This is a genomic window from Sphingomonas sp. GW821-FHT02B09 (assembly GCF_059421875.1).
Genome location: NZ_JBWKVV010000002.1, coordinates 837,816 through 1,065,084, shown reverse-complemented (window position 1 = coordinate 1,065,084; position 227,269 = coordinate 837,816). Strand labels below are relative to the sequence as shown.

Annotated in this window: 217 protein-coding genes, 3 tRNA genes and 1 riboswitch (1 of these 221 running past the window's edge); of the genes, 93 read left to right on the top strand and 127 right to left on the bottom strand. The window is 67.8% G+C overall.

Annotated elements, in window-relative coordinates; all coding sequences use genetic code 11:
• The 3 genes in view from sdhA to sdhC are tightly spaced (each overlapping or abutting the next) and all read right to left on the bottom strand, a layout consistent with a single transcriptional unit that may run on beyond the window.
• Positions 1-1,167, bottom strand: partial view of a succinate dehydrogenase flavoprotein subunit gene (gene sdhA, locus AC07U4_RS12955; RefSeq protein WP_038663000.1) — the 5' portion only. It extends 636 nt beyond the left edge of the window; only the first 1,167 of its 1,803 coding nucleotides appear in the window; the start codon lies at positions 1,165-1,167; its stop codon lies beyond the left edge, outside the window.
• The gene (gene sdhD / locus AC07U4_RS12950; protein WP_038663003.1) at positions 1,167-1,550 is read right to left on the bottom strand and encodes a succinate dehydrogenase, hydrophobic membrane anchor protein; all 384 of its coding nucleotides are present in this window, start codon (positions 1,548-1,550) and stop codon (positions 1,167-1,169) included. The genes sdhA and sdhD overlap by 1 nt, the downstream gene beginning before the upstream one ends.
• Positions 1,550-1,978, bottom strand: a complete 429-nt coding sequence (sdhC, locus tag AC07U4_RS12945) for a succinate dehydrogenase, cytochrome b556 subunit (RefSeq protein WP_137899516.1) — start codon at positions 1,976-1,978, stop codon at positions 1,550-1,552. Before sdhC ends, sdhD begins: the two co-directional genes overlap by 1 nt.
• Positions 1,979-2,184: 206 nt before the next feature.
• Between sdhC and AC07U4_RS12940 the strand changes: the two genes are divergently transcribed.
• The 4 genes from AC07U4_RS12940 to AC07U4_RS12925 all read left to right on the top strand — a co-directional run bounded on the left by AC07U4_RS12940 (position 2,185) and on the right by AC07U4_RS12925 (position 6,931).
• Positions 2,185-3,546: a methyl-accepting chemotaxis protein gene (locus AC07U4_RS12940; protein ID WP_137899517.1), complete on the top strand. Its 1,362-nt coding sequence runs from the start codon at positions 2,185-2,187 to the stop codon at positions 3,544-3,546.
• 1 nt (position 3,547) lies between these two features.
• Positions 3,548-4,927, top strand: a complete 1,380-nt coding sequence (locus tag AC07U4_RS12935; RefSeq protein ID WP_052075628.1) for a methyl-accepting chemotaxis protein — start codon at positions 3,548-3,550, stop codon at positions 4,925-4,927.
• 374 nt (positions 4,928-5,301) lie between these two features.
• Positions 5,302-5,997 carry an SDR family NAD(P)-dependent oxidoreductase gene (locus AC07U4_RS12930; RefSeq protein WP_495195645.1) on the top strand — a complete coding sequence of 232 codons (696 nt, stop codon included), beginning with the start codon at positions 5,302-5,304 and terminating at the stop codon, positions 5,995-5,997.
• Entirely contained in the window at positions 5,987-6,931 is a 945-nt protein-coding gene (locus AC07U4_RS12925) for a 50S ribosomal protein L11 methyltransferase (protein WP_495195644.1), read from the top strand. Before AC07U4_RS12930 ends, AC07U4_RS12925 begins: the two co-directional genes overlap by 11 nt.
• A 264-nt stretch (positions 6,932-7,195) precedes the next feature.
• Here AC07U4_RS12925 and phhA read toward each other — a convergent pair whose 3' ends face one another.
• Positions 7,196-8,068 carry a phenylalanine 4-monooxygenase gene (gene phhA / locus AC07U4_RS12920; protein WP_038663018.1) on the bottom strand — a complete coding sequence of 291 codons (873 nt, stop codon included), beginning with the start codon at positions 8,066-8,068 and terminating at the stop codon, positions 7,196-7,198.
• A gap of 74 nt (positions 8,069-8,142) precedes the next feature.
• On the opposite strand from phhA, the gene AC07U4_RS12915 reads away from it, so the two are divergent.
• Both AC07U4_RS12915 and AC07U4_RS12910 read left to right on the top strand, forming a co-directional pair.
• A complete protein-coding gene (locus AC07U4_RS12915) occupies positions 8,143-8,769 on the top strand; it encodes a TIGR02117 family protein (RefSeq protein WP_495195643.1) in 627 nt (208 codons plus the stop codon).
• Complete coding sequence (locus tag AC07U4_RS12910) at positions 8,760-9,548, top strand: alpha/beta hydrolase (protein WP_495195642.1); 789 nt, start codon at positions 8,760-8,762, stop codon at positions 9,546-9,548. The genes AC07U4_RS12915 and AC07U4_RS12910 overlap by 10 nt, the downstream gene beginning before the upstream one ends.
• Positions 9,549-9,872: 324 nt before the next feature.
• On the opposite strand, the gene AC07U4_RS12905 is transcribed toward AC07U4_RS12910, so the two are convergent.
• Positions 9,873-10,151 (bottom strand): hypothetical protein, encoded by a 279-nt coding sequence (locus AC07U4_RS12905; protein ID WP_495195641.1) that lies wholly within the window; start codon positions 10,149-10,151, stop codon positions 9,873-9,875.
• A gap of 1 nt (position 10,152) precedes the next feature.
• Complete coding sequence (locus AC07U4_RS12900; protein WP_495195640.1) at positions 10,153-11,145, bottom strand: glycerophosphodiester phosphodiesterase; 993 nt, start codon at positions 11,143-11,145, stop codon at positions 10,153-10,155.
• A 142-nt stretch (positions 11,146-11,287) separates the two neighbouring features.
• Here AC07U4_RS12900 and AC07U4_RS12895 point away from each other — a divergent pair, with 142 nt between their 5' ends.
• The 6 genes from AC07U4_RS12895 to AC07U4_RS12870 all read left to right on the top strand — a co-directional run bounded on the left by AC07U4_RS12895 (position 11,288) and on the right by AC07U4_RS12870 (position 19,223).
• The gene (locus AC07U4_RS12895) at positions 11,288-11,827 is read left to right on the top strand and encodes a 2Fe-2S iron-sulfur cluster-binding protein (protein ID WP_495179204.1); all 540 of its coding nucleotides are present in this window, start codon (positions 11,288-11,290) and stop codon (positions 11,825-11,827) included.
• On the top strand, positions 11,824-12,804 hold the full coding sequence (locus AC07U4_RS12890) for an FAD binding domain-containing protein (RefSeq protein ID WP_495195639.1): 981 nt from the start codon (positions 11,824-11,826) through the stop codon (positions 12,802-12,804). The genes AC07U4_RS12895 and AC07U4_RS12890 overlap by 4 nt, the downstream gene beginning before the upstream one ends.
• Positions 12,805-12,806: 2 nt before the next feature.
• Positions 12,807-15,041: a xanthine dehydrogenase family protein molybdopterin-binding subunit gene (locus AC07U4_RS12885; protein WP_495195868.1), complete on the top strand. Its 2,235-nt coding sequence runs from the start codon at positions 12,807-12,809 to the stop codon at positions 15,039-15,041.
• Between the two features lie 342 nt (positions 15,042-15,383).
• A complete protein-coding gene (locus AC07U4_RS12880) occupies positions 15,384-17,576 on the top strand; it encodes a molybdopterin cofactor-binding domain-containing protein (RefSeq protein ID WP_495195638.1) in 2,193 nt (730 codons plus the stop codon).
• A gap of 113 nt (positions 17,577-17,689) precedes the next feature.
• Positions 17,690-18,613, top strand: a complete 924-nt coding sequence (locus AC07U4_RS12875; RefSeq protein ID WP_495195637.1) for an XdhC family protein — start codon at positions 17,690-17,692, stop codon at positions 18,611-18,613.
• Entirely contained in the window at positions 18,600-19,223 is a 624-nt protein-coding gene (locus AC07U4_RS12870) for a nucleotidyltransferase family protein (RefSeq protein WP_038663041.1), read from the top strand. The genes AC07U4_RS12875 and AC07U4_RS12870 overlap by 14 nt, the downstream gene beginning before the upstream one ends.
• Before the next feature lie 340 nt (positions 19,224-19,563).
• Here AC07U4_RS12870 and AC07U4_RS12865 read toward each other — a convergent pair whose 3' ends face one another.
• From AC07U4_RS12865 to AC07U4_RS12800, 14 genes are all read right to left on the bottom strand, one after another.
• A complete protein-coding gene (locus AC07U4_RS12865) occupies positions 19,564-20,769 on the bottom strand; it encodes an ABC transporter permease (protein WP_038663043.1) in 1,206 nt (401 codons plus the stop codon).
• On the bottom strand, positions 20,770-21,489 hold the full coding sequence (locus tag AC07U4_RS12860; RefSeq protein WP_156143824.1) for an ABC transporter ATP-binding protein: 720 nt from the start codon (positions 21,487-21,489) through the stop codon (positions 20,770-20,772).
• Positions 21,490-21,521: 32 nt separating this feature from the next.
• Positions 21,522-22,901, bottom strand: coding sequence for an efflux RND transporter periplasmic adaptor subunit (locus AC07U4_RS12855; protein WP_495195636.1), 1,380 nt, complete (start codon positions 22,899-22,901; stop codon positions 21,522-21,524).
• On the bottom strand, positions 22,901-24,376 hold the full coding sequence (locus AC07U4_RS12850) for an efflux transporter outer membrane subunit (RefSeq protein WP_495195635.1): 1,476 nt from the start codon (positions 24,374-24,376) through the stop codon (positions 22,901-22,903). The genes AC07U4_RS12855 and AC07U4_RS12850 overlap by 1 nt, the downstream gene beginning before the upstream one ends.
• Positions 24,377-24,469: 93 nt before the next feature.
• Positions 24,470-25,252 (bottom strand): enoyl-CoA hydratase-related protein, encoded by a 783-nt coding sequence (locus tag AC07U4_RS12845; RefSeq protein ID WP_495195634.1) that lies wholly within the window; start codon positions 25,250-25,252, stop codon positions 24,470-24,472.
• A 167-nt stretch (positions 25,253-25,419) separates the two neighbouring features.
• Positions 25,420-26,592 carry a VWA domain-containing protein gene (locus AC07U4_RS12840; RefSeq protein WP_495195633.1) on the bottom strand — a complete coding sequence of 391 codons (1,173 nt, stop codon included), beginning with the start codon at positions 26,590-26,592 and terminating at the stop codon, positions 25,420-25,422.
• Entirely contained in the window at positions 26,589-28,817 is a 2,229-nt protein-coding gene (locus AC07U4_RS12835; protein ID WP_495195632.1) for a DUF5682 family protein, read from the bottom strand. Before AC07U4_RS12835 ends, AC07U4_RS12840 begins: the two co-directional genes overlap by 4 nt.
• A 4-nt stretch (positions 28,818-28,821) precedes the next feature.
• Positions 28,822-29,901, bottom strand: a complete 1,080-nt coding sequence (locus AC07U4_RS12830) for an ATP-binding protein (RefSeq protein WP_495195631.1) — start codon at positions 29,899-29,901, stop codon at positions 28,822-28,824.
• Positions 29,898-31,304 carry a DUF5691 domain-containing protein gene (locus tag AC07U4_RS12825; protein ID WP_495195630.1) on the bottom strand — a complete coding sequence of 469 codons (1,407 nt, stop codon included), beginning with the start codon at positions 31,302-31,304 and terminating at the stop codon, positions 29,898-29,900. Before AC07U4_RS12825 ends, AC07U4_RS12830 begins: the two co-directional genes overlap by 4 nt.
• Positions 31,297-32,670: an SWIM zinc finger family protein gene (locus AC07U4_RS12820; RefSeq protein ID WP_495195629.1), complete on the bottom strand. Its 1,374-nt coding sequence runs from the start codon at positions 32,668-32,670 to the stop codon at positions 31,297-31,299. The genes AC07U4_RS12825 and AC07U4_RS12820 overlap by 8 nt, the downstream gene beginning before the upstream one ends.
• A 167-nt stretch (positions 32,671-32,837) precedes the next feature.
• A complete protein-coding gene (locus AC07U4_RS12815; protein WP_495195628.1) occupies positions 32,838-33,716 on the bottom strand; it encodes a glycoside hydrolase in 879 nt (292 codons plus the stop codon).
• 112 nt (positions 33,717-33,828) lie between these two features.
• Positions 33,829-35,682 carry a DUF6055 domain-containing protein gene (locus AC07U4_RS12810; protein WP_495195627.1) on the bottom strand — a complete coding sequence of 618 codons (1,854 nt, stop codon included), beginning with the start codon at positions 35,680-35,682 and terminating at the stop codon, positions 33,829-33,831.
• A gap of 146 nt (positions 35,683-35,828) precedes the next feature.
• Positions 35,829-37,811, bottom strand: coding sequence for a S9 family peptidase (locus AC07U4_RS12805; protein WP_495195626.1), 1,983 nt, complete (start codon positions 37,809-37,811; stop codon positions 35,829-35,831).
• A 169-nt stretch (positions 37,812-37,980) separates the two neighbouring features.
• Positions 37,981-40,851 carry a TonB-dependent receptor gene (locus AC07U4_RS12800; protein WP_495195625.1) on the bottom strand — a complete coding sequence of 957 codons (2,871 nt, stop codon included), beginning with the start codon at positions 40,849-40,851 and terminating at the stop codon, positions 37,981-37,983.
• Between the two features lie 308 nt (positions 40,852-41,159).
• Here AC07U4_RS12800 and AC07U4_RS12795 point away from each other — a divergent pair, with 308 nt between their 5' ends.
• Both AC07U4_RS12795 and AC07U4_RS12790 read left to right on the top strand, forming a co-directional pair.
• A complete protein-coding gene (locus AC07U4_RS12795; protein ID WP_495195624.1) occupies positions 41,160-42,029 on the top strand; it encodes a ferritin-like domain-containing protein in 870 nt (289 codons plus the stop codon).
• Between the two features lie 31 nt (positions 42,030-42,060).
• Positions 42,061-43,068: a hypothetical protein gene (locus tag AC07U4_RS12790; protein ID WP_495195623.1), complete on the top strand. Its 1,008-nt coding sequence runs from the start codon at positions 42,061-42,063 to the stop codon at positions 43,066-43,068.
• Positions 43,069-43,241: 173 nt separating this feature from the next.
• On the opposite strand, the gene AC07U4_RS12785 is transcribed toward AC07U4_RS12790, so the two are convergent.
• The 3 genes from AC07U4_RS12785 to dapB all read right to left on the bottom strand — a co-directional run bounded on the left by AC07U4_RS12785 (position 43,242) and on the right by dapB (position 44,742).
• Positions 43,242-43,318 (bottom strand) — tRNA-Arg (locus tag AC07U4_RS12785).
• Between the two features lie 45 nt (positions 43,319-43,363).
• Positions 43,364-44,017, bottom strand: coding sequence for an endonuclease III (gene nth / locus AC07U4_RS12780; protein WP_495195622.1), 654 nt, complete (start codon positions 44,015-44,017; stop codon positions 43,364-43,366).
• Positions 44,014-44,742, bottom strand: coding sequence for a 4-hydroxy-tetrahydrodipicolinate reductase (dapB, locus tag AC07U4_RS12775; protein WP_495179217.1), 729 nt, complete (start codon positions 44,740-44,742; stop codon positions 44,014-44,016). Before dapB ends, nth begins: the two co-directional genes overlap by 4 nt.
• A gap of 201 nt (positions 44,743-44,943) precedes the next feature.
• Here dapB and AC07U4_RS12770 point away from each other — a divergent pair, with 201 nt between their 5' ends.
• On the top strand, positions 44,944-45,645 hold the full coding sequence (locus AC07U4_RS12770) for an NAD-dependent deacylase (RefSeq protein WP_495195621.1): 702 nt from the start codon (positions 44,944-44,946) through the stop codon (positions 45,643-45,645).
• Between the two features lie 386 nt (positions 45,646-46,031).
• Here AC07U4_RS12770 and era read toward each other — a convergent pair whose 3' ends face one another.
• From era to lepB, 4 genes are all read right to left on the bottom strand, one after another.
• A complete protein-coding gene (gene era / locus AC07U4_RS12765) occupies positions 46,032-46,931 on the bottom strand; it encodes a GTPase Era (RefSeq protein WP_495195620.1) in 900 nt (299 codons plus the stop codon).
• Entirely contained in the window at positions 46,928-47,434 is a 507-nt protein-coding gene (locus AC07U4_RS12760; RefSeq protein ID WP_495195619.1) for a GIY-YIG nuclease family protein, read from the bottom strand. The genes era and AC07U4_RS12760 overlap by 4 nt, the downstream gene beginning before the upstream one ends.
• 295 nt (positions 47,435-47,729) lie before the next feature.
• On the bottom strand, positions 47,730-48,398 hold the full coding sequence (rnc, locus tag AC07U4_RS12755; RefSeq protein ID WP_137899826.1) for a ribonuclease III: 669 nt from the start codon (positions 48,396-48,398) through the stop codon (positions 47,730-47,732).
• Entirely contained in the window at positions 48,395-49,234 is an 840-nt protein-coding gene (gene lepB / locus AC07U4_RS12750) for a signal peptidase I (protein WP_495195618.1), read from the bottom strand. Before lepB ends, rnc begins: the two co-directional genes overlap by 4 nt.
• A 123-nt stretch (positions 49,235-49,357) precedes the next feature.
• Here lepB and pgi point away from each other — a divergent pair, with 123 nt between their 5' ends.
• The 5 genes from pgi to gorA are packed head-to-tail and all read left to right on the top strand — an operon-like array spanning position 49,358 to position 53,293.
• A complete protein-coding gene (gene pgi / locus AC07U4_RS12745; RefSeq protein WP_495195617.1) occupies positions 49,358-50,848 on the top strand; it encodes a glucose-6-phosphate isomerase in 1,491 nt (496 codons plus the stop codon).
• 35 nt (positions 50,849-50,883) lie between these two features.
• A complete protein-coding gene (locus tag AC07U4_RS12740) occupies positions 50,884-51,270 on the top strand; it encodes a DUF4174 domain-containing protein (RefSeq protein ID WP_495195616.1) in 387 nt (128 codons plus the stop codon).
• A gap of 54 nt (positions 51,271-51,324) precedes the next feature.
• Positions 51,325-51,537, top strand: a complete 213-nt coding sequence (locus tag AC07U4_RS12735; RefSeq protein ID WP_495179224.1) for a type II toxin-antitoxin system VapB family antitoxin — start codon at positions 51,325-51,327, stop codon at positions 51,535-51,537.
• Positions 51,528-51,947 carry a type II toxin-antitoxin system VapC family toxin gene (vapC, locus tag AC07U4_RS12730; RefSeq protein ID WP_495195615.1) on the top strand — a complete coding sequence of 140 codons (420 nt, stop codon included), beginning with the start codon at positions 51,528-51,530 and terminating at the stop codon, positions 51,945-51,947. Before AC07U4_RS12735 ends, vapC begins: the two co-directional genes overlap by 10 nt.
• Complete coding sequence (gene gorA, locus AC07U4_RS12725) at positions 51,947-53,293, top strand: glutathione-disulfide reductase (RefSeq protein WP_495195614.1); 1,347 nt, start codon at positions 51,947-51,949, stop codon at positions 53,291-53,293. Before vapC ends, gorA begins: the two co-directional genes overlap by 1 nt.
• Before the next feature lie 221 nt (positions 53,294-53,514).
• Here the strand turns inward: gorA and AC07U4_RS12720 are convergent, their stop codons facing one another.
• A complete protein-coding gene (locus tag AC07U4_RS12720; RefSeq protein WP_495195613.1) occupies positions 53,515-53,910 on the bottom strand; it encodes a c-type cytochrome in 396 nt (131 codons plus the stop codon).
• Between the two features lie 78 nt (positions 53,911-53,988).
• Between AC07U4_RS12720 and AC07U4_RS12715 the strand changes: the two genes are divergently transcribed.
• Positions 53,989-54,402, top strand: a complete 414-nt coding sequence (locus AC07U4_RS12715) for a hypothetical protein (protein ID WP_038663093.1) — start codon at positions 53,989-53,991, stop codon at positions 54,400-54,402.
• Here AC07U4_RS12715 and AC07U4_RS12710 read toward each other — a convergent pair.
• From AC07U4_RS12710 to AC07U4_RS12690, 5 genes are all read right to left on the bottom strand, one after another.
• A complete protein-coding gene (locus AC07U4_RS12710; RefSeq protein WP_495195612.1) occupies positions 54,385-55,764 on the bottom strand; it encodes a dihydrolipoamide acetyltransferase family protein in 1,380 nt (459 codons plus the stop codon). The genes AC07U4_RS12715 and AC07U4_RS12710 overlap by 18 nt on opposite strands.
• 1 nt (position 55,765) lies before the next feature.
• Positions 55,766-56,773 carry a transketolase C-terminal domain-containing protein gene (locus AC07U4_RS12705; protein ID WP_137899827.1) on the bottom strand — a complete coding sequence of 336 codons (1,008 nt, stop codon included), beginning with the start codon at positions 56,771-56,773 and terminating at the stop codon, positions 55,766-55,768.
• A 163-nt stretch (positions 56,774-56,936) separates the two neighbouring features.
• Positions 56,937-58,244, bottom strand: coding sequence for a thiamine pyrophosphate-dependent enzyme (locus AC07U4_RS12700; protein WP_052075631.1), 1,308 nt, complete (start codon positions 58,242-58,244; stop codon positions 56,937-56,939).
• A gap of 278 nt (positions 58,245-58,522) precedes the next feature.
• Complete coding sequence (locus AC07U4_RS12695) at positions 58,523-59,524, bottom strand: fumarylacetoacetate hydrolase family protein (RefSeq protein WP_495195611.1); 1,002 nt, start codon at positions 59,522-59,524, stop codon at positions 58,523-58,525.
• 239 nt (positions 59,525-59,763) lie between these two features.
• The gene (locus AC07U4_RS12690) at positions 59,764-63,183 is read right to left on the bottom strand and encodes an autotransporter domain-containing protein (protein ID WP_495195610.1); all 3,420 of its coding nucleotides are present in this window, start codon (positions 63,181-63,183) and stop codon (positions 59,764-59,766) included.
• 386 nt (positions 63,184-63,569) lie between these two features.
• On the opposite strand from AC07U4_RS12690, the gene AC07U4_RS12685 reads away from it, so the two are divergent.
• A complete protein-coding gene (locus AC07U4_RS12685; protein WP_495195609.1) occupies positions 63,570-64,952 on the top strand; it encodes a DEAD/DEAH box helicase in 1,383 nt (460 codons plus the stop codon).
• 207 nt (positions 64,953-65,159) lie between these two features.
• Positions 65,160-65,426, top strand: a complete 267-nt coding sequence (locus AC07U4_RS12680; RefSeq protein WP_038663103.1) for a hypothetical protein — start codon at positions 65,160-65,162, stop codon at positions 65,424-65,426.
• A gap of 131 nt (positions 65,427-65,557) precedes the next feature.
• Here AC07U4_RS12680 and AC07U4_RS12675 read toward each other — a convergent pair whose 3' ends face one another.
• Positions 65,558-66,337 (bottom strand): crotonase/enoyl-CoA hydratase family protein, encoded by a 780-nt coding sequence (locus AC07U4_RS12675; RefSeq protein ID WP_495195608.1) that lies wholly within the window; start codon positions 66,335-66,337, stop codon positions 65,558-65,560.
• A 181-nt stretch (positions 66,338-66,518) separates the two neighbouring features.
• Here AC07U4_RS12675 and AC07U4_RS12670 point away from each other — a divergent pair, with 181 nt between their 5' ends.
• Complete coding sequence (locus AC07U4_RS12670) at positions 66,519-66,944, top strand: PaaI family thioesterase (protein WP_052075633.1); 426 nt, start codon at positions 66,519-66,521, stop codon at positions 66,942-66,944.
• Positions 66,941-67,336, top strand: coding sequence for a PaaI family thioesterase (locus AC07U4_RS12665; protein ID WP_038663107.1), 396 nt, complete (start codon positions 66,941-66,943; stop codon positions 67,334-67,336). Before AC07U4_RS12670 ends, AC07U4_RS12665 begins: the two co-directional genes overlap by 4 nt.
• A 134-nt stretch (positions 67,337-67,470) precedes the next feature.
• Here the strand turns inward: AC07U4_RS12665 and AC07U4_RS12660 are convergent, their stop codons facing one another.
• Together AC07U4_RS12660 and AC07U4_RS12655 are read right to left on the bottom strand one after the other, a co-directional pair.
• Positions 67,471-68,289, bottom strand: coding sequence for a shikimate 5-dehydrogenase (locus AC07U4_RS12660; protein ID WP_495195607.1), 819 nt, complete (start codon positions 68,287-68,289; stop codon positions 67,471-67,473).
• A gap of 217 nt (positions 68,290-68,506) precedes the next feature.
• Complete coding sequence (locus AC07U4_RS12655) at positions 68,507-69,649, bottom strand: PQQ-dependent sugar dehydrogenase (protein WP_038663112.1); 1,143 nt, start codon at positions 69,647-69,649, stop codon at positions 68,507-68,509.
• 163 nt (positions 69,650-69,812) lie between these two features.
• Here AC07U4_RS12655 and rimP point away from each other — a divergent pair, with 163 nt between their 5' ends.
• The 11 genes from rimP to pnp all read left to right on the top strand — a co-directional run bounded on the left by rimP (position 69,813) and on the right by pnp (position 82,097).
• Entirely contained in the window at positions 69,813-70,400 is a 588-nt protein-coding gene (rimP, locus tag AC07U4_RS12650; RefSeq protein ID WP_137899058.1) for a ribosome maturation protein RimP, read from the top strand.
• 1 nt (position 70,401) lies between these two features.
• On the top strand, positions 70,402-72,042 hold the full coding sequence (gene nusA / locus AC07U4_RS12645) for a transcription termination factor NusA (protein WP_495195606.1): 1,641 nt from the start codon (positions 70,402-70,404) through the stop codon (positions 72,040-72,042).
• On the top strand, positions 72,042-72,281 hold the full coding sequence (locus AC07U4_RS12640) for a tautomerase family protein (RefSeq protein WP_038663118.1): 240 nt from the start codon (positions 72,042-72,044) through the stop codon (positions 72,279-72,281). The genes nusA and AC07U4_RS12640 overlap by 1 nt, the downstream gene beginning before the upstream one ends.
• A 111-nt stretch (positions 72,282-72,392) precedes the next feature.
• The gene (locus AC07U4_RS12635) at positions 72,393-73,127 is read left to right on the top strand and encodes a DUF448 domain-containing protein (protein ID WP_495195605.1); all 735 of its coding nucleotides are present in this window, start codon (positions 72,393-72,395) and stop codon (positions 73,125-73,127) included.
• Positions 73,124-75,973: a translation initiation factor IF-2 gene (gene infB, locus AC07U4_RS12630; RefSeq protein WP_495195604.1), complete on the top strand. Its 2,850-nt coding sequence runs from the start codon at positions 73,124-73,126 to the stop codon at positions 75,971-75,973. The genes AC07U4_RS12635 and infB overlap by 4 nt, the downstream gene beginning before the upstream one ends.
• Before the next feature lie 118 nt (positions 75,974-76,091).
• Positions 76,092-76,478 carry a 30S ribosome-binding factor RbfA gene (rbfA, locus tag AC07U4_RS12625; protein ID WP_171009497.1) on the top strand — a complete coding sequence of 129 codons (387 nt, stop codon included), beginning with the start codon at positions 76,092-76,094 and terminating at the stop codon, positions 76,476-76,478.
• Between the two features lie 13 nt (positions 76,479-76,491).
• Positions 76,492-77,100: a thymidine kinase gene (locus AC07U4_RS12620; protein WP_495195603.1), complete on the top strand. Its 609-nt coding sequence runs from the start codon at positions 76,492-76,494 to the stop codon at positions 77,098-77,100.
• A gap of 340 nt (positions 77,101-77,440) precedes the next feature.
• Positions 77,441-78,130 carry a site-2 protease family protein gene (locus AC07U4_RS12615; protein ID WP_495195602.1) on the top strand — a complete coding sequence of 230 codons (690 nt, stop codon included), beginning with the start codon at positions 77,441-77,443 and terminating at the stop codon, positions 78,128-78,130.
• A 10-nt stretch (positions 78,131-78,140) separates the two neighbouring features.
• On the top strand, positions 78,141-79,208 hold the full coding sequence (truB, locus tag AC07U4_RS12610) for a tRNA pseudouridine(55) synthase TruB (protein WP_495195601.1): 1,068 nt from the start codon (positions 78,141-78,143) through the stop codon (positions 79,206-79,208).
• A gap of 20 nt (positions 79,209-79,228) precedes the next feature.
• Positions 79,229-79,498 (top strand): 30S ribosomal protein S15, encoded by a 270-nt coding sequence (gene rpsO, locus AC07U4_RS12605; RefSeq protein WP_038663138.1) that lies wholly within the window; start codon positions 79,229-79,231, stop codon positions 79,496-79,498.
• Positions 79,499-79,709: 211 nt separating this feature from the next.
• Positions 79,710-82,097 carry a polyribonucleotide nucleotidyltransferase gene (gene pnp / locus AC07U4_RS12600; protein WP_495195600.1) on the top strand — a complete coding sequence of 796 codons (2,388 nt, stop codon included), beginning with the start codon at positions 79,710-79,712 and terminating at the stop codon, positions 82,095-82,097.
• Positions 82,098-82,373: 276 nt separating this feature from the next.
• Here pnp and AC07U4_RS12595 read toward each other — a convergent pair whose 3' ends face one another.
• Positions 82,374-82,778: a response regulator gene (locus tag AC07U4_RS12595; protein ID WP_495195599.1), complete on the bottom strand. Its 405-nt coding sequence runs from the start codon at positions 82,776-82,778 to the stop codon at positions 82,374-82,376.
• 97 nt (positions 82,779-82,875) lie between these two features.
• Here AC07U4_RS12595 and AC07U4_RS12590 point away from each other — a divergent pair, with 97 nt between their 5' ends.
• From AC07U4_RS12590 to AC07U4_RS12580, 3 genes are all read left to right on the top strand, one after another.
• Positions 82,876-83,631, top strand: coding sequence for a Crp/Fnr family transcriptional regulator (locus AC07U4_RS12590; protein ID WP_495195598.1), 756 nt, complete (start codon positions 82,876-82,878; stop codon positions 83,629-83,631).
• A complete protein-coding gene (locus tag AC07U4_RS12585) occupies positions 83,618-84,601 on the top strand; it encodes a sensor histidine kinase (protein WP_495195597.1) in 984 nt (327 codons plus the stop codon). The genes AC07U4_RS12590 and AC07U4_RS12585 overlap by 14 nt, the downstream gene beginning before the upstream one ends.
• A gap of 112 nt (positions 84,602-84,713) precedes the next feature.
• Positions 84,714-84,887 carry a hypothetical protein gene (locus tag AC07U4_RS12580; RefSeq protein ID WP_169742549.1) on the top strand — a complete coding sequence of 58 codons (174 nt, stop codon included), beginning with the start codon at positions 84,714-84,716 and terminating at the stop codon, positions 84,885-84,887.
• Positions 84,888-85,106: 219 nt separating this feature from the next.
• Here the strand turns inward: AC07U4_RS12580 and AC07U4_RS12575 are convergent, their stop codons facing one another.
• Positions 85,107-85,964: a 2,4-didehydro-3-deoxy-L-rhamnonate hydrolase gene (locus tag AC07U4_RS12575; protein WP_137899069.1), complete on the bottom strand. Its 858-nt coding sequence runs from the start codon at positions 85,962-85,964 to the stop codon at positions 85,107-85,109.
• 244 nt (positions 85,965-86,208) lie between these two features.
• Between AC07U4_RS12575 and AC07U4_RS12570 the strand changes: the two genes are divergently transcribed.
• The 3 genes from AC07U4_RS12570 (at position 86,209) to AC07U4_RS12560 (ending at position 88,520) form a co-directional block, all read left to right on the top strand.
• Positions 86,209-87,309 carry an AI-2E family transporter gene (locus tag AC07U4_RS12570; protein ID WP_495195596.1) on the top strand — a complete coding sequence of 367 codons (1,101 nt, stop codon included), beginning with the start codon at positions 86,209-86,211 and terminating at the stop codon, positions 87,307-87,309.
• Between the two features lie 129 nt (positions 87,310-87,438).
• The gene (gene ctrA, locus AC07U4_RS12565; protein WP_038663154.1) at positions 87,439-88,134 is read left to right on the top strand and encodes a response regulator transcription factor CtrA; all 696 of its coding nucleotides are present in this window, start codon (positions 87,439-87,441) and stop codon (positions 88,132-88,134) included.
• 215 nt (positions 88,135-88,349) lie between these two features.
• Positions 88,350-88,520, top strand: a complete 171-nt coding sequence (locus AC07U4_RS12560) for a hypothetical protein (RefSeq protein ID WP_495179250.1) — start codon at positions 88,350-88,352, stop codon at positions 88,518-88,520.
• A gap of 15 nt (positions 88,521-88,535) precedes the next feature.
• Here AC07U4_RS12560 and AC07U4_RS12555 read toward each other — a convergent pair whose 3' ends face one another.
• Complete coding sequence (locus tag AC07U4_RS12555) at positions 88,536-90,170, bottom strand: amidohydrolase (protein ID WP_495195867.1); 1,635 nt, start codon at positions 90,168-90,170, stop codon at positions 88,536-88,538.
• 104 nt (positions 90,171-90,274) lie between these two features.
• Between AC07U4_RS12555 and AC07U4_RS12550 the strand changes: the two genes are divergently transcribed.
• Positions 90,275-91,513, top strand: a complete 1,239-nt coding sequence (locus AC07U4_RS12550) for a threonine ammonia-lyase (RefSeq protein ID WP_495195595.1) — start codon at positions 90,275-90,277, stop codon at positions 91,511-91,513.
• Between the two features lie 312 nt (positions 91,514-91,825).
• Here AC07U4_RS12550 and AC07U4_RS12545 read toward each other — a convergent pair whose 3' ends face one another.
• Positions 91,826-92,071 (bottom strand): hypothetical protein, encoded by a 246-nt coding sequence (locus AC07U4_RS12545; protein ID WP_495179252.1) that lies wholly within the window; start codon positions 92,069-92,071, stop codon positions 91,826-91,828.
• Positions 92,072-92,292: 221 nt separating this feature from the next.
• On the opposite strand from AC07U4_RS12545, the gene AC07U4_RS12540 reads away from it, so the two are divergent.
• The gene (locus AC07U4_RS12540) at positions 92,293-93,084 is read left to right on the top strand and encodes an arginyltransferase (RefSeq protein WP_495195594.1); all 792 of its coding nucleotides are present in this window, start codon (positions 92,293-92,295) and stop codon (positions 93,082-93,084) included.
• 9 nt (positions 93,085-93,093) lie between these two features.
• Here AC07U4_RS12540 and AC07U4_RS12535 read toward each other — a convergent pair whose 3' ends face one another.
• The 6 genes from AC07U4_RS12535 to AC07U4_RS12510 form a co-directional block, all read right to left on the bottom strand.
• Positions 93,094-94,071, bottom strand: a complete 978-nt coding sequence (locus AC07U4_RS12535) for a cell wall hydrolase (protein WP_495195593.1) — start codon at positions 94,069-94,071, stop codon at positions 93,094-93,096.
• A 187-nt stretch (positions 94,072-94,258) separates the two neighbouring features.
• Positions 94,259-96,343: a catalase gene (locus AC07U4_RS12530; protein WP_495195592.1), complete on the bottom strand. Its 2,085-nt coding sequence runs from the start codon at positions 96,341-96,343 to the stop codon at positions 94,259-94,261.
• Positions 96,344-96,709: 366 nt separating this feature from the next.
• On the bottom strand, positions 96,710-97,513 hold the full coding sequence (locus AC07U4_RS12525; protein WP_137899075.1) for a transglutaminase family protein: 804 nt from the start codon (positions 97,511-97,513) through the stop codon (positions 96,710-96,712).
• Entirely contained in the window at positions 97,513-98,448 is a 936-nt protein-coding gene (locus tag AC07U4_RS12520) for an alpha-E domain-containing protein (RefSeq protein ID WP_038667203.1), read from the bottom strand. The genes AC07U4_RS12525 and AC07U4_RS12520 overlap by 1 nt, the downstream gene beginning before the upstream one ends.
• 151 nt (positions 98,449-98,599) lie before the next feature.
• Positions 98,600-100,096, bottom strand: coding sequence for a circularly permuted type 2 ATP-grasp protein (locus tag AC07U4_RS12515; RefSeq protein WP_495195591.1), 1,497 nt, complete (start codon positions 100,094-100,096; stop codon positions 98,600-98,602).
• A 117-nt stretch (positions 100,097-100,213) separates the two neighbouring features.
• On the bottom strand, positions 100,214-102,208 hold the full coding sequence (locus AC07U4_RS12510; RefSeq protein WP_495195866.1) for a protein-disulfide reductase DsbD family protein: 1,995 nt from the start codon (positions 102,206-102,208) through the stop codon (positions 100,214-100,216).
• A 91-nt stretch (positions 102,209-102,299) separates the two neighbouring features.
• Between AC07U4_RS12510 and AC07U4_RS12505 the strand changes: the two genes are divergently transcribed.
• The 3 genes from AC07U4_RS12505 (at position 102,300) to AC07U4_RS12495 (ending at position 105,619) form a co-directional block, all read left to right on the top strand.
• Positions 102,300-103,958, top strand: coding sequence for an alkaline phosphatase family protein (locus AC07U4_RS12505; RefSeq protein ID WP_495195590.1), 1,659 nt, complete (start codon positions 102,300-102,302; stop codon positions 103,956-103,958).
• Positions 103,959-104,344: 386 nt separating this feature from the next.
• Positions 104,345-105,397, top strand: coding sequence for a sialidase family protein (locus AC07U4_RS12500; protein ID WP_495195589.1), 1,053 nt, complete (start codon positions 104,345-104,347; stop codon positions 105,395-105,397).
• A 30-nt stretch (positions 105,398-105,427) separates the two neighbouring features.
• The gene (locus tag AC07U4_RS12495) at positions 105,428-105,619 is read left to right on the top strand and encodes a hypothetical protein (RefSeq protein ID WP_038663182.1); all 192 of its coding nucleotides are present in this window, start codon (positions 105,428-105,430) and stop codon (positions 105,617-105,619) included.
• A gap of 180 nt (positions 105,620-105,799) precedes the next feature.
• On the opposite strand, the gene AC07U4_RS12490 is transcribed toward AC07U4_RS12495, so the two are convergent.
• A complete protein-coding gene (locus AC07U4_RS12490) occupies positions 105,800-106,726 on the bottom strand; it encodes a right-handed parallel beta-helix repeat-containing protein (RefSeq protein ID WP_038663184.1) in 927 nt (308 codons plus the stop codon).
• 161 nt (positions 106,727-106,887) lie between these two features.
• Between AC07U4_RS12490 and AC07U4_RS12485 the strand changes: the two genes are divergently transcribed.
• Complete coding sequence (locus AC07U4_RS12485) at positions 106,888-108,096, top strand: cation:proton antiporter (RefSeq protein ID WP_495195588.1); 1,209 nt, start codon at positions 106,888-106,890, stop codon at positions 108,094-108,096.
• 212 nt (positions 108,097-108,308) lie between these two features.
• Here AC07U4_RS12485 and metH read toward each other — a convergent pair whose 3' ends face one another.
• The 5 genes from metH to AC07U4_RS12460 all read right to left on the bottom strand — a co-directional run bounded on the left by metH (position 108,309) and on the right by AC07U4_RS12460 (position 114,330).
• Positions 108,309-110,981 (bottom strand): methionine synthase, encoded by a 2,673-nt coding sequence (gene metH, locus AC07U4_RS12480; protein WP_137899115.1) that lies wholly within the window; start codon positions 110,979-110,981, stop codon positions 108,309-108,311.
• On the bottom strand, positions 110,978-111,208 hold the full coding sequence (locus AC07U4_RS12475; RefSeq protein WP_495195587.1) for a hypothetical protein: 231 nt from the start codon (positions 111,206-111,208) through the stop codon (positions 110,978-110,980). Before AC07U4_RS12475 ends, metH begins: the two co-directional genes overlap by 4 nt.
• Positions 111,205-112,251 carry a homocysteine S-methyltransferase family protein gene (locus tag AC07U4_RS12470; RefSeq protein WP_137899117.1) on the bottom strand — a complete coding sequence of 349 codons (1,047 nt, stop codon included), beginning with the start codon at positions 112,249-112,251 and terminating at the stop codon, positions 111,205-111,207. Before AC07U4_RS12470 ends, AC07U4_RS12475 begins: the two co-directional genes overlap by 4 nt.
• 172 nt (positions 112,252-112,423) lie before the next feature.
• On the bottom strand, positions 112,424-113,365 hold the full coding sequence (gene metF, locus AC07U4_RS12465) for a methylenetetrahydrofolate reductase [NAD(P)H] (RefSeq protein ID WP_495195586.1): 942 nt from the start codon (positions 113,363-113,365) through the stop codon (positions 112,424-112,426).
• Positions 113,362-114,330: an ArsR/SmtB family transcription factor gene (locus AC07U4_RS12460; protein ID WP_038663214.1), complete on the bottom strand. Its 969-nt coding sequence runs from the start codon at positions 114,328-114,330 to the stop codon at positions 113,362-113,364. The genes metF and AC07U4_RS12460 overlap by 4 nt, the downstream gene beginning before the upstream one ends.
• Before the next feature lie 102 nt (positions 114,331-114,432).
• Between AC07U4_RS12460 and AC07U4_RS12455 the strand changes: the two genes are divergently transcribed.
• Genes AC07U4_RS12455 through AC07U4_RS12445 form a run of 3 tightly spaced genes read left to right on the top strand, consistent with a single transcriptional unit; the run spans position 114,433 to position 115,924 of the window.
• A complete protein-coding gene (locus AC07U4_RS12455) occupies positions 114,433-114,771 on the top strand; it encodes a hypothetical protein (protein ID WP_038663217.1) in 339 nt (112 codons plus the stop codon).
• Complete coding sequence (locus AC07U4_RS12450; RefSeq protein ID WP_038663219.1) at positions 114,771-114,980, top strand: hypothetical protein; 210 nt, start codon at positions 114,771-114,773, stop codon at positions 114,978-114,980. The genes AC07U4_RS12455 and AC07U4_RS12450 overlap by 1 nt, the downstream gene beginning before the upstream one ends.
• Positions 114,977-115,924: an aldo/keto reductase gene (locus AC07U4_RS12445; protein ID WP_495195585.1), complete on the top strand. Its 948-nt coding sequence runs from the start codon at positions 114,977-114,979 to the stop codon at positions 115,922-115,924. The genes AC07U4_RS12450 and AC07U4_RS12445 overlap by 4 nt, the downstream gene beginning before the upstream one ends.
• 6 nt (positions 115,925-115,930) lie before the next feature.
• Here the strand turns inward: AC07U4_RS12445 and AC07U4_RS12440 are convergent, their stop codons facing one another.
• The 5 genes from AC07U4_RS12440 to AC07U4_RS12420 form a co-directional block, all read right to left on the bottom strand.
• On the bottom strand, positions 115,931-116,317 hold the full coding sequence (locus tag AC07U4_RS12440) for a DUF805 domain-containing protein (protein WP_495195584.1): 387 nt from the start codon (positions 116,315-116,317) through the stop codon (positions 115,931-115,933).
• 490 nt (positions 116,318-116,807) lie between these two features.
• On the bottom strand, positions 116,808-118,400 hold the full coding sequence (locus AC07U4_RS12435) for an isocitrate lyase (RefSeq protein WP_495195583.1): 1,593 nt from the start codon (positions 118,398-118,400) through the stop codon (positions 116,808-116,810).
• Between the two features lie 138 nt (positions 118,401-118,538).
• Positions 118,539-119,927, bottom strand: a complete 1,389-nt coding sequence (locus AC07U4_RS12430; RefSeq protein WP_038663225.1) for a helix-turn-helix domain-containing protein — start codon at positions 119,925-119,927, stop codon at positions 118,539-118,541.
• A 258-nt stretch (positions 119,928-120,185) separates the two neighbouring features.
• Entirely contained in the window at positions 120,186-120,566 is a 381-nt protein-coding gene (locus AC07U4_RS12425; protein ID WP_038663227.1) for a type II toxin-antitoxin system death-on-curing family toxin, read from the bottom strand.
• Positions 120,563-120,814: an AbrB/MazE/SpoVT family DNA-binding domain-containing protein gene (locus AC07U4_RS12420; protein WP_052075636.1), complete on the bottom strand. Its 252-nt coding sequence runs from the start codon at positions 120,812-120,814 to the stop codon at positions 120,563-120,565. Before AC07U4_RS12420 ends, AC07U4_RS12425 begins: the two co-directional genes overlap by 4 nt.
• An 86-nt stretch (positions 120,815-120,900) precedes the next feature.
• On the opposite strand from AC07U4_RS12420, the gene AC07U4_RS12415 reads away from it, so the two are divergent.
• The 4 genes from AC07U4_RS12415 (at position 120,901) to AC07U4_RS12400 (ending at position 125,760) form a co-directional block, all read left to right on the top strand.
• Positions 120,901-121,875, top strand: a complete 975-nt coding sequence (locus AC07U4_RS12415) for a cation diffusion facilitator family transporter (protein WP_495195582.1) — start codon at positions 120,901-120,903, stop codon at positions 121,873-121,875.
• Positions 121,876-122,068: 193 nt separating this feature from the next.
• The gene (locus AC07U4_RS12410) at positions 122,069-123,715 is read left to right on the top strand and encodes an inorganic phosphate transporter (protein ID WP_495195581.1); all 1,647 of its coding nucleotides are present in this window, start codon (positions 122,069-122,071) and stop codon (positions 123,713-123,715) included.
• A gap of 144 nt (positions 123,716-123,859) precedes the next feature.
• Entirely contained in the window at positions 123,860-124,735 is an 876-nt protein-coding gene (locus AC07U4_RS12405) for a UDP-2,3-diacylglucosamine diphosphatase (protein ID WP_495195580.1), read from the top strand.
• A complete protein-coding gene (locus AC07U4_RS12400; RefSeq protein WP_137899128.1) occupies positions 124,735-125,760 on the top strand; it encodes a glycosyltransferase family 4 protein in 1,026 nt (341 codons plus the stop codon). Before AC07U4_RS12405 ends, AC07U4_RS12400 begins: the two co-directional genes overlap by 1 nt.
• Before the next feature lie 302 nt (positions 125,761-126,062).
• Here AC07U4_RS12400 and AC07U4_RS12395 read toward each other — a convergent pair whose 3' ends face one another.
• From AC07U4_RS12395 to AC07U4_RS12385, 3 genes are read right to left on the bottom strand one after another with little or no spacing between them, the layout of a single operon-like run.
• Positions 126,063-127,637, bottom strand: a complete 1,575-nt coding sequence (locus AC07U4_RS12395) for an efflux transporter outer membrane subunit (RefSeq protein ID WP_171009502.1) — start codon at positions 127,635-127,637, stop codon at positions 126,063-126,065.
• Between the two features lie 6 nt (positions 127,638-127,643).
• Positions 127,644-130,862, bottom strand: a complete 3,219-nt coding sequence (locus AC07U4_RS12390) for an efflux RND transporter permease subunit (protein ID WP_495195579.1) — start codon at positions 130,860-130,862, stop codon at positions 127,644-127,646.
• A gap of 6 nt (positions 130,863-130,868) precedes the next feature.
• Positions 130,869-132,056 carry an efflux RND transporter periplasmic adaptor subunit gene (locus tag AC07U4_RS12385; protein ID WP_137899131.1) on the bottom strand — a complete coding sequence of 396 codons (1,188 nt, stop codon included), beginning with the start codon at positions 132,054-132,056 and terminating at the stop codon, positions 130,869-130,871.
• Positions 132,057-132,083: 27 nt separating this feature from the next.
• Here AC07U4_RS12385 and AC07U4_RS12380 point away from each other — a divergent pair, with 27 nt between their 5' ends.
• The gene (locus AC07U4_RS12380) at positions 132,084-132,791 is read left to right on the top strand and encodes a TetR/AcrR family transcriptional regulator (protein WP_495179275.1); all 708 of its coding nucleotides are present in this window, start codon (positions 132,084-132,086) and stop codon (positions 132,789-132,791) included.
• Positions 132,792-133,092: 301 nt separating this feature from the next.
• Here AC07U4_RS12380 and AC07U4_RS12375 read toward each other — a convergent pair whose 3' ends face one another.
• The 6 genes from AC07U4_RS12375 to AC07U4_RS12350 all read right to left on the bottom strand — a co-directional run bounded on the left by AC07U4_RS12375 (position 133,093) and on the right by AC07U4_RS12350 (position 139,627).
• Positions 133,093-134,421, bottom strand: coding sequence for a sigma-54-dependent transcriptional regulator (locus AC07U4_RS12375; protein WP_495195578.1), 1,329 nt, complete (start codon positions 134,419-134,421; stop codon positions 133,093-133,095).
• Positions 134,418-136,178 (bottom strand): sensor histidine kinase, encoded by a 1,761-nt coding sequence (locus tag AC07U4_RS12370; protein WP_495195577.1) that lies wholly within the window; start codon positions 136,176-136,178, stop codon positions 134,418-134,420. The genes AC07U4_RS12375 and AC07U4_RS12370 overlap by 4 nt, the downstream gene beginning before the upstream one ends.
• Before the next feature lie 5 nt (positions 136,179-136,183).
• Positions 136,184-136,810, bottom strand: coding sequence for a TetR/AcrR family transcriptional regulator (locus AC07U4_RS12365; RefSeq protein ID WP_137899133.1), 627 nt, complete (start codon positions 136,808-136,810; stop codon positions 136,184-136,186).
• A 295-nt stretch (positions 136,811-137,105) separates the two neighbouring features.
• Positions 137,106-138,755 carry an NAD(P)/FAD-dependent oxidoreductase gene (locus tag AC07U4_RS12360; protein ID WP_495195576.1) on the bottom strand — a complete coding sequence of 550 codons (1,650 nt, stop codon included), beginning with the start codon at positions 138,753-138,755 and terminating at the stop codon, positions 137,106-137,108.
• A 51-nt stretch (positions 138,756-138,806) separates the two neighbouring features.
• Positions 138,807-139,106 (bottom strand): putative quinol monooxygenase, encoded by a 300-nt coding sequence (locus tag AC07U4_RS12355; protein ID WP_495195575.1) that lies wholly within the window; start codon positions 139,104-139,106, stop codon positions 138,807-138,809.
• A 59-nt stretch (positions 139,107-139,165) separates the two neighbouring features.
• Entirely contained in the window at positions 139,166-139,627 is a 462-nt protein-coding gene (locus AC07U4_RS12350; RefSeq protein ID WP_495195574.1) for an NUDIX domain-containing protein, read from the bottom strand.
• A 78-nt stretch (positions 139,628-139,705) separates the two neighbouring features.
• Between AC07U4_RS12350 and dcd the strand changes: the two genes are divergently transcribed.
• The gene (dcd, locus tag AC07U4_RS12345) at positions 139,706-140,260 is read left to right on the top strand and encodes a dCTP deaminase (RefSeq protein ID WP_495195573.1); all 555 of its coding nucleotides are present in this window, start codon (positions 139,706-139,708) and stop codon (positions 140,258-140,260) included.
• A gap of 252 nt (positions 140,261-140,512) precedes the next feature.
• On the opposite strand, the gene AC07U4_RS12340 is transcribed toward dcd, so the two are convergent.
• The 3 genes from AC07U4_RS12340 to AC07U4_RS12330 form a co-directional block, all read right to left on the bottom strand.
• A complete protein-coding gene (locus tag AC07U4_RS12340; RefSeq protein WP_495195572.1) occupies positions 140,513-140,857 on the bottom strand; it encodes a tetratricopeptide repeat protein in 345 nt (114 codons plus the stop codon).
• A gap of 88 nt (positions 140,858-140,945) precedes the next feature.
• Positions 140,946-142,805: an ABC transporter ATP-binding protein gene (locus AC07U4_RS12335; RefSeq protein WP_495195571.1), complete on the bottom strand. Its 1,860-nt coding sequence runs from the start codon at positions 142,803-142,805 to the stop codon at positions 140,946-140,948.
• A gap of 218 nt (positions 142,806-143,023) precedes the next feature.
• Positions 143,024-143,761, bottom strand: coding sequence for an SDR family NAD(P)-dependent oxidoreductase (locus AC07U4_RS12330; RefSeq protein ID WP_495195570.1), 738 nt, complete (start codon positions 143,759-143,761; stop codon positions 143,024-143,026).
• A 56-nt stretch (positions 143,762-143,817) separates the two neighbouring features.
• Here AC07U4_RS12330 and AC07U4_RS12325 point away from each other — a divergent pair, with 56 nt between their 5' ends.
• Positions 143,818-144,162, top strand: a complete 345-nt coding sequence (locus tag AC07U4_RS12325; protein WP_495195569.1) for an ArsR/SmtB family transcription factor — start codon at positions 143,818-143,820, stop codon at positions 144,160-144,162.
• Positions 144,163-144,472: 310 nt separating this feature from the next.
• Here AC07U4_RS12325 and AC07U4_RS12320 read toward each other — a convergent pair whose 3' ends face one another.
• From AC07U4_RS12320 to AC07U4_RS12305, 4 genes are all read right to left on the bottom strand, one after another.
• Positions 144,473-144,901 (bottom strand): ExbD/TolR family protein, encoded by a 429-nt coding sequence (locus AC07U4_RS12320; RefSeq protein WP_038663270.1) that lies wholly within the window; start codon positions 144,899-144,901, stop codon positions 144,473-144,475.
• A 30-nt stretch (positions 144,902-144,931) separates the two neighbouring features.
• The gene (locus AC07U4_RS12315) at positions 144,932-145,411 is read right to left on the bottom strand and encodes an ExbD/TolR family protein (protein ID WP_038663274.1); all 480 of its coding nucleotides are present in this window, start codon (positions 145,409-145,411) and stop codon (positions 144,932-144,934) included.
• Between the two features lie 92 nt (positions 145,412-145,503).
• Positions 145,504-146,298, bottom strand: a complete 795-nt coding sequence (locus AC07U4_RS12310) for a MotA/TolQ/ExbB proton channel family protein (RefSeq protein WP_038663276.1) — start codon at positions 146,296-146,298, stop codon at positions 145,504-145,506.
• Between the two features lie 75 nt (positions 146,299-146,373).
• Positions 146,374-147,048, bottom strand: coding sequence for an energy transducer TonB (locus AC07U4_RS12305; protein WP_038663279.1), 675 nt, complete (start codon positions 147,046-147,048; stop codon positions 146,374-146,376).
• A gap of 217 nt (positions 147,049-147,265) precedes the next feature.
• Between AC07U4_RS12305 and AC07U4_RS12300 the strand changes: the two genes are divergently transcribed.
• Positions 147,266-148,138, top strand: coding sequence for a hypothetical protein (locus AC07U4_RS12300; RefSeq protein ID WP_495195568.1), 873 nt, complete (start codon positions 147,266-147,268; stop codon positions 148,136-148,138).
• A 36-nt stretch (positions 148,139-148,174) separates the two neighbouring features.
• On the opposite strand, the gene AC07U4_RS12295 is transcribed toward AC07U4_RS12300, so the two are convergent.
• Positions 148,175-148,546 carry a dihydroneopterin aldolase gene (locus AC07U4_RS12295; protein WP_038663284.1) on the bottom strand — a complete coding sequence of 124 codons (372 nt, stop codon included), beginning with the start codon at positions 148,544-148,546 and terminating at the stop codon, positions 148,175-148,177.
• 117 nt (positions 148,547-148,663) lie between these two features.
• Here AC07U4_RS12295 and AC07U4_RS12290 point away from each other — a divergent pair, with 117 nt between their 5' ends.
• From AC07U4_RS12290 to AC07U4_RS12275, 4 genes are read left to right on the top strand one after another with little or no spacing between them, the layout of a single operon-like run.
• Entirely contained in the window at positions 148,664-149,194 is a 531-nt protein-coding gene (locus AC07U4_RS12290) for a GNAT family N-acetyltransferase (protein WP_495195567.1), read from the top strand.
• A 40-nt stretch (positions 149,195-149,234) separates the two neighbouring features.
• Complete coding sequence (locus tag AC07U4_RS12285) at positions 149,235-149,801, top strand: DUF1285 domain-containing protein (RefSeq protein ID WP_495195566.1); 567 nt, start codon at positions 149,235-149,237, stop codon at positions 149,799-149,801.
• Positions 149,798-150,391: a CoA pyrophosphatase gene (locus AC07U4_RS12280; protein ID WP_495195565.1), complete on the top strand. Its 594-nt coding sequence runs from the start codon at positions 149,798-149,800 to the stop codon at positions 150,389-150,391. Before AC07U4_RS12285 ends, AC07U4_RS12280 begins: the two co-directional genes overlap by 4 nt.
• Positions 150,385-151,599, top strand: coding sequence for a CCA tRNA nucleotidyltransferase (locus AC07U4_RS12275; protein WP_495195564.1), 1,215 nt, complete (start codon positions 150,385-150,387; stop codon positions 151,597-151,599). The genes AC07U4_RS12280 and AC07U4_RS12275 overlap by 7 nt, the downstream gene beginning before the upstream one ends.
• Here the strand turns inward: AC07U4_RS12275 and AC07U4_RS12270 are convergent.
• The 3 genes from AC07U4_RS12270 to AC07U4_RS12260 all read right to left on the bottom strand — a co-directional run bounded on the left by AC07U4_RS12270 (position 151,524) and on the right by AC07U4_RS12260 (position 156,945).
• The gene (locus AC07U4_RS12270; protein WP_495195563.1) at positions 151,524-153,209 is read right to left on the bottom strand and encodes a putative bifunctional diguanylate cyclase/phosphodiesterase; all 1,686 of its coding nucleotides are present in this window, start codon (positions 153,207-153,209) and stop codon (positions 151,524-151,526) included. The two genes, AC07U4_RS12275 and AC07U4_RS12270, sit on opposite strands and share 76 nt — an antisense overlap.
• Positions 153,210-153,306: 97 nt before the next feature.
• Complete coding sequence (gene parC, locus AC07U4_RS12265; protein WP_495195562.1) at positions 153,307-155,559, bottom strand: DNA topoisomerase IV subunit A; 2,253 nt, start codon at positions 155,557-155,559, stop codon at positions 153,307-153,309.
• Between the two features lie 213 nt (positions 155,560-155,772).
• Positions 155,773-156,945 (bottom strand): glycosyltransferase, encoded by a 1,173-nt coding sequence (locus AC07U4_RS12260; protein ID WP_495195561.1) that lies wholly within the window; start codon positions 156,943-156,945, stop codon positions 155,773-155,775.
• 414 nt (positions 156,946-157,359) lie between these two features.
• Between AC07U4_RS12260 and AC07U4_RS12255 the strand changes: the two genes are divergently transcribed.
• On the top strand, positions 157,360-158,187 hold the full coding sequence (locus AC07U4_RS12255) for an alpha/beta hydrolase (protein WP_495195560.1): 828 nt from the start codon (positions 157,360-157,362) through the stop codon (positions 158,185-158,187).
• A complete protein-coding gene (gene kynU / locus AC07U4_RS12250; RefSeq protein WP_495195559.1) occupies positions 158,184-159,398 on the top strand; it encodes a kynureninase in 1,215 nt (404 codons plus the stop codon). The genes AC07U4_RS12255 and kynU overlap by 4 nt, the downstream gene beginning before the upstream one ends.
• An 8-nt stretch (positions 159,399-159,406) precedes the next feature.
• On the opposite strand, the gene AC07U4_RS12245 is transcribed toward kynU, so the two are convergent.
• A complete protein-coding gene (locus tag AC07U4_RS12245) occupies positions 159,407-160,084 on the bottom strand; it encodes a DUF2490 domain-containing protein (protein WP_495179292.1) in 678 nt (225 codons plus the stop codon).
• A gap of 221 nt (positions 160,085-160,305) precedes the next feature.
• On the opposite strand from AC07U4_RS12245, the gene purC reads away from it, so the two are divergent.
• From purC to guaA, 9 genes are all read left to right on the top strand, one after another.
• Positions 160,306-161,085 carry a phosphoribosylaminoimidazolesuccinocarboxamide synthase gene (purC, locus tag AC07U4_RS12240; RefSeq protein WP_038663332.1) on the top strand — a complete coding sequence of 260 codons (780 nt, stop codon included), beginning with the start codon at positions 160,306-160,308 and terminating at the stop codon, positions 161,083-161,085.
• 1 nt (position 161,086) lies between these two features.
• On the top strand, positions 161,087-161,317 hold the full coding sequence (gene purS, locus AC07U4_RS12235) for a phosphoribosylformylglycinamidine synthase subunit PurS (RefSeq protein WP_038663334.1): 231 nt from the start codon (positions 161,087-161,089) through the stop codon (positions 161,315-161,317).
• Between the two features lies 1 nt (position 161,318).
• Positions 161,319-161,987, top strand: a complete 669-nt coding sequence (purQ, locus tag AC07U4_RS12230; RefSeq protein WP_495195558.1) for a phosphoribosylformylglycinamidine synthase subunit PurQ — start codon at positions 161,319-161,321, stop codon at positions 161,985-161,987.
• 423 nt (positions 161,988-162,410) lie between these two features.
• The gene (locus tag AC07U4_RS12225) at positions 162,411-162,611 is read left to right on the top strand and encodes a hypothetical protein (RefSeq protein ID WP_038663336.1); all 201 of its coding nucleotides are present in this window, start codon (positions 162,411-162,413) and stop codon (positions 162,609-162,611) included.
• A gap of 221 nt (positions 162,612-162,832) precedes the next feature.
• Positions 162,833-163,201, top strand: a complete 369-nt coding sequence (gene rpsM, locus AC07U4_RS12220; protein WP_038663341.1) for a 30S ribosomal protein S13 — start codon at positions 162,833-162,835, stop codon at positions 163,199-163,201.
• 88 nt (positions 163,202-163,289) lie between these two features.
• Entirely contained in the window at positions 163,290-163,679 is a 390-nt protein-coding gene (gene rpsK / locus AC07U4_RS12215; RefSeq protein ID WP_037534130.1) for a 30S ribosomal protein S11, read from the top strand.
• Between the two features lie 83 nt (positions 163,680-163,762).
• Positions 163,763-164,830 (top strand): DNA-directed RNA polymerase subunit alpha, encoded by a 1,068-nt coding sequence (locus AC07U4_RS12210; protein WP_038663345.1) that lies wholly within the window; start codon positions 163,763-163,765, stop codon positions 164,828-164,830.
• 257 nt (positions 164,831-165,087) lie between these two features.
• A complete protein-coding gene (gene rplQ / locus AC07U4_RS12205) occupies positions 165,088-165,510 on the top strand; it encodes a 50S ribosomal protein L17 (RefSeq protein WP_038663347.1) in 423 nt (140 codons plus the stop codon).
• A 112-nt stretch (positions 165,511-165,622) separates the two neighbouring features.
• Positions 165,623-167,179 (top strand): glutamine-hydrolyzing GMP synthase, encoded by a 1,557-nt coding sequence (gene guaA / locus AC07U4_RS12200; RefSeq protein WP_495195557.1) that lies wholly within the window; start codon positions 165,623-165,625, stop codon positions 167,177-167,179.
• Between the two features lie 47 nt (positions 167,180-167,226).
• Here guaA and AC07U4_RS12195 read toward each other — a convergent pair whose 3' ends face one another.
• Entirely contained in the window at positions 167,227-169,695 is a 2,469-nt protein-coding gene (locus AC07U4_RS12195) for a TonB-dependent receptor (RefSeq protein WP_495195556.1), read from the bottom strand.
• 267 nt (positions 169,696-169,962) lie between these two features.
• Positions 169,963-170,039: transfer RNA gene (locus AC07U4_RS12190), tRNA-Arg, on the bottom strand.
• Between the two features lie 60 nt (positions 170,040-170,099).
• Here AC07U4_RS12190 and AC07U4_RS12185 point away from each other — a divergent pair.
• On the top strand, positions 170,100-170,840 hold the full coding sequence (locus AC07U4_RS12185) for a queuosine precursor transporter (protein ID WP_495179294.1): 741 nt from the start codon (positions 170,100-170,102) through the stop codon (positions 170,838-170,840).
• A gap of 205 nt (positions 170,841-171,045) precedes the next feature.
• On the opposite strand, the gene AC07U4_RS12180 is transcribed toward AC07U4_RS12185, so the two are convergent.
• The 30 genes from AC07U4_RS12180 to AC07U4_RS12035 form a co-directional block, all read right to left on the bottom strand.
• The gene (locus AC07U4_RS12180) at positions 171,046-172,386 is read right to left on the bottom strand and encodes a sensor histidine kinase (protein WP_495195555.1); all 1,341 of its coding nucleotides are present in this window, start codon (positions 172,384-172,386) and stop codon (positions 171,046-171,048) included.
• A 40-nt stretch (positions 172,387-172,426) separates the two neighbouring features.
• Positions 172,427-173,122 carry a winged helix-turn-helix domain-containing protein gene (locus tag AC07U4_RS12175; RefSeq protein WP_038663357.1) on the bottom strand — a complete coding sequence of 232 codons (696 nt, stop codon included), beginning with the start codon at positions 173,120-173,122 and terminating at the stop codon, positions 172,427-172,429.
• 376 nt (positions 173,123-173,498) lie between these two features.
• Positions 173,499-174,143 carry an adenylate kinase gene (locus AC07U4_RS12170; RefSeq protein WP_038663359.1) on the bottom strand — a complete coding sequence of 215 codons (645 nt, stop codon included), beginning with the start codon at positions 174,141-174,143 and terminating at the stop codon, positions 173,499-173,501.
• 37 nt (positions 174,144-174,180) lie between these two features.
• Positions 174,181-175,545, bottom strand: coding sequence for a preprotein translocase subunit SecY (gene secY, locus AC07U4_RS12165; RefSeq protein WP_038663362.1), 1,365 nt, complete (start codon positions 175,543-175,545; stop codon positions 174,181-174,183).
• Between the two features lie 128 nt (positions 175,546-175,673).
• A complete protein-coding gene (gene rplO, locus AC07U4_RS12160) occupies positions 175,674-176,216 on the bottom strand; it encodes a 50S ribosomal protein L15 (RefSeq protein ID WP_038663364.1) in 543 nt (180 codons plus the stop codon).
• Between the two features lie 191 nt (positions 176,217-176,407).
• Positions 176,408-176,584 carry a 50S ribosomal protein L30 gene (gene rpmD / locus AC07U4_RS12155; protein WP_038663366.1) on the bottom strand — a complete coding sequence of 59 codons (177 nt, stop codon included), beginning with the start codon at positions 176,582-176,584 and terminating at the stop codon, positions 176,408-176,410.
• A gap of 5 nt (positions 176,585-176,589) precedes the next feature.
• Entirely contained in the window at positions 176,590-177,369 is a 780-nt protein-coding gene (gene rpsE, locus AC07U4_RS12150) for a 30S ribosomal protein S5 (protein ID WP_038663369.1), read from the bottom strand.
• Position 177,370: 1 nt separating this feature from the next.
• On the bottom strand, positions 177,371-177,727 hold the full coding sequence (gene rplR / locus AC07U4_RS12145) for a 50S ribosomal protein L18 (protein ID WP_038663371.1): 357 nt from the start codon (positions 177,725-177,727) through the stop codon (positions 177,371-177,373).
• Positions 177,727-178,260, bottom strand: coding sequence for a 50S ribosomal protein L6 (rplF, locus tag AC07U4_RS12140; protein ID WP_038663374.1), 534 nt, complete (start codon positions 178,258-178,260; stop codon positions 177,727-177,729). The genes rplR and rplF overlap by 1 nt, the downstream gene beginning before the upstream one ends.
• A complete protein-coding gene (gene rpsH / locus AC07U4_RS12135) occupies positions 178,260-178,655 on the bottom strand; it encodes a 30S ribosomal protein S8 (protein ID WP_037534152.1) in 396 nt (131 codons plus the stop codon). Before rpsH ends, rplF begins: the two co-directional genes overlap by 1 nt.
• A gap of 9 nt (positions 178,656-178,664) precedes the next feature.
• Positions 178,665-178,970 carry a 30S ribosomal protein S14 gene (rpsN, locus tag AC07U4_RS12130; protein WP_038663377.1) on the bottom strand — a complete coding sequence of 102 codons (306 nt, stop codon included), beginning with the start codon at positions 178,968-178,970 and terminating at the stop codon, positions 178,665-178,667.
• A gap of 41 nt (positions 178,971-179,011) precedes the next feature.
• Positions 179,012-179,599, bottom strand: coding sequence for a 50S ribosomal protein L5 (gene rplE, locus AC07U4_RS12125; protein ID WP_495195554.1), 588 nt, complete (start codon positions 179,597-179,599; stop codon positions 179,012-179,014).
• Entirely contained in the window at positions 179,592-179,909 is a 318-nt protein-coding gene (gene rplX / locus AC07U4_RS12120; protein ID WP_038663384.1) for a 50S ribosomal protein L24, read from the bottom strand. Before rplX ends, rplE begins: the two co-directional genes overlap by 8 nt.
• Positions 179,909-180,277, bottom strand: a complete 369-nt coding sequence (rplN, locus tag AC07U4_RS12115) for a 50S ribosomal protein L14 (protein WP_037534160.1) — start codon at positions 180,275-180,277, stop codon at positions 179,909-179,911. Before rplN ends, rplX begins: the two co-directional genes overlap by 1 nt.
• 162 nt (positions 180,278-180,439) lie before the next feature.
• Positions 180,440-180,712 (bottom strand): 30S ribosomal protein S17, encoded by a 273-nt coding sequence (rpsQ, locus tag AC07U4_RS12110; protein ID WP_037534161.1) that lies wholly within the window; start codon positions 180,710-180,712, stop codon positions 180,440-180,442.
• A 10-nt stretch (positions 180,713-180,722) separates the two neighbouring features.
• The gene (gene rpmC, locus AC07U4_RS12105) at positions 180,723-180,926 is read right to left on the bottom strand and encodes a 50S ribosomal protein L29 (RefSeq protein WP_038663387.1); all 204 of its coding nucleotides are present in this window, start codon (positions 180,924-180,926) and stop codon (positions 180,723-180,725) included.
• A 2-nt stretch (positions 180,927-180,928) separates the two neighbouring features.
• Positions 180,929-181,363 carry a 50S ribosomal protein L16 gene (gene rplP, locus AC07U4_RS12100; protein ID WP_037534163.1) on the bottom strand — a complete coding sequence of 145 codons (435 nt, stop codon included), beginning with the start codon at positions 181,361-181,363 and terminating at the stop codon, positions 180,929-180,931.
• A gap of 13 nt (positions 181,364-181,376) precedes the next feature.
• On the bottom strand, positions 181,377-182,084 hold the full coding sequence (gene rpsC, locus AC07U4_RS12095; RefSeq protein ID WP_037534164.1) for a 30S ribosomal protein S3: 708 nt from the start codon (positions 182,082-182,084) through the stop codon (positions 181,377-181,379).
• Positions 182,084-182,461 (bottom strand): 50S ribosomal protein L22, encoded by a 378-nt coding sequence (rplV, locus tag AC07U4_RS12090; RefSeq protein ID WP_038663392.1) that lies wholly within the window; start codon positions 182,459-182,461, stop codon positions 182,084-182,086. The genes rpsC and rplV overlap by 1 nt, the downstream gene beginning before the upstream one ends.
• Positions 182,461-182,736 carry a 30S ribosomal protein S19 gene (rpsS, locus tag AC07U4_RS12085; protein ID WP_017979490.1) on the bottom strand — a complete coding sequence of 92 codons (276 nt, stop codon included), beginning with the start codon at positions 182,734-182,736 and terminating at the stop codon, positions 182,461-182,463. Before rpsS ends, rplV begins: the two co-directional genes overlap by 1 nt.
• 2 nt (positions 182,737-182,738) lie before the next feature.
• The gene (gene rplB / locus AC07U4_RS12080) at positions 182,739-183,578 is read right to left on the bottom strand and encodes a 50S ribosomal protein L2 (RefSeq protein WP_037534170.1); all 840 of its coding nucleotides are present in this window, start codon (positions 183,576-183,578) and stop codon (positions 182,739-182,741) included.
• A gap of 5 nt (positions 183,579-183,583) precedes the next feature.
• A complete protein-coding gene (locus AC07U4_RS12075) occupies positions 183,584-183,895 on the bottom strand; it encodes a 50S ribosomal protein L23 (RefSeq protein WP_038663397.1) in 312 nt (103 codons plus the stop codon).
• Positions 183,888-184,514, bottom strand: coding sequence for a 50S ribosomal protein L4 (rplD, locus tag AC07U4_RS12070; protein ID WP_038663400.1), 627 nt, complete (start codon positions 184,512-184,514; stop codon positions 183,888-183,890). Before rplD ends, AC07U4_RS12075 begins: the two co-directional genes overlap by 8 nt.
• Positions 184,515-184,516: 2 nt before the next feature.
• Positions 184,517-185,266, bottom strand: coding sequence for a 50S ribosomal protein L3 (gene rplC / locus AC07U4_RS12065; RefSeq protein ID WP_038663403.1), 750 nt, complete (start codon positions 185,264-185,266; stop codon positions 184,517-184,519).
• 287 nt (positions 185,267-185,553) lie between these two features.
• Entirely contained in the window at positions 185,554-185,862 is a 309-nt protein-coding gene (gene rpsJ / locus AC07U4_RS12060; protein WP_007406109.1) for a 30S ribosomal protein S10, read from the bottom strand.
• Between the two features lie 271 nt (positions 185,863-186,133).
• Positions 186,134-187,327: an elongation factor Tu gene (gene tuf, locus AC07U4_RS12055; protein ID WP_038663408.1), complete on the bottom strand. Its 1,194-nt coding sequence runs from the start codon at positions 187,325-187,327 to the stop codon at positions 186,134-186,136.
• Positions 187,328-187,506: 179 nt separating this feature from the next.
• Positions 187,507-189,603: an elongation factor G gene (gene fusA / locus AC07U4_RS12050; protein ID WP_038663410.1), complete on the bottom strand. Its 2,097-nt coding sequence runs from the start codon at positions 189,601-189,603 to the stop codon at positions 187,507-187,509.
• 84 nt (positions 189,604-189,687) lie between these two features.
• Complete coding sequence (gene rpsG / locus AC07U4_RS12045) at positions 189,688-190,158, bottom strand: 30S ribosomal protein S7 (RefSeq protein ID WP_037534182.1); 471 nt, start codon at positions 190,156-190,158, stop codon at positions 189,688-189,690.
• A gap of 57 nt (positions 190,159-190,215) precedes the next feature.
• On the bottom strand, positions 190,216-190,587 hold the full coding sequence (rpsL, locus tag AC07U4_RS12040; protein ID WP_010185487.1) for a 30S ribosomal protein S12: 372 nt from the start codon (positions 190,585-190,587) through the stop codon (positions 190,216-190,218).
• Positions 190,588-190,805: 218 nt separating this feature from the next.
• On the bottom strand, positions 190,806-191,825 hold the full coding sequence (locus AC07U4_RS12035) for an alpha/beta fold hydrolase (protein WP_245640716.1): 1,020 nt from the start codon (positions 191,823-191,825) through the stop codon (positions 190,806-190,808).
• A gap of 130 nt (positions 191,826-191,955) precedes the next feature.
• On the opposite strand from AC07U4_RS12035, the gene AC07U4_RS12030 reads away from it, so the two are divergent.
• The 4 genes from AC07U4_RS12030 (at position 191,956) to nusG (ending at position 193,209) form a co-directional block, all read left to right on the top strand.
• Positions 191,956-192,031 (top strand) — tRNA-Trp (locus tag AC07U4_RS12030).
• A gap of 98 nt (positions 192,032-192,129) precedes the next feature.
• Positions 192,130-192,273: an LPXTG cell wall anchor domain-containing protein gene (locus tag AC07U4_RS12025; RefSeq protein WP_137898699.1), complete on the top strand. Its 144-nt coding sequence runs from the start codon at positions 192,130-192,132 to the stop codon at positions 192,271-192,273.
• 191 nt (positions 192,274-192,464) lie between these two features.
• Entirely contained in the window at positions 192,465-192,662 is a 198-nt protein-coding gene (gene secE / locus AC07U4_RS12020) for a preprotein translocase subunit SecE (RefSeq protein ID WP_017979500.1), read from the top strand.
• A 10-nt stretch (positions 192,663-192,672) separates the two neighbouring features.
• A complete protein-coding gene (gene nusG / locus AC07U4_RS12015) occupies positions 192,673-193,209 on the top strand; it encodes a transcription termination/antitermination protein NusG (protein WP_037534189.1) in 537 nt (178 codons plus the stop codon).
• A gap of 64 nt (positions 193,210-193,273) precedes the next feature.
• Here the strand turns inward: nusG and AC07U4_RS12010 are convergent, their stop codons facing one another.
• The gene (locus AC07U4_RS12010; RefSeq protein ID WP_495195553.1) at positions 193,274-194,341 is read right to left on the bottom strand and encodes a threonine aldolase family protein; all 1,068 of its coding nucleotides are present in this window, start codon (positions 194,339-194,341) and stop codon (positions 193,274-193,276) included.
• Positions 194,342-194,391: 50 nt separating this feature from the next.
• Positions 194,392-194,501: riboswitch (SAM-I-IV-variant riboswitch) on the bottom strand.
• A gap of 138 nt (positions 194,502-194,639) precedes the next feature.
• Between AC07U4_RS12010 and AC07U4_RS12005 the strand changes: the two genes are divergently transcribed.
• Together AC07U4_RS12005 and AC07U4_RS12000 are read left to right on the top strand one after the other, a co-directional pair.
• Entirely contained in the window at positions 194,640-196,604 is a 1,965-nt protein-coding gene (locus AC07U4_RS12005; RefSeq protein ID WP_495195552.1) for a glycoside hydrolase family 84 protein, read from the top strand.
• A 60-nt stretch (positions 196,605-196,664) separates the two neighbouring features.
• Complete coding sequence (locus AC07U4_RS12000) at positions 196,665-196,982, top strand: hypothetical protein (RefSeq protein WP_495195551.1); 318 nt, start codon at positions 196,665-196,667, stop codon at positions 196,980-196,982.
• Here AC07U4_RS12000 and AC07U4_RS11995 read toward each other — a convergent pair.
• The 10 genes from AC07U4_RS11995 to glmU all read right to left on the bottom strand — a co-directional run bounded on the left by AC07U4_RS11995 (position 196,979) and on the right by glmU (position 210,995).
• Positions 196,979-198,181, bottom strand: a complete 1,203-nt coding sequence (locus tag AC07U4_RS11995) for a histidine-type phosphatase (RefSeq protein ID WP_495195550.1) — start codon at positions 198,179-198,181, stop codon at positions 196,979-196,981. The genes AC07U4_RS12000 and AC07U4_RS11995 overlap by 4 nt on opposite strands.
• Positions 198,182-198,254: 73 nt before the next feature.
• Positions 198,255-200,870: a TonB-dependent receptor gene (locus tag AC07U4_RS11990; protein WP_495195549.1), complete on the bottom strand. Its 2,616-nt coding sequence runs from the start codon at positions 200,868-200,870 to the stop codon at positions 198,255-198,257.
• 168 nt (positions 200,871-201,038) lie between these two features.
• A complete protein-coding gene (locus tag AC07U4_RS11985) occupies positions 201,039-202,916 on the bottom strand; it encodes an ATP-binding protein (protein ID WP_495195548.1) in 1,878 nt (625 codons plus the stop codon).
• The gene (locus AC07U4_RS11980) at positions 202,916-204,826 is read right to left on the bottom strand and encodes a putative bifunctional diguanylate cyclase/phosphodiesterase (protein WP_495179306.1); all 1,911 of its coding nucleotides are present in this window, start codon (positions 204,824-204,826) and stop codon (positions 202,916-202,918) included. The genes AC07U4_RS11985 and AC07U4_RS11980 overlap by 1 nt, the downstream gene beginning before the upstream one ends.
• A gap of 48 nt (positions 204,827-204,874) precedes the next feature.
• Complete coding sequence (locus AC07U4_RS11975) at positions 204,875-205,789, bottom strand: ROK family protein (protein ID WP_495195547.1); 915 nt, start codon at positions 205,787-205,789, stop codon at positions 204,875-204,877.
• A 44-nt stretch (positions 205,790-205,833) separates the two neighbouring features.
• On the bottom strand, positions 205,834-207,012 hold the full coding sequence (locus tag AC07U4_RS11970) for an FAD-dependent oxidoreductase (RefSeq protein WP_495195865.1): 1,179 nt from the start codon (positions 207,010-207,012) through the stop codon (positions 205,834-205,836).
• 14 nt (positions 207,013-207,026) lie between these two features.
• Positions 207,027-208,850 (bottom strand): glutamine--fructose-6-phosphate transaminase (isomerizing), encoded by a 1,824-nt coding sequence (glmS, locus tag AC07U4_RS11965; protein ID WP_495195546.1) that lies wholly within the window; start codon positions 208,848-208,850, stop codon positions 207,027-207,029.
• A 15-nt stretch (positions 208,851-208,865) separates the two neighbouring features.
• Entirely contained in the window at positions 208,866-209,243 is a 378-nt protein-coding gene (locus AC07U4_RS11960; RefSeq protein WP_495195545.1) for a PIN domain-containing protein, read from the bottom strand.
• Positions 209,240-209,605, bottom strand: coding sequence for a CopG family transcriptional regulator (locus tag AC07U4_RS11955; RefSeq protein ID WP_495195544.1), 366 nt, complete (start codon positions 209,603-209,605; stop codon positions 209,240-209,242). Before AC07U4_RS11955 ends, AC07U4_RS11960 begins: the two co-directional genes overlap by 4 nt.
• A gap of 37 nt (positions 209,606-209,642) precedes the next feature.
• Entirely contained in the window at positions 209,643-210,995 is a 1,353-nt protein-coding gene (gene glmU / locus AC07U4_RS11950; RefSeq protein WP_495195543.1) for a bifunctional UDP-N-acetylglucosamine diphosphorylase/glucosamine-1-phosphate N-acetyltransferase GlmU, read from the bottom strand.
• Between the two features lie 61 nt (positions 210,996-211,056).
• Between glmU and AC07U4_RS11945 the strand changes: the two genes are divergently transcribed.
• Entirely contained in the window at positions 211,057-211,758 is a 702-nt protein-coding gene (locus AC07U4_RS11945) for an HAD-IA family hydrolase (protein WP_495195542.1), read from the top strand.
• 6 nt (positions 211,759-211,764) lie between these two features.
• On the opposite strand, the gene AC07U4_RS11940 is transcribed toward AC07U4_RS11945, so the two are convergent.
• The 4 genes from AC07U4_RS11940 to AC07U4_RS11925 are packed head-to-tail and all read right to left on the bottom strand — an operon-like array spanning position 211,765 to position 214,298.
• Positions 211,765-212,754 carry a nucleotidyltransferase domain-containing protein gene (locus AC07U4_RS11940; protein WP_495195541.1) on the bottom strand — a complete coding sequence of 330 codons (990 nt, stop codon included), beginning with the start codon at positions 212,752-212,754 and terminating at the stop codon, positions 211,765-211,767.
• Complete coding sequence (locus tag AC07U4_RS11935) at positions 212,739-213,593, bottom strand: HprK-related kinase A (RefSeq protein ID WP_495195540.1); 855 nt, start codon at positions 213,591-213,593, stop codon at positions 212,739-212,741. The genes AC07U4_RS11940 and AC07U4_RS11935 overlap by 16 nt, the downstream gene beginning before the upstream one ends.
• Complete coding sequence (locus tag AC07U4_RS11930; RefSeq protein WP_495195539.1) at positions 213,590-213,856, bottom strand: HPr-rel-A system PqqD family peptide chaperone; 267 nt, start codon at positions 213,854-213,856, stop codon at positions 213,590-213,592. The genes AC07U4_RS11935 and AC07U4_RS11930 overlap by 4 nt, the downstream gene beginning before the upstream one ends.
• A gap of 4 nt (positions 213,857-213,860) precedes the next feature.
• Positions 213,861-214,298 (bottom strand): hypothetical protein, encoded by a 438-nt coding sequence (locus AC07U4_RS11925; protein ID WP_137898713.1) that lies wholly within the window; start codon positions 214,296-214,298, stop codon positions 213,861-213,863.
• A gap of 509 nt (positions 214,299-214,807) precedes the next feature.
• Between AC07U4_RS11925 and AC07U4_RS11920 the strand changes: the two genes are divergently transcribed.
• From AC07U4_RS11920 to AC07U4_RS11875, 10 genes are all read left to right on the top strand, one after another.
• Positions 214,808-216,034, top strand: coding sequence for a sensor histidine kinase (locus AC07U4_RS11920; protein WP_038663453.1), 1,227 nt, complete (start codon positions 214,808-214,810; stop codon positions 216,032-216,034).
• A gap of 54 nt (positions 216,035-216,088) precedes the next feature.
• Positions 216,089-217,156, top strand: a complete 1,068-nt coding sequence (locus AC07U4_RS11915) for a substrate-binding domain-containing protein (protein WP_495195538.1) — start codon at positions 216,089-216,091, stop codon at positions 217,154-217,156.
• Positions 217,157-217,397: 241 nt separating this feature from the next.
• Positions 217,398-218,774, top strand: coding sequence for a phosphate ABC transporter permease subunit PstC (gene pstC, locus AC07U4_RS11910; protein ID WP_495195537.1), 1,377 nt, complete (start codon positions 217,398-217,400; stop codon positions 218,772-218,774).
• Entirely contained in the window at positions 218,767-220,023 is a 1,257-nt protein-coding gene (gene pstA / locus AC07U4_RS11905) for a phosphate ABC transporter permease PstA (protein ID WP_495195536.1), read from the top strand. The genes pstC and pstA overlap by 8 nt, the downstream gene beginning before the upstream one ends.
• Positions 220,005-220,778 carry a phosphate ABC transporter ATP-binding protein PstB gene (gene pstB / locus AC07U4_RS11900; RefSeq protein ID WP_425424003.1) on the top strand — a complete coding sequence of 258 codons (774 nt, stop codon included), beginning with the start codon at positions 220,005-220,007 and terminating at the stop codon, positions 220,776-220,778. Before pstA ends, pstB begins: the two co-directional genes overlap by 19 nt.
• A 10-nt stretch (positions 220,779-220,788) precedes the next feature.
• Complete coding sequence (gene phoU, locus AC07U4_RS11895) at positions 220,789-221,499, top strand: phosphate signaling complex protein PhoU (RefSeq protein WP_038663466.1); 711 nt, start codon at positions 220,789-220,791, stop codon at positions 221,497-221,499.
• The gene (gene phoB, locus AC07U4_RS11890; protein ID WP_038663469.1) at positions 221,499-222,191 is read left to right on the top strand and encodes a phosphate regulon transcriptional regulator PhoB; all 693 of its coding nucleotides are present in this window, start codon (positions 221,499-221,501) and stop codon (positions 222,189-222,191) included. Before phoU ends, phoB begins: the two co-directional genes overlap by 1 nt.
• A 350-nt stretch (positions 222,192-222,541) precedes the next feature.
• Positions 222,542-222,970 (top strand): hypothetical protein, encoded by a 429-nt coding sequence (locus AC07U4_RS11885; RefSeq protein ID WP_495195535.1) that lies wholly within the window; start codon positions 222,542-222,544, stop codon positions 222,968-222,970.
• A gap of 88 nt (positions 222,971-223,058) precedes the next feature.
• Positions 223,059-223,961, top strand: coding sequence for an SDR family NAD(P)-dependent oxidoreductase (locus AC07U4_RS11880; protein WP_495195534.1), 903 nt, complete (start codon positions 223,059-223,061; stop codon positions 223,959-223,961).
• 205 nt (positions 223,962-224,166) lie between these two features.
• Complete coding sequence (locus AC07U4_RS11875; RefSeq protein WP_495195533.1) at positions 224,167-225,192, top strand: hypothetical protein; 1,026 nt, start codon at positions 224,167-224,169, stop codon at positions 225,190-225,192.
• Between the two features lie 19 nt (positions 225,193-225,211).
• Here the strand turns inward: AC07U4_RS11875 and AC07U4_RS11870 are convergent, their stop codons facing one another.
• Together AC07U4_RS11870 and epsC are read right to left on the bottom strand one after the other, a co-directional pair.
• Positions 225,212-225,550 (bottom strand): DUF2794 domain-containing protein, encoded by a 339-nt coding sequence (locus AC07U4_RS11870; RefSeq protein ID WP_038663478.1) that lies wholly within the window; start codon positions 225,548-225,550, stop codon positions 225,212-225,214.
• Positions 225,550-226,242 (bottom strand): serine O-acetyltransferase EpsC, encoded by a 693-nt coding sequence (gene epsC / locus AC07U4_RS11865; RefSeq protein ID WP_495195532.1) that lies wholly within the window; start codon positions 226,240-226,242, stop codon positions 225,550-225,552. Before epsC ends, AC07U4_RS11870 begins: the two co-directional genes overlap by 1 nt.
• Positions 226,243-226,425: 183 nt before the next feature.
• On the opposite strand from epsC, the gene AC07U4_RS11860 reads away from it, so the two are divergent.
• Entirely contained in the window at positions 226,426-227,199 is a 774-nt protein-coding gene (locus tag AC07U4_RS11860) for a sulfite exporter TauE/SafE family protein (RefSeq protein ID WP_495179322.1), read from the top strand.
• The last annotated feature ends 70 nt before the right edge of the window (positions 227,200-227,269 follow it).

Here is a 227,269-nt window from a genome sequence, read left to right as displayed (position 1 = left end):
GACCGCGAACAGGCCGGGGACGACGGTATCGGGATTGCCGTCCTTGAGGTGGACGACCTCACCGTGGAAGTTGGTCGGGATGCCGCCCATGTTGTAATGAACCGTCGGCGTGACGGGCAAAGGCTGGCGGGTCAGGTCGACGCCGGCGAAGATCTTGCCGGTCTCGGTGATGCCGGGCAGCCGCTCGTGCAGCACCGCGGGATCGATGTGGTCGAGGTGCAGGAAGATATGGTCGCCGTTCTTGCCGACGCCGCGGCCTTCCCGCATCTCCATCGCCATCGACCGCGACACGACGTCGCGGCTGGCGAGGTCCTTCGCCGACGGCGCGTAGCGCTCCATGAAGCGCTCGCCCTCGGAATTGGTGAGATAGCCGCCCTCGCCGCGTGCACCCTCGGTGATGAGCACGCCCGCGCCGTAGATGCCGGTCGGGTGGAACTGGACGAACTCCATGTCCTGCAACGGCAGGCCGGCGCGCAGCACCATGCCGCCGCCGTCACCCGTGCAGGTGTGCGCCGAGGTCGCCGAGAAATAGCAGCGGCCGTAGCCTCCCGTCGCGAGCACGGTGTTGTGCGCGCGGAAGCGGTGGATGCTGCCGTCTTCCATGCACAGCGCGACGACGCCGCGGCACTGGCCGTTCTCCATGATGAGATCGAGCGCGAAATATTCGACGTAGAAATCCGCGTCGTAGCGCAGGCTCTGCTGATAGAGCGTGTGCAGCATCGCATGGCCGGTCCGGTCCGCGGCGGCGCAGGTGCGCTGCGCGGGCGGGCCTTCGCCCATGTTCTGCATCATGCCGCCGAACGGGCGCTGATAGATGCGGCCCTCGTCGGTGCGGCTGAACGGCATGCCGGCATGTTCCAGCTCGTAGACCGCGGCGGGCGCCTCGCGGACCATATATTCAATCGCGTCCTGGTCGCCGAGCCAGTCGGAGCCCTTGACGGTGTCGAACATATGCCAGGTCCAGTGATCCGGACCCATGTTGCCGAGGCTGGCGGCGATGCCGCCCTGCGCCGCGACGGTGTGGCTGCGGGTCGGGAACACCTTGGTGATGCAGGCAGTCTTGAGGCCGTTCTGCGCGCATTCCATCACGGCGCGCAGGCCCGAACCGCCGGCGCCGACGACGACCGCGTCATAGGTGTGATCGATGATCTTGTACGCGTCCGACATTATGCGGCGGCTCCGAAGGCGACCTTGAGGATCGCGAAGATGGCGATCGCGGCGGTGGCGACCGTGAAGAAGTTGAGCGCGAGGATCGCGGCGACGCGCTTCTGCTCGTGCTGGTAATCCTCGATCACGACCTGGAGGCCCAGGCGGAAGTGATAGAAGACCGAGACGATCAGCAGCAGCATCGGCACCGCCGCCCAGCTGTTCTGCAACCAGCTGTGCACGCTGGCATAGTCGTAGCCCGGCATGCGCAGGATCGCGAAGACGAACCAGAGCGTCAGGAACAGGTTCGAGCCGGCGGTGACGCGCTGGCGCCACCAATGGTGCGCGCCTTCCTTGGCGCTGCCGAGACCGCGAACGCGGCCGATATGCGTACCCGAACCCATTACTTGACCCCCAGGTAGAGCCAGAAGGCCGCGGTCAGCACGAAGCCGCCGGCGATCACGATCAGGCTGAACATCTTGTTGCGCTTCAGTTCGAACGCCGCGCCCGCGTCCATGACGAGGTGGCGGACGCCGTTCAGCATGTGCGTGAAGAAGGCGTAAGTGATGCCGACGAAGACCACCCAGCCGACGATGTTGAGATTGCCGGCATCGGTGGTGAACACGTTGCGGAAGCTCGCATAGGCCTCCGCCCCGCTCGCGATCGCGGCGAGCCACCAGACCAGCAGCACGGTGCCGACCGTCGCCATGCCCGAGCCGGTCGCGCGGTGCAGGATGGAGACCAGCATGTGCGGCCCCCAGCTATAGTGGAGCTTCAGAAAGCCCGAAAAGAGATGCGGGCTGCGCGGACGCGCCGGAGTGCGGGATGCCATGAACGGTCCTCGGGCAAGATCAATGCTGTGCCTATTAGGCCCGCCATGCCGCGATGCAACCCATAGCGGCCGCTTCGCTCGCCTCGCCGACGCCGCCGCGGCCTGCTTTCCCGGCGACCGCGCATGCGCGCCTCTAACCGCACATTAACCAGTGATGTCTAATTCGGACAATATCGTTCACGCCCCGCTGATCGCCGGAGACGCTCTTGCCCGACATTGCCCTTCCCAAGCCGGCCAGCATCGCCGCCGCGATCGACCTGCGCAGCCGCATCGTCGCCTTCGACGGCGGCGAGAATACGCTGATGGCGCGCGCGGCGGAATTGTGGACGGTCATCGAGCCCGATGCGCCGACGATCGTCGAGGCCTATTGGTCGCATTGGCGCCGTGCCCACCCCGGTGCCGCCGAATGGACGCCGCTGGAAACCGAACGCCGCATCGTCGCCGGCATCACCTATCTGCGCAACCGCTGCTGCCACCTCGACGGGCTCGCCTGGGTCGAATCGCTCGAGCGGTCGGTCGCCGCGGCTTATGCCGCCGGCGTCTCGACGATGGAGGTGCTGGCGATGTCCTGCGCCAGCGACCGCGCCGCGCTCCAGGCGCTGATGGCGCGAGTCCCCGCCGACGATTCGCGCCAGGGCGCGCTGGTCGATGCGCTGATGCGCCTGTTCGGCATGGAGACCGAACTGACCGTCGAACTGTTCGCCGGCTATGCCGAACATGGCGCCCGCCTCGCCCGCGAGGGGCTGGCCTCCGAATTCCGCGAAGGCATCGCTTCCGCGGTCGAGACCGCGACCGACGAGGGCCGCGCGCTGCGCGACCAGGCGCAGCGCAGCTCGGGCTCGGCGCGCGGCATGCTCGGCAAGACGAGCGAGGTCGCCGCCGCCGCCGAACAATCCGCGGTCGCGATGCGCGAGGCGGCGCAGACCGCCGCCGGCCTGATCCGCGCGATCGAGGACGCCCGGACCGAGGTCGAGGCCGCCGCCGAGATCGCCAGCCGCGCCAGCGTACAGGCGACCAATGCGGTCGGCATGTCGGAGACGCTGAGCGATCACGCCAAGTCGATCGAATCGATCCTCAGCCTGATCCGCGACATCGCCGGCCAGACCAATCTGCTCGCGCTCAATGCGACGATCGAGGCGGCGCGCGCCGGCGACGCCGGCCGCGGCTTCGCGGTGGTGGCGCAGGAGGTGAAGAGCCTCGCCAACCAGACCGCGCGCGCCACCGACGATATCGCCGCCAAGATCGCCTCGATCCAGTCGGCGACGCGCTCGACGGTCGACACCAACGCCAGCATCAAGACGACCGTCGCCGAGGTGCAGGAGAGTGCCGACCGCATCCGCTATGCGATGGAGGCGCAGGCGCAGACCGTCACCGCGATCACCGCCGCGGTCGACGAGACCGCGCTCGCCGCCGATTCGATGTCGAGCACGATCGCCGCGATCCGTACCGATACCGAGACGGTGGCGGCGGAGATCGACGACGTCGGCCGCGGCTTCGACCGACTCGACGGCCAGCTCAATTCGCTCAAGACCAGCGCCGGCGAGTTCGTCGCCAAGGTCGCCGCCTGAGATGGTCTCCGCTCCGATCCGCCGGCATCAGATCACGGGCGAGACGCTGCAGGCGCGGCGCAGCATCGTCGAGCATCTCGGCGAATATGACTGGGACGGGACGCTCGCCGCATCCTGCCGCCAAATCTCGGCGCTGCTGCGGCCCGAGGATTATCGCGAGATTTCCAGCCGCTTCTGGGACCATTATCTGTCGCTGCCCGCCGCGCAGCCATTGCGGCCGCTGTTCACCCCCGAACGGCTCGACCGGCGGGTGCGCGAAAGCGCGCATTATGCCTTCCTCAAATACAATGCGCCGTTCGACGAGACATGGGGCGAGATCGCCATCACCCATGCCGAACGGTCGGAACAATCGGGCATCCCGCTCCCCAGCCTGCAGGCGGCGCTGGCCCAGTCGCACAGTTTCACCGTGCAGACGATCGAGCGGCATTGCGAGGGCGACACCAAGCGGCTGCTGCGCCTGTGCGACGCGGTGCAGCGCATCGCGCTGGTCGAATCGGATCTGATGACCGGCCGGCTCGCGACGTTGCGCGCCGAGGCGGCGCGGCAGGAGCGCCAGACGCGCTCGGCCGCGTTCCGCGAGAGCATCGCCACCTCGATCGAGGGCGCGGCGACGCTGGGCGCACGCATCCGCGTGCAGGCCAGCGCCGCCTCCGCCTCGACGCGCGAGGTGCTCGGCAAGGCGAGCGAGGTCGCCGCCGCCGCCGAGGAATCGGCGGTGGCGATGCGCGAGGCGGCACAGACCGCCGCCGGGCTGATCCGCGCGATCGAGGACGCCCGCATCGAGGTCGATTCGGCCGCCGGCATCGCGCTGCGCGCCAGCGAACATGCCGGCGAGGCGGTGCGGGCGAGCGGCCTGCTCAGCGACCATGCGCAATCGATCGAGTCGATCCTCGGCCTGATCCGCGCGATCGCCGGGCAGACCAATCTGCTCGCGCTCAACGCGACGATCGAGGCGGCGCGCGCCGGCGACGCCGGCCGCGGCTTCGCGGTGGTGGCGCAGGAGGTGAAGAGCCTCGCCAACCAGACCGCGCGTGCCACCGACGATATCGCCGCCAAGATCGCCGCGATCCAGCATGCGACGCGCACGACGGTGGCGACCAACGCCTCGATCAAGGCGACCGTCTCCGAGGTGCAGGAATCCGCCGACCGCATCCGCGACGCGATGGCGGCACAGGCGCACACCGTCACCGCGATCACCGCCGCGGTCGACGAGACCGCACTCGCCGCCGATTCGATGTCGAGCACGATCGCCGCGATCCGCACCGACACGCAATCCGTCGCCGGCGAGATCGACTCGCTCGGCGAAGGCTTCGGCGAAGTCGGCGACCGGCTCGGGCAATTGCAGCAATCGGCGGACAGCTTCTCGGCCAGCGTGGGGTGACGGCGGGTTGGGGCGTAACGCCGCTCCCGCCCTGTCCTCCCCCGCCAGGGCGGGGGATCGCATATGGCTACGGCGATGAGGTTCGATCGGCTTCCTCATCAAATTCGTCACCCCGGACTCGTTCCGGGGTCCACCGGGCCGCAGGAGAACGGTGTCGGATCAAGCCTCTCTCCTCGCCGCGGGGTGGGCCCCGGAACAAGTCCGGGGTGACGGGGTGGGTTTGGAAAACGGCGGCCCCACACACATCTTCATGTGCGATAGCCCTGCCCGCCAAGGGGCGCGGGAGACATGACGGAAGGGGAGGACAGGGTGGCAGTCCCATGGCAGCACACCCCCCGGTTGCCGCCCCCTGCCCCGCCGCCTAAAGCCGCGGCATGGCTATTCTTCTGACCGGATCGAGCCGCGGCATCGGCGCGGCGATCCTCGACACCCTCACCGCGACCGGCGCGCAGGTGATCGGACACGGCACGCGCAGCGGCATCGCCGCCGACTTCGCCGATCCCGCCGCGCCGCGCGCGCTGTGGGACGCGGCGCTGGCGCAAGGCGGCGGGACGATCGACGTGCTGGTCAACAACGCCGGCGTATTCGAGGCGAACCCGCTCGATCGCGACGATGACGCATGGGTCGCCGACTGGGAGCGGACGCTGCGCATCAACCTCACCGCCGCCGCCGAATTGTGCCGGCTCGCGGTGCGCCACTGGCAGCAGGCCGGCACCGGCGGCCGGATCGTCAACATCGCCAGCCGCGCCGCCTATCGCGGCGACAGCCCGGCGCACTGGCATTATGCCGCCGCCAAGGCCGGCATGGTCGCGATGACCAAGACGATCGCGCGCGGCTATGCGAAGGAGGGCATCCTCGCCTTCGCGATCTGCCCCGGCTTCACGATGACCGGGATGGCGGACGACTATCTCGCCAGCCGCGGCGGCGACAAATTGCTCGCCGACATTCCGCTCGGCAGGGTCGCCGATCCGCAGGAGGTCGCGGCGGTGGCGCGCTTCTGCGCGCTGGATGCGCCCGCGTCGATGACCGGCGCGGTGCTCGACGTGAACGGGGCGAGCTATGTCCGCTGAATCGTGGAAGGTCAGCCTGCCCTGCACCCGCGCCGAGGCGGAGGCGATCGACAGCGCCTCCGATCTGGCGATCGACGCGGTGCTGATGACCACCGAGGAGGTCGAGGACGATGTCGAGCGCTGGCGGCTCGACGCCTATCTCGAGCACGAACCCGATGCGGCGATGCTCGCGACGCTGCACGCGTTGGTGCCGAGCGCGAGCGGGCATGACCCGGTGGTCGAGCGACTGTCCGATCAGGATTGGGTGGCGATGAGCCAGGCCGGGCTGAAGCCGATCCGCGAGGGGCGGTTCGTCGTCCACACCAGCGCGCATCCGGTGACGCCGCCCGCCGGCGGCCGCGCCTTTCTGATCGAGGCGGGACAGGCATTCGGGACCGGCCATCACGGCACGACCAGCGGTTGCCTCGCGATGCTCGACGCGCTGGCGAGCGGGAGGCGCGACTTCGCCAAGGTGATCGACGTCGGGACCGGGACCGGGCTGCTCGCCTTCGCGGCGGTCGATCTGTGGCCTAGGGCGACGGTGGTGGCGACCGATATCGATCCGGTGGCGATCGACGTGACGCGCGAGAATGCCGAGCGGAACGATGTCGAGGGTGTCGCCTTGTTCGTCGCCGACGGCGCGCGGCACCCGGATATCGACGCGGTCGCGCCTTATGATCTGGTGATCGCCAACATCCTCGCCGGCCCCCTGGTGTCGATGGCGCCCGAACTGGCGGCGATCGCCGCGCCCGATGCGGTCATCGTGCTCGCCGGGTTGCTCGAGACGCAGCGCGAGACCGTGGTCGCGGCCTATGCGGCATGCGGCTGTACGCTGGAGGCGATCGACCGGCGCGGCGACTGGACGGTGCTGCGTCTGCGCGCCGGCGCCGACCGCTACGTCCCGACCGCGCCGTTCGATCCCAACGGCCGCGACGGCTGGGCGCTGGACCTGTAGCCCCTCCGTTCGTGCTGAGCCTGTCGAAGCACCTTCATGGCACCCGGGTGGCCCGAAGGCACTTCGACAGGCTCAGTGCGAACGGGGGGAGTGTGGGTCGATTGCCAGGCGTTGCGGATCGCAATGCACGCCCCACCCCGTCACCCCGGCCTTGCGCCGGGGTCCCGCTTCTTCGGACGGCGAGGCAAGCGGGATGCCGGATCAAGTCCGGCATGACGGTGAATTTGGCGGACGTCGCGCGCCCCCTTCGAAGCAACGGCGTGATTACCCCCGCGCCTTGCTCCGCGCATAATGCTGCGTGCCTTGCGTCAGCACGCGGTCGCCGGCGACGATCGCCGCGACCGGGATATCCTCCTGCGCTTTCAGCTCCTCGTACAAGGGCGCGAAATCGGTCTCGACCGTGACGCGCAGCAATTCCTCGAAGCTCGGGATGACGAAATAATTCTGCTGGAAATCGTCGATCCGATATTCGGTGCGCATCACCCGCGCGATGTCGAAGGCGATACGGTTGGGGCTCGGATCGTCGAGCGCGAAGCGGCTTTCGGCGAAGCTCGACACGATGCCCGAGCCGTAGATGCGCAGATCGTCGCCCTCCTGGATCAAGCCGAACTCGACCGTGTACCAATAGAGCCGCCCGAGATATTTCAGCGCATCGAGCCCCAGCGCGCGCTGCCCGCCGCGGCCATAGGCTTCGAGATAATCGGCGAATACCGGATCGGCGAGCATCGGCACGTGGCCGAAGACGTCGTGAAAGACGTCGGGCTCCTGCAGATAGTCGAGCTGGTCGGGGCGACGGATGAAATTGCCCGCGACGAAGCGGCGGTTGGCCATATGGTCGAAGAAGACGTCGTCGGGGACCAGCCCCGGCACCGCGACGACCTGCCAGCCGGTCAGCTTCATCAGCCGTTCGGACAATTCGGCGAAATCGGGTATGCCCGGCTTCGACAGTTTCAGCACGTCGAGCCCGCGCAGATAGGCGTCGGACGCGCGCCCGGGGAGCAATTGCGACTGGCGCGCGAACAAGGTGTCCCAGGTCGCATGCTCCTCGGCGGTGTAATGCTGCCAGTTCTGGGCGATCGTCCAGTCGGCGGCGGCCTCGGCCGGGGGCGTTTCGGTCACGTGTGATTCATCTGCCATATGGTCAGACTAGCATAAGGTTTCGGATGATACGACATCGTGTCTCGGCAAGAATGTTGCGCTGGCCGGGACGGGTGGCCTTGCTGTTGTTCGGGCCCGTGTTCGGCTATGGCGTCGCGGGGCTGATCGGCGGGGCCTTGCCCGCCAATGCCGGGTGGCGGCCGCCGGCGGATGGCGTGCGCATCTATGTCGAATCGAACGGCGTGCATGTCGGGCTGGTGGTCCCGAAGGTGGCGGCGGGGGTGGATTGGCGCGGGATCGCGCCCGGAGCGGACCTGCGCGATCCGCGTTATGGAGGCTATGATCATCTTGCAATCGGCTGGGGCGAACGCACTTTCTTCCTCGAAACGGCAACCTGGGCGGACGTCCGGCTCGGCACCGTGCTCGCCGCGGCGCGCGGCAGCGACGCGACGTTGATGCACGTCGAGCACGTCCCGGCGCCGCGCGTCGGCGGCCCGGTGCGCAGCGTGTTGCTGCGCCCGGCGGAATACCGGCGACTCGCCGCTTATATCCGCGCCAGCCTCGCGCCCGAACGGACGCGCTATCGCGGTTATGACGCCAACGACGTCTTCTACGCCGCCCGCGGCCATTACAGCGCGGTGCAGACGTGCAACGCCTGGACGGGCGACGCCTTGCGGCAGGCGGGAGTACGGATCGGGCGGTGGACGCCGTTTCCGGTAACGGTGATGGCATGGTTCTAGACCGGTTGCAGGCAGGGTTCGCGCGCTGGCGCGCCGAGCCGCCGGCGCATGCGCGTTTCGGCACCGATTTCCTCGCGCCGCCGCCGCCGCCCAAGGCGCTGGCGGCGAGCGAGGTGCCGCGCGTCGCATGGATGCTGGCGACGCGCTGGCGCCATAGCGCGGCGCTGGCGGCGGTGCCGGCGGGGCGCGGCGGCGCGGTGATGGTACTGCCCGGCCTGTTCGACGCCGACGGATCGAGCATCGTGCTGCGCGACTTCCTGACCGGGCTCGGCTATCGCGCCGAAGGCTGGGGCCTCGGCCGCAACCTCGGCGTCAAGAGCGTCGGGATCGAGGCGGAACGGCTGATCGCGCGGGTCGAGGCGTTGTGCGCGGAGGCGGGGCCGGTGACCTTGGTCGGGGTCAGCCTCGGCGGGATCATGGCGCGGCTGGTCGCGCATCGCCGGCCCGATCTGGTCGCCAAGGTCATCACGGTGAGTTCGCCTTATGCCGGCGGCGGCCGCGCGACCAACGTCTGGCGCGCGTTCGAATGGGCGACCGGCGAGCGCGTCGACGATCCCGCGGTGATCGCGCGCAGCCAGGCGATCGCCGCGCCGCTGCCCGTTCCCTGCACCGCGATCTGGAGCCGTAGCGACGGCTTCGTCAACGGCTTCATCTGCCACGACCCCAGCGCCGAGGCGGTCGAGGTGAGCAGCGGCCATCTGGGGGTGCACATCCACCCCGAGGTGCTGCTCGCGATCGCCGGCGCGCTGGCGAAGGACGCGGTGGTGCAGGACCGGTAACGGGGCCGCCGTCGCGAGCGCGCGGGAGCAGCCCCCCTTCGTCATCCCGACGAAAGTCGGGACCCATGGATGCGGGCGGCGGATGGCGGCGCGCCGACGCTGACGGTCCGCGACCATGGGTCCCGGCGTTCGCCGGGATGACGGAATGGGGCAGGACTACGCTTCTAATCCGTCCGCGATGGCGGGACGGACACACCCCCTACTGTCATCCCCGCGCAGGCGGGGATCCAGACGCGCGGACCTTCGTGAGACTCACCGGCGCCAGCGTTTATGGATTCCCGCCTCCGCGGGGATGACAAAGTAAGGGGACGACGCCGCCCCCGCTCAATAACCCGCGCGATACCCCGAATAGCGGCAGGCATCCTGATCGTCGGGATGCTTGCGGCATTGCTCGGCGGCCTTCTTGCGCTCGCGGCCCTCCTTGGCCTCCTGCTTGCGCATCTTGCGGCCATAGTTGCGGTCGGCCTCGTCGTGGCTGGTGGTGGTCCAGTCGACCGCCTTGCCGGCGACCTGGAACGGCGCCTTGACGATCGACGCCGCGGTGCTGACGCAGCCCCCGGTCGCCAGCGTCAGGGGAAGAAGAACGACGAACGCGATACGCATGTTACGGATGATCCTTGGCCGCACGGCGGGTTTCGACGCCGATTAGCGGATAATCCGTGAAGAATCCGTCGATACCAAGGCCGAGCGCGCGGCGGATCTCCCCCGCGACATCGCCGTGCGTCGCGGGATCGTCGCCGTGGCGGAAGCGAGCCGGCAGGAAGACGTTCTCCGCCCGATAGGTCCAGGGATGCACCCTGAGCCCCGCGGCATGCGCGTCGGCCACCAGCGTCGTCGGCGCGTCGCCCTGCCACAATTGCCCCTTGTCCGGCCCCAGACCATAAGCATAGGTCGCGACCTGCTTGAGCCCCGCCGGGGTCAGCATCGCCGCATAGCTCGGCACCGCGCCATCCGCCGGGCCGCCCTCGCCCGCCATGAGCTGGATCAGCCGCACCTTGGTGATGCCGTGGAGATGCTGGAGGTTCTTCACCTCGAACGACTGGATGAACACCGGCGCGTCCGCGCGGTCCCACCCCGCCTTGCGCAGTTCCGCCACCAGCGACGCGTCGGTCGGATGGCCGATGCGCGCGAAATAGGTCGGATGCTTGGTCTCGGGATAGATGCCGATCGTCCGCCCCGTCTCCTGCGTCCGCCGCTTGGCGAGCGCGATGATCTCGGCGAGCGTCGGAATCTCGAACCGGCCGTCATAGGCGGCATTGCCGGCGCGCAATTTGGGCAGCCGTTCGCGCGCGCGCAGCGTCTTGAGTTCGGCGAGCGTGAAATCCTCGACGAACCAGCCGGTGATCGTCTGGCCGTCGATCGTCTTGGTCGTACGGCGATCGACGAATTCGGGATGCGACGCGACGTCGGTCGTCTCGGCGATCGCATTCTCGTGGCGCGCGACGAGCACGTCGTCCTTCGTCGGCACCAGATCGGGCTCGATGAAATCGGCGCCCTGATCGATCGCCAGCTCATAGGCGGCGAGCGTATGTTCGGGACGCGATCCGCTCGCACCGCGATGCGCGATGACGATCGGAGTCGGGAAGGGCTTGGGCATCGGCCGATCCTGCCCGTTCGCGGGAGCCGACGCCAGCAGCACGGCAGTGAGAGCGATTCGCAAACCGGAAACCATCATGGGTAAGCGCGTTAGGGCCTCAATCCTTCACGGATATGACTCTCCGACCACCGCGAGGCAGCGCATGCATTTCACCATCAACGGCCAGTCGTTCGAGGCCGAACCGGATATCCGCACCTCGCTGCTCGATCTGTGCCGCGAACATCTCGGCCTGACCGGTAGCAAGAAGGGCTGCGACCACGGCCAGTGCGGCGCCTGCACGATGCTGGTCAACGGCCGCCGCATCAATTCCTGCCTCAGCCTCGCGGTGATGCATCAGGACGACGAGATCACCACGATCGAGGGGCTCGGCACGCCCGAGGACCTGCATCCGCTGCAATCGGCGTTCGTCCGCCACGACGGCTATCAGTGCGGCTATTGCACGCCGGGGCAGATCTGCTCGGCGGTCGGCATGCTCGACGAGGTCCGCAAGGGCTGGCCGAGCCACGTCACCGGCGATCTCGACGCGCCGCGCTTCAACGACGACGAGATTTCGGAGCGGATGAGCGGCAACATCTGCCGCTGCGCCGCCTATCCCAATATCGTCGATGCGATCCGCGAGGTCGCCGAAGCCGACGGCACGGTCGATATCGCCCTTCGCCAGAAAGTGGAGGCAGGCGCATGAAGACCTTCACCTACGCCAAGGCCGACGACGCCGAGACCGCGGTGCGCGACGCACACGTCTCCGGCGCCAAGTTCATCGCCGGCGGCACCAATCTGCTCGACCTGATGAAGCTGCAGGTCGAGACGCCCGAGAAGCTCGTCGATATCAGCCGGCTGCCGCTCGGCGAGATCGAGGAGCGCGAGGATGGCGGGCTGACGATCGGCGCGCTGGTGCCGAACGCCGACCTCGCCGCCGATCCGCGCGTCATCGAAAAGTATGAGGTGCTTAGCCGCGCTTTGCTGGCCGGTGCTTCGGGGCAGTTGCGCAACAAGGCGACGACCGGCGGCAATTTGCTCCAGCGGACGCGCTGCTATTATTTCTACGACACCGCGACCGCGTGCAACAAGCGCGAGCCCGGCACCGGCTGTTCCGCGGTCGGCGGGTTCAACCGCGTGCTGGCGGTGCTCGGCACGTCGGACCATTGTATCGCGACGCATCCCGGCGACATGCCGGTGGCCATGCGCGCGCTCGACGCGACGATCATCACGCTCAAGGCGGACGGCGACAAGCGGCGGATCTCGATCCACGATTTCTACCGCCTGCCCGGCGATACGCCGAATATCGAGACGGTGCTGGAGCCCGGCGAACTCATCACCCATGTCGAGCTGCCCGCCCCGCCGAAGGGCAAACAGACCTATCGCAAGGTGCGCGACCGCGCGTCCTACGCCTTCGCACTCGTCTCGGTCGCCGGCGTGGTCAGCGTCGAGGACGGCAAGATCGCTTCGGCGGCGCTAGCCTTCGGCGGCCTCGGCCCGATGCCGTGGCGCAACCCGGCGGTGGAGGCCGCACTGGTCGGCAAGGCACCGTCCGACGCGCTGTTCAGCGAAGCCGCCGATATCCTGCTCGCCGATGCCAAGGGCTATGGCTCGAACGACTTCAAGATCCCGCTGACGCGCCGGGTTCTGATCGCCACGCTGCGCGACCTGACGGGAGAATGAGTATGTTCGGTTTCGGCAAGGGCGACACCAATTCGCTCACGATGAACAAGGCGCATCCGGACAGCCTGCTCGACCGCGGCGTGCAGGACGTGATCGGCAAGCCGCTCGACCGCGTCGACGGCCCGAAGAAGGTGTCGGGCAAGGCGACCTATGCGGCGGAATATGCGCTCGACAACGTCGCCTCCGGTTATCTCGTGCGCGCCACGGTCGGCGCGGGCAAGATCAGGCACCTCGACGCGGAAGCCGCCAAGGCGATGCCCGGCGTGATCGACGTCATCACCGACTATGCGAGCTTCATCCGCAACCCGCAGCAGGGCGGCGAGACGAGCGCACCGACGCAGGGCGTCGAGGACGTCGCCTATCACGGCGAGATCATCGCGATCGTCGTCGCCGAAGGCTACGAGATCGCGCGCGACGCGGCGCTCCGCATCACGGTCGACTATGCCCCCGCCGAGGGCCGCTACAGCTTCCTCGCGCATCGCGAGGAAGCGGAAAAGCCGAGCGCGCAGCAGATCCCGCCCCACCACAAACAGGGCAACGTCGACAAGGCGATGGGCGAGGCCGCGTTCGCGGTCGACGTCACCTATACGACGCCGAGCCAGAATTCGGCTGCGATGGAGCCCCACGCCAGCCTCGCGGTGTGGGAAGACGGCGCGCTGACGCTGTACGGCTCGTACCAGATGCCCTCGTCGGACAAGCAGCAGCTCGCCAAGGCGCTCGGCGTCTCGGCGGACAAGGTGCGGATCGTCGCCGCCTATGTCGGCGGCGGCTTCGGCTCGAAGCTCGGCATCGCGCCCGAGAGCGTCGCCGCGGCGATCGCCGCCAAGCGCCTCAACCGGCCGGTCAAGGCGGTGATGGCGCGCCAGCAGGTGTTCGACGCGACCGTGCGCCGCTCGAACACCGAACAGCGGATGCGCCTCGGCGCGACCGCCGAGGGCAAGCTGACCGCGATCGGCCACGAGACGCTCGTGTCGAACCTGCCCGGTGAGGATTATTTCGAGCCCGCCGGCGTCTCGACGCACTTCCTCTACGACGGCGAGAACCGGCTGATCACGCACGACATCGTCCGGCTCGACTGGATGCTGGCGGGATCGATGCGCGCGCCCGGCGAGGCGGTCGGGCTGATCGCGCTGGAAGGCGCAATGGACGAACTGGCGGAGAAGATGGGGATCGATCCGATCGAACTGCGCCGCCGCAACGAGCCCGAGCAGGATCCGGAAAAGAAGATCCCCTATTCGTCGCGCGCGTTGATCCCCTGTCTCGAGCGCGGCGCCGAATCGTTCGGTTGGTCGCGACGCAAGCCCGCCGGCACCGACCGGCGCGGCGACTGGCTGTACGGCATCGGCGTCGCCTCGGCGGCGCGCTCGAACCAGTTGCTCAAGTCGGCGGCCAAGGTCTCGATCGATGGCCAGGGCAAGGCGCATGTCGAAACCGACATGACCGATATCGGCACCGGCACCTATACGATCCTCGGCCAGATCGCCGCCGAGATCCTCGGCCTGCCGCTCGAGGACGTCATCGTCCATCTCGGCGACACCGATGCGCCGCCGGGCGCCGGCTCTGGCGGGTCGTGGGGCGCGAGCTCGTCGGGCTCGTCGGTCTATCTCGCCTGCGAGGCGCTGCGCGGCCAGATCGCCAAGGCGATGGGCGTCGACGAAGGCGCGATGACTCTGAAGGACGGCCGCGTGATCGCCGACAACCGCAGCGTGCCGCTCGCCGAACTGGTCGGCGAAGGCATGGAGGCGACCGGCGAAATCTCGCCCGGCAAGCAGGAGAAGACGTTCAACCAGGCGAGCTATGGCGCGCATTTCGCCGAGGTCGCGGTCAACGTCGTCACCGGCGAGGTGCGGGTGAAGCGCATGCTCGGCGTGTTCGCGGCGGGGCGTATCCTCAATGAGAAGACGGCGCGCTCGCAATGCCTTGGCGGCATGACCTTCGGCATCGGCTGCGCGCTGACCGAGGAGCTGGTCCACGATCCCCGCAACGGCAAGATCGTCAACCGCGATCTCGGCGAATATCACCTGCCGGTGAACGCCGACGTGCCGCAGCTCGAGGTCGAGTTCCTGTACGAACGCGACATCGAGGCCAATCCGCTGCACGCCAAGGGCCTCGGCGAGGTCGGCATCTGCGGCGCGGCGGGGGCGATCGGCAATGCGATCTACAACGCCACCGGCGTGCGCGTCCGCGACTTTCCGCTGACGCTCGACAAGCTGCTGGAGGGCCTGCCGGCGGTGTGAGGCATCCCGTCACCCCGGGCGTGTTCGAGACCTTTTCGAAAGTCGCCCAGTGCTCCTGAGAACGCAGGAGCCCAGGAGTCCCGAGCGACATAAGACGTTGTTTTTTTGGGCTCTGGGCTCCTGCTTTCGCAGGAGCACTGGGCTACTCCACCGGTGATGCGGACTTTCGCAGAGTTTTCGACCTGTCCCGGGGTGCCACTCCCTCTTTCCCACCGGGAGAAGAAGCGGGACCCCGGCTCAAGGCCGGGGTGACGAGTAACGGGACGGCTCATCCCACCCTTCACCCTGCCTGCCCCGCATCCTACATCACCCCCACCCCGTCCGGGGGAGAGGATTGACGCGATGAACGAGATGACGATGGATCGCGCCTACCGGCCCGCCGGGCTGGCGCAGGCGCGGCAGGGCCTGCTCGGCGCGTCCGTCCCGCGCATCGAGGGGCCGGCGAAGGTCAGCGGCACCGCCACCTACGCCTATGAGGGCGCGGAGGCCGGCACCGCCTATGCCGCGATCGTCGGCGCGCCGGTCGGCAGCGGCCGGATCACCGGCGTCGACTCCGCCGCCGCCGAGGCCTTGCCCGGCGTGCTCGCGGTCATCCACGGCGACCCGCGGATGGTCACCGGCGGCAGCAATTCGCAAGGCATAGCGCACAGCGGCACCGACCAGATCTTCCATTACGGCCAGCCCGTCGCGATCGTCGTGGCGGAAGACCAGACGATCGCGCGCGACGCCGCCGCGCTGGTCGTCGTCCATGCCGAAGCCGGCGACGGCCGCTTCGACCGCGAGGCGCAGCGGGTGCAGCGCGACCACGATATCGGTTTCCTGAAACCGGTCGACATCGGCGATCTCGACGCCGCGCTCGCCGCCGCGCCGGTGGTGATCGACCGCAGCTATACGACGCCGGTGCATTTCCCCGCCGCGCTCGAACCCCATGCCAGCACCGTCGCGTGGGAGAACGGCAAGCTGCTGGTGCGCACCAGCAATCAGGTGATCGGCGGCGCCCGCGGCACGATCGCCAAGGCGCTCGGCCTCGCCAAGGACGACGTGCGCGTGCTCGCGCCGTACGTGGGCGGCGGCTTCGGCGGCAAGACCGGCGTCGGGCCGGAGGTGATCCTCGCCGCGATCGCCGCCGAAACGGTCGGCCGACCGGTCAAGATCGCGCTGCCACGCGCGCAGACCGCCTATCTCGTCCACCACCGTTCGGCGACGACGCAGCGCGTCCGCATCGGCGCCACCGAGGACGGCCGCATCACCGCCTTCGCGCATGAGGGCGTCGCATCGCAGAACGACGATGCCAGCTTCCTCGAACCGATCCCGTTCGGCTCGCTGCCGCTCTATGCCGGCGAGGCACGGCGCTTCCGCACCGATCTGGTCCGCGTCGACCTGCCCGCCACCGGCGCGGTACGCGCGCCGGGCGAGGCGATCGGCACCTTCGCGGTCGAATGCGCGATGGACGAACTCGCCGAACGGCTCGGCCTCGATCCGGTCGAGCTGCGCCGCCGCAACGAGCCCGAGGCCGATCCGGTCAGCGGCAAGCGTTTCTCGACGCGGCGGATGCTCGATTGCTACGACGAGGGCGCGCGCCGCTTCGGCTGGGCGGAGCGGCGCAGGCGGCGTGAGGGCGACTGGCTGATCGGCCACGGCATGGCGGCGGCCTTGCGCGGCAATTTCACCGTCAAGGCGGAGGCGCGGGTGACACTCGGCGCCGACGGCCGCGCGACGGTCGCGTGCGACATGACCGATATCGGCACCGGCACCTATACGATCCTGGCGCAGACCGCGGGCGAGATGCTCGGCCTGCCGGTGGCATCGGTGGCGGTGACCATCGGCGACACCGATTTCCCCGCCAGCGCCGGCTCGGGCGGCTCGTTCGGCGCGGGCAGCGCCTGTTCGGCGGTGGTGCTCGCCTGCGAGGACATCATCGCCGCGCTCGCGTTACGCATGAACGCATCCCCCGAGGAACTGACGCTGCACGACGGCTATGTCGTCGCGGGCGGGCGCAGCGTCGCGCTCGCCGATCTGCTCCACGGCGAACCGATCGTCGCCACCGGCAAGACCGGCCCCGGCGCCGAGACGCAGGCGACCAGCCAGGCGAGCCACGGTGCGCATTTCGTCGAGGTCGCGGTCAACGCGATCACCGGCGAGGTCCGCGTACGGCGGATGCTCGGCGTGTTCGACGTCGGCCGCGTGCTCAACGCCAAGACCGCGGCGAACCAGCTCATCGGCGGCATGGTCTGGGGCCTGTCCTACGCGCTCGGCGAGGAAGCGGTGGTCGACACGCGCAACGGCCATTTCGTCAATCCCGACTTCGGCGAATATCATGTCGCGGTGAACGCCGACGTGCCGCAGATCGAAGTGCATTTCGTCGAGGAGATCGACGACAGCGCCAACCCGGTCGGCGCCAAGGGGGTCGGCGAACTCGGCATCTCCGGCGCGGGCGCGGCGGTGGCCAATGCGATCCACGACGCCTGCGGCGTGCGCGTGCGCGACTTCCCGGTGACGCTCGACAAACTGCTGGCAGGATTGCCGGATCTCTAACACCGCCCTCCTCCGTTCGCCCTGAGCTTGTCGAAGGGCATTGAGACCCACCGTACTTCGACAAGCTCAGCACGAACGGGTGTGATGCCCGGCGGGTGCCAAGGAAGACTGACATGGCCGAAAACGATTCCGTCCTCACCGCCGCCCGCCACTGGCAGGGCGAGCCGCTCGCCCTCGCGACGGTGGTCTCCACCTGGGGCAGCGCGCCGCGCCCGCGCGGCAGCCATATGCTCGTCCATGCCGACGGCCGCTTCGAAGGCTCCGTCTCCGGCGGATGCGTCGAAAGCGACATCCTCCAGACCGCCGCCGAGGTGATCGCCGGCGCCCCCTTCCAGCTCAAGCGCTACGGCGTCGCCGACGATGCGGCATGGGAGGTCGGCCTGCCCTGCGGCGGCGAGATCGCGGTGATGGTGCAACCGGTATCGGCGACGGGCTTCGACCCCGAATTGTTCGACCGCATCGCCGAGGCGCGCGAGCGCGGCGAGGCGCTCACCGTCACCACCGACCTCGCCACCGGTCACAGCGACCTCAAGCCACTGGAAACCGGTGAGGTCTTCGCCAACCGCTACGATCCGGCACGGCGGCTGCTGATCGTCGGCGCGGTGCAGATCGCGCAGGCGCTCGCCGAACTGGCGCGCACGCTCGGCATCGCCACGACGGTGATCGACCCGCGCGCGCGCTTCCTCACCGAGGAGCGCTTCCCCGGCGTGACGCTCGACGACCGCTGGCCCGACGAGGCGATCGAGGCCTTAAAGCCCGGCCCCGCCACCGCGGTCGTGACGCTCAGCCACGACATCAAGATCGATGATCCGGCATTGATCGCCGCGCTCGCGACCAACGCGCCGTATGTGGGCGCGCTCGGCAGCCGGCGCAGCCATGCGGCGCGGCGCGAACGGCTCGCCGCCGCCGGCCTGAATGCGGAGCAGATCGACCGGATCGACGCGCCGGTCGGCATCGATATCGGCGCGATCGGCCCGTCCGAGATCGCGCTGTCGATCGCGGCGGCGATGGTGGGGGCATTTCATGATCGCGGCTGAGGATTGCGTCCTGGTGCTGCTCGCCGCGGGGCGGTCGCGCCGGATGGGCGATATCGGCAGCAAGCTCGACGCGCCGTTCCTCGGCCGGCCGCTCGGGCTGCACGTTGCGGTGGCGCTCGAGGACATGCCGTTCCGCGAGCGCGTCGCCGTCGTCGGCCGCGCCGAATGCGATTATGCCGCGCACGGCTTCACGATCGTGCGCAACGACGACCCCGATCAGGGGCTCAGCCGGTCGCTGGCGCTCGGCGTCGACTGCGCGCGCGCGCGCGGCGTCAAGGCGGTGGTGGTGGCGCTCGCCGACATGCCGCGGGTGACCGCGACGCACATTTACCAGTTGCTCGACGCCGCCGACGACGAGAATGCCATCGTCGCATCGAGCGACGGCCGCGCCCCCAAGCCGCCCGCGGTGTTCGGCGCAGGCCGGTTCGATGCGCTCGTGGGGCTGGAGGGCGATGCCGGCGCCCGCGAGATGGTGCGCGCGGGCAAGCACGTCGTGACGACCCCCGCCGAGCTGATCGACGTCGACACGCCCGAGGAACTGGAGCGCTTGCGCGAACTGGTCGGCGCGCCGGAAGCCTATACCCGGCGGGGCCGGCAGTCGGTCGGCTGACGCCGCCTCCCCGTCGTCATCCCCCATATGTCATCCCCGCGCAGGCGGGGATCCATACGCGCAGGCCGGGCGGCTCTTGCGCAGCGTCAGCGTCTATGGATCCCCGCCTTCGCGGGGATGACGAAAAGGAATGGGGTCGGAGGTCACCGCCCACAGCATCGGACGGCAACCAGACACGTTCGCCATCCGACCGAACATCGCCCTGTCGGGGTCTGTCCTACACCCCCGCCGCCTTGCTAGACGCCGAATCCGCGCTCTTTCTCATCGGTGCAAAAACGGAAACGATAGGAGACGATCGTTTCCATTCAGGTGTCCATCTTGTCCATGTTCGGCGCCTAAGTCATTCATGCCGCAGCGCATCGATCGGATTGAGCGCCGCCGCGCGTCGCGCCGGAAAATAGCCGAACACCACCCCGATCACCGCCGAGATCGCGAAGGCGATGATGTTGATCTGCGGATCGAACGTCCACGGCACCTGCATCAGCGGCACCAGCGCGAGGATCACCCCCTGCGCGATCACCAGCCCGATGATCCCGCCGAGGCACGACAGCGCCACCGCCTCGACGAGGAACTGGAGCAGCACCTCGCGCGCGACCGCGCCGATCGCGAGGCGGATGCCGATCTCGCGCGTCCGCTCCGTCACCGACACCAGCATGATGTTCATGATGCCGATGCCGCCGACGACCAGGCTGATCGCCGCCACCGCCGCGACGATGCGGGTGAGCAGCGTCGTCGTGCCGGTCAGCGTGTCGGAAATCTGCTTGGTGTCGAAGATGTTGAAATCGTCGTCGCGCGCCCCGGTGATATGCCGCCGCTCGCGCAGCAGATCGGTGATCGCGCTCTGGACATTGCTCGTCTGGTAATCGGTGTCGACGCCGACCAGCATCAGCCGCACGTCGCGGTTGCCGGTGAAGCGGCGCTGCACCGTCTTGATCGGCATGACGACGACATCGTCCTGATCGCCGAACCCGCCCTGCCCGCGCGTGCTGAGCGCACCGATCACGTCGCAGCTCACGTTGCCGAGGCGGATGCGCGCGCCGATCGGGTCGCCGCCGCGGAACAGGTTCTGGCGCACGGTATTGCCGATCAGGCACACCGCCTTGCCCGCCTCCTGTTCGGCCGGCGTCCAGTAGCGGCCCGACACCAAAGGCCAGGGCTGGACGGTGAGGAAGGCGCTGGTGGTGCCGTTGATCGTCGTCGACCAGTTGGCGCCCTCGTAGATCGCAGTGGCCGAGGCGCTCGCCTGCGGCGCGACCGCGGTGACGCCGGCGATCTGGTTGGCGATCGCCTCGACGTCCTCGGGCTTGAAATTGGGCGGCTGCGGGCCGCCGCCGCCGCGGCCGAAGCCCTGACCGGGACGGATCTGGAGGATGTTGCTGCCGAGCGCCGAAATCTGCTGCTGCACCGCGGCGGTGGTCGCCTTGCCCAGCGTCACCATCGTCACGACCGCGCCGACGCCGATGACGATGCCGAGGATGGTCAAGAACGAGCGCAGCAGATGCCGCCGGATCGACCGCAGCGCGAGGATGAGCGTGGTGCCGAGCATCTAGGCCTCCACCGCCGCGCCCTGCCGGTGCTGCGCCTCGATCTTCTCGACCAGCCCGTCCTTGAAATGGATCACCGTCCGCGCAAACGCCGCCATATCGGGTTCGTGCGTCACCATCAGCACGGTGATGTTGCTCGTCCGGTTGAGGTCGGTGAGCAATTCCATGATCTCCACCGAGCGTTCGCTGTCGAGGTTGCCGGTCGGCTCGTCGGCGAGCAGCACGTCGGGCTGGGTGACGATCGCGCGTGCGATCGCGACGCGCTGCTGCTGGCCGCCCGACAGTTCGGCGGGCGTATGGTCCCACCAGCGATCGAGCCCGACCTTTTCGAGCGCCGCCATGCCGAGGTCGCGGCGCGTCTTCTTGTCCTCGCCGCGATAGAGCAACGGCAGCTCGACATTCTCGAGCGCGCTGGTCCGGCTGAGCAGGTTGAACCCCTGGAACACGAAGCCGAGGTAGCGGCGGCGGAGCAACGCCCGCTGGTCGCGGTCGAGCGTCTGGACGGGATGGCCGCGGAACAGGAAGGTGCCCGCCGACGGCACGTCGAGACAGCCGAGGATGTTCATCGTCGTCGACTTGCCCGACCCCGACGGCCCCATGACAGCGACGAAATCGCCCGCCTGGATATCGAGGTCGACGCCCTTCAACGCCTGGAACTGCGTCGCCCCGGTGCCATAGACCTTGGTGACGTCGCGCATCGTGATGATCGGATCAGGCACGATGCCCTCCCCGCTCCGCGCCCGCCGGGCGGGCGTTACTGGCCACCCGCGCCACCCTGCCGGCGCTGGCCGCCGCCGCTGCGCTTGCCCGCACCCGCGCCCTCGTTACCGCTCGACAACTGACCGGTGATAACCTGCTGACCCGGCTTGAGATTGCCACTCAGCACCTCGGTCATCGTGCCGTTGGTGTCGCCAGTGGTCACCTGCACGGGCTGCGGCTTGCCCTCGGCGTCCTTGACGTAGATCGTCTGCGACGCGCCGCGGCCGAGCGTCGCGGTCCGTTCGGGCCGGTCGCGGCGCGGGCGGAAGGTCAGCGAGCCGGCGATACCGCCGCTCGATCCGCCCGCCCCCGCCGCGGCGGGCTTGAAGCGCAACGCCGCATTGGGGACGAGCAGCACGTTCTGCTTGTCCGACGTGACGATATCGGCGGTCGCGGTCATCCCCGGACGCAGTTGGAGCGAAGGATTGGCGACGGTGAGATCGGCGGCATAGCTCACCACCTGCCCGGTCGTCGACGTCGTGCTGGTCGTCGTCGAGGTCGAACTCGCCGAGCTGACGGTCAGGTTCGAGCCGAGATCGACGCGCGTGATCGTCGCCGGAAAGGTGCGGCCGGGAAAGGCGTCGACGGTGAAATTGGCCTTCTGCCCGACCTTGACCTCGCCGACGTCGGCCTCGTCGATTGCGACCTCCAGCTTCATCTTGCTGAGGTCCTCGGCGATGACGAACAGCGTCGGCGTGTTGAACGAGGCGGCGACGGTCGCGCCCGGATCGATCTGGCGCGCGAGCACGACGCCGTTGACCGGCGAGCGGATGATTGCACGCGCCCGCTGCGTCTGGTTCTGCGCCAGCGCCGCCTGCGCCGCGGCGACGTTCGCCTGCGCCACCTTCAATGCGGCGACGCTGCGCTGGTAATCGGCGCGGCCGGTCTGGAGCTCGGTCCCCGACGGCACCCGGCCGTTGGACAGCTTGTAGACCTCCTCCAGCCGGGCGAGCTGCGCACGGCTCTCGGCGACGGTCGCCTGCGCCTGATTGACCTGCGCCTGATTGGCGGCGATCTGCGCCTGCTGCTGGCGGATCTGGTCGTCGATCTGTTGCGGATCGATCAGCGCGAGTGGCTGGCCGGCGCTGACGCGGTCGTTGACGTCGACCACCACCTTGGTGACCAGCCCGGAAAGCTGCGACCCGACCGTCACCTGATTGGTCGGCGCGAGCTTGCCCGTCGCCGAGACGGTGACGGTGAGGTTGCCGCGTTCGGCTGCCTGCGTCGCATAGCCCGCTTCCGCCTTCGGCCCGAAGCAGCTCTTGAGCAGCAGCGCGAGCAGCACCACGCCGATCGCGACGAACACCCATTTGATGTAACGCCGCCATGCCGGCACCGGCTTTACGCCGAGAAAGTCGTCGATCGGTTCGGCCATCAGCGGGTCTCTGACACGGGAGTTCGGGAGGTGCGCTCGGGCGCCTGCGGGACGACGCTCGCGTCCCAGCCGCCGCCGAGCGCATTGTAGAGCGAGACCAGCGCGGTCGCCTGATCGGACCGCGCCGAGGTCAGGCCGTTCTGCGCGGAGAGCAGCGCCGCCTCCTGCTGGTTGAGCGTCGTGAAATCGGTGAGGCCGCTGCGATACTGGCTGCGCGCGAGGATCGCGGAGGCATTGGCGGCGTCATAGGCGATGCGGAACTGCGTCTCGCGCTGGCGCGCGGCATCGAGCGCGACGATCGCATTCTCGATATCCTCGAGCGCGGTCAGCACCGTGCCGCGATAGGCGGCGAGCGCGGCGTCGGCCGCCGCCTCGTTCGATCGCACCTGGCTGCGCAGCCGGCCGCCGTTGAAGATCGCCTGCGTCAGCCCGGCGAACAGGCTGCCGGTGATTGCATCGCCGAGGCTGCCGATGCCGGTCGCATTGGTGTTGATATTGCCGCTGATCGCCAGCGCCGGATAGAGCTGCGCCTTGGCGACGCCGATCTGCGCGGTCGCCGACGCCAGCGAGCGTTCCGCCGCGCGGACGTCGGGCCGGCGGCGCAGTGCATCGGCGGGGATGCCGACGCCGACCGTCACCGGGCCGCGCGGGATCGGCCTTGCCGCCGCCAGTGCGCTGCGCAGCGCACCCGGTGCCTGCCCGGTCAGCACGCCGAGCCGCGCAACCGCGGCGGCATATTGCTGCTCGATCTGCGGCACCGTCGCGGCGGTCTGCGCGCGCTGGCTGCGCGCCTGCTCGACGTCGACCGACGAGACCAGCCCGGCCTGCACGCGAAACCCCGCGATCTCCAGATTGTCGTCCTGGATGGCGAGGCTGGCGCGAGCATTGGCGAGCTGCGCCTGATAGGCGCGGGCGAGCACGTAATTGGTCGCCACCTCGCTCTCGACGGTGAGCAACGTCGTCGCATAGTCGAAGCCGCTCGCCTCATATTGCGCGCGCGTCGCCTCGACGGTGCGGCGCACCTCGCCGAACAGGCCGAGCTGATAGCTCGCCGACAGGCCGGCGGAGAAGCTGTTGGTGCCGCCGCCGCCGGTGTCGACCACGGTGCCGTCGGGCAAGGTGAACGAACGGCCGCCGCCGCGCAGATTCTCGTTACGCTGATAGCCCGCCGAACCGGATAGCGTCGGCAACAGCGAGGCGCGGCTCTGCACCAGCGATTCGCGTGCCTGCCGCAGCCGCGCGATCGCCTGCGCGACATCGGTATTGGCGAGCCGTGCCTGGTCGACGAGCTGGCCGAGCACCGGATCGTCGAAGTTCGACCACCAGCGGGTAAGGTCCTCGGCGGTCTGCTGCGCCGGCACCGAATAGGCATCGGGCACGCCGAGATCCGCGGCGCTCTTCGGGTGATAATCGGGGCCGACGGTACAGCCGGCCAGCGCGGCGGTCACGAGCAACAGGACGGGAACACGGGCCATCGCCGTATCGTGTGGCCAACACACTGCGGCGTCCAGCCTTTTTGTGTCGCAATGTGTGTCGCCGGAATGTCCGCGCGGACACATGCGCGCGCCCTACCGGCCGGTGAAGACCGGCTTGCGCTTCTCGAGGAAGGCGATGCCGCCCTCATGCGAATCCGCCGAGCCGCGCGCCTGCCGCTGCGCATCCGCCTCGGCAGCGAGCGCGCTGGCATAATCGCTTTCCAGCGCCCGCCCGAGCGCACGCCGCATCAATCCGAGCGCACGCGTCGGCCCGGCCGCGAGCCGCGTCGCCAGCGCCAGTGCCTCGGCGTCGAGCGCGTCGTCGGCGACGACCTTGTGGATCATTCCCCAGTCGAGCGCCTTCGCGGCGGGGACGCGCTCGCCGAGCAGCATCATCTCGGTGGCGCGGGCGCGGCCGATCAGCCGCGGCAGCATCCAGGTCGCGCCGCCATCGGGAATGAGGCCGATGTTGACGAAGGCCTGGAGGAAATAGCCGGTATCGCTCGCGACGCAGAAATCGGCGGCAAGCGCGAGGCTGCACCCGATCCCCGCGGCGGGGCCGCGCACCGCGCTGACCACCGGTACCGGAAGGTCGAAGAGTGCCGCGATCGTCGGATTGTAATGGTCGGTGAGCGCCCCATGGGTCGCCTCACCGGGATTGTCGCCGCCGAGCGCACCGCCGGCGACGTCGGCGCCGGAGCAGAACGCCCGCCCCGCCCCGGCGATCAGAACCGCGCGCGCGCCGCCGAGATCGCCGAGCGCGTCGCGCAATTCGTCGAACAGCGCCGGCGGTGCGGCGTTGAGGCGGTCGGGACGATTGAGGGTCAGGACGCGGACGTCACCGTGCGACTCGGCCAGAATATGCTGGTAGGTCATGTTGCGCCCCTCTCCTGCCGTCATACCGATCTTCCCGGCACCGGCCTCGTTAACCGCGACCGCTACCCGGCATCGGCGAGCGTGGCAATGCGTCGGCCGGTGCGGCCGGAACAGCCCGGCCCCGGCGCCCTGATGCGAGACGCAACGTCATTTGGACGCGGCGGCCATCACGCATCCGAACGCACCAGTTTGATATCGCGGTCGGCTGCCCAGCCATGGACGTCCTCACGACGAAGGGCAGTGGCCATCAGTTCGGGAAACTGGTCCGGCGTACAGGCGAACACGGGAATGCCCAGCGCCGCCACCTGCGCCGCAAGAGCAGGGTCATAGGAGGGGCGGCCACTGTCGGTCAGTGCGAGGAGCACAATGACGTTGACGCCCGATATCGTCAGCCGCGCGAGCCGATCGACCAGCGCATCGGCATCGCCGCCCTCGTACAGATCGGTGATCAATACGAGATGCGCCTTGGCCGGCCGCTCGATGCGATCCTCGCAATATGCGACGGCACGGTTGATGTCGGTGCCCCCGCCGAGTTGGACGCCGAACAGCACCTCGACCGGATCCGCCAGTTCCTCGGTCAGGTCAACGATCGCCGTGTCGAAGCAGACGAGCCTCGTGGCGACGACCGGCAGCGACGCCATCACCGCGGCGAAGATCGAGGCGTAGACCACCGAAGTCGCCATCGAACCCGACTGGTCGACGCACAGGATGACCTCGTCCAGATCGACGATGCGCCGCTGCCGGCGCACGAAACCGATGAGTCGCTCCGGCACCACCGTCCGATGCATGGGCTGATAGGTTGCGAGATTGGCGTGGATCGTGCGCGGCCAGTCAATATCGGCGAAACGCGGCCGGTTGGTCCTGCGCGAGCGGTCGAGTGCGCCGCGGATCGCATTCGCCGTGCGCACCTCCAGCAACGTCATGAGCTCCGCGACGACCTTCGCGATCACCGCCCGTGCGGTGTCCCTGGTCCTGTCCGGCATCACCCCGCGCAGCGCGACCAGATCGGCGACAAGCCCGACATCGGCTTCGACGGTCGCCAGAAACTCGGGTTCGAGCAACATCTGGCGCAGCCCCTTGCGCTCGAACGCATCCTTCTGGATCACCTGAACAACCGGCGTGGGGAAGAATTGGCGGATGTCGCCGAGCCATTTGGCGACACGCGGCGCCGAACCGCCGAGCCCGCCCCGGCCCTTCCTGCCGTCCTCGCCATCACCATAAAGCGCGGACAATGCGTCAGATAGGCGGCGATCGCTTTCGGACAGCGGCGACGCCCCGCCCCCGCCGTCCTCGACACCCAAAGCCAGCATCCAGCGGCGGCACCGTTCGTCCTCGCTCATCGCGACGCTCCCGTCATCAACGCGATGACGCGCGTCTCATGTGCCGGCCATATCGCCGCGGCGCCCGGCAGCAGCCGATAGCCGCGCGCGGCCGTGCCGGACCGGCCGAGCACGACGTCTATCAGCCGGCGACGCTCGTTCCGGTCGAGCGCGGCGAACACCCGCCGGAACAGCGGCAGGTTGGCCACGAACGTATGCTCGTCCAACCCGACGAGCCAGCCATCGACCGCCTCGCGCAACGCCGTATCATGGAGAAGCCGCTGCCCCGCGCCTTCAAGAAAGCCTTCGAAAAAGCCAGCGGCGTCGGCGACAGGCAATGCCGGCGACAGCATCCGGGCGAGCAGCCCGGCGGCTTCGTCGGCACCGAGCACCTCCGCTTCGTAGAGCAGACGGGCAGCGACGCCCGCGATCAGCCGCGTGACCTGCCCGTCGTCGCACAACCGGCGCAACGACGCGTGCCAGGTGGCGACGATATCGGATGCAAGCTGCGCCAGCTGAATCGCGCCATCCGCCGCAACGACTGCATCGCGCAGGGTCGCCGCCGCATCGGCATCCAGATTGCGCGCCGCATAGGGAAAGGCGAACGCCGCCTGCACCGCGATCCGCGGCATCAGTCCGGCGAGATGCTCGACCGTTCCGGATCTTGCCTCGCCATAGCGGAGGACGTCGGCCATCGGCGGCAGCGCCGCGAGCAGCGCCTGCCCGTCGCTGGTCAAGGCGGCCCGCCGTTCGAGGAGCGTGATGCCCGCGTCGGTGGCGCCGGCCAGATCGGCGACCATCGCATCGCGCACGAGGGTGGCCAGTTTGGGAAGATCGGGCTGCGCTTGCATCGCCTCGCCGAGCCGCGCGGCGGCGGCGGCGGCGATCGTCGATCCATGGACGAGATTCTCGATCAGTCGCACGGCGAATTCGGGTTGCCAGGCCAGGATCCAGTTCTCGCGGAACGTCCCGCGGCTGCGGCCGGCATCGGCGAGGCGCCCCCAGGGCACGTCGAGCACGTTGAGCCGGTGGAGCAACGTGGAACGCGCCAGCCCGCTGTCGCTGCGCAGGTCGAGGGTCAGGGCGCGTTCCAGCGCCTCGGGCTTCAGTCGCGTGGCCTTTTGCTGACGCTGCAGATCCTCGATCAGCGGGGCAAGCGGCGTGTCTGCGGGGATCGACCCGACCGCGGAACCGATCAGCAATTCGGCGGAGATATCGTCCCATAGCGCATGTTCGCCATTGCACAGACAGGCGATCGCGGCTTCGCGCAGTTCCTCGAAACCGGGATGCGGGCGATCGCGCAGGGCAGCAAGCGCATGCCCCAGCCGCTGCGCTTCGATCACCGCGGCCGTCGAGACCGAATGGCCGCGCGCGCGCAACTCCCGTGCGATCCGCGCAAGCCATATCGCGTCGCGGTGACCGGAATGACGCGTGGCCCAGAGATGCGCGCACCAGCCGGGCGCGACCACGCCAGCACCATAGCCGCTCGCCCGGGCAAGACGAGGCGCGGTCCAGGGCGCCCATGTCGCCCTCGCCTTCGTCCTGGATCGCGCCTTCAGCAATGCGCGATCGGCGGTGAAGTTGATCTTGGCCGCCAATGCGGGGACGTGCCAGGCGCCGCACACCACCGCGATCGGGAGGTCGCTTTCCTTGGCGGCCCGGGCGATCTCGAGACGCATATGGGCTTCACGCGCGGCCTCATAGGCGGAGAGGGTTCCGGCCTCGCCGCGGAGCGCGGTCATCGCATCGGCTACCGCGGCGAAGACCGGCGTCGAGCCGGGATTTTCCTCGATGACATCGGCCCACCAGGATTCGCCGTCGGCATAGCCGGCGGCCGCTGCGAGCTGGCCGATCGGATCGCGGCCGATCGGATCGACGTTGGCCTCGGCCTCGGCTGCATCCGACTCTGCGCCGCCTTCCGAACCGCCTTGCCGGTCGCTGGCCGGCAGGTCGATGAAGCGGAGCGCGGCGTCATGCGCGACCGCCCAGCGCGCCGCCTGATATTCGGGCGAATAGTCGGCGAAGGGAAAGAAGCGGGCGTCGGCGGGATCATCCTCGGCATAGGTCAGCAACGCGACGGGCGTCACCATCGCCGGGTCGGCGAGCATCGGCAGCAGATGCGATGCATCAGCGGGGCCCTCGATCAACACCGTTCCGGGCTGGAGCGCGTCGAGCGCCTCCACCAGCCGCCGCGCCGAACCGGGACCGTGATGGCGGATGCCGAACAGCGAGACTGCCGCCACCATCGCGTCAGATCAGCTCGGACAGCGAGGCATAATAGTCTTCGAACCCCCGGCGTTTCTTGAGCACGGTCTCGAGATACTCGCCGAGCACCGCTTTGTCCTGCACGGGATCCTTCACCACCGCGCCGATCATGGTGGCGGCCAACGTCCCGGGCGTGAGCCGACCGTCGTTGAAGAAGGTCGCCTGGCTGATCCCGCCGACCATCACGCCGATCGCCTCGGCGGTGGACAACCCGCCCGAGGGCGACTTGAGCGCGACCTTGCCGTCCTCGGTCGACCCGGCTCGCAGTTCGCGGAAGATCGCGACCACCCGCGCCACTTCCTCGGCGACATTCCTGGGCGCCGGCAGGTCGAGGCTCTGCGCCATCTCGCCGACCCGCTTGACGATGATCGCCACTTCCTCCTCGGCACTGCCGGGCAGCGGCAACACCACCACGTTGAACCGCCGCTTGAGCGCCGAGCTGAGTTCGTTGACGCCCTTGTCGCGGTTGTTGGCCGTGGCGATGATGTTGAACCCGCGACGGGCATATACCGCGCTGTTCAGCTCCGGGATCGGCATCATCTTTTCGGAGAGCACGGTGATCAACGTGTCCTGCACGTCGGATCCCATGCGGGTCAACTCCTCCAGCCGGCAGAGCTTGCCCGCCTCCATGGCGCGCATCATCGGAGTGGCCACCAACGCCTCGCGACTTGGCCCGTGCGCGAGCAGCTGCGCATAATTCCAGCCGTAGCGGACCTGGTTTTCGTCGGTCCCGGCCGTGCACTGGATCACCATCGTCGAATCGCCCGCGACCGCGGCGGCGAGATGCTCGGACACCCAGGATTTGGCCGTGCCCGGCACCCCAAGCAGCAGCAGCGCACGATCGGTGGCGAGCGTCGCCACGGCCGTCTCGATCAGCCGCCGGTCACCGACATATTTGGGTGTGACCGGTGTGCCGTCGGCGGCGGTACCGCCCATCAGATAGGTGACCACCACTTTCGGCGAGAGCGCCCAGCCGGACGGGCGCCGATCGGCATCACCGGCGGCCAGCGCGGCGAGTTCACCGGCATAGATCGCCTCGGCGGGCAGGCGCAGCATCTCGCTCATTCGGTTGGTCTCCTGTCTTCGAGCGCAGCATTGATCCGCAGCATGTCGAGCCGCGGATCGGAGGCGATCAGCCCCGTCGCCGCCAGTCGTTCGAGCGCCTGCGCCGCCGCTGCGCGCGAGGCGAGCAGGCCCAATGCCTGGAGTTCGACCGCCTGATCGGCGTGCGCGGCATCGTCCGATCCGAGGGCGGCGAGCAGCGCCTCGCCCGCGGGAGTGGCGATCGCCTCGTCGATCCCGCCAGCGCCGCCCGCGACGATCAGTGCCATCGCAAAGCCGGCCCCCTTCGCGCGCAGCAGATAGATCGCGATCTGCCGACATTGCGCCGCGGTCAAGCGCGGCAGAAGCTGCATCAAAATGGTCAGATCGATCGCGGCTGCCGCCGTCAGCGCCGCCATGATCGTGGCGATGATCGCATCGGTCGCCGAGCGTGCCGCCATGGCCGCGCACAGCAAATCCACGTGCACCTCGCTCCCCCACGGCCAAGCCTCGGCAAGATCGGCCGGGGACAGGTCGAGCGCCCGCGCGAAGGCATCGAAGGACACCGTCTGGAAAAGCGCCGCGCGGCGATCCCGCTGCGCCGCGGTCTTCGCGGCCTGCGGTACGATCGCGTGGGTACGGCGCAACAGGCCCCGCGTTTGAAGGGAGAAAAACCCCGCTAGTTCGGTCGCATCCGCATCGGCGGCATCGCCATGACCCAGCCGCGCCAGCAGCGCTGCCGCCACCGCCTTCACGCGCGGCGCACGGTCGCTGGTCAGGCGTTCGAGCAACGGTCGATCGGCGTCGGACAGACCCGTCGCCATCGCCTCGGCGAACCGCAGGCGATGACCGGGCGCCTCGCCGCCGATCTTCTCCGCGAGCAGCCCGGCTGCCAGGGCGGGATCCTGCCGGCGCAACGCAGCGAAAGCGGCATGACGCATGGCCGGACCGAAGCTGTCCCAGCTCCCGGCATCAAGAACCTCCGGCCTGTCCGATCGCGATTGCGAGGCGTCGGCCCAATCCTGCCATGGCGCATAGACCTCGGGTATGTCCTCGCCCGGTCCGGGCATCCAATCGCCCGGATGAAGCGTCCAGCCCCGACCGTCGAGAAAGACGAGCAGGTGGCGGCGCAACGACGGCTCGCGCAGTGCCTGGAGCAGCCGCCGCACACGTGGCCGCAACGGCTCGGGAAACGGCGGCCGGGCAAGGGACGGGATGTCGCCGCGTGGCCGCACCTCGCCCGCGGGCTCGGCGACCGTCAGCGCTCCGAGCAATTGCCCGGACAACGCCAGCAGCCGCAATTCGGCTTCTCCGATGTCATCCCCCAGCGCATCGCGCCAGGCGGCGGGGGCGGCCGGTATCGCGCTGCCGCCGATCGTCCAGCGCGTCAGCACCGGGCCGAGCGCGTCGAGCAGGGTTTCAGCCATGGCCGATACGCCCCCAGGGCGTCCGCGCTGCGAGCATCTCCAGCCGGCGGCCCGACCAGAGCGCCGCGCTGCGCGTCAGCTCGGTGCCGGCGATCAACCCTTCCGCACCGCCCGCCAGCGGCAGCCGCGCGGTGCCTTCGCGCGGTAGCCACCATGACGTGCCGGCACGATCGAAGCCGATCCGTCCCGGCGGAAGCAGGATCGGTCGCTCCGCGGCCCATGGCTCGGCGAGCAACGGCGCGGCCAATGCTTCCTGCAACGGCGTATCCGCCGGCGGCCAGTCGAGCGACGGACCATCGACCAGCGCCGCCTCGCGCTGGATCAGCATGGCGCGCAGCGGGACGCGCGCAGGAAAGAACAGCAGCTCGCCGACGAACTGTTCGCCCGGGGTGAACACCGTCGCGCGCCGTCCGGCGCTGGCCGGAAAGAAATCGAGCAGCATCGCAAAACGGGGACCTTCGGTCAGGTTGAGCAGCCAGGTCGCCTGCGAGACCAGCCCGTCGCGGCGGGTACGGACCCGCTCCGCAAGCACGTCCCAGGCGGCGGTGACCCGCGGCACGGCCGGATCGGCCAGCAGGGTCTCGCGGCTTTCGGCCGACGCGACGGCGCGCCGCAGCTCCGGGTCGCGGGGATCGGCGCGGAAGGCCCGTGCGAGCAGCACCAGCCGCGCCAGTTCCACCACCGCGCCGCGCACCCGGTCGCCGGCCGGCAGCGCAAGCAATCGAGCGGGCAAGTCGTCCACATGGCCTGCCAATGCGGCTGCCTTGCCGTCGACCAGTCGCGCGCCGATGCGGCGACAGCGCACCGTCACGTCGTCGACGAAACCGGCAAGGCCGAGGCGAAGCTGGTCGCCTACCCATTGCTCGAGCGCGTCCAACGCGTCGCGGATCGCCCGCCCGGTCTCTTCCGCACGCCTGGCCCCGGCCGCCGCGCGTCGCGCCGCGGTCCTGGCGTCGGGAACCGCTTCAGGCTCGGCGATCCGGGCAGCGTGCAGGTTCTTGTCCGCCACCGGCATCAGGGGCTTGGGCGCTGCGGTCGAGCGTCGACGCCCCAGCCATTCGGTCACCCACGCGGGCGTCTCCGCAGCGGGAAAGGCAAGAAGCGCTTCTGCATACAGCCAGAACAATGCAAGAGCGTGTTTGCACGGGAATTTGCGCGAGGGGCAGGTGCATTTGCTCGCCAGGTCGCGCAGGTCGGCCATCACCCGATAGGGATTGGCGCCGGACCCGGCACATTCGCCCCAGATCAGCGCCGCGTCGTGACTCGTGCCGATGCCGGACCATCGTGCGGGCTTCGCGAGACCCGCCGCAGCCTTGAGCGAGGCCTGGTCGGCGGCAAGCTGTTCCACCGTCCTCAAGTCGATCACCACGCCGCCCTCGCCCCATTTGGCTCCGGATCCATGATAGAGAGCGATCGTGAGGTCTCAAACCGCATTCAGGGCGGCCTGCGGCCGAGGGGCGGCTGCGTCGTGGACGGCCGCCGGCCGGGATCCGCTCGATGGCGCCAAGCCGCGACGGAACGTCCGCGATCGCTTCAGCAACGCTCGGCAGTCGAGTGGACAATCGGGCCGGGCGGCACCCGCGCCGGATGCCGGTAAAAGGCGTCGGCGTTCAGATGATGCCGGCGCCCATACACCTGCCCGAGCAGCGCGTACAAAGCGGGATCGTAGGCGAGCAGATCTCGATCGGACAGGATGGACCGGCCGTCGATCACCGCCAGTTTGTTCGAATTCAACCAGAATTGCGTCCCTTCCGCCCAATATTCCGCAGCCGTGGTCTCGGCATATTCGCCCGTCCAGAGCCTCTGCCGCTTTGCTACGGCATATTGCGCGAGGATGCGGGCATAGAGACCGGGATCGGCGCGCTCGACGCCCGCCATGATCGCGTGCGAGAATTCGTGAACGAAGATGTTCTCGCCGAAATAGCCGGTATGCGGGATCGCCAGCAGATTTTCCTCAGCACCACTGGTCAATATGCCGCCCATGCCGCGCGCCCGGCCGTTCCAATAGTCGCGGTCGGTCAGGCGACCGATCCGCTCCTGATAATGCTTGCGCTCGCAGACGGTGAGCACGGGATCGTCGATTGTCGGTTTCTTCCAGTCCGCCTGTTCGGGCAGGTCCGTCGTTCCCTCCTGCTGCGCCATGATCGCGACGCGTTCGCCCATCGCGACGAGTGCGGCGTGGACATCGGGCCGGTGCGCGAGCATCTGAATCACGATGCGGCGCGCGCGGCGTAGCGCACGCCGGGATACCCTGGTCGACCCGGTGACGGGGATACCCTGCGCATCGAGATATCGTGCATAAAATGGGGCGAGCGCGAGGCGCGGCGGCGGCGGCGTTACCGGTGCGCACGCCGCCAGGACCGACAGTGAGACGGCGAGACTGACCGTCTCAAAGCGGATCCGGCCCGTCATCCCGCCTCTTTCCGGTGCATGCGACAACGCGGGATGGCGAACGGTGCGCGCGCCGGCAGACGGACGCGCCGCGCCGTGGGGCGCAAGCCCTCCGCCCACACGCCCGCCCCGGTCATCCTCCGCATGGCATCGCACTATTCGAATGGCCGTTCGTGTTGTAGTTGAGATCCTGACCTTGCTGTCCTGACGGCACCGACGTGCACACCGAGGTCGATCCCGTCAGCGGCGTCGCGCCGGTGAGAACCACCGTATAGGGGAAGGTATTCCCTCTCACCGCACCGGCCGGCTGCCAGCCGAGCGACTGATAGGCATAGGGCGTCGCCGTCACCACGAGATACATTCTGGTGTCGGGGGCCGCAGTCAGCGATACCGCCGTTCCGCTCGCCAGGCCGGCGACGCGACCCAGAGAGGAATAGCGCGGCGTGCCGTCGGCCGCGAGCGTGACGATCGCCCAGCGCCACGCCGCCGCATTGTCACCGGTCCCACCCCGCACCGCGGCGGTCACGGCCGAGTCCGTCTGCTCCGGCGAGAGCGGAATGATGTGCGTACCCCATTGCAGCAGCGGGCGCGTATCGGGCGATGCATAGGTGCCGGACGTACCGGTCGTCGCCAACGGCGTGAACAGTTTCGCCACATAACGGGTGTTGCGGATATCCAGCAACGCTTTCTGGTTGAGCAGATCGCCCGTCGCCAGCCGCGCACCATACCATCCCATGTCGTCGGCGAAACTGCGATAGCCGTCGGGATACACGCCCGCAGCCGTCGCCAGCCGGACGAGCGCCTCGGTCCAGTCCTCGGTCGAGGCGCCATTGGCGTTGCGCAGATTGCCGGTCCATGTCGACCAGAGGAACGGCCGGGTGTTATCCTTTTCGAACAGGTAGGATTTGAACGCATAGGCGCCGTAGCGCGAGGTCGACCATAATGGTCCGTTCTCCAGATTGCTGTAATAATAGCCCATATCGTTGTCGATCGTCGGCGACACGGTAAACGAAAGCCAGTTGGCGCCCGTCTCCCAGATCGGTCCGGCTTCCGTCTTGTCGCGGAACCCGCCGGAATAATATTGGATGGTGTGGCCGAACTCATGCGTGGTGACCGTCGAACCTCGCATGAGGTACGCGCTGCTCGCCGTGATCGCGTCGAGCGCCGAGGCCCGGCAATCCCGATTGTCACCATCGCGGATGAACGGCAGCCCGGTGCCGCAGATATACACGTTGATCTTCTTTTTCGTCGGTGCCGAGGCGTAAGGCATCGGCGCGCCGGCGATCACCTTCGCCAGGATCCAGCCATCCTCCAGCGTTTTGGCCGCCCCGGTGAGGAACGTCTGCCAATCGCCGCCCCGGTTGGCGATATAGGTATAGCTGAAATTGCCGGTCGCCGTCCCGTACAGGATGTTGAAATGCTGCGTCTCATACTGGCGGACCTCACCGCTAGCGATCTGCGCCGGGGTGACCCGCCCTTCCCGGCCGACATCGCTTGCGTAGGTCTCGCTGTCGGTGGGCAGCGGATGCCGATCGATCTGGTCGGCGACGTACCTTACATCGTCACCGGAAAAGGACGCGGTCTGATATTGGCGCCGACATCCATCGGTGAATTCGAAGATCGCCGTACGCCGCGAGAATTCGGTATCGAACCCATAGGCCTGGATGAGCCGCGCGGCAAAGGGCGCGCCGATGCGAACCCCCGCATTCGCCGGGGTTCCCTCATCCCTTCGCCTGTTCGTCGGCGTCCAAATCCGATAGCCGAGATCGCCCCACGGAAGCGCAACAGACCGCGACTGGCAGCCGAGAACGGTTGCGATGTCGTCCGGACCAGCGTTCGTGACGGGCGTATAGGCGTTGGCCGGGGCGCCCGGGGTGCCGGACGTAACAGTTTCGTCGCGCGATCCCGGCTGGTCCGACGTACCGCCCGTAGAGACTGCCGCCGCGGCGAAGACGATCGTAGCGGCCAGACCGGACGCCAGAATCACGGAAAATTGCTTCTTCATCGTTTCCCCCCGGGGTAGTTGCACACGCATCGATCGCTACGCCGTGAGCGATCCCGGACGTGTTGCCGGTACGTTCGACGGCATCGACCACATGGTTCCGCTTCGTCGGAAGCGGCACGGACGAAAGGTCATCCCCCCCGATCTCCGACGGACTCATCCACCGCGTTTTCCCCGGCAGCCTCAGGCGGCGCGCCCGAGACGACCGGCGCAGATGCGGCAACATAGCTGCCGCCGGTGACATGGCTGATCAACCAGCGCATCGTCACATTGATCTGGAAAAGACGGTGGCGAAGCTCCCCGAACACGTGGGGTTCGCGAGGAGCCAGATACAATTCCGTGGGCACGCCAGACTCCTTCAGTGCGCGATAGAGCATGACCGACTGCGCGGGCGGCACGCGGTGGTCGTTGGCCCCGGCGAGGATCAGCGTGGGGGTCCGGACCTTGTCGATCGTCGTGAGCGGTGAGTTGGCGAGATAGAGGTCGCGCCGCGCCTGCTCGCCGTAAGGCGGGGTGACGAACCATTCCTGTCGTTCCCAGCGGGTGTCCGATCCGAGATACATCGACGCCCAGTCGACCGCCCCGGCGCCGACCACCGCCGCCCTGAACCGGTCGGTGACGGTGATGAGCCGGGCGGTCATATGCCCCCCCGCGCTCCATCCCATCGCGCCCAGCCGGGCGGGATCGGCGACGCCGCGAGCGACGAGCTCGTCGACGCCGGACAGGACGTCGCGGTCGGCGAACCGGAAATAACCACCGTTCATCCCTCGCAGGAACTCATTGCCATAACCGGTGCCGCCGCGATAATTGACGCTCAGCGTAACGAAGCCCTCCGCCGCCAGCAGCGGCAGCGCGCGCCCATAAGAGAAGATGCCGAACTGATCGGCGGTGCGCGGACCGCCATGGCTCTGGACGATCAGCGGATAGCGTCGGCCCGCGACATAGCCGAGAGGATAGGTGACGAGGCCTTCCAGCACCTGCCCGCCCGGCCCGGTCCAGCGCAGCGCCTCCTGCCGCGGCAGCAGGAAGCGGCGCTCCAGCCCGTCGTTGAGATGAGAAAGTTGTAACGGCGGCGTGCGTCGCACGGGATCCAGCCGAACCACCTCCGCCGGCGCCTTCGCCGAGGCGCGCAGATAGACCAGCGTGCGGCCGTCGCGCGACACGCGCGGGGACGAGATCACGAAATCACCTATGTCCAGGTCGCGGACCACGCCGCCGGCCAGCGATACCGCGTGGAGTCCCGTACGCACCCCGTTCTGCGCGGTGAAATAGATCGCCTTGCCGCTCGCCGCCCATTCGGCGTTGCGGATCGCCCAGCGGCCATTGTCCGCCAGCATGCGGACCGTGCCGTCGGCAATGTCCAGCACGAACAGGCGGGTGTTGACCGTGGCGTAGCGCCCCTGATCCGCATTCGCCAGGAACAGGACCGTCTGCCCGTCGGGGGACAGGCGCACCTGCCGTTCCCGATAGTCGTTGCCGGTCAGCCGGCAAGGCGCCCCTGCCCCCGGATCGGACAACCAGAGTTCGGAGCGTGGCTGATCGTCGGACAGTTTCGACACGGCGCGCTCGAACACGATCCGGTCGCCGCGACCGGCGCTGTAACCGCGCACATCGAAGTCGCCGCCCGCAATCGTCGTGACGCGCCCCGACGCCACCTCCACCGCCTGCAATATCGCGCGATACCGCGGAATCTCGAAGGGGAACATGTCGTCCCCGGCCTTCATCCGGCTTTCGGTTTCGGCATCGTCCGAAGTGTTCGCGATGAAGAAGATCCGCCGGCCATCGATCGACCATTGCAGCGCCGACGCATCGGTCGGCAGCCGGGTCAGCCGTCGCGGCGCGCCGCCCGGCGCATGGAGATAGATCTGGTCGGCCCCGTCACCATCGCGCCTCGCGGTGAACGCCAGGCTGCGCCCGTCCGGCGACCAGGCGATCTCGCCGCGCAGGTCCTTCGCCTGTTCGGCCGGCCCCGTTCCGGCGATACGCCAGACCGTCGTGGTCATGCCGTTGCGCGCCCAGTTGGCCGAACGGACCTTGTACAGAACGGTGCTGCCGTCGGGGGACGGCAGCGGCGCCGCCGCGCTTGCCAGGGACAGCAGGTCGGTGGCCGTCATTCGGCGGGGCGCAGCCGGCTTTCCCGCGACCGCCGGGTGCGCCACGGCGATCGCTGCGGCCAGTATCGCGAGCAACAGGTGCGGCCGACCCGGTTTCACGTCCTTTACGTTCGAGACCGCACCGTCCGGGATACGCGGCTGGTCCGGCACGCCGCCGCCGCATGGCATTTCAGAGCCGCGCACGCAGCGGGAAGGCATAGTTGCGGGAAAAATACCGCACGTCATTAGGGACGTCGTACGATCCCCAGTAACTGCGGATACCGTCGCGGGTCAGGTTGGACGCCTCCAGGCCGATCGTCAGGTGTTTGTTGACGTCATAGTTGATCGCGGCATCCAGTCTTTCGATCGGGTCGCGGAACTGGTTCAAGTACGGATTCTGGCCATCGAGCCTCCATTGCCGTCGCGACTGCCAGTTATATGCGACCCGGACGTTCAAACCGCCCCGTTCAAAGAATCCGATCAGGTTGTACGTATACTTAGAGACGTCAAGGATGGGACCGAAGACGACAATGTCCTTGTCATCCTTGTCTTTGTCGAGCCAGCTCACGCGGGCGATCGCCAAGGTACCGTTGATCGAGGTGCCGAAGGACTTCAGGATCCCCGGCAGAAAGGTGAAAAAGGTGGTGAACTGTCCTTCGATGCCGCGATGGCGCCCGCTATTGACGTTATAGGGTCGGGTGACCAGCGTCGGAACATCGGGCATCTCGGGCAGATATTCCGGCAAAGTCCGGTTCGCGATCAGATTCTCCTGATTCCATTGCCACACGCCCAGGCTGGCCGTTCCGGTCGTACCGAAATACCATTCGAGCGACGCATCATATTTCTGAGTCGTAAATGGCTTGAGGTTCGGATTCCCCCCGGCCGCCCCACGGTTGGCCCCCGCTCCAATCTGTATATTCAAGGCCGGAGTGGTAAGGCCCACCTCCGGGCGCTGAACGTCATAGGTATAGGCGAGGCGAAGCTGTAGTTTCGGCGTGATGTGCGCGATCGCGTTGGCGCTCGGCAAAATGTCCAGGGCATTCCCTTGCGGATTGTACACCATATCGGTGTCCAACCACCGATTGTAGCCTTGATCGTCGATGATGAGCCGTTCGAGATGACGCCGCGCCCTGAGCATCGTCAGGCTGTTGACCATACGGGCGCCGATGATCCCTTCGACGGGGACGAACAGTTTAAGATTGTAATGGAATTGCCCGTAGACCGCATAGCCGGCTTCCGATCCCGCGATACGCCAGTAAGGATCGTTCTTTGGATAAGGCGTATCGAAATCCGGATAGATCGGCGTCAACAACGCACGAATCCTTGGAAAGCTCGTCCGGATAGCCTGACTATCGCCGATCAACCAATTGGTATTGGCGCGTTGGAAATGATCTCCGAATGGCGAGAGCTTGTAATCCGGCAGCAGTGCGATCGGCAAGCGCAACCCGTCAAAACGACGGGTCGCCCAATAAGAACTGAAACTTCTTTTATTATAACGAAAGCCGACTTTTAAATAGTCGATGAAATTTAGAAATGTGTTCAACTTGAGATCTGATTTGATCTCGACATCAGAGCTCATGCGATTGATACGATATTGATTCAACTTGTCGATATACAGGTAGTTTTGGGGATCGAGGAGATCCGCGCCCCTGAAGTCGATTCTCACCCCGCCAAGCGGATCGTCTTTGTCGTTGAACACGAGATCGATCTGCGGCCGCTGATTGAATCGCAGGGCATGATACAGGCTGTTTGCCTCTACATGAACCTTATTATAGTTGATCCAGGAAGTTAGCTCGGCTTGATCGTCGCTGTACTGGACTTGCAACCGGGCATTGTACCCGTTGACCGACTCGATAAAGGAGTAGCGCCCGGGTCCGATCGGATCGAGCCCGGTCAGCGTCGCCGATTTTACCAAGCGACCATCGTCGGCAAGCACGACGTTGCTCAGCGTCGGAGGGGCGTTCCTTGTCGTCGAATAGCTGATCGGGATCGTGAAGTCGCTATCCGTCTCGTCACCCCTCCGGTTGGAATAGCCACCCTCGAGCGTCACGTTCCAATGATCGTCGGGCTTCCATTGCGATGAAATCTGGAACGCCGCCCGTTTGGATACGCCGCTGTTTCCGGAAAAGCCGACATCACTGGGGGCGTAGATGCGGGCCGGGATAGTCACCGGAAAAACCTGCTGTCGGAAGCTGGACAGCAGATCCGGTTGCGCATTGAACCGATTGTCTTCGTGATAGCCAACCCGGTTCCAGGTTCCGTTCACCGAAAACCCCATGCGGCCAAGTGCAGTATCGCCGTTATAGGCGATCAGGGCGCTGTAATAGGGATTTATCTCCTTGATCCGGTCCGAATAGTCGAAGCGAGTGCTCAGCGCATAGGTCGCACCCTCCTTGAAGTCGGTCGGGCGGCGCAACGTCAGGTTGACGACGCCTGTCTGGCTGCCCTCCACCTGATCGGGTGTGCGGGTTTTGTACACTTCGATACCGGCGACGAGATCGGACGATATGTCGTTGAGACTGGTCGTCCGCCCGACGTCGGAAAAGGTGGGCGAACCGTTTACCGTCGTCATCACGTTACCGAGGCCGCGGATCAGAACCTTGCCACCTTCGCCCCGCGCGCGGTCGATCTGGACACCGGGCACCCGTGCGAGCGCTTCCGCAACGTTCTTGTCCGGCAATTTGCCGATGTCCTGGGCCACTACGACGTCGACGATCTGCTGCGCGTGCCGTTTGACGCTGCGCGCGCTCTTCACATTCTCGCGAATGCCCATGACGACGATCTCCCCCTCAAGACGGCCGGATTCGTTGCTGATCCGCGGAGCATTATCCGCGGACTGCGCCTCGTCCTTGTCGTGCCCTTTCTTGTCCTTCGTGCCGATCTTCTTCTTTTTCACGACCTTCGCGGTCCTGGCCCCAGTTTGATCCGGCCCGGCCTTGCCCGATGGCGTCGCGTCATTTGCAGGAACCGATTGCAACGCAGCGAACGCAGGCGTTGGCGCTGCCGATATCATAATCGCGGTCAAACCAACGCTGGCCGCAAGTCTTCCATTCTTGGACACCGTACCCCCCACAGTCGATGTTTAGGTAGGCGGCGACTCATATCCAGTTCATTTATTCTGCATACGATATACGATGTTTAGCATAAGCAATATAAAGTTGGGCGCGCAAGCATCGCCGCTGGGGAAGTATGTCGTCAGTTGTCATGTCAGACAGCCTGAATCGCCTGCGGCGATGCCGAATACTGTGAGCATCGAGGGGGAAAATTGTGAGTGATGTGATACAGATAGAAAGCGGTAGCGAGACACCGTCCGGGCCGGCCGGCCCGCACCGGCGTGGAGCGTTGCTGACATTGCTGGGGGGGGGCATCGTGGCGGGTCTCGCCGATAGTGCGAGGGCCGAGATCAGATCATCGGTCGACATGGTTCCGTTGCAATTTGCCCTTCAACTGCAATATCTGGTGACCAACTATCTGAATTACGTCATATTCGGAGAAGGTCAGCAGTTACCCGCCCAGCTGATCCGGGCCGGGGAAATCTTTGGCGAGTCCGGTGTGGTCGCGACCAACATGCAACAGGTCAAATTCCCGTCGGCCAGCGAGCGGATTCTGCTGGCTCGCATCCGCGAAATGGCCAATACGCATTGGTATCAGACGCTGACGATCCGCGACATGCTGCGCGGCGACTCGGTGGCGCAACCGGAGATCGATTATCGTCCGGAAGCGTTCACGGCGATGCTGCGACTGGCCGGGGCGATCGGGCAGAACGAGACGTTCAGTCCCTATGAGTCGCCCGCCAATTGCCTGATCGGGGCGGAGATGCTGCTCAGCGTGCAGGCATCGGCGATCGCACCGATCCTGGGCAGCATGACGAACGAACTGGCGATGGCGGTGATGATCTCGATGGGCGCCTCCGCGGCCAGCAACGTCACCTCGGTCCGGTCGATGCTGTACGATCTGTCCGCCAGCACGCCAAAGGTTTTGACGATCCTCGATAAACTCGCCGCGTGGCGCGATCGTGTCGACGGTACCAGCACGACGGATCGCGGCTTCTCACCCACCGCGCAGGCGAACGGCCAGACCGCGGCCCGGGTGACCGTCATCGACAGGGACGGCCTGTATATCGGGCGGACACCGCAACAGGCGCTCAACATCCTCTTCATGACCTCGGCGTCGGTCACGCAGGGCGGGTTTTACCCGAAGGGAATCACCGGCGGCATCGTTCGCAGCGCCGCCAACTGACGCAAACATCATCATCCAGGGGGGATCGATCATGACGTCCGACATGCAAGGCGCGGCTGCAACGCGCCGCAGCTTCATTCATTTTCTCGGCGGTGCCGCGGTGGCGGGCGGCGGCCTCGGCCTTCTGTCGGGGTGCGGGGATGGCGTGGTCGGGGCGGACAACGTACCGGCACCAACCGCCTCGTCCACGGTGCCCGTCAGCGTGCCGTCGCCCTATACGGTGACCGATACCGACCGGCTCAACTTCGCCCTGCAGGTCCATTATCTGGTCGCGAGCTATCTGCAGATTTCGCTGGACGGCTCGGCGCTGCCGGCCACGCTGATCGGTGGCAGCGGCACGCTCGGCCAGGTGACGGGTGGCCGGCTGGTCCGCTTCACCGATGCGAAGCTGCTCGCGATCGTGCGCGAGGCGACCACCGCGACGGTCGCGCGTCTGGCCTATCTGCGGCGACTGTTGGGCAATGCGGTCACCGCACGTCCGGCGATCAGCCTGGCGACCGGCGCGGGCACTGCGTTTCAGGCGATCGCGGAGCCGCCGCGATCGACGCCCCCGACAAGTTTCTACGATCCCTTCGCCTCGGAGAACGATTTTCTGCTCGGCGCGGTATCGCTCTGTGCGGTGCTGACCAGCAGTCTGAACGAACTGGCATGGCAAATGGCAATCAACGTCCGCACGTCCTTTTCACCATTGGCCGTCGGCACTGCGGCAACCGATTCGGCCTTTCGCAATATCCTCTTCACCCGTGCCGCTGCCGAACCCAGCCAATCGTCGAACGGGCGGGTCTCGCTGTTCTCCCGTGCCAAGACCATGGCGAGTGCGCGCAATCCGTTCGATGGCCCGGGGAACCGGGACCAGAACATAGGGAGCCGAACGGACCCGAACATCGACGTCAAGGACGATACGAACAAGGTCGCCGTCCGTCGATCGCCCGAGAAGGTGCTTGGCGTCCTCTATACCTCGGCGCTGTCCGTATCGTCCGGTGGCTTTTATCCGGCAGGCCTGAACGGCACGATCAGGGTCAGCGGCGCCAATAGCTGAGCTCTCCGATAAGCGGCTGGCGTCAAAGAATGGAAACCGGCGCGTCGATGCTGCCATGTGTCCGTCCTCGATGGATCGCAACAGTGCGAGGATACGTCGGCCCGACGATGGCGGATGATATTCGGGAGATCCCGACTCGCGAACCGAGCGGGGAAAACAACGCTGATCAGTGATGGTGCACCCGACTGGATTCGAACCAGTGGCCTCTGCCTTCGGAGGGCAGCGCTCTATCCAGCTGAGCTACGGGTGCCTGAAGACGGCGCCTAGCAAAGCCGCGGCGGCGGCGCCAGAGGCTTTATGCGGCGAGCGCCTTGGGCGGCGGCGTCTTCGGCTTGAACGCGCACAGGTCGGCGACGAGGCAGCGCCAGCATTCGGGCCGCCGCGCCTTGCAGACGTAGCGGCCGTGCAGGATCAGCCAGTGATGCGCGTGCAGCCGGAACGGCTGCGGCGTCGCCTTGTCCAGCTTCAGCTCGACCGCGAGTGGCGTCTTGCCGCGGGCGAGGCCGGTACGATTGCCGACGCGGAAGATATGCGTGTCGACCGCGAAGGTCTCGGCACCGAAGGCGACGTTCATCACCACATTGGCGGTCTTGCGGCCGACGCCGGGCAGGCGTTCGAGCGCGTCGCGATCGTTCGGCACCGCGCTGTGATGATCGGCGACCAGCGCCTCCGACAAAGCGATGACGTTCTTCGCCTTGGTGTTGAACAGGCCGATCGTGCGGATGTGCCGCTTGAGTTCGTCGAGGCCGAGCGCGACCATCTGTTCGGGGGTCTTCACCTCGGCGAACAAGGCGCGCGTCGCCTTGTTGACGCCGGCGTCGGTCGCCTGCGCCGACAGCACCACTGCGACGAGCAATTGATAGGCATTGCCCGATTCGAGCTCGGTCTCGGGATGCGGGTTCGCCTCCGCCAGCCGGCGGTAGAATTCGAAGACGTCCGCCTTCTTCACAGGCCGAGCACGTCGCCCATACGGTAGCGGCCGGCGGGCCGGCCGGCGAGCCACAGCGCCGCGCGCACCGCGCCCTTGGCGAAGATCGAACGGTCCTGCGCGAGGTGCGACAGCTCGATCCGCTCGCCCTCGCTGGCGAACAGCACGGTATGATCGCCGATGATCGAGCCGCCGCGCAGGCTCGACAGGCCGATCGTCCCCTCGGTGCGCGCACCGGTGAGGCCGGCGCGGCCGTCGACGCGCAATTCGGACAGCGTCGTCCCCCGCCCCGCCGCCGCCGCCTCGCCGAGCAGGATCGCCGTGCCCGAGGGGGCGTCGACCTTATGACGATGATGGCTCTCGACGATCTCGATATCCCAGTCGGTGCCGAGCCGTGCCGCCGCCTCGCGGACCATTTGTGCGAGCAGGGTGACGCCGAGCGAAGTGTTGCCGGTCTGGAGCACGGCGATCTCGGTCGCGGCGGCGTCGATCGCGGCATGCTGCGCCTGGCTGAGCCCGGTGGTGCCGATGACCAGCGGCGTGCGCGCGGCGCGCGCCGCGGCAAGATGCGCTTCGATCGCCGAGGCGGTCGAGAAGTCGACCAGCACGTCCGACACGCGCGCGAGCACCGCCGGGTCGCCGCCGGCATCGACGCCGCCGGCAAGCGTCGCGCCCGCCGCATCGATCTGCTCGGTGATCGCGCGGCCCATGCGGCCGCTGCTGCCATAGATGCCGATCGCGGTCATGCGAGGCTCCTAACTTCACGAAGGTCACGCATAGCGGAGGGGGCGAGGGTCATGCCGGCCTTTTGGCACAAGGCCGGGCTGTAGGACAGCTTATCGCACAAGCTGTTGTTAACGCTACCTTTTACCGCGCACCTGTCGGACATGACCGGCTCTGCTGCCGGACGCGTTGCAGGATCGGGCGATGCGCCTATCTGGAACGGAATGACCGACATCCGCAACATCGTCGTGCTGACCGGGGCGGGCGTGTCCGCCGAATCGGGGATCGCCACCTTCCGCGGGCCGGGCGGGCTGTGGGAGGGGCATCGCGTCGAGGACGTGTGCACGCCCGAAGCGCTCGCCGCCGATCCGGTGCTGGTACATCGCTTCTACGATCTGCGGCGGGCGGCGCTCGCCGGGGTCGGGCCCAATGCCGCACATCGTGCGCTGGCCGAGCTGGATGCGGCATGGCCGGGCGATCTGCTGATCGTGACGCAGAATGTCGACGACCTGCACGAGCGCGCCGGGGCGCGGCGGTTGCTGCACATGCATGGCGAGCTGGCCTCGGCCCTGTGCGTAGCGTGCGGGGCGCGGCGGCCGTGGCACGAGGCGCTGCCGCCGGGCGCGCAGTGCGATGCGTGCGGGGCGGCGGCGCTGCGCCCCGACATCGTCTTCTTCGGCGAGATGCCCTATCAGATGGAGCGGATCGAGGCGGCGTTGGCGCGGGCCGATCTTTTCGTGTCGATCGGCACGTCGGGCGCGGTGTATCCGGCGGCGGGGTTCGTGCAGCTCGCCGACGCTTATGGCGCGGAGACGCTGGAGCTCAATCTGGAGCGGTCGGCGGGAAGCGGGTCCTTCGCCGAGACGCGGCTGGGGCCGGCGGGGGTGCTGGTGCCGGACTGGGTGCGGGAGGTTCTGGGGCAGTAGCCAGTCCTTCCCCGCAAGGGGGGGCTATCGCATATGGACGCTCGGGCGAGCCGGTCGTCTTCCAAGCTTATACCGTCACCCTGGACTTGTTCCGGGGTCCACGCTGCGGCGTGGAGAAAGGCTTGATTCGACACCGTTCCCCTGCGGCCCGGTGGACCCCGGAACGAGTCCGGGGTGACGATTTAGATGAGGAAACCGATCGAACCTCATCGCCACAACCATGTGCGATAGTCCTCCCCCGCAAGGGGGAGGTGGCAGCGCGCAGCGCTGACGGAGGGGGAGGATAGGGCGGGAGTATTGTCACCAAGCTCCCGCCCTGTCCTCCCCCTCCACCACCCGGCTTACGCCGGGCGGTCCCCCTCCCCCTGGCGGGGGAGGATTTGCGGTCACTCGACCCAGTCGAGGCCGATGTCGCGGTAGACGTCGCGGTCCTCGTCCCAGCCGGGCTTGACCTTGACGTGGAGGTAGAGGTGGACCGGCGATCCGAGGATGCTAGCCAATTCGGTGCGGGCGCGGGCGCCGATTTCCTTGATGCGGCTGCCGCCCTTGCCGAGGATGATCGCGCGTTGCGTCGGGCGCTCGACGAGGATCTGCTGATGGATCTCGACCGAGCCGTCCTCACGCTCGCTGTATTTTTCCGTCTCGACCGTACTGGCATAGGGCAGTTCGGCGTGAAGCTGGAGATAGAGCTGTTCGCGCGTCACTTCGCTGGCGAGCGCGCGTTCGGTGGCGTCGGAGACCTGATCCTCGGGATAATGCCACGGACCTTCCGGCATCGCCTTGGCGAGCGCCGACTTCAGCTCGGGCAGGCCGTCGCCGGTCTGCGCCGAGACGAACCACGTATCGGCGAAGGGCATCAGCGCGTTGAGCTTTTCCGCGTGGAGCAGCAGCCGGGGCTTGTCGGCGATGTCGACCTTGTTGAGGATCAGGATCTTGGGCTCGGGCCGGTCTTTCAGCGCCTCGGCGATCCGTTCGACCTTGCCGCCGATGCCGCCCTTGCCGTCGACGACGAGCGCGATCAGGTCGGCGCCCTCGGTGCCGGTCCAGGCGGCGGCGACCATCGCGCGGTCGAGCCGGCGCTGCGGTTCGAAGATGCCCGGGGTATCGACGAGCAGGATCTGCGCCTCGTCCTGGATCGCGACGCCGAGCAGCTTGGTGCGCGTCGTCTGCGCCTTGGGGCTGACGATCGCCACCTTCTGGCCGACGAGCGCATTGACGAGCGTCGACTTGCCCGCATTGGGCGCGCCGACCACGGCGACGAGGCCGCAATGTTGGGTCTGGGTCATGGGTTCTGGTCCGGTACGGGGGTTTGGGGGGCGGGCGGTTGCGCCGCTGATTTTGCGGTGGTGGAGGGGCGGGCTTCGACGGGCTCGGCCCTGATGGGGGATGGATTCGCAAGCGATGCGTTTGGGGATGGGTGCGCTTCGACAGGCTCAGCGCGAACGGCGGTCATGGCTGGGCCATCCGCCTCACCCGTTTGCCCTGAGCCTGTCGAAGGGCTGGGTTCCGCCTCGCGGTTGCGCGCGAGTTGGCTCAGCGCTCCCCAGTCGGCGCGGATCAGTGCTTCCATCTTGGCGCGGCTCCAGCCCTTGATCCGGCGTTCGGCTTCGAGTGCTTCGAGACGCGAGGGGAAATCCTGCGACCAGACGAGGGTCACCGGGCGGCGTTCCGACGTATAGCCCTCGTACGCACCGGTCTGGTGCTGGCCGATGCGCAGGTCGAGGTTGTCGGTGTGGCCGGTGTAATAGCTGCCGTCGTTGCAGAGGAGAAAATAGGCCCAGAACGCCATTACCCACCCCTCAGTGCAATCGCAGATGGACGCTCGTGCGAGCCGGTCGCCTTCCCAGCCCACCCCGTCACCCCGGACTTGTTCCGGGGTCCACTCTGCGGCGAGGAGAGAGGCTTGATCCGGAACCATTCTCCCGCGGCCCGGTGGACCCCGGAACGAGTCCGGGGTGACGAATTTGACAAGGAAACCGATCGAGCCTCATCAGCGCAGCCATATGCGATAGCCCTGCCCCGCCCCCGGGGAGAGGTGCCCTTCGACAGGCTCAGGGCGAACGGGGGGCGGAGCGTGACGTGCCTCACCCCTGGAGCTTCTCCAGCAGCGCCTTCGCCGCAGCCGTCTCCGCGATCTGCTTGTTCGCGCCGGTCGCGGTCGCGTCCGCGAAGCTGCCGATCTTTACCTGTACGGTGAAGCGCGGCGCATGGTGCGGGCCGGAGCGGTCGACGACGACATATTCCGGGGTGCGCCGGCCGGCCGCCGCCGCCCATTCCTGCAATGCCGATTTGGGATGCTGCGGTGCCTTGTCGCCGTGCTGGACGCGATTGCCCCAGGCCTTGCGGACGAAGGCGCGCGCGGCGTCGAGGCCGGCCTCGCGATACCAGGCGCCGATCAGCGCCTCCATCACGTCGCCGAGGATATTGTCGCTCTCATAGGCACCGTCGTCGCGCGCCTGTTTGCCGAGGCGCAGATGCGCGCGCACGCCCAGCTCGCGCGCCACGTCGGCGCACACCGTACCGGTGACCAGCGCGTTGAGCCGCTTCGACAATTGTCCCTCGGGCTCCTTCGGAAACAGCTCCCACAGCCATTCCGCCATGACGAGGCCGAGGACGCGGTCGCCAAGAAATTCGAGCCGCTCGTAATTCTCCGCCGCCTGGCTGCCGTGGGTCAGCGCGCGTTGATAGGGCGCGATGTCGGCAGGGCGGCGACCGAAGGTCTCGGTCAGCCATTCGGGCAGCGCGATGCTCAGAAGCCCTCTCCGATCCGCTGCCAGCGTGCCGCGGTGAACCAGCTGACCGGGTTGATCCACGAGGCATTGCCGTCGGTCGAGAAGAAGGTGACCACCGCCTTGCCCTCGATCCGCTCCATCGGGATGTAGCCCATGCCGATCGGCGCCGGGAAACGGCTGTCGGCGCTGTCGTCGCGATTGTCGCCCATCAGGAAAACGTCGCCGGCGGGCACGGTGTAGAGGCCGGTATCGTCCGCCTGCGGAATGTCGGCCTGGTCGAGCACCATGTAGCTCTTGCCGTTGGGCAGCGTCTCGCGGAAGCGCGGGTAGCGGCAGATCGGTACGCCGGCGGCATCGACGTCCTGGAACTGCGAACCACATTTCTGCGCGTCGAAGTTCGGCGTGAGCGGGAGCACGAAGTCGGCGACGCGCTGCTTGGGGATCGGCTTGCCGTTGAGGATCACCTGACCGCGCCGGACCTGGATCGTGTCGCCGGGCAGGCCGATGACGCGCTTGATGACGTCATGATCGTCGGGCTCGGGCGAGCGGAAGACGACGACGTCGCCGCGCGTCGGTTCGCGGCCGAGGATCCGTCCCGGGATCAACGGCACGCCGCCCGGCAGCGACCAGCGCGAATAGCCGTAATTCCATTTGGTGACGAACAGATAGTCGCCGATCAGCAGCCGCGGCAACATCGATTCCGAGGGAATCGAGAAGGGCGCGAACAGGAAGCTCCTGAGGATCAGCACCGCGATCGCCAGCTTGACGAGGAAGCGCAGCGTCTCGTTCAGCTCCGAGCGCGGCGGCTTGACGGTGGTGATGGTGGCCGCGGGGGCCGGCGTCGGTGTCTGATCCATAGCGAGGGAGCCTTAGCGTCCCCCGAGCGTCCTGAGTAGTCGTTCCGACCGACAGGGCTTGCCCGCCCGCGCAGGATCGATACGGAACTGACACGAACTCCCTTCCCCGAAGGACGACAAGACATGAGCGACTGGTCTGCGATCGAAGCCCTCCCCTCCCCCAAGCTGGTCGAGCTGTTCGATCAGGACGGCGAGCGGCTGTCCAAATTCAGCCTCGACGTGGCCGGAATCCATTTCGACTGGTCGAAGACGCATCTGACGACGCAGGCGGTCGAGGCGTTCGCCGCGCTGGCGCAGGCGCAGGACCTCGCCGGCAAGCGCGACGCGATGTTCGGCGGCGAGCACGTCAACGTCACCGAGGACCGGCCGGTGCTCCATGCCGCCGAGCGCGGCGAAGGCGATGCGGAGAGCGTCGCGCTGGCGCGCAAGCTGCACGAGCGGATGCGCTCGCTGATCGACGCGATCGAAGGCGGCGCGCTCGGCGACATCCGCCACGTGCTGCATATTGGCATCGGCGGGTCGGCACTCGGGCCGCATCTGCTGGTCGACGCGCTGGGACGCGAGGATGCGCGCTACGACGTCGCGATCGTCTCCAACGTCGACGGCGTCGCGCTGGAGGATGCGATCAAGGATTTCGATCCGGCGGCGACCCTGCTGGTCATCGCATCGAAGACCTTCACCACCAAGGAAACGATGCTCAACGCCGAATCGGCGCTGCAATGGATGACGGAGCATGGCGTCGAGGACCCCTATGGCAAGGTGATCGCGCTGACCGCGGCGCCCGACAAGGCGATGGAATGGGGCGTCGACGAGACGCGCATCCTGCCGTTCGGCGAAGGCGTCGGCGGGCGCTATTCGCTCTGGTCGTCGATCGGCTTTCCGGCGGCGATCGCGCTCGGCTGGGGGGCATTCGAGGAACTGCTCGAAGGCGCGGCGGAAATGGATCGCCATTTCCGGCTGACCGCGCTGCACGAGAATGCGCCGGTGCTCGCCGCCTTCGCCGACCTCTATTACACGCAGGTGCGCCACGCCGAGACGCGCGCGCCCTTCGCCTATGACGAGCGGCTGCGGCTGCTGCCGAGCTATCTCCAGCAGCTCGAGATGGAGTCCAATGGCAAGGGCGTGAAGACCGACGGGACGCCGGTCGGCCGGCCGACCGCGGCGATCACCTGGGGCGGGGTCGGCACCGATGCGCAGCATGCGGTGTTCCAGCTGCTGCACCAGGGTACGCATCTGGTGCCGGTCGAGTTCATCGCGGTGATCGAGCCGGGCGACACGCTCGCCGAGGACCATCATCGCCAGTTGCTGGTCAACGCCTTCGCGCAAGGGGCGGCGCTTATGAAGGGCAAGCAGGTCGAGGATCCGGCGCGCTCGTACAGCGGCGACCGGCCGTCGTCGACCTTGCTGCTCGACGTGCTCGATCCGCGTACGCTGGGGGCGCTGATCGCCTTCTACGAGCATCGCGTGTTCGTGAACGGGGTGCTGCTCGGCATCAATTCGTTCGACCAGTTCGGCGTCGAGCTGGGCAAGGAGATGGCGAAGGCCGCCGACCAGGGCGGCCAGTCGTTCGATCCCTCGACCGAGGATCTGATCCGGCGCGCCGGACTGGAGTGATCGAAGCATTCGGGATCGTCGTGCGTTGAGGCGCGATGATCCCGCTCCTGCTCGCCGCGGCGCTCGCGCCCGTTCCCGCCACCGTCGCCGCGATGCGCTGGGAGCGACGGGTGTTGCTGCTGTCGGCGCCGCGCGCGGATGACGCGGGACTGGCGGGACAGCGGCGGGCGCTCGCCGGCTGGGATGCCGCGGCACGCGAGCGCGATCTGGCGGTGGTGACGATCGTCGGCGATCGGGTGAGCGGCGCGGACGACGGCGCGGCGGGGTTGCGCAAACGCTATCGGCTGCCGGCGGGCCGGTTCGTGGCGATCCTGATCGGCAAGGACGGCGGCGAGAAACTGCGCGCGACCAAGCCGATCGCGGCTGACGTGCTGGCGGAGACGATCGACGCGATGCCGATGCGGCGCGCCGGGGAGCGGTAGCGTTGCGGAGTAAGGGCGCGCCCTCTATGTGTACGGTTCTGCGGAGCCATACACATGCGGACCAATATCGAGATCGACGACGCCTTGATGGCGGAAGCCGCCCAGTTGAGTGGCCTGAAGACCAAGCGTGATGTGGTTCACTTCGTTCTAAACCGTTACGTCAAGCTCGAGCGTCAACGCGAAGCCCTTGAGGGGTTGCGCGGACTCGGCTGGGACGGTGACCTTGAGGCGATGCGTATTGACGATCCGGTACGCGAATGGGGATAATCGTCGTCGATTCCAGCGTATGGATCGACCTGCTGCGCAATCGGGATACGATCCAGACCCGCGCATTGACGGGATGTCTCGATAGAGGCGATCCCTTAAGCATCGGCGACCTCGTCCTTATGGAAGTGCTGCAAGGCGCACGAAGCGAAGCGCGGGCGGATGAGGCGATGCGATTCTTCGCTCGCTTCGATCGACTGACGATCAGCGACCACCACGTCGCCGTTGCAGCCGCCCGCCACTATCGCCATCTCCGCGGTCTCGGCATCACGATCCGCAAGACGATCGACACGTTGATCGCCACCCGCTGCATCCTTGACCGTCTTCCGCTGTTGTACAGCGATCGTGATTTCGACCCTTTCGTCCAGCATCTCGGCCTCCGGTCGGCGCTCGACGCTCCCGGAGTGAATTGATGTCCGACTATGATTATGACCTGTTCGTCATCGGCGCGGGGTCCGGCGGCACGCGCGCGAGCCGCGTCGCCGCGGCGCATGGCGCGAAAGTGGCGGTCGCCGAGGAATATCGCGTCGGCGGCACCTGCGTCATCCGCGGCTGCGTGCCCAAGAAGCTGCTGATCTACGGCGCGCATTTCGCCGAGGATCTGAAGGACGCCAAGCGCTTCGGCTGGCAGGTGCCGGATCAGTGCGCGTTCGACTGGCAGACGCTGCGCGACAACGTGCTCGAAGAGGTCGACCGGATCAACGGCGCCTATACGCAGACGCTGGAGACGCATGGCGTCGAGATCATCCACCAGCGCGCGGTCGTCACCGGACCGCACAGCGTCCGCCTCGCCGACGGGACCGAGAAGACCGCCGGGCGCATCCTCGTCGCGGTCGGCGCGCATCCGGCGGTGCCCGACTGCCCCGGCGCCGAGCTCGGCATCACCAGCAACGAGGCGTTCCACCTCGATGCGATCCCCAAGCGCATCCTGATCGCCGGCGCGGGCTATATCGCCAACGAATTCGCCGGCATCTTCCACCAGCTCGGCGCGCACGTCACGATCATGAACCGGACGCAGGACATCCTGCGCGGTTACGACCTGTCGATCCGCGACCGGCTGCTCCAGATCAGCATGATGAAGGGGCTGGAGTTCAAGTTCGACGCCAATTTCGAAGGCATCGAGAAGGGCGAGGACGGGTGCCTGACCGTCCGTATGTCGAACCATGACCCGGTGACGGTCGACATGGTGATGTTCGCCACCGGCCGCGTGCCCAACACCGAGGGGCTCGGCCTCGAAGAGATCGGGGTGAAGCTCGAAAAAGGCGCGATCGTCGTCGACGAGCAGAACCGGTCGAGCGTCGACAGCATCTTCGCGGTCGGCGACGTCACCAACCGCGTCCAGCTGACCCCGGTGGCGATCCGCGAGGGGCAGGCGTTCGCCGACACCTTCTACGGCGACAAGCCGACGACGGTCGATTATTCCAACATCCCCGCGGCGGTGTTCAGCCATCCGCCGATGGCCGGCGTCGGCATGACCGAGAGCGAGGCGAAGCAGAAGCTCGGCTCGATCCGCGTCTATTCGTCGGATTTCCGGCCGATGAAGAACGTGCTCGCCGGCCGCAACGAGCGCGCCTTGTACAAGATGGTATGCGACGGTGAGACCGGGCGGATCGTCGGACTGCATATGATCGGGCCCGACGTGCCGGAAATCCTGCAGGCGGCCGCGATCGCGGTGAAGGCGGGGCTGACCAAGGCGCAGTTCGACGAGACGGTCGCGCTTCATCCGACGATGGCCGAGGAACTCGTGCTGATGAAATAAGGGCCGGCTGGGCGCCTAGAAACATTCGAGATTGCGGCGTTCCGGACAACGACGGGCGCCGAGGCGTCCCTTTTTCGTCACCCCGGGCTCGACCCGGGGTCCCGCTTCTTCCTGATCCGTACCGGTAAAAGGACGTAGCGGGACCCCGGATCAAGTCCGGGGTGACGGGTAGACGGCGATGAACGTCGATTGGTCCCGGGCCGCCAGACGGGCCGCGGGTGCTATCGCTGCGCCTGAAGGTAGGCGATCACGTCGGCACGGTCGAGCGGGTCGGCGAGGCCGGGAAAGCCCATCGAGGTGCCGGGGGCGAAGGCGCGGGGGTCGGCCAGCCAGACGTCCAGCCGCTCGGGCGTCCAGCGGCCGCCGACGCGTTGCAGCGCGGCGGTATAGCCGAAACGCGGGCTGACCCCGGCGACCGGCGCGCCGACGACGCCGAACAGCGTCGGGCCGTTGCGATCGGGCGCGTCGCGGCGGATGGCGTGGCAGGCGGCGCAGCGCGCGAATTGACGCTCGCCGGCGGCGACGCTGGCGACGCGCAGCAGCGCGGCCCGATCGGGTGACGGACCGGCGGCGGCGCGGCGCGCCGCGCGGTCGTCGTTCGAGCAGGCGGCGAGCATCGCGACCGTGGCCAGCCAGAGAATAAGCGGCGCCGGGCGTTTCGGGGCTTCTTTACCTTTGTCCGTTACGGACGCAATATGACCCATAAGATGTTCGTCCTCGCGCTGTCGGGCGCCATCGCCGTGGCCGGACTGCCGGTCCCGCCCGCGACGTCGAGCTCCGCTTATGCCGCGGAGCGCCGCCTGATGGCGAGCCGCGCGGTACAACAGCAAGCCTATTTCGCGCGTCGGCTGACGCTGCTCGGCGAACGGCTCGACCGGCAGCGGCGCGCCGGGCTGGTCGCACCGGGGCCGGCGGCGTTCATGCGCGACGACCTGACGCGAATATGGAACGGGGTGGACCAGTACGTCCAGCGTGGCGCGGCGCTCAGCCCGGACGAGCGGCGGAGCTATTGCGCGATGCTTCGCCGCATCGAACAGCGACTGGCGCAGGCGGAGGCACGGCGGCATGCCGCCCCCCGCCTCGCCGATCGGTCAGTCCGCGAACAATAGGACCGGCGTTTCGAGCTGCGTCTTGAGCGCCTGGACGTAGCTCGCCGCATCCCAGCCATCGACGACGCGATGATCGCAGCTGATCGACAGGTTCATCAGCTTGGCGCGGCGGATTTCGTCACCGCGACCCGTGAACACCGGGCGTTCGACGATCTTGTTCGGACCGATGATCGCCACTTCGGGGCGGTTGATGACCGGCGTCGTCGCAATGCCGCCGAGCGGCCCCAGCGAGGTGACGGTGATCGTGCCGTTGCCGAGTTCTTCCGGCTTCAGCTTGTTGGCGCGCGCCGCCTCGGCGAGGCGCGCGATCTCGGTGGCGAGTTGCCAGACGTTCCTGTCCTGCGCGTCGCGGATCACCGGCACGGTAAGCCCTGCGTCGGTCTGCGCCGCCATGCCGAGATGGACGCGGCCCGAGCGCGTGACCACGCCCGCCTCGTCGTCGTACCGCGCGTTGAGCATCGGGAATTGCGGCAGCGTGCGGCAGATCGCGACGATCAGCAACGGCAGCAGCGTCAGCTTGGGGCGTGCGCCGCGATGATCGTTGAGATCGGCGCGCATCGCCTCCAGCGCGGTGACATCGATCTCGTCGACATAGGTGAAGTGCGGGATGTTGCGCTTCGACGCGGCCATGTTCTCGGCGATGCGGCGGCGCATGCCGATGACGCGGATCTGCTCGTCGGCACGGGCGCGGGATGCGCCGGGGGCTTGATAGCCCTGGCCGGCGTTGTAGCGCAGGAAGGCGTCGAGATCGGCGTGACGGACGCGATCGGCGTCGGTCTTCACCTGTGCGAGGTCGATGCCGAGATCGCGCGCGCGGGCGCGGACGGCGGGCGAGGCGAGGACATGGGCTTGGTGTGCTGCGCCACCATCCTCCGTTCGCCCTGAGCCTGTCGAAGGGCGGGTTTCCCCAATCGGTGCGTTCGTGGCCCGTGCTTCGACAGGCTCAGCACGAACGGGCGATGGGGCGCTGGGCTCGCCCGACCGCGCCGGGGTGGTCAGGCCGGCGCTCTGCGCTTCCTCCACCCCCGGGTTTTCCGCCTCATATTGTTCGGCGACCTCGGCCTGCTCGACACTCGGCGGCGCGGCGATCGCCTCGCCCCCTCCCGCGCTCTCGCAGGCCTCCTCGGTCTCGATCACCACCAGCGCCGCGCCGATCGCGACCTGGTCGCCGACCTCGCCGGCCAGTTCGACGACGACGCCCGACACCGGCGATTCCATCTCGACGGTCGCCTTGTCGGTCATCATGTCGGCGATATTCTGGTCTTCCTCGACCCGGTCGCCGACGGCGACGTGCCAGGCGACGATCTCGGCCTCGGCGATGCCCTCGCCGATGTCCGGCAGCTTGAAGGTGAAGCGGGCCATCCTATGCGTCCTTCATGATCTTCTTGAGGGCCTGGCCGATGCGCACCGGCCCCGGGAAATACGCCCATTCGAGGCTGTGCGGATACGGCGTGTCATAGCCGGTGACGCGCTCGATCGGCGCTTCGAGATGGTAGAAGCAGCGCTCCTGCACCAACGCCGACAATTCGGCGCCGAAGCCGCTGGTGCGCGTCGCCTCATGGACGATCATGCAGCGGCCGGTCTTCTTCACCGACGCCTCGATCGTCTCGATGTCGAGCGGCACGAGCGTGCGCAGGTCGACGATCTCGGCATCGATATTGTGTTCGGCGATCACCGCCGCGCAGACGTGGACCATCGTGCCGTAGCACAGGATGGTTAGCGCCTCGCCCTCGCGCACCACCGCGGCCTTGCCGAGCGGCACCTTGTAATAGCCGGTCGGCACCTCACCGGCGGGGTGCTTCGACCAGTTTTCCGACGGCTTGTCCCAATAGCCGTTGAAGGGGCCGTTGTAGATGCGCTTGGGCTCGAAGAAAAGGACGGGGTCGTTGTCCTCGATCGCCGAGATCAGCAGGCCCTTGGCGTCATAGGGCGTTGCGGGAATCACCGTCTTGATGCCGGAGACGTGGGTGAAGATGCCCTCGGGCGATTGCGAATGCGTCTGGCCGCCGAAGATGCCGCCGCCGAACGGCGAGCGCACCGTCATCGGGCTGATGAACTCGCCCGCCGAGCGATAGCGCAGCCGCGCCGCCTCGGAGACGAGCTGGTCGAGCGCGGGATAGATGTAATCGGCGAACTGGATTTCGGGGACCGGGCGCAGGCCATAGGCGCCCATGCCGATCGCGACGCCGATGATGCCGGTTTCGGTGATCGGCGTGTCGAAGACGCGGGTCTTGCCGTATTTCGCCTGCAGGCCCGCGGTGGCGCGGAAGACACCGCCGAAATAGCCGACGTCCTCGCCCATCACGAGCACGTCGGGATCGCGCGCCATGCAGATGTCGAGCGCGCTATTGATCGCCTGGATCATGTTCATGCGGGCGGTGCCGGTGTCGGCGGCGGGTTCTGGCTGGGTGGTGATGTCGGTCATTCCACAATCCTCGTCACCCCGGGCTCGACCCGGGGTCCCGCTATCGTGCGCGGCAGGAAAGAAACAGCGGGACCCCGGGTCACGCCCGGGGTGACGGCGTGCGTGGCCATCACTTGCGCGCCCATGGCCGGCCGCTCGCCTCTTCCTCGGCCATCATCTGCGCCTGCTGTTCGCGCAAATGCCACGGCATCTCCTCGAACACGCCGTCGAACAGCGTGTCGAGCGGCTGATGCAGGCCGTGGCCGAGGATGCCGTTCTTCTCGGCTTCCTTCTGCTCGGCCTTGACGTATTCGGCGAGCTCGCGGTCCTGCGCGGCGTGGCGCTCCTCGTCCCATTCGCCGATGACGATGAGATGCTGCTTCAGCCGCGCGATCGGGTCGCCGAGCGGCCAGGCGGTCGGTTCGCCGGCGCTGCGATATTGCGTCGGATCGTCGGAGGTCGAATGGCCCTCGGCGCGATAGGTGAAATGCTCGATCAGCGTCGGCCCGGCATTGGTGCGCGCGCGCTCCGCCGCCCACAGGGTCGCCGCATAGACCGCGAGCGCATCATTGCCATCGACGCGCAGCCCGGCGATGCCATAGCCGATCGCGCGCGCCGCGAAGGTCGTCGCCTCGGCCCCGGCGAAGCCCGAGAAGCTGCTGATCGCCCATTGGTTGTTGACGACGTTGAAGATCACCGGCGCGCGATAGACCGCGGCGAAGGTGCAGGCGGAGTGGAAGTCGCCTTCCGCGGTCGAGCCCTCGCCGCACCACGCCGCGGCGATGCGCGTATCGCCCTTGGCGGCCGAGGCCATCGCCCAGCCGACCGCCTGCGGATATTGCGTGGTGAGATTGCCCGAGATCGAGAAGAAGCCGTGGTCGCGCGCCGAATACATGATCGGCAGCTGCTTGCCCTGGAGCTTGTCGCCACGATTCGAGTAGATCTGGTTCATCATCTCGACCAGCGGATAGCCGCGCGCGATGAGCAGCCCCTGCTGGCGATAGGACGGGAAGCACATGTCCTCGAAGTCGAGCGCCTGAGCGGCGGCGATCGCCACCGCCTCCTCGCCCGTCGCCTTCATGTAGAAGCTGGTCTTGCCCTGCCGCTGCGCGCGGAACATCCGCTCGTCGAAGGCGCGGAGCAGCGCCATGTTGCGCAGCATCCGCCGCAGCATGTCGGGCGAGAGCTTGGGGTCCCACGGCCCGACGGCGCGGCCGTCCTCGTCGAGGACGCGGACCAACGTATAAGCGAGATCGGTGAAATCGTGCGCCGAGGCGGCGGTATCGGGGCGCCGCGCGGCACCGGCGGGCGGCACGTCGACGCCGACGAAGTCGACCGCATCGCCGGGCCGGAACTTGGGCTCCGGCACGTGCAGCGTCAGCCCGGGCAGGTTCCGGGGCGGCTGCGCATTGGCGCGAGGATGCTCGCTGGCCACCATCTCTCTCCTTCACGTCCGACGAGGGTCGCCAGCGCTGTTGTTGGATCGTGTTGCGCGGCTGTAATTAAATTTCAAGCGGCTTTTCGGTGGGCGGAGCGATTCCGCTGTACCGGTCGAAACGGATCGTGTGCCGGGCGACCCCGTTCCTCCCCGGCACGGGGAGGTGGCGGCGCGAAGCGCTGACGGAGGGGGGCGTCCACAGGCGCCACGCCTGCGGCCCGCCCCCTCCACCACCCGCTGCGCGGGCGGCCCCCCTCCCCGTGCCGGGGAGGATTGGCTCACCCCACCGTCTGCTCGATCACGCCGAAGATCGGATGGTGCTTGTCGTCCTCCGCCCAGATGCGCACGGTGTCGCCCTTGCGCAGGAACGGCGTCGTCGCCGTGCCGGTGGCGATCGTCTCGACGGTGCGCAGCTCGGCGAGGCAGGAATAGCCGACGCCGCCCGCCGCGATCGTCTGGCCCGGACCGCCATCGGGGCCGCGGTTCGAGACGGTGCCCGAGCCGACGATCGTCCCCGCCCCCAGCCGGCGCGTCTTCGCCGCATGCGCGACCAGCGTTCCGAAGTCGAAGGTCATGTCCTCGCCCGCATCGGCGCGGCCGAACGGCTGGCCGTTGAGATCGACGTGGAGCTTGCGGTGCAGCTTGCCGTCCCGCCACCAGTCGCCCAGCGCCTCCGGGGTGACAAACACCGGCGAGAAGGCGCTCGCCGGCTTGGACTGGAAAAAGCCGAAGCCCTTGGCGAGTTCGCCGGGGATCAGGTTGCGCAGGCTGACGTCGTTGGTCAGCCCGACCAGCCGGATGCCGGCCAGCGCCTCGTCGCGGCTCGCGCCGAGCGGCACGTCGCCGGTGACGACCACCACCTCGGCCTCGAGGTCGCAGCCCCACGCCTCGTCGGCGAGCGGGATCGGGTCGCGCGGGCCAAGGAAACCATCCGAGCCGCCCTGATACATCAGGGGATCGTGCCAGAAGGTCTCGGGCATCTCGGCGCCGCGCGCCTGCCGGACGAGCGCGACATGGTTCACATAGGCCGAGCCGTCCGCCCATTGATACGCCCGCGGCAGCGGCGAGGCGGCGTCATGTTCGTGGAAGCGCTCGCGCGGGATCACCTCGTGGTCGAGGTCGGTGGCGAGGTTCTGGAGATCGGGCAGCAGCCGGTCCCACGCGTCGAGCGCCGCCTGCAAGGTCGGCGCGATGTGCGTCGCATCGGCGCACCAGGCGAGATCGGTGGAGACGACGACGAGCCTGCCGTCACGGCCCTGCTTCAGACTGGCGAGTTTCATCCGGCGCATCCTCTCATGTCGTTGGCCCGACGGTGTATCGGCTGGCGTGCCGGGTTGCGACGGAAAAGTATCGGGGGATACGGGAGGCCCCTCTCCACCCGTCCGTCATTCCCCCACCCCTTGCTTCGTCATCCCGGCTTTCGCCGGGATGACGAATTATGGAGATGACGAATGGGACAAACGACAAGGGCCGCCCTCCCCTGCGGGAGAGCGGCCCCGGTTTTACGTGCGACGATCGATCAGAATTTGAACTTGATCGCGCCGCGATAGGCCTGGTTGCGCACGTCTTTGCGCGCGACGGTGGTGTCGGCGCTGACCGACAGCTCGATCCGGTCGGTGGCATAGGACAGGCCCGCCGCCAGTTCGGCCCAATTCTGGTCCTGGCTCGACAGGCGGAAGCCCGCCGGTGCGGTACCGCCGATGAAATTGGCGGTGAAGACGCCCGGCTGGTCCTTGAAGTCGTGGACGTAATAGGCCGAGGCGAACGGCTTGATCACGTCGCCGCCGGCCAGTTGCAGCCCGGCGCGACCCTGCGCGCTGTCGAGATTGTAGCGGTCGAAGCGCAGCGCGCCGTCGCCACCGGTCTCCACCGTCGGCGTGAAGCCGATGTGATTGACCCGCGCCGCGATCCGCGGCCCGACCTGCAGGCCGCCGAAGTCGAACATCTGCCCGAGACCGACCTCCGCCGACACCGCCAGCGCATCGTCGCGGCTGCGCAGCGTCGAGGCGACCGTGGCGATCGCCACCGTACGCCGCGTATACGCCTGGAACACGCCGCCGCTGACCTGCGCGTCGAGCACCTGCCCGCCCGGCGCCTGCAGCTTGCCGAACAGCGTGCCCTGGAACAGCTCGCCGCGCGCCGACTGGCCGACGCCGCCAGTGGTGCCGTCGAGCTTGGTATAGCCGAAGCCGAAGCCGAGCACGCCGGTGTCGCTGACCTTCGCCTCGATGCCGCTGACCACGTAGAAGCCGTCGAAATTGTCACGGCCGCCGAACGGATTGGCATCGCGCAGGCTGTGGCTGTCGCCGTCGACGTACCCGCCGGCGATGAACACGTTGACGTTCTCGGGCAGCACGCCCTCACGCACCGTGGTCGAGGTGGTGTCGCTCGCGGTCGCCTGCGTCATCGGCAGGTCGCTCGCCATCAGCGCGGCGAATTGCAGCGGCTGGCCGGTCATCGTCAGCGTCCCCGACAGCGGCTGGCTGGCGTCGATCCCGGCGAGATGCTGGCGGTAGAAGCGCGACATATTCTCGGTCGCGACCGTCCCCATGCCGTATTTGAGCGGCGTGGTGCGCGGTGCGAGCCCTTCCAGCGTCGCACGGATCGTCCCCGCATCCTGAAGATCAAGGATGCCGTACAGACCCGACAGCGCAGTGTAGTTGCTCGCGCGGTTGCGATCGAGCAGTCCGGCGAAGGCGGTCTGGATCGGCGTCGCGGCGACGACGCTGGCATAGCTGCCGGCGACGATCCGCGCCTGCACCGCATTCGCCGAATAGACGAATTGCGGGGTCAGGATCGCCGACAGGGCCGAGGGCGACTGGAAGGTGCCGACGACACCGCCCGCCGCGGTGACGATCGTGTAGAGATCGTTGTAGCGGATCATGTGCCCGGCGACCGGCGCGAAGCCGACGCGGCCGCCGATGCTGGCGACGCCGTCGGTGGTGCCGTTGCGCACCACCGCGACGCGGTCCGACGTGCCGTTGGGGCCGACGTCGACCAGCAACGTGCTGCCCGAAGCGAGGATCAGGTTGCCACCGACGGTCAGCGTGCCGATCGTCCCCATCGTGCCCGGCGCGATGATGCCGGTGGCGCTGGTGAGGAACGGCGTGTTGATCCGGCCGCTGCCGGTGAGCAGGCCGCTCATCAGGAAGTAGTCGCCGCGCGTCGACAGCGTGCCGTCGACCTGCACCGCGCCGGTATATTGATTGACCGCCATCAGGCTGGTCAGCGATCCCGCCGAGGTGATCGCCAGCTTGGCATTGGTGCCGGCGACGCTGAACCGGTCGATCGTCACTGCGGTGTCGAGCGTCGTCGTGCCCGCCGCGCTCAGCGTGACGTCATAATACCGCGCGCTGCGCCGCGTCGCCGCATCGGGATCGATGTTGTTCGGCACGAAGTTGGTCGCACCCGGCAGGCCGTTGGCGAGCGTCGCCGCCGGCAGCGCCGCAGCGACCGCATCGCCGCCGACGGCAGCGGTGGCGTCGGCATCGATCTTGCGCACCGTCGCCTGATCGTTGCCGCTGCTCGCGGTGCCGCCCTGTACGCCCGGCTGCGCGGCGGCGACCGGCTGACCGTCGACATAGGTGATCTTGGTCTTCACGTCATAGCATTGGTCGTAGTTGAACGCCGGCTCCTGATCGCAGACCTGACCGAATTTGTTCTCCGTATCGGGGGTGATGCCGAGGCCGGGCGTGGTGGGCACGCCATTGGCGAGCTGGCCGTTGACGATCACCTGATAGGAGGGGTCGAGCGCCGTCACCCAGTGGCTGGCATCGCTCCACTTGCCGTCCCCGGCGACCGTATTGGCGTAGCGATACGGATTGTTGGCGAGGATATAGTCCCAATAGAGATACAGCGGCTGGTAGAAAGCGGTGGTGCCGTAGCCGCCGCGGATCTGGCCGCCGAACGTGTAGCTGCCCGACAGCACGCCGATGATCGTCGCCTTGTTGAACGTCCGGTCGAGGATCAGCGGACCGCCCGAATCGCCGGGGCCGGTCGTCCCCTCGCGAGGCAGCGCCTCGTCCTTGAACAGGTTGTAATCGCCGGGATAGCGGCGGGTCGGATCGTCGAAGTCGGTCTGGTACAGATTGGCGGGCAGGCCGGCGCTGCCGCCGAACAGGCCGAAATAGAAATCGTCGATCGAGCCGAGCAGGCCGACGTAATTCTCCGCGACGCGGCGGCGGTAATCGATCGCGCCGCTGGCGCCGGTCAGGCCGGTGCCGTTGGTGCCGTAGCCGGTCACCGTGACGTGATAGCCGGTGCCGGTCGTGTCGCTGATCGACGCGGGCGCGGGCAGCGGCGAGAAGAGCATCGTCCAGGTCGGCACGTCGGCCGCCGGCGTGTCGAAGGTCGCCAATGCGACATCGGCCTGCAGGAAGTTGTTGGCGAGGCCGAGGTTCAGCGACTGCGCGTTGTAGACGACCTGATTGACGTTGTAGAAATGGTTGGCGGTGCTGGTGCTGTAGTTGCTGCGGAACCAGGCGCGCTGGCCGGCAATCGTGTCCGCCTCGAAGCCGAAGCCGATCGGCAGCTGCCCGGCGCCCTTGCCGTAGTTCCACGGGTTCATCGCGGTTCCGGTCGGGCTTTCGTTGACGCAATGCGCCGCGAACACGACGGTGCGCGGATTGATCAGCGTGCCGGTGCACAGGCCGACGAAGCCGTTCTTCTGGTCGATGATCATCTGGCCGACGCCATTGACGCCCTGGTCGAGGATCGTGCTCGGCGTGCCGGGATTGGAGATGACGACGCTGGGATCGGCCTGCGGCGGCGTCGCCGTCGCCGACCCGCCCTGCATCTCGGCGATCGGCAGGATGCCCTTGAGGCTCATCGACAGATCCGAAGTCGCGGCCTGGGCCTGGGCGGCGCCCGGCAGCGCGATCAGCGCCGACGAGGCGAGAAGGACGCGACGGGCTGCGCCACGCAATGCTGTATTAGCCATTATCTATTCTAATCCCCTGTTATTCGGCCGATCTTCTCACGGTCACGAATGTCGGGGAGCCTATTGGGGGCCGGGGGCAAGTCAAGGCGGCAGGAAGGTCAACCTTCCATTATAGAATCGGAAATGGTGAAAGTGTTGATCGCGAGCCACACCGATGCCCGTTTCGCCTCCGACTTGACTTTTGCCGCGATGCAGCGCACATGGCGGTCAATCGAGGCGTCATGCAGCGTGAACGGGTTGGCTCTGCCACCCCCGGCTCCGCCTCGGTCGATACGCTCAGGGCTTCCCTATTCACGCGGGGTGTCAGTTTCCCCCGCCCCCTGCGAGCCGTTTCCATGATGGAATCCGGCGCGCGGGTCAGGCCCCGTTTTGAAGGCTACGTTTCCATGTCATTCGCAACCCTCGGCCTCGCCGAGCCGCTCGTCCGCGCGCTCGAAGCCAAAGGCTATACCACCCCGACCCCGATCCAGGCGCAGTCGATCCCGATCCTGCTCGAAGGCGGCGACCTGCTCGGCATCGCGCAGACCGGCACCGGCAAGACCGCCGCGTTCGTGCTGCCGTCGATCCAGCGCCTCACCGAGAACCAGAAGCGCGTGCTGCCGACGCATTGCCGGATGCTCGTCCTCGCCCCGACACGCGAACTCGCCAGCCAGATCGCCGACAATGCGCGCGGTTACGGCCAGTTCAGCAAGCTGTCTGTCGCGACCGTGTTCGGCGGCACCAGCATCAACAAGAACCGCCAGGACCTCAGCCGCGGCGTCGACATCCTCGTCGCGACGCCGGGCCGGCTGATCGACCTCGTCGAGCAGGGCATGTGCAACCTGTCGATGATCGAGATCCTCGTCCTCGACGAAGCCGACCAGATGATGGACCTCGGCTTCATCCACGCGCTCAAGAAGATCGTGCGGATGATCCCGCGCAAGCGCCAGACGCTGTTCTTCTCGGCGACGATGCCGGTGGCGATCCGCGAGCTCGCCAACCAGTTCCTGCACGAGCCGAAGACGGTGTCGGTCGTCCCCGCCTCGACCACCGCGGAGCGCGTCGACCAGTATGTCACCTTCGTCAATCAGGCGGAGAAGCAGGCGCTGCTGACGATCGTGCTGCAGGATCCGACGATCAACCGCGCGCTCGTCTTCACGCGCACCAAGCATGGCGCCGACCGCGTCGTGAAGCTGCTCGCCGGCAACGGCATCGCGGCGAACGCGATCCACGGCAACAAGAGCCAGGGCCAGCGCGAGCGCGCGCTCGGCGAGTTCAAGGACGGCAAGACCAAGGTGCTGGTCGCGACCGATATCGCGGCGCGCGGCATTGATGTCTCGGGCGTCAGCCACGTCATCAACTTCGAGCTGCCCAACGTGGCGGAGCAATATGTCCACCGCATCGGCCGCACCGCGCGTGCCGGCGCGAGCGGCATCGCCGTCGCTTTCTGCGCCGATGACGAGCGTCCGTACCTCAAGGACATCGAGAAGCTGACCCGCCAGAAGGTCGCGGTGCGGCCGCTGCCGGACAATTTCACCGGCCTGTCGAACGAGATCAAGGCGACCCGCGTCAAGGCGATCGGTGCCGATCCCGCGCCGCGTGCCGACCTGCCGCGCGGCCAGCGCCAGCCGGCGCGTCCGCGCGCCACGCATGCGCCGACCGCGACGCGCAACTATGCCAACGCCAGCCGTGGTGGCCAGCGTAGCGGCGGCGGCGGCGGTGGCGGTCGCGGCGGTCGTTCGGGTGGCGGCGGCGGTGGTCGCGGTCAGGGCTCGGGCGCGGCGCGTTAAGGCTCGCGATCGATCTCCCTTGCCCCGTTCGTGCTGAGCTTGTCGAAGCACGGATGAGACCCATCCGCCCTTCGACAGGCTCAGGGCGAACGGTATCGGGGTTCGCTGATATCCACCGGCCCCGCGGGAGCGATCCTGCGGGGCCGTTGCGTATCCATGGCAACCCGCTGCGATATGAGGCATTCTTCCAGCAGAGGAGATGATGCCATGGACGTATCGACCACCCCGCTGCCCGAACGGATCGCCCGCGTGCTCGCCGGGCAACGGATCAGCGCCAACGCCGGCGGCGACGCCGAGAGCGCCGGCGAACAGGTCGATCTGGCGTGGCGCGACTATCTGGCGGATGCGCGCGCGGTGCTGCGGACGCTGCGTGAGCCGGACCGCAAGATGGCCGCGGCCGGCGATCCCGCGGTGTGGGAGCGGATGGTGCTGGCGGCGATCGAGGAGTCGAAGCCGGAGACCGTGGTGCTTTAAGCGGGACTATCACCAGCGTTCCGCCCTCGCCCTCACCCTTCGGCGCTATGCGCCTTTTCCCTCTCCCATCGGGAGAGGGAAGAGCCGGCGCAGCCGGCGATAGGGTGAGGGCGAGTGCGGGACGCCCGCAATCAATCCTCGAACACGGCTGCGCGTTTCGTCATATTGGCGGCGACCGCCTCCATCATGTTCGGCTTGCCGATCACCTTCATCTGCTCTTCGGTCTCGGCCACCAGCATGTCGCGCGGGTCGGCGTCATGCGCCATGTTGAGCAGCCGCTTCGCGCCGCGGATCGCGTGCGGACTCCGCCCCGCGATCGTCCGCGCCAGCGCCAGCGCCTCGGCGAGCGGATCCGCCGCCAGCCGCGTCACGAAGCCATGCGCCAGCGCCTCCGCCGCATCGAACTCGCGCGCGGTATAGACGAGCTCGCGCAGCACGTCGTCGCGCACCAGCCCGCGCCAGATCGGAAAGCCGGCCATATCGGGCACCAGTCCCCAATGCGTCTCGCGGATCGCGAAGCGCGTGTCGGGTGCGGAGATGCGAATATCGGCCCCCGACATGATCTGGAAACCGCCGCCGAAGGCGACGCCGTGCACCGCGGCGATCACCGGCATCGGCAATTGCCGCCAGCCCCAGGTGACGTGCTGCGGCGGGATCGCGCCCTGCGCGTTGCGCTCGGTCGACATGCCCGAGCCGCCCTGCGCCATGCTCGCCATGTCGAGGCCGGCGCAAAAGCCCCTGCCCTCGCCCGACAGGACGACGCAGCGCACGTCGCGCCGTCCGGCGAGCGCGTCGATCGTCGCGCCGATCGCGGTGAACATCGCCGGGTCGATCGCATTCATCTTGTCCGCCCGCGCGAGCCGGACGTCGGCGATCCCGTCGGTGACGCTGAGGGTGACGCGGTCGTTCATGGCTCTCTCTCCCGTGGCCCGGCTTCAATCCGTTTGCCCCGAGCCTGTCGAAGGGCGGCGTTCGATCGCAAGCGCGGGCTTCGACAGGCTCAGCCCTAACGGGTTGGGGCGGTGGTATATGTCCCACGCTACCGCCACCCGGTGCGTTGCGCTACCGCCGATGGCGTGTAGAGACAGAGCCATGAGCGGCTTCAACATCGACGCCTTCATGGCGCACCGGTTCGGCGGCCATGCCGGGGCGCTGGGCATCGTCTACCATGGCCGTGGCGACGGCTGGGTCGAGCTGGCCTTGCCCTATACCGACGCGCTGGTCGGCGATCCCGACAGCGGCGTGCTCGCCTCGGGGCCGATCATCGCGCTGATGGACATGGCGACGAGCATCGCGGTGTGGGTGGAACGCGACAAATTCGCTCCCCAGGCGACGCTCGACCTGCGCGTCGACTATCTGCGGCCGGCGGTGCCGGGGCGGACGGTGATCGGCCGCGGCGAATGCCTGCGCCTGACCCGCTCGATCGCCTTCGTGCGCGGCATCGCCTATGACGATACCCCCGACGATCCGCTCGCGCATGTCGCGGGCACGTTCATGCTGATGGATGCCAACGCATGACGCCGCCGTCCGTCCTGCCGCCTTATGCCGAGCTGCTCGGCATCTCGCTGACCCCGCGCGACGGCGCCGCGCCGACGCTGCTGCTGCCGTTCCGCGATGCGGTGCTCGGACGCCCCGGCTTCCTGCATGGCGGCGCGATCGCGGGGCTGCTCGAGGTGGCGGCGATCGTCTCGCTGCGGCATGCGCTCGCCGAGGAAGGCGGCGGCCGGATCAAGCCGGTCAACGTCACCGTCGACTTCATGCGCGGCGGCCGCGACAAGCCGACACACGCCGAGGGGATCGTGACCCGGCTCGGCACGCGCATCGCCAACGTCGAGGCGGTGGCGTGGCAGGACGACCGCGCCAAACCGATCGCCAGCGCGCGGATGAACTATCTGATCGTGCGGGATTGATAAGCTTCTTCGTCATCCCGGCGCAGGCCGGGACCCATGGGCACGATGTCGGCAGCGTCGGCACGCATCACCGGCCGCCCGCAACCATGGGTCCCGGCTTTCGCCGGGATGACGAAGGGATCGAGGGCGCGCGCCTACCCCCGCGCCACCCGCTCCGCCTCGGCGACCTGCTCGGGCGTCGGCGTGACGCCGGTATAGAGCACGAACTGCTCGAGCGCCTGTAGCGTGCCGATCGCGGCGCCGGTGATCACCCGCTTGCCGGCGTCGCGTGCGGCGCGGAGCAGCGGCGTATCGGGCGGCAGCGCCACCGCGTCGAGCACCAGCTCCGCCGCGGCGATCGTCTCGCGGTCGAACGCCAGCGCGTCCGCGTCCGGCCCTTCCATGCCGAGCGGCGTGACGTTGGCGATCAGGCCGGCGGTGCGACCGTCCACCTCCGCCGCCCACTCCCAGCCGACCGACTCGGCCAGCGCGCGACCGGATTGCTCGTTGCGCGCAACGATCGTGCCGCGGGTCAGGCCGGCGTCGCGTAGCGCGGTCGCCACTGCCTTGCCCATGCCGCCCGAGCCGCGCAGCATCGCGGTCGTGCCCGCCGCCACGCCGGCCTGTTCGACCAGCGTGCGCACCGCCGAATAATCGGTATTGTGGCCGGTCAGCCGGCCATCGTCATTGACGATCGTGTTGACGCTGTCGATCGCCGCCGCCGAGCCTTCAAGCCCGTCGAGCAGCGGGATCACCGCCTCCTTGAACGGCATCGAGATCGCGCAGCCACGGATGCCGAGCGCGCGGATACCGCCGATCGCCGCGGGCAGATCGGTGGTGCTGAACGCCTTGTAGACATAGTCGAGCCCGAGCAGCTCGTAGAGCCGGTTGTGGAAGCGCGTCCCGAAATTGCTCGGCCGCGCCGACAGCGACATGCACAGCCGCGTATCACGGCCGATCAGGGGTTTGGTCATGGTCGTTCCTTCGCAATTTCTCCCTCGCTTTAGCGGGGGAGGGGGACCGCCCGCGTCAGCGGGTGGTGGAGGGGGCGTTTCCGCATACGGCATGTCTACCGTATCCTCCCCCTTCGTCACGGCTTCGCCGTGCCACAGTGCCGGGTCGGCCATGCCCCCGGCATGACTTTGAACGGCCGGGGGCCGTTCAACCCGGCACTCCCTGGCGGGGGAGGACTTATTTCGCCGTCAGCCGGATCAGCCGCCCCTGCGACTTGCCGCCGTCCTCGATCAGCCAGATCGCGCCGTCCGGCCCCTGATCGACGTCGCGGATGCGCGCGCCCATCGGCCATTGATCGCCCTTCCTCGCATTCTGCCCGTCGAGGTCGACGCGGACCAGCGACTGCGACGACAGGCCGCCGATGAAGGCATCGCCCTGCCATTGCGGGAACATCTTGCCCGAATAGATCATCAGCCCGCCCGGCGAGATCACCGGATTCCACCACACCTTGGGCGGTTCGTAGCCGTCGCCCGGCGCGTGATCGGGGATGTCGCGGCCGTCGTAATGGCTGCCGTTCGAGGCATTGGGCCAGCCGTAATTGCGGCCGGGCATGATGAGGTTGACCTCGTCGCCGCCCTTCGGCCCCATTTCCTGCTCCCACAAACGCCCCTCGCCGTCGAAGGCGAGCCCGAGCAAATTGCGGTGGCCATAGCTCCACACCTCGGGCGCGAAGCCCTTGGCGGCGAGCGGGTTGCCCGGCGCCGGCTTGCCGTCGAGCGTCAGCCGCAGCACCTTGCCGAGCGTCGCCTGCGGGTCCTGCGCCGGCGTGAACTTCTGCCGCTCGCCATTGGTGAAGAACAGCGACTGGCCGTCGGGCGAAAAGGCGATGCGCCCCGAATAATGGCCGTCGCCCTCGACGAACGGCCGCGCCTGGAACAGCGCCTCGATCTCGCCGAGCCGGTCGCCGCCGCGGCCGTCGTCGCGCAGCCGGCCGCGCGCCAGCACGACGCCCTTGCCGCCCGCGCCCTTGGTCGAATAGCTGAAATAGATACGCTTGCTGGTCGCGAAATCGGGGGCGGGAACGACGTCCATCAGCCCGCCCTGCCCCGCCGTGTCGACGGGAAGCGTCGCGATCGTCTGGCGGCGTTTGCCGTCGGGCGACAGCAGGATCATCTGCCCCGCCTTCTCGGTCACCACGATCCGGTCGTCGGGCAGGAAGGCGAGCGCCCAGGGCGAGACGAAATCAGCGACGATCGTCTCGCGGAACGGCTTGGCCGAAGGCGGCGTCTCGCCCGCCTGCGGGCTCCCGTCGGTCGCGGGGGCATTCCCCGAACAGGCGATGAGGGCGATCGGCAAGGCAGCAAATAGAGCAAGTCGCATGATATTCTCCCGGTTGCCGTCTTATACGCACGATGGTCGACGAGGATGCTTGTTTCCATGCGGCGGTAAGCGTATATGACGCCTGCCTTCTCTTACATCGTCAGGTGAAAGAGGCTGCGGGGGACCCCCTCCGCGGCGGCGGACACGCATATCTGGAGCCTGCATGGCGGACATCGCCCACCTCACGCAATTGATCGAACCGGAAGCCCGCGCGCTGGGTTTCGACCTCGTGCGCGTGAAGATGTTCGGCGGCAAGTCCGACCCCACGTTGCAGGTGATGGCCGAGCGCCCCGACACCGGCCAGCTGACGATCGACGATTGCGCCGATCTGTCGCGCCGCATCTCGGACGTGCTCGATGCGCTGGAAGCCGAGGGCAAGGACCCGATCGAAGACGCCTATCGCCTCGAAGTGTCGTCGCCCGGCATCGACCGGCCGCTCACCCGGCCGCAGGATTATACCAATTGGGCGGGTCACGAGGCGAAGATCACGCTGATCGACAAGATCGACAACCGCAAGATCCTGACCGGCGATCTCGTCGGCATCGATGGCGACAAGGTGACGATCGACGTGCGCGGCTATCAGCCGATGACGGTCGCGCTCGACCAGATCCACGACGCCAAGCTGACGATCACCGACCGTCTGCTCGCGGCTACGGCTCCGCTGTCGAGCGACGGCGCCGACGAATTCGAAGAGGTGTCCGACGACACCGACTCCAACGACAATCATGCCCTTAGCGAAGGACAGAAGTAAGATGGCCACCGTCGCCACCGCCAACCGTGCGGAATTGATCGCGATCGCCAACTCGGTCGCCACCGAGAAGATGATCGACAAGAGCATCGTCATCGAGGCGCTCGAGGAAGCGATCCAGCGCGCCGCCAAGACCCGCTACGGCATCGAGAACGACATCCGCGCCAAGCTCGACCCGAACACCGGCGACCTGCGCCTGTGGCGCGTCGTCGAGGTGGTCGAGGCGGTCGACGATTATTTCAAGCAGGTCGACGTCACCCAGGCGCAGAAGCTCCAGAAGGGCGCGGTCGTCGGCGACTATATCGTCGATCCGCTGCCGCCGATCGAATTCGGCCGCATCCAGGCGCAGGCGTCGAAGCAGATCATCTTCCAGAAGGTCCGCGACGCCGAGCGCGAGCGCCAGTATGAAGAGTTCAAGGATCGCCAGGGCGAGATCATCACCGGCGTCGTCAAGCGCGTCGAGTTCGGCCATGTCGTCGTCGACCTCGGTCGCGCCGAGGGCGTCATCCGCCGCGACCAGCAGATCCCGCGCGAAGTGGTGCGCGTCAACGATCGCATCCGCTCGCTGATCCTCAACGTCCGCCGCGAGAACCGCGGGCCGCAGATCTTCCTCAGCCGCGCGCACCCCGACTTCATGAAGAAGCTGTTCGCGCAGGAAGTGCCCGAGATCTACGACGGCATCATCACCATCCAGGCCGCCGCACGCGACCCGGGCAGCCGCGCCAAGATCGGCGTCATCAGCCGCGATTCGAGCATCGATCCGGTCGGCGCCTGCGTCGGCATGAAGGGCAGCCGCGTCCAGGCCGTCGTGCAGGAGATGCAGGGCGAGAAGATCGACATCATCCCCTGGTCGCCCGATATCGCCACCTTCGTCGTCAACGCCTTGCAGCCCGCTTCGGTGAGCCGCGTCGTGATCGACGAGGAAGAGGAGCGGATCGAGGTCGTCGTCCCCGACGACCAGCTCAGCCTCGCGATCGGCCGCCGCGGCCAGAACGTGCGCCTCGCCAGCCAGCTCACCGGCAAGGCGATCGACATTCTCACCGAGCAGGATGCCAGCGAGAAGCGCCAGAAGGAGTTCACCGAGCGGACCGAGATGTTCCAGAACGAACTGGACGTCGACGAGACGCTGGCGCAGCTGCTGGTGGCCGAGGGCTTCGGCGCGCTGGAAGAGGTCGCCTATGTCGAGCTCGACGAGATCGCCGGCATCGAGGGCTTCGACGAGGACCTCGGCCAGGAGCTGCAGAGCCGCGCGCAGGAAGCGCTGGACCGTCGCGAGGCCGCCAATCGCGAGGAGCGCACCGCGCTGGGCGTCGAGGACGCGCTGATCGACATGCCGTATCTGACCGAGGCGATGCTGGTCACGCTCGGTAAGGCGGGGATCAAGACGCTCGACGATCTCGCCGATCTCGCCACCGACGAACTGGTCGAGAAGAAGCGCGTCGAGCCGCGCCGCCGCAACGAGGACGCGCCCAAGCGCCCCGAGCCGAAGGGCGGCATCCTGGCCGAATATGGCCTGAGCGACGAACAGGGCAATGAGATCATCATGGCCGCGCGCCAGCATTGGTTCGCCGAGGACGAGGCCCCGGCCGCGGCCGAGACGGCCGAAGCAGGCGAGGACGCGAAGAGCGAGGCGGAGGAAGGCTGATGCCGTTCGTCTCGATCCGACTGGCGGGCAGCGCGACCCGCGAGCAGAAAGCGGGGATCGTCGCCGACGTGACGACCTCGCTGGTCACGCGGCTGGGCAAGAACCCGGCCGCGGTGCAGGTCGTGATCGAGGAGGTCTCGACGGAGAATTACGGCGCCGGCGGCCAGCTGATCGCCGACCGCGACGCCGCCCCTGCCGCGCCATCGAGGGAGGACGCGCATGCGGTTCCCTCACAATGAGGCGCTAGGGCTCCAGCAGGTTCGCGACGGGCGACGCGATTCGCGGGTGACCGCGGGGACGCGTGCGCCTGCTATGGCTCTCGGTGTGAACTCCACCGCGGGGGGCGGCGCATGACCGATCCCGTCCGCAAGTGCATCCTGACGCAGGATCGTGACGAACGCGACAACCTCATTCGGCTGGCGATCGCGCCCGACGGGCAGGTGCTGCCCGACGTGCGCGCCAAGGCGCCCGGCCGCGGGGCGTGGATCGGCGTCACCCGCGCCGAACTCGAAGAGGCGATCGCCAAGAAGAAGCTGCGCGGCGCGCTCGCGCGTGCCTTCAAGGGCGCCGAGCTGGTCATCCCCGACGATCTGCCCGCGCGGATCGCCACCGCACTCGAGCGCAACGCGCTCGACCGGCTCGGGCTCGAATCGCGCTCGGGCACGCTGCTGACCGGCTCGGAGAAGATCGAGGCGGCGGCGCGCGCAGGGCAGCTCCATGCGCTCTATCACGCGGCGGATGCCGGCACCGACGGCAACCGCAAGCTCGACCAGGCGTGGCGGATCGGCTCGGACCGCGAGGGATCGACGCTGAGGGGCTTGGTTTTGCCGATGCCCCGCCCCATATTGTCGTTGGCGCTGGGCCGCGAGAATGTGGTACACATCGGCCTGACCGACCGCGCTGCCGCCGCGCGGGTGAGCGATGCGCTCGACCGCTGGCTGCATTTTATCGGACCTGAAACCCCTCCCGTGCCTTGCGAAACGGCCTCGCAAGGCGCATCGGCGCCCGGACTTCCCCCTGTATTTCCGGGGGATGTATCCGACGGGCTGCGACCGGCCGTAGACGTGAACGAGGAATTTGAGTGAGCGACACCGACAACGATAAGCCGAAACTTGGCATGCGCGCGCCTTTGGGGCTGAAGCGCACGGTCGAGACCGGCCAGGTGAAGCAAAGCTTCAGCCACGGCCGGTCCAATACGGTGATCGTGGAGACGAAGAAGCGGCGCGTTCTCGGCCGTCCGGGCGAGGCGCAGGCCGCGCCCGAACCGCAGGTCGAGGCGCCCGTCGCCGCGCCTGCTCCGGCGCCCGCCCCCGCCCCTGCTCCACGTCCGGCGCCGTCGAACGAGACGCCGCAGGAGCGTCAGGCGCGCATGCTGCGCGAGGCCGAGGACCAGCGCATGCACGCGCTGGAGGATGCGCGCCGTCGCGAGGAAGCCGCGCGTGCGCAGGCTGCCGAGGACGAACGCGCCCGCGCCGCCGAGAAGGCCGCCGCCGCTGCCGCTCCGGCACCGACGCCCGCTCCCGAGCCGACACCGGAACCGGTCGCCGCACCGGCACCCGCCCCGGCTGCACCGCAGGTCGCCGCACCCGTCGTACCGACCCCCGCCGGCCGTGGCTTCCGCCCGGTCGAGCGCGTCGTGCCGCCGGCACCGGTCGAGGCGCCCGCGCCTGTCGCCGCACCGACGCCGGCGCCCGTTCCGGCACCTGCTCCTGCACCTGCGTCGGTCGAGGCCGCTGCGCCCGCTCCGGCACCGGCCCCCGCGCCGGCCCCGGCGCCCGCACCGATCGTCGGTTTCGGTCGCGATCCGTCGCTGCCCGCGCCGCGTCGGTTCTCGCCGGTCGCCCGTCCGGAAATCCCCAAGCCGCAGCCCAAGCCTGCACCGGCCCCTGCGGCCGCGCCGGCTGCTGCCGCGACGACCGCGACGGGCAATGCCGGTGGCGCCGGCGGCGCTGCGTCGCGCAACCTGCCTTCGGGTCAGGCGACGCCGCGCAACGCACCGCCGAGCCGGCCGACGCAGCGTGACCGCAAGGGCGACGAGCGTCGCGGCGGCAAGCTGACCGTCAACCGCGCGCTCGGCGACGATGGTGCGCGCTCGCGCAGCCTCGCCGCGCTCAAGCGTGCGCGTGAAAAGGAAAAGCGTCACTTCGGCGGCCCGCGCGAACAGCAGGCCAAGCAGATCCGCGACGTCCAGGTTCCCGAGGCGATCACCGTCCAGGAACTCGCCAACCGTATGGCGGAGAAGGGCGCCGATCTGGTCAAGACGTTGTTCAAGATGGGCATGCCCGTCACGATGACGCAGACGATCGATCAGGACACCGCCGAGCTGCTGGTGACCGAATTCGGCCACAACATCGTCCGCGTCAGCGACAGCGACATCGATCTGGCGCTCGACACCGGAGAGGATTCGACCGAGTCGCTCAAGCCGCGTCCGCCGGTGGTGACGATCATGGGTCACGTCGATCACGGCAAGACGAGCCTGCTCGACGCGTTGCGCGGCACCGACGTGGTACGCGGCGAGGCCGGCGGCATCACGCAGCATATCGGCGCCTATCAGGTCACGCTGAAGGACAAGTCGAAGGTCACGTTCCTCGATACGCCGGGCCATGAGGCGTTCACGCAGATGCGTGCCCGCGGCGCCGACGTCACCGACATCGTGGTGCTGGTGGTCGCGGCCGACGACGGGCTGATGCCGCAGACGATCGAGGCGATCAACCACACCAAGGCGGCCGGCGTGCCGATGATCGTGGCGATCAACAAGATCGACAAATATGAGGCGAATGCCCAGCGCGTGCGCGAGCGTCTGCTCGAGCATGAGGTCGTGGTCGAGGAAATGGGCGGCGACGTCCAGGACGTCGAGGTCTCGGCGCTCAAGAAGACCGGGCTCGACACGCTGATCGAGAAGATCCAGCTCCAGGCCGAACTGCTCGAACTGCGCGCCAATCCGGATCGCGCCGCCGAGGGTACGGTGATCGAGGCGAAGCTTGACAAGGGCCGTGGCCCCGTGGCGACGATCCTCGTCAATCGCGGCACGCTGAAGGTCGGTGACGTCTTCGTCATCGGCGCGGAGAGCGGCAAGGTTCGTGCGCTGATCGACGACAAGGGCCGTCAGGTGAAGGAAGCCGGCCCGGCGATGCCGGTCGAGGTGCTCGGCATGACCGGCGTTCCCTCGGCAGGCGATCCGTTGCAGGTCGTCGAGAGCGAGGCACGTGCCCGCGAGGTCGCCGAATATCGCCAGAGCGTGCTGACGCAGAAGCGCACCACGACGGCGCCGGCGAGCCTCGAGAGCATGTTCTCGGCGCTCAAGGCCAATGCCGCGATCGAATATCCGTTGGTGGTCAAGGCCGACACCCAGGGGACGGTCGAGGCGATCGTCGCGTCGATCAACAAGATCTCGACCGATCTCATCAAGGCGCGGGTGCTGCACTCGGGCGTCGGCGGCATCACCGAGAGCGACGTGACGCTGGCGGGTGCGAGCGGCGCGCCGATCATCGGCTTCAACGTCCGCGCCAATGCCAAGGCACGCGAGATCGCCGATCGGCAGAAGGTGGCGTTGAAGTACTATGACGTCATCTACGACCTGATCGACGAGATCCGCGCCGGCATGGCGGGCGAGCTCGGGCCGGAAGCGTTCGAAACCGTGGTTGGCCGGGCGGAGATCCGCGACGTCTTCTCGGCGGGCAAGCACGGCAAGGCGGCCGGTCTGCTCGTGGTCGACGGCGTCATCCGCAAGGCGCTCAAGGCGCGCATCACGCGCAACGACGTCATCATCTATCAGGGTGAGATCGCGTCGCTGCGCCGCTTCAAGGACGATGTCGCCGAAGTGCGCGCCGGTCTGGAATGCGGTGTGACGTTCACGCAGAATTTCGTCGACATCAAGCCCGGCGACTTCCTCGAGACGTTCGAAGTCGAGATGCGCGAACGCACCCTCTAAACCATGTCCCTCTCCCATCCGGGAGAGGGAGGGCGCTGCCGCAGGCGGCGGACGGGTGAAGGCGGCATGCCTCCTGCCCTCACCCTCCCTCCCCCGCCGGGAGGGGGTAAAAGGAATCATGAACAAAGATCCCCAGGATAAATCGGTCCGCGCGCTGCGCATCGGCGAACAGGTCCGCCACGTGCTGTCGGAGATCCTCCAGCGCGGCGACGTGCACGACGAGACGCTGGCCAAGCACATGGTCTCGATCACCGAGGTCCGCATGTCCTCCGACCTGCGCCACGCGACGGTGTTCGTGAAGCCGCTGCTCGGCAAGGACGAGGAACAGGTGCTCAAGGCGCTGCGCACCAACACCGCCTATCTGCAGCGCGAGGTCGCGCATCGAATCCAGACCAAATATGCCGCCAAGCTCAAGTTCCTGAGCGACGAGAGCTTCGACGAGGGCAGCCACATCGACGCGCTGCTCCGCAAGCCCGAGGTGGCGCGCGATCTGGGCGAGGATTGACGGGGCTTAGTCGGTGGCCAAGCTCTATTTCTACTACGCATCGATGAATGCGGGCAAGTCGACGACGCTGTTGCAGGCCGACTTCAACTATCGCGAGCGGGGCATGAACACGATGCTGTTCACCGCTGCGGTGGACGATCGTTTCGCGGCGGGGACGATCACCAGCCGGATCGGGCTCGAGGCGCCGGCGACGCCCTTCGATGCGGCCACCGACCTCGCCGCCTGCGTCGCCGAGCGGCAGGCGCGCGAGCCGCTCGCCTGCGTGCTGGTCGACGAGGCGCAATTCCTCTCCGCCGGGCAGGTCGCGCAATTGGCACGGATCTGCGACGTGCTCAACGTGCCGGTGCTTGCCTATGGACTGCGCACCGATTTCCAGGGGCGGTTGTTCGAGGGATCGGCGCGGCTGCTCGCGATCGCGGATGCGCTGATCGAGATCAAATCGGTGTGCGTGTGCGGGCGCAAGGCGATCATGAACCTGCGCGTCGATGCGCAAGGTCGTGCGATCGCCGAGGGCGCGCAGACCGAGATCGGCGGCAACGACCTTTATGTCGCGCTGTGCCGCCGGCATTTCAGCGAGGCGCTCGCCCCTCCCGTTTGCCCGGAGCCTGTCGACGGGCATTGAGTCTCACCGCGCTTCGACAGGCTCAGCACGAACGGTGGGGAAGGCGAACCGCGGCAAGTCGCGCTGCGCCGCCCGCATGTCAGCGAGGCGCGCACCCCGCCCGTTTGTCCTGAGCCTGTCGAAGGGCATTGAGTCTCATCGTGCTTCGACAGGCTCAGCACGAACGATGGGGAAGGCGAACCGCGGCATGTGGTGCTATGCCCCCCGCATCTCAGCGAGGCGCCCACCCCTCCCCGTTTGCCCTGAGCCTGTCGAAGGGCATTGAGACTCAGCACGGACGGCGGGGGAGGCGAACCGCTGCACTCTGGCGCGGCGCCCTGCCCCACGCCATATCGCGCGCATGAACCCCGAGAACATCGTCTATCGCACCGCCGTCTGGATCATCCCGCTGGTGATCGCGATCGTCTTCCACGAGGTCGCGCATGGCTGGATGGCGAAATGGCTCGGCGATCCGACCGCGCAGGAGCAGCGGCGGCTGAGCTTCAATCCGATCCGCCACGTCGATCCGGTCGGTACAGTGATCCTGCCGCTCGGTCTCGCCATCGCCGGTGCGCCGGTGTTCGGCTGGGCCAAGCCGGTGCCGGTGATCGAGCAGCGGCTGCGCAACCCGCGCTGGGGGATGGTCGCGGTGGCGCTCGCCGGGCCGGGGATGAACCTCGCGCTCGCGACGCTGACCGCGATCGCGATCGGTGTCATCGGCGCGACCGCGGGCGGCACCGCGCCGGTCGGGGTCGCCGCCTTCGTGCTCGCCAATCTCGTCAACTTCCTGCTGGTCAACGTCTTCCTCGCGATCTTCAACCTGTTGCCGATGCCGCCCTTCGATGGCGGCCATGTCGTCGAGGGGCTGCTGCCGCGGCCGCTCGCCGCGCAATATGCCAAGATCGGGCGGTTCGGCTTCCTGCTGCTGATCCTCGTGCTGGTCGTGCTGCCGATGGTCTTCCCCGGCGCCGATCTGGTCGGGCGCGTCGTCGGGCCGCCGGCGCAGGCGGTGATCGGCTGGTTCCTGGCCTTGGCGACCGCAATCGCCTAACGGCCGCGCGATGCACGGTTGGATCATCATCGACAAGCCTTTGGGGCTGGGCAGCACGCAGGTCGTCTCCGCGGTCAAGCGCGCGCTGCGGCAGGGCGGTTACGGCAAGTTCAAGGTCGGCCATGGCGGCACGCTCGATCCGCTGGCGACCGGGGTGCTGCCGGTCGCGGTGGGCGAGGCGACCAAGCTCGCCGGGCGGATGCTCGACAGCGACAAGGTCTACGATTTCACGATCCGCTTCGGCGAGCAGACCGATACGCTCGATGCGGAGGGGGCGGTGATCGCGACCTCCGACGTGCGGCCGACCGCGGCGCAGGTCGCGGCGGTGCTGCCGCGCTTCACCGGGCCGATCACGCAGGTGCCGCCGGCCTATTCGGCGCTCAAGGTCGACGGCGCGCGGGCGTACGACTTGGCGCGGGCCGGGGAAGAGGTGGTGCTGGCGGGGCGGCAGGTGACGATCCATTCGTTAAACTCCTCCCCCGCCAGGGGGAGGTGGCAGGCCGCAGGCCTGACGGAGGGGGAGGATACGGCGACCTCTGCGTCTGTGGAAACGCCCCCTCCACCACTCGCCTGCGGCGAGCGGTCCCCAGCGCAGGGTTGGATTGCCCCCGGCAATCCAAGATCATGCCGGGGGCATGATCGACCCTGCGCTCCCGCTGACGCGAGGGAGGAATTGGGGGAGATCACCCTTACCGCGCACGTCTCCAAGGGCACCTATATCCGCTCCCTCGCGCGCGACATCGCGCTGGCGCTCGGCACGGTCGGTCACGTCACGATGCTCCGCCGCACCAAGGCGGGGCCGTTCGACCTCGCCCCCGCGATATCGCTGGACAAATTGGCCGAAGCCGGTATGGCGCGCAGCCTTGAACAGATAATCCTGCCATTGAGGGCGGGGCTGGACGACATCCCGGCTCTATCCCTCACGCCCGAACAGGCAGGGGCGCTCCGCCAGGGGCGCGTTCTGAGCGGGATCGCCGGGGACGATGGCCAATATTTCGCGTGTGACGGGGATATCCCGGTCGCGCTGATAGAGGTCGAGGCCGCAGAGGCCCGCGTCGTCCGTGGCTTCAACCTTTGAACGATGTCGAGGACTGACACATGACCATTACCGCAGAGCGCAAGGCCGAAGTCGTCAAGGAACATGCTCGCCAGGAAGGCGACACCGGTTCGCCGGAAGTCCAGGTCGCGATCCTGTCGGAGCGCATCAAGAACCTGACCGAGCATTTCAAGGGTCACAAGAAGGACAACCATTCGCGCCGCGGGCTGCTGATGATGGTCAACAAGCGGCGCTCGCTGCTCGACTATCTCCGCAAGACCGACGGTCAGCGGTACCTCGACCTGATCGCGAAGCTCGGCCTTCGCAAGTAACGATGAGGGCGGCCTTCGGGTCGCCCTTTTCATATGTCCGTGCTACAGGCGGACATCACGAATTCACGAATACCGGCATGAGCCGGGTAGCGGAGACGGGCAATTCGGCCCCGATCCACGGGAGCGACAAGACGCTCCATACCGACGCGGGCCGGCTAGCCCGCGAGACAGGCCCCCCGCAGCATCTGGCTCGGGGAGTGAAGGAAAATACATGTTCAATGCCAAGAAGGTATCGATCGAGTGGGGCGGCCAGACGCTGACCCTCGAAACGGGCAAGGTCGCCCGCCAGGCCGACGGCGCGGTGATCGCGACGCTCGGCGAGACGGTCGTGCTCTGCGCCGTCACCGCGGCGAAGTCGGTGAAGGAAGGCCAGGATTTCTTCCCGCTGACCGTCCATTATCAGGAGAAGTTCTCCGCCAGCGGCCGCATCCCCGGCGGCTTCTTCAAGCGCGAGCGCGGCGCCACCGAGCGTGAGACGCTGGTCAGCCGCCTGATCGATCGTCCGATCCGCCCGCTGTTCCCCGAGGGCTTCTACAACGAGATCAACTGCATCGCGCAGGTGCTCAGCTATGACGGCGAGAATGAGCCCGATCTGCTGGCGATGATCGCCGCCTCGGCCGCGATGACGCTGTCGGGCGTGCCCTTCATGGGCCCGATCGGCGCGGCGCGCGTCGGCTATAAGGACGGCGAATATCAGCTCAACCCGTCGGACGCCGAAGTCGCCAACGGCGACCTCGACCTGATGGTCGCGGCGACGCACGACGCGGTGATGATGGTCGAGTCCGAAGCCAACGAGCTGTCGGAAGACGTCATGCTCGGCGCCGTGATGTTCGCGCATCGCGCGTCGCAGGACGTCATCGACGCGATCATCAAGCTCGCCGAACAGGCAGCCAAGGAGCCCTGGGAACTCAAGGTCCAGGACGACAGCGCCGGCGTGAAGGCCAAGCTCAAGAAGCTGATCGGCAAGGACCTGGAGGCGGCGTACAAGCTGACCGACAAGCAGGCCCGCCAGACCGCGATCAACGAAGCCCGTGCGAAAGCACGTGAAGGCATGGCCGACCTCAAGGACAGCGATCCCCAGGCCTATCTCGCCAGCCTCAAGCTGGTGAAGAAGCTGGAGGCGGACATCGTCCGCACCGCGATCCTCAAGACCGGCCGCCGCATCGACGGTCGCGACACCAAGACGGTCCGTCCGATCGAGGCGGAAGTCCACTTCCTGCCGCGCGCGCACGGTTCGGCGCTGTTCACGCGTGGCGAGACGCAGACGATCGCGACCACCACGCTCGGCACCCGCGACGCGGAGCAGATGATCGACGGCCTCGGCGGCCTGTCGTACCAGAATTTCATGCTCCACTATAACTTCCCGCCGTATTCGGTCGGTGAAGTCGGCCGCTTCGGTGCGCCGGGTCGTCGTGAAGTCGGTCACGGCAAGCTGGCGTGGCGCGCGCTGCGCCCGGTGCTGCCGACCAAGGAGGAATTCCCCTACACGATCCGCGTCACCAGCGACATCACGGAGAGCAACGGCTCGTCCTCGATGGCGACGGTGTGCGGCGGTTCGCTGTCGATGATGGATGCCGGCGTGCCGCTGAAGCGCCCGGTGTCGGGCATCGCGATGGGCCTGATCCTCGAGGGCAAGGACTTCGCCGTCCTGTCGGACATCCTCGGCGACGAGGATCACCTCGGCGACATGGACTTCAAGGTGGCCGGCACCAGCGAGGGCATCACCTCGCTGCAGATGGACATCAAGATCGCCGGCATCACCGAAGAGATCATGAAGGTCGCGCTGGCTCAGGCGCATGAGGGCCGCGCGCACATCCTCGGCGAGATGGCCAAGGCGCTCGGCGAGACCCGCTCGGAGCTGTCGGCGCACGCGCCGCGCATCGAGACCTTCTCGATCGACAAGTCGAAGATCCGCGAAGTCATCGGCACCGGCGGCAAGGTGATCCGCGAGATCGTCGCGCAGACCGGCGCCAAGGTCGACATCGACGACGAGGGCGTCATCAAGGTCTCCTCGTCCGATCCGGCGCAGATCGACGCCGCGATCAAGTGGATCAAGGGCCTCGTCGAGGAAGCGGAAGTCGGCAAGGTCTATGACGGCAAGGTCGTCAACCTCGTCGATTTCGGCGCCTTCGTGAACTTCATGGGCGGCAAGGACGGTCTCGTCCACGTCTCGGAGATAAAGAACGAGCGCGTCGAGAAGGTCTCGGACGTCCTCTCGGAAGGCCAGGCCGTCAAGGTCAAGGTCCTCGAGATCGATCCGCGCGGCAAGGTCCGCCTGTCGATGCGCGTCGTCGACCAGGAAACCGGTGCCGAGCTGGAGGACACGCGTCCGGCACGCGAGCCCCGCGAAGGCGGTGACCGTGGTCCGCGCGGTCCGCGCAGCGGCGGCGGCGATCGTGACGGCGGTGGCCGTGGCGACCGTGGCCCGCGGCGCGACGGCGGCGGACGTGACGGCGTTGGCCGTGGTCCGCGTCGTGACGGCGGCGACCGTGGTCCCCGCGGCGAGGGCGGCGATCGCGGCCCGCGCAACGGTGGCGGCAACGACGACGGCCCCGCCCCCGAGTTCGCGCCGGCCTTCCTGACCGAGACGCGCGACTGATCCTGCGGATCGACGTGAGCAAGAGGGGTTCGGCAGCGATGCCGGACCCCTTTTTCGTGGCATTCCGCCGTGTTCCCCAGCCCACCCCGTCACTCAGGAACAAGTCGAGACCGCTGCGAACTCCCCCAGTGCTCCTGCGAAAGCAGGAGCCCAGGAGTCTCCGAACGCCATAAGACGTTGTTTTGCTTGGCTCTGGGCTCCTGCGTTCGCAGGAGCACTGCGCTGGCTTTGAACGAGTCCGGGGCGACGGATTTGATGGCCGTCCGGGATGCGCCGTCAGGGCGTCGCCATCGACACCGTGGCGCCGGTCCACACTTGCTCCGCCGCGGCGCGCAGATGGCCGGTCGACACCGGCTTGTCGCAGCGTGGCAGTGCGCGATAGCGGTCCGGGATGATCGCCGCGTCATAGCCGCTGGTGATCAGCACGCGCACCTCGGCCGCGAGCAAATGGTCGATCAGCGGATAGACCAACGTCTCGCGCAGGTTGATGTCGAGGATCGCGACATCGGGCGCTTCGGCCTCGGCGAGCAGCCGCATCGCCTGCGGCAGCGAGGCGACCGGCCCGATCACCTGCGCGCCGACCGCGCGCAAATCGCGCGCCAGATCGTCCGCGATCAGATATTCGTCCTCGACGATGAGGATGGATCGCCCGGCCAGCGGTGATGCTGCTGCTGATGTCATTGAGCTACTCCCTGTAAAACAAGGGATAATGAATCAGTCGCCGACGGCTTTAACATGGGTAAGCGAGCAGAAGCGACAAATGCTGTCAAGTTTCCCCATGTCACCTGCGCCACTCTCCAATCGCCTGCTCACCCGGCTGCAGCACTATGTCGTGTTCGCCGACGACGAACGCGCGGCAATCGAGACGGCGTGCGCGGGACCGCCGCTCGCGGTACGCCAGCGCCGCGACCTGATCCGCGAGGGCGATCGTCCGCGCGGCGTCAACCTGATCGTCGACGGCTGGGCGTTCCGCTACAAGACGCTGGAGGACGGGCGGCGACAGATCATCGCCTTCCACCTGCCCGGCGACCTCTGCGACGTGCACGGCTATATCCTGCGCGAAATGGATCATTCGGTCGGCGCGCTGACCCCCGTGCGCTACGTCGAAATCCCGCGCGACCAGATCGAGACGCTGGCGGCGCTCGGCCCGCGCGTCAATCAGGCCTTGTGGTGGGACGCGCTGACCGGTGCGGCGATCCAGCGCGAATGGACGGTGAATCTGGGTCAGCGCGATGCGCTGGAACGGCTGTCGCACCTCTTCTGCGAGCTGATCTTTCGCCTGCGCGTCGTCGGCATGGTCGACGGTGCACGCTGCGAGATCCCGCTGACCCAGACCGACCTGGCCGAAGCGACGGGGATGACGCCGGTTCACGTCAACCGGATGGTGCAGGAGCTGCGCTCGCGCCACCTGATCCGCTGGAAGGGGCGCGAGTTCGAGGCGCTCGATCTTGACGGGCTGTGCGATGTCGCGATGTTCAATCCGGCCTATCTCCACCTCGATCACGAAGGACGGCATCTGGATGCCAACGGGTAATCCTCCCGCCATCGTCGCCACCGCTGCCGACCCACCCGCCGCGTGCGGCCCGATCGACTGGCACGCCGCCGCCGAGGGGGGCAGCCTCGCCTTCGCCGCCGCCTGGTCGTCGCTGACCGGGCAAAGCGCGGCGGAGCGCGCGGGAAGCGGCTGGCTCGCCTGCCTTCATCCGGACGATCATGCCGCGCTCACCGCCGGCTGGTATCGCGCGCGCACGACCCGGCTGTTCAGCGCCGATCTGCGCGTGCGCGCGGTCGCGACGGGCGACTATCGCTGGTTGCGCGTGCAGGGCATGCCCGCCGGCGACGGCACCGACGATTGGCGCGGCAGCGCGATCGACATTTCAGACCTGCACCAGCGACTCGCCGGCGAAGGCCGGCTGCGCGCCGCGCTCCACCATCGCATCCGCAACGCGATGGCGATCATCCGCTCGATCGCGCGGCGCACCGCGGAGAACAGCGATACGGTGGAGGATTATCGCAACCATTTCGATGGCCGTCTCGCCGCCTTCGCGCGGACGCAGAGCCATATCATGCGCGCCGGCGACCAGGGCGTCGACCTGGAGGGGCTGCTTGCCGACGCACTGCTCGCGCATCAGGTCGGCGGCCGCGTCGACTATGGCGGCCCCGAGGTGCGGCTGCCGCCGCGGCTCGCCGATCAGCTTGGCATCGCCTTCCACGAACTGACCGACAATGCTGTCCAGCACGGCGCGCTGCGCCGCGACGACGGCCGCCTCGACATCCGCTGGTCGACCGCGGGCGGCGACGACGACGAAGGCGGGCGCCAGCTCCACATCCAGTGGCACGAGGATCTGCCCGCCGGCGGCGTCATGGCGCCGGTCGGCGAGGGCTTCGGGCTCGAACTGCTCACCCGCAGCCTGCGTTACGAGGTCGACGCGACGGTGACGCTCGATTTCGCCGATCGCGGCATGCGATGCGCGATCGCGCTGCCGCTCGACGGCGTGGGATAGCGTCGCCGGGTTGATCCAATTGAATTCGGAATTGCGAAAAAACCGTTATAGATGAATTGCCTGCCGCGCAGACCCAGAGCGGCGGGGAATGATTTCGAACGGGAGGCGCGCCATGCAGATGTCAGCCGATATCGAATTCTATGTCCGCCGCGAACGCCAGGAACGACAGCTCGCCGAGCGCGCGCGCGATACCGACGGGCGCCGCGTCCATCTCGAACTCGCGCGCTGCTACGCGCAACTGATCGCCGACGCCGGCGAGGGCAACACCCGTTCCGATCCCGCGTGACCGCAGAATAGTCGCACGAGATCTTCCGGGCGGGTGTGCAGTGTTCCCGGCCCTTCCCCGTCACCCCGGACTGGTTCCGGGGTCCACTCTGCGGCGAGGAGAACGGCTTGAGGGGATAACGGCCCCCTTGCGGTCCGGTGGACCCCGGAACCAGTCCGGGGTGACGGATCTGATGTTGGAAACCGGGGCGGCACATCGTACCGCGCCCGATCCGCAGCTTCAGGCCCGTGCCGCATCGCCGGGATGGCGCCACGCGACGACCTGCTGGCGCTGCGTGCCGAGCCGGTCGATCGCCAGCTCCATCACGTCACCCGCCTTGAGGTAGATCGATTGCGGCTTCTTGCCCTCGCCGACGCCGGGCGGGGTGCCGGTGATCAGCAGGTCGCCCGGCAGCAAGGTGACATATTCGCTGACGTAGCTGATCAGCTGCTTGAGATCGAAGATCATCGTGCTGGTATTGCCGGTCTGCATCCGCGCGCCGTTGACGTCGAGGTGCATGGCGAGCGCCTGCACGTCGCCGATCTCGTCGGGCGTGACCAGCCACGGGCCGACCGGGCAGAAGGTGTCGTGGCCCTTGCCCTTCGACCATTGCGTGCCGCGCTGCTTCTGGTTGAACCGCTCAGACACGTCGTTGGCGAGCACATAGCCGGCGACATGGTCGAGCGCCGCATCCTCGGACACGTAGCGGCAGGTCTTGCCGATGATCACGCCCAGCTCGACCTCCCAGTCGCTGTGCGTCGAATCCTTGGGCAGCATGACGTCGTCGTTCGGGCCGGACAGGCTCGACAGCGCCTTCATGAACATCATCGGCTCGGTCGGGATCGGCAGGTTCGATTCGATCGCATGATCGCGATAGTTGAGGCCGACCGCGACGATCTTGCCGATGCCCTTGACCGGCACGCCGTAGCGCGGCGTCCCGTCGACCACCGGCAGCGCCGCGACGTCCGCGGCGCGCACCGCGGGGATCGCATCGACGGTGATGTCGGCGACCACGCCCGACAGGTCGCGGATGCGACCGGCATCGTCGACGAGGCCGGGCTGTTCCTGGCCGGGCTGGCCGAAGCGGCAGAGTTTCATGAGGAGCTCTTTCGGTAAGAGGAAGGGCGCCGGAAAACGCAAGGACGCCACGATGTTGCGCCGCTCCGTACAACCGCCGCCGCGCCGGCGAAACCCCACCGACGCAGGCAGGGCCGCGGCGACGAAGGTCCTGCACCCGTTTCGCCGATTATACGTTACACCTGCGGCGCGCCGAATCGCAGCGCCGGGGAGAGACGTCCGTGACCACTGCCGCCTGCGCACGATCTCCCGGCCGGGCGCGCGCGTGAACCGTCTCGCCCCCGATGCGGACGACGCCCGCTTCATCCGCCGCATCCTCTACATCCTCGTCATCGCCGCGGTCGCCGCGGCTTTGTTCAAGGCGGGCAATCTGCTCATCCTCGCCTTCGGCTCGATGCTCGGCGCGATCGCGATCCACGCGATCGCCGATCTCTATCGCGATCACCTGCGCGTCCCCGAGAAGGCGTCGCTCGGCCTCGGCATCGCCACCGCCTTCGGCATCGTCGGCTTCCTCGTCTGGCTGTTCGGGGTGCAGTTCCGCGAACAGGTCAACGTGCTCGTCACGCAATTGCCCGGCCTGCTCGACCAGCTCGCCGCCTGGGCGTCGCGCAGTCCGGTCGGCGCCAAGATCGTCGATGCGGTGCAACAGGCCTATGCCGGCTCGCAGGCCGCGCAGGACGTCAGCGGGCTCGTCCAGGGCGGCGGCGAATTGCTGCTCAACAGCCTGCTGCTGCTCGTCGGTGCCGCCTTCTTCGCCGCCGATCCCGGCATCTACCAGCGCGGCTTCCTGTTCCTGATCCCGCGCGGCAAGCGGCCGGCGATCGAGGATGCGCTGTTCGACGTCGGCTCGACGTTGCGGCTGTGGCTGCGCTCGTCGCTGATCCTGATGACCAGCATGGGCGTGCTGGTCGGCGTCGGGCTGTGGATCTCGGGCGTGCCCTCCGCCGCGGCGCTCGGCCTGCTCGCCGGCCTGTCGGAGTTCATCCCCTATATCGGTCCGACCGCGGCGATGATCCCGGCGCTGGGCCTCGCCGCGACGCAGGGGACCGGGCCGCTGATCGGCACGCTCGTCACTTATGCGCTGGTGCGGCTGATCCAGACCAACTTCATCACCCCTTATGTACAGGCGCGCGTCATCTCGATTCCGCCGGCGATCACCGTCTTCGCGATCATCGGCATCGGCGTGATCTTCGGCATCTTCGGCCTGTTCTTCTCCGCCGCGCTGCTCGTGGTCATCTTTACGCTCGTGCGCAGCCTCTACCTGCGCGAGGTTCTGGGCGAGGATATTCCGCGCAGCCGCCATCAAACCTTGCTGGGTCCAGACCTTACGCCGACGGACCCCGACGAGGAGGTGAAAAAAGATTAACCCATGTGGTCCGGCAGCCGCTGGATTAAACCCTAATTAACCTTTTGCCTTCAGATGTTCTTTGGTTAATGAATCGGGTCGAGCCGTGCAGCAGGGGTGCTCAGGGTATGGCCAGCAGGGGACGACGCGATGCGAGTGCTGTTGATCGAGGACGAGCCGACCACCGCCAAGGCGATCGAGCTGATGCTCGGGACCGAAGGCTTCAACGTCTACACCACCGATCTGGGCGAAGAGGGCCTCGATCTCGGCAAGCTGTACGATTACGACATCATCCTGCTCGATCTCAATCTGCCGGACATGCACGGCTATGACGTGCTCAAGAAGCTGCGCGTCGCCCGCGTCGCGACCCCGGTGCTGATCCTGTCGGGGATCAACGAGATGGATTCGAAGGTGCGCAGCTTCGGCTTCGGCGCCGACGATTACGTCACCAAGCCGTTCCATCGCGAGGAACTGATCGCGCGTATCCACGCCGTCGTCCGCCGCTCGAAGGGGCACAGCCAGTCGGTCATCCGCACCGGCAAGCTCGCGGTCAATCTCGATGCCAAGACGGTCGAGGTCGACGGCAGCCGCGTCCATCTGACCGGCAAGGAATATGCGATGCTCGAGCTGCTCTCGCTGCGCAAGGGCACGACGCTGACCAAGGAGATGTTCCTTAACCATCTCTACGGCGGCATGGACGAGCCCGAGCTGAAGATCATCGACGTCTTCATCTGCAAGCTGCGCAAGAAACTCAGCCTCGCCTGCGAAGGCGAAAATTATATCGAGACGGTCTGGGGTCGCGGCTATGTGCTTCGCGAACCAGAAGAAATTGGCGCAGTCGCCTGATCTGACATTTGCGCCACGTCCGGCGAACAAGAGCTGCGGCATGTCCAATGTCGCAGCTTTTTTGTTGCGTTGTGAGGATCGCAGGCGCGACCCGGCACGGCCATTTCCAACCCGAATCTTGATCGAGATCAGGAAGCCTGTCTTCCCAAACGTTAATATCCCTTTAGAGAATCGTATAATAAAAAGGACTTACCAACAGGGGGAGGATCAGGCCCATGCCGACCGCAATCGATACCGCGACCAATCAAGCGGCGCTGAGCGCCAAATATATGATCCTCGACGCGCTCGAGCTGCTCGACGGATTGCAGTCCTTCTCGGCGCAGATCGCCGCGGTCCACCTCGCGCATGCGCTCGAGATGATCGACGCCGGCGGTGCCGACCTCTGACCGTCCCGGGAGCGGTTACTTCCGCTCCCACACCTTGTAGCCGCCCACCCACGTCTCCTGCACCTTCGTGGCGCGCAGGTCGGTGGGCGAGGCGAGCAACGGATCGCGGTCGACGATGATGAAGTCCGCCTGCATCCCCGGCGCGAGCCGGCCGATGCGATCCTCGGCAAAGCCGGCATAGGCCGCGCCGCCGGTGAAGCCCCACCAGCCCTGTTCGCGCGTCACCGCTTCCTCCGGGCGCCAGCCGCCGAACGGCTGGCCGTCGGCGCCCTGCCGGGTGAAGGACGCCGCCCAGCCCGCCCAGGGATCGGGCCGCTCGACCGGATAGTCCGATCCGAACGCCAGCTTCGATCCGTTCTTGAGCATCGACGCCCAGGCATAGGCGCCGGTCAGCCGCTGCGGCCCCAGCCGCGCCTCCGCCATCACCCGGTCGCCGGTCTCGTGCGTCGGCTGCATCGAGGCGATCGTGCCATATTTGCCGAAGCGCGGGAGGTCGACGGGATCGACGATCTGCGCATGCTCGACACGCCAGCGCCGGTCGCCCTTGTAGGTCTGCGCCATCTCGTCGATCGCATCGAGCACCTCGGCATTGGCGCGGTCGCCGATCGCGTGAACCGCGACCTGATAGCCGTCCATCGCCGCGCGGCTCATCAGGTTGCGCAGCACCGTGTCGGTCATGAAGCCCGCGCCAGACTGGCCCGGCGCATCGGCATAGGGTGCCTTCAGCCACGCGCCGCGCGAGCCCAGCGCGCCGTCGGCATAGAGCTTCACCCCGACCAGCTTGAGCTTGTCGGCATACAGCCACGGCGTCGGCCCGGTGCCGCCGATCTGCACCGTCGTGTCGACGCCCATGCCGTAGCTCATGATGCGCACGCGCAGCCCACCCAGATCGCCGATGCGGCGATAGGTCAGCCAGTCCTCGATGCTCGTCCCCATGTCGGCGGTGGCGGTGACGCCATAACTGAGCAGGATGGTCTGCGCCTTGACGAAGGCGGCGTTGCGATCCTTGCCGAGCGGCTGCGGCACCACCTTGGCGACGAGGCTCTGCGCGGCGTCGACGAACACGCCGGCGGGCTGGCCCCCTGCCCCCTTCTCGATCCGCCCGCCGGCGGGCGAGACGCTCTTGGCGGTCACCCCCGCCGCCTTCAACGCGGCGCTGTTGCCCCAGCTCGCATGACCGTCCGCGCGCGCCAGCCACACCGGCCGGTCGCCGACCGCCGCGTCGAGCTCCGCGGCGGTGGGGAAGCGGCCGAGACCCCAGGCCTCCTGATTCCAGCCGCCGCCGATGATCCACGCCTTGTCGGGATTGGCGCGGGCGTATTCGGTGATCTTCGCCTGCGCCTCGGCGAGGTTCTTGGTCTCGGACAGATCGAGTTCGAGCGCGCGAAAGCCCAGTTCCATGACATGGCCGTGCGCGTCGATCATCCCGGGCAGCAACGTCTTGCCCTTGAAGTCGACCCGCCAGTCGAGCTTGTCGGGACGCTTGTCCTTCGCGCCGAGCAATTTGGCGACATGCCCGTCGGGCGTCACCAGCAACGCCTGGAAGCGGACGACCTTGCCGTCCTTGTCCAGCGTCAGCCCGTTGACGTTGTCGACGATCCCGTCCGCCCCCGCCGCCGCGGGCAGCATCCATGCCGTCGCCAGCAACATCGCCTTGAGTACGCCGCCGGTGCGCCCGCTGATAACCCATTGTGCCATGCCGTCCCGCATAAGCGGTGTTCCCCCGCCGCACCAGATGGTCTAGCGGGACCGATATGGCCTCGAACCCCGCCGCAACCGCTTTGCCCGTCAGCATCGATGACGTCCGCGCCGCCCATGCCCGCATCCGCGACGCGATCGTCCGCACGCCGACGCTGATCAGCAAGACGCTGAGCGAGATGACCGGTGCGAAGGTCTATCTCAAGTTCGAGAACCTCCAGTTCACCGCCGCCTATAAGGAACGCGGCGCGCTCAACACCTTGCTGCAATTGTCGCCGGAGGCGCGCGCCAAGGGCGTCATCGCCGCCTCGGCGGGCAATCATGCGCAGGGCCTCGCCTATCACGCCAACCGGCTCGGCATCCCCGCGACGATCGTCATGCCGCGCACCACGCCGACGGTGAAGGTGATGCAGACCGAGGGCCACAAGGCCAATGTCGTGCTGGAGGGCGAGACGTTCGACGCCGCCTACGCCCATGCCCGCGTGCTCGAGGCGCAATGCGACTTCACCTTCGTCCACCCGTTCGACGATCCGCGCGTCATCGCCGGCCAGGGTACCGCGGCGGTCGAGATGCTGGAGGACGTGCCGGGGCTCGACACGCTGTTGATCCCGATCGGCGGCGGCGGCCTGATTTCGGGCACGTCGATCGTCGCACGCGCCGCGGATCATGCGATCGAGGTGGTCGGCGTGCAGGCCGAGCTGTTCCCGTCGATGTACAACCGGATCAACGGCACTGACCTGCCCTGCGCCGGCGACACGCTCGCCGAGGGCATCGCGGTCAAGGAGCCGGGCGGCATCACCGCGCGGATGGTCGCCGAACTGGTCGACGACATCGTGCTGGTCGGCGAGCGCAATCTCGAGGAGGCGGTCAGCCTGCTGCTCCAGATCGAGAAGACCGTCGTCGAGGGCGCCGGCGCCGCCGGCCTCGCCGCGCTGATGGCCTATCCCGAGCGGTTCAAGGGCCGCACCGTCGGCATCATCCTGTGCGGCGGCAATATCGACACGCGGCTGCTCGCCAACGTGCTGCTGCGCGACCTCGCGCGGTCGGGGCGGCTGGCGCGGTTGCGCGTGCGGATGCAGGACCAGCCGGGTGCATTGTACAATGTCGCGCGCATCTTCGACGCGCAGCGCGTCAACATCATCGAAGTCTATCACCAGCGCATCTTCACCTCGCTGCCCGCCAAGGGCCTGTTCACCGAGATCGAATGCGAGGCGCGCGACCGCGACCACCTCAACCGCCTGATCGCCGCCCTGCGCGACGGCGGCTATGAGACGAGCATGGTGGAACAGGCGTAGCGTCGTCCGGAAGGGCTGTCGCATATGACGATTGTGTAAGCCCGCCGTCTGCCAAACCCACCCCGTCACCCCGGACGTGTTCCGGGGTCCACTCTGCGGCGAGGGGAAAGGCTTGAGCCGACATCGTTCCCCCGCGGCCGGGTGGACCCCGGAACACGTCCGGGGTGACGACCCTGATGGGGAAGCCGATCGAACCTCATCGCCGTCGCCAAATGCGCCAGCCCTCTCTAGGCGGCGCAAAAATCACCACCCACACGAAAACGGGGGCCGCGCCGTGGCGCAGCCCCCGTTTCGTCAGGTCGAACCGTCAGCTTAGTTGCTGTCGGAATCGCCGTCCTGCACGACGGCGACGACGCCGATCGCGACAACGCCGGCAACGATGAGCGCGGCGAGGAGACCGCCACCGGCCAGCTCGCTCTTCTTCGACGACGGCGCGCTGGCGCGGACCGACTTGGCGACCGACAGCGACGCGGCGGGGTTGGCAGGCGCGGCGCTAGCAGCGACCGGAGCGGCAATCATCGCCAAGGCGGCGAGCGAACCAGCGAAAGTCTTCGACATAAACAAAACTCCAAGCGGAATGGATACCGGGAACGACTGGTTACCAACTTTGTTCCTGCAGCGCAACATCGTCCCGTTTTGGAGCCGACTATGGTTGCGGCAACACACTTAGCCAGAAATTAACCTTTTTTGATCCGAATGCCACTTTGCAGCGCGCCGCGGTGCATTCATAGATCGACGGCACCGCATCGCGCGTGGCACGTTCCAGGGGATTGCCGGCGGTGACTGCGCCTTTTCGTTTTCCGCGCTTTTTCGTCACGACCCCCGCCCCCTGCCCTTATCTGCCGGGGCGTCAGGAGCGCAAGGTCTTTACCGAATTGAGCGGCCCGCATGCCGGCGAGCTCAACGACGCGCTCAGCCGGATCGGTTTCCGCCGGTCGCAGGGCGTCGCCTATCGTCCGTCGTGCGCGGGCTGCACCGCCTGCGTCTCGGTGCGCATCGTCACGCAGGAATTCGCGCCCAACGCCAGCCAGCGCAAGCTGCTGCGCCGGAACGGCGACCTCGAAATCGCCGTCTGCCGCCCATGGGCGACCGACGAGCAATTCCAGTTGCTCCGCCGCTACCTCGCCGCGCGCCACCCCGGCGGCGGCATGGCCGGGATGGACGAGGACGATTACGCCGACATGATCGAGCATTCGCCGGTCAACTCGATGATCGTCGAATATCGCACCCGCACCACCGACGGATCGCGCGGCGAACTGGTCGGCGCCTGCCTCACCGATCGGCAGGCGGACGGATTGTCGATGATCTACAGCTTCTTCGCCGCCGACGAAGAGGGGGCGGAGGCGCGTCCGGGACTCGGCAACGTCATCATCATGGATCATATCGCCCGCGCCCGCGATGCGGGGCTGCCGTTCGTCTATCTCGGCTATTGGGTGAAGGGCTCGGCGCGCATGGCGTATAAGACGCGCTATCGCCCGCTCGAAGTGCTCGGGCCGAACGGCTGGCGGCTGCTTACCGAAGAGGATGTGGTCACACCGGCGGCGCGCGAGCCGGCGCTCGCCCCCGCCTGACCGGGCGGATCAGCTCGGGTCGGTCTCTTCGCCGACCGTGGCGCCGGCGGTGACGAAGCGCTGTGGCGCGACGCTGCCGAGATGGACGCGCACCCCCGCGGCGACGGTGATCCGCGGCGCGGCGACCGCGTTCGCAATCGCGGCGGGCGTGGAGGCGGCGGGCGCATCGGGGCGGACGATCGCCGCCACCTGACCGCGGTGCACGGTGACGCCGCCGTCCGCGCCGCTGTCGCGATACAGCGCCGCGGTCTGCGCCGCCGCGTCGGCGACATCGGGTTGCAACGGCAGCGGCTCGACGCCGGCATAAGCGGCGCGGAAGCTCAACGCGCCCTCCATCGCCCCGCGCCAGCGGTAGAAGATATGCGCGCCGACCGCGCCGATCCGCGCGAGGCTTGACGCCCACCACGGCAGGATCGCATTGGTGTGATAGAAGGTCGCGGCCCCGATCGGCGCATAGACGCTGCCCGCCAGCGCCGCCTCGGCCACCGCGCGTGCGCGCTGCCAGGCGGCGGGGTCGCGGCGATAGGCCATCGATCCGTCGCAGGTGAAGGAGAATTGGCAGCCGGTGCGTCGCTGCGATCCCTGGAACACCACGCCGCAGACGCTGTGCGGAAAGGCGCGGTCGCGCACCCGGTTGAGCACCACCTGCGCCACCGCGCGCTGGCCGTCGAGCGGCTCCGAGCGCGCTTCGTAATAGACCGCGGCGGTCAGGCAGTCGGCGGCGCGTGCCGCATCGTCCTGGCTCTGCGCCTGCGCGAGGAAGGCCGGCGCGGCCTGCACGAACGCCGGTGCCGCATCGTCGGCGACGGAGGCGCGCAGAGTCGCGGGCAATCCTGCGAGCCCCGGCGTATCGAGCGCCAAAGCGTGGAGCAATTGCTGCGGGTTTGCCACCGGCTGCGCCTGTCCGCCGGCGGTCGCCGCCTCGCGATGCGGCGCGCACGACGAGGTGACCAGCAATGCCAGCCCCAGGAAGCCCCGTTCGATCATCGAAGTCCGCCAGCGTCTCACGCGACTGGCGATAAACGCCCCGACTTATGATCGGGTTAACCGGGACATACCCGAATCCACCCCGTCACCCCGGTCCTGCGCCGGGGTCCCGCTTCCTTGGACGGTGAAGAAGCGGGATGCCGGATCAAGTCCGGCATGACGGTGGATTAATCCCCAAGGACCGACATCACGCCAGCGTGCGCACCTTCGATTCGCGATCCCAATAGCGCTGCTTCGCCGCCTCGACGAAGCCGCCGAGATCGGTGACGCCCTCGTCCGCCTCGACGCCGGCCTTGTCGAGCAGCGGCTTGGCCTCGGCGTTGAACCCGATCGCCTTGAGATGCCCGAACGCGTCCATCACCCATTGCACCGCCGCGGCTTCCTTGACGAGCTTGGCGGTCGCCGCCTCCGACAGGATGACCGCGCAGGCGTCGAGCGTCGCCGAAGGCTGACCGAACAGCTGCGAATCCGCCGCGACCGACGAACCGTCCGACAGCGGCACCTTGCCGACCTTGGGCGCGACCAGCACCGCGCGGCCACCGGCTTCCTTCACCGCATCCTTGAGAGAGGCGAGCGCCGCGGCATCGCTGCCGTCGGCGATGAGGATACCGACCGAACGGCCCTCCAGCGTATGGCGCTCGAGCGGCCCGCGGATGATCCGCAGCGCCGGCGACGGGTCCATGTCGAGCACCGGTGCCGCGGTCGGCGACGCCGGCGGCAGGTCCATCGCCAGCCCGTCGGCGACGCGCGCGGCGAGGTCCTCGTCGACGTTGCGCAAATTGGCCATCATCGCGGTGCGGATATGCTCCAGCCCGACCTTCGACAGTTCGAACACCAAGGCCGAGGCGATATGCGCCTGTTCCGCCGGATCCATCGAGCGGAAGAACAGCCGCGCCTGGCTGTAGTGATCGGCGAAGCTCTCCGGCCGGATGCGCAGCTTCTGCCCCTCTTCCTCCGACGGGAAAGTCTTGTAGCCCTTGTCCGGATCCTCGCGCGCGCCGGCCTCCTCGCCGACCTTGGCGAGGCTGTTGGGCTCGTAATTGGCGCGGCCCTTGGGCACCGCCATCTGCATGTGACCGTCGCGCTGCTGGTTCAGGAACGGGCAGCCCGCCGCCGCGGCACGGCCCTTGGCCGAATTGATCGGCAGCTGGTGGAAGTTGACCGAGCCCAGGCGCGACAATTGCGTGTCGGTATAGGAGAACAGCCGTCCCTGGAGCAGCGGATCGTTGGAGAAGCCGATGCCGGGGACGACATGGCTCGGCACGAACGCCGCCTGTTCGGTCTCGGCGAAGAAATTGTCGGGATAGCGATCGAGCACCATCCGGCCGACGATCTTCACCGGCAGCACTTCCTCGGGGATGATCTTGGTCGCATCGAGCACGTCATAGGGCTGGCTGTTGGCGAACTCCTCGTCGAACAGCTGCACGCCGAGGTCCCACGTCGGGAAGTCGCCGCGATCGATGCTCTCGAACAGGTTGCGGCGCTGGAAGTCCGGATCGGCGCCCGCCACCTTGACCGTCTCGTCCCAGATCGTCGAGGCGAGGCCCGCCTTCGGCTTCCAGTGGAACTTGACGAAGGTGCTCTTCCCCTCCTTGTTGATGAAGCGGAAGGTGTGGACGCCGAACCCCTCCATATTGGCGAAGGTGCGCGGCAGCGTCCGGTCCGACATCGCCCACATGATCATATGGGTCGATTCGGGCATCAGGCTGATGAAGTCCCAGAAGGTGTCGTGCGCGGTCGCCGCCTGCGGATAGCCGCGATCGGCCTCCATCTTGGCGGCGTGGATCAGGTCGGGAAACTTGATCGCATCCTGGATGAAGAACACCGGGATGTTGTTGCCGACGAGGTCCCAATTGCCTTCGCGCGTGTAGAATTTGACCGCGAAGCCGCGCACGTCGCGCGGCGTGTCGACCGACCCGGCGCCGCCCGCGACGGTCGAGAAGCGGGTGAACACCTCGGTGCGCTGGCCCTTCTTCTGGAACATGTCGGCGACGGTGATGTCGGCGAGGCTCTCGGTGCATTCGAAATAGCCGTGCGCCGCCGAGCCGCGGGCGTGGACGATCCGCTCGGGGATACGCTCGTGATCGAAATGGTTGATCTTCTCGCGATAGACCTCGTCCTCGAGCAGGACGGGACCGCGTGCCCCGGCCTTGAGCTGGTTCTGGTTGTCGCTGACCGGCGTGCCGTGATTGGTGGTCAGCACCGGATGGTCCGCATCGGTGGTCTGATGCGTCTCGCCGCCGTTGCCGGGGTTCAGGAGCGTATCGGTCATGGGGGTGTCTCGCATCGAAGGGATGGTTCCCGCTCTCAACGAAGCTGGCCTGCGTCAGTGCCTTCGCGCCGGAAACTTTCGCAGGAGCCGGCCGCAATTCCTCCCCGTCAGGGCAGGGCCATCGCATAGGGACGTAGGTGTAAGTCGCTCGTGCTCCAAACCCACCCCGTCACCCCGGACTCGTTCCGGGGTCCACTCTGCGGCGAGGAGAAAGGCTTGGTTCGACACCCTGCTCTTGCGGCCCGGTGGACCCCGGAACAAGTCCGGGGTGACGGGGGCAAGCTTGGAAGACGACAGGCTCGCACGAGCGGCCAGATGCGACAGCCCCGCTATCGCAAGCGAGGAATTGCGCAATGGGACAGGCCGCTATTGCGCCGCCGACACCGTCACCGCGACGTCGAGTTCCTCCTCGCCCTCGCCGAGCCGCGATCCCGCCACCGGCGCCGCGCCGGAGGCGTCGAGCGCCGCCGCGACGCGCACGCTCTCCTCCTGCGGCGACCGGCCGGTGAACGGATCGAAGCCGACCCAGCCGAGCCCGTCGACATGCGCCTCCGCCCAGCCGTGCGGCGTCGGCCGCAGCGAACCCTCGACCACGCTATACCCCGACACGTAGCGTGCCGGCAGGCCGAGCGATCGCGCCGCCACGGTGAAGATCTGCGCCAGGTCGCGCGAGGTCGCCGCCGGGCGCGCGAACGCCGCCGCGGCGCTCAATCCCGGCTCGGGCCGGGTGCGATCGACCGCGAAGCGGGCGTTCACCGCGCGATTGAGCGCGTGCAGCTTGCCCACCGCGCCGTCCGCCGCGCCGGTCACCTCGGCGGCGAACGCCGCGATATCCGGATCGCGCGGCGTCGCCTCGGTCGCGCGCAGGAACACCGCCGGCGGCAGCACCTCGTTGACGCCGCGCACGACGCCGTCGGAATGGCTGGTCAGCACTTCGCCACGCACCGCGATCTCGATATCGGCGATCGGCCCTTCGGCATACAGCATCGTGACCGCATTGCCGAAGCCGTCGCGCCCGCGCCGCATCCTGGCGTCGCAATCGACGTCGATCCGCCAACGCGCCACCGTCTGGTCGTGGCTGTTCTCCGGCGTCATGCGCAGCATCTGGACGAGCCGACTCTGCGGCTCGCTGAAGCGATAGACGGTGCGGTGATCGATCGACAGGCGCATCAGACGAACCGGAACTGGCGGCCGATCGCCTCGTGCAACTGGCCGTTCTCGCGGATGAAGGCCTGCAGATATTGGTGCAGGCCGCTGGCGATCACCTCGCCCGAGCGGGTGCGGCCGAGCCGCGCCGCGCGCATCCGCGCCATCCGGTCCGCCTCGCCATGGCTGCCGGTGCGTTCGGCCAGCAGGCCGAGGATGTCGACGGTGATCTCCGACGAGGCGACGAGGCTGCGCGGCAGCTCGCGGCTGGCGATCAGCAGGTCGATGACGTTGGCCGGCGTCAGCCCGTCCGAATAAAGCCAGCGATAGGCGGTGACCGCCGACACGGTCTGGAGGATCGTCGTCCACTGGTCGCGATCGACGACGCCGCCGACCGTCTCGCCCTCGGGCAGCAGGATATGGTATTTGACGTCGAGCAGCCGCGCGCTGTTGTCGGCGCGCTCGACCGCCTGTCCCAGCCGGATGAACCAGTGCGACTGGTTGCGCAGCATCTGGTGCACCGCGCCCTCGAAGCCGCGCGTCTCGTTCTTCACCGCCTCGACGAGGCTCAGCGTCGCCTGCGTCTCGCCGATCCGGTGGCGGTTCTCGAACACCAGCCACGCGCGGTTGATCGCGGTCCACGCCTCGCGGCTCAGCGCGGTGCGCACCGCCTTGGCGTTGTTGCGCGCGCGATCGAGGCAGCGGATCACCGAGCCGCCATGGCTGGTGTCGAGCGTCAGGAACCGCACCACGTCGCTTTGCGTCAGTTCGCCGCCATGCGCCGCGAAATCGGCTTCGGTATCGGTGACGGCGAGTGCCGACGACCAGGCCACCTCGCCTGCCGGGCGCGACGACATGACGTCGAGCCGCACGGTCGCCTCGATCAGCCGCGCGAAGAAATCGGCGCGCTCGATATAGCGGCCGAGCCAGTAGAGCGACGACGCCGTCCGCGAGAGCATCATACCCATTCCTCCCCGGCACGGGGAGGGGGACCAGCGAAGCTGGTGGAGGGGGGGCTCCACAAGCGCGATCGTATGAGGAAGCCCCCCTCCACCACGCCGCTGCGCGTCGCGGTCCCCCTCCCCGTGCCGGGGAGGATTTTTCCCGCATTCATGCTCCGAACCCCTGCGCCTGCGTCATCCCGCCCATCGTCTGCGTCTGCCGCTGGAACGGACTGTCGGCCATCAGCACGAAACTGTCCTTGGTGCCGCCGCCCTGGCTCGAATTGACCACCAGCGAGCCTTCTTTGAGCGCCACCCGTGTCAGCCCGCCGGGCACCACCTGCACGCCCTTCGATCCGCTTAGCACGAACGGGCGGAAGTCGACGTGGCGCGGGCTGAGGCCGCTGTCGGCCAGCGTCGGCACCGTCGACAGCGCCAGCGTCGGCTGCGCGATATAGCGGTGCGGCTCGGCGATCAGCGCGGCACGGAACGCCTCGATCTCGGCGCGCGACGCGGTCGGCCCGACCAGCATGCCATAGCCGCCCGAACCGTCGACCAGCTTGACGACGACCTCGTCGAGATGATCGAGCACGTAGCGCAGCGCCTGCGGTTCGCGGCAGCGCCACGTCTCCACATTGGGCAGCTTGGCCTCGCCTCCCGAATAGAAGCGCACGATCTCCGGCATATAGCTATAGATCGCCTTGTCGTCGGCGATGCCGTTGCCGGGCGCGTTGATGATCGCGACGTTGCCCGCGGCATAAGCGGCGATCAGCCCCGGCACGCCGAGCATCGAATCGGCGCGGAACACCAAAGGATCGAGATAATCGTCGTCGACGCGGCGATAGATGACGTCGACGCGCACCCGCCCGGCGATCGTGCGCATCCACACGATATCGTCGTCGACGACCAGATCCGCCGCCTCGACCAGCTCGATCCCCATCGAATCGGCGAGGAAGCTGTGTTCGTAATAGGCCGAATTGTAATGGCCCGGCGTCAGCACCACGCAGACCGGCCCCGACGATCCGCCGCGCGGCGCCACCGACTTCATCGTTTCCAGCAACCGGTCGGGATAGCTGTCGACCGGCTCGACGCGATATTCGCGGAACAGCTCGGGGCACAGGCGCACCATCGCCTCGCGGTTCTCGAGCATATAGCTCACCCCCGAGGGCGTGCGCGCATTGTCCTCCAGCACGTAGAATTCGTCCGGGCCGGTGCGCACCAGATCGATGCCGCAGATATGCGCCCAGATGCCGTGCGGCGGCCGCATGCCGGCGATCTCGGGGCGGAATTGCGGATTGCCGAGGATCAGGTCCTCGGGCAGCACGCCGTCCTTCAGGATGCGGCGCTCGCCATAGATGTCGTCGAGGAAGGCGTTGATCGCCTCGACCCGCTGCACCAGCCCTTCGGACAGCCGCGACCATTCGTCGGCGAGGAAGACGCGCGGCACGATGTCGAACGGGATGATCCGCTCGCGCGTATCGGTATCGCCATAGACCGCGAAGGTGATGCCGAGCTGGCGGAAGGTCGTCTCCGCCGCCTCCTGCCGCCGGCGCAGTTCGTCGTCGGGCGTCTCCTCCAGCCAGCGCCCGAGGGCGGCCAATGCCGGGCGCGGCGGCGTATCGCCGTCCATCCCCATGATCTCGTCGAACGCCGGTCGTTTCCCCATCGGAACGTCAAAGCCCTCCACGTGATGCAAGTTCCATGCTGCGAGGAAACGCTGCGCCGCACAAGAGGGTTGGCAAGACGTTAACCGTCTAAATTCTGCCCCCGTTTGGGGGAGGACTTATTTCAGGCCCGCCAGCATTCCCGGGGTCAGCACCTGCGGCAGGACGCGCGGCTCGGCGGCGCCCGGCGCGTAATAGAGGTACAGCGGCACGCCGGCGCGATTGTGCGACTGGATGAACCGTCCCAAGGCGGGATCGCCATCGGTCCAGTCGCCCACCAGCACCGCGACCTTGTTCTTCGCGAAGGCCGCGCGCGTCGCTGCGGTGTCGATCGACGACGCCTCGTTGACCTTGCACGACAGGCACCAGTCGGCGGTGAAATAGGCGAACACCGGCCGCCCCTCCTTGCGCAGCGCCGCCAGCCGCGACTCGCTGAACGCGTCGCCGCCGACCGCCGCGGGCTTGGCCGCGCCACCGGTCAGCGCCGCCGCCAGCCCCGCCGGCACCACCAGCGCCGCCAGCGCCAGCGCCCAGCCGAAGCCCTCGCCCCGCTTCTGCCGCCGCCCGCCAAGGCTCAGCACCACGCCAGTGACGACCATCGTCGCGATCCCGATCGCCAAGCCGGTCGCCCCCGCCTGCCGCCACGCCAGCCACAGCAATGCCAGCACGGTCAGCGCCATCGGCACCGCGAGCACGCGCCGGAACCGCTCCATCCACAGCCCCGGCCGCGGCAGCCGTCGCCGCAGCGCCGGCACGAAACCGATCGCCAGGAACGGCAGCGCCAGCCCCAGCCCGAGCCCCGCGAACACCGCCAGCGCCGCCGGCCACGGCAGCACCAGCGCCGCACCGAGCGCCGCACCCATGAACGGCCCCGAACACGGCGTCGCCACGAACGCCGCCAGCGCCCCCGTCGCCACCGACCCCGCCGCGCCGCCATGCGACGCGAATTGCGGCACCGGCACCTCGAATCGCCCGGCGAGGTTGAGCGTGATCGCAAAGGTCAGCGCGATCAGCAACACGACGATCCGCGGGTCCTGCAACTGGAACGCCCAGCCGACCACCGACCCGCCGGCACGCAAGGCCAGGATCAGCCCGCCCAGCGCGACGCACATCAGCACCGCGCCCAGCATATAGCCCAAGGCATCGATCCGCGCCGCGCGCTCGTCCTCGCCGCCGCGGGCGAGGTGCAGCGCCTTGAGGCTGAGGATCGGGAAGACGCAGGGCATGACGTTGAGGATCAGCCCGCCGAGCACCGCGCCGGCGAAGGCGAGCAGCGCCGCCGCCCAGCCGCTGCGATCGCTCGCCTGCGCCACCGTCCCGGCATCGGCGTGGATGCCGAGGCCGAGGTCCGGCCCGATGCGCAGCACGCCGGCGATCCGCCCCTTGGGCGCGCCTTCGGTGGCGATCAGCAGCCGGTCGCCGTCGCGCGTCACCGTCTGCGGCGCGGCATATTTGACCATGTCCGGCCCGAACGGGAAGAAGGCGGGGTTCTCCACCTTCGCCGCCGCCGGCAGCGGCACCGCGATGACGAGCTTGCCGTCCTTGACCTGATACGTCCCCGCCGCGTCGAGCGGCTTGGGGATCGCGCTGCGCCAGCGGTCGAAGTCCGCGCCATGCGACGCCGCGCCGTCGCCCACCGTCAGGTCGAGGCTGAGATCCTGCTGCTCGGGCACGCAGATCGCATTGGTGCAGACGAGATAGTTGATCGCCAGCCGCACCGGCAGCGGGGTGCCCTTGGCCAGCCCCGCCGGCACCCTCAAGGTCACCAGCGGCGCATAAGGCGCCTCGTAGACATAGTTCATCAGCCCGGCGATCAGCAGCGTCGTCGGCACCGGCCATTGCGGCGCGCCGTCGACCGCCGCGCTTTTGGACAGGGTCCAGGCGAAGGACGGCGCGAAGCCGGCATCGCCCGGATTGCGCCAATAGCCGTGCCAGCCCGGCGCCGGCCGCGTGTCGATCGCCAATGTCACCGGCGCACCGGCACGCGGCGTATCGCTCTCCGCGACCAGCCGCATGGCGAGATGCTTCGGCCCGTCCGCCGGCGCGAGATCGGCATGCGCCGCGCCCGCCCACATCAAGGCCAACGTCATCAGCGCGCAACACAGTGCGCGCATCGCTCCATCGGCGGCGTGCCGCCCGACCCTAGTTGCCCGATCCATCGCCCATCGCCATAGCGATGCCGGCCCCGTAAAACGAGTGTTCCCGATGAAAGCGCTGATCGCCGCCGCCCTGCTCGCCTCCGCCGCAGCCGCGGCCCCCGCCGCCGCCCAACAGGCGCCCGCGCCGGCAGCGCCGGCGGCCACCCCGGCACCGGCACCGACCACGCCGCCGCGGCTGATCGTCGCGATCTCGGTCGACCAGTTTTCCGCCGATCTGTTCCAGCAATATCGCAGCCATTTCACCGGCGGCTTCGCGCGGCTGCTGACCGGCGCGGTCTTCCCCTCGGGCTATCAGAGCCATGCCGCGACCGAGACCTGCCCGGGCCATTCGACGATCCTCACCGGCATGCGTCCCGCGCACACCGGCATCGTCGCCAACAATTGGATCGACCAGTCGATCGCCCGCCCCGACAAGACCGTCTATTGCACCGAGGACGAGACCGTCCCCGGCACCGACCACAACACTTACGTCGTCAGCGACAGACACCTCAAGGTGCCGACGCTGGGCGAGATGATGAAGGCGGCGCGCCCCGCCACCCGCGTCGTCTCGGTCGCGGGCAAGGATCGCGCCGCGGTGATGATGGGCGGCCACAAGGTCGACGAACTGTGGTGGTGGGACGGCAAGACCTACAGCAGCTATGCCGGCCGCGCCGTGCCGCGCGCGGTGCAGCGCGGTCGTGACGCGGTCGCCGCGCTGATCGCCCGGCCGCAGGAGGCGCTGCCGCTGCCCGCTTTCTGTCAGCCGCTGAACCGGCCGATCACCGTCGCCGGCACCGTCTACGGCCAGGGCCGGTTCGAGCGCGCCGCGGGCGACCTCAAGGCGTTCCGCGCCTCGCCTGCCAGCGACGCCGCGGTCTTCGCGATCGCCGCCGGGCTGATCCAGGACATGAAGCTGGGCCAGGGCCAGACCACCGACATCATCGACATCGGCGCCTCGGCGACCGACTATATCGGCCATTCGCTCGGCACCCAGGGTACCGAGATGTGCATCCAGATGGACCAGCTCGACCAGACGCTCGCCGGCTTCTTCGCCGCGCTCGACAGCTGGAACCTCGATTACGAGGTGGTGCTGACCGCCGACCACGGCGCGCACGACATGACCGAGCGGCAGCAGCAGCATGCGATGCCGATGGAGCAGCACGTCTCCGCCGACGCGTCGATCAAGACGGTCGACGCCGCGGTATCGGCGGCGCTCGGCCTCAAGGGGCCGGTGCTGGTCGGTGCCGAGGGCGACGTCTATCTCGCCAAGGGCCTGTCGCCCGCCAACCGTGCGCGTGTGCTCGCCGAGGCGCAGAAGCGCTTCGCCGCGCAGCCGCAGGTCGCCGCCGCCTTCACCAGGGCACAGATCGCCGCCCAGCCGTTCGCGACGACCCCGCCCGAGACCTGGACGCTGCTCGAACGCGCCCGCGCCTCGTTCGACCCGGGCGTCTCGGGCGACCTGCTCGTCCTGCTCAAGCCGCGCATCACGACGATCGAATCGCCCGGCCCCGGCTATGTCGAGACGCACGGCTCGCCGTGGGACTATGACCGCCGCGTGCCGATCCTGTTCTGGCGCAAGACCATGCCCGGCTTCGAACAGCCGCTGTCGGTGGAGACAGTCGACATCGCCCCGACGCTGGCGGCGACGATCGGCCTGCCGGTCAAGGGCCTCGACGGCCGCTGCCTCGACCTCGACCCCGGCGCCGCGGATACGTGCGCGCGGTGATGCGCGCCCTTGGGCTGCCGTAGGAGCAGAACCTCCCAAAGCACCCATGTACCCCGGCGAAGGCCGGGGCCCAGTCGGGAAGGCCGCTGTAAGTCATAACGGACCTCCACCCAACTGGGCCCCGGCCTCCGCCGGGGTACGCTCAAGTTCTAAGCCGACCGACTGTGGCGAAAGTCTCGCTTTCGCGGCGTAAAGGGAATGCCGTCACCTCGCAGACATGCCCGTCAGCCCGCACCCCAAGAAAAACCGTTCGCCCTGAGCCTGTCGAAGGGCAGGTGAGTCCCACCCAACCCCGACCAATTCCAACCCGACCGACGACCGACACACACACCTCCCGTCGACCAACAAACCATGGCCCCCGCGCCCGAACGGGGTAAAAACCCGCCATGCTCCTCGCCCTCGCCGCGCCGCTCCTCGCCGCCACCGCCCTCGCCACGCCGATCCTGCGCAGCGAGTTCATCGACCCCGCCCCGCCCTATCCACAGGCGCATGCCTCGACCTTGGTCGAACTGCCCGACGGCGCGATCGCCGCCGCCTGGTTCGGCGGCAGCGGCGAGAGCCGGCCCGACGTCACCATCTGGTTCGCCCGCCACGACCGGTCCGGCTGGCACAGACCCGTGAGCGTCGCCGACGGCCGCACAGCCGACGGCCGGCGCTTCCCGACCTGGAACCCGGTGCTGTTCCAGCCCGCAGGGCTACCGCTCCACCTGTTCTACAAGGTCGGCCCCAACCCGCGCGAATGGTGGGGGATGGTGATCACCTCCGGCGGCGGCGGGCGCCATTGGAGCGCGCCGCGCCGCCTTCCCGACGGCGTGCTCGGGCCGATCAAGAACAAGCCGGTGGTGACGCCCGGCGGCGCGTGGCTCGCCCCGTCCAGCCGCGAGGAGGGCACGCCCGAACACAATCGCTGGTTCGTCCGCATGGAGCGCTCCACCGATGCCGGACGGACGTGGCAGGTCGAGCCCGCCATCCCCTCGCCGATGGGGATCGAGGCGATCCAGCCGAGCGTGCTGGCTTTCCCCGATCGTCGCCTCGAACTCGTCGCGCGGACGCGACAGGGGGCGCTGGCGATGAGCTGGTCGCGCGACGACGGCCGCAGCTGGTCGCCGCTCGCCGCGATCGACCTGCCCAATCCCAACGCCGGCACCGATGCGGTGACGCTCGCCGACGGCCGGCAGTTGATCGTCTACAATCACAGCGCGCATTGGCCCGACCGGCCCGGCGACGGCCCGCGCTATCCGCTCGACGTCGCGCTGTCCGGCGACGGCATCCGCTGGCATCACGTGCTGACGCTGGAGAGCAAGCCGCGCCCCGACGGCTATGCCTATCCCGCGGTCATCCAGACCCGCGACGGGCTGGTCCATGTCAGCTACACCTGGAACCGCACCCGCATCCGCCATGTCGTGATCGATCCGCGGCGGCTGCCCCGTAGCGATTGAACGCCGCCGCCGGTCGATCGTTGGAGCGGCATGGAAACCCCCGCCCTGCCCGCACGCCCCGCCGTCCAGCGCGCCGCGATCGCGCTCCGCATCGGCAAGCGCGGCCGGCTGCGCGCGGAGTTGACGATGACGCCGGGCGGCTTGCTGTCGGTCGGCGCGCTGGTGTCGTCGATCCTGCTGTCGACCGCCGTGATCGTCCGCGCCGCGCGCCGCGACCGCTAGGGTCGGGCGACGTTCAGTCCAATTCCTCCCCCGCCAGGGGGAGGTGGCGCGGCGAAGCCGTGACGGAGGGGGAGGTAAGCGACCACTTCGGTTCCGTGTCCTCCCCCTCCGTCATGCCTTCGGCATGCCACCTCCCCCTGGCGGGGGAGGAACTTCAGCGCCCGCCAATCCCCCCGACGCTCACCGCGTCTCGAACATTCGTATGCCCGGCCCCAGCCGGTTCGCGCCCACCGCCAGCCGCTCGTGGCTGAGGTCGGCGACGAACGCCGGATTGCCCGGCGCGCCCGGCGCGAGCCGCGCGTCATTGTCCTCGATGCGCAGCCCCGCCGACGGATAGGTCTTCGCCTCCGCCGCCACCACGATCAGCCCGCTGCTGTTCTCCTTGCCGCGACCCTGGACGAAGCCGTTGCGCGCGATCAGGCCGCGCGCGCCTTCCGGCAAATCGATCATGTAATTGGTCTTGGCGCCGGCGGTATCGTCGAAGCTGTTGTCGGTGATGACGACGTTGGGCACGCGCAGCTTGACGTAATGGCCGCCGGTGCCGCGCTCGAAGCGCGAGCGGGTGATCGTCACCTGCCCGCGATTGGCGAGATAGATGGCATGCGAGCAATTGACCGCCTCGTCGCACTGGCCGAGCCCCGCGAAGGTCGAGCGGTCGATCGTGATCCTTTGGCCGCTCGGCTCGCCGCCCAGAATGCCCTCCTGGCTGTCGAGGAACATCGCATTGGTGACGGTCAGGTCGCCCATCTCGGTGCGGATGCCCGCGCCATTGCCGTCGGACACGCGATAGCCGCGGAACACCAGCCCATCGACCACCGATCCCTGCCCGCGCAGCACCAGCGCCGCTTTGTCCTCGCACGCCTCCTTCTCGAAGATCGCGGTGCCCGGCGTCACCGCCTGGAAGGTGATGCGGCCGCCCTGCTGCACCGCGCATTGGCGGTAGACGCCGGGGGCGATGCGGATCGTCGCGGTCCCCATCCGCACCGACGACACCGCCGCCTGCAGATCGTCGAAGCCCTGCCCGGTCTCGGCGATGGTGAACGGCTTGCCCGATTGGGCGGAGGCCGGGGCGGCGAGCAGCGCGAGCGCGAGGATCATGCGGGTCATCGCCGCATCCTATCGCCTGAAGCGCGCCGCCGCCGCTGCGATCCGCACGCCCGCCTGTCCCGGAATGACCCGCGACGTCAGAATGATTGCGGTCCCAACCATGGATCGGCTATCGCCGCCGTAACGATAAGGCGACCGGGGGGTCGCCACGGGAGGGCAGAATGCACGCCATGTCACCGACGGAGGTCTTCCTCCTCGCGATCCTCATCATCTTCACCTTGCCGTGGCTGGTCTGGCGGGTCGGGCGCACCGATTATTGGGCGCCGCTGGTCGTCGTGCAGATCATCGGCGGCATCCTGCTCGGGCCGGGCGTGCTCGGCGCGATCTTCCCCGATTATTACGCCTTCGTCTTCACCGCGCCGACGATGAGCGCGCTCAACGGCATCGCCTGGTGGTCGGTGATGCTGTTCGTCTGGGTGGCGGGGCTCGAACTCGACCTCGGCGAGGCGTGGCGCCGCCGCCGCGAGACCGGGGTCACCGCCGGCCTCGCGCTCGGCGTGCCGCTGGTCGCGGGCAGCATCGCGGCGCTGATCATGCTCCGCTATCCCGGCTGGCGCGGCGCGGCGGGGGCGGAATGGCAGGTGGTGCTCGGCATCGGCATGGCCTGCGCGGTCACCGCCTTGCCGATCCTCGTGCTGCTGATGGAGAAGCTCGACATCCTGCGCGAACCGCTCGGCCAGCGCGTGCTGCGCTACGCCAGCCTCGACGATATCGCGATCTGGGGCGTGCTCGCGCTGATCCTGCTCGACTGGGAGCGGGTCGGGCGGCAGGGCGGCTTCCTCGTCGGCTTCGCCATCGCCACCTGGGCGATCCGCAAGCTGCTGCGCGCGCTCGGCGAGAACGACCGCTGGTACGTCGGGCTGATCTGGCTCGCTTTGTGCGGCTTCGCGGCGGACTGGGCCGGGCTGCACTTCATGGTCGGCGCCTTCCTGGCGGGTGCGGTGCTCGATGCGCGCTGGTTCGGCGAGGCGCGGATGGACCGCTTCCGCCAGACCATCCTGCTCGCGGTGATGCCGGTCTATTTCCTGTCGACGGGTCTCAAGACGCAATGGGGCGTGGGGGGCGCGGCGGTGTTCGCCGTCGCCGCGCTGTTGCTCGCCGCCTCGGTCGGCGGCAAGCTCGCCGGCATCCACCTCGCCGGCCGCATCCTCAAATGGCCGAAGGGCGACGCCAAGGCGATCGGCTGGCTGCTCCAGACCAAGGCGCTGATCATGATCATCTTCGTCAACATCCTGTTGGACAAGAAGATCATCACCAACGAGACGTTCACCGCGCTGCTGCTGATGGCGGTGGCGAGCACGATGCTGACCATCCCGGTCGTCGCACCGCTGCTCCGCCGCGACCCGGCGTTGAGGAAACGCGGGTTCTAGGACGCCCCTGCCCTTGGGGGATGGCGATCACATCCAGCCGTTCACTGGAGTCGCTCTCCAAGCCCACACCGTCACCCCGGACTGGTTCCGGGGTCCACTCCGCGGCTAGGAGAAGGGCTGACGTTATGCCGTTCCCTCGCGGCCCGGTGGACCCCGGAACGAGTCCGGGGTGACGGCGTGGAGGGTGCAGCCGAAGCGCAGACCGGCCCCCCTTAGTCGAGGTTCGGCCGCAGCCAACGTTCCGCCAGCGCGACGTCGACGCCGCGCCGCGCGGCATAATCGGCCACCTGATCCTGCCCGATCCGCGCCACGCCGAAATATTCCGCCTGCGCATGGCCGAAGTAGAAGCCGCTGACCGCCGCGGTCGGCAGCATCGCGAAACTCTCGGTCAGCTCCAGCCCGGCATTGCCCTCGACGTCGAGCATGTCGAACAGCATCCGCTTGAGGCTATGCTCGGGACAGGCGGGATAGCCCGGTGCCGGGCGGATACCGCGATACTGTTCGCGCACCAAAGCCTCGTTGGTGAGCTGCTCGTCGGGCGCATAGCCCCACAGGTCGCGGCGGACATGCGCGTGCAGCGCCTCGGCGAACGCCTCGGCGAGGCGATCCGCCAGCGCCTTCAGCAGGATGTCGTTGTAATCGTCGTTGTCCGCCTTGAACCGCGCGATATGCGCGTCGATGCCGTGGATGCCGACCGCGAAGCCGCCCATCCAGTCGCCCGCCGGATCGATGAAATCGGCGAGGCACATATTCGCCCGCCCCTCGCGCTTGGCGATCTGCTGGCGCAGGAACGGCAGCCGCACGCTCGCTTCCTGCGTGCGGTCGAGATTGGGGATATGGAAGCCTTCGGGAATGCTCGCGCCATCGGGGCTGCGATGCGATTCGCGATGCTCGGTATAGACCCAGACGTCGTCGTCGTGCCGATGGCAGGCCCAGAGCCCCGCGACGCCGCGCGCGGTCAGCCATTTCTCGGCGATGATCGTATCGAGCATCGCCTGCGCGTCCTCGTACAGGCCGGTCGCGCTGGTGCCGACCACCTCGTCGGTGAGGATCGCGGGGAAATTGCCGGCCAGCTCCCAGGCGCGAAAGAACGGCGTCCAGTCGATATATTGGCGCAGGTCGGCGAGGTCCCAATCGTCGAACACGTGCACGCCCGGCTTGGCGACCGGCGGCGCCTTGAGCGCCATATCGGCGACGAAGCCGCGCTTGCGCGCCTCGGCGAGCGGCAGCAGGTCGTTCTGCCCCTTGTTGGCGCGCGCCAGCCGCACCTTCTCGTAATCCTCGGCGACGCCGGCGACATAGGCGTCGCGCTGCGTATCGGAGACGAGCGTCGTCGCGACGCCGACCGCGCGGCTCGCGTCGAGCACATGGACGATCGGCCCGTCATAGGCGGGCGAGATGCGCAGCGCGGTATGCACCTTCGACGTCGTCGCGCCGCCGATGAGCAGCGGCATCGTCATGCCCGCGCGCTTCATCTCCTCGGCGACGGTCACCATCTCATCCAGTGACGGGGTGATGAGCCCCGACAGGCCGATCATATCGGCGTCATTCTCGTTCGCCGCCTCGATGATCTTGGTCCACGGCACCATCACGCCGAGATCGACCACGTCGAAGCCGTTGCACTGGAGCACGACGCCGACGATGTTCTTGCCGATATCGTGGACGTCGCCCTTCACCGTCGCCATCACGATCTTGCCCTTGCCCTTGGCGCCGGGCTCCTTGGCCGCCTCGATGAACGGCAGGAGATGCGCCACCGCCTTCTTCATCACGCGCGCGCTCTTCACTACCTGCGGCAGGAACATCTTGCCCGAACCGAACAGGTCGCCGACGACGTTCATTCCGTCCATCAGCGGCCCCTCGATCACCTCGATCGGCCGTGCGAACTGCTGGCGGCATTCCTCGGTATCGTCGACGACATGCGCGTCGATGCCCTTCACCAAGGCATATTCCAGCCGCTTGGTGACGGGGAGCGAGCGCCATTCCGCCGCCGCCTTCTCCGCCACCGCATCGGTGCCGCGATATTTCTCCGCCAGCGCGACGAGCCGGTCGCCCGCCTCGGGATCGCGATTGAGGATGACGTCCTCGCACGCCGTCCGCAGCTCGGGATCGATCGTGTCGTAGACGTCGAGCTGGCCGGCGTTGACGATCGCCATGTCCATGCCTGCGGGAATGGCATGATAGAGGAAGATCGAGTGCATCGCGCGGCGCACCGGCTCGTTGCCGCGGAAGCTGAACGACAGGTTCGACAGGCCGCCCGAGATATGGACGTGCGGACAGCGCGCCTTGATCTCGCGGCACGCCTCGATGAAGTCGACGCCGTAATTGTTATGCTCCTCGATCCCCGTCGCGACCGCGAAGACGTTGGGATCGAAGATGATGTCCTCGGGCGGAAAGCCGATGCCGATCAGCAGCTCATAGGCGCGCGAGCAGATCTCGACCTTGCGCTCCTTGGTGTCCGCCTGGCCGACCTCGTCGAACGCCATGACGACGACGGCCGCGCCATAGGCCATGCACTTCCGCGCATAATGCAGGAACGCCTCCTCGCCTTCCTTCATGCTGATCGAATTGACGATCGGCTTGCCGGAGACGCATTTCAGCCCCGCCTCGATCACGTCCCACTTGGACGAATCGACCATCACCGGGATGCGCGCGATATCGGGCTCGGCCTGGATCAGCTTGAGGAAGGTCGTCATCGCCTCGTGCGCGTCGAGCAGGCCCTCGTCCATATTGACGTCGAGCACCTGCGCGCCCGCCTCGACCTGCTGCAGCGCCACCGCGACCGCAGCGGGGTAATCGCCGGCCATCACCAGCTTCTTGAAGCGCGCCGAGCCGGTGACGTTGGTGCGCTCGCCGATATTGACGAACTGGGCGGAGGAAATGGTCATGAATTATCCGAGAAACGAGCAAGCAAATCGGTAAGGGCGGCTTCGTCCGCGATCTCGCCATCGGATCGGTAGCGTTCGACTTCGACGTGGCCGTCTTCGAACACCTCGATCTCCCACCGTTCGCCCGGCACCGCCGCATCGATCAAAAGCGCATCGTCCCTGATGCTGGTGATCGTGTGGTGGATACGGGCGGCGTTGAGCCGCGCGATGATGGCGAAGGGGGTCATGCCGCCATCGTGAACGGCTCGAGTCCGGCCAGCCGCGTCCGCACCGGCGCGACCGGCACCGGCCGCGGCGTCACGCCGCGCGCCATCTCGGCGATCGCCGCGATATGCGCCGGGGTCGAACCGCAGCAGCCGCCGAGCACGTTGACCTGCCCCGCCTGCGCCCACTCCCCGACCAGCCCCGCGGTCGTCGCCGGTGCCTCGTCATAGGCGCCGAGTTCGTTGGGCAGGCCGGCATTGGGGTAGATCATGATCAGCGTGTCGCAGATCTCGCTCAGCGTCTTCACATGCGGCCGCAACTGCTCCGCACCGAACGAACAATTGAGCCCGATCGTCAGCGGCTTGGCATGGCGCACCGCATGCCAGAACGCCTCGACCGTATGGCCCGACAGGTTGCGGCCAGACAGATCGGTGAGCGTCATCGACATCATGATCGGCAGGTCGCGCCCCAAGGCATCGCCCGCCTCCAGCGCCGCCATGATCCCCGCCTTGGCGTTGAGCGTGTCGAACACCGTCTCGATCAGGACGAAGTCGGCACCGCCCTCGACCAGGGCGTCGATCTGCTCGCGATACACGTCCTTGAGATAGTCGAAGTCGATCTCGCGATAGCCGGGATCGTTGACGTCGGGCGACAGCGACAGCGTCTTGTTGGTCGGCCCGATCGCCCCGGCGACGAAGCGCGGACGCCCGTCCTTCGCCTGGAACTCGTCGGCGACGCGCCGCGCCATCCTCGCGCTCTCGACGTTGATCTCGCGGACCAGATGCTCGGCGCCGTAATCGGCCTGACTGATCTTGTTGGCGGAGAAGGTGTTGGTCTCGGCGATATCCGCCCCCGCCTCGAAATAGGCGCGGTGGATCGACTCGGGCACCTCCGGCTTGGTCAGCGCGAGGATGTCGTTGTTGCCCTTCTGGTCATGGCTCAGGCCGAGCGTGCCGGCATAATCCGCCTCGGACAGCTTCCAGTTCTGGATCTCGGTGCCGAACGCGCCGTCGGTGATCAGGATGCGCTTGGCGGCCTCGGCAAGGAATGTGTCGCGTGTGGTCATGCTACGTCCGATCTCAACTTAAGTCCTCCCCCGCAAGGGGGAGGGGGACCGCTCGGCGTCAGCCGAGTGGTGGTGGGGGAGGACACGATATGCTTCCAACGAAGCGCCACCCCGTCCTCCCCCTCCGTCACCGCTTCGCGGCGCCACCTCCCCCTTGCGGGGGAGGAATTGTTCACGCCGCCGCGACGCTCGCCACCGGCTTCGACCGCACCCCCAGCAGGTGGCAGATCGCGAACGCCAGCTCGGCCCGGTTGAGCGTGTAGAAGTGGAGCGACTTCACCCCGCCCGCATAGAGCTTGCGGCTCAGCTCCGCCGCCAGCGTCGCCGCGATCAGTTGCCGCGACGCCGGATGATCCTCCAGCCCGTCGAACAGCCGCGCCATCCACGCCGGCACATCGGTGCCGCACATCTTGCTCATCCGCACGACGCTGGCGAAATTGGTCACCGGCATGATCCCCGGCACGATCTCGGCGTCGATCCCCGCCGCGGCGACCTGATCGCGATAGCGGAAGAAGGTCTCGGGCTCGTGGAAGAATTGCGTGATCGCCCGCGTCGCACCCGCGTCGAACTTGCGCTTCAGATTGTCGATGTCTGCCGTCATGTCGGGCGAATCGGGATGGCATTCGGGATAGGCCGCCACAGAAATCTCGAACGGATGCAGTCGCTTGAGCCCGGCGACCAGCGCCGCCGCATTCTCATACCCGCCGGGATGGCTGGCGAATTTCGCGCCGGCCGCGGGCGGATCGCCGCGCAGCGCGACGATATGCCGCACGCCCGCCGCCCAATATTCCTCGGCGACCTGATCGATCTCCGCCTTGGTCGCCTCGACGCAGGTCAGATGCGCCGCCGCCGCCAGTGACGTCTCGCGTTGGATGCGCGCCACCGTGGCGTGCGTCCGTTCACGCGTCGAGCCGCCCGCGCCATAGGTCACCGACACGAAGCTCGGCGCGAGCGGCTCGAGCGTCCGCACCGCATCCCAGAGCTGCTCTTCCATCTTTTCGTTCTTGGGCGGGAAGAATTCGAACGAAACGTCGATATCCCCCGCGACGTCCGCATAGAGCGGCGCCTTGAGCGCGATCTGCGCCTCTTCGAGCTGGTTCACCGAAATCGTCATGCCACCCCAACCTTTTTCAAAGGCACTTCACGCAGGCTCGCGCCCGATTTGCGTCCGAGCCACAATGTCACCGTCAATTCGCCGCCCTTGAGCGTCTCGGTCCGCGCGAGCGCCAGCCCGGCATTGCCGAACCAGCCCGCGATCTGGTCGTCCGCGAAGCCCAGCCGGGTATGCGCGTCGCGCGTGCGCAGGTCCTCGCGATCGTGCGGCGCGAAGTCGACGATCAGCAACCGCCCGCCCTGCCCCAGCACCCGCGCCGCCTCGGCGATCGCCGCACCGGGCTGCTGCGCGAAATGCAGCACGTGGTGCAGGATCGCGACATCCGCCGCGCCGTCCGCCATCGGCAGCGCATAGAGGTCCGCCTGGCGCAATTCGGTATTGGCACGGTCGTGCAGCTTGGCACGGGCGAGCCGCAGCATCTCCGACGACCGGTCGATACCGAGCGCGCTGTCCGCCTGATCGCCGAACAGTTCGAGCATCCGCCCGGTGCCGGTGCCGATGTCGATCAGGCTGCCGAGCGGTCCGTCGCCGAGCACCTGCGCCATCGCCGCCTCGACCTCGCTCTCGGCGATATGGAGCGAGCGGATCGCATCCCATTCGTCGGCATGGCCCTCGAACCATTGCGCCGCGCTCGCCGCGCGATCGGCGCGCACCGCGGCGAGCCGCGCGGCGTCGGCGACCGCCCAATGATCGGGCTCGGTCTTGTGCCACTGGTCGATCGCGACCGCGACCGGCCCCGTCGCCGCCGCCCGGCCGAGCGCGACGAACACCCAGCTCCCCTCCTTGCGCCGCTCGGCGAGGCCGGCGTCGCACAGGATCTTCACATGGCGGCTGACGCGCGGCTGGCTCTGGCCGAGCACCTGCGCCAGCTCGCCCACCGACAGCTCCATCGTGCGCAGCAGCGAGAAGATGCGCAGCCGCGTGGCATCGGCTAAGGCACGGAAGATATCGAGCGCGAGGGTCATGTCGCATCAACATATAAAGATATCTTTATATGCGGTCAACGCGGACCCGAACCGGCCGACCCGCGTTTGCGCGAGGTTAGTGAACTTACCGGGAGATTATCGATGAAGCGCCTGCTGATCCTCGCCGCCCCGTTGGCCGTGGGCCTCGCCGCGTGCAGCCAGAACGCCCAGAACGAGACCGCCGACGCCGCCAACGCGATCGCCGCGGACACCGAAGCGACGACGCGCAACGCCGTCAGCGACGTCGACGCCGCCACCGACCGCGCCTTCGGCTCGGCCGAGCGCCACATCGACAATGCCGGCGACCATCTCGACAACGCCGCCGCCCATGCCGACGACCGCCTCGACCGGGCCGGCGATGCGATCAGCAACGGCGCCGACCGCGCCGCCGACGCCACCGGCAACGCGCTCGAGCGCGCCGGCCGCTCGCTCAAGAACTGATGCCGCGGGGGGACGATCGCCGGTCGCGCCTGCTGGCGGCGGCCGTCCTCCCCCTGGCGCTGCTCGCCTGTTCGCGCGGCGGCGGCGACGATCCCGGCACGGTCAGCGCCGACGAAGCCGCCCAGCTCAACGACGCCGCCGCGATGCTCGACGCCAACAGCATCGACCTCGACGCCGTCACCTCCAACGACACGGACGCCCAGCCATGACCCTGCGCCGCTTAGGCTCGACCGACCTCCGCATCGCCCCGCTCGTCCTCGGCGGCAACGTCTTCGGCTGGACCGCCGATCGCGCGGCGAGCTTCGCCGTGCTCGACGCCTTCGTCGCTGGCGGCGGCACGATGATCGACACCGCCGACGTCTATTCGGCGTGGGTCGACGGTCATCAGGGCGGCGAGTCCGAGACGATGATCGGCGAATGGCTGAAGGCCAGCGGCAAGCGCGATTCGGTGCTGCTCGCCACCAAGGTCGGCATGCTCCCCGGCGAAGGCGGCGAGAAGCTCGCTCCTGCCCGCATCGCCGCCGCCGCCGAGGCGTCGCTCAAGCGGCTCGGCACCGACCGGATCGACCTCTATTACGCGCATCAGGACGACGACGGCGTGCCGCAGGAGGCGGTGCTCGAGGCGTTCGGCCGGCTGATCGACGCCGGCAAGGTCCGCGTCATCGGCGCCTCCAATTTCCACGCCGCGCGGCTGAAATCGGCGATCGACGTCGCCAAGGCGCACGACCTGCCGCGCTATCACGTGCTCCAGCCCGAATATAACCTCGTCAGCCGCCACAAGTTCGAAGGCGAGCTGCAGGACTATTGCGTCACCGAGAACATCGGCGTGCTGCCCTATTACGGCCTCGCCTCGGGCTTCCTCACCGGCAAGTACCGCAGCAAGGACGACCTCGGCCAAAGCGTCCGCGGCGGCCGCATGACCGAGCTGCTCGACGGCAAGGGCGCCGACGTGCTGACCGCGATGGACGGCGTCGCGGAGGAGACCGGCGCGAGCCACGCGCAGATCGCGCTGGCGTGGCTGATCGCGCAGCCGGGCGTCACCGCACCGATCGCGAGCGCGACCAAGGTGGCGCAGTTGGAAGACCTGCTCCCGGCGATGGAGCTGGAACTCAGCAAGGATCAGCTCGAACGCCTGACCAACGCCGGCGCCTAGGCGAGGTCAGGCCATCGCGCCGGTGGCGAATCGCGGGTTCGCCCCGAATCGATTTTCGGTGGCATCTCCCGCCTTGAACACGAAGAACAAGTCGACGAGAAAGCCGAGGTACGGCACGCCCGAAGCGACCACCCACCATCCCGACAGGTCCATGTCATGCAGCCGTCGCACCTTCACGGCTAAGCCGGGAACGATCAGCGCGAGCACGACGATGCCGCAGAGGGCCACCGCCCAGTCATGGCTCGCCGGCTTGTCCAGCGCGTCACCGAGACAGAAGGCGGCAAACAGCGCCATCCACAGGATCACGCTGAAACACAGGAACTCGCGCCGCGTCGATCGACCGTCGAATTTCGCATAGAGCCGGAAGGGCCGCGTCACATAATCGGGCAGCATCGGGCGATCCCCTTCCTTGGACCGGTCGGGCGCATCAGCCCGCGGGCTGGATCGGCCGGCCGATGACCGTGCCCACTCGCGGCGCGCTCCGAGACATCAGGGCAAAAGGCGCGGTGAATCATGATGTCATCATAGACAGCCAACGCGATGAAACGTGTCGCCGGGCCAAATATGGCAGGGGGACGCCGAGCGTGCCTGATCCGACGCTGATGGACGTATTTTAGAAAAGGTTTTGATCGCGCGAAGACGCGAAGACGCAAAGGTGTCGCGCTCCGGGCGAGCGTGACCCTGTCATCACAACCGCTTGGCATGACGGACCACGACCGCGGCGAACGCAACACCTTCGCGTCTTCGCGTCTTCGCGCGAATCATCATTTCGCTACTTATGCCGATCACCCCCAAAGCACGAACGACACTCTCGCCCCCGTCACCCCGGAACTAGTCCGGGGTGACGGGGGCGGATAGATCGATTCCCCACCCCGCCCCATCCTCACGCCGCGAACTGGTTCATCGTATTGTGTGCGCCACCCGCCTTGAGCGCCGCCTCTCCCGCGAAATACTCCTTGTGATCGTCGCCGATGTCGGAGCCCGACATATTCTGGTGCTTCACGCAGGCGATGCCTTCGCGGATCTCCTTGCGCTGCACGCCCTTGACGTAGCCGAGCATCCCCGCCTCCCCGAAATACTCGCGCGCGAGATTATCGGTCGACAGCGCCGCGGTATGATAGGTCGGCAGCGTGATGAGGTGGTGGAAGATGCCCGCGCGCGCCGCCGCATCCTTCTGGAAGGTGCGGATGCGTTCGTCCGCCTCGGCGCCCAGCTCGGTCGCGTCATAGTCGACCGACATCAGCCGCGCGCGGTCATAGGCGGACACGTCGCGCGCCGCCTCCACCCAGGCGTCATAGACCTGCTGGCGGAAATTGAGCGTCCAGTTGAAGCTGGGGCTGTTGTTGTAGACGAGCTTGGCGTTGGGAACGACCTCCCGGATGCGGTCGACCATCGACGCGATCTGCTCGATATGCGGCTTCTCGGTCTCGATCCACAACAGGTCGGCGCCGTTCTGCAAGCTGGTGATGCAATCGAGCACGCAGCGGTCCGCCCCCGTCCCCTCGCGGAACTGGAACAGGTTGGACGGCAGCCGCTTCGGCCGCAGCAGCTTGCCGTCGCGGCTGATGACGACGTCGCCGTTGCCGACCTCGGCCACGTCGATCTCGTCGCAGTCGAGGAAGCCGTTATATCGGTCGCCGAGATCGCCGGGCGCCTTCGAATAGGCGATCTGCTTGGTCAGGCCGGCGCCCAGCGAGTCGGTACGGGTGACGATGATGCCGTCGTCGACGCCGAGCTCGAGGAAGGCGTAGCGGCAGGCGCGCACCTTGGCGAGGAAGTCCTCGTGCGGCACGGTGACCTTGCCGTCCTGATGACCGCATTGCTTCTCGTCGCTGACCTGGTTCTCGATCTGGAGCGCGCAGGCGCCCGCCTCGATCATCTTCTTCGCCAGCAGATAGGTCGCCTCGGCATTGCCGAAGCCCGCGTCGATATCGGCGATGATCGGAACGACATGCGTTTGGTGGTTGTCGATCGCCTGCGTCAGCCGCTGCGCCTCGATGTCGTTGCCGGCGGCGCGGGCGTGATCGAGATCGCGGAACAACAGGCTGAGTTCGCGCGCATCGGCCTGCCGCAGGAAGGTGTAGAGCTCTTCGATCAGCGCCGGCACGCTGGTCTTCTCGTGCATCGACTGGTCGGGCAGCGGGCCGAAGTCGCTGCGCAGCGCCGCGACCATCCAGCCCGACAGGTAGAGATAGCGGCGGTCGGTGGTGCCGAAATGCTTCTTGATGCTGATCATCTTCTGCTGGCCGATGAAGCCGTGCCAGCAGCCGAGCGACTGGGTGTAGGCGGACGGATCGGCATCATAAGCGGCCATGTCGCGACGCATGATCCCGGCGGTATAACGCGCGATGTCGAGCCCGGTGCGAAAGCGGTTCTGGAGACGCATGCGCGCGACCGATTCCGCGTCGATCCCGCCCCAAGTCGCCTGTCCGCCGATGAGGTCGCGCGCGCCGCCGATCTGCTGCTGGTAGGTCATATCCACATCCTCGCTTGGGTCCGAATACGAGGATGTGTATATATGTTGACAGCTTTTTGGACGATATTTCGCAGTAAAAGCGCGTAACCCTGTCACAAGATACGCATCATAGCTGTCGATTAGTACTTCTATTTACAATCAATCGCCAGCGAAGGTGAAGCCGGAAACGCCGCGGTCGCGCTCGTTGATCAGCAACGCGCGGCCCGCCGGCGGTGCCGAGCGCTGCGGGCAATCGGTACGATGACAGGCGCGACAGCCGAGACCGATCGGCGTCGCATCGCCCTTGAGATCGACCCCGCGCGCCACCGCCAGCGCACCGCCCAGTTCCGCCGCGACGCCGATGCCGACCGCGAATTCGGCGAGCACGCCGCCATAGCGGCGGCGCTGCGGCGTGACCGTCCGCGCGATCGTCAGCCAGCGCGCGCCATCCTCCAGCTCGACGAGCTGCACCGCGAGACTGCCCGGCCGGTCGAAGGCATGGTGGAGCCGCCACAACGGGCAGCGCCCCTCCGCCTCGGCGAGCGGCGACGCGCTCGCCCCCGAGAAGCGCTTGGAACATTGGCCGGCGCGGTCGATGCGGATCAGGAAGAAGGGCAGGCCGCGCGCGCCGACGCGATGCAGCGTGGTGAGCCGGTGCGCGACCTGCTCGAACCCCGCGCCGAACCGGCGCTGCAACAGTTCGAGATCGTAGCCGGTCGATTCGCACGCCCGCAGAAAGCGCGCATAGGGCATCATCACCGCCGCGGCGAAATAGCTGGCGAGATGGCGACGGAACAGCCGCTCGCCCGATCGATCGGCGAAATCGGCGCCCTTGGCGAGTGCGTCGATCTCCGCGCGCGCCTCGATCTGCGCGAGCTGATAGGCGGCGGCGAAGGTCCGCGACGCCGGATCGAGCACCTCGCTCAACTGCAACTGGCGCGCGTGCAGGTCCAGCCGGCGCAACAAGTCGGGCATCACGTCCATCGGCAGGATGCGGATGGTGAGCTGGTGCTTGACGCGCAGCCGCTCGGCGATCGCGCCGTACAGGTCGCCCGCGCCGAGCCGCAATTCGTCGGCGAGCGCCTCCGCCGTGCCGTCGAGATCGGCGAAATGGCCGCGCCAGCGTTCGATCTCGCGGCGCACCTCGGCGACCGGATCGACGCCGTCCGACACGCCGCTGCCGCCGCCCGCGCCGAGCCGGTCATAGGCGCGGGCGAACGCCTCGGCGCCGCCCGGCGCGCCGGCGAGCCATTCGCCGACCTCGTTACGATCGATTTCGAGGTCTGCGAACATCGGATCCGCCAGCCGCCGCCGCATCGCCGCATCGCCGCCACCCGGCTCGCCCGCGGTCAGCGCGCGCGGATCGAAATCGTAGGATTCGGCGAGCTTGACCAGCAGGGTCGCCGACAAGGGCCGCTGGTTGCGCTCGACGAGGTTGAGATAGCTCGACGAAATCGCCAGCACCTCGGCCATCGCCGCCTGCGTCAACCCCGCCTGCCGGCGCAGCCGGCGCACCGCGTGGCCGGCAAACAATTTACGTTCCGCCATCCCTACTCCTTGCCCGCTCGAAGATCGGGTATGGGCAAGACCTTGTCAATTCCTTACATCCTGACCGGAACGTATGTCCGCGCGGTGGACAAGACGACCCTGCCCGGACGCATCGCCCCACTGTCCCCGCCCCGCGACTGTAGCTAACGGATTTTCCAAGAGTTTCCTGGGGAGGAAAGGTGGCCGTCGGCGTCTCGTACGCCGGCGGCCATTCCCGTTGTGGGGAAGCGGACGCCGTCCGAACCCGACCGGCCTATCCTAGGCGATATGGCTGCGGAACCAGTCGGCAAGCGTCGGCACGTCGAGTTCGCCCGCAGCCAGCGCGACGAAGGCGACGACGACCTCAGCGTTCGATGCGGTCAGTTCATAGCCGTTGATCAGCAGGAAGGTTTCGCTGACCACCAGAGCCGTCCGTTTGTTGCCATCGACGAAAGGATGGTTGCGCGCGATGCCATAGGCGTAGGCCGCTGCCAGATCCGCGATATCCGGGTCACCATAAGCGATGAGGTTGAGTGGTCGCGCCAGCGCGCTTCCGAGCATCGCCCGGTCGCGCATGCCCGGCGCGCCGCCATGTTCGGCGAGCTGTTCGTCATGCGCGGCGAGGGCGACGTCGATGTCGACCCACAGCCAGCCGCTCATTTGGCAAGTTCGCGCAGTGCGTCCCGCCGTCGCAGCATCACGTCACGCGCCGCCGCCATTTGTTCGGCAAAGCCGGCGTCATGCTTGCGGACGAACAGGCCATCGGGCTTGATGACGACGTCGATCGCGTCGCCCGGTGCGACGTCGAGCTTCGCCAGCATCGCCTTGGTCAGGATGACGCCGTGCGAATTACCGATCTTGATGACACGGAGCTGTTGCGCGGATTCGATATCGACGGGCTTGTTCATACACCGGTTATAACATCCGCACGGGAGCCACACCACTGGTTCACGCGTAACCCCTGCGACAACCAGACCGATGACAGGGAACAGGCATGACTCAGGGGCTGACCGCGCGGATCCGCGAGAATATCGTCCTGTACGGCGCGCTGGCGGCGAATCTCGGCATCGGGGTGGCCAAGTTCGTCGCGGCGGGGATTACCGGCTCATCGTCGATGCTGACCGAGGGCGTGCATAGCTGCGTCGACAGCGGCAACCAGATCCTGCTGCTCTACGGCCAGCATCGCGCCAAGCGGCAGCCCGATTCCATCCACCCCTTCGGCTATGGCCGCGAACTGTATTTCTGGGCATTCGTCGTCGCGATCCTGATCTTCGCGGTCGGCGCGGGCGTGTCGGTCTACGAGGGATATCTGCACATCCTCGAACCCGAGCCGCTGCGCGATCCCCTGGTCAATTACATCGTCCTCGCGATCGCCTTTGCGATGGAAGGCGCGTCGTGGTTCATCGCGATGCGCGAGTTCGCCAAGGCGAAGGGCGACAGCGGCTGGTGGCGCGCGATCCGGCAGAGCAAGGATCCGGCCGGATTCATCGTCCTGTTCGAGGATTCGGCGGCGCTCGCCGGGCTGGTCATCGCCGGCATCGGCGTCTGGGCGAGCCATGCCTTCGCCGATCCGCGCATCGACGGCGTCGCCTCGATCCTGATCGGCCTGATCCTCGGGCTGGTCGCGATGCTGCTGGCACGCGAGGCGAAGGGGCTGCTGATCGGCGAGCGCGCCAACCCGCAGGTGGTCGAGACGGTACGCGGCATCGTCGCCGCGCATCCCGCGGTGAGCGCCGTCAACCACGTCCGCACGATCCACACCGCGCCGGATGCGATCTTCGTCGCGGTCAGCGCCGATTTCGTCGATAGCGTTACGATGGGCGATGGCGAGACGATCATCGAGGAGATGGAGGACCGATTGCGCGAAGCGGTCCCGACCCTGTCCTCGATCTACATCCGCCCCGAAAAACGGGAGAATGCGGCGACGTTGACGACGACACAGGCCGATACGACGACAGCCGCGACCTGACGGAAAATCGGCCGCGCCGGCGTCAGGCCGAAGTCAGCGGTGACTTTTCCCCGCGAATCCATCGGCTAAGTCGCCGGCGACGGGACCGGAACGGAATCGGCGGGCCGGTCCCGCCCTCCGCCGGCGGCACCGTCGGGCATTCCCAGCGTCATTTTGTCACGAACTCGTCACATCCGCGGTGCACCGCGCCATTATGGCTACAACGGTTTCCGCCGCGTCGACACCCACCTCCTCGCACGGTCCGCGCCTCGACGCGCATCTGCATCCGGCGGGGCGGTGGATCTTCCTCGCCGTCCTGATCGGCGCGCTGGGCTATGCGGGGGGCAGCGTCATCGCCGATACCGCCGAGGTCGGCGAGACGCTGGCGACCGGTGTCTTCCTGTTCCTCGCGCTGGCGCTGCTGATCGCGCTCGGGTTCGAATTCGTCAACGGCTTCCACGATACCGCCAATGCGGTGGCGACGGTGATCTACACGCACGCCATGCCGGCGCCGCTCGCAGTGATCTGGTCGGGGTTCTTCAACTTCCTCGGCGTGCTGCTGTCGTCGGGTGCGGTCGCTTATTCGATCGTCACGTTGCTGCCGATCGAACTGATCCTCCACATCGGCTCGGCCGGCGGGTTCGCGATGATCTTCGCGCTGCTGCTCGCCGCGGTGCTGTGGAACCTCGCCACCTGGTATGTCGGCCTGCCCAATTCGTCGAGCCACGCGCTGATCGGTTCGATCCTCGGCGTCGGCCTCGCCAACCAATTGCTGTCGCGCGGGCTCGGCGGCACCTCCGGGGTCGACTGGAGCCAGGCGCAGAAGGTGCTGACCGGCCTGCTGTTCAGCCCGCTCGTCGGTTTCATCGGCGCGCTGGTGCTGCTGCTGGTGATGAAGCGGTTCATGCGCGATCCCAAGCTCTACAGCGCGCCACGGACCGACGCGCCGCCGCCGCGCGGCATCCGCGCGACGCTGATCCTCACCTGCACCGCGGTCAGCTTCGCGCACGGCAGCAACGACGGGCAGAAGGGCATGGGGCTCATCATGCTGATCCTGATCGGCTGCGCCCCCACCGCCTATGCGCTCAACCGCACCGTGCCGCAGAGCGAGATGCCCGCCTTCGTCGCGCAGGCGCGCTCGGCCGAGGCGATCTTCGCCCGCCAGCCGGGACCGGAGCCGCGCTCGATCGACGTCGCGCGCTCGACGGTGACGCAGGGGCTCGCCACCCGGAACATCGATACGCCCGCGGTCTATGGCGCGCTGTCGTCGCTGTCGCGCGACGTCGGCGACCGGCTGGCCAGCTACGGCTCTCTCGACAAGGTGCCCGCGGCGGCGACGCCCAATCTGCGCGGCGACATGTATCTTGTGCTCGACGCCAGCAAGATGGTGGTCGCCGACGAGGGCGCGCAGGCCCGCTTCACCGCGCAGGATATCGAAGGGATCAAGAGCTACGGCGGCGCGCTCGAAAAGGGCACGCGCTTCATCCCCTTCTGGGTAAAGGTGACCGTCGCGATCGCGCTGGGGCTCGGCACGATGGTCGGCTGGCGGCGGATCGTCGTCACCGTCGGCGAACGGATCGGCAAGACCCACCTCACTTACGGCATGGGCATGTCGGCGGAGCTGGTCACCGCGGCGACCATCCTGCTCGCCGACCGGTTCGGTCATCTGCCGGTCTCGACGACGCATATCCTGTCCTCGGGCGTCGCCGGCGCATCGGTGGCGAACGGCGCCGGGCTGCAATGGCGGACGATCCGCAACATGGCGCTCGCCTGGGTGATGACACTCCCCGCGGCGATGCTGCTCGCCGGCGGACTCTATTGGGCGCTGCTCACCGTGCTGCGGACGACGATGGCGGCCTGAGCCGCGGGCGCAAGGCCCGAGGCGGCGCCCGGCGTATTTGGTCCGTTTCGGATATCGCAACACGATCGTCACGCTGCCGTGATCGCAGCGTCACATCCCTCTGGCATGTCGGCATCGGGGGCAGCGGGCCCCGGGGGGCCGATCATGACCACCAAAGATGTGAGCAGCGCCGACGTTCTTGCCTTTCTGCCGCAGCGGCCGGTTGTCGCCGAGCGGTCGGACATCGCCCGGCGCCGGTTCCGCACCATCTGGATCTCCGACGTCCATCTCGGCACGCGCGGCTGCAACGCCGACATGCTGATCGACTTCCTCGACCATGTCGACAGCGAGCAGCTGTATCTGGTCGGCGACATGATCGACGGCTGGCGGCTCAAGAAGAAATTCTACTGGCCCGCGGCGCATAACGACGTCGTCTGGCGGCTGATGAAGCGCGCGAAGCGCGGCACCCGCGTCACCTACATCCCCGGCAACCACGACGAGGTGTTCCGCCAGTTCGCCGGCATGGACTTCGGTGGCGTCAAGATCCGCCGCAAGGCGATCCACATCACCGCCGACGGCCGCCGCCTGCTGGTGCTGCACGGCGACGAATTCGATGCGATCACGCTCGCCCACCGCTGGCTCTCGCTGGTCGGCGACAGCGCCTATACCGCGCTCATGGTCCTCAACCGCTGGGTCAATGCGGCGCGGCGGCGGCTCGGCATGCCCTATTGGTCGCTGTCGAAGCACGCCAAGGCCAAGGTCAAGAATGCGGTCGCCTTCATCTCGCGCTTCGAGGAAGTGGTGGCGCATGCGGCGGGGTCGCGCGGCGTCGACGGGGTCGTCTGCGGCCATATTCATACCGCCGAGATCCGCCAGATCGGCGATATCGCTTATTACAACGACGGCGATTGGGTCGAAGGCTGCACCGCGCTGGTCGAGCATTTCGATGGCCGGATGGAATTACTGCTGTGGGGCGACGAGATCGCCGCACGCGTCGCGACGGAGCGCGCCGCAAGCCGCGCCGGGACGATCGCCGCCTGATGCGGGTCGCGCTGGTCACCGACGCGTGGCAACCGCAGGTCAATGGCGTCGTCCGCACGCTCAGCGCGATCAAACGCGAAGTCGAGGCGCAGGGGCACGAACTGCTTGTCGTGTCGCCCGAGCGGTTCGCCAGCCTGCCCTGCCCGAGCTATCCCGAGATCCGCCTGGCACTCGCCGGCGGGCGCAGCATCGGCCGGCTGATCCGCGCTTTCGACGCCGATGCGATCCATATCGCCACCGAAGGACCGCTGGGCGTCGCGGCGCGGCGCTGGTGCCTCGCCAAGGGGCTGCGCTTCACCACCGCCTATCACACGCAATTCCCCGATTACGTCGCGGCGCGGACCGGTGTCAGCGCGGAATGGATCTGGCGCTACATCCGCTGGTTCCACGCCCCCGCCGACGCGATCCTGACCTCGACGCCGTCGGTCGATGCCGCGTTGCGCGCGCACGGCCTCAGCCGGTTGCGGCGGTGGGGACGCGGCGTCGATCTCGCCGTCTTCTCGGCCGAGGGCGCGACTGATCCGGCGATCGCGGCCCTGCCGGGACCGATCCAGCTCTACGTCGGCCGGGTCGCGGTGGAGAAGAATATCGAGGCGTTCCTCGATACGCGGGTGGCGGGCACAAAAGTGGTGGTCGGCGACGGACCGGCGCGGGCGACGCTCGCCGCGCGCTATCCCGCCGCGCATTTCCTCGGTCCGCGGTTCGGCGAGGCGCTCGCCGCCGCCTATCGCAGCGCCGACGTTCTGGTCTTCCCGAGCCGGACCGACACGTTCGGGCTGGTGATGATCGAGGCGCTCGCCTGCGGCACCCCCGTCGCGGCGCTGCCGGCGCCGGGACCGGTGGATGTGCTGTGCGCCGACGTCGGCGCGATCGACGATGATCTGGAAACGGCGATCGCCGCGGCGCTGACGCGAAACCCGGGCGCCTGCGTGGATTATGCAGCGCACTTCACCTGGGAAGCGAGCGCACGCCAGTTCCTCGACAGCCTCGCGCCGATCCGGGTGGCGGAGGCGTGCGCCGCATAACCACGGATCGCCGTACCGGTGACAGCGAAGGTCGGGTTCACGCGAAGACGCAAAGGCGCGAAGGAAGAAGGAGGATCGTTGTTCGCGCAGAGGTGCAGAGACGCAAAGATGTCTCGACCGGCGCGAAGCGCCCCTTGTATCCATGGGAAGGAAACAGCCGCTGCCGCGGCGACACCCTCTCCGCGCCTCTGCGCCTCTGCGCGCAAAACCCTTCTCCTTCCTTCGCGTCTTCGCGTCTTCGCGCGAATCACACCTACGACAGGCCGCCGTCCGGACGATGACCCATCGCCCGGACACCCCGTTCACCTGGCCGTTGTCGAAGCGGGACGCACCTGCGGATCGTCCACGTCCAGCCCGCCGCCGAGCGACCGATATACTTCCACCAGATTGCTGCCGCGGTTCAGCCGCGTCGTCACCAGCTGCTGCTGCGCGGCATAAGCGGTGCGTTGCGAGTCGAGCGTGGTCAGGAACGATTCCACCCCCGCCCGGTAGCGCGCATCCGAGATCCGCAGCGCAACGTTCGCCGCCTCGACGCGGGCGGTCTGCGCGGCGACCTGCTCGTCGATCGTGCCACGCTGCGCCAGCGCATCGGCGACTTCGCGGAACGCGGTCTGCACCGTCTTCTCGTAGGTCGACACCGCCGACTGCTGCTGCGCGCGGGCGAGGTCGACGTTGCCGCGCAGGCGGCCGCCGTCGAACAGCGGCAGCGAAACCGAGGGCGCACCGGTGTAGGTGAAGCTGCCGCCCGCAAACAGACCGCTGAGCGCGGTGCTGATCGTCCCCAGCGTCGCGGTCAGCGAGATGCGCGGGAACAGCGCGGCACGCGCCGCACCGATATTGGCATTCTGCGCGATGAGCTGATGCTCCGCCTGCAACACGTCCGGCCGGCGCAGCAGCACGTCGGAGGCGAGACCCGCCGGCAGCACCTGCAACGCGGCATCGCCATTGCCGAGGCCCTGCGGCAGCAACGGCGCGGCCACCGGCGCGCCGACGAGCAGGTCGAGCGCATTCTTGTCCTGCGCCACCCGCGTCTTGAGCACGGCGATGTCGTTGCGCGCGCCCTGATAGGTCGTCTCGGCCTGTCGTGCCTCGAGCTCCGACGCCACGCCGATGCGGAACTGCGCGCGGGTCAGTTCGAGCGATTGCGCGAACGAGGCCAACGAACGCTGCGAGATGGCGAGCTGGTCCTGATCGGACGCCAACGTCAGCCAGGCGGTGGCGATCTCGGCGATCAGGCTGATCCGCGTCGAGCGCTGTGCCTCCTCGGTGGCGAAATATTGCTCGAGCGCGGCGCGGTTGAGATTGCGCACCCGGCCGAACAGGTCGAGTTCGAACGCCGAGAAGCCGGCGTTGACCGAGTAGAATTCGAAGTTCGACGAACTCGAGCCCACGGTACCCGCGGTGCCCCCACCGGCATTCGATCCGGTGCCGCCGGTGCCGGTGCCCCCGGTACCGGTGCCACCCGTGCCCGTGCCGCCGGTACCGGTGCCCCCGCTTGCCGCGCCACCCAGCGTGCTCGCCGCACCCTGGATGTTGTTGGTGTAGGTGCCCGACGCCGACAGCGTCGTCTGCGGCACCAGATCGGCGCGCTGGATGCGATATTGCGCCCGCGCCTGGAGCACGTTGGCCGCCGCGACGCGCAGGTCGCGGTTGTTCTCCAGCCCCAGCGCGATCGTGTTGCGCAGCCGTTCGTCGGTGAAGAAATCGCGCCAGCCGATCTTGGTGACGTCGGGCGCGTCGGTCGCCGCCGCCGCATAGACGCCGCCCTGCGGCAGCGCCGCCGGCACTTCGCCCACCGGCCGGACGTATTTCGGCGCGAGGTTGCAGCCGGCGAGCGCGGTTGCGCCCAGCAGGCCGAGGAGGATCTTGCTCGTCATCACCACTCAGGCTCCCTGCGGCGCGGGCGTCGGCCCGTGCGCGCCGTCATCATGCGGACGCTCGTCGTCGGGACGATCGTCCTGCCCCGCGTCCTTCGCACCGCGCTTGCCGTGCTCGTCGTGGCCGAACAGGCGGAGCACGACGACGAAGAACATCGGCACGAAGAAGATCGCGAGGATCGTCGCCGACAGCATGCCGCCGACCACCGCGCGGCCGATCGCATTCTGCCCGCCCGCGCCGGCGCCGGTCGAGATCGCCAGCGGCAGCACGCCGAAGATGAACGCCAGCGACGTCATCAGGATCGGGCGGAGGCGCAATTTGGCCGCCTCCACCGCGGCGTCGAAGGGTTTCATCCCCTCGTTGATCCGCTCTTCCGCGAATTCGACGATCAGGATCGCGTTCTTCGCCGAGACGCCGATCGTCGTGATCAGGCCGACCTGCAGATAGATGTCGCTGTTGAGCCCGGTCAGCGTCGCGGCGAGCAACGCACCGATGATCCCCAAGGGCACCACCAGCATGACCGAGATCGGCACCGACCAGCTTTCGTACAGCGCGGCGAGGCAGAGGAAGACGATCAGCAGCGACAGGCCGTACAGAGCCGGTGCCTGACCGCCGGACAGGCGCTCCTCATAGCTGAGGCCGGTCCATTCGAGCCCGGTGCCCGGCGGCAGCTTGGCGTGCATCGCCTCGATCGCCTTCATCGCCGCGCCCGACGACACGCCCGGTGCCGGCTGGCCGAGGATTTCCATCGACGGCAGGCCGTTATAGCGGGTGAGCTGCGCCGGGGCCTGCGCCCAGGCGATCGTCGAGAAGGCGGTGAACGGCGCCATCGTGCCGGTCTCGCTGCGCACGTAGAAGTTGCCGAGATCCTCGGGCTTCAGACGATAGGCTGTGTCCGCCTGGATATAGACGCGCTTGACGCGACCGCGATCGATGAAGTCGTTGACATAGGCGCCACCCCAGGCGGTCGAGATCGTATTGTTGACCGTGGTGAGGTCGAGCCCGAGCGCGCGCGCCTTGTCCTGATCGACCTCGATCTTGAGCTGCGGCGCGTCGTCGAGTGCATTGGGACGCACGCCGGTCAGCGACTTGTCCTGCGACGCCATGCCGAGCAGCATGTTGCGCGCCGCGAGCAGCTTTTCGTGACCAATGCCCGCCTCGTCGACCAATTGCAGGTCGAAGCCGCTGGCATTGCCCAATTCCTGCACCGCAGGCGGGATCACCGCGAAGATCAGCGCGTCCTTGAACTGCGAGAAGGCACCCATCGCCCGGCCCGCGATCGCCTGCGCCTTGTTGGCGGCGCCTTCACGATGCGACCATTCCTGCAACGGGATGAAGGCGATGCCGCTGTTCTGGCCCTGGCCGGCGAAGCTGAAGCCGTTGACGGTGAACACGCCCTGGACGTTGCCGCCCTCGTTCTTGAGGAAATGGTCCTTGATCGTGTCGAGGCCCTTCTGCGTCCGCGCGGTGGTGGCACCCGGAGGCCCCTGCACCAGCGCGATCATGATCCCCTGATCCTCTTCGGGCAGGAAGCCGGTGGGCAGGCGGACGAACAGCACCGCCATGCCGACGACGATCAGCAGATAGACCAGCATCGACCGCTTCCAGCTGCGCGCGGTGCTGCGCACACCCTTCTCGTACCGGTTCTGGCCGCGCTCGAACTTGTCGTTGAACCAGCGGAAGAAGCGCGCGAGCGGCCCGTTGCCCTCGGTCCGGCTCGGATCGTGCGGCTTGAGGATCGTCGCGCACAGCGCCGGGGTGAGGATCAGCGCGACCGTCACCGACAGCACCATCGCCGAGACGATCGTGATCGAGAACTGGCGATAGATGACGCCGGTCGAGCCGCCGAAGAACGCCATCGGCAGGAACACCGCCGACAGCACCAGCGCGATGCCGACCAGCGCGCCGGTGATCTCGTCCATCGACTTGCGCGCCGCCTCCTTGGGGCTCAGCCCCTCGGTCTGGATCAGGCGTTCGACGTTCTCGACGACGACGATCGCGTCGTCGACCAAGAGGCCGATGGCGAGCACCATGCCGAACAGCGTCAGCGTGTTGATCGAGAAGCCTGCCGCGCTGAGGATCGCGAAGGTGCCGAGCAGCACCACCGGCACCGCGATCGTCGGGATCAGCGTCGCACGAAAGTTCTGCAGGAACAGGAACATCACGAGGAAGACGAGGATCACCGCCTCGATCAGCGTGTGGACGACCTGCTCCACCGACAGCCGCACGAACGGCGACGTGTCATAGGGGTAGATGACCTTGACGTCGGGCGGGAACTGCTTGGCGATGGCATTGACGCGCGTCTTCACCGCCTCGACCGTGTCGAGCGCGTTGGCGCCGGGCGCCAGCTTGATGCCGATGCCCGAGGCGGGCTTGCCGTTCCACTGCGACGAGAAGCCGTAATTCTCCGCACCGATCGCGACGCGCGCGACGTCGCCGAGCCGCACCACCGAACCATCGGTGTTGCTCTTCAGCCGGATCGCGGCGAATTGCTCGGGCGAGGTCAGGCGCGATTCCACCGAAACGGTGGCGTTGAGCATCTGCTCCTTCGGGGCGGGCTGCGCGCCGATCTGCCCCGCGGACACCTGTGCGTTCTGCGCGGTGATCGCCGACGTCACGTCGGTCATCGTCAGCGCGTAATTGTTGAGCTTGATCGGATCGACCCAGATCCGCATCGCATATTGCGAGCCGAACACCTGCGTATCGCCGACGCCGTTCACACGGGCGAGCGGGTCCTGCAGCTTGGACGCGATATAGTCCGACAGGTCCGAATCGTTGTGCGTGCCGTTCTCGGAATAGAGGCCGACGAACATCAGGAAGTTCTGCGTCGCCTTGGCGACGATCAACCCCTGACGCTGCACCTCCTGCGGCAACAGCGGCGTCGCCGCCTGCAATTTGTTCTGGACCTGGACCTGCGCGATGTCGGGATCGGTGCCCTGTTCGAAGGTCAGCGTAACGGTGACGGTACCGGCCGAAGACGACGAGGAGGAGAAATAGCGAAGGTTGTCGATCCCCTTCATCTGCTGCTCGATGATCTGCGTCGTCGTATTTTCGAGCGTGGTCGCGTCGGCACCGGGATAGGTGGCGGTGATCGACACCGCGGGCGGCGCGATCGCCGGGAACTGCGCGATCGGCAGCGAGCGGATCGCGATGACGCCGGCGAGCATCAGGATGATCGCGATCACCCAGGCGAAGATCGGCCGGTCGATGAAATAGCGGGCCATGAGCGGTTACTTCGCCTGAGCTGCGGGCGCGCCGGCACCCTGGGGTGCGGCGGCCGGTTTGGCATTGGGATCCCAGGGCTTGCCCTGGACGGCCATGCCGGGACGCAGCATCATGCCGCCCTCGACGATGACCTTGTCGCCCGGCTTGATGCCGCCGGTGACGAGCCAATTGTCGCCGATCGTGCGGCTGGTCTGGAGCGTGCGCGGCTGCACCTTGCCGTCGTTGCCGATGACCATCGTCGTCGCCTGCCCCTTTTCGTCGCGGCTGACCGCACGCTGCGGCACCAGCAGCGCCTTGGCCTGCGTCCCCTCGACCAGCGAGGCGCGGACGAACATGCCGGGCAGCAACAGGCCCTGCGGATTGGGGAAGAGCGCGCGGATCGTCTGCGACCCCGTCGTCGGATCGACGGTGACGTCGGCGAAGCGCAGCGTCCCCTGCGCGCCATATTCGGTGCCGTCCTCGAGCGTCAGCTTGACGCGGGCGTTGCCGTCGCGCGTCACCTGCCCGTTCATCACCTGCTGGCGCAGCTTGAGCAGGCCGGCACTCGACTGCTGGATGTCGACATAGATCGGGTCGAGCCGCTGGATCGTCGCCAGCGCCTGCGTCTGCGAAGCGGAGACGAGCGCACCGGTGGTGGACAGCGAGCGACCGATCCGGCCGGAGATCGGCGCGCGGATGGTCGTGCGGCCCAGGTCGATCTGCGCGGTACGCAGCGCGGCCTGCTGCGCGGCGACGTCGGCCTGCGCCTGCTGCGCGCTGGTCTGCGAATTCTCATATTCCTGGCGGGCGATCGCGTTGATCTTGACCAGTTCGCCATAGCGGCGGGCCAGCGCCGCGGTCGACGCGATGTTCGCCCGGGCACGGGCCAGCGCGGCGCGCGCGCTGGCGACCTGCGCCTCATAGGGCGCCGGGTCGATGCTGTAGAGCGGCTGCCCGGCGCGCACCATGTCGCCTTCGGTGAACAGGCGCTTGAGGATCAGGCCGTTGACCTGCGGACGCACGTCCGACGTCTCATAGGCCGTGGTCCGCCCCGGCAGTTCCGTGGTCAGCGTCACCGGCTGTTCACGTACCACGAGGTAACCGACCTGCGGCGGGCCTTGCGGCGCCTGCTGCTGCTGCTCGTTGCCGCCGCCGCACGCCGCCAATGCCAGTGCCAACGCAAGCACCGCCACCCCGTGTCGCATATTCGCCATGCAAATTGTCCGCTAGTAAGAATGTGAGTGATCGATCACTCACGCCCTGCTACAACCAGTGATGAACAGGCGTCAAGGCATGCCGACGAGGATGGAATGATCGACTCGAATATTTGTTGCGGTGCACAACGAAACAATGCGGAAATGCGTCGGTATCGGGTCATTGAGGCGGCTCGCAAGCTGTTCATCGAAAACGGCTTCCATGGCACTGGCATCGCCCAGATCGCGCGCGAATCGGGCGTCGCGGTGGGCCAGTTGTACCGCGATTTCTCCGCCAAGGAGGATATCGTCGCCGCGATCGTCAATTCGGACTGCCGGTCGTTCCTCGCGGCCGATTCGCTCCGCCGCGCCATCCAGGACGGTGATGCGCACGCCGTGCGCGACTGGATCCATCAACTGGTGACGCCGGGCGAGGACGACGGCGATCCGCGGCTGTTCGCCGAAATCCTCGCCGAGGCGGCGCGCAACACCCGCATCGCGGCGGTGTTCAACGCCACGCATCGCGACGTGCGTGAACTGATGCTCAATGCGCTCGAGATGCTGGCGCCGGGCGCGGCGCTTGCCGAGCGACGGTCAGCGGTGACCGACGTCATTCTCATCATGTCGCTTGGCATGTTGCACCACGGCATGATGCGCTCCGGCGAGGACGATTCGACGCTGGTCGCGGCGCTGACCGCAACGATCGACCGCGACATCGACTCGCTGCGCCGCGCGGCCTCGGCGATGGCGGCCTAGGCCGGATCGACGATCAGGCAATTCCTCCCCCGGCGGGGGGCTATCGCATATGGACACTCGTGCGAGCCGGTCGTCTTCCAAGCTTACCCCGTCACCCCGGACTTGTTCCGGGGTCCACCCTGCGGCGAGGAGAAAGGCTTGATTCGACACCGTTCCCCTGTGGCCCGGTGGACCCCGGAACGAGTCCGGGGTGACGAATTTGATGAGGAAACCGATCGAACCTCATCACCGCAACCATATCCGATAGCCCTGCCCGCCAGGGGGAGGAATTTTTTTCCAACACCCTGAAAGTCGTTCGAACCTAGGTGCCCTGCCGGCGGAACGCATCGGGGTCGATGCCGTAGCGGCCGAGCTTGTAATAGAGCGTCTTGCGCGGGATGCCGAGCAGCTCGACCGCCTTGACGACGTTGCCGGCGCTGGCGCGCAACGCATCGACGATCACCCGCGTCTCGAATTCGGCGACCCGGCTCGGCAGATCCTGCCGGTCGTCGCCGGGGGCGTCGTCGGCGGCCAGGACGCAGGCGAAGGCGTAATTGCGCAGCTCGCGCACATTGCCCGGCCAGCCATGCGCCAGCACGTGATGCCGCTCCGCCTCGCCGATCGCATGATCCGGCCGCGCCAGCGCCTCGCGCGCCTGATCGACGAAGGCGGCGAACAGCAGCATCCGGTCGTGCTCGCGCTCGCGCAAAGGGGGCAGGTGCAGCCGCGTGATCGCCAGCCGATGGTACAGGTCGCCGCGGAACCGCCCCGCCGCCACCGCCGCCGCGAGATCGCCGCGGCTCGTCGCGACGACTCGCAGATTGACCGCCTCGGCGCGCTCGGCGCCGATCGGCTGCACCTCGCGCTCCTCGATGACGCGCAACAGCGCCGCCTGAATCGCCGGCGACAGATCGTCGACCGCATCGAGCAACAATGTGCCGCCGCTCGATGCAACGACGGCGCCGACGCGCGACAGCCGCGTATGCGCGACGCTGTCGGCGGCATGACCGAACAGATCGGCCGCGCCGCCGTCTTCGCTCAGCGTCGTGCAGTCGACCGCGACGAACGGCCGCGCCCGGCGCGGCCCGAGCCGGTGCAGCAGCAGCGCCGCCAGCTCCTTGCCCGTCCCCGTCTCGCCCTCGACCAGCACGTCGAGATCCGCCGTCGCCAGCCGCTCGATCGCGCCGCGCAGCCGCACCATCGCCGCACTCTCGCCGATCAGCGGACTGTCCGTCTCCCCCGCCGCGAGCGCGGCGCGCAGCCGGCGGTTCTCGATCACCAGCGCGCGTCGCTCCAGCGCCCGCGCGATCGCGGCGACGAGATGATCGGTCGCGAACGGCTTGGTCAGAAAGTCGAACGCGCCGTCGCGCAACGCCGCCACCGCCATCGGCACGTCACCGTGGCCGGTGACGAGAATCACCGGCAGGTCCTTGTCGAGCGCGCGGACGCGGGCGAGCAATTGCAGCCCGTCGATCCGTGGCATGCGGATATCGGAGACGATGACCCCGTCGAAATCGGCGGGCAACGCGGCGAGCGCCGCCTCCGCCCCGGCGAAGGCGCGCACCGACAGGCCGGCCAGCTCCAGCGCCTGCACCGTCGCGAAGCGCAGCGCCTCGTCATCCTCGACGAACAGGACGCTCTGCTCGCTCATGCCAGCCGCAGCGTCAGCAGGAAGGTCGCGCCGGGGCCGTCCGGCGCCAGCGCCAGCTCGCCCCCGAATTCGCGCGCGATGTCGCGGGCGATGGCGAGGCCGAGCCCCAGCCCCTCGGGCTTGGCGGAGGCGAAGGGGGTGAACAGCGTCTCGTCGAGGCTCGGGTCGATGCCGGGTCCGGTGTCGGCGATGCGGACGATCACCTGATCCTCCTCCAGCACGGCGTCGATCGTCACGCGGCGCGAGTCGCGCCCCGCCACGGCGTCGAGCGCATTGCCGATCACGTTGACCAGAATCTGCTCCAGCCGGATGCGGTCGGCGACGACGCGGCGTGCGCGCAGATCGTCGGCGACCGCGTCGACCACGACGCCACGCGCGCGCTCGCCGATCAGCAGCATCGTCCCCTCGATCGCCGCGCCCAGCGTCGGTGCGCCGCGCGACGGCGTGCGGCGGCGGGCGAAGGCGCGCAATTCGCCGGTGATCGTCGCGATCCGGTCGGTCAGGTCGACGATCCGGCCGAGGTTCTCGCGCGCGCGATCGGCGCCGCCCCGATCGAGCAGGATCGCGCCATTCTCCGCGAAGGTGCGGATCGCGGCTAGCGGCTGGTTGATCTCATGCGCGACGCCGGCGGTGATCTGGCCGAGCGAGCCGAGCCGATTGGCCTGCGCCAGTTCCTCGCGCGCGGCGCGAAAGCGGCGGTCCGCCTCGCCGCGTTCCTGCGATTCGACGATCAACCGCGCATTGGCCTCGCGCAGTTCGGCGGTACGCCGCACCACTTCGCGTTCGAGCGATTCGCGCGCCCGCGCCTGCGACCGGCGCCGGTTGGCGGCGCGCAGGCCGATGCCGCCGGCGATCCCGACCAGCAGGAGGAGCGCCAGTCCCCACAGCGCCGCCTGCGCGCGTGCCGCGGCGAGCGACGGCCGCAGCGGCGTCAGGTGCAACACCCGGCTGCCGGCGAGCGGCGCCGCCACCGCGGCGATGCGATAGCGCACCATCCGCCCATCCTGCCGCACGCGGATATCGCGATCGTTGGCGACGAAGGCGAGCGTCGCCGGCGGCGACTCGCCGAACTGGCGCGACCGCCGCAGCGCCGCCCGCGTCGCGGCATCGACCGGCCGGGTCGGGTGGAATCGCCAGCCGGGCACGCTGGTGACGAGGATCAGCCCACGCGCGTCGGTGAGGATCGTCGCCCCGGCCGATTGCGCCCATTCGCGTTCCAACCGGTCGAACTCGACCTTGACGACGATCACGCCGAGCGCGTGGCCAGCGCGATCGATCCGCCGCGCCAGATACAGGCCCGGCCGCCCGCTCACCGTGCCGAGCGCGAACAATTCGGAGGCGCCGCGCGCCATCGCCTCGGCGAAATAGCGGCGGAAGGTATAATCCTGGCCGACGAAGCTGGTCGGCAAGCGCCAGTTGCTCGCCGCCACCGCGCGACCGCGCGCGTCGATGGCGTAGAGCGCCGCGGCATCGGTGCGCGCGGCGAGCAGCTCCAGCGTCTCGTCGAGGCCGTGCACCGCCGCCGCGTCACCGCCGGCGAGCGCCCGCGGCACGTCGGGATATTCGGCGAGCACCAGCGGCAGCAGCCGGAATTTCTGCAATTCGCTGGCGAGCAGCCCGGCATGGGTCCGTGCCAGCGTCGTCGCCTCGCGGTCGGCGGCGGTGCGCGCCGCGCCCTCCGCCCAGTGCGCACCGGCCGCGACGACCAGCGCGACCAGCCCGGCCACCAGCAGCAGCCACGTCAGCCGCCGCGGCACGCGGCCTAGCGGGTCGGCCAGATCGCCAGACTGGTCTCGACCAGCCGTTCCAGATCGGCGCGGCTCGCGCCCGATCCGGCCTGCACCGCCAGCCCCTGCAGCAGCGCGTAGAGATAGCAGGTCAGCCCGGTGACATCGACGTGCGCGGGCAGATCGCCCTCCGCCTTGGCCCGCTCGAACCGCTCGACGAGCGCCGCCTGCGACGAAGCGCGCCGCGCGATCACGTCCGCCTTGATCGAATCGGCCTCCGCCCCGCACGGCATCGCGCTGATCACGCCGAGACAGCCCTTGGGATCGCCGCACTGGCTGGTCTGCATCGCGAGTGCGCCGCGCATGAAGCATTCGGCGACGCCGCGCGCGGTCGGCTGTTCGAGCGCCTGGCGGGTATAAGCGAGCTTCTCCGCCTCGTAGAGGTCGAGCGCCTTGTGGAACAGCGCCTCCTTGTTGCCGAACGCGGCATAGAGGCTCGGCCGGGTGATCCCCATCGCGTCGGTCAGATCGGCGAGCGAGGCGCCTTCATAGCCCTTGCTCCAGAACACGCGCAGCGCCGCGGCGAGCGCGGCATCGGTGCAGAACTCGCGCGGCCGCCCCTTGAGGGGCAGCGGTGCCGGATCGGCGTGCGAGAGGGTCATGCTTTCCATATCGCTTAGTATAGAACTCGCGGATGGCACAAACAAGGCAGTTGCGGACTGAAACCTTTTGCCTCGTTTTGAGGAACTTCGCACGAAATCGTCACCCCCAGGGATTCGTCACCCCGGACTTGTTCCGGGGTCCACCTTGCGGCGGGGAGAAAGGCCAGAGCCTCTTGCCATGCCTTTGCGGCCCGGTGGACCCCGGAACAAGTCCGGGGTGACGGGCAAGTTGGGGCAGCCGCAGACCAGATGTAAGCGCGCGTCCGCACACCTACGCGCGCGCCTCGTGCGAAACCTAAGCCGCGTCGGCCAGCGCCGGCCGCATCCCCATCAGATCGCGCGCCACCGCCTCGGCGATCTTGATGCCGTCGACCGCCGCCGACAGGATGCCGCCGGCATAGCCCGCCCCCTCACCGGCCGGATACAGGCCGGCGGTGTTGACGCTCTGGAAATCGTCGCCGCGCGTGATCCGCACCGGCGACGAGGTGCGCGTCTCGACCCCGGTCATCACCGCATCGGGATGGTCGTAGCCCGGAATCTGCTGGCCGAACGCCACCAGCGCCTCGCGCATTGCGGTCACCGCAAAATCGGGCAGGCAATCGGCGAGATCGGTGAGGTGTACGCCCGGCCGGTACGACGGGATGACATTGCCCAGCCGCGTCGACGGCCGCCCGGCGAGGAAATCGCCCAGCCGCTGCGCCGGCGCCATATAACCGCCGCCACCGACCTCGAACGCGCGCGTCTCCCAATGCCGCTGCAAGGCGATGCCCGCGAGCGGGTCGCCGGGATAGTCGCGCGCCGGATCGATGCCGACGACGATCCCCGAATTGGCGTTGCGCTCGTTGCGCGAATATTGGCTCATGCCGTTGGTCGCGACGCGCCCCGGCTCGGAGGTCGCGGCGACCACCGTCCCGCCCGGACACATGCAGAAACTGTAGACCGTGCGGCCATTCCTGCAATGGTGCGACAGGCTGTACGCCGCCGCGCCGAGATCGGGATGGCCCGCGCACGGCCCGAACCGTGCCTCGTCGATCCAGCTTTGCGGATGCTCGATCCGCACGCCGATCGAAAAGGGCTTGGCTTCGAGGAACACGCCGCGCTCGTGCAGCATGTGGAAGGTGTCGCGCGCGCTATGGCCGAGCGCGAGCACCACCGGCCCTTCGGTGTCCAGCCGCTCGCCGGTCTGCAAGCGCAGGCCGCAGACGCGGCGTTTGCCCGCGGCATCGGTGTCGATCTCGACATCGTCGACGCGATGCTGGAAGCGATATTCGCCGCCCAGCGCCTCGACGGTCGCGCGCATGCTTTCGACCATCGTGACGAGGCGGAAGGTGCCGATATGCGGATGCGCTTCGGTGAGGATCTCGGGCGGCGCGCCGGCTTTGACGAATTCGGTCAGCACCTTGCGGCCGAGATGGCGCGGATCCTTGATCTGGCTCCACAATTTGCCGTCGGAGAAAGTGCCGGCGCCGCCCTCGCCGAACTGGACGTTCGATTCGGGGTTGAGCTCGCTGCGCCGCCACAGGCCCCAGGTGTCCTTGGTCCGCTCTCGCACCACCTTGCCGCGATCGAGGATGATCGGCCGGAACCCCATCTGCGCGAGGATCAGCCCGGCGAACAGCCCGCACGGCCCTGCGCCGACCACCACCGGCCGCGGCCCGCCATAGCCGGCGGGCGCCTTCGTCACGAACCGATAGCCGGTGTCCGGCGTCGGGTTGACGTGGCGGTCGCGCTTGAACCGGGCGAGCAGCGGCGCCTCGTTCTTGACGGTGACGTCGACCGAATAGACGAAATGGATGTTCATCTTGTCGCGCGCGTCATGCGCGCGCCGCGCCACGGTGTAGCGGACGAGATCGCGCGGCGTGATACGCAGCCGGTTGCGGATCGCGGCCGCCAGCGCCTCCTCGGGATGGTTGAGGGGCAGCTTCAATTCGGTGATGCGGAGCATGACGCGTGATAGCGGATTGCGGGCGATGCGGCCAGCGGGGTCGGGCCGGCACTACCCCGCCACGTCCACCGCCTCGGTGACGATGATCTCCGGGCGCGCCGCGGCCAGATCGCGCGCCGCCAGCCCGAACGCCTTGAAATGCGCCGATTGCATATGCGCCGCCACCGCCGCCTGATTGACGTACAGCTCGTTGAAGACGAAGCGCCGCGCGCCCTCGGTCTCGCGCCACAGCTCGTAATGGAGCGTCCCCGGCTCGGCGCGCGACGCGGCGACGCAGGTCTTCGCCGCGGCGACGAATGCCTCTTCCTGTCCGGGCTTCACCGAGACGAATGCGACCACCTTGAGTGTCATAACGGATATCCCTGTGTTGCGGACAGCGACCGTGGGCGCGTTCCCCTGACGCGGCAAGCCTACCAGCGGCCATCCGGTGCCGCGACGCCACGATGTTCGGCGATCCGCCGCGCCGTCGCCGGCGACACGCCCGCGGGCAGCGCATCGAGCGCGAAGAAGCGCGCCTCGGCCAGTTCGACCGCATCCGCCACCGGCGCATCGCCGGTCGTGCCGCGGAACAGGAAGACGGTGTCGCGCCGCCCCTCCGAGCGCGCCTCGTAGCGCCCCGCTTCGGTCACGGCGGTGAGCCGACACGCGGTCTCTTCCGCCAGCTCGCGCACCGCCGCGGCGGCGGGCGTCTCGCGCCGCGCGATGCCGCCGCCGGGCAGCATCCACAGATCCGACCGGCCGTACCGATGCCGGACCAGCAGCAGCCGACCGTCGGGGTCGAATGCCATCACCTTGACGCCCCGCGTCCGCCAGCCGACCAGCGCCATCGTCCGGCGGCGCAGGCGGTGGGCGAGATCGATCAGCGGACGCATCGCGACAGTCTAGGCGACTGCGCCGACGCTTGCCACCTCGCCCCGAACCGGCAAAAGGGCGCGACGAAGGGGACCATCATGACCGTCATGTCCGACCGCTGGATTCGCGAACGCGCGCTTGCCGATGCGATGATCGAACCGTTCGTCGAATCGCAGCGGCGCGACGGCTGCATCAGTTATGGCCTGTCGAGCTACGGCTATGACGCCCGCGTCGCCGACGAATTCAAGGTGTTCACCAATATCGACAGCGTCATCGTCGATCCGAAGGACTTCGCCTCGAACAGCTTCGTCGATCGCAAGACCGACGTCTGCATCATCCCGCCGAACAGCTTCGCGCTGGCGCGGACGGTGGAATATTTCCGCGTGCCGCGCGACGTGCTGGTGATCTGCCTCGGCAAGTCGACCTATGCGCGCTGCGGGATCATCGTCAACGTGACGCCGCTCGAGCCCGGCTGGGAGGGGCATGTCACGCTGGAATTCTCCAACACCACGCCGCTGCCCGCGAAGATCTACGCCAATGAAGGCGCGTGCCAGTTCCTGTTCCTGCACGGCAACGAGCCTTGCGAGGTGAGCTACGCCGACCGTGCGGGCAAATATATGGGGCAGCGCGGGGTCACCCTGCCGCGGCTCTGAGGGGGCGGGACGACGTCTCATCCACTCCGTCACCCCGGGCTCGGATGAAACCTCTGCGGAAGCCCACCCGTGCTCCTGCGAACGCAGGAGCCCAGGAGTCCGGAACGCCATTAGCTGTTATTCTGCTTGGCCCTGGGTTCCTACTTTCGCAGGAACACTGTACCTAACCGAGTGGCCGAGTAAATATTCGCAAAAGTCCCGACTCGCTCAGGTGACGGTGCATTCGGAATAAACCGAACGCACCCCCTGCGCTCAGCGCGTCGCGATCCGCGTCTGCAACCGCGACAGGCCGCGCGTCGCGACATCGTGCGACGACACCACCGCGCCATCGGGCATGTCCATCGCCACCGCCGGGCGCTGCAGCACGTCGTCATACAGCGTGCGCGCATCCGCGGCGCGGCCGATCCGCGCATAGGCGACCGCTAGATTGAGCATCAACTCGGGGCGATCCGGAAATATCCGCCGCTCCGCCTCGATCCGTTTCGCCGCCGCGGTGAAATCGCCCGCGGCGATCGCCTGATAGCCCGTCCGGTCCGTGGCCAGTGCTGGCGTCGTCAGGCATGCACCCGCCAGCAGCGTCGCGACAATCATACGCATTGCATCGTCTCCTTCTCCCACCTGAACGGCAGGTTTCACTTTTGTGACACTGTTGTGTCACTTCAGAGACATGGATGCAAGCGGCCGATCAGGTCCTTTCGGTCACCCCCTGCCAGGCGTTGCGCACCATCCGCCCGAGATGCTCACGGCTCTTGTCGGAGAGATGACGCAGCCGCTCGCCGGCGGCGGAGATGCCGGTGCTGCGATCGAGTCCCTCGACCTGCATCACCCACAATTGCCGGAACGCGCCGCCCTTCTGGCGGAGCAGATGCTGCGGCGGGCCGTCCTCGACGACGCGGCCGTCGACCAGCACGACGACGCGATCAAAGCCGGCGATCGTCGACAGCCGGTGCGCGACCGCGATCACCGTGCGATTCTCGATCAGCGCCTCGAGCCCGTTCTGCACCTCGAGCTCCGACTCGGAGTCGAGTGCCGAGGTCGCCTCGTCGAGCAACACGACGCGCGCATTCTTGAGGAAGGCGCGGGCGATGCCGATCCGCTGCCGCTGCCCGCCCGACAAATTGGTGCCGCGCTCGCCGACGATACTGTCATAGCCGTGCGGCAGGCGACGGATGAAATCGTCGCAGCCGGCGGTCTGCGCGGCGCGATAGACCTCCTCGTCGCTCGCATCCGGCTTGGCGAAGCGGATATTCTCCATCACCGAGCGGTGGAACAGCATCACCTCCTGCGGCACCACCGCGAGCGCGTCGCGCAGGCTCTCCTGCGTCACCTCGCGGATATCCTGGCCGTCGATCGCGACATGGCCGCCCTGCGGATCGTGGAAGCGCTGGATGAGCTGGAGCAGCGACGATTTGCCCGCACCCGACGGGCCGACGATGCCGACCTTCTGCCCCGCCGGGATGACCAGCGACAGATCGTGCAGCACCGGATGCGAAGGATCGTAGCCGAAGGTGACGTGCGACAGCTCGACCCGCCCCTCGCCGACGCGCAGCCGGCTGGCCTGATCGGCGTCGCTCAGCGCCTGCGGCACGCCGATGATGTCGAGCGTCTCGCGCAGATAGCTGAACTGCTGGCTGGTATCGATCAGCGCCATCGCGAGATCGCGCGAGCCGTGCAGGATGCGGAAGGTCATCGTGCTGATCACGACGACGTCGCCGGTCGAGATCGCATGCGCCGACCATCGCCCGATCGCCCAGATCAGCGTGCCCCCGACGAGGATCGCGAGCGCGAGGTCGTGCAGCCCGCGCATCTGCTCGACGAAGAACCAGCCGCGGCGCTGCGCGCTTGCCTCGTCGTCGAGGAAGCCCTGCAATCGAGACAATTCGCGCCGGTGCGCGGCGAAGGCCTTCACCACCCAGATGTTGCCGATCAGATCGACCAGCTCGCCGCCGACGGTGCCGGCATGTTCGGCGAACGCCTTGTGGTGGACGTGCCCCTGCAGCCCGAGCACCACCAGTACGACGGTGACGATCACGAACACCACGCCGAGCACCAGCGCCATGCCCGGATCGATGCTGACGAAGATGATCATCGCCCCGACGAAGGCGATCAGCGGCGGCGTCACCTCCTGGAGCAGGCGGTGGACGATCGCGCCGAAGATCCCCGCCAGCCCCGACACGCGATGGCCGAGCGAGCCGGCGCGCTGGTTCTGGAAGAAGGGCATCTGATGCCCGGTAAGATAATCGACCATGTCGAGCCGGATATCGACCCCCGACACCACCGTGGCATGACCGAGCGTCAGCGCCGCGGCGCGCTGCAACGCGCTTTCCAGCACCACCAGTGCGAGGAAGGCGCCGAGAAAGGTGTAGACCGCGGCACGGATGCGATCCGAGCCGGTCATCGCGTCGATCAGCAGCTTCAACGCATATTGCACCCCGATCGAGCTGACCGACGAACCCGCGACGAGCAGGCCGAGCAGCAGGAAGGTCCAGGGGCGGACGCGGATATAGTGGAGCAGGAACCGGAACGGGCTGCGGAGATAAGGCACGGCAGAGGTCTCCCGGATGTGTCCCGATGTTGCGCCGCAGCAACGATCTTGGCAATCCGGTTGAGGCAAGGGGATGGAATGGCCGGACAGGTGCCGGATGGGGAGCGGACGCTGTGGCTCGGTCGCCGTCCGGCACGCGTGCCAAACCCAGAGAAAACCGGAATCGCGATCCATCCGAGCGCCCCGGTGTTCGCGCTGGCCGCTGACGCGCGATGGTCTCAGATCTGCGCCAATCCGCCATCCACGAACAGCTCGACACCGTTGACGTGTCGCGATCCGTCACCGGCAAGGAATCGCACCACGGCGGCGACGTCCTCCGGCTCGCCGAGGCGCCCCGCCGGCGAGGCCTGCGCCGCCCATTCCTCGAACGCGGCGATCGACCCGTTCGCATCGCCCTGCAACCGATACGCCAGCGGCGTCCGGATCGGACCGGGGCTGAGCGTATTGACCCGGATACGCCGTGCGCGCAGGTCGTTCGCCCATGACCGGGTAAAGGCATGCACCGCCGCCTTCGACGCATTGTAGACGCTGAGGTCGGCCATACCCTTGATCGAGCAGATCGAGCCGATCAGGATCACCGACGCGCCATCGGCGAGGTACGGCAGCAACGTCTGCACGGTGAAGAACAGGCCGCGCACGTTGAGGTCGAACGTCCGGTCGAAATCCGCCTCGCTGACCGAGCCGAATTTGCTGACCTCCGCATTGCCGGCATTGGCGACGAGCACGTCGAGCGTCACGCCATCGGCCGCAAGGCGATCGGCGACGGCGCTTATGTCCTCCGGCCGCGCCATGTCGGCGCGCAGCCCGATCAGCCCCGGGTCGCTCGCGGCCACCGCATCGAGCCGTTCGCTGTTACGACCGGTAACATAGACCTGCCGTCCATCGGCGTGGAGTGCCTGCGCACTGGCGAGGCCAATCCCCGCCGTTCCACCGGTAACGAGCGCCGCATGCGTCATGATCAAGCTCCTTGTCCGTTGATTCGGTAGTACGGGTATACCGAACTATGGGATGGATGCAAAGTATCTGCTATGCGGCCGCGATGATCGCGTTCGTCCATCCGCCCACCGATGCCATGGCCTTGCACCACATCCTGGCCGCGCTTGCCGATCCGACGCGCCTTCAGATCGTCAAGGCTCTGCGTGGCGCCCAGACCGGCCTCAATTGCACCGTCGCGGTGGCGCCCTTCCACCACGTCCCCAAGTCGACGCTGAGCAGCCACTTCCGCGTGTTGCGCGAAAGCGGCCTGATCTGCACCACCAAACGCGGCGTCGAGAATATCAACACGCTGCGCTGGGACGACGTCGAGACGCGGTTTCCTGGCTTGCTCGAACGCATTCTCGCCTTCGCCCCGGACTGAGCCGCCGCGCCCCCGCCCCCGGGCAATCGCATATGGCCGCGGTGGCGAGGCTCGGTCGGCTTCCTCTTCCCATCCGTCACCCCGGACTCGTTCCGGGGTCCACCGGGCAGCGGGGAAATGGTGTCGAATCCAGTCTCTCTCCTGGCCGCAGTGTGGACGCCGGAACAAGTCCGGAGTGACGGGGTGGGCTGGGAAGGCGACAGACCCACACGAGCGTCCATATGCGAAAGCCCTGCCCCCGCTCCCGCCCCGAACGCAAAAAGGGCGGCTCCTTGCGGAACCGCCCTTGTCATCCGTCATCCGATCGCGATCAGAAGTCGTTGCGATACTGTTCGTTGCCGATGAAACCGAGCTTGGTCACCGCCGAGCGCTTGATCACCGCCAGCGTCTGGTCGACCTTGTCGTACTTCGCCGCCGGATCGGGCTGGAAGTGCAGCTCCGGTTCCGGGTTGATCGCCGCAGCGGCGTCCAGATAGGTGCGCAGCGTCACCTCGTCGACGGGAACGCCGTTCCAAGACACCGTGCCCGCGGCATCGATGATGATCTTGTTCTTCTGCGGGTCGACCGGCGGCTTGACGTTCCGCGGGTCATTGACCGGCAGATCGACCTTGACCGCATGCGTCGGGATGGGAAGCGTGATGATGAACATGATGAGGAGCACGAGCATGACGTCGATCAACGGCGTCGTGTTCATTTCCATCATCGGCTCGCCATCTTCCGAGCCACCACTCATTGCCATGTCAGATACTCCTGGGTCGGGCGGGGCGGATTAGCCACCCGCGGGCGGCGGCTGCGAGATGAAGCCGACCTTGGCGAAGCCGGCCTGCTGCATCGTGTAGACCGTGCCGCCGATGCACTTGTACGGGGTGTTGACGTCACCGCGGATATGGACTTCCGGCAGTTCGAGATCGGGGTTGCCTGCGCCACCCTGACGATCGATCTCCAGCTTCAGCTTGTCGACCGCGCGGGTCAGCAGGTCCTTGCTGGTGATCGGCGACGTGCCCCAATAGACCAGGCAGCTGCCGTCCGGCTTGGTCGTCACCGACAGCAGGACGTTCTCGGGCTTGGTCGTCGTCGGATCGAAACGGACCTTGGGCAGGACGATGCCCTTGACCGTCTGGATCGCCACCGGAACGGCGATCAGGAAGATGATCAGAAGCACCAGCATCACGTCCACGAGGGGCGTGGTGTTGATGTCCGACAAGGGTTTTTCGGAGGAACCTCCTCCTCCGCCAGCGCTCATCGCCATGTGCGAGCTATCCTATCCATTCAATCTAGCCGGCGACCGAACGTCGCCGGCCGGTCGCGGGGCCGCCCGGAGACGGCCCCGCAGCCTTATCGTTACGGGCGGGTCTGCACGCCACCGGTCTGGCCGGCGGTCGTGGTCGCCGCGGCCGGCTTCACCGGCGCCTTCGAAACCGGCGCACCGGCGATCGTCGGCTTGACCGCACCGTTCGAGGCGAGGAAGCCCAGCACGTCGTTCGAGAAGGCCGACAGGTCTTCCGCGATCGACTTGTTGCGGCGCTGCAGCCAGTTGTAGGCGAGCACGGCGGGAACCGCGACGACGAGGCCGAGCGCGGTCATGATGAGCGCCTCACCGACCGGGCCGGCGACCTTGTCGATCGAGGGATCGCCCGACGCACCGATCTTGATCAGCGCGCGGTAGATGCCGACCACGGTACCGAACAGACCGATGAACGGTGCGGTCGCGCCGACCGTCGCGAGGAAGGCGAGACCGCCGCCCAGCTTCGAGTTGATCGCCGCTTCCGAACGGGCGAGCGAACCGTGCAGCCAGTCGTGCGCCTCGACCGGATCGGTCAGCTTGGCGTGCTGGTCCTGCGCCTGCAGGCCGTCGTCGACGAGCTGCTTGTACGCCGAGTTCTTCTCGAGCTTGGCGGCACCTTCGCGCAGGTTCGGCGAGCTCCAGAAGCCCTGGCGGACGCGCTTCGCCTGGTTGATGATCTTCTGCTGCTCGAACAGCTTCGAGAACAGGATGTAGAACGACACGATCGACATGATCACGAGGATCGTGAACACCGACTGCGAGATGAGGCCGCCTTCCTTCAGAGCGGCCTGGAGGCCGAACTGGTTTTCGGCTGCCGCGGTGCCGCCGGCCGCGAGAATGGTGGTGAGCATTGGGATTTCGTCCTTATCAAACGGTGTAGAAGTTCGGGGAGGATCCGCCCGCCGTCGCGGCGGGCGGAGACCGCATCATTCCTTCGGGATCTTCCAGACCACGCGCCGCGACTGGGTGGTCGAGAGCGGGTTGCCGGCCACGTCGGTCGCCGGGGAGTAGCGTCCCCGCCGGGTGATCGCGGCGCATGCCGCCCGGTCCAGCGCGGTCGAACCGCTCGACTGGGTGGTGTGGCAGTTTTCGACGCGCCCCTGCGTATTGATCGTCCAGGCGATCACGCTGGTGCCTTCCTCGTTGTTGCGCAGCGAGCTCGGCGGGTAGTCGTCGTTCGTGATCCAGTCCGCGGGGTTGCCCTTGGCACCCGCTGCCTTGCTGACCGTCGAGACGGCCGGCGGCGCAGGCGGAGCCGGCGGTGCAGGCGGCGCAGCGATCGGCGTCAGATTGACGGCGGGCGGCGGCGTCGAGACCGTCTGGATCACCACGGGCGGCGGATTCGGATTCTGCACGATCGGCGGCGGCGACACCACGGGGGGCGGCGTCATCGGCGTATCGGGCGGCGGGGGCGGCGGCTCGTCCGGCGGCGGGGGAGGCGGCTCCTCCACGTCGAACGTGTTAAGTTTTTCTTGGGCCTTTTTCACGTATTGGTACGCGAGCCCGGTGACGAAGGCGTAGCCCAGCGCCGCATGGATGAGCACGACGATGACGATCGCGACCACCCTGCCACCGGACATCTTCTGGTCAGCATAGGCCATTCAGCAACGACACTCCCTAATCTCTCGGTCCTCGCAGCGCCCGGGGGAAGAGCGCGCGTAGGCCCCTGCCCCGGCTGGTGCCGTGTGTGGCAGTCCGCAAACCCTATCGCCCCGTTCCCCGCCGCGCAAACGCTTTGTCGGACGCAACAAACGTACAATCGTTTAGCGACACTTTTATTTCTGTATCGTTCAGGTGCATTCGGCTAGCGATTTCGGCATGATACCCGTATTTCGCCCGACCCTGCTCGCCGCCGTCGCGTTCGCCGCATCGCCCGCCGCCGCCGCTTTTCCGGGCCAAAGCGCCCCGATTCCCGCGGTTTCGCGCGATGCTGGGAGCGGTATCAGTTATGCCGATCTGACCGATCTGGTGATCGCCTCCCCGGTGATCGCCGACGCGACGATCCGCTCGGCGGCGCGCCTGAAGGGCGCCGATGCCGTCGGCGTAGCGCCGGGATTCACACGATTTTATGTCGAGGCGGATCTCGGCGCGCTGCTCCGCGGCGCCGGCGGACTGCCACCGCGAATCGGCTATCTGTTGGATATTGCTCCCGATTCGTCCGGGCGCTTGCCGAAATTGAAGAAAATGAGGGTGCTGCTGTTCGGCCGTCCGGTCGCCGGGCGTCCCGATCAGATACAATTGGCCGCGCCGGACGCGCAGATTGTCTGGACGCCGGCGGACGACGAACGGGTCAGGGCGATCGCGACCGCGCTGGTCGCCGCCGATGCGCCGCCGGTCATCACTGGTATCGGTAACGTCTTCCATGTCCCCGGCGCCTTGCCGGGCGAGGGCGAGACGCAGGTCTTCCTGACCACCGCCAATGGCGCGCCGGTGTCGCTGACCGTGCTGCGCCGCCCCGGCGAGCAGCCGCGCTGGGCGGTGGCGCTGTCCGAGATCGTCGACGAGGCCGCGGCACCGCCGGCACGCGATACGTTGCTCTGGTACCGCCTCGCCTGCGCGCTGCCGGCCGACCTGCCCGAGCAGAGCATCGCGTCGCTGGCCGCCTCCGACGCGACGCTGGCCCGCGAGGATTATGGCTATGTCCGGGAACAGCTCGGCGCCTGCCGACGGACGCGGATGATCCGTCCGTAACCGCGGGAGCCACGACGCCGCCCGGCGCTCCGCCGGTCAGCGGCGGTTGCGGACCAGCGTGATCCCGATCGACTCGCCCGCCTCGGCGATGGCGAGCTTGACGATCTTGACCTTGACCCGCAGCACGCGCGGATCGGTGAGGAACAGCGTCTCGCAGATATGGTCCGCCACCGCCTCGATCAGCGTGAAGTGCAACCCCTCGGGCAGCGCGCCGGTCGCGGCATGCTTGAGGTCGAGATAGTTCTTCGACGCCGACAGCGGCGTGTCCGGCGCGAAATGGTCCGGGCAGGCGAGGTCGACGGTCAGGTCGATCCGGAGCGGCTGCGGCAGGTGCGTCTCCTCCGAATAGATACCGGTGAGCACCTGGACCTCGAGGTCGTGGACCTCCAGCTGAAGACTGTCTTGCATGGCGCCCGCCTCTAGCAAGCCGCACCGCGATGCGCCAATCGCATTGCCGCTTGCGTTCCGGCCCGCGCCGCCGCATGCGCCGCGCCCGTCCGTTCCGGACGAAAAGGACCCCCGCCCGTGATCGCTTTAGTGCCGCTCGCCACTGTCGCAGGTGCCGCCGTCGAGGCGTTGCTCGACCGCGCGTTCGGCCCCGACCGCCACGGCCGCACCGCCTATAAGGTGCGGGGCACGGTCGCGCCGATCGCCGCGCTGAGCCTCGCCGCGGTCGAGGACGGCGCGCTGATCGGCTCGATCCAATGCTGGCCGGTGCTGCTCGACGGCGACGATGGCGCGGCGCATCCGCTGGTGATGATCGGCCCCGTCGCGGTAGAGCCCGGCCGCCAGCGTGACGGCATCGGCCGCCAGTTGATGCGCCGCGCGCTCGACGCCGCGCGGGCCGAGGGGCTGGACGACCGGCTGATGCTGATCGGCGATCCCGAATATTACGGCCGCTTCTTCGGCTTCGACGCCAGCCGCACCGCCGACTGGCGCCTGCCCGGTCCGGTCGAGCGCCACCGCCTGCTGTCGCGCGGCGACCGGGTGCCGGCGACCGCCGGTCTGCTCGGCCCGGCGATCCCGGCGATGTCGGCGATATCGGCGGGGGCCTGACCGCCTTTACGCCGGCACCCGGAGCGCCTACCTCGCGGCGATGCCGATGGAGGAGCTTCCCGATCTCGCCAGTCTCAGCCTCGCCGAGATCGCCAATTTGGTCGAACAGCGGCGGCTGCCGCCGGTCGAGCAATGGAACCCGTCGCATTGCGGCGACAGCGAGATGCGCATCGCGCGCGACGGCAGCTGGTATCATCAGGGGTCGCCGATCGGCCGGCAGGCGATGGTGCGGCTGTTCTCGACGATCCTGCGCCGCGAGCCCGATGGCCGCTACGTCCTCGTCACCCCCGTCGAGAAGCTCGATATCACGGTCGAGGATGCGCCCTTCGTCGCGGTCGAGATGAAGGCGGAGGGCGACGGCGCCGACGCCCGCCTCGCCTTCCGGCTCAACACCGGCGATCTCGTCACCGCCGGCCCCGATCATCCGCTGCGCTTCACCGAGGGCGCGGACGGCCCCCGCCCCTATCTTCACGTCCGCGGCGGGCTCGAGGCGCTGGTCGCGCGGCCGGTCTATTACGAGCTTGCCGACCGCGCGCTCGCCGACGATGCCGTGTGCCCCGGCGTATGGAGCGACGGCGCCTTCTTCGCGCTGGAACCCGCCGCATGAGCCTGACCGAACGGCTGGTGCGCGCATGGCAGGACGGCAACCGCACCGATCCCGTCCTGCTGACCGGCGACGACCGCGACCTGGAAGGCCGCGACGAGGCCGATCTGACGCCCGCCGCGGTGCTGGTCGCGGTAACCGATCGCGCCCGCCCCGGCGTGCTGCTCACGCAGCGCACCGACACGTTGCGCCACCACGCCGGCCAGATCGCCTTTCCCGGCGGCCGGCTCGATCCCGGCGAGGATGCCGTCGCCGCCGCATTGCGCGAGGCGGAGGAGGAGATCGCTTTGCCCCCCTCGCAGGTGCAGGTGATCGGCGCTGTCGACCGCTATCGCACCGTCACCGGCTATACCGTCACGCCGGTGCTCGCCGCCGTCCCCGCCGACCTGCCGTTCGTCGCCAGCGAGGCGGAGGTCGCCAGCGTGTTCGAGGTGCCGCTCGATTTCCTGCTCGATCCCGCCAATCAGATCGCCGCGAGCGCCGAATGGCGCGGCCGCACGCGCCATTATTACGAGATCCGCTGGCAGGACCGCCGCATCTGGGGCGCGACCGCGGCGATGATCGTCAATTTGTCGCGGCGGCTGGCATGGTGACGCTGCCGCTCGACCGGATCGCCGCGCGCGACGGCTTCAGCCCGCTGGTCGACGTGCTCGGCGGACCGGAGCAGACGCGGCTGGTCGGCGGCGTCGTCCGCGACACGTTGCTCGGGCTCGATCCCGCCGATATCGACCTCGCCACCCGGCTGCTGCCCGAGGACGTGCTCGCACGGCTCGAGGCGGCGGGTATCCGCGCGGTGCCGACCGGCCTCGCCCACGGCACGATCACCGCGATCCTGCCCGACGGCCCGATCGAGGTGACGACGCTGCGGCATGACGTCTCGACCGACGGCCGTCATGCCGTCGTCGCCTTCACCGACGTCTGGCAGGACGATGCCGCGCGCCGCGACTTCACGATGAACGCGCTCTATGCCGATCCGGCGAGCGGCGACGTCATCGACTATTTCGGTGGTCTCGCCGATCTCGACGCCGGCTGCGTCCGCTTCATCGGCGACGCCTATCGCCGCATCGCCGAAGATCACCTGCGCATCTTGCGCTTCTTCCGCTTCCACGCGCGCTTCGGCGCCGCCGACCAGAACGCCATCGACGCCGAAGGGCTCGACGCCTGCACCGCGCGTGCCAACGACCTGATGGCGCTGTCGCGCGAGCGGATCGCCGCCGAATTGCTCAAGCTGCTCGTCGCACGCCATGCGGTGCCGGTGATCGCGCTGATGATCGACCGCGGCATCTTCCGCGCGGTGCTGCCCGAGATCACCGATGCGACGCTGTTCGCAAAACTCGCCGAACGCGAGGCCGCCGCCGGTGTCGCCCCCGACGCGATCCGCAGGCTCGCCGCTTTGCTCCCGCCCGAGGCGGCGGAAAGCGTCGGCGCGCGCCTCAAACTGTCGAACATCGATCGCAAGCGCCTGGTCGCCGCCCGCCAGGGCCCCGGCGACGAAGGCCCGCGCGCGCTCGCCTATCGCGTCGGCGCGACGGGCGCGATCGACCGGCTGCTGCTCGCGGGCGAGGATGTCGCGCCGATCCGCGACTGGACCCCGCCGACGCTGCCGATCGGTGGCGGCGCGCTGGTCGAACGCGGTCTGCGCAAGGGACCGGAGGTGGCGGCGGTGCTGCGCCGGATCGAGACGCAATGGCTCGCCGAGGACTTCCCCGACGCAGCCCGCGTCGCTCAGCTCGCCGAGGACGCGGTCCGCGCCGCGACGACCATCGCCAACGCGTCCGAGGCTTCGAGCGGCCGCGCGTAGAGATAGCCCTGTCCATAGGTGCAGCCCAGCGCCGCCAGCGTCTGCGCCAGTTCGTTGCTCTCGATCCCCTCCGCCGTCGTCCGCATGCCGAGCGCCTGCGCGAGGCTGAGCACCGCGCGCACGATCGCGATCTTGTCGCGGTCGGCGAGCATGCCCGACACGAAGCTGCGGTCGATCTTGAGGATGTCGATCGGCAGCTTCTGCAGATAGGCAAGATTGGAATAGCCGGTACCGAAATCGTCCATCGCCAGCGTCGTGCCGAGCGCCTTCAGCCCGTGCATGATCCCGGCGATGCGATCGGGATCGGTCACGATCGCGCTTTCGGTCAGCTCCAGCACGAACCGCTCGCCGGCGAGGTCGTGGCGGATCAGCGCGGCCTCGACCACCGGGGTGATGTCGTCGCGCTGCATCTGGATCGCCGACAGGTTGACCGCGACGCGCATCCCGCAATTGCCGCCGCATTCCTCGTCCCACCAGCGCAGCGTCCGCGCCGCCTCGTCCATCGCCCAGCGGCCGAGCGGCACGATCAGCCCCGATTCCTCGGCGACCGGGATGAAGTCGCTCGGCATATGCTCGACGCCCTGCGGGTCGCGCCAGCGCGCCAGCGCCTCGAACGACACCACCGCACCCGTCGCCAGATCGCAGATCGGCTGGAAGGCGAGGCGCAGCTGCCGGTCGTCGATCGCGCGGCGCAGCGCCGTCTCCATCGCGAATTGCTCGCGCGCCAGCGTGAACGCCTGCGTCTGATAGCTTTCGACCTGGCGCCCGGTCTTGGCGCGCTTGACCGCGAATTGCGCGTTGCGGATCAATTCCTCGACATCGTCGATCGCGTCATTGCCGTACGCGATGCCGATCGAACATTCGACGCCGATCTCGTAATCGCTCAGCCGGAACGGCGCCGACAGCGCGCAGCGGATGCGCTCGGCGAGCCGGTTGGCCTCGGCGGGATCGTCGTCGACCGCCATCAGGATGCCGAATTCGTCGCCGCCGATCCGCGCGAGCGAATCACGCGCACGCAGCACGCCCTTGATCCGGCGCGCGACGGTGATCAGCAATTCGTCGCCGGCGAGGCCGCCGAGACACGCGTTGAGCCGCCCGAAGCGATCGATGTCGATGACCAGCACCGCATGGCAGCTGCGTTCCGCCTGCACCGCCTCGATCATGTCGCTGAAGCCTTCCCGATTGGGCAGGCCGGTCAGGCTGTCGGTGGTCATCTCGCGACGCAGCGAGCGTTCGGTGTGGATCTGCGCGGTCAGGTCGATGAACGCGATCTGGCAGCGGTCGCGCAGCATCGGCGTCGGCCGCGCGATGGTGACGCGATAATAACGCGAATCGATCACCTGGCCGATCGACCAGTCGAAATCGATCCGCACGTCGGAGGTCCGCAGGAAGGCGTCGATGCGGCTGCCGAGCATCGCCAGCATCGGCGACCGGTCGGCGATCACGCCCAGCCCGGCGAGCCGATAGGCGCGATTGACCGCGAGGAAATCGAACCCGTCGCCCTCGCGCACGACCTGCACCGTCGGGATCGGGATCAGCTCGAGATCGCGCTCGAACAGCTCCCGCGCGGCGAGCGTGATGGACGACAGGTCAGGCGAAGCGGTGGCCATATCCCCTGTTTTAGACGCCGTTCGTTAAAGCGCCCTGAAAGTATACGTTCATATTGATGTATATCAGCACGTATCGTTCGCAGGTGAAATCGGGTTCCTACCCCCCGAACCGATTGTCGCGCGGGAAGCCGGTCGGCGGGGTGCGGCCGGCGGCGCCGCGTGCGGTGCGCCACAGCGACAGGTCGGTCTCGGTGCGGGTGCGGCCCGAGCCGCCGCCCATCGGCCAGCTCAGCCCATCGGCGAAGACGAAGGTGGTCGCATCGGACAGATGGCCCTCGCGGAAGCGTTGCAGCTGCACGCCGGTGCCGCGCGTCATCACCGGCAGCTCGGCGATCGGGAAGACGAGCAATTTGCGGTTGTCGCCGACCGCCGCGACGTAATCGGCCTCGGCCGCAACCGGACGGACGACGAGCAGCTTCGCCCCCGGCCGCGGCGTCATCACCGTCTTGCCCTTGCGCGTCTCGGCGATCACCTCGGCGACGGGCACGCGGAAACCGCGGCCGTCGGTGGCGGCGATCAGCAATTGCGCCTGCGCGCGCGCGTTGAGGAAGGCGACGACGCCGATCGATCCGTCGAGGTCGATCATCGCGCGCACCGGCTCGCCGAAGCCGCGCCCGCCGGGCAGCTTGTCCGCCGCCAGCGTGAAGAACCGCCCGTTCTCCGCCGCGAGCAGCAACTTGTCCGTCGTCTGCGCATGGAAGGCGAAGGCGGGGCCGTCGCCTTCCTTGAACTTGAGCGTCTCCGCCGAGGCGAGATCGGAATGCCCCTTCATCGCGCGGATCCAGCCGCGCTGCGACAGGATCACCGTGATCGGCTCGCGCTCGATCATCGCCTCCAGCGGGATGTCGCGGGTCGGCGCGGCTTCCTCGATCGTCGTGCGCCGCGCGCCGAGCGCCGTCTCCGGCCCGTAGCGGTCGCGCACCTTCTTCATGTCGCGCTTCATCCGTCGCTTCTGCTTGGCGGGGTCGGCGAGCAGCCCCTCCAGCTCGGCCTGTTCCTTGTCGAGCTTGTCGCGCTCGCCGCGGATCTCGAACTCCTCGAGCCGGCGCAGCGAGCGCAGCCGCATGTTGAGGATCGCCTCCGCCTGCCGGTCGGTCAGGCGGAATTCCTCCATCATCACCGCCTTGGGCTCGTCCTCGGTGCGGATGATCTCGATCACCCGGTCAAGGTTGAGATAGGCGATCAGATAGCCGTCGAGCAGCTCGATCCGGTCGGCGATCTTGCCGAGCCGGTGGCGCGTGCGCCGTTCGAGCACGACGAACTGATGCTCCACCCATGCCTTCAGCGCACCGCCGAGCGACATCACCCGCGGCGTGCGATCCTTGTCGAGCACGTTGAGGTTGAGGCTGATCCGCGTCTCGAGGTCGGAAAAGCGGAACAGGCCGTCCATCAGCACCTGCGGATCGACGGTGCGGCTGCGCGGTTGGAGCACGATCCGCACCTCGGCATCCGATTCGTCGCGCACGTCGGCGAGGATCGGGAATTTGCGGTCGTTGATGAGCCCGGCGATCTGCTCGATCAATTTGCCCTTCTGCACGCCGTACGGGATTTCGCTGACCACCAATTGCCAGCCGCCGCCCTTCTCGCGCTCGATGTCCCAGCGCGCGCGGACGCGGAAACTGCCGCGGCCCGTCGCATAGCTTTCCGCGATCACCGCCGCCGGATCGACCACCAGCCCGCCGGTCGGAAAGTCCGGCCCCTTGACGAAGTCGAGCACCGCCGTGTCGGGCGCGTCGGGCTTGTCGACCAGCATGATCGCCGCATCGAGCAATTCGGCGGCATTGTGCGGCGGGATGCTCGTCGCCATGCCGACCGCGATGCCGCTCGCGCCATTGGCGAGCAGATTGGGAAACAGGCCGGGGAACAGCTCCGGCTCCTGATCCTCGCCATTGTAGGTCGGGCGATAGGCGACGGCATCCTCGTCGAGCCCGTCCATCAGGTCGATCGCGACCTGCGTCAGCCGTGCCTCGGTATAGCGATAGGCGGCGGCGTTATCGCCGTCGATATTGCCGAAATTGCCCTGCCCGTCGACCAAAGGATAGCGCAGCGAGAAGGTCTGCGCGAGCCGGACCATCGCGTCATAGACCGACTGGTCGCCATGCGGATGATATTTGCCGATGACGTCGCCGACGACGCGCGCGCATTTCTTATAGCCCTGGCTCGGATCGAGTTTGAGCAGCCGCATCGCCCACAACAGCCGCCGGTGGACGGGCTTCAGCCCGTCGCGCACGTCTGGCAGCGACCGCGCGGTGATCGTCGACAACGCATAGACCAGATAGCGGTCGGACAAGGCGGTATCGAACGGCGCATCGAGGATGCCGATCGGGGGTTCCTGAAAGTCGGTGACCATATCGGGAACACTAGTCCGTGGGGGTCTAAACGGCAACGGGCGGGGGTGAAGAGCTGACGCGGGCGCGACGGGCAGGTGTCGCACCCGCTTGCACCGAGCGCGTACCTTCCGTCACCCCGGCCTTGAGCCGGGGTCCCGCTTCCGCCGCCGTCGGAGAAGCGGGATGCCGGATCAGGTCCGGCATGACGGACACGGCCTCCGTGCGCCAAGCCTTTATTCTCGCGCGGATACCGCATCCGCCAGCAGCGCCCGATGCAGCCGCCCCGTCTCGCGCCAGTCGTAGCGTTCCGCATAGCGCCGCGTCGCCGCGCGATCGGGCAGCGCGGCGAGCAGCCGCGCGATCGCCGCGCCGATCGCGCCGGCCGACCGGTCCGCGCTCAGCAGCCCCGCCTCGGGCACCCGCACCACCTCGGGCGATCCCCATATCGGCGTCGCCACCAGCGGCGTTCCGCAGGCCAGCGCCTCGAGCAGCACGTTGGCGATCCCCTCGCGATCCGCGCCGTTCACCGCCACGTCTGCCGCGCCGTAGAGATCGGGCAGCCGCGCCTGGTCGACATGGCCGAGGAAGCGTACCCGCGCCGCCACGCCCAGCTCCGCCGCCAGCGCGCGCAGCGCCGCCTCGCGCGGCCCGTCGCCGGCGATCATCAGCGTCACCCCCGGCAGCGCCGCGACCGCACGGATCACCAGATCATGCCCCTTGCGGTCGATCAGATGCCCGACCGACAACACCGCCGGCCCGTCCAGCCCGAGCGACCGGCGCAGCGCCTCGCGGTCGGCCGGCGGCCGGAACAGCGCGAGGTCGACGCCATGCTCCACCACCCGCACCTTGTCCGCCGCCGCGCCGAGCGCGAGCAATTCGTCGCGCAATGCGCCGCACACCGTCGTCACCGCCGCGGCGCGGGCGATTGCGGCGAGGATCATCCGCCGTTCGGCGCGATGCTGCGGGATCAGGCTGACGTCGGTGCCGAGCGCGCTCATCAGGAACGGTCGCCCGACCATCCGCGCGAGCAGCCCCGCCGCCACCCCGTCGGGATAGAGATAATAACTGTCGATCGCGTCGAAATCGAACGTCCGCCGCAGCTTGGCGACATGGGGATACAGCGCCGCCGCCATCAGCCACGGCGCCGCCGCCATGCCGATCTTGGGCAGCACGGGATAGCGCGGATGGCTGATCGCCAGCCCGCGCCGTGTCGCGGCCTGCGGCGCCCGGCCGAAATCCGCGTAGCGGCCGAACAGCGGATGCGCGCTGGGGAACCACGGCACCGGCGCGACGACGCGGATCTCGTCCCCGGGTCGGGCAAGATGCGCGACGCGATGCTCGATGAAGATGCCGTGCCGCGGCTGCGCGGCATTGGGATACAGGCTGGACAGCACCAGGATCTTCATGCGCGCCCCGACCGTTACGAACCATTGCCGTAACCGTCTGCGGCCGATCTGGCCATGCTGCGCGCGATCGCCTCTGCCCCAGTTCCGCACACATCCGGCGCGGCGGATGCGGCGGCGGCGGGACCCGTGATGACGGCTCCCCATCCCCCGTCACGCCGCAGGGCAATCGCATATGGACGCTCGTGCGAGCCTGTCGTCTTCCACGCCCATCCCGTCACCCCGGACTTGTTCCGGGGTCCACCCTGCGGCGAGGAGGAAGGCTTGATTCGACACCGTGCTCCTGCGGCCCCGTGGACCCCGGAACGAGTCCGGGGTGACGAACCGGGAGTGCGCTTTGCAAACGCCACGACAACCCTTCTCTTGCGAACACCGGGGATCGCGCGCCCATCCGCCGTCCGCTAGCGTTACCCCCGCATGCTGACCTGGCCCGACCTCACCAGCCGCCCGCGCGGCACGCCCGATGCGACGATCGCCTACGGACCCGACCCGCTGCAGGTGATCGACCTCTGGCGTCCTGCCGGTGCCGGGCCGCATCCCGTGGTGCTGATGGTCCACGGCGGCTGCTGGCAGACCGGCATCGCCGACCGCCGGCTGATGGACTGGGTCGCAGCCGATCTGCGCGATCACGGCATCGCATCATGGAACATCGACTATCGCGGCGTCGACCGCGCCGGGGGCGGCTATCCCGGCACCTTCCGCGACGTCGCCGCCGCCGCCGACCGGCTGCGCAGCGATGCCGCCGCGCATGGGCTCGACCTCGCCCGCCGCGTCGCGCTCGGCCATTCGGCGGGCGGGCATCTCGCCTTGTGGCTCGCCGCGCGCCACCGCATCGCACCCGACAGCCCGCTCCACGATCCCGATCCGCTGCGCCTCGATCACGTCGTCGCCCTCGGCGCCCTGCCCGATCTCGCCGCGGTCGCCGCCAGCCCCGACAACGGTTGCGGCACCGAGGTGATCGCACAGCTCACCGACCAAAGCCGCGCCGCGCCCTATGCCGACACCTCGGTCCCGCCGCTCCTCCCGCTCGGCGCGGTGCAGGACCTCGTCAACGGCCGCGAGGATCGTATCGTCCCCTATCGCCTCGCCGAGGACTATGTCGCCCGCGCCCGCGCCGCCGGCGACGCGGTCCGCCTCCACACCATCGCCGATACCGGTCACGTCGAACTGATCGCCCCCGGCACCCCCGCCTGGACGCACGCCCGCGCCCTCCTCCGCTCCGCTCTTGCCCGAGACGCCGCATGACCCGCGAAGACGCCCGCGCCCTCGACCGCGCCGACCCGCTCGCGCGCTTCCGCGATCGTTTCGCGCTGCCCGAGGGTCTCATCTATCTCGACGGCAATTCGCTCGGCGTGCTGCCGCGCGCCGTCACCCCCGCGCTCGCCGACACCGTCCAGCGGCAATGGGGCGAGCGGCTGATCCGCAGCTGGAACGAAGGCTGGATCGACGCCCCGCAGCGCCTCGGCGCGAAGATCGCGCCGCTGATCGGCGCCGCCGCGGACGAGGTGATCGTCGGCGACACCACCTCGACGCATCTGTTCAAGGCGCTGGTCGCCGCGCTCCGCCACGATCCCGCCCGCCGCACGATCGTCAGCGAGGCGGGCAATTTCCCCACCGACCTCCACATCGCCGAGGGCGCGGTCGCCTGCGTGGCGGGCGCGACGCTGAAGGTCGTCGCGCGCGCCGACCTCGCCGCCGCGCTCGACGACGATACCGCGGTGCTGTTGCTCACCCACGTCCATTACAAGACCGCCGAACGCTTCGACCTCGCCGGCTGGACCGTGCGCGCCCACGCCGCCGGCGCGTTGATCCTCTGGGACTTCAGCCACAGCGTCGGCGCGGTGCCGATCGACGTCACCGCCGCCGGTGCCGACATGGCGGTCGGCTGCACCTACAAATATCTCAACGGCGGTCCCGGCGCCCCCGCCTTCCTCTATGTCGCGCGCCGGCTGCACGACGCGCTCGCCAATCCGGTCAGCGGCTGGATGGGCCATGCCGAACCCTTCGCCTTCGCCGACGCCTACCGCCCCGCCGCGGGCATGAAGCGCTGGCTGGTCGGCACCCCCTCGATCCTCGCGATGGCGAGCCTCGAGGCCGCGCTCGACCTCTGGCGCGACATCGACCTGACGCAGATCGCCGCCAAGAGCGCCGCGCTGTTCGCCATCCTCGCCGAGGCGGGCGCCGCCGCCGGCCTCCCCTGCGTCAGCCCGACCGACCCGGCGCGGCGCGGCAGCCACATCAGCTTCCGCCACGACCACGCCTATGAGGTGACGCAGGCACTGATCGCCCGCGGCGTCATCGGCGACTTCCGCGCCCCCGACGTGCTGCGCCTCGGCCTGACCCCGCTCTACCTCAGCCACGAGGACGTGTGGCGCGCCGGCGAACACCTCCGCGACGTCATCGCCACCGAGGTATGGCGCGACCCCGCTTATGCCGAACGCAACGCCGTGACCTGACCGGCCGCTCAATCGTTGAGATGCGGAAACACCTCCCCCTGCAAATTGATCGTCAACTGCAGGTTGAGCGCATGATCCATCTGCGCGCGCGCATCGCCGCGCCCGGGGCGGAACTGGTTGAGATAGCCGACGTCCGCCGTCATCAGCTTGCCGATCGGCACGACGACGCCGACGATGTTACGCATCCGCTCATAACCGCTGCGCTGCCCCCAGCGCGTGCTGTTGGGCAGCAGGAAGCTCTCGTGGCTGACGAACAGCGCCCATCTGCCCGTCCCCAGCCGCTGGTTGTAGCGCAGCAGCGGCCGCACCCGGAACCCGATCTCCGACCCACGCGGATTGAACCGCTCGTCGACGCGGAAGCGCGTGGTGAAGCCGCCGAACGTCCCCACCACCTGCTGGCGGATACGATCCTCGTCGGCGCCGGTATTGCCGTTATGCGCCCCCACCTTGCGATAGCCGACGCCGAGTTCGACCCCCTTCGCCGCCCTGATCCCGAGCAGCGCGCCGAATTCGGTCTGGTACAATCCGTCCTGCCGGTCGCTGAACCGCGCGATCTGCTCCAGCGTGACGCGCACCCCGTCGGTCAGCGGCACGTTGGTGTTGATCTGCGTCCACAGCTGCGCATCCTGCTGCTGCGCATACGCCGGAAGCGCTGACAAGGCGGTCAGTGCCGCACCGACCGCCACGGCGGACAGAGAGCGGCCTGTGCCGCGAGACCGGTGGATATAAATCACGTTCGCGCGTTACCGTGCATCCCAGCCGATGTCATGCGCCCGTTTCGGTATCGTTTTCGCCGGTATCGCTCGTGATTGCACCCCCGCCCCCCTTCCCCTATAGGCGCGACCATTCCGGCCCCGGCTCGCGAACCTCGCGCCGCCGGGGCTGCTCTATTTCAGGGGACACGCGCATGGCTCGGCGCCGCCAGATCTACGAAGGCAAGGCCAAGATCCTGTACGAGGGCCCCGAGCCCGGCACGCTGATCCAGTATTTCAAGGACGACGCCACCGCGTTCAACGCCCAGAAGAAGGGCACGATCAACGGCAAGGGCGTGCTCAACAACCGGATCTCCGAGCATATCTTCACGATGCTCGACGCGATCGGCGTGCCGACGCATTTCATCCGCCGGCTCAACATGCGCGAACAGCTCATCCGCCAGGTCGAGATCGTGCCGATCGAGGTCGTCGTGCGCAACGTCGCCGCCGGCTCGCTGTCGAAGCGGCTGGGGATCGAGGAGGGCGTCAAGCTCCCGCGCACGATCATCGAATATTATTACAAGGACGACGCGCTCGGCGATCCGATGATCACCGACGAGCATATCGCCGCCTTCGGCTGGGCCAGCCAGGAGGAGATGCACGACATCGCCGACCTCGCGATCCGCGTGAACGACTTCCTCAGCGGCCTGTTCGCCGGCGTCGGCATCCGGCTGGTCGACTTCAAGCTCGAATTCGGCCGCATCTGGGACAATGACTTCGGCCGGATCATCCTCGCCGACGAGATCAGCCCCGACGGCTGCCGCCTGTGGGACATGGACACCAACGAGAAGATGGACAAGGACCGCTTCCGCCGCGATCTCGGCGGCGAGGCGGAGGCCTATCAGGAGGTGGCGCGTCGCCTCGGCCTGATGCCCGAGGGCGAGGATGGCGCCGTGCTCGACCTCGACAGCCATCGCAAACGCCGGGGTAAGTAAGATGAAGCTGCGTATCTTCGTGACGCTCAAGCCCGGCGTGCTCGATCCCCAGGGCCGCGCCATCCACCACGCGCTCGGCAGCCTCGGCTTCGAAGGCGTCGAGGACGTCCGCGCCGGCAAGATGTTCGAACTCGAGGTCGCCGATTCGACGACCGACGAGTCGATCGACGGCATGTGCCGCCAGTTGCTCGCCAATACGGTGATCGAGAATTTCCGCGTGGAGCGCGTCTGACATGAAAACCGCGGTCGTCGTCTTTCCGGGTTCGAACTGCGACCGCGACCTCGCGGTGGCGCTGGAACGGGTGACCGGCAGCAAGCCGGCGATGGTCTGGCACGGCGACAGCGAGCTGCCCGACGGCGTCGGCCTCGTCGCGGTGCCGGGCGGCTTCTCCTACGGCGATTACCTGCGCTCGGGCGCGATCGCGGCGCGATCGCCGATCATGCGCGCGATCGTCGAGCAGGCGGGCCGCGGCCTGCCCGTGCTCGGCGTGTGCAACGGCTTCCAAGTGCTGACCGAGGCGGGGCTGCTGCCCGGCGCACTGATGCGCAACGCCGGTCTCGACTTCGTCTGCCGCGACGTCGCGCTGACCGTCGCCAATGCGCAATCGGCCTTCACCAGCCGCTATGACGCGAACGAGACGATCCGCGTCCCCGTCGCCCACCACGACGGCAATTACTTTGCGGATGCGGAAACGCTCGACCGGCTCGAAGGCGAAGGCCGCGTCGCCTTCCGTTATGGCGAATCGGTCAATGGCTCGGCGCGCGACATCGCCGGCGTCCTCAACGCCGCCGGCAACGTGCTCGGCATGATGCCCCATCCCGAGCGCAAGATCGAAACCGCGCACGGTGGCACCGACGGCCGCCGCCTCTTCGAAGGCGTGCTGGAGACGATCGGGGCGTAAGCCGCGCGACCTCCGCGCACGTCCGTGAACGCGGCGGCTATCGCATATCAGCGTTCGAGTGGGTCCATCGCCTTCCAGGCGCACCCCCGTCACCCCGGACTGGTTCCGGGGTCCACTCCGCGGCGGGGAGCATCGGTTGTGCCTCCAGCCGTGCCCCTGCGGCCCGATTGACCCCGGAACCAGTCCGGGGTGACGAAGACGATGTGGAAGCGGCTCGGTGAACGCGGGGCGGGCGTTGCGACCGCCCCCGCCACGCGCCGAAGCCCGCAAGCGGCACTCGTCGCATTTCCAGCCCGGCCGACGGTTAACCACTTGTCAGCCCCGGGCCGATAGGGTGACGGCGCAAGACGCAGCCGGGGGGCTGCGTTCGACGGGCGGCGGTGCCGCGGGGGCTTTGCGCCGGATACGGCAAGAAGGAGCATTATGCTTGGGGCGATCGTCTTTACCTATGGCATGCTGATGAGCTTCGTGTTGCAGGGCGCGACCCGCAACGCCAGGCTCGCGCGGCCCAATCCGCCGATGCTGCAATATGTCGGCTATCTGCTGTGCGGCCTGTCCGCGGGTCTGTCGATCATGCTGCTGATCATGGCACTGACGGCCAAGGCCCCCTTCCCGCTGATGTAAGCGAGGATCGGGCGAAGCGGCCGGGAACCAGTCGCTTGACACGGCGTTTGCGCCCGCCTACCTGCACTCCTCTCCGAAATACCGGCTTCCGGCGACGCTCGTTTGCGTTCGTCGCGCTTTGCGTAGATGCAAGGTCTTGGAAGGCGGTGTTGGGTCGGAGGATGCGACGAGATGGGGGCGTGCGGCCATGCCGTTCCCCGTGGAGCTAGGAGAAACATTTCATGGCACGTATCGCGGGTGTCAATATCCCGACCAACAAGCGCGTGGTGATCGCGCTGACCTACATCCACGGCATTGGCCTGACCAAGTCCAAGGAAATCATCGCCAAGCTGAACATCGCGCCGGAGCGCCGCGTGCAGGACCTGACCGATCAGGAAGTGCTGCAGATCCGCGAGACGATCGACGCCGACCACACGGTCGAGGGCGATCTGCGTCGTGAGACGGCGATGAACATCAAGCGCCTGATGGATCTCGCCTGCTATCGTGGCCTGCGCCACCGCAAGGGCCTGCCGGTCCGCGGCCAGCGCACGCACACCAATGCGCGCACCCGCAAGGGCAAGGCGAAGCCGATCGCAGGCAAGAAGAAGTAATTCGTCCGGGGGACGAATTACTCCGCCGGAGGCAGGCTCGATGCCGATTGCCCGGCGATTTCCGAATTAGGGTCAGGAATCTCAACCAATGGCACGTGAACCGCAGCGTATTCGCCGTCGCGAACGCAAGAACATCACCGCCGGCGTCGCCCATGTGAACGCCAGCTTCAACAACACCATGATCACCATCACCGACGCGCAGGGCAATGCCATCTCGTGGTCGTCGGCCGGTGCGATGGGCTTCAAGGGCAGCCGCAAGTCGACCCCGTATGCCGCTCAGGTGGCCGCGGAAGACGCCGGCAAGAAGGCCGCCGAGCACGGCGTCCGCACCCTCGAAGTCGAAGTCAAGGGTCCGGGTTCGGGCCGCGAGTCGGCGCTTCGCGCGCTGCAGGCGGTCGGGTTCCAGATCACCTCGATCCGCGACGTCACCTCGATCCCGCACAACGGTGTGCGTCCGTCGAAGCGTCGCCGCGTCTGATCTTCCACGCGCCGGCTGACGAGTCGGCGCGTTTTTCTCCCGGCTGGAGCTGCCCCCGTTCCGGCCCAAATTAGGGGACACCTGTGTCTGTCAATGCAAAGAACTGGCAGGAACTGAAGAAGCCCAACGGCCTTGAGAAAAAGGGCGGCGACGGCAAGCGGAAGGCGACCTTCGTGGCCGAGCCGCTGGAGCGTGGCTTCGGCCTGACGCTCGGCAACGCGCTGCGCCGCGTGCTGCTCTCCTCGCTGCAGGGCGCGGCCGTGACCTCGATCAAGATCGAGAACGTGCTGCACGAATTCTCCAGCCTGGCGGGCGTCCGCGAGGACGTCACCGACATCGTTCTGAACGTCAAGCAGATCGCGATCCGCATGCAGGGCGAGGGGCCGAAGCGCCTCCAGCTCTCGGCGACCGGCCCCGGCGAAGTCAAGGCCGGCGATATCGCCGTGTCGGGCGACATCGAGGTGATGAACCCCGAGCTGGTGCTGTGCCACCTCGACGAAGGCGCGACGCTCAACATGGAGCTGACCGCCGACATCGGTAAGGGCTACGTCCCCGCGACCGCCAACCGTCCGGCCGATGCGCCGATCGGCCTGATCCCGGTCGACGCGCTCTATTCGCCGGTGCGCCAGGTGTCGTACAAGGTCGATCCGACCCGCGTCGGTCAGGACCTCGATTACGACAAGCTGACGCTGACGATCGAAACCGACGGCACCGTGACGCCCGAGGATGCGGTGGCCTATGCCGGTCGTATCCTGCAGGACCAGCTGGCGCTGTTCGTCCACTTCGACGATTCGGCGATCACCCGTTCGTCCGCGCCGATCGGCCAGGCGGCCGCTCCGGCGGCTGGCGGCGACGCGGCCGGCGACACGCAGCAGATCAATCGTTATCTGCTCAAGAAGGTCGACGAGCTCGAACTGTCGGTGCGTTCGGCCAACTGCCTCAAGAACGACAACATCATCTACATCGGTGACCTGGTCGGCAAGACCGAGGCCGAGATGCTCCGGACCCCGAACTTCGGCCGCAAGTCGTTGAACGAGATCAAGGAAGTTCTCTCGTCCATGGGCCTGCGCCTCGGCATGGAAATCCCGGGCTGGCCGCCCGAGAACATCGAAGAGATGGCGAAGAAGCTCGAGCAGGAAATCATGGGGTAATCGCAGGCGGATAGCCTCGGCTATCCGCCGTCTCGGCGATGACCTCGGCCGACGGGCAGGGAAGCGGCGAAGCCGCCACCCTGCCCGTTCGACGTGACCGGTGCGGCTTCGCCGCACCGCCACCCGGCCGCCCAAGGACACGTCTCTTTGCGTGACCTTTATGAACTTACCGGGGCCTCAATGGCGGTGGCCCGTTACGAACCGCCTGGTCTGGGGATCTCCGTAAAACGGCCCCATAACGAACGAAGGAAGTTACCATGCGTCATCGCGTCGGCGGCCGTAAGCTGCAGCGTACCTCGGCCCATCGTATTGCGCTGTTCCGCAACATGTCGGCCGCGCTCATCAAGCATGAGCAGATCACCACCACCGTCGCCAAGGCGAAGGAACTGCGTCCCTACGTCGAGAAGCTGATCACGCTGGCCAAGAAGGGCGGCCTGTCGAACCGTCGTCTCGCCCATGCGCGCCTGCTCGACGATGCGCAGCTCGTGAAGCTGTTCGACGTCCTCGCCTCGCGCTACGCCGATCGCAACGGCGGCTACACCCGCATCATCAAGGCCGGCATCCGCGCCTCGGACGCCTCGCCGATGGCGATCATCGAGTTCGTCGACCGCGACGTCTCGGCCAAGGGCCAGGATTCGGGTCCGGTCCAGTCGGACGAGGATTTCGACGAAGCGGCATAAGCCCCGCCCCTTCATCCCGGGCATGTCCCGGAATGACGGAAAAGCTCTGGAGGCCGCGTCAGCAATGGCGCGGCCTCTTTCGTTATCGGCGTCGCATCGCTACACGCCCGCCATGCAGCACACCGACACCATCCTGATCGTCGACTTCGGCAGCCAGGTGACCCAGCTCATCGCACGCCGCGTCCGCGAAGCGGGCGTCTATAGCGAGGTCGCCCCCTTCCAGTCCGCCGAGGCGGCGTTCGAGCGGCTCAAGCCCGCCGGCATTATCCTGTCGGGCGGCCCCGCCTCGGTCACCGCCGAGAACAGCCCACGCGCGCCGCAAGCCTTCTTCGAGGCGGGCATTCCGATCCTCGGCATCTGCTACGGCCAGCAGCTGATGAGCGCGCAGCTCGGTGGCAACGTCATCGTCTCGGGCGACGGCGGCGAGTTCGGCAAGGCCTATGTCGAGGTGAAGGCCGATTGCGCGCTGTTCGACGGCCTCTGGGCCGAAGGCGAGCGCCACCAGGTGTGGATGAGCCACGGCGACAAGGTCGATGCGATCCCGCCCGGCTTCAGCCCCGTCGCGACCTCGGAAGGCGCACCCTATGCGATCGTCGCCGACGAGTCGCGCCGCTTCTATGGTGTCCAGTTCCACCCCGAGGTCGTCCACACCCCCGACGGCGGCAGGCTGATCGCCAATTTCGCCCGCCACGTCTGCGGCCTCGCCGGCGACTGGACGATGGCCGAGTTCCGCGAGGCGAAGATCGCCGAGATCCGCGCCCAGGTCGGCAGCGGCAAGGTGATTTGCGGCCTGTCGGGCGGGGTCGATTCGTCGGTCGCCGCGCTGCTGATCCATGAGGCGATCGGCGACCAGCTCACCTGCGTGTTCGTCGATGGCGGCATCCTGCGCGCCGGCGAGGCCGAACAGGTCGTCAGCCTGTTCCGCGGCCATTACAACATCCCGCTCGTCCATGTGGAGGCGCAGGACCTGTTCATGGACGGCCTCGCCGGCGTCACCGACCCTGAGGCGAAGCGCAAGTTCATCGGCAAGACCTTCATCGACGTGTTCGAGGCGGAGGCAAAGAAGATCGGCGGAGCCGAGTTCCTCGCGCAGGGAACGCTCTACCCCGACGTGATCGAGAGCGTCAGCTTCACCGGCGGCCCCTCGGTAACGATCAAGAGCCACCACAATGTCGGCGGCCTGCCCGAGCGGATGAACATGAAGCTCGTCGAGCCGCTGCGGGAATTGTTCAAGGACGAGGTGCGCGCGCTGGGCCGCGAACTCGGCCTGCCCGACGTCTTCGTCGGTCGCCACCCCTTCCCCGGCCCCGGCCTCGCGATCCGCATCCCCGGCGAGGTGACGCGCGAACGGTGCGACATCCTGCGCAAGGCGGATGCGGTCTATCTCGAGGAGATCCGCAACGCCGGCCTGTACGATGCGATCTGGCAGGCGTTCGCGGTGCTGCTGCCGGTGCGGACGGTCGGGGTGATGGGTGACGGCCGCACCTATGACCATGTGCTCGCCCTGCGTGCGGTGACCTCGACCGACGGCATGACCGCCGAGGTGTTCGACTTCCCCAGCGACTTTCTGCCGCGCGTCGCCACCCGCATCGTCAACGAGGTCAAGGGCGTCAACCGCGTGGTCTACGATTATACGTCGAAGCCACCCGGCACGATCGAATGGGAATGACCGGGCGCCAGTAACGGCGCGGGCAGCGATGCCCGCGCCGTTCGCGTTCAGAGGGTCACCCGCAGCGACAGCGAGGTGGTGCGGCCGTTGATCGAGCGCGCGCGAACGATGCCGTTGGCGGGGATCGATCCGTCCTCCGCCTCGGTGAAGCCGCGCACGTCGAACAGATTGTTGGCGTTCAGCGAGAGCAGCAGCCGGTCGGTCCAGCGCCATTGCGCGAAGCCGTTGACCTGGGTGAAGCCGGGCAGCCGCAGGTCGCCGACGTCCTGCGCATAGCTGCTGGTCGTGCCGACGACATTGGCGCCGACGCTGAACCGGTCGATAGTGACCTGCGGCGTCGCCTGGAAGATCAGCGCCGCCTGCCGCCGTGGCGTGCGGCCGACGCTCTGCGGGCTGAGCGCGTCCTCGGTGACCTTGGCATCGGTATAGGTCGCGCCGACCGTGAGGTCGAACGGTCCGTAGCCATAGCCGCCGTCGAGTTCGAGGCCGTAGGCGCGGTATTTGCGGTCGATGAAGGTCTGGCGCGTCGCCTCGAAATTCTGCTCCTCGGTGCCGGCCCAGAAGCCGGTCAGATTGGCGGTGAGGCCGTCATGGCGATATTTCAGCCCGGCCTCGGCCTGACGGACATAGTCGATGGCGGCGTCGCGGTTGGTCAGCGATCCGTCGACGGGGCTCACCTGCCGCCCGAACAGCAGACGGTCGGCGTTGGCGCGCGCGCCGCGACTGTAGCGGGCGAAGACCGCGAAGGGCTCGGACACGCGGAGGTTGATGCCGGCCGAATAGGAGAGGTAATGCCAGGTGTAGTCGACCGGCGCCGGGCTGGTCAGCGGGATCACCGCCACCCGCCGCTCGGCGGCGGAGAGGCGATCGTCGCCGTCGATATCGAAGACGGTCGTGCCGATCCGGTTGCCGCCGAGGTCGGCGCCGTAGATCGACCCGCGCGCGCTGCCGTAATCGTAGCGGACGCTGGCGCCGAGCGCGACGCGGCCGATCTTGTAGTTGAGCGAGCCGAACGGCGCGTTAACCGCATAATCGACGCGATAGCTGCGCCGGCAGCAGCCGCCGAACCATGACGCGCCGAAGCCGTAATAGCCGTTCTGCGTGACGGCAAGGCCGCGGCCGTCGAACACGTCGACCAGGGCCGCGCGGCCGTCGCCGCGCACGTCCATCAGCGTCGAGGTCCACAGCCAGTCGGTGTCGACCGTCTGGCGCGACGCGTAGAAGCCGGCGGTGGTGGTCAGGTCGCCTTTGCCGGCCCGGTCGACGCGGCTGACGCGCAGATCGTTGGTGACGTTGTTGAGGCTGTTGAGCTTGACGTCGAACACGACGATGCGCGCGAGCAGGCCGTTGCCGTTGATCGCGGACGGATCGGCGATTGCCTGACCGGCGGCCGGGCCGGTGGCGTAGCGCAGCGTCGCGCCGTTGCCGCCGAGGTCGGTCGCGGTCGCCGCCGCCCCATCCACCGTAGCCGGGAAGTTCGAGATGAACCGTCCGGAGATGTCCGCATAGCGGAAGCGTTCGGTCAGCATCCAGCCGGACAGATCGACCTGCGTCTCGACGCCGATCGCCTTGACCACCGGATGCTGACCGTCGCGCAGGTCGTCGACCACAGGATTGTTGTGCCCGTCGAGCGTGACGTTGCTGGTGACATAGCGCGAGAGCAGCGCATCGTGCGCAATCGAGAAGCCCGGGATGTCCTCGTAATGCGGGTGGCCGTCGCTGCCGGTCACGCGCACCGGGTTGGGGAGATAGGCCGCCGAGCGGTCGTCGAGCAGCTTGCCGTAGAGGCGGACGTAGCCGCCGGTGAACGCCCTTGTGACGTTGACCTTGATTTGGCCGCCCTTGGTGCCGTCATAGCCGACGTGGCGTGGCCCCTCGCCCTGGTGGTAGAAGCCGCCGACCTGGAAGCGTGTGCCTTCGGCGACCTTGCCGCCGTAGGTGAAGTCGACGCGATGCTCGTCATAGTCGAGGCCGGTGCTCGCCTGGATCGCACCGCCGGCGACCTCGCCGGTCTTGGAGATCAGGTTGACGACGCCGCCCGGCGAGTTGGACGAGAAGGTCGAGGCGGAGCCGCCGCGGATCGCCTCGACCGAGGCGAGATTGAGGTCGGCGCGCAGGAAGATATCGGCATTGCCGAAGGTGATGTCGCCGAATTCGAGGATGGGCAGGCCGTCTTCCTGCAATTGCAGGAACTTGGCGCCGCCGGTGGCGATCGGCAGGCCGCGAATCGAGATATTGGCATTGCCGTCGCCGCCCGAGCTTTCCGAGCGGATGCCGGGGATGTTGCGGAAGATCTCGGCGGTCGAGCGCGGCGCGATCTTGAGGATTTCGGTCTCGCGCAGCGAGCTGGTCGAGATCGCGCTGTCGAGGCGGTCGCGGCCGCGTGCTACCGCGGTGACGATGATGTCGGTGTTCTTCGCCGGCGCCCGTGCCGGATCGCCCGCCTTCTGCTCCGCCTCGGCCGGCATGTCCTGTGCGCTGGCCGCCTGCGGCAGGACATTGGCGAAGGCAATCATCGTCAAGCTTAATCGGGCAAGAAGCACGGGGGGTCTCCATATGGGAAGCATACGGAGCCATTCTAGGGGATGTTTTCAAATGGCAGCGCTACCAGCGCAAAAATCACAATCGTTTGTAAGGAGATCGTCATATTGGGGCGGCGGTAACGACATAGCCTTATCATCAGCCGGCAGCGGTAAACCCAAAAGTGTTATTTGGATCAATGCTTTGAAGACGCGACCGCGATGACGGCAGGACCACCGTGACGTCAGCCTGGGACCAGAATCTGGCGCGCCCGGCTGGATTCGAACCAGCGGCCACAAGCTTAGAAGGCTCGTGCTCTATCCATCTGAGCTACGGGCGCGCGCGGCAGACCGATTAGCGCGGTTTGCGCGGGACGGGAACCGCCATATAATGCGCCGCCATGGGCGAGCGGGGCGAACGGGCGATCGATGCCGCGGCGATGCGCGGGCAGGCGTTCCGCTATTACGACTTCGTCATGGCGGCGTTCGTCGCGATCCTGTTGCTGTCCAATGTGATCGGCGCAGGCAAGGTGGCGCAGATCGTGCTGCCCGGCATCGGGCCATGGCCGTTCGGCGCGGGCATCCTGTTCTTTCCGGTCAGTTACGTGATCGGCGACGTGCTGACCGAAGTCTATGGCTATGCGCGGGCGCGGCGGGTGATCTGGGCGGGTACCGCCGCGGTGGTGTTCATGGCGTTCATGAGCTGGGTGGTGGTCGCGCTGCCGCCGGCGCCGAGCTGGGGCAATCAGGCCGCCTATGCGACGATCTTCGGCCAGGTGCCGCGGATCGTGCTGGCGAGCGTCTGCGCATTCTGGGCGGGTGAGTTCGTCAATTCCTACGTCATGGCACGGATGAAGGTGCGTACCGCGGGCAGGCATCTTTGGATGCGGACGATCGGTTCGACGGTGCTCGGCGAAGGCGTGGACAGCCTGATCTTCTATCCGCTCGCCTTCCTCGGCGCGGCGGGGTTCACGCCGGCGCTGGTGGTCAAGGTGATGCTGACGCAATGGGCGCTCAAGGTGGCGTGGGAGGTGATCCTGACGCCCGTCACCTATGTCGTCGTCGCGGCGCTGAAGCGCGCCGAGGGCGTCGACGTCTTCGACCGGGCGACCGACTTCACGCCGTTCCGGACGGGGGTGTGATCGCACCGGTGTTGGACGACATGGACAAGATGGACACCTTAATGAAAACGATCCGCTCCCATCGTTTCCGTTTTGGAGGTGATGGATCGACGATGCGAAAAAGCCGGCGGCGGGGATAGCAGGCGGGGCACGTATAGGACAGCGCGACAGAGGCTCGCTTAGCCCGGCCGTCAGTCCGGGCCGTGCGAGACCCGCGGATGCCGCATCAATGGACCGGCAGCACGATGCGCGCGATGAGACCCGGCACGTTGTCCGCCAGTTCGAACCGGCCGTTGTGGAGCCGCGCGACCGCCTCGATCAGCGCCATGCCGAGGCCCGCGCCCGGCGTCGTGCGTGCCGCGTCGAGCCGGCCGAAGCGCTTGAGCGCCTGTGCACGGTCGGCTTCGGCGATGCCGGTGCCGCGATCCTCAACCTGGATCGCGATCTCCTGCGCGTGGCAGACGAGGCGCAGCGTCAGCACGCCCCCGCTCGCGGCATGTTTGAGCGCATTGTCGATGAGATTGGTGATCGCCTGGCTGAGCAATTCGCGGTGCAGCGGCATCGCCGGCGCGGAGGCGTCGATCGCGACGGTGAAGTCGAGCCCCGCCTCCTCCGCCACCGGCTCGTAGAGTTCGGCGATCTCCTCGACCAGTTCGGCGGGCTCGACGAGGATGAACCGGTCGCGCGACACCGATTCGGAGCGGCTGATCTCGATCACCATCGTCAGCATGCGCATGACGAGATCGGTCTCGACCAGCAGCCCGCCGAGCGCCGCCTCGCGCGCCGCGGGGTCGGCGATCAGCACCGCCTGCTCGGTCTTGGTACGCAGCCGGGTGAGCGGCGAGCGCAGGTCGTGCGCCATACTGTCGGTGACGACGCGCAGTTCGACCATCAGCCGTTCGAGCTTGCCGAGCATCAGATTGAGCTGATGGCCGAGCCGGTCGAACGCGTCGCGCCGCGCCGGTGCGACCGGCACACGGCGCGAAAGATCACCCTCCCCCGCCGCCTCGATCACCGCCGCGATGCGGTTGAGGCGCAGACCGACGTAGCGCGCGAGCACCAGCCCGGCACCGATGCCAAGGATCAGCGACAGCAGCACCGCAACCGCGAGCGCGCCCTCGATCGCATTGCGCTCCGCTTCGACCAGATCGAGGCGGCGGCCGGTCAGCAGCCAGTGGTCGCCGATCGGGCGCAGCGTATAGCCGATGTCGTTGGTCGCCTCGCTGGTGTCGAAGTCGGCGATGCGGAACTGGCTGGGGACGAGCGGGATGCCGACGTGCGCGGGGGCGTAGCCGGCAACGCGATTGCCGTTGCGGTCGAGCACCGCGAGCAGCAGGGCGGTGTCGCCGGCGACGCGGGCGTGTTCGATCGCCTCGATTACCGCGGCGAGCCCGTCGGCGCGGTAGATAGCGCGCATCGCGTCCGACTGTTCGATCGTCTCGCGCCGGACGGTGCCGACCACCGCGGCGTCGGTCTGCTTCCAGACGAAGCCGACGAGCACGAGGTTGGAGATCAGCGCGAGCGCGATCGACAACAGGGCGATGCGGGCGGTGACGGACAGGCGCATGGCCCGTCCTAACCGACCGCCCACCAAATGCGAATCCGGATCAGACGGGATCGGCGGCAAGCCGGTAGCCGGCGCCCCGTACCGTGTGGAGGATCGGCGAGGCGAAGCCGTCCTCGAGTTTGCGACGCAGACGGCCGATATGGACGTCGACGACGTTCGAGCCCGGATCGAAGTGATAATTCCAGATCTTCTCGAGCATCATCGTCCGCGTGACGACCTGTCCGGCATGGCGGGCGAGGAATTCGAGCAGGTTGAATTCGCGCGCGCCGAGCGGGATGTTGCGGCCGGCGCGGGTGACGTGGCGGGCGAGCAGGTCGATCTCGAGATCGCCGACCGCGAGCTTGGTCTTCGTCGGCTCGGTGGCGACGCGGTCGCTGCGGCGGACCAACGCCTCGATCCGCGCGGACAGTTCGGCGAAGGAGAAGGGCTTGCAGAGATAATCGTCGGCGCCGGCCTTGAGCCCGTCGACGCGATCGTCGACCGCGGCGAGCGCGGAGAGGACGAGCACCGGCGTCGCGATCCCCGCGGCGCGGATCGCGCTGACCATCGAGAGGCCGTCGAGCCCCGGCAGCATGCGATCGGCGATGATGAGGTCGAAGATGCCCTCGCTGGCGAGGAACAGGCCGTCGCGGCCGTCGCGCGCCGATTCGACGGAATAGCCGCCCTCGGACAGGCCCTTGGCGAGATAGGCGGCGGTCGAGCTGTCATCCTCGACGATCAGGATCTTGCGGCTCACGGTGTCTTGCTCACGCTTCCTCACTACAGGAAAGGCCGGCGGAAAGCATCCCTTCCGCCGGCCCCTACGGCACCCCCGGGAGTGACGGGTACCGATCTCGACAAACCTGCCGATCGACGCTGCGACCGTGGGTTACGGTCTAGCCGAGCGGTGGTAGCGATGCGGTGACCGTCAGATGACAAAAACGTCATGGTTGTAACGGGTTATGTCGGAATCGAGAAATGTCGGCACCACGCTACATTCGTCATCCCCGCGCAGGCGGGGATCCATACGCGCGGACCTCACGATGAATCGCGGACGTCGGAGGTTATGGATCCCCGCCTTCGCGGGGATGACAGAGAGGGGCAGAAGGGAAAGGCGAGGCCATCGCCCCCCCTTACCCGTCGAGGATCGCCGCGATCGCCTGCGAGACGTGATCGATGTCGGCCATGCCGTTGACGCGCTCGACCAGGCCGCGCGCCTGATAGATCGGCAGGATCGGCGCGGTCTTGGCGCGATATTCGGCCATGCGCGTCTGCACCGTCTCGGCATTGTCGTCGGGACGGCGCTTGAACGCGGTCGAGCCGCAGACGTCGCAGACGCCCTCGACCTTCGGGCGCTTGAAGCGGTCGTGATAGCCCTCGCCGCAATTGGCGCAGGTGTAGCGGCCCTCGACGCGCTCGATCAGCGCGGCCTCGTCGACCTCCAGTTCGATGACATGGTCGAGCGTCAGGCCGCGCGCCTCGAGCAATTCGTCGAGCGCGACGGCCTGCGCGGCGGTGCGCGGATAACCATCGAAGATCGCCCCGCCCCCGACGCCCTGGTCGAGCCGCTCGCCGATCAGCGCCGAGACGATCGCGTCCGAGACGAGCTCGCCCGCCTCCATCACCGCCTTCGCCTGCTGGCCGACGGGCGTGCCCGCCTTGACCGCGGCGCGCAGCATGTCGCCGGTCGACAATTGCTGCATCCCGCGCGTGGCCATCAGCCGCTGCGCCTGGGTGCCCTTGCCCGCGCCTGGCGGTCCGAGAAGGATGATGTTCACGCGAGCTCTCCCTGTTTGGCTCGTGGACTTGCCGACGTTAGCGGAGACGCCCGCCCTTCAGCTTCGCCTTCTTGATGAGATCGCCATATTGATGCGCGAGCAGATGGCTCTGGATCTGCGTCACCGTGTCCATCGTCACGTTGACGACGATCAGCAGGCTGGTGCCGCCAAGATAGAAGGGGATCGACAGCGCCGACACCAGATATTCGGGCAACAGGCAGATGATCGTCAGATAGGCCGCGCCGATCACGGTGATGCGGGTCAGCACGTAATCGAAGTAATTCTCGGTGTTCTTGCCCGGGCGGATGCCGGGGATGAACCCGCCATAGCGCTTGAGGTTGTCCGCGGTCTCTTCGGGATTGAAGACGACGGCGGTGTAGAAGAACGAGAAGAAGATGATGCCGGCGGCGTAGAGCGCCATGTACACCGGCTGGCCGTGCGCCAGATACTGGTTGAGGGTGATGATGAAGTCACCCCATTTCGACTGGCCGGCGACGCGCTGGCCCGCGAACTGGCTGATCGTCAGCGGCATCAGCAGCAGCGACGAGGCGAAGATCGGCGGGATCACGCCCGCGGTGTTGATCTTGAGCGGCAGATGGCTGCGATCGGCCTGCATGCCGCGCTGCGTCTGGCGCTTGGGATATTGGATCAGGATGCGGCGCTGCGCGCGCTCCATGAAGCAGATGAACAGGATCAGCGCGACGACCGCGATGATGATGCCGATCAGCCGCACCGCGTCGATCGATCCCGACCGGCCGCCTTCGAGCAGGTTGACGAGCGTGGTCGGCAGATGCGCGACGATGCCGGCCATGATGATGAGGCTGACGCCGTTGCCGATGCCGCGGCTGGTGATCTGCTCACCGAGCCACATCAGGAACATCGTGCCGCCGATCAGCGAGACCACCGCGGCGACGCGGAAGGTCATGCCCGGCTCGATCACCGCAGCGAGGCCGTTGCTCGCGCTCAGTGCCTCGAGCCCGACGGCGATGAAATAGCCCTGGATCGCGGTCAGCGCGACGGTGCCGTAGCGGGTATATTGGTTGAGCTTCTTGCGGCCCGATTCGCCTTCTTTCTTGATCGCGGCGAGCTGCGGCGACAGCGAGGTCGACAGCTGCACGACGATCGACGCGGTGATATAGGGCATCACGCCGAGCGCGATCAGCGACATGCGGCTGAGCGACCCGCCCGAGAAGGTGTTGAAGAAGTCGAGCACACCGCCCGTGGTGCGCTGGCTGAGCAGGCCCAAAGCGGTCGGGTCGATGCCCGGCAGCGGCACGTAGCTCAGCAGCCGGAAGACGATCAGCGCGCCGATCGTGAACCACAACCGCTTCTTGAGGTCGGTCGCCTGCGCGAACTTCGCGAGGCTGATGCTTTGCGCCATCTGATCGGCTGCGGATGCCATGCGTGTATCCTGGAAACAAAAACGGCGGGATGCGTTTGAACCGCCCCGCCGCTCATATAGGCGCTGGGTGCGCCTTGTCTAATCGGTCCGGCGCTTTGTGTCCCCGCGCGCGGCGGGGACACGAAAGATTACGCCTTGAACGACGCCTTCTTTTCCTGACGCGCCTTGTACTGCACGCCCTTCTTGGCGGCGGCCTTCTCGGCGGCGGGGACGATCGTCGGGATGTCGAGCGAGCCGCCGGTCTTCTCGACCTGCGCACGCGCACCTGCCGAAGCACCGGCGACGTGGAAGGCGAGCTTGGTGGTCAGCTCACCCTTGGCGAGCAGACGGACGCCGTCCTTGCCGCCACGGACGAGGCCAGCCGCCTTCAGCGCCGCCTGGTCGATCGTGCCGTCGGTCGACAGCTTGCCCGCGTCGATCGCCTTCTGGATCGCGCCGGTGTTCACCTCGGCATAATCCTTGGCGAAGATGTTGTTGAAGCCGCGCTTGGGCAGACGCATGTGGAGCGGCATCTGGCCGCCCTCGAAGCCGGCGATGCTGACGCCCTCGCGGCTCTTCTGACCCTTCTGGCCGCGGCCGCCGGTCTTGCCCTTGCCCGAACCGATGCCGCGTCCGACGCGGATCTTGGACTTGCGGGCACCCTGATTGTCGCGGAGTTCGTTGAGCTTCATGATATGCACTCGCTTTCGCTTTTGTCGCGCTGATGGAAAAAGGAAGGGGGCCGCTTAGCCCCCTTCCCCGTATTTGTCACTAGGTCGGGACCGCCACCGTTCCGTCACCCCGGCCGAAGAGCCGGCGTCCCGCTTCTTCCAGAACGAAAGGAGCGGGACCCCGGCTCAAGTCCGGGGTGACGGACGACGTATCAGCCCTGTACCTCGATCATATGTGCAACCTTGCGGATCATCCCGCGGACCTCGGGGCTGTCTTCCAGCTCCGAGACCTTGTGCATCTTGTTGAGGCCGAGGCCGATCAGCGTCGCGCGCTGATCCTTGGTGCGGCGGATCGGCGAACCGGTCTGCTTGATCTTGATCGTCGCCATGTCAGTTACTCCACGACGGCCGCTGCGTCCGCCTCGGCGGTCTGCGAACCACCGCGGCCGAGCAGGTCGGCGATCTTCTTGCCACGACGCTGCGCGACCGACTTCGGCGAAGTCTGCTCACCCAGTGCCTCGAACGTGGCGCGGATCATGTTGTAGGGGTTGGACGTGCCGACCGACTTGGTCACCACGTCGGCAACGCCGAGGCTCTCGAAGATGGCGCGCATCGGGCCACCCGCGATGATGCCGGTGCCCTGCGGCGCCGAACGGAGCGTCACGCGACCGGCACCGAAGTGGCCGTTGCCGTCGTGATGCAGCGTGCGACCGTCCTTCAGGGGAACGCGGACCATCGCCTTCTTCGCGGCCGCAGTGGCCTTGGAGATGGCTTCCGGCACTTCGCGCGCCTTGCCGTGACCGAAGCCGACGCGGCCCTTGCCGTCACCGACGACGACCAGTGCGGCGAAACCGAAGCGCTTGCCGCCCTTCACCGTCTTCGAGACGCGGTTGATATGGACCAGCTTCTCGATCAGCTCTTCGCCGCCGTCATCCTGGCCGGGACGACCGCCACGGTTGTCGCGACCGCGACCGCCGTCACGACCACCGCGATTGCCACCGGGACCGCCGGGACCACGGCCACCGCCGCCGCCACCACGACCACCGCGCGGCGGACCGCCACGACCACCACCGGGACCGCCGAAGCCGCCCTGCTGGCCGCCCTGCGGCGCCGAATTGGCCTCCTGGGGAGCGCCTTCAGCCGCTGCGGGCTGCACGTTGTTCTCGTCAGCCATATTAGAACTCCAATCCGGCGGCACGCGCCGCCTCAGCCAGCGCCTTGACGCGGCCGTGGAACAGGAAGCCGCCACGATCGAACACGACCTGCGTCACGCCGGCGGCCTTCGCCGCCTCCGCCACGCGGGTGCCGACGGCGGTCGCTGCCGCGATGTTGGCGCCGGACGTGTCGCGCACGTCCTTCTCCAGCGTCGAGGCCGAAGCGACGGTCTTGCCGGCGACGTCGTCGATCACCTGGGCATACATGTGCTTGCCCGAGCGATGGATCGACAGCCGCGGGCGGGTGCCTGAACGTGCCTTCAGCGCGGTACGGTTGCGCCGACGGCGCTTCGCGAAAAGAGAGAGACCCTTGGTCATTACTTCTTCTTCCCTTCCTTGCGGAAGATGAACTCGCCGTCGTACTTGATGCCCTTGCCCTTGTACGGCTCGGGCTTGCGCCACTGACGGATCTCGGCGGCCAGCTGGCCGACCTTCTGCTTGTCGGAACCGCTGATCTCGACGGTCGTCGCGTCCGGCGTCTTGACCTCGATGCCTTCCGGCACGTCGATGTTGACGTCGTGGCTGTAGCCGAGCTGCAGCTTGAGGTTACGACCCTGCGCGGCGGCACGGTAGCCGACGCCGGTGATCAGCAGCTTCTTGGTGAAGCCGTCGGTCACGCCGGTGACCAGGTTCTGCACCATGGTCCGCTGCATGCCCCAGAACGCGCGCGCGCGCTTGGTGTCGTTGGCCGGCTGCACCTGGATGCCGCCGTCCTCGAGCGTGTAGCTGATCTCGTCGCGGAGCGGCATGGTGAGGGTGCCCTTGGGGCCCTTCACGCTGATGATGCCGTCGTTGATCGTCGGGGTCACGCCGGCCGGCAAGGCGATCGGCTTCTTACCAATGCGGCTCATCAGAAGACCTCCGCGAGCACTTCGCCGCCGACATTCTGCTCGCGCGCTTCCGCGTCGGACAGAACGCCACGAGGCGTCGAAACGATGGTGATGCCGAGGCCGTTGCGGACGCGGGGAAGTTCCTGCGAGCCAGAATAGACGCGGCGGCCGGGCTTCGAGACGCGGGCGACATGCTTGATCGCCGGCTGGCCCTCGAAATATTTCAGCTCGATGCGGACGCCCGCTGCGGGGCCCATCTGCTCGTCGCTATAGCCACGGATATAGCCTTCGCGCTGCAGCACGTCGAGCACGCGGATGCGCAGCTTCGACGCCGGCGAGAGGACGGAGTCCTTCTTCGCGCGCTGGCCGTTGCGGATGCGGGTGAGCAAATCACCCAGGGGATCGGTCACTGCCATGATGAATCCTTACCAGCTCGACTTGGTGAGACCGGGGATCATGCCCTTATTGGCCAGATCACGGAGCATCACGCGTGCGAGACGGAACTTGCGGTAATAAGCGCGCGGGCGGCCCGTGATCTCGCACCGGTTGCGGATGCGGGTCGGGTTCGCGTTGCGCGGCAGTTCCGCCATCTTGAGGCGAGCGATCAGACGCTCGCTCTCGTCGAGGCTCTGGTCATTCGCCATCGCCTTCAGCTTCGCCAGCTTGGGAGCATATTGCTTCACAAGCTTCTTGCGACGCTCATTCTTGTTGATCGAACTCAGTTTCGCCATGGACTTAAGCTCTCTTCCTTACTTCAGGAAAGCGAGGCTGCTCACGCAGCCTGCTTCTGCTGCTCAGCCTCGGGCTGAGGGAACGGGAAACCGAAGAGACGGAGCAGCTCGCGCGCCTCGTCGTCGGTCTTCGCCGTGGTGGTGACGATCACGTCCATGCCGCGCACCTTGTCGATGCGGTCATAGTTGATCTCGGGGAACACGATCTGCTCCTTGATGCCGCAGGCGTAATTGCCACGGCCGTCGAAGCTCTTCGGGTTGAGGCCGCGGAAATCGCGGACGCGGGGAAGAGCGATCGTGATGAAACGGTCGAGGAATTCGTACATGCGCTCGCGGCGAAGGGTGACCTTCACGCCGATCGGCATGCCCTCACGCAGCTTGAACTGCGCGATCGACTTCTTCGCCTTGGTGATCACGGGCTTCTGGCCGGCGATCAGCTCCATCTCGGAAGCGGCCTGGTCGACGCGCTTCTTGTCCTGGGTCGCCTCGCCGACGCCCATGTTGAGGACGATCTTCTCGATCCGGGGGATCTCGTTGACGTTCTTATAGCCGAACTTCTCGACCATCGCCTTGACGATCGTGTCCTCGTAGATGCCCTTCATGCGGGGCTTGTAGCCTGCATCAGCCATCGATCTTGTCCCCCGTCTTCACGGCCACGCGGACCTTCTTGCCGTCCTGCGTCTCGAAGCGGACGCGGGTGGGCTTGCCGTCGGCGGTCACGTGCGCGACCTTCGAGATGTGCAACGGCGCCTCGATCTTCTCGAGACCGCCCTGCGGGTTCGCCTGGGTCGGCTTGCGGTGACGCGTCGCGACGTTGACGCCGCCGACGACGACCTTGCCGTCCTTCGGCATCGCCAGGGTCACGGTGCCGGTCTTGCCCTTGTCCTTGCCGGACAGGACGATGACCTGGTCACCCTTCTTGATCTTCGCGGCGGCCATTACAGCACCTCGGGAGCGAGAGAGATGATCTTCATGTGCTTCTTGCCACGCAGCTCGCGCACGACCGGGCCGAAGATACGGGTGCCGATCGGCTCCTCGTTCTTGTTGACCAGGACGGCGGCGTTGCCGTCAAAGCGGATGGTCGAACCATCGGCACGGTGGATGTCCTTGGCGGTGCGGACGATGACGGCGCGATGCACATCACCCTTCTTCACCTTGCCGCGGGGCTGTGCTTCCTTGATGCTGACGACGATGATGTCGCCGACGGTGGCGGTACGACGCTTCGAGCCGCCCAGCACCTTGATGCACTGCACCCGCTTCGCGCCACTGTTGTCAGCGACGTCGAGATTGGATTGCATCTGGATCATCGATCCATTTCCTTCTCGTCTATGGGGTGGATACCGACCCAACCCCGCCTAAAATAACGACCCCGGCGCAGCGGACTGCACCGGGGGAGCGGCCCTGTAACCACTCCGCTGGCAGGACGCAAGCCCTGCCATCTTCATCCGCCGGCCGAAGCCGGCGGCGAATTATGCGTCGACGTCGACCCGCTCGGGCGTCGCATGGGTGTTGACCCGATCGACGACCTTCCAGGTCTTCAGCTTGGAGATCGGTGCGGTCTCTTCGATCCGCACGGTTTCGCCCTGCTTGTACTCGTTCGCCTCGTCATGGGCGTGGTACTTCTTCGAGCGACGGATGATCTTGCCGTAGAGCGGGTGCTTGACCTTGCGCTCCACGTTCACGACCACCGTCTTGTCGCCCTTGTCGGACACGATCAGTCCGGTCAGCACGCGCTTCGGCATCTGATGTTCCTTACTTGGCAGCCGCGGCGCTGGTGCGCTGCGCCTGGAGGGTCTTGATCCGCGCGATGTCGCGACGGACTTCCTTGACGCGGCTCGGCTTCTCGAGCTGGTTCGTCGCCGCCTGGAAGCGGAGGTTGAACTGCTCGCGCTTCAGCTGGCCGAGGCTCTCGGACAGCTGATCGTCGCTCTGGCTAAGAAAATCGGACTTGGCCATTATCACTCGCCTCCGAGGTGGCTGGTGTCACCCAGACGGGCGACGACCTTGACTTTGATCGGGAGCTTCATCGCGGCGCGCTCGAACGCCTCAGCGGCGATCTTGCCTTCGACGCCGTCGAGCTCGAACAGGATCCGGCCCGGCTTGACGCGGGCGGCCCAGAACTCGGGCGAACCCTTGCCCGAGCCCATGCGGACTTCGGCCGGCTTCGACGAGACGGGCACGTCCGGGAAGATACGGATCCACAAACGCCCCTGGCGCTTGATGTGACGCGTGATCGCGCGGCGGGCCGCCTCGATCTGGCGTGCGGTGATCCGGTCCGGCTCCATTGCCTTCAGGCCGTACGACCCGAAGTTGAGGCTGGTGCCACCCTTGGCATCGCCATGGATGCGGCCCTTGAAGGCCTTGCGGAATTTGGTGCGCTTTGGCTGCAACATGTCGTGTCAGTCCTTAACGACGGTCGTCGCGGGCCGGGCGGACGCCGGAGGTCTGAGCCTCCATCATCAGCCGGTCCTGCGCCATCGGGTCATGGCCGAGGATCTCGCCCTTGAAGACCCAGACCTTCACGCCGCACACGCCGTAGGAAGTGTGGGCCTGGGCCTCGGCATAATCGATGTTCGCGCGCAGCGTGTGCAGCGGAACCCGACCTTCGCGATAGCTCTCCGAACGCGCGATCTCGGCGCCGCCGAGACGGCCGCCGCAAGCGACGCGGATGCCGTCGGCACCCAGGCGCATCGCCGACTGCACCGCACGCTTCATGGCGCGGCGGAAGGCGATACGACGCTCGAGCTGGTCGGCGATACCCTGTGCGACCAGCTTGGCGTCGATCTCCGGCTTACGGATCTCGACGATGTTCAGCGACACGTCGGACTTGGTCATCGCGCCGATCGTCTTGCGCAGCTTCTCGATGTCCGAGCCCTTCTTGCCGATGATCACACCGGGACGGGCAGCGAAGATCGAGATGCGGCACAGCTTGGCCGGACGCTCGATGACGACCTTGGAAATGGCGGCCTGCGGCAGCGTCTTCATGATGAAGGCGCGGATCTTCAGATCCTCCAGCAGCAGCTGGCCATAATCATGGCCTTCGGCGAACCAGCGGCTGTCCCAGGTCCGGTTGATCTGGAGCCGCATGCCGATGGGGTTGCTCTTGTGACCCATTATGCTTCTTCCTGCTCGCGCACGACGATGCGCAGACGGCTGAACGGCTTCAGGATGCGGGTGGACTTGCCACGGCCGCGGGTCGCGAAGCGCTTCATGGTGATCGACTTGCCGACCGAGGCCTCGGCGACGACGAGCGCGTCGACGTCGAGGTTGTGGTTGTTCTCGGCGTTGGCGATGGCCGAGGCCAGCACCTTGCGCGCGTCGATCGCCATCGCCTTGGTCGAGAACTGAAGGATGCTCATCGCATCGCCGACCGGCTTGTTGCGGATCAGCGCCGCGACCAAGTTCAGCTTCTGCGCCGAACCACGGATCTGCGTCGCGACGGCAAGCGCTTCCTTCTCGCCGACCTTGCGGGGGGATACAGGCTTGCTCATCAGCGCTTGCCCTTCTTGTCAGCGGCGTGACCCGGGAAGTAGCGCGTCGGCGCGAACTCACCCAGCTTCATGCCGACCATGTCTTCATTGACCGACACCGGCACGAACTTGCGGCCGTTGTAGACGTTGAACGTGAGGCCGACGAACGACGGCAGGATGGTGGAACGACGCGACCAGGTCTTGATCGGCGCGCGGCCACCGGCATCCTGCGCGGTTTCCGCCTTCTTCAGAAGGCTCAGTTCGACGAACGGGCCCTTCCAGACTGAACGAGCCATGGTTAGCCCTTCCTCTTAGTCGAATGACGCGACCGGATGATCATCTTGTCGGTCGACTTATTGTGACGGGTGCGAGCACCCTTGGTCGGCTTGCCCCAAGGCGTAACCGGATGACGGCCGCCCGAGGTCCGGCCTTCGCCACCGCCGTGCGGATGGTCGACCGGGTTCTTGGCGACGCCGCGGGTCAGCGGACGCTTGCCCATCCAGCGCGAACGCCCGGCCTTGCCGAGGTTCTGGTTCTGGTTGTCCGGGTTCGACACCGCACCGACCGTCGCCATGCACTCGCCACGGATGTAGCGCTGCTCGCCCGAGTTGAGGCGGACGATGACCATGCCGCGGTCACGACCGACGACCTGCACATAGGTGCCGGCCGAACGGGCGATCTGACCACCCTTGCCCGGCTTCATCTCCACGTTGTGGACGATGGTGCCGACGGGCACCTGGCCCAGCTCCATGGCGTTGCCCGGCTTGGTGTCGGTCTTCTTGGCCGCGAGGACCTTGTCGCCCGGCGCCAGCCGCTGCGGCGCGATGATGTAGGCCAGCTCTTCGTCGGCATACTTCACCAGCGCGATGAACGCGGTGCGGTTGGGGTCATATTCCAGACGCTCGACCGTGCCCTCGACGTCCCACTTGCGACGCTTGAAGTCGACGTAGCGATACTTCTGCTTGTGACCGCCGGCGATGCCGCGCGACGTCACATGACCCTTGTTATTGCGACCACCGGTCTTGCGCTTGCCTTCGGTAAGCGCCTTGACCGGCTTGCCCTTGTAGAGCGCGGATTTGTCGACGAGGATCAGGCCGCGGCGGGCCGGGCTCGTCGGGTTGTAATGCTTGAGTGCCATGACCCTTAGATCCCCGTCGTCACGTCGATGGACTGGCCGTCCTTCAGGGTGACAATGGCCTTCTTCATGTCCGAGCGCTGGTAAGGAGCGCCCTTCCACTTCTTGGTCTTGCCCTTCTGGACGATCGTGTTCACGCCGGTCACGGTGACGTCGAAGAGAGCCTCGACGGCAGCCTTGATCTCGGGCTTGGTCGCGTCGTTCGCGACCTTGAACACGACGGCGTTATGCTCGGAGAGCAAGGTCGCCTTTTCGGTGATGTGCGGCGCGACGATCACGTCATAGTGACGGTTGTCGACGGCCTTCTGCTGCTTAGCCATTGAAGCGAGCCTCCAGCTTCTCGACCGCCGCGCGGGTCAGCACCAGCGTGTCAGCCTTCAGGATGTCATAGACGTTGGCACCGGCGGACGGCAGCACGTTGATGCCGTGCAGGTTGCCCGCGGCGAGTGCGAAGCTCGTCTCGACGGCGTCGCCGTCGATGACCAGCGCCGACTTGCCGAAGCCGAGCTTGGCGAGATCGCCGACCAGCGTCTTGGTCTTGTTGTTCTCGACCGCGATGCTGTCCATGACGATCAGCGAGCCGGCCTTGGCGTGGCTCGAGAGGGCCATCTTCAGACCGAGGGCGCGAATCTTCTTGTTCAGACCGGGGTTGAAGTCACGGACGCGGGCGCCGTGAGCCTTACCACCGCCGATGAAGACGGGAGCGCGGCGATCGCCGTGACGGGCGGTACCGCCGCCCTTCTGGCGACCGAACTTCTTGCCGGTGCGCGCGACGTCTGCACGCTCGCGGGTGCCACGAGCCGTCTCGCGACGCTTCTCGAGCTGCCAGGTGACCACGCGGTGCAGGATGTCGGCGCGCGGATCGAGGCCGAAGACCTCGTCGTTGAGCTCGACGTCCGCCGCAGCGGTGCCGGCGAAGGATTGAACCTTGACCTTCACGTTCAGCCCTCCTGGCCGTCGGTAGCTTCCGGCGCGCTCGTCTCTGCGGGCGTGTCGGCTGCGGTGTTGCTGTTGGCAGCCTGCTTCAGGCTGGCGGGATAGGGAGCCTCGGCATGCGCCTTGACCTTGACCGCGTCCTTCACGAACAGCCAGCCGCCCTTCGAACCGGGCACCGAGCCCTTGACGAAGATGAGGCCGCGCTCGGCGTCGGTGCCGACGATCTCGAGGTTCTGCTGCGTGCGGTTGCGGTCGCCCATGTGGCCGGCCATCTTCTTGTTCTTGAAGACCTTGCCCGGATCCTGACGCTGACCGGTCGAACCGAGCGAACGGTGCGAGACCGAAACGCCGTGCGTCGCGCGCAGACCCTTGAAGTTCCAGCGTTTCATGCCGCCGGCGAAGCCCTTACCCTGGGTACGACCCTGGATATCGACCAGCTGACCGGCAACGAAGTGCTCGGCCGAGATTTCCGCACCGACGTCGAGGAGATTGTCCTCGCTGACACGGAATTCGGCGACGACCGCCTTGGGCTCGACCTCGGCCTTGCCGAAGTGGCCGCGCTGCGGCTTGGCGACATTCTTGGCTTTTGCGACGCCAGCACCGAGCTGAACGGCAGTGTAGCCATCACGATCTTGTTCGCGACGGGCAATGACCTGGAGGCCTTCGAGCTGCAGGACGGTGACCGGCACGTGGCGGCCATCATCCTGGAACAGGCGGGTCATACCCATTTTCTTCGCGATCACGCCAGTGCGCATGATCCATTACTCCATTACAGAGGCACGCCCGGGACCATTCCCGTACGTGCGTGCGGCACCTCGCTAAAGGTGCCATCCAGCCCGATTGTATGTACGTCGCCCCGTCCCGGGCTGGTCGCCCCCGTTGCCGGGAACATGACGGGAGACGCTGGCCCGGCAACCGAAGCGGCCGGCGGTATCTCGTGTCTGTCAGGTACTCCGCCGTGGCGAAGGTCCCGAACCGCTGCTCCGCCTGAGCGGAAAACAGCAAACCCGCGGGACTCACGTCGACCGCGGGATGCGGGCCATTACGCCAACTTGATCTCGACGTCAACGCCGGCAGCGAGGTCGAGCTTCATCAGCGCGTCCACGGTCTGCGGGGTCGGCTGCACGATGTCGAGCATGCGCTTGTAGGTGCGGACCTCGAACTGCTCGCGCGACTTCTTGTCGATGTGCGGACCGCGGTTGACGGTGAACTTCTCGATGCGGGTCGGAAGCGGAATCGGGCCGCGGATGAGCGCGCCGGTGCGGCGCGCGGTGTCGGCGATGTCGCCGGTCGCCTGGTCGAGCACACGATGATCGAACGCCTTGAGGCGAATGCGGATATTGCTGTCCATGATCCCTACCGATGCGAAGGAGCACGACCCCGGCCGTCTCCACCGCCGGTTGGCGGAGGACTCGTGCCGCTGGTGCTGGACCGGCGGGATGAGATCGGCTGCCCGTTATGACGGATGCAGCGCGACGACGAGAAAGAGCCGTAACTCAGTAAAACTTGGAGGAGCGCCCTTAAAGGAGCCCTCATTAAATAGCAACAGCCCGACACTCCTTTTTGGGAGTGCCGGGCCGCTGTTTTTCGATCGGGCCGGCGCCGTGGCGCCGGTCCGGGTATTACTTGGCGATTTCGCTCACGACGCCCGCGCCGACGGTACGACCGCCCTCACGGATGGTGAAGCGCTGGCCGACGTCCATAGCGATCGGCGCGATCAGCTTGATGCCGAGCGAAATGTTGTCGCCGGGCATGACCATCTCGGTGCCCTCGGGCAGCTCGACGGTGCCGGTCACGTCCGTCGTGCGGAAGTAGAACTGCGGACGATAGTTGGCGAAGAACGGCGTGTGACGGCCACCCTCTTCCTTCGACAGCACGTACACTTCCGACTGGAAGTCGGTGTGCGGCTTGATCGAGCCGGGCTTGCAGAGCACCTGGCCACGCTCGACTTCGTCGCGCGCAACACCGCGGATCAGCGCACCGACGTTGTCGCCGGCCTGGCCCTGGTCGAGCAGCTTGCGGAACATCTCGACGCCGGTGACGGTGGTCTTGCGGACGGTCGGGTGGATACCGACGATCTCGACTTCCTCACCGACCTTGACGATGCCGGTCTCGACGCGGCCCGTGACGACCGTACCGCGACCCGAGATCGAGAACACGTCCTCGATCGGCATCATGAACGGCTTGTCGAGCGGACGCTCCGGCTGCGGGATGTACTCGTCGACCTGCTTCATCAGCTCGAGCACGGCGTCCTTGCCGAACGTGTCGTTCGAACCCGACAGCGCGCAGGTCGCCGACCCCTTGATGATGGGGATGTCGTCGCCCGGGAATTCGTACGAGCTGAGCAGCTCGCGGATTTCCAGCTCGACCAGCTCGAGGATTTCCTCGTCGTCGACCAGATCGACCTTGTTCATGAACACGACCATCGCCGGCACGCCGACCTGACGGGCGAGCAGGATGTGCTCGCGGGTCTGCGGCATCGGGCCGTCGGTGGCCGACACGACCAGGATCGCGCCGTCCATCTGCGCGGCGCCGGTGATCATGTTCTTCACATAGTCGGCGTGGCCCGGGCAATCGACGTGCGCATAGTGGCGGTTCGGCGTCTCATACTCGACGTGCGCGGTCGAGATGGTGATGCCGCGCTCGCGCTCTTCCGGCGCCTTGTCGATGTTCGCGAAGTCGACGGCGGTGCCGCCGGTCGTCTCTGCCAGCACCTTGGTGATCGCGGCGGTCAGCGACGTCTTGCCATGGTCGACGTGGCCGATGGTACCGATGTTGAGATGCGGCTTGTTCCGCTCGAATTTTGCCTTAGCCATTTTCCTACCTTCTGATTCGAATTCGGTGCCGCCGGGGCCACGCGAACGCGGCCCTTTAGCGGTAGATGATTGGTAACGCCAGCCCCTGCCCGCAGCCTAAGTCCGGCGACCGCCGGCATCAGGCGCGGGTGGCAGGCCTTTCGGCATCCCGGGGCCAGGTCGCCCTGGCCCCGTGCGCCTCAGGCCATCTTCGCCTTGATCTCGTCGGCGACGTTGGTCGGGACCTCGTCGTAGTGCGAGAACTGCATGCTGTACTGCGCGCGGCCCTGAGTGAACGAGCGGAGCTGGTTCACGTAGCCGAACATGTTGGCCAGCGGCACCATCGCCTCGACCGTCTGCGCGTTGCCGCGGCTGTCGGTGCCCTGGATCTGGCCACGACGGCTGTTCATGTCGCCGATGACGTCGCCGAGATAATCCTCGGGGGTGACGACCTCGACCTTCATGATCGGCTCGAGCAACTTGATGCCGGCCTTCTGGGCCGCTTCGCGCATCGCGCCGCGCGCGCAGATCTCGAACGCCAGCGCCGACGAGTCGACGTCATGGTAGGCGCCGTCGTACAGATGGACCTCGAAGTCGATGATCGGGAAGCCGATCAGCGAACCCGTCTCGGCGGTCTCGCGCATGCCCTTCTCAACGGAGGGGATATACTCCTTCGGGATGTTGCCGCCCTTGACCTCGTCGAAGAACTGGAAGCCCGAGCCACGCTCGCCGGGGACGACCGTCAGCTTGACGCGACCGAACTGACCCGAACCACCCGACTGCTTCTTGTGGGTGTAGTCGATGTCGACCTTCTTCGCGAGATATTCGCGATAGGCCACCTGCGGCGCGCCGACGTTGGCCTCGACCTTGAACTCGCGCTTCATGCGGTCGACGAGGATCTCGAGGTGGAGCTCGCCCATCCCCTTGATGATCGTCTGGCCCGATTCGGCGTCCGACGAGACGCGGAACGACGGGTCCTCGCGCGCGAGACGATTGAGCGCGACGCCCATCTTCTCCTGGTCGGCCTTGGTCTTCGGCTCCACCGACAGCTCGATCACGGGCTCGGGGAATTCCATCCGCTCGAGGATAATCGGGGCGTTGATCGCGCAGAGCGTGTCACCGGTCGTGGTATCCTTGAGACCCGCCAGCGCGACGATGTCGCCGGCATAGGCCACCTGGATGTCCTCGCGGTCGTTCGCATGCATGAGCAGCATGCGGCCGACCTTTTCCTTCTTGTCCTTGACCGAGTTGGTCACCTGCGACGCCGCCTCGAGCTTGCCCGAGTAGATGCGCGCGAAGGTCAGCGTGCCGACGAACGGATCGTTCATGATCTTGAACGCCAGCGCCGAGAAGGGCGCGGTGTCGTCCGACGGACGCTCGTCCGGCGTCTCGCCGTCGAGCTTCACGCCCTTGATCGCCGGAACGTCGAGCGGCGACGGCAGATAGTCGACGACCGCATCGAGCAGCGGCTGCACGCCCTTGTTCTTGAACGCCGAGCCGCAGACGACCGGCACGAATGCCATGCCGAGCGTGCCCTTGCGGATCAGCATCTTGAGGTCGGCGACCGACGGCTCGTTGCCCTCGAGATACGCCTCCATCAGCGCATCGTCCTGCTCGACCGCCATCTCGATCAGCTCGCTGCGATACTTGGCGGCCTTCTCGGCCATGTCCGCAGGGATGTCCTGATATTCGAACTTCGCGCCCAGGCTCTCCTCGAGCCAGATGATCGCGCGGTTGTTCACGAGGTCGACGAGGCCCTTGAAGCCGCCTTCCATGCCGATCGGCAGGTACAGGACGGCCGGACGCGCACCGAGACGCTCGATGATCGAATCAACGCAGAAATAGAAATCGGCACCGGTGCGGTCGAGCTTGTTGACGAAGCACATGCGCGGCACGCCGTACTTGTCGGCCTGACGCCACACGGTTTCGGACTGCGGCTCGACGCCGGCGACGCCGTCGAAGCAGGCGACCGCACCGTCGAGCACGCGCAGCGAACGCTCGACCTCGATCGTGAAGTCGACGTGGCCCGGGGTATCGATGATGTTGATGCGGTGTTCCGCACCCTTGCCCTCGTCAGCCGACCAGAAGCACGTGGTCGCGGCGGACGTGATCGTGATCCCGCGCTCCTGCTCCTGCTCCATCCAGTCCATCGTCGCGGTGCCTTCGTGCACTTCGCCGATCTTGTAGGACTTGCCGGTGTAATAGAGGATGCGCTCGGTCGTGGTCGTCTTGCCGGCGTCGATGTGCGCCATGATGCCGATGTTGCGATAGCGATCGAGCGGATGGCTGCGGGCCATGATCGTGGTTTCCTTAGAGATGTGGGGAGCGCAGCTTCCGCCGGCTCCCCACGATATAGGTTAGAAGGTCGAGGCTTCCAAGCCTTACCAGCGGTAGTGGCTGAAGGCGCGGTTGGCTTCGGCCATACGGTGCGTGTCTTCGCGCTTCTTCACCGCGTTGCCGCGGTTGTTGGCGGCATCCATCAGCTCGCCCGACAGGCGCGCCGACATGGTGTTCTCGCTGCGCGCGCGGGCGGCGGCGATCAGCCAGCGGATGGCCAGCGCCTGGGCGCGCTCCGGACGGACCTCGACGGGGACCTGATAGGTCGCACCGCCGACGCGGCGCGAACGCACCTCGATGCCCGGCTTGATGTTGTTGAGCGCGTCATGGAACACGCCGATCGGCTCGCGCTTCGCGCGGCTTTCGACGGTTTCGAGCGCACCGTAGACGATCAGTTCCGCGACGGACTTCTTGCCGTCGAGCATGACCGAATTCATGAACTTCGAGAGAACCTCATCCCCGAACTTGGGATCAGGCAGGATGACCCGCTTTTCGGGACGACGACGACGTGCCATTTCAAAAACCTTTCTAACTTCAGCCTGGTGGATGATCCCGCAGAGGGGACATCCGGCTTACTTCGGACGCTTGGCGCCGTACTTGGAGCGGGACTGACGGCGATCCTTGACACCCTGCGTATCGAGCACGCCGCGCAGGACGTGGTAGCGGACGCCGGGAAGATCGCGCACACGGCCGCCGCGGATCAGGACCACCGAGTGCTCCTGAAGGTTGTGGCCTTCGCCCGGAATGTAGCTGATGACTTCGCGGCTGTTGGTCAGGCGGACCTTGGCCACCTTGCGCAGCGCCGAGTTCGGCTTCTTCGGGGTCGTCGTGTAGACGCGGGTGCAGACGCCGCGCTTCTGCGGGTTCTGCTCCATCGCAGGGACCTTCGACTTGGCCTTCTGCGGGTCGCGGCCCTTGCGGACCAGCTGGTTGATCGTCGGCATGAAGCCTTCACCTCGTATGTGGGTTACTTTGCTGGAGCCTTCACAGCACTTCGGAATACAAAAAGGGACGGATGGCGGCGCATGCACCACCCCGGCCCCACAACTTTGCATCCAGCAATGTTCAAGCATGTCCGACGGATCGCTCCGACGGACGGGGCGGGCCTATACGCAGAGTCGCGCCGCGGGTCAACGGGGCGCCCGTCCCCCGAGCGGGCCGCCTAGCGCCGCGCGGCGAGCGTCGCCAGCAACACCTTCTCGAATCGCGCCGGATCCTCGACCTGCGGCGAATGGCCAAGCCCGTCGAGCGGGACGAGCGTCGCATTGGGCATCTGCGTCACCGCCTTCTTGGCGACGATCGGAATCGCCTCGAGGAACTGGCGCAGGTTGGGCGGCGTCTGCGCCCGGCCGAAGGCGGTCCGGTCGAGCGTGCCGATGAGCAGCGTCGTCGGCGGCTTCAGACGGTACAGCTCGTGCGCGACCGGCTGCGTCTTGATCATCTCGCTGGTCTTTGCCTGGGCGAGCGCCACCGCGTCGCGCCCCGCCCCCTGATACATGCCCGCCAGCATCCACACCCAGCGATCGTAGGCCGGCTTCCAGGTGCCGTGATAGTAATTCTGCTGCTGATAGGCCTTGATCGACGCGTAGCTCGCCTTGCGCTCGCCCGCCCACAGCGTGTCGACGTCGACGTACGGCAACCCCTCCTCCGACCGGTCCTTGAGGCCGAGCGGATTGACCAGCACCAGCCGCTCGACCGCCTCCGGGTACAGGATGGCGAAGCGCATCGCGAGCATGCCGCCGAAGGAATGACCGACGATCGCCGCACGGCCGATGCCGCGCGCCTCCATCAGCCGGCGGGTGAAGGACGCGAGCATCTCGAAACTATATTGGGCGGCGCGCGGCTTGGCCGATTTGCAGAAGCCGATCTGGTCGGGAACGAGGACGCGATAGCCGGCATTGGCGAGCGCCCGCGCGCTGCTTTCCCACGTCGCGCCGCAGAAGTTCTTGCCGTGCAGCAGCACCACGCTGCGGCCGTTCGGCCGCGCCGGGGCGATGTCCATGAAGGCCATCGTCGCAGGCTGGCCGACGATGTCGAAGGTCATCGTCTGCACCGGCCAGGGATAAGTGAAGCGTTCGAGATTGGGGCCGAGCTCGGGCACCGCGACCGGATCGGCGGCGATTCCGACCGCAGGCAGACATGCGAGCGCCAGTGCCGCACCCGTCGCCATGATCTTCGCCAACCGTCGTCTCCCGTGCCTGTTTCGTTACTGCCCCATAATGAGAACGCTACCGCCCGTCACCCGTGCGATGACGATCGCACAGGACCGTCTTGCCCTTTTTTTCGCAAGGCGGTAGAGGCCGCGGCGCTGCAGGAGTGTAGCTCAGTTGGTAGAGCATCGGTCTCCAAAACCGAGGGCCCACGGTTCGAGTCCGTGCACTCCTGCCAGTCCCGCCCGCGACGCGCCGGCCGGACCTTGACCGAACGCAATGAATTTTTTGTCATATTGGCGGTGACGCCGACATTCGGCCTGCTATAAAGCGGGCATGGATGAGGCTACTCGATTTACGCTGGTTTATGCCATTATCGGCGTGTTGCTGCTGATCGGCATACCGACGCTGATCGTATATTTGCGCAAGCGCAAGCGCGAGAAGCTGCGCCGGCGCGGGATCAAGACCTACGGTCATTGAGTTGCGCCGCGGGCGCGTCGGCGCGGCGCCTCCCGGCGGACTTGCCTTTACCGGCCCGCGCGGCTATCTGCGCAGGCCATCCGACAGCTGAGGACGGGCCACGCCGGTTCCCCACATGAGGGAAGCGGCAGCGGCCTTATGTCTTCAGCGACACGGATTTTCGTGATTCCAGCGGGTTTTGAGAAAAAACAGTGGCGAAGACGACCCCCATCGAATTCATCCGTCAGGTGCAGGCCGAGACCAAGAAGGTCGTCTGGCCGACCCGGCGCGAGACGATCATGACGGGCGTGATGGTGGTCATCATGACCACGATCCTCGCGCTGTTCTTCCTGGGCGTCGACACGTTCTTCAACGCGGTCGTCCAGGCGCTGCTCAAGCTCGCGAAGTAAGGGTTTTCCAATGGCGCGCTGGTACATCATTCACGCCTATTCGGGCTTCGAGGGCAAGGTCCGCGACGCGATCATGGCCGAAGCGACGCGGCTCGGGCTCGAGCAGCTCGTCGAGCAGATCGAGGTGCCGACCGAGACGGTGACCGAGGCCCGCCGCGGCAAGAAGATCGCGGTCGAGCGCAAGTTCATGCCCGGCTACGTCCTCGCCAAGCTCAACATGAACGACGACGTCTACCATCTCGTCAAGAACACGCCCAAGGTGACCGGCTTCCTCGGCAGCATGGGCAAGCCGCAGGCGATCAGCGAGGCCGAGGCCGCGCGCATGCTCAACAGCAAGGAAGAGGCCGCCGCGGCGCCGAAGACCAAGGTCAAGGTCGATTACGAGATCGGCGATGCGGTCAAGGTGCTCGAAGGGCCGTTCGCGAGCTTCAACGGCATCGTCGAGGAACTCGATTTCGACAAGTCGAAGGTCAAGGTGTCGGTGTCGATCTTCGGTCGCGCCACCCCGGTCGAACTCGACTTCGAACAGGTCGAACGCTCGAAGTAATCGCGACCAGTGTCGCGGTACGAAGGGCCGGAGCGGCGACGCTCCGGCCCTTGTCGTATCCGGCTCAGGCAGCCGCGCAGGCGAAAGCGTCCGCGCCCGCATCCCCCGCGACGGCGCGCAGGTCGGCGATCAGGGCGTCGACGCGCGCCGGATCGGCATCCCAGGCGAACATGAACCGCGCGCCGCCGCCGATGAAGGTGTAGAAGCGCCACCCGCGCGCGCGCAGGCCGTCGAGCACCGTGTCGGGCGCGGTGAGGAAAACGGCATTCGCCTCGACCGGGAACATCAGGTCGACGCCGGGCAAATCGGCAACCGCCGCCGCGAGCCGGGTGGCGCAGGCGTTGCCGTGGCGGGCGTTGCTCAGCCAGGCGCCGCTTTCCAGCAGGCCGACCCAGGGCGCCGACAGGAAGCGCATCTTCGAGGCGAGCTGCCCCGCCTGTTTGCAGCGATAGTCGAAATCCTGCGCGAGCGCGGGATCGAAGAACAGCACCGCCTCGCCGACCGCCATGCCGTTCTTGGTGCCGCCGAAGCACAATACGTCGACGCCGGCGCGCCAGGTGATGTCCGCCGGGCTGCATCCCAAGGTCGCGCAGGCATGCGCGAAGCGCGCGCCGTCCATGTGCAGCCGCAGGCCGAGTTCGCGGCACACCGCCGACAGCGCCTGCACCTCGGCGACGGTATGGACCTGCCCCGTCTCGGTCGGCTGGGTGATCGTCACGACGCGCGGCTTGGGGAAATGGATATCGGCGCGCCCGGTGGCGAGCTTGCGGATCGCCTGCGGATCGAGCTTGCCGCTCTCGGTAGGCGCGACGAGCAGTTTCGAGCCGTTCGAGAAGAATTCGGGCGCGCCGCATTCGTCGGTTTCGACATGCGCCTGCGCCGAGCAGATCACGCTATGATAGGATTGGCAGAGCGAGGCGAGCGCGAGCGAATTGGCGGCGGTGCCGTTGAAGGCGAAGAACACCTCGCATTCGGTCTCGAACAGGTCGCGGAAGGCGTCGGAGGCGCGCTGCGTCCAGTCGTCGTCGCCGTAGGCGCTGGCGGAGCCGCGATTCGCACGGTCCATCGCCTGCCACGCCTCTGGGCAGATTCCGGCATAATTGTCGCTGGCGAATTGCTGGGCGTCGGTCACGTCGCTGTCCTTGTTCCGGTTCGATGCACCAGAGACGAAGCGACGTGTGGCGTGATCCCGTTGGTTGCCGGTCCGGCCACATCCCTCCATCTGCATGGAGGCACCACCTTGCTCGGGAGCAGGTTGGTGTCGGGCGTCGTCCCGACTCTTGATGCTGCCGCGCCCTTAGCGGCCATGGCGTATACGATCAAGAGGGTGACGAAGCGTGTCTCGACGGGGCCGGTGCGGCGTCCGGCTTGCCGCGGGTGCGACATCTGCCTAAGCCTGCGTAATACCAATTGGATACCGGAGGCACAGGATGACGCGGCGCAAGGGCGGAATCGGCGTATATGCGGCAGTGGCGGCCACGCTGGCGGGGTTCGCCGCTGCGGCGGGCGCGGCCGAACCGGCGACGCTGCCGGCGATCTTCCCCGCGCCCGCGTCGATCACGCTCGGCGACGGCGCGGTGGCGCTCGGTGATTCGGTGGTGCTGGTGGTCGCACCCGGGACGCAGGGCGAGACGGTCGCGCTGGTCCGCGGCATCCTGACCGCCGCCGGGGTGACGACGATCGCCAGTGCGCGTGCGGTGCCGAAGACGCTCGACCGGACCTATGTCGTGCTCGGCACCGGCGACGCCGGCGTGATCCGCGACGCGCTCGCGCGCAGCGGCACGACGCTCGACGGCCATGCCGAAGGCTATACGATCGCCAGTCTCGCTCGCGATAAGGGCAGCCTGATCGCGCTCGCCGGCCAGGACGCCGACGGCCTGTTCCACGCCGCCCAGACCTTCCGCCAGCTCGCGCGGCGGCAGACGCTGCCCGCATTGGTGATCCGGGATCATCCGGCGATGCCGATCCGCGGCACGATCGAGGGCTTCTACGGCGCGCCGTGGACGATGGCGGACCGCACCAAGCATCTCGCCTTCCTCGCCAGCGTCAAGGCGAACACCTATGTCTACAGCCCCAAGGACGATCCGTTCGCGCGGGCGCGCTGGCGCGAACCCTATCCCGCCGCGACGCTGAACGAGCTCGGTACGCTGGCGGCGACGGCGCGGCGCAACCACGTCGACTTCGTCTATGCGATCTCGCCCGGCCCCACCGTCTGCTTCTCCGATCCCGCCGACGCCAGGGCGCTGAAGCGCAAGTTCGACGCATTGCGCGCGATCGGCATCGACAGTTTCTACGTCGCGCTCGACGACATCGAATATACCAAGTGGAATTGCGAACGCGACACCGCCGCCTTCGGGCCGTCCGGCGCGCAGGCGGCAGGCGTCGCCCAGTCGCAATTGCTCAATACGGTGCAGAAGGACCTGACCGCCAAGGACCCCAAGGCGCGGCCGCTGATCATGGTGCCGACCGAATATTACGACGCCAAGGAAACGCCGTACAAGGCGGCGCTGCGCCAGCACCTCGATCCGCGCATCGTCGTGCAATGGACCGGCACCGACGTGGTGCCGCCCGCGATCTCGATCCCCGACGCCAAGGCGGCGACCAAGGCGTTCGGCCGCAAGACGCTGCTGTGGGACAATTATCCGGTCAACGATTACGCCCAGACCACCGGCCGGCTGCTGCTCGCGCCCTATGACCGGCGCGAGGCGGGGCTATCGGGCGAGCTGACCGGCATCCTGTCCAACCCGATGAACCAGGAGGCGCCGAGTCGCGTCGCGGTGACCGGCGTCGCCGCCTTCGCGTGGAACGACCGGGATTACGACCCGACGCTGACCTGGCATGCCGCGGCGCGTGAACTGGCCGGCGGCGACGCGCAGGCCACCGCCGCGCTGCTGCTGTTCTTCGACACGCAGCATATGGCGCCGACCTTCGGCAGCCAGCCGTGGCAGCCGCAGGCGCCGCAGCTCAAGGCGCTGCTCGACGACCTGCGCGAGACGCTGGCCGAGGGCGACGCGGCGGCGCGGCAGGCGGCGATCGCCGATCTCGCGCAGCGCGCCGACGCACTGGCGGGGGCGTCGGACATCATCCGCTCGGGCACGGTCGATCCCGCCTTCGCCGCGCAGGCGCGGCCGTGGCTCGATGCCTTGCAGCGCTGGGGCCGCGCGTTGCAGCTGACCGCCGCGGGACTCGATGCGGCGAATCGCGGCAGCGGCGCCGCAATGCGCTATTTCGCCGATGCCAAGCGGCTGGCGGCCGAGGCGGCAGCGATCCCGTCGATCCCCGGCGCGACCCGGTTCGACGGCCCGATCAAGATCGCCGACGGCGTGCTCGACCGGTTCGTCGCGGACGCGCCGGCGCTGATTGCGACGCCGCCGGCGAACGCCGCCGCCGACTGACCTGTTCGCCGCCCCGGATCGTGCTATCGTAACGGTCCGGGAGCGAACATGGAGGCTGACATGGCTGTGCTATGGTCCCTGTTGCTCGCGGGGTCGGCGGTGCCGGCGGTGCCCGCGCGATTCACCGCATTGCCCGCGGGCGAGCGGTTGCAGCGGCTCGACGATTTCCGCGATGCGCTGCCCGCCGGCGAGCGGCGGCGACTCGACCGCGCCTTGCCGCGATCGGCGGGCGGCGGCATCGCGCGCTGCGACCATATCGACCGGAGTCGCGCGTCCTGCGAATCGGCGGCCTATCTGCCGGCGCTGCGCACGACCGGTCTGCTGCCGCGCTTCCTGGCGACGCTGCGAAAGCCGGGCGACAGGGCGTCCGGGCGCTAGCGCAGCAACGCCGCGCGGAACTCCGCGAGCGTGCACAGGCCGGCGACGCCACGCGCCTTGCAGCCGGGGATCGGCAGCACCGCGACATAGGGCGCCGCAAGCGGTGCGGCGCTGCGGATCTGATCGAGCGTCTGCGATCGGAAGAGTGCGCGTACGTATCGGTCCCCGGCGGCATCGCGCAGCCGTTCGAAGATGATCGCGCCGCCCGGCGACGGATCGTCGGCGGCGAGGCCCGGGACGCGCCAATGCAGGTCGAGCAGCCCGCCGAGGCTGGCGATATTGGTGTCGTGGCCGGAGATCATCGTCACCGCCGCGGCCCCGTCGTCGCCGAGCGACTCGGCGATCAGCGGCGCGAGCAGCGCGAGATTGGCCTTGGCGACGTAGCGCGGACGCGCGAGCAGCCGGAATTCGGCGCTGTGCAGCTCGGACAGCCGGCCGATGTCGGCCGGCGTGGCGCGGCCCCAGCCGACGTCGGTCATGGCTTTGCCGTCGGCATATTCGAGCAGGAGAATTTGGGCCGCGGTCGAGGCGCGATCGAGCGCACCGGTAAGCTTGGGGCGCTTGCCGGGTCGTGCGGGGGCGAGGCCGGTCGGCGTGGCGGCGATGCCGCACCCGGGCGTGGGCTTGCCGCAGAGGATGACGTCGAGCCGCGTCAAGAGCGGGGCGAGGCGGCGTTCCTCGGCGGCGATGCCGGCGGGACCGGCGGCGGCGAGCACCGCGGCCCGCGCCTCCTCCGCGTCGAACGGCACCGCACCTTCGTCGATCGGTGAGAACAGCGGGTCGGCGACGTCCTGTGGCTTGTGCTCGGGCGCCGACGGACAACCGGGAGCCAGATCGGCGGCATAGGTGCGTGCGGTCTCGATCGTCCGTTGGTCGCTGTCGGCGACGATTCGGAGGCGCGCGCAGCCCCGGCGCAGCAGCAGGCCGGCGGCGGTCCAGGTGGTGCGGTCGTAGCGGGCGACTTGGACCAGCGCGGCGCGGCCGTGCGGCGTGAGATAGCCGGGTGCGACCGGCCATTGCGGCCATGCGTCGCGCGCACTGCCCGCGGGCAGCGGCGGCGACTTGGTCGGCGGGCGGACGCCGTGGCGCATCAGCAGCACGACGCGGTCGAGCGTGAGGCCGGCCGGAGCGGCAGGCTCGCGTGCCGCGACGGGAGTGGCCATACCGGCGACCAGCGTGGCGATGAGCAGGCGTTTCATGTCTTGTCCTCTCCTGAGGCAGCGATCGCCACCCGTCGGGTGCTGCACCTGTCGCAGCACCTTCCCTCGTCGCCTAGAAGTGCAGCTGGGCGCCCCAGCGGAAGCTGTAGCCATAGCGTTCGCGCTCGACCAATTGCGGCTTCGATCCGATATAGCGACGCCACGCCGCATCGGTGAGGTTGAGCGCCTGACCGAAGAAGGTGAGCTGCGGCGTCACTTCATAGCTGAGGTTGACGTCGAGCTGGCCGTTGCTGTCGGTATATTGGTCGGTCGCCGCACTGGTGCCGATCGTATCGAGGTAGGGCGAGCGATAGGAGTAAGCGGCGCGAATCGCGACGCCGTATTTCTCGTAGAAGATTTGCGCGGTGCCGACGTTGCGCGACTGGAGGAACAACGGCAGGTCGCCGGTGCGCGGCGGCTGGCCGGGAACGGTGCCGCTGCCATGACCGGTGATATGCGCGTAATTGACCGCGAAGCCGAAGCCGTCGAGCGCACCGGGCAGGAAGGTGAAGCGGACCTGCGCGTTCGCCTCGATCCCCTGCACCTCGGCCTTGTCGAGATTGAGCGGCTGGACGACGTTGACGCCGGTCAACGCTTGGCCGGCATAGGTGCCTGACTGGCTGATCCGCGTGCCCGTGTAGATCGGATCGTCGATATGTTTGTAGAAATAGCCGACCGACAGAAGCCCCTGCCCCGGCAAATAATATTCGACCGCGCCGTCGAGATTGACCGCCTTGTAGGGCTTGAGGCCGGGATTGCCGAGCGTGACCGTCGTCGGCGAGGTGGTCGTGTCGACCGCGACATAGGGCGACAGGTCGGGGTAGTTCGGACGGCCGATCGCGGTGGTCGCGGCACCGCGGACGATCAGGCCGTTCGCCGCCTCCCATTTGGCGTTGAGGCCCGGAAAGACGTCGGTGTAGCTCTTGCGGCCGAAGGCGTTGTAATCGGCGTTCAGCGCCGAGGCGGCGGTGATCAGCTTGCCCTTGGTCCGGTCGCGGGTGTTCTCGACGCGGACGCCGGGCACCAGCGTCAGCGTGCCGAGATGAAGCGTCGCCATCGCATACACCGCCGCGATGCTCTCGCGCACGTCATAGTCGTTGGCGAGACTGTTGGTGCGGCTCGACCCGACGTTGACCGCGATCGTGCCGGGATTGGCGGCGAGGAACGCCTGCGCACGATCGTAGCCGACCCGCACCGGAAAGGGATAGGCACCGTCGTAGAAGCTGGTGTCGCCGAGATAGGAGACGTTGGCGAGCGTGAAGCTGCGGCCGGTGGTGAGACCGTAATTGAGCACGTCGCGCGCATTGGTCTTGTTGCGGTCGAGATATTTCGCACCGATTTTGATGCTGCTGTCGCTGCCGAGGCTCAGCGGCACGGTGAGGTCGGCGCGCCCCTGCCACAAGGTTTCCACCGCATTGCGCGTCTCGTAATTGACGCTGTTGAAGCCATAGGCGCTCTGGTTGGCGTTGGGCTGCACCGTCGGCGTGAAGACATAGGGCGTGTCGGACACGTCGTAATTGACGGTCAGCGCGCTGCCGCCGGTCCGGAAACTATATTCGGAACGCAGCGGGTCGCGCTTCTGCGCGCGGGTCCAGCCGCCGGCGAGATCGAGCGTCGCGTCGCCACCGAACGCGAAGCTGCCGCCGCCCTGCACCGACTTGGTGTTGTCCGTCTCCTGCCGGCGGCGGACGCGGACGCTGCCGCGACCGCGGAAGGTGCCGGTGGTCGCGGTCTGATTGGTGAAGGCAGACTGGTTGTCGATGATGAACTGGTCGCGCGTCTCATTGTCGTCGAACCGCGACAGCGTGCCGCGCAGGAACAGCTTGACCGCGTCGCTCGGCCGCCAGTCGAGATTGAGGACGACGCCCTTGCGGGTCCGGGTCAGATTGTAATCGCGCAGGCCGAGCTGGTCCGGCAGAACGTAGCTCTGGTTGGCGCCGGTCGACGATGCCGGCACTCGCCAGCTCGTCGAGCCCTGGAAATTCTCCGATTCGATCGGCCGCTTCGAATAATTGACCGACAGCACCGCGCCGAACTGCCCGTCCGGGCCGAACAGGCCGCCGACCTGCGCGTCGCCCTCCCACGGATGGCCGCCGTTGAGGTGATAGGCGCCATATTGGATGCGCGCATCGGCGAAGAGCGGCTTGTTGCGGTCGAACGCGGTCAGCGTGCGGATGTTGACCTCGCCGCCGATCGCATTGGCGTCCTGATCCGCGGTCAGCGACTTGGTGACGACGATCGAGTTGATCAGCGCCGAAGGGATGTCGTCGAGCTTGACCTGACGGCCGTCGGGTTCGGGCGCCGGCAACGTCAGGCCGTTGAGCACGACGTTGACGAGATTGGGGTTGATGCCGCGGATGATGACATAGCGGCCTTCGCCCTGATCGTTGGCGACCGACAGTCCGGGCAGGCGGCGTACCGCCTCGGCGACGTTCTGGTCGGGCAGTTTGCCGACATCGTTGGCGTAGAGCGCTTCGACGAAATTGTCGGCGCGGCGCTTGGTCTCGATCGCCTTCTTCTCGCCCTGCGCGGTGCCGACGACGACGATATCGGCATCGGTCTGCACGTCGACCTGCGCCGCTTCCTGCGCGGTCGCGGTGTCGTGCGCCGCATCGCTGCTCTGCGCCGCCGCCGGCACCGCGAACAGGCCGAGCGCGGACACGCCCGCCATCAGTGCAACAGTCTTCATCACCACATCCCCCACGCGCTCCTGGGGAGCACCCAAGCGGGCGGGCTAGGCAGGCCGAATGACAGAATGGCGGCATTTGCATAACCGTTCTGTTACGTTGCCGGTCTGCAACAGCACGTGTCCGAACACCCGCGATCCGTCTTGGAATTCAGACAGGGAACCTTGGGCTCATGCCGCGCCATCCGCCGTCGCGGTGCGGAGCGTCAGGATGGCGACCGCGCCCATGCCCCGGCCCTCGCTCTCCAGCCGCAGCGTGCCGCCCATCGCGGTCATCGAATTGGCGCACCAGTGCAGGCCGAGGCCACCGGATTTGTGTTCGCGGGTCGAGAAGCCGCGCTGGAATACGGTCGCACCGGTGGCGGCGTCGAAGCCTTCGCCGTCGTCGCGGATGTGGACGGTCACCACGTCGCCCGACTGGTGGATCGACACGCCGATGCTGCCGCTGTCGCTGCCGGTGGCGGCGACCGCCTCGGCGGCATTGCCGAGCAGATTGCCGATCACCTGGCTGAGGATGACGCGATTGGCGCGCACGTAATACGACCCGGCGGGGAAACTGAACGCGATCGAGGCGGCATCGGCATAGCGCGCGATCGCGGCGTTGCGCGCGACGATGTCGCTGAGGTCGCAGCGTTCGAGATGCGGGCGGTCGTGCGCCTGCTGCTGCTGCTGGCCGATGATCTCGAGCACGTGCGCCATCGCCTCGCGGCCGACACGCAGCTCGCCGCGCATCGTCTCGCGCCCGGCGACCTCGGCGGCGAAGGCAGCGGTGACGAAGGTCGCGAGCCGCGCGCGGCGTTCGGGCGGAAGCGTCTCGAGCGCGAGCTCGGCGAGTGCGCGCTCGACGGTGGCGCGATCGATCGGCGGCGGCTGGGCGATGCCCTGGGTCAGGATGGTGCTGATCGGGGTGAGCGCGTTGCGGACGTTGTGCATCACCGCGACCGCGCTCTCGCTGCGACCGAGGGCGAAGCTCTGCACCTCGATCTGCTCGCGCAGGTCCTTGAGCTGCGCGAGCATCGCGTTGAGGCTGCGGCCGAGCGACCCGAATTCGTCGCGGCGGCGATCGCCCTCGAACAAGGCGATCGCTCCGGAGGCGCGGACGCGCTGCATGTGACGCTCGACACGCTGCAACGGCGCCAGCACCAGCCGGGCGATCACCCGGCGCAGCACGAGAAGCACGATCAGCAGCAGCAAGGTCGAACCGGCGACCGCCAACAGCAGCATGCGCCGGCCGAGCAGGGTCGCGTCGCGGGTGACGTCGAAGCGCGCGGTGGCGATCGCGCGGCCATCGGGCGCACGGATCGGCACGGCGATCGTCATCCGCCCGCGGGCCGATGCGACATGGCCGCTGGCATCCGCGGCGGGACCGATCCGGGCGTCGAGCCGCAACAAATCGGACAGCTGGCGCGCGGTCAACACGCGCGCCATCAGCACATAGCCGCGCGGATCGCCGCTGCCGTCGGACCGGCGCACCCGCGCGACGCCGATCGCGGCGATGTCGGGGCCGACGCGCGCGTAGAAATGCGCCGACGCGCCTTTGCCGAGGATGCGGGCGAGATCCGCATCGGCGGCGACCTGCGCCAACGCCGCCTGCAGCGCGCGGTGCGTCGCCCCCGAGGACGCATCGCGCCAGCGCGCGACGCGGACGCCGCCGTCAGCCGAGACATAGGCGATGCCCTGCACCCCGAGATCGCGCAGCGCACGTCGCGAGACGCCGTCGCGCTCGAATGCGGCGGCCGCGGGCGACGCCGGCGGCGGCGTCGCCATATAGTCGTAGCCCTGCGTCCAATCGCCATAGTCCCGGACCGCGGTTTCGACCTTGGCGGCATAATCGGCGAGCGCCGCACGGGTTCGGTCGACGTGCCCCTGTACGGCCTTGGCCTCCAAAGCGTCGAAGCTCGGCGTGATGATCCCGGCGAGCAGCACGGTGATGCCGAGCGCACCGATGACGCCGACCAAGGTGAGGATCAGCACCAATTTGGCGCCGAGCGACATCGCCCGCCCCGGTCGCGCGCGCCAGGACCACGCCGCGAGCGCGGGAAGGCGCATCAGCCGTTGGTTCCGGTATCCGCCCGGTCGCCTGGCGTACCGCCGATCACCCGCCGCTCGGCAAGCGCGATCGCATGGTCGGCGGCGACCGGCGGCGAGAAGAAGAAGCCCTGCAGGTGGCTGGTGCCGGCGAGACGCAGCGCCTGCACCTGTGCCGGCGTCTCGACGCCCTCGGCGATCACCTCCAGCCCCAGCGCCCGGCCGAGATGGATGATCGAATGGACGATCGCCGCGCTCTCGCGCTCGCGCCCCATGCCGTCGATGAAGCTGCGATCGATCTTGAGGCTGTCGAGCGCGAATTTGCGAATGTTGTAGAGCGAGGAATAGCCGGTGCCGAAATCGTCGAGCGCGATGCGGAAGCCCATCTGGCGGAGGCGATAGAGCGTCTCGGCGGCGCGCTCGGCATCGTCGAAGATCGCGGTTTCGGTGATCTCGATCTGGACGCGGCCGGGCAGCACGCCGGCGCGCTGGACGCTCTCCATGACATGGCCGACGAAATTGTGACGGCGGAACTGGCGCGGCGAGAAATTGACCGAGACATATTGGCCGGGGAAGCGCTGCACCGTCTTCAGCGCCTCGTCGAGAATCCAGTCGCCGAGATCGTGGATGACGTTCGATTCCTCGGCGATCGGGATGAAGATCGCCGGGCTGATCGGCCCATATTCCTCGGTGTTCCAGCGTACCAGCGCCTCGAAGCCGATCACCTCGAGGTCGCCGCGGCCGACGATCGGCTGATAGACGAGGCTGAGTTCGCCGCGACCGATCGCGGCGGCGAGCCCCTGTTCCACACGGCGGCGGAACCGGATGCCCTCGTCCATGCTCTCGTCGAACAGGCGGGTGACGCTGCGGCCGGCGCGCTTGGCGTCGTTGAGCGCGAGATCGGCGCGGCGCAGCGCGTCGATCGGGTCGCAGCCGCTGCCCTCGACGACGACGACCCCGGCGGAGGCGCCGCTCTGCACCGAATTGCCGAACACCTGATGCGTGCCCGCGCAGGCGGCGACGATGCGGTCGCACGCCATCACCGCGGCGTCCTCGCCGGCGGCGTCGAACAGCACGCCGAATTCGTCGCCGCCGAGCCGCGCGACGACCGCGCCTGCGGGCGCATGCGCCTGAAGGATGGCGTAGACGTCGCGGATCAGCGCGTCGCCGGCGAGATGACCGAGCGTATCGTTGACGATCTTGAACCGGTCGAGATCGAACATCGCGGTCGCGAACAGGCCGGGGCGGCGGGCGCGATCGCCGAGCGCGCGCAGGAAGGCGAGCCGGTTGGGCGCATCGGTGAGCGAATCGTGCGTCGCCATGTGCAGCGCGCGGCTCTCGTTGGCGGCGAGTTCGGCGGCCTGTTCCTCGAGCTGGACGATCTGCTGCGCGAGCTGCACGCGCGCCGCGGCGAGTTCGCGGTCCACCTCCCAGCGGCGGGCCAGCGCGGTCGCGGTCTGGATGATCTCGGCGACCTCGAACGGTTTTGCGATGTAGAAGATCTTGTCGACGGGACCGGCGACCTTGCTGATCTCGATCGGCGAGAAGTCCGAAAAGCCGGTGACGATGCACAGGTTGATCTCGGGATCGATCGCGCGGATGCGGCGCGCGGTCTCGCGCCCGTCGATGCCGGGGGGCATGCGGATGTCGATGAAGGCGACGGCATACGGCGTCCCGGCGGCCTGCGCCGCCTCGACCGCGGCGACCGCCTCATGCCCCTGATGGCAGAGGGTAAGCTCGAACGGCTCGGCTTCGTCGGGATCGCGCGCGGCATCGGCACCGAACAAATCCACCGCCATCACGCCGAGCGCATCCTCTTCCGCCCCGCGCTGGCGGACGAAGCTGCGGACGTAACTGTCGTGCATCGCCGGCTCGTCGTCAACGACGAGCAGGCGCCGGGGTGACAGGCGTTCGGATGCAGCGGCAGTCATCGACACGAACTTCCCTCTCCTCATTGGCGGAGAGGTAAGCAAATACGGTTAAAGGGCCGTGAACGACTTCAATTGCTGTTCGAGTGCCTGACCGCCAAGCACGATCGCGCCGAGCGGCCCCGCATTGCCGCCGAGCGCCGGCGGGACGACGAACGAAGGCTCGGCGATTTCGGGCAGAGCGATATAGCCGGCGAGGCTCTTGACCATCGCGGCGCGGATGCGCGGGAAGAGATGGTCGTTGCCGACCATCACGCCGCCGCCCATGACGATCCGCCGCGGCACGCCGGTGAGCACCAGCGTGTGGCAGAGCTGCGCGAGGACATGGGCGACCGGTTCCCAGACGGGATCGTCGGCGGCGATGTCCTCGCCCTTCTTGCCGCCACGCGCGCCGATCGCGGGGCCGGCAGCGAGCCCCTCCAGACACCCGCCGTGGAACGGGCAGATGCCGATCCAGTCGTCGCCGGTCAGCCGGTCGGGGCGGATATGGCCCAATTCGCTGTGGGTGAGGCCGTCGACCGGCACGCCGCCGGCGATCAGACCGACGCCGATGCCGGTGCCCACCGTCACATAGGCGACATCACGCAGCCCCTCGGCAGCGCCCCAGCGCGCCTCGGCCAGCGCAGCGCCGACGACATCGGTATGGAAACCGGTCGGCACCTCGTAGCGCGCGGCGAGCCGCTTGGCGACGTCGGTGCCTGCCCAATGCGGCTTGGGGGTCGAGGTGACATGGCCGTAATCGGCGGCATGCCGGTCGATCGAGATCGGCCCGAAGCTGGCGATGCCGAGCGCGTCGAACTTGCCCCAGCCGTCGAGGACATGCTCGATCCCCGCCAGCGTCTCCTCGGGCCGGGTGGTCGGCAATTGGACGCGATCCTCGATCGCATCCGGCCCGCGCGCCAGCAGGCAGACGATCTTGGTCCCACCCAATTCGATACCGGCTACCAGAGGGGGGACGCTGACCACGATCGTTTCTCCTTTGGACGCGGGCGTTAGCCGAGAACGGCGGATTAGGCGAGAGTCAGCGCAAGCGGCGCAAGGGGCCGTCCGATTAGCCCGCTGACCATCGCCGCCTGGATGCGATCCGCCGGCCAGCGACCCGATAATGGCCCGACCAGCCGGTCGCGCACGAACGGCAGGATGCGGCTGTCGGACTGGTAGACCGGGGTGAACAGCGCGGTCAGCGACTGGTAGAGGCGGACATGGCGCCGACGCATCGCCACCGCCGCCGCCAGTCCCGTGCCGACATCCGCCCCGCGCAGGCCGATGGCAAGTGCATGCGCATCGAGCAGCGCCATATTGGCGCCCTGACCCAATTGCGGACTCGCCGAATGCCAGGCGTCGCCGATGTGGATCAACGCCGTTTCCGCCGGCCGCGGGAGCGTGCGGTGCGCATATCGGGCGAAGGTGAGCTGCGCGGGATCATCGATCTGGTCGAGAAGTGGGGTCGTCGCGGGCCATAATTCTCGTACGCCATCCTTCCACGCATCCAGCCCGGCCGCCCGCCACTCCGCGACCCGGTCGGCGTGGATCGACCAGAAAAATGCGGCTTGCTCCTGCTCGGCACCGGGCGGACGACCGATCGGCAGGACGCCCGCCATCGTGCTGGCGCGACGATACCGCTGTTCGAGCGCATCGGGCGCGAACCCCTCGACCCGGCGCAGACTTGCCCAGAGCGCGCCATAACGGAGCGCGCGGCCACACGGCGGCGCGAGCGGCGTCCGCGTGCCGAGTGCGTCGACGATCAGGTCGAACCTCTCCGAGTTACGGCCATCGGCAAAGGTCAGACGGCGGCGATCGCCGCTTACGAGTTCGCTGCCGACGATCATGCGTCCGGTTTCGAGCGGGATGCCAGCCGCAACCACCGCCTCGTGCAGGATAGCGAACAGCGTCGCCCGATGCACGCCGAAGCCACACAGACCCGACTGCGCGAGGGTGGCATAGCCGACGTCGAGCACGACGCGACCGTTGGCCGTGCCGAACAAGCGCTCGATCCGTGCACTCCGGGCGATCAGCGCGTCAGCAAGTCCGAGGCCGCGCAGGACAGCGAGACCGGTCGGCTGGATCATCAGACCCGATCCGATCGGCGCCGGCGCATCGAAGCGTTCGAAGACGGTGACGCGATGGCCATCGCGCGCGAGCAGCAGCGCCGCGGCAAGCCCCGCCGGCCCACAGCCGGCGACCGCGATGTCGCGGGGCGCGGCTATTCCACCGTCACCGATTTGGCGAGGTTGCGCGGCTGGTCGACGTCCGTCCCCTTCGCCACCGCGACGTGATAGGCGAGCAACTGCACCGGCACCGCATAGACGAGCGGGGCGATCAGCGGATGCACCTTCGGCATCGTGATGGTCGCGACGCAATTCTCGCCCGCCGCCTGGATGCCGTCGTAATCGCTGATAAGCACGACCTTGCCGCCGCGCGCCTGCACCTCCTGCATGTTGCTCACCGTCTTGTCGAACAGCGGGCCGGAGGGGGCGATGACGATCACCGGGACGTTCTCGTCGATCAGTGCGATCGGGCCGTGCTTCATCTCGCCGGCGGCATAGCCTTCGGCGTGGATGTAGCTGATCTCCTTGAGCTTGAGCGCGCCCTCCAGCGCCAGCGGATAATCGGTGCCGCGGCCGAGATAGAGGACGTCGCGCGCGCCGGCGACGACGCCCGCCATCGCCTGGATCGCCTCGTCATAGGCGAGCGCGCCGTTGAGCGCGGCCGGCGCCTCTGCGAGATGGCGGACGATGTCGCGCTCCTCGCCGGGCTTGAGCTTGCCCTTGGCACGGGCGAGGTTGGCGGCGAGCGCGGCAAGCACCGCGAGCTGGCAGGTGAACGCCTTGGTGCTGGCGACGCCGATCTCCGGTCCGGCATGCGTCGGGAGCAGCAGGTCGGCCTCGCGCGCCATGGAACTGGTCGGCACGTTGACGACGACCGCGATCGTCTGCGCCTCGGAGCGCGCGTGGCGCAGCGCGGCGAGCGTATCGGCGGTCTCGCCCGACTGGCTGATGAACAGCGCGAGCCCGCCCGGCTCCATCACCGGCGCGCGGTAGCGAAATTCGGATGCGACATCGAGGTCGACGGGGACGCGCGCGAATTGCTCGAACCAATATTTGGCGACCATGCCGGCATAGAAACTGGTGCCGCAGGCGACGATGGTGACGCGCTTGATGCTCGACAGGTCGAATTCGGGGATCGGCAGCGTGACGCGCTCCTCCATCCGCTGCAGGTACGAGCGCAGCGTCTGGGCGACGACGATCGGCTGCTCGTAGATCTCCTTCAGCATGTAATGGCGGTGATTGCCCTTGCTGATCAGCTCGCCCGTGACGCCGGAGATGGTGATCGCGCGCTCGACCGGATGGTTGTCGCGATCATAGACCTGCGCGCCCTCCGCGGTGCAGACGACCCAGTCGCCCTCGTCGAGATAGGCAATGCGCTGGGTCAGCGGCGCGAGCGCGAGCGCGTCGGAGCCGAGATAGGTCTCGCCGTCGCCATGACCGACGACGAGCGGCGAGCCGAGCCGCGCGCCGATCAGCAATTCGGGATGCTTGCGGAACAGGATGGCGAGCGCGAAGGCGCCGTGCAGGCGCGGCAGCACCTCGCGCACCGCGCCGACCGGGTCGATCCCCGCCTCGACCTTCTCGCTGATCAGATGCGCGACGACCTCGGTATCCGTCTCGCTGGTGAAGACGCGGCCCCGCGCGATCAGCTCGTCGCGGAGCGGCTTGAAATTCTCGATGATGCCGTTGTGGACGACCGCGACCTCCTCGGTCGCATGCGGATGCGCGTTGTTGGTGGTCGGCCCGCCATGCGTCGCCCAGCGGGTGTGCGCGATGCCGGTGGTGCCGGGCAGCGGATGCGCGGCCAGCTCGCGCGCGAGGTTGACGAGCTTGCCCGAGGCGCGCCGGCGCTCGATCCCGCCGTCATGATCGGTGGCGATGCCGGCCGAGTCATACCCGCGATATTCGAGCCGCTTGAGCCCGTCGAGCAGGCGATCCGCGACGTCTTCCGCGCCGACGATTCCAACGATTCCACACATGATCGGGGTCTGCCTTCAGAGGAGGTAGGGAACACGGATGCCCGGCATGGTCGCCGGGAAATCCTTGATGTTGCGGGTGACGAGGATGCGGCCGTGCCGCGTCGCGCTCGCCAGGATGATGGCATCGGGCGATTTCAGCCGGCGCCGTTCGCGACGCAGCGCTGCCGCACGCAGGGCGATGTCCGCATCGATCTCGTCCACCTTGAATCCGCCAAGAAACGCCTGCGCGTTTTCCACGTCACGCAACGCGCCCTTCGACAGGATCTCGACCCAGACCATCCGGCTCACCCATGCGCCACCTTGATCGAGCGCACGCCGAATTTCGTCGCGCGCCGGACCGAAGCCGGCCAGCGCGTCGATGACGATGTTCGAATCGAACGCGTGGCTGGTCATGCGGGGTCGGGATAGATGGGGTCGGGATATTTGCCGGCCACCATGTCGAGATAGATCTGGCGCTGGCGGTCGTCCTCGGCGTCGAACAGATCGGGAAACTCGGCCTTGACCTCTTCATAGTCGTCGTCCCACGGACGGGTCCAGCTCGCCCGCTCGCGGCGCTGCCATTCGACCGCATCGCCGATATCGGTGCGATCCTTCCACAGGCCGAAACCCCGATCGAGCCAGTCGCGATCGTCCTCCGACTGCGCCTGCGACCGGAACGTGGCGACGGCCTCGCGCAGCATCGACGCGCGCGACCGGCCGAGCTTCGCCGCACGCTCGTCTAGCCAGCGCAGGTCATCGGGCGGAAGGTCGGCCAAGACTCGCGTCATGACCGAATGATATCACACACCGATATCACTGGCCAGCCTTGCGCGCCGTCATCATCTCGCGGAAACGCGTCGCCCAGCCGGGCTTGGCGACCTGCGGCGGGCGGACCAGCGCCAGCGCGCCGGCCTCGACGTCCTCCGTCAGCACCGATCCCGCCGCGACGATCGCGCCGTCGCCGACCGACACCGGCGCGACCAGCGCCGAGTTGGAGCCGATGAACGCACCCGCGCCGATCTGCGTCCGATATTTGAAGAAGCCGTCGTAATTGCAGGTGATCGTACCCGCGCCGATGTTCGCCGCCGCGCCGATTTCGGCATCGCCGATATAGGAGAGATGGTTGACCTTGGCGCCCTCGCCGAGCACCGCCTTCTTGATCTCGACGAAATTGCCGACCTTCGATTTGACGCCTAGCGTCGCGCCGGGACGCAGCCGGGCGTACGGCCCCACCTCCGCCTTCGCGCCGATCGTCGCGCCCTCGATATGGCTGAACGCGTGGATGACGACGCCGTCGGCGACGGTGACGCCGGGGCCGAAGACGACGTTCGGCTCGATCACCACGTCGCGGCCGACGACGGTATCGTGACTGAACCACACCGTCTCGGACGCGATCAACGTCGCGCCGTCGGCCATCGCTCGCGCGCGCCGCGCCGCCTGCCAGCCCGCCTCGACCGCCGCCAGCTCGCCACGGCTGTTGATGCCGGCGACCTCGTCCTCACCCGTCTCGATACACACCGCGCGGCCGCCGCCGGCAATCGTCAGCGTCACCACGTCGGGAAGGTAATATTCGCCCGCCGCATTGTCGTTGCCGACCGACTCGAGCAGCCGCCACAGGTCGCGCGTGCGCACCGCGGTGACGCCCGAATTGCACAATTCGACCGCGCGCTCGGCGGGGCTGGCGTCCTTATATTCCACCATCTTGCGGATCGTGCCGTCGCTTGCCGCGATGATCCGGCCATAGGCGCGCGCATCGGCGGGCCGGAAGCCGAGCACCGCGACGGTCGGCGCATCAGGGGCCTCGAGCCGCGCTGCAAGCCGCGCGACGGTGTCGCTGCCGAGCAGCGGCGTGTCGCCGAAACAGACGATCGCGATGCCGTCGAAACCGGCGAGCGCGGCCTTGGCCTGCAAGGCGGCATGCGCGGTGCCGAGCTGCTCGCGCTGCCACGCGATCTCGACCCCGGTCGCCGCCACCGCCGATTCAACCTGCTCGCCCGAGGCGCCGACCACGACGACGCGGCGCGTCGCGCCGGCGCGGTTGAGGCTGTCGATCAGGTGGAGCAGCATCGGCCGCCCGGCAATGGGATGCAGCACCTTGTGCAGATCGGACTTCATCCGCGTGCCCTTGCCCGCGGCGAGGATGATGACGGCGAGAGATGTGGTCATGCCGTCCGACTGCCACGGAAGGCTTGCCAATTCCATACCGACGCGCCACCGGCGCACGGATATGACGTCGAATTCACCGCCCCGCCCGTCGCCCGACGCCCCGTTCGACATCGTCGGCTTCGACCTCGACGGGACGCTGCTCGACACCAGCGGCGATCTCGCCGCGGCGGTCAACCATGCGCTCGCCTCGGTCGGGCGGGCGCCGCTCAGCGTCGCGCAGGTCAAGCCGATGATCGGCGGCGGCGCGCGTCGCATGCTGGCGCAGGGGATGGCGGCGACCGGCGGCTGCGACGAGGCGACGCTCGACGTGCTGCATCGGCGCCTGCTCGACCATTACGAGGCGCATATCGCCGATCTGACGCAGCCCTATCCCGGGGTGCTCGACGCGCTCGATACGCTCGCCGCGCAGGGCGCACGGCTGGCGGTGGTGACCAACAAGCTGGAGGGGCTGGCCCGCAAGCTGCTCGGCGCGCTCGATCTCACCGGCCGCTTCGCATGCATCATCGGCGGCGACACGATGGGACCGGGCAATGCCAAGCCCAGCCCGAAGCCGATCTACGAGATGCTCGCGCGCTGCGGCGGCGGCACCGCGGCGTTCGTCGGCGATTCGATCTTTGACATCGACGCGGGCAAGGCGGCGGGCCTGCCGACGATCGCCTGTTCGTTCGGCTTCCTGATGCAGCCGGTGGCCGAGCTTGGCGCGGATGCGGTGATCGATGGCTATGACGAACTGATCCCGACGCTGGAGCGGCTGGCGCGGTAAGACGACTCAGCTCCGCCGCCACTTTGCCCAGAGGTGCCGCGCCAGCATCGCCGGCGGCATGCGCAGCCAGTGCGAACGGACGTAGAAGGCCAGCCGCGTCGCCGGGCGGATCGGCCGCCCCCAATCATCGCGCGCCAGCAGCCGGCGCAGGTAGAGCGCGTCGCCCCGCGCCAGCGTGCGATAGGCCGGGTCGACCGGCGTCGCGAACAACCGGTGCGTGAGACGCAGCGCCCTCGCGATCTCGCGCGACAGGCCGTGCTCCGCCGCCCGTGCGCGTGCGCCATCACTGCCGTGATCGTCGATCAGGCAGTGGATGTCCCACAGGTTGCGCAGGCCCCCCGCAAGGTCGCCGTCGGCGAACAGATGCGCGGCGGCATGGACCAGCATGTCGTCGGGCGACAGCACGGCAAGGCCGGTGCCGAGCGGCTGCGCCTGCGCCAGTAGCGCCGCCGCATCGGGCGTGATCCGCGCGGTGAGCGGCAGGATGGTATGATGCACGTCGATCATCCGGTCGCGGTCGCGATGGATCAGCGGCGGCAGCTCGTGCATCCAGCGGCGGTAATAAGCGTCGTCATAGGGATCGGGCTTGACCCATTCCCACCCCGCCGCGAGCAGCGCCGCCTCGACCGCGTCGAGCGACCCGCGCGGCACGAGGATGTCGAGGTCGCCGATCGAGCGGCCGCGCCCGGCGAGCAGCCCGGCGGCGACGAACGCCGTCCCCTTGAGCAGCACGACCGCACAGCCCAGCGGCGCGAGCGCGCGCCGCGCCATCTCCGCCTCCCACAAGGCAGCGCGGCGGCCGTTTTCGGCGGCGGCGCGGGCATCGGCGAGCAGCAGCGCGACATCCTCGGGCAGCGGCAGGCCATCGAGCCGATAGGCGAGCGTGCCGAGCAATTGCTCCGCGCGCGCCGTCGTGACGAGGCCGATCCAGTCGGTGTCGAGCGCCAGCGACTGCGGGTCGGCGAGCGCGCGCGCGAGGATCAGAGCGTCCGCCACACCGCCTCCACCTGCGCGATCGCCGCGGCGCCGTCGGGATAGTCGATCGCATGCGCCGGCGTCGTGCGCACCAATCGGGTCAGTGCATCGAATCCCGCCTCGCCGAGCGCGACGTAATTGGTCGACGCCTGGGTCAACCGGACGAAGGATTCGGACGGCAGCACGCCGCGCGTCTCCGCCGCGAAGCCGTGGCGCGGGTAGAGCAGCATCGCGGGCGCGGCGGGCTCATCCATCGCGCCGACCGCGAGCGCGTCGGGCACCATATGGCGGATGTCGCCCTTGGGCGTGCCGGTGAGCAGGGGGCCGAGCTTGGCGTCGGGCCGCGCGGCGATGGCGGCGGCGATCGCCGCATTCTTGAGGCTGATGAGGCGGGGAAACGGGTGGACGAGCCCGGTCTCGGGATCGATCAGCGCGAATTCGTCGCTCATGAAGCGCCAGCCGCGCGCCGCCAGCAGCGTCGCCAGCGTCGACTTGCCCGCCCCCGATTCGCCGGTGAGCAGCAGCGCCTGCCCGTCGCGCTCGACGCAGGCGGCATGAAGCAGCAGATAGCGGCGCCCGCCCAGCGCCAGTTGCAGGTTCATCGCCATTTCGGCGGCGAGCAACCCCTGCACGAGCGGCAGCGGTGCCGCCTCGGGCAGCATATAGTCGCCGGCGATGCGGATCGACGGCCGCAGCCAGCGCCGCCACCAATGCGTCGCCTCCAGCCGCACGGTGAAATCGGGCAAATTGGGCGAGGGATAATAACGGTAGAGCTCGCGCAACGCATCGATGGGCGCGCGCCAGTCGCTGCCGACGCGAAAGCCGATCGGCCCGATCCGCACGGTGAAGACGTGCCTCATAGCGCCTCGACCAGCCCCGCCGCGACCAGTTCGTCGAGCCGGGCCGCGAGCGCGTCGCGGCTGGCGTCGCCGAGGTCGTAGCGCTCACCGAGGCGGAGCAGCAGCGTCTCGAGGTCGAGCGTCGTGTCGGCGAGCAGCGCGAGGATCTCGGGCGCGGGGCTGACCAGCAGATGGGTGATCCCGGACGAGCGATGGAAGACGGCGGTGAAGGCGTCGAGTTCGGCGGTCAGCAGCGCCGCGTCGGCCGGGGCGCGATAGCGCAAGGCGTCAGCCGCGCGGCATCTGCAACGAGGCGAAGCAGGTGAAGCCCCCCTGCCCGCGCTGCAGCCTGCGGATATAGCTCACATAGGCGCGGTTGCTCTCGTAGGTCGTGCCGGGCAGTTGCGCGCCGGCGAGCGCGCGCTTGACCTCTTCGCCCTTGAACGGGCGCGAGGCGGGGGGAAATGCGCCCTTGGTACCGGGGGCGACGACGTTGCCGGCCGGATCGATGAAGCGGCCCGCCCGCCCCAGATCGGGCACCGGGATCTCGCAGGTCATCACCGAACCCGCCGTCTGCGCGAGCGCCGGCCGGATCGACACCACGGCCCCGGCGGTCACCGCGCCGAGCATCAACACGCGGCGCCGGCTGGCCACGGCGGCATCGTCCGGCTCCGCCGGTCCCGCCTGCGCTGGATTGTAGCCGTCGACCGGCGTCTCGTCACTCATGGCACCCCTGCTACCGCCACTGCCTTTCACATTCGCTAACCACTGGCAAGCGCAGGAAATGTGCGGTGGTGGGACGGAGGGGAAATTTCGGTGTGTCAGTCGGCGTCGATGAAGTCGCCGGGCTCCCGTCCATCACGGTTTCGCCGCGCCACCTCCCCTTGGCGGGGGAGGGCTATGGCAGATGGGCGCAATCTGGTTCCTTCGTGTTCCCAACCCACCCCGTCACCCCGGACGTGTTCCGGGGTCCACTCTGCGGCGGGGAGCAAGGCTTGAGCCTCCTGCCGTTCCCTTGCGGCCCGGTGGACCCCGGAACCAGTCCGGGGTGACGGAGCTGATGAGGAAACGGATCGATCCTCATGAACCGCAGCCATATGCGATTGCCCTGCCTGGCGGGGACCGCTCTGCATCAACCGAGTAGTGGAGGGGGCGGGAGCCCGGCCGCTCGATCCCGCGGCTCGGAAGCGACATCCCCCCTCCCCGCCGCCGCCAAGCTCGGCTAGCCACGCGTCATGGCTTCCCGATTCGTCCACCGGCTCAGCGGCGCGCTAGGGATCGCCTTCGGCACCGGCGCGGGCGTGTTCCTCGTCGACGGGCGGCCGGACGGCGCCGCGATCGCCTTCGTCGGCGCGGTGGCGGCATCGCTGGCAGCGATGGGCCGCGGCGACCAGGGTATCGCCGCGGCGCGTCATGCCGGACCGGACGCCAACGTGCTGCTCGGCGAGGTGCTCGACGTCATCGCCGAGCCGGTGCTGCTGGTCCGCGGCGGCGTCGTCACCTGTGCCAACACCACCGCGCGCGCCTTGCTCGGCCGCCATATCGTCGGCGAGGACGTGCGCGTCGCGATCCGCCACCCCGCCGCCGCCGACCGGCTGAGTTCCAGCGCGCCGCTGCCCGGCCGTCCGGTCGAGCTGGTCGGCCTCGGCAGCCCCGACCAGCGCTGGGAGATGCGTACCGGCGAAACCGCCGACGGCGCGCGCATCGTCCATCTGATCGATCAGTCGGGCAATTATGCCGCCGAGAAGATGCGCGTCGACTTCGTCGCCAACGCCAGCCACGAATTGCGCACGCCGCTCGCCTCGATCCTCGGCTTCATCGAGACGCTCAACGAGGAGGCGGGCGAGGACCCGGGGTTGCGACGCCGCTTCCTCGACGTGATGTTCGCCGAAGCGCGGCGGATGCAGCGGCTGGTCGAGGATCTGATCTCGCTCTCCCGGATCGAGGCGGAGAAATACCGGCTGCCCGGCGAGCGGCTGTCGCTGAGCGAATTGCTCGAGGACGTCGCCGCCGAGATCGCCGCCGCGCACAGTCCGCGCGCGCAGGACGTCGCCGTGACCATCGACCCCGACCTGCCCGAAGTGGTCGGCGACGAGGCGCAATTGTCGCAACTGCTGCACAATCTGATCGGCAATGCGATGAAATACGGCCGGGCGGGCACACCGGTGACGGTGGCGCTGGGGCTCGACCCGTCGAACCTGCTGCGCTTCACCGTCACCGACGAAGGCGAGGGCATCGCGCCGCAGCATATCCCGCGGCTGACCGAGCGTTTCTATCGCGTCGACCCCGGCCGCAGCCGCAGCGTCGGCGGCACCGGGCTCGGCCTCGCGATCGTCAAGCATATCGTCGAGCGGCATCGTGGCCGGCTCGACATCGTCAGCCGGGTGGGCGTCGGCACCAGCGTCACCGTCGCCTTGCCGCCGGCGGATGCACTGGCCGAAGCCGGTGTCATCAAAGGGTAACGTAACCGTCACACAGGCGGGTCGTGGCGGCGTCGAGTCGCTCGCGGGGACATGATGCGCGTTCGAACTCCTGGCCTGCTGCTGACGTGGGCGCTCTGCCTCACCGGCTGCCAGGATCAGGCGAACGGCGGCGGCGGCGGTGCACGCGACCAGATCACCGCGGTGGGATCGTCGACCGTCTATCCCTTCACGACGCTCGTCGCCGAGACGTTCGTCGCCAACCAGCCCGACGCCAAGGCGCCGGTGATCGAATCGACCGGCACCGGCGCGGGGATGCGGCTGTTCTGCGCCGGGCTCGGCGCGGCGCATCCCGACATCGAGGACGCCTCGCGGCGGATGAAGCGCAGCGAATATGCCGGCTGCCAGGCGAACGGCGTCGGGCCGATCATGGAGGTGCAGATCGGCATCGACGGCATCGCCTTTGCTGAGGCGCGCCGACCCGCGGGGAGCGGACCGGGCATGAGGCTGACCCCCGCCGATCTCTATCGTGCGCTCGCCGCGACGCCGGGCGGCGTGCGCAACGCCGCGCGGCTGTGGCGCGACGTCAATCCGGCGCTGCCGGCGACGCCGATCCAGGTCTATGGCCCGCCCGCGACCAGCGGTACCCGCGACGCGCTCGCCGAGCTGATCCTGACCCGCGGCTGCGAGGCGATCGATCCGCACGCCCGCACGCTCGCCCGCACCGATCCGGAGGCACACAAGATGCTGTGCACGCGGGTGCGCGAGGACGGCGTCTATGTCGATGCCGGCGAGAACGACAATCTGATCGTCCAGAAACTGTCGGCCAATCCCGACGCGATCGGCGTGTTCGGCTACAGCTATCTCGAACAGAACGCCGGCACGGTGGACGGCGTCGCGATAGACGGGGTCACGCCGAGCTATACGACGATCGCGGCCGGCGCCTATCCGGGATCGCGGCCCTTGTACCTCTACGTCAAGATCGCGCATCTCAAGGCGATCCCGGGGCTCAAGGCGTTCCTGCAAAGCTATACCCGCGCCTGGGGACCGGAGGGGCCGCTCGTCCGCCGCGGCCTGATCGCCGCGCCCCCGGCGGTGCGCGCGAGGGCGGCGGCGGTCGTCGCGCACGAGACGCCGCTCGATCCCGCGGATCTGCCGTCGTGATGCCGGTCACGCTTTTCCCACCGATGCCGTCACCCCGGACCCGTTCCGGGGTCGACACCGCGGCAAGGAGCGCCGTGCGAGCAGCGCAGTGCTCCTGCGAAAGCAGGAGCCCAGGGCCAAGCAAACCGACGTCTGGCGCTCGGGACTCCTGGGCTCCTGCTTTCGCAGGAGCACTGGGGGAGTCTTGCGAGTGTCCCGATCACGTCCGGGGTGATGGGATGGATATGGCGGGGTTCGCGGCATGAGCGCGCTTGCCGTCGCCATCGTCGTGTTCGGGCTCGCGCTGATCGGCTGGCTCGCCGCGCGGATGCGCGCGGCGACGTTCCGTACGCCGGGGCGCGCGCGCTTCACCGCCTTGCCCGTCCATTACGGCTATTTCGTCGGCATCTGCGCGCTCGTGCCGCCGCTCGTCTTCCTCGCGACGTGGAGCCTGACCGCACCCGCGCTGGTCACCGACGCGGTGCTCGCCACCCCCGCCGCCGCGGCGCTGCCGCCGCCCGGCTTCGAGCGCGCATCGATCCTGTCGGAAGCGCGCGAGCTCGGCGCCGGGCGCAGCTACGGCGCCTTCCACGACCTGTCGGCAAAGCTCGCCCCCGCCTATGCCGCCGCGCAGCACCGCTATGACTGGATCGCCACCGCGATCGCGCTGCTGCTCGCCTTCGCCGGCGGCGGCCTCGCCTTCACGCGGGTGCGCCCCGATTTCGCGGCGCGCACCCAGGTCGAGCGCGTCGTCATGCTGCTGCTGCTCGCCGCGTCGCTGATCGCGATCCTCACCACGATCGGCATCGTCGCGTCGTTGCTCTACGAATCGGCGCGCTTCTTCCGCATCGTGCCGATCGGCGAGTTCCTGTTCGGCACGCACTGGAGCCCGCAGGTGATCGACGCGCGCGATCCCGGCGCCAGTCTCGGCGCGGTGCCGCTGTTCTGGGGCACCTTCTTCATCGGCGCGGTGATCGCGATGGCGGTCGCCATCCCGTTCGGGCTGATGAGCGCGATCTACCTCACTCAATATGCGCATGCCCGCACGCGCGCCTGGCTGAAGCCGGTGCTCGAGATGCTCGCCGGCGTGCCGACCGTCGTCTACGGCTATTTCGCCGCGCTCACCGTCGCGCCGGCGGTGCGTGAACTGGGCGTCGCGCTCGGCGTCGCCAACGCCTCGTCGGAAAGCGCGCTGGCGGCGGGAGTGGTGATGGGGGTCATGATCATCCCCTTCGTCTCGTCGATGGCGGACGATTCGATCGCCGCCGTCCCCGCGTCGATGCGCGACGGCAGCCTCGCGATGGGCGCGACCCAGTCCGAGACGATCCGCCGCGTGATCCTGCCCGCCGCGCTGCCCGGCGTGGTCGGCGGCATCCTGCTCGCGGTCTCCCGGGCGATCGGCGAGACGATGATCGTCGTCATGGCGGCGAGCGGCGTCGCGACGCTCACCGCCAATCCCTTCGCCAGCACGACGACCGTCACCAAGCAGATCGTCGACCTGCTCACCGGCGAGGCGGAGTTCGACAGCGCCAAGACGCTCGCCGCCTTCGCGCTCGGCCTCACCCTGTTCGTCATCACGCTGGCGCTCAACATCGTCGCGCTGACCGTCGTCAAACGCTATCGGGAAGCCTATGAGTAAGTCGCGCCTGCCCACCGACTGGAAGGCGGCGTCTGTCCAGCGGCGCACGCGGCGGCGCTATGCCGCCGAGCGGCGCTTCCGGCTGATGGGGCTCGCCGCCGTGTGGCTGTCGGCGGGGTTCCTCGCCTTCCTGCTCGTCAGCATGGTGTCGGAGGGGCTGAGCGGCTTCCGCCAGACGCGCGTCGCGCTGCCGATCGATCTCGCCGCGGCCAGACTGGCGGTGACGCCGCAGCAGGTGCGCGGCCGCGGCGCCGATCTCGCGCTCGCCGGCGCCGGGCTGGAGGGCGCGGTCGACCGCGCCGCGACGCAGGCGTTCGGGCCGGGCGGCGCCGATCTGATCTCCGACGGCGCCTGGCTGGTGGTGCGCGACGCGATCGAGGCCGATCCGGCGCTGCTGCGCCGCCGCACCACGATCGCGGTGCCGGTGGCGAGCGCGATCGACGTCGCCGCCAAGCACGACGGCACCCCCGCCGCCGAGGCGATCGTGGCGAAGCTGAAGGCGCGCGGGGTCCTGACGACGGGCTGGAGCGCCGGCTTCCTCACCGCCGCCGATTCGACCGACCCGACCCGCGTCGGCATCTGGGGCGCGCTCAAGGGCTCGCTGCTGACGATGGCGGTGACGATCGCGCTCGCCTTCCCGATCGGCGTGCTCGCCGCGCTGTATCTCGAAGAATATGCGCCGCGGAACCGCTGGACCGACCTGATCGAGGTGTCGATCAACAATCTCGCCGCGGTGCCGTCGATCATCTTCGGCCTGCTCGGCCTCGCGGTGTTCCTCGGCACCTTCCACCTGCCGCGCTCGGCGCCGCTGGTCGGCGGACTGACGCTCGCGCTGATGACGATGCCGGTGATCGTCATCACCGGCCGCAACGCGATCAAGGCGGTGCCGCCGTCGATCCGCGACGCCGCGCTCGCGGTCGGCGCCTCGCCGGTACAGGTGGTGTTCGACCATGTCCTCCCCCTCGCGCTGCCCGGCATCCTCACCGGCACGATCATCGGCATGGCGCGCGCGCTCGGCGAGACCGCGCCGCTGCTGATGATCGGCATGCGCGCGTTCATCGCCGCGCCGCCGTCGCGGCTCACCGATCCGGCGACGGTGCTGCCGGTGCAGATCTTCCTGTGGTCCGACGATATCGACCGCGGCTTCGTCGAGAAGACCTCGGCGGCGATCATCGTGCTGCTCGTCGTGCTGCTCGCGATGAACGGGCTCGCCATCTACCTCCGCAACCGATTCGAGACCCGCTGGTGACACCGAAGATTTCCGCCCGTGACGTCAGCGTCTTCTATGGCGCCAAACAGGCGATCGACCATGTCTCGATCGACGTCGACCAGGACAATGTCCTCGCCTTCATCGGTCCCTCGGGCTGCGGCAAGTCGACCTTCCTGCGCACGCTCAACCGGATGAACGACACCGTCGCCGCGGCGCGGGTCAGCGGCGAGATCCTGCTCGACGGCGAGGACATCTACGCCAGCGGCATGGACGTCGTGCAGTTGCGCGCACGCGTCGGCATGGTGTTCCAGAAGCCCAACCCCTTCCCCAAGTCGATCTACGAGAATGTCGCCTACGGGCCGCGCATCCACGGCCTCGCCACCGCGCGCGCCGATCTCGACGCGTTGGTCGAGCAGTCGCTGCGCCGCGCCGGCCTGTGGGACGAGGTCAAAGATCGCCTGTCGGACAGCGGCACCGCGCTGTCGGGCGGCCAGCAGCAGCGCCTGTGCATCGCCCGCGCGATCGCGGTCGATCCCGAGGTGATCCTGATGGACGAGCCGTGCAGCGCGCTCGACCCGATCGCCACCGCCAAGATCGAGGAGCTGATCCACGAGCTGAAGGGCCGCTATGCGATCGTGATCGTCACGCACAACATGCAGCAGGCGGCGCGCGTCTCGCAGCAGACCGCCTTCTTCCACCTCGGCCAGCTCGTCGAGTTCGGCGCGACCAGCGACATCTTCACCAACCCGCGGGAGGAACGCACCCGCGATTACATCACCGGCCGCTACGGCTGAGGGGACGGACATGCCATTGGACCATACCGTCAAGGCGTTCGACGCCGATATCGGCCAGTTGCGGGGGATGATCTCGCAGATGGGTGGCCTCGCCGAGGATGCGATCGCGCAGGCGATGCAGGCGCTCGCCCGCCCCGACCCCGCGCTCGCCGCGCGGGTGCGCGCCGACGACAAGGCGATCGACGCGATCGAGGCGGAGGTCGAACGGCTCGCGGTGCGGATCATCGCGCTGCGCGCGCCGATGGCGGTCGACCTGCGCGAGGTCGTCGCCGCGCTCAAGATCGCCGCGGTGGTCGAACGGATCGGCGATTATGCCAAGAACATCGCCAAACGCGTGCCGATGATCGCCAATGCCAATGACGGCAGCGATCACCGGATCGAGCCGATCTCGCTGCTGCCGTCGATGGCGCGGATGGCGAGCGACATGGTGCGCCAGGCGCTCGACGCCTTCGCCGCGCGCGATCCCGAGGCGGCGCGGCGCGTCGTCGAGAGCGATGCCGCGCTCGACGATTTCTACGACAGCATCTTCCGCACCCTCGTCACCTACATGGTCGAGAATCCGCGCACGATCAGCCAGGTCGCGCACCTGCTGTTCGTCGCCAAGAACCTGGAGAGGATCGGCGACCACGCGACCAACGTCGCCGAAATGGTCTATTTCGCCGCAACCGGCACCCAGATGGCCGACCGCGACCGCGGCGGCCCGGACAAGGACATACGCTGATGGCCCGCGCCTCCATGCTGCTGGTCGAGGACGATGCCGCCCTCGCCGAACTGCTGATCTATCATTTCAAGCGCGAGGATTTCGACGTCGCGCACACCCCGGACGGCGAGGAGGCGCTGCTGCTCGCCAAGGAGAAGGCGCCCGACATCGTCCTGCTCGACTGGATGGTCGAGGGATTGAGCGGCATCGAGGTGTGCCGCCGCCTGCGCCGGATGACCGAGACGCAGAACGTGCCGATCATCATGCTGACGGCGCGCGGCGAGGAGGAGGACCGCATCCGCGGGCTCGAGACCGGCGCCGACGATTACGTCACCAAGCCCTTCTCGCCGCGCGAGCTGGTCGCGCGGGTGAGCGCGGTGCTGCGCCGCGTCCGCCCGGCGCTCGCCGGGGAGGCGCTGACCTATGACGACATCGAGATGGACACCGTCGGCCACAAGGTCCGCCGCTCGGGCGAGGTCGTGCCGTTGGGGCCGACCGAGTTCCGGCTGCTCAAGCATTTCCTCGAACATCCCGGCTGGGTGTTCAGCCGCGAGCGGCTGCTCGACGCGGTCTGGGGCCACGACAGCGACATCGAGAGCCGCACCGTCGACGTCCATATCCGCCGCCTGCGCAAGGCGATCAACATCGGCAACCGCCCGGACCTGATCCGCACCGTCCGATCGGCAGGCTATTCGCTCGATTCGGGCACCTGAAGCGGCGGGAGCGGCGTCGGGACTTAAGACTAAATGCCGTAGCGGTCGGTTAGGCTTGAGCGGCTTCCTCACCGATTCGTCACCCCAGACGCGTTCCGGGGTCCACTCTGCGGCGAGGAGGTCGGCTGGAGATGGAAGCGCCCGCTCGCGGCGCAGTGGACCCCGGAACAAGTCCGGGGTGACGAAGCATGCCCCGAAAGTGACGGGCTTGCGCGAGCGATCTTCTTCTCCATAGCCCGCGTCGCCCGAAATAGAATCGGACGCGAAACGATGGAGAAAAGTCCGCATTGGGACGTTGGGCGCAAGCGTTGACACGAAATGACGCATGAGATTCGATAGGAGATCCCGCGATGAAGCTCATTCTGCTGGCCGCCACGGCCCTGATTGCTGCCCCCGTCCTGGCGCAGACCACCCCGGCGCCGACCGACGCCCAGACGACCACGCCGGCTGATCCCGCCGCCGCCCCGGCCGATCCGGCCGCGGCACCCGCCGACCCTGCGGCCGCGCCGGCGCCCGCCGATCCCGCTGCCGCGCCCGCACCCACCCCGCAGGCGAGCACGCCCGCGCCGGCTTCGACCGGCGGCGCGACCCCGGCCGGCGGCTATGCCCCGAGCGGCTCGGCGATCAGCGGTGGTACGCCCGGTGCCAGCCTGCCGCCCGTGTTCCGCCCCGCGCCGAGCCCCGATCAGGCTTTCCCGGCGCCCGCGCCGCTCGCCAAATATCCGGTCTGCAAGAAGGGCCAGTACGATCAGTGCATCCAGCGCGGCGGCAAGAAGTAAGCCGGTGCCGCAGCCGGCATGACCGGTTGCCAGATGCCACTTAACGTTTAGGGAAAGGCGCTCCATCACTGCGAGGAGCGCCTTTTTCATGTCCCCCATCCGCTTCGACGGCCGCGTGGCCATCGTCACCGGCGCCGGCGGCGGCCTCGGTCGTCACTATGCGCTCGAACTCGCCCGGCGCGGCGCGCGCGTGGTGGTCAACGACCTCGGCGGGGCGCGGGACGGCACCGGTCACAGCGACGCCGCGCTCGCGGTGGTGGACGAGATTCGCGCCGCCGGCGGCGAGGCGATGTCCAACGGCGGCAACGTCGCCGATTACGAACAGATGGCCGATATGGTGGCACAGGCGAAGGCAGCATGGGGGGGCGTCCATATCCTCATCAACAACGCCGGCGTGCTGCGCGACAAGACCTTCGCCAAGATGGAGCCGGCGGATTTCGAATTCGTCGTCCGCGTCCATCTGCTCGGCTCCGCCTTCGCCACGAAGGCGTGCTGGGAGACGTTCCGCGAGCAGACGTACGGCCGCGTGCTGATGACATCGTCGTCGAGCGGCCTGTTCGGCAATTTCGGCCAGGCGAATTACGGCGCGGCGAAGCTCGGCCTCGCCGGTCTGACCAGGACGCTGGCGATCGAGGGCGCGAAGCACGACATCCGCGTCAACACGCTCGCGCCCACCGCCGGCACGCGGATGACCGAAGACCTGTTCCCCGCCGACGCCTTCCACGCCTTCGCTCCCGAAAAGGTCGCGCCGGGCGCGCTCTATCTGGTCAGCGAGGATGCGCCGACCAACGTCATCCTCGGCGCCGGCGCGGGCGCGTTCCAGGCCTCGTACGTGACGCTGACCCGCGGCGCGCTGCTCACCGGCGACGATCTGTCCCCCGAAGGCGTCGCCGCGCACTGGGCGGCGATCACCGACCGCACTGGCGAGACCGTACCCAAGACCGGTGCCGAACAGGCGATGACGATCGGCGCCCTGCTGCAGAGCGGATGAGCGAACCCGCGCAGTGCTCCTGCGAACGCAGGAGCCCAGAGCCGAGCAACACAACGTCTATGGCGTTCGGAACTCCTGGGCTCCTGCTTTCGCAGGAGCACTGGCCGATTTTGGCCGAAGGCTCGAACGCTGAAGAGAATTGCGTGTATTGAACATATAACACACGCCTGATACGTTCCACCTTCGCAACGAGGGGGGACGACCATTGTATAGCGAAAGCGACATAGACGCGGCGGTGACCGCCGGTGCGATCACGCCCGCAGCGGCGGCGGCGTTGCGCGCCCACGTCGCCGCGCGCCATGCGGCACCGGCGGTGGACGAAGAGCATTTCCGGCTGCTCACCGGCTTCAACGACATCTTCGTGTCGATCGCGCTGATCCTGCTGTTCGTCGCACTCGGCCAGATCGGCGAGTCGGTCGCGCGGCCGGCCGGGGGGCTATTGCTCGCCGCGGCATCCTGGGGACTGGCGGAATATTTCACCGCACGCCGCCGCATGGCGCTGCCCAGCATCCTGCTGCTGCTCACCTTCGTCGGCGGCATCGGCTGGGCGCTCGTCGGGGTGGCGATGACCGTGGCGCCGCACCTCGGCGATCGTGCCGCCGCGCTGGTCGCCGCGGGGGTCGCGGCGTGCATGGCGGCGGGCGCGTGGCTGCACTGGCGGCGCTTCATGGTGCCGATCACCGTCGCGGCGGGGGCGGCGGCGTTGATCGGCACGGCAATCGCGCTGGTACTCGCCGCCTTCCCCGATATCGAGGCGGCGAAATGGCCGTTGCTGCTCGTCGGCGGCATCATGGTCTTCGCCTTCGCGATGCGCTGGGACATGAGCGATACCGAACGCCGGACGCGCCGCGCCGACGTCGCCTTTTGGCTGCATCTCACGGCGGCGCCGATGATTGCGCATTCGATCTTCCAGATGCTCGGCGTGTTCCGCGGCGACATCGGAGCGGGCATGGCGATCGTGGTGCTGGCGCTCTACGTCGGCTTCGCCGCCATCGCGCTCGCGGTGGACCGCCGCGCGCTGCTGGTGTCGGGCCTCGCCTACGTGCTCGCGGCGCTCTACGCGCTGTTCCGCAGCGCCGGGGCGATCGAACTTGGCGCGGCGCTGACCGCCTTCGTGATCGGTTCGGCGTTGCTCAGCCTCTCGGCCTTCTGGCAACCGATGCGGCGCGCCCTGGTCAGCCGCTTGCCGGACGCATTGCGATGGCGCCTGCCGCCGGCCCTGACCGCCTGACGCGGCAGGGCACCGGGCGTCATTCCACCAGCTTCATCAGCCGGCGCTCGACGGGCGCCAGCACCGGCCCCAGTTCGTGGCCGCGCTTGAGCACCACGCCCTGTTCGCCGATCAGCGCCCACATGCCCTGCTTGCCGCGCAGGGCCGGGCGTTTCTCGATACGGAACTCGGGGCGCTCGGCGGCACGGCGGAAGGCGGCGAAGACCGCGGCGTCCTTGCCGAGCTCCAGCGCATAATCCTTCCAATGGCCCGCCGCGACCATCCGGCCGTAGAGATCGAGGATGCGGTTGAGTTCGAGGCGTTCGAAGCCGACTTGCGACGGCTTGCCGGCGTGCGGAAACGGCGTGACGATACCCATCAGGCGCGATCACGCTCCGCTTCGGGCATTTGTTCCCCCAGCAGCGCATCGAGCCGCTTGCGCATCGATTCCAGCTCGCAACGCATGATCTCCATCTTCTGAGTCGCCGGATCGAACATCTCGCTGCACGGCGTGCCATAAGGGACGAACCGCGCCAGCGTCGCCGCCGCGCCGCCCTCGACCATCGTCGCGCGCGCGGGAATGCCGACCATCACCGCACCTTCCGGCACGTCGCGCGTCACCACCGCATTGGCGCCGACGCGCGCGCGAGGGCCGACGAGGATCGGGCCGAGCACCTGCGCCCCCGACCCGATGATCACGCCATCGGCCAGGGTCGGGTGGCGCTTGCCGGCGACGCCATTGTCGGGACTGGTCCCGCCCAGCGTCACGCATTGGTAGATGGTGACGTCGTCGCCGATCTCCGCGGTCTCGCCGATGACGACGAAACCGTGATCGATGAAGAAGTTGCGGCCGATGCTCGCGCCCGGATGGATATCGATCGCAGTCCAGGCGCGGGCGATGTGATTGACCAGCCGGGCGAGGAAGAACAGCCGCCGCCGGTACAAGGCGTGCGCGATACGATGCAGCCCGACCGCCCAGACGCCGGGATAGAGCAGGATCTCGGCGCGCGAATGCGGAGCCGGATCGCGCGCCTTGATCGAATCCAGATAGGCGGCCAAGCGTCCGAACATGCGCCAACGTCTCCCGAGCAGATACGCGAATGTAGCCACTCGCCGGGCAAATTGCCATGCCCGGCCCGCGCCGCTTGGGTGCGACAAAGCCCAGCTTTGTTGTAGGATTTGACGCGGCCGTGCACGATGAGAGCGATAGCGGGTGGTTTCGAACCCGACATTTTCGCGGAGAGACGATTGCCGATGCCTGATTTCCTTACCGCCATCGATTGGACCCAGGTGCTGCCGTTCGTCGCGATCGGCTTCGCCGCACAGGTGGTCGACGGCGCGCTCGGCATGGCATTCGGGGTGATCAACTCGACGCTGCTGGTGACGGTGATGGGCGTGCCGCCCGCGGTCGCCTCCGCCAGCGTCCATGCGGTCGAGACCTTCACCACCGCCGCCTCCGGGATCAGCCACATCGCGCATCGCAACGTCGACTGGAAGCTGTTCCGCCGGCTGGTGATTCCTGGCGTGATCGGCGCGGCGCTCGGCGCGACCCTGCTCAGCAACGTCGATGCCTCGGTCGCCAAGCCGTTCGTGATGGCCTATCTCGCCTGCATCGGCCTCTATCTGCTGTTCCGCGCGGTGAAGGGCCGGATCGAGCCGCGCACGCCCAAGGTGATCGCGCCGCTCGGCCTCGTCGGCGGCTTCCTCGATGCGGCGGGCGGCGGCGGCTGGGGGCCGGTCGTCACCTCCAATCTGCTGATCCAGGGCGCGACCCCGCGCCATACGATCGGCACGGTCAACACCGCCGAATTCTTCCTGACCGCGACCGCCTCGATCACCTTCTTCATCGCGCTGGGCTGGTCGGCGTTCACGCTGCACACGCTCGGCATCCTGATCGGCGGCCTCGTCGCCGCGCCGCTCGGCGGCATCCTCGCCAAGCGCGTGCCGACTCGCGGGCTGATGGCGATGGTCGGCGTGCTGCTGACGCTGACCAGCGCCTGGTCGATCTACGCCGCACTCGCGAAATAAATCTGCCGCAGACGCAGCATGGGCAAATCCGCACAAACACGTGGCTTTTGCCCTGTGATCGCCCGCTTCG

Bases quoted from the DNA above. Each gene is read 5' to 3' on its own strand.
- sdhD (WP_038663003.1), bottom strand. From the start codon at position 1,550: ATGGGTTCGGGTACGCATATCGGCCGCGTTCGCGGTCTCGGCAGCGCC.
- sdhC (WP_137899516.1), bottom strand. From the start codon at position 1,978: ATGGCATCCCGCACTCCGGCGCGTCCGCGCAGCCCGCATCTCTTTTCG.
- AC07U4_RS12935 (WP_052075628.1), top strand. From the start codon at position 3,548: ATGGTCTCCGCTCCGATCCGCCGGCATCAGATCACGGGCGAGACGCTG.
- AC07U4_RS12930 (WP_495195645.1), top strand. From the start codon at position 5,302: ATGGCTATTCTTCTGACCGGATCGAGCCGCGGCATCGGCGCGGCGATC.
- AC07U4_RS12925 (WP_495195644.1), top strand. From the start codon at position 5,987: ATGTCCGCTGAATCGTGGAAGGTCAGCCTGCCCTGCACCCGCGCCGAG.
- phhA (WP_038663018.1), bottom strand. From the start codon at position 8,068: ATGGCAGATGAATCACACGTGACCGAAACGCCCCCGGCCGAGGCCGCC.
- AC07U4_RS12910 (WP_495195642.1), top strand. From the start codon at position 8,760: ATGGTTCTAGACCGGTTGCAGGCAGGGTTCGCGCGCTGGCGCGCCGAG.
- AC07U4_RS12905 (WP_495195641.1), bottom strand. From the start codon at position 10,151: ATGCGTATCGCGTTCGTCGTTCTTCTTCCCCTGACGCTGGCGACCGGG.
- AC07U4_RS12900 (WP_495195640.1), bottom strand. From the start codon at position 11,145: ATGCCCAAGCCCTTCCCGACTCCGATCGTCATCGCGCATCGCGGTGCG.
- AC07U4_RS12895 (WP_495179204.1), top strand. From the start codon at position 11,288: ATGCATTTCACCATCAACGGCCAGTCGTTCGAGGCCGAACCGGATATC.
- AC07U4_RS12890 (WP_495195639.1), top strand. From the start codon at position 11,824: ATGAAGACCTTCACCTACGCCAAGGCCGACGACGCCGAGACCGCGGTG.
- AC07U4_RS12885 (WP_495195868.1), top strand. From the start codon at position 12,807: ATGTTCGGTTTCGGCAAGGGCGACACCAATTCGCTCACGATGAACAAG.
- AC07U4_RS12880 (WP_495195638.1), top strand. From the start codon at position 15,384: ATGAACGAGATGACGATGGATCGCGCCTACCGGCCCGCCGGGCTGGCG.
- AC07U4_RS12875 (WP_495195637.1), top strand. From the start codon at position 17,690: ATGGCCGAAAACGATTCCGTCCTCACCGCCGCCCGCCACTGGCAGGGC.
- AC07U4_RS12870 (WP_038663041.1), top strand. From the start codon at position 18,600: ATGATCGCGGCTGAGGATTGCGTCCTGGTGCTGCTCGCCGCGGGGCGG.
- AC07U4_RS12865 (WP_038663043.1), bottom strand. From the start codon at position 20,769: ATGCTCGGCACCACGCTCATCCTCGCGCTGCGGTCGATCCGGCGGCAT.
- AC07U4_RS12855 (WP_495195636.1), bottom strand. From the start codon at position 22,901: ATGGCCGAACCGATCGACGACTTTCTCGGCGTAAAGCCGGTGCCGGCA.
- AC07U4_RS12850 (WP_495195635.1), bottom strand. From the start codon at position 24,376: ATGGCCCGTGTTCCCGTCCTGTTGCTCGTGACCGCCGCGCTGGCCGGC.
- AC07U4_RS12845 (WP_495195634.1), bottom strand. From the start codon at position 25,252: ATGACCTACCAGCATATTCTGGCCGAGTCGCACGGTGACGTCCGCGTC.
- AC07U4_RS12840 (WP_495195633.1), bottom strand. From the start codon at position 26,592: ATGAGCGAGGACGAACGGTGCCGCCGCTGGATGCTGGCTTTGGGTGTC.
- AC07U4_RS12835 (WP_495195632.1), bottom strand. From the start codon at position 28,817: ATGGTGGCGGCAGTCTCGCTGTTCGGCATCCGCCATCACGGTCCCGGT.
- AC07U4_RS12830 (WP_495195631.1), bottom strand. From the start codon at position 29,901: ATGAGCGAGATGCTGCGCCTGCCCGCCGAGGCGATCTATGCCGGTGAA.
- AC07U4_RS12825 (WP_495195630.1), bottom strand. From the start codon at position 31,304: ATGGCTGAAACCCTGCTCGACGCGCTCGGCCCGGTGCTGACGCGCTGG.
- AC07U4_RS12815 (WP_495195628.1), bottom strand. From the start codon at position 33,716: ATGACGGGCCGGATCCGCTTTGAGACGGTCAGTCTCGCCGTCTCACTG.
- AC07U4_RS12805 (WP_495195626.1), bottom strand. From the start codon at position 37,811: ATGACGGCCACCGACCTGCTGTCCCTGGCAAGCGCGGCGGCGCCGCTG.
- AC07U4_RS12790 (WP_495195623.1), top strand. From the start codon at position 42,061: ATGACGTCCGACATGCAAGGCGCGGCTGCAACGCGCCGCAGCTTCATT.
- dapB (WP_495179217.1), bottom strand. From the start codon at position 44,742: ATGACCGCGATCGGCATCTATGGCAGCAGCGGCCGCATGGGCCGCGCG.
- AC07U4_RS12770 (WP_495195621.1), top strand. From the start codon at position 44,944: ATGACCGACATCCGCAACATCGTCGTGCTGACCGGGGCGGGCGTGTCC.
- era (WP_495195620.1), bottom strand. From the start codon at position 46,931: ATGACCCAGACCCAACATTGCGGCCTCGTCGCCGTGGTCGGCGCGCCC.
- AC07U4_RS12760 (WP_495195619.1), bottom strand. From the start codon at position 47,434: ATGGCGTTCTGGGCCTATTTTCTCCTCTGCAACGACGGCAGCTATTAC.
- lepB (WP_495195618.1), bottom strand. From the start codon at position 49,234: ATGGATCAGACACCGACGCCGGCCCCCGCGGCCACCATCACCACCGTC.
- pgi (WP_495195617.1), top strand. From the start codon at position 49,358: ATGAGCGACTGGTCTGCGATCGAAGCCCTCCCCTCCCCCAAGCTGGTC.
- AC07U4_RS12740 (WP_495195616.1), top strand. From the start codon at position 50,884: ATGATCCCGCTCCTGCTCGCCGCGGCGCTCGCGCCCGTTCCCGCCACC.
- AC07U4_RS12735 (WP_495179224.1), top strand. From the start codon at position 51,325: ATGCGGACCAATATCGAGATCGACGACGCCTTGATGGCGGAAGCCGCC.
- vapC (WP_495195615.1), top strand. From the start codon at position 51,528: ATGGGGATAATCGTCGTCGATTCCAGCGTATGGATCGACCTGCTGCGC.
- gorA (WP_495195614.1), top strand. From the start codon at position 51,947: ATGTCCGACTATGATTATGACCTGTTCGTCATCGGCGCGGGGTCCGGC.
- AC07U4_RS12720 (WP_495195613.1), bottom strand. From the start codon at position 53,910: ATGCTCGCCGCCTGCTCGAACGACGACCGCGCGGCGCGCCGCGCCGCC.
- AC07U4_RS12715 (WP_038663093.1), top strand. From the start codon at position 53,989: ATGACCCATAAGATGTTCGTCCTCGCGCTGTCGGGCGCCATCGCCGTG.
- AC07U4_RS12710 (WP_495195612.1), bottom strand. From the start codon at position 55,764: ATGGCCCGCTTCACCTTCAAGCTGCCGGACATCGGCGAGGGCATCGCC.
- AC07U4_RS12705 (WP_137899827.1), bottom strand. From the start codon at position 56,773: ATGAACATGATCCAGGCGATCAATAGCGCGCTCGACATCTGCATGGCG.
- AC07U4_RS12700 (WP_052075631.1), bottom strand. From the start codon at position 58,244: ATGGTGGCCAGCGAGCATCCTCGCGCCAATGCGCAGCCGCCCCGGAAC.
- AC07U4_RS12695 (WP_495195611.1), bottom strand. From the start codon at position 59,524: ATGAAACTCGCCAGTCTGAAGCAGGGCCGTGACGGCAGGCTCGTCGTC.
- AC07U4_RS12690 (WP_495195610.1), bottom strand. From the start codon at position 63,183: ATGGCTAATACAGCATTGCGTGGCGCAGCCCGTCGCGTCCTTCTCGCC.
- AC07U4_RS12685 (WP_495195609.1), top strand. From the start codon at position 63,570: ATGTCATTCGCAACCCTCGGCCTCGCCGAGCCGCTCGTCCGCGCGCTC.
- AC07U4_RS12680 (WP_038663103.1), top strand. From the start codon at position 65,160: ATGGACGTATCGACCACCCCGCTGCCCGAACGGATCGCCCGCGTGCTC.
- AC07U4_RS12675 (WP_495195608.1), bottom strand. From the start codon at position 66,337: ATGAACGACCGCGTCACCCTCAGCGTCACCGACGGGATCGCCGACGTC.
- AC07U4_RS12670 (WP_052075633.1), top strand. From the start codon at position 66,519: ATGAGCGGCTTCAACATCGACGCCTTCATGGCGCACCGGTTCGGCGGC.
- AC07U4_RS12665 (WP_038663107.1), top strand. From the start codon at position 66,941: ATGACGCCGCCGTCCGTCCTGCCGCCTTATGCCGAGCTGCTCGGCATC.
- AC07U4_RS12660 (WP_495195607.1), bottom strand. From the start codon at position 68,289: ATGACCAAACCCCTGATCGGCCGTGATACGCGGCTGTGCATGTCGCTG.
- AC07U4_RS12655 (WP_038663112.1), bottom strand. From the start codon at position 69,649: ATGCGACTTGCTCTATTTGCTGCCTTGCCGATCGCCCTCATCGCCTGT.
- rimP (WP_137899058.1), top strand. From the start codon at position 69,813: ATGGCGGACATCGCCCACCTCACGCAATTGATCGAACCGGAAGCCCGC.
- nusA (WP_495195606.1), top strand. From the start codon at position 70,402: ATGGCCACCGTCGCCACCGCCAACCGTGCGGAATTGATCGCGATCGCC.
- AC07U4_RS12640 (WP_038663118.1), top strand. From the start codon at position 72,042: ATGCCGTTCGTCTCGATCCGACTGGCGGGCAGCGCGACCCGCGAGCAG.
- AC07U4_RS12635 (WP_495195605.1), top strand. From the start codon at position 72,393: ATGACCGATCCCGTCCGCAAGTGCATCCTGACGCAGGATCGTGACGAA.
- rbfA (WP_171009497.1), top strand. From the start codon at position 76,092: ATGAACAAAGATCCCCAGGATAAATCGGTCCGCGCGCTGCGCATCGGC.
- AC07U4_RS12615 (WP_495195602.1), top strand. From the start codon at position 77,441: ATGAACCCCGAGAACATCGTCTATCGCACCGCCGTCTGGATCATCCCG.
- truB (WP_495195601.1), top strand. From the start codon at position 78,141: ATGCACGGTTGGATCATCATCGACAAGCCTTTGGGGCTGGGCAGCACG.
- rpsO (WP_038663138.1), top strand. From the start codon at position 79,229: ATGACCATTACCGCAGAGCGCAAGGCCGAAGTCGTCAAGGAACATGCT.
- pnp (WP_495195600.1), top strand. From the start codon at position 79,710: ATGTTCAATGCCAAGAAGGTATCGATCGAGTGGGGCGGCCAGACGCTG.
- AC07U4_RS12595 (WP_495195599.1), bottom strand. From the start codon at position 82,778: ATGACATCAGCAGCAGCATCACCGCTGGCCGGGCGATCCATCCTCATC.
- AC07U4_RS12590 (WP_495195598.1), top strand. From the start codon at position 82,876: ATGTCACCTGCGCCACTCTCCAATCGCCTGCTCACCCGGCTGCAGCAC.
- AC07U4_RS12585 (WP_495195597.1), top strand. From the start codon at position 83,618: ATGCCAACGGGTAATCCTCCCGCCATCGTCGCCACCGCTGCCGACCCA.
- AC07U4_RS12580 (WP_169742549.1), top strand. From the start codon at position 84,714: ATGCAGATGTCAGCCGATATCGAATTCTATGTCCGCCGCGAACGCCAG.
- AC07U4_RS12575 (WP_137899069.1), bottom strand. From the start codon at position 85,964: ATGAAACTCTGCCGCTTCGGCCAGCCCGGCCAGGAACAGCCCGGCCTC.
- ctrA (WP_038663154.1), top strand. From the start codon at position 87,439: ATGCGAGTGCTGTTGATCGAGGACGAGCCGACCACCGCCAAGGCGATC.
- AC07U4_RS12560 (WP_495179250.1), top strand. From the start codon at position 88,350: ATGCCGACCGCAATCGATACCGCGACCAATCAAGCGGCGCTGAGCGCC.
- AC07U4_RS12555 (WP_495195867.1), bottom strand. From the start codon at position 90,170: ATGTTGCTGGCGACGGCATGGATGCTGCCCGCGGCGGCGGGGGCGGAC.
- AC07U4_RS12550 (WP_495195595.1), top strand. From the start codon at position 90,275: ATGGCCTCGAACCCCGCCGCAACCGCTTTGCCCGTCAGCATCGATGAC.
- AC07U4_RS12545 (WP_495179252.1), bottom strand. From the start codon at position 92,071: ATGTCGAAGACTTTCGCTGGTTCGCTCGCCGCCTTGGCGATGATTGCC.
- AC07U4_RS12535 (WP_495195593.1), bottom strand. From the start codon at position 94,071: ATGATCGAACGGGGCTTCCTGGGGCTGGCATTGCTGGTCACCTCGTCG.
- AC07U4_RS12530 (WP_495195592.1), bottom strand. From the start codon at position 96,343: ATGACCGATACGCTCCTGAACCCCGGCAACGGCGGCGAGACGCATCAG.
- AC07U4_RS12525 (WP_137899075.1), bottom strand. From the start codon at position 97,513: ATGCGCCTGTCGATCGATCACCGCACCGTCTATCGCTTCAGCGAGCCG.
- AC07U4_RS12520 (WP_038667203.1), bottom strand. From the start codon at position 98,448: ATGCTCTCGCGGACGGCGTCGTCGCTCTACTGGCTCGGCCGCTATATC.
- AC07U4_RS12515 (WP_495195591.1), bottom strand. From the start codon at position 100,096: ATGGGGAAACGACCGGCGTTCGACGAGATCATGGGGATGGACGGCGAT.
- AC07U4_RS12510 (WP_495195866.1), bottom strand. From the start codon at position 102,208: ATGCGCGCACTGTGTTGCGCGCTGATGACGTTGGCCTTGATGTGGGCG.
- AC07U4_RS12505 (WP_495195590.1), top strand. From the start codon at position 102,300: ATGAAAGCGCTGATCGCCGCCGCCCTGCTCGCCTCCGCCGCAGCCGCG.
- AC07U4_RS12500 (WP_495195589.1), top strand. From the start codon at position 104,345: ATGCTCCTCGCCCTCGCCGCGCCGCTCCTCGCCGCCACCGCCCTCGCC.
- AC07U4_RS12495 (WP_038663182.1), top strand. From the start codon at position 105,428: ATGGAAACCCCCGCCCTGCCCGCACGCCCCGCCGTCCAGCGCGCCGCG.
- AC07U4_RS12490 (WP_038663184.1), bottom strand. From the start codon at position 106,726: ATGACCCGCATGATCCTCGCGCTCGCGCTGCTCGCCGCCCCGGCCTCC.
- AC07U4_RS12485 (WP_495195588.1), top strand. From the start codon at position 106,888: ATGCACGCCATGTCACCGACGGAGGTCTTCCTCCTCGCGATCCTCATC.
- metH (WP_137899115.1), bottom strand. From the start codon at position 110,981: ATGACCATTTCCTCCGCCCAGTTCGTCAATATCGGCGAGCGCACCAAC.
- AC07U4_RS12475 (WP_495195587.1), bottom strand. From the start codon at position 111,208: ATGACCCCCTTCGCCATCATCGCGCGGCTCAACGCCGCCCGTATCCAC.
- AC07U4_RS12470 (WP_137899117.1), bottom strand. From the start codon at position 112,251: ATGACCACACGCGACACATTCCTTGCCGAGGCCGCCAAGCGCATCCTG.
- metF (WP_495195586.1), bottom strand. From the start codon at position 113,365: ATGACGATTTCGGTGAACCAGCTCGAAGAGGCGCAGATCGCGCTCAAG.
- AC07U4_RS12460 (WP_038663214.1), bottom strand. From the start codon at position 114,330: ATGACCCTCGCGCTCGATATCTTCCGTGCCTTAGCCGATGCCACGCGG.
- AC07U4_RS12455 (WP_038663217.1), top strand. From the start codon at position 114,433: ATGAAGCGCCTGCTGATCCTCGCCGCCCCGTTGGCCGTGGGCCTCGCC.
- AC07U4_RS12450 (WP_038663219.1), top strand. From the start codon at position 114,771: ATGCCGCGGGGGGACGATCGCCGGTCGCGCCTGCTGGCGGCGGCCGTC.
- AC07U4_RS12445 (WP_495195585.1), top strand. From the start codon at position 114,977: ATGACCCTGCGCCGCTTAGGCTCGACCGACCTCCGCATCGCCCCGCTC.
- AC07U4_RS12440 (WP_495195584.1), bottom strand. From the start codon at position 116,317: ATGCTGCCCGATTATGTGACGCGGCCCTTCCGGCTCTATGCGAAATTC.
- AC07U4_RS12435 (WP_495195583.1), bottom strand. From the start codon at position 118,400: ATGACCTACCAGCAGCAGATCGGCGGCGCGCGCGACCTCATCGGCGGA.
- AC07U4_RS12430 (WP_038663225.1), bottom strand. From the start codon at position 119,927: ATGGCGGAACGTAAATTGTTTGCCGGCCACGCGGTGCGCCGGCTGCGC.
- AC07U4_RS12425 (WP_038663227.1), bottom strand. From the start codon at position 120,566: ATGAGCGGCTGGCTGTGGGTCGACATCGACGTCGCCCTCGCCGCGCAT.
- AC07U4_RS12420 (WP_052075636.1), bottom strand. From the start codon at position 120,814: ATGAACAAGCCCGTCGATATCGAATCCGCGCAACAGCTCCGTGTCATC.
- AC07U4_RS12415 (WP_495195582.1), top strand. From the start codon at position 120,901: ATGACTCAGGGGCTGACCGCGCGGATCCGCGAGAATATCGTCCTGTAC.
- AC07U4_RS12410 (WP_495195581.1), top strand. From the start codon at position 122,069: ATGGCTACAACGGTTTCCGCCGCGTCGACACCCACCTCCTCGCACGGT.
- AC07U4_RS12405 (WP_495195580.1), top strand. From the start codon at position 123,860: ATGACCACCAAAGATGTGAGCAGCGCCGACGTTCTTGCCTTTCTGCCG.
- AC07U4_RS12400 (WP_137899128.1), top strand. From the start codon at position 124,735: ATGCGGGTCGCGCTGGTCACCGACGCGTGGCAACCGCAGGTCAATGGC.
- AC07U4_RS12395 (WP_171009502.1), bottom strand. From the start codon at position 127,637: ATGACGAGCAAGATCCTCCTCGGCCTGCTGGGCGCAACCGCGCTCGCC.
- AC07U4_RS12390 (WP_495195579.1), bottom strand. From the start codon at position 130,862: ATGGCCCGCTATTTCATCGACCGGCCGATCTTCGCCTGGGTGATCGCG.
- AC07U4_RS12385 (WP_137899131.1), bottom strand. From the start codon at position 132,056: ATGGCGAATATGCGACACGGGGTGGCGGTGCTTGCGTTGGCACTGGCA.
- AC07U4_RS12375 (WP_495195578.1), bottom strand. From the start codon at position 134,421: ATGAGCGAGCAGAGCGTCCTGTTCGTCGAGGATGACGAGGCGCTGCGC.
- AC07U4_RS12365 (WP_137899133.1), bottom strand. From the start codon at position 136,810: ATGACCCTCTCGCACGCCGATCCGGCACCGCTGCCCCTCAAGGGGCGG.
- AC07U4_RS12360 (WP_495195576.1), bottom strand. From the start codon at position 138,755: ATGCTCCGCATCACCGAATTGAAGCTGCCCCTCAACCATCCCGAGGAG.
- AC07U4_RS12355 (WP_495195575.1), bottom strand. From the start codon at position 139,106: ATGACACTCAAGGTGGTCGCATTCGTCTCGGTGAAGCCCGGACAGGAA.
- AC07U4_RS12350 (WP_495195574.1), bottom strand. From the start codon at position 139,627: ATGCGTCCGCTGATCGATCTCGCCCACCGCCTGCGCCGCCGGACGATG.
- dcd (WP_495195573.1), top strand. From the start codon at position 139,706: ATGACCGTCATGTCCGACCGCTGGATTCGCGAACGCGCGCTTGCCGAT.
- AC07U4_RS12340 (WP_495195572.1), bottom strand. From the start codon at position 140,857: ATGCGTATGATTGTCGCGACGCTGCTGGCGGGTGCATGCCTGACGACG.
- AC07U4_RS12330 (WP_495195570.1), bottom strand. From the start codon at position 143,761: ATGACGCATGCGGCGCTCGTTACCGGTGGAACGGCGGGGATTGGCCTC.
- AC07U4_RS12325 (WP_495195569.1), top strand. From the start codon at position 143,818: ATGCAAAGTATCTGCTATGCGGCCGCGATGATCGCGTTCGTCCATCCG.
- AC07U4_RS12320 (WP_038663270.1), bottom strand. From the start codon at position 144,901: ATGGCAATGAGTGGTGGCTCGGAAGATGGCGAGCCGATGATGGAAATG.
- AC07U4_RS12315 (WP_038663274.1), bottom strand. From the start codon at position 145,411: ATGGCGATGAGCGCTGGCGGAGGAGGAGGTTCCTCCGAAAAACCCTTG.
- AC07U4_RS12310 (WP_038663276.1), bottom strand. From the start codon at position 146,298: ATGCTCACCACCATTCTCGCGGCCGGCGGCACCGCGGCAGCCGAAAAC.
- AC07U4_RS12305 (WP_038663279.1), bottom strand. From the start codon at position 147,048: ATGGCCTATGCTGACCAGAAGATGTCCGGTGGCAGGGTGGTCGCGATC.
- AC07U4_RS12300 (WP_495195568.1), top strand. From the start codon at position 147,266: ATGATACCCGTATTTCGCCCGACCCTGCTCGCCGCCGTCGCGTTCGCC.
- AC07U4_RS12295 (WP_038663284.1), bottom strand. From the start codon at position 148,546: ATGCAAGACAGTCTTCAGCTGGAGGTCCACGACCTCGAGGTCCAGGTG.
- AC07U4_RS12285 (WP_495195566.1), top strand. From the start codon at position 149,235: ATGCCGATGGAGGAGCTTCCCGATCTCGCCAGTCTCAGCCTCGCCGAG.
- AC07U4_RS12280 (WP_495195565.1), top strand. From the start codon at position 149,798: ATGAGCCTGACCGAACGGCTGGTGCGCGCATGGCAGGACGGCAACCGC.
- AC07U4_RS12275 (WP_495195564.1), top strand. From the start codon at position 150,385: ATGGTGACGCTGCCGCTCGACCGGATCGCCGCGCGCGACGGCTTCAGC.
- AC07U4_RS12270 (WP_495195563.1), bottom strand. From the start codon at position 153,209: ATGGCCACCGCTTCGCCTGACCTGTCGTCCATCACGCTCGCCGCGCGG.
- parC (WP_495195562.1), bottom strand. From the start codon at position 155,559: ATGGTCACCGACTTTCAGGAACCCCCGATCGGCATCCTCGATGCGCCG.
- AC07U4_RS12260 (WP_495195561.1), bottom strand. From the start codon at position 156,945: ATGAAGATCCTGGTGCTGTCCAGCCTGTATCCCAATGCCGCGCAGCCG.
- AC07U4_RS12255 (WP_495195560.1), top strand. From the start codon at position 157,360: ATGCTGACCTGGCCCGACCTCACCAGCCGCCCGCGCGGCACGCCCGAT.
- kynU (WP_495195559.1), top strand. From the start codon at position 158,184: ATGACCCGCGAAGACGCCCGCGCCCTCGACCGCGCCGACCCGCTCGCG.
- purC (WP_038663332.1), top strand. From the start codon at position 160,306: ATGGCTCGGCGCCGCCAGATCTACGAAGGCAAGGCCAAGATCCTGTAC.
- purS (WP_038663334.1), top strand. From the start codon at position 161,087: ATGAAGCTGCGTATCTTCGTGACGCTCAAGCCCGGCGTGCTCGATCCC.
- purQ (WP_495195558.1), top strand. From the start codon at position 161,319: ATGAAAACCGCGGTCGTCGTCTTTCCGGGTTCGAACTGCGACCGCGAC.
- AC07U4_RS12225 (WP_038663336.1), top strand. From the start codon at position 162,411: ATGCTTGGGGCGATCGTCTTTACCTATGGCATGCTGATGAGCTTCGTG.
- rpsM (WP_038663341.1), top strand. From the start codon at position 162,833: ATGGCACGTATCGCGGGTGTCAATATCCCGACCAACAAGCGCGTGGTG.
- rpsK (WP_037534130.1), top strand. From the start codon at position 163,290: ATGGCACGTGAACCGCAGCGTATTCGCCGTCGCGAACGCAAGAACATC.
- rplQ (WP_038663347.1), top strand. From the start codon at position 165,088: ATGCGTCATCGCGTCGGCGGCCGTAAGCTGCAGCGTACCTCGGCCCAT.
- guaA (WP_495195557.1), top strand. From the start codon at position 165,623: ATGCAGCACACCGACACCATCCTGATCGTCGACTTCGGCAGCCAGGTG.
- AC07U4_RS12195 (WP_495195556.1), bottom strand. From the start codon at position 169,695: ATGATTGCCTTCGCCAATGTCCTGCCGCAGGCGGCCAGCGCACAGGAC.
- AC07U4_RS12185 (WP_495179294.1), top strand. From the start codon at position 170,100: ATGGGCGAGCGGGGCGAACGGGCGATCGATGCCGCGGCGATGCGCGGG.
- AC07U4_RS12180 (WP_495195555.1), bottom strand. From the start codon at position 172,386: ATGCGCCTGTCCGTCACCGCCCGCATCGCCCTGTTGTCGATCGCGCTC.
- secY (WP_038663362.1), bottom strand. From the start codon at position 175,545: ATGGCATCCGCAGCCGATCAGATGGCGCAAAGCATCAGCCTCGCGAAG.
- rplO (WP_038663364.1), bottom strand. From the start codon at position 176,216: ATGAAGCTCAACGAACTCCGCGACAATCAGGGTGCCCGCAAGTCCAAG.
- rpmD (WP_038663366.1), bottom strand. From the start codon at position 176,584: ATGGCGACGATCAAGATCAAGCAGACCGGTTCGCCGATCCGCCGCACC.
- rpsE (WP_038663369.1), bottom strand. From the start codon at position 177,369: ATGGCTGACGAGAACAACGTGCAGCCCGCAGCGGCTGAAGGCGCTCCC.
- rplR (WP_038663371.1), bottom strand. From the start codon at position 177,727: ATGACCAAGGGTCTCTCTCTTTTCGCGAAGCGCCGTCGGCGCAACCGT.
- rplF (WP_038663374.1), bottom strand. From the start codon at position 178,260: ATGAGCCGCATTGGTAAGAAGCCGATCGCCTTGCCGGCCGGCGTGACC.
- rpsH (WP_037534152.1), bottom strand. From the start codon at position 178,655: ATGGCAGTGACCGATCCCCTGGGTGATTTGCTCACCCGCATCCGCAAC.
- rpsN (WP_038663377.1), bottom strand. From the start codon at position 178,970: ATGGCGAAACTGAGTTCGATCAACAAGAATGAGCGTCGCAAGAAGCTT.
- rplE (WP_495195554.1), bottom strand. From the start codon at position 179,599: ATGGCTGATGCAGGCTACAAGCCCCGCATGAAGGGCATCTACGAGGAC.
- rplX (WP_038663384.1), bottom strand. From the start codon at position 179,909: ATGGCCGCCGCGAAGATCAAGAAGGGTGACCAGGTCATCGTCCTGTCC.
- rplN (WP_037534160.1), bottom strand. From the start codon at position 180,277: ATGATCCAGATGCAATCCAATCTCGACGTCGCTGACAACAGTGGCGCG.
- rpsQ (WP_037534161.1), bottom strand. From the start codon at position 180,712: ATGCCGAAGCGCGTGCTGACCGGACTGATCGTGTCCGACAAGGGCGAC.
- rpmC (WP_038663387.1), bottom strand. From the start codon at position 180,926: ATGGCCAAGTCCGATTTTCTTAGCCAGAGCGACGATCAGCTGTCCGAG.
- rplP (WP_037534163.1), bottom strand. From the start codon at position 181,363: ATGTTGCAGCCAAAGCGCACCAAATTCCGCAAGGCCTTCAAGGGCCGC.
- rpsC (WP_037534164.1), bottom strand. From the start codon at position 182,084: ATGGGTCACAAGAGCAACCCCATCGGCATGCGGCTCCAGATCAACCGG.
- rplV (WP_038663392.1), bottom strand. From the start codon at position 182,461: ATGAGCAAGCCTGTATCCCCCCGCAAGGTCGGCGAGAAGGAAGCGCTT.
- rpsS (WP_017979490.1), bottom strand. From the start codon at position 182,736: ATGGCTCGTTCAGTCTGGAAGGGCCCGTTCGTCGAACTGAGCCTTCTG.
- rplB (WP_037534170.1), bottom strand. From the start codon at position 183,578: ATGGCACTCAAGCATTACAACCCGACGAGCCCGGCCCGCCGCGGCCTG.
- AC07U4_RS12075 (WP_038663397.1), bottom strand. From the start codon at position 183,895: ATGGCTAAGCAGCAGAAGGCCGTCGACAACCGTCACTATGACGTGATC.
- rplC (WP_038663403.1), bottom strand. From the start codon at position 185,266: ATGCGCACTGGCGTGATCGCGAAGAAAATGGGTATGACCCGCCTGTTC.
- rpsJ (WP_007406109.1), bottom strand. From the start codon at position 185,862: ATGGACAGCAATATCCGCATTCGCCTCAAGGCGTTCGATCATCGTGTG.
- tuf (WP_038663408.1), bottom strand. From the start codon at position 187,327: ATGGCTAAGGCAAAATTCGAGCGGAACAAGCCGCATCTCAACATCGGT.
- fusA (WP_038663410.1), bottom strand. From the start codon at position 189,603: ATGGCCCGCAGCCATCCGCTCGATCGCTATCGCAACATCGGCATCATG.
- rpsG (WP_037534182.1), bottom strand. From the start codon at position 190,158: ATGGCACGTCGTCGTCGTCCCGAAAAGCGGGTCATCCTGCCTGATCCC.
- rpsL (WP_010185487.1), bottom strand. From the start codon at position 190,587: ATGCCGACGATCAACCAGCTGGTCCGCAAGGGCCGCGACCCGCAGAAG.
- AC07U4_RS12025 (WP_137898699.1), top strand. From the start codon at position 192,130: ATGGATGAGGCTACTCGATTTACGCTGGTTTATGCCATTATCGGCGTG.
- nusG (WP_037534189.1), top strand. From the start codon at position 192,673: ATGGCGCGCTGGTACATCATTCACGCCTATTCGGGCTTCGAGGGCAAG.
- AC07U4_RS12005 (WP_495195552.1), top strand. From the start codon at position 194,640: ATGACGCGGCGCAAGGGCGGAATCGGCGTATATGCGGCAGTGGCGGCC.
- AC07U4_RS12000 (WP_495195551.1), top strand. From the start codon at position 196,665: ATGGCTGTGCTATGGTCCCTGTTGCTCGCGGGGTCGGCGGTGCCGGCG.
- AC07U4_RS11995 (WP_495195550.1), bottom strand. From the start codon at position 198,181: ATGAAACGCCTGCTCATCGCCACGCTGGTCGCCGGTATGGCCACTCCC.
- AC07U4_RS11990 (WP_495195549.1), bottom strand. From the start codon at position 200,870: ATGAAGACTGTTGCACTGATGGCGGGCGTGTCCGCGCTCGGCCTGTTC.
- AC07U4_RS11985 (WP_495195548.1), bottom strand. From the start codon at position 202,916: ATGCGCCTTCCCGCGCTCGCGGCGTGGTCCTGGCGCGCGCGACCGGGG.
- AC07U4_RS11980 (WP_495179306.1), bottom strand. From the start codon at position 204,826: ATGACTGCCGCTGCATCCGAACGCCTGTCACCCCGGCGCCTGCTCGTC.
- glmS (WP_495195546.1), bottom strand. From the start codon at position 208,850: ATGTGTGGAATCGTTGGAATCGTCGGCGCGGAAGACGTCGCGGATCGC.
- AC07U4_RS11960 (WP_495195545.1), bottom strand. From the start codon at position 209,243: ATGACCAGCCACGCGTTCGATTCGAACATCGTCATCGACGCGCTGGCC.
- glmU (WP_495195543.1), bottom strand. From the start codon at position 210,995: ATGACCACATCTCTCGCCGTCATCATCCTCGCCGCGGGCAAGGGCACG.
- AC07U4_RS11945 (WP_495195542.1), top strand. From the start codon at position 211,057: ATGACGTCGAATTCACCGCCCCGCCCGTCGCCCGACGCCCCGTTCGAC.
- AC07U4_RS11935 (WP_495195540.1), bottom strand. From the start codon at position 213,593: ATGAGGCACGTCTTCACCGTGCGGATCGGGCCGATCGGCTTTCGCGTC.
- AC07U4_RS11925 (WP_137898713.1), bottom strand. From the start codon at position 214,298: ATGAGTGACGAGACGCCGGTCGACGGCTACAATCCAGCGCAGGCGGGA.
- AC07U4_RS11920 (WP_038663453.1), top strand. From the start codon at position 214,808: ATGGCTTCCCGATTCGTCCACCGGCTCAGCGGCGCGCTAGGGATCGCC.
- AC07U4_RS11915 (WP_495195538.1), top strand. From the start codon at position 216,089: ATGCGCGTTCGAACTCCTGGCCTGCTGCTGACGTGGGCGCTCTGCCTC.
- pstC (WP_495195537.1), top strand. From the start codon at position 217,398: ATGAGCGCGCTTGCCGTCGCCATCGTCGTGTTCGGGCTCGCGCTGATC.
- pstA (WP_495195536.1), top strand. From the start codon at position 218,767: ATGAGTAAGTCGCGCCTGCCCACCGACTGGAAGGCGGCGTCTGTCCAG.
- phoU (WP_038663466.1), top strand. From the start codon at position 220,789: ATGCCATTGGACCATACCGTCAAGGCGTTCGACGCCGATATCGGCCAG.
- phoB (WP_038663469.1), top strand. From the start codon at position 221,499: ATGGCCCGCGCCTCCATGCTGCTGGTCGAGGACGATGCCGCCCTCGCC.
- AC07U4_RS11885 (WP_495195535.1), top strand. From the start codon at position 222,542: ATGAAGCTCATTCTGCTGGCCGCCACGGCCCTGATTGCTGCCCCCGTC.
- AC07U4_RS11880 (WP_495195534.1), top strand. From the start codon at position 223,059: ATGTCCCCCATCCGCTTCGACGGCCGCGTGGCCATCGTCACCGGCGCC.
- AC07U4_RS11870 (WP_038663478.1), bottom strand. From the start codon at position 225,550: ATGGGTATCGTCACGCCGTTTCCGCACGCCGGCAAGCCGTCGCAAGTC.
- epsC (WP_495195532.1), bottom strand. From the start codon at position 226,242: ATGTTCGGACGCTTGGCCGCCTATCTGGATTCGATCAAGGCGCGCGAT.
- AC07U4_RS11860 (WP_495179322.1), top strand. From the start codon at position 226,426: ATGCCTGATTTCCTTACCGCCATCGATTGGACCCAGGTGCTGCCGTTC.